Below are 227,527 nucleotides of genomic sequence, written 5' to 3' on the forward strand. Positions count from 1 at the left end.
CCAGTCCGCCGGCGGCAGCACCCTGGCCACCCAGATCGAGAAGTACCGTCACTCCCCCGGCGGGCGGACCGACACCCCCATGGAAAAGCTGCGCCAGATGGTCTCGGCCAGCGTGCGCGGCTACCGCCACGGCCCCGAGACCCTCACCGCCCGCCAGGATATCGCCCTGGACTACCTCAACAGTGTGCCGCTGGCCGCCGCTCCCGGCCACGGCGAGGTGCACGGCCTCGCCGACGGCCTGTGGGTCTGGTTCGGCGCCGACCCCGACGAGATCAACCGCCTGCTGGTGCCGGACTTCAACGGCCCCGATACCCTGGCGCGCCGGGGGCTGGCAACGCGCCAGGTGCTCGCGCTGATGATCGCCCAGCGCCGCCCCTCCTGGTACCTGCGGGGCGGCCGTGAGGCCCTGGAACGGCTGACCGACAGCCACCTGAGGCTGCTCGCCAGCGAGGGCGTGCTGCCCGTCGAGCTGAGCGAGGCGGCCCTGGCCCAGCGCCTGGTGTTCCGCGACTTCCAGGCGGCCCCGGTGGCCCACCGGGTGCCCCGCGACAAGGGGCTGCAGGTGGCGCGTACCCGCCTGGCGGGCATGCTGGGCGTCTCGCTCCACGAGCTGGACCGCCTGGATCTGACCGCACGCACCACCCTGCACCCCGACCTACAGGTCGAGGTCACCGACTACCTGTATCGACTGGCCGACCCGGCCTTCGCCGGCGAGATCGGCCTCTTTGGCGAGCGCCTGCTCGCCCCGGAGAAGACTGCCGAGGTGCGCTACAGCTTCACCCTCTTCGAGCGCAGCGAGGAGGGGTTCCGGGTGCGGGTGCAGACCGACAACAGCGGCCAGCCCTTCGATATCAACGAGGGGAGCAAGCTGGAGCTGGGCTCCACCGCCAAGCTCAGGGTGCTGGCCACCTACCTGGAGGTGATCGCCGAGCTGCACGCCCGCCACGCTGGTCTGCCCGCCGACACCCTGCGCCAGATCCCGGTGGACCGCCAGGACCACCTGAGCCGCTGGGTGATCGAGCGGCTGATCGCCACTCCGGATGTGCCGCTCGACGAGCTGCTCACCCAGGCCATGCAGCGCCGCTACTCGGCGAGCCCCCACGAGGCCTTCTTCACCGGGGGCGGGCGCCACACTTTCAGCAACTTCCGGCGCGAGGACAACGGCCGCAACCCCACCCTCGAGGAGGCGATGCGGGAGTCCCTCAACCTGCCCTTCATCCGCCTGATGCGCGACCTGGTGAACTACAGCATCCACCGCGACGAGAACCGCCGCCGGCTGCTCGAGGACGACAGCGATCCGCGTCGCCTGGACTACCTGGCGAGCTTCGCCGATCGCGAGGGCCGGGTGTTCCTGCAACGCTTCTGGCGCAAGTACCAGGCGTTGCCGCCCGAGGAGCGCCTGGAGGCCTTCCTGGGCGGGCTGCGCCCCGGCGCGCGGCGGCTGGCGGCGGTCTACCGCTATCTCTACCCGGAGGCGGACCCCATCGGCTTCACCGCCTTCGTCGCCGAGCGGCTGGGCGGCCGCGACGCCAGCTTCCGGCCCAGTGTGCTGTTCGAGGGCAGCGATCCCAGCGCCCTCACCCTCTCCGACCAGGGCTATATCGCCGGCGTGCATCCGCTGGAGCTGTGGCTGGTGGGCTTCCTGCAGGACCAGCCCGACGCCGGCTACGCCGACGCCGAGGCCGCCAGCCGCGAGGCGCGCCAGGAGGTCTACGGCTGGCTGCTGCGCACTCGCCACCGCAGCGCCCGCGACACCCGCATCCGCACCATGCTGGAGGTCGAAGCCTTCCTCGATATCCACCAGCGCTGGGCGCGGCTCGGCTACCCCTTCGACCACCTTGTACCGTCGCTGGCCACCGCGGTGGGCAGCTCGGGGGATCGACCCGCGGCCCTGGCCGAGCTGATGGGCATCATCCTCAACGACGGGGTGCGGCTGCCCACCCTACGCATCGACGACCTGCACCTGGCCGAGGGCACCCCCTACGAGACCCGCTTCCTGCCCGACCACGGCCGCGCCCGCCAGGTCATGGCGCCGGAGGTGGCCGCGGTGCTGCGCCACACCCTCTCCCAGGTGGTGGAGGGCGGCACCGCCCGCCGCCTGCAGGGCAGCTTCCGGCTGGACGACGACACCCCGCTGACCCTCGGCGGCAAGACCGGCACCGGCAACAACCGCTTCCAGACCGTCACCCGCTCCGGCCAGGTGGTGCACTCCGAGGCGCGCAACCGCACCGCCACCTTCGTCTTCTACCTGGGCGACGACCACTTCGGCACCCTCACCGCCTACGTGGCCGGCAGCGAGTCCGACCGCTTCCGCTTCACCTCGGCCCTGCCGGTTCAGGTGCTCAAGGGCATGGAGCCGATCCTGAACCACTACCTGGCCGCGGGCACGCATACCCAGTGCCAGCCGCCCCGCAACCACGACATGCTGATGGCCGACTCCAAGCCCAGCGGCGGCTCTTCTTGAGCGTCCGGCAGGGGTTCAGCCCGCTCCGGCAAAGGCTGTTCCAGCTGGCAGAAGATCAGAACGCTACTGCAGAGGCCGTTCCTACTGGTGGGAGCCACGCTCCGCGGGGCGAAGGGGTACAAAGGCCCCTACGAAAAGCGCCCGGTGCGGGTAGGCACCGGGCGCTTTGTTCGTTCAGACGTGCTCGGATCAGCTGCAGGGTACGACCTTGCGGGCGGTGTCCTTGGCCCACAGGCTCTGGCCGTCCGGGGTGGTGCCGTGGTCGTTCCAGGTCTCGGTGATCTCGAGGCAGTAGGAGCCCATCTCCTCGACGCGCTTCTCTGGGTCGGCGGGGCGATCATCGCCGATCCGCATGAGGTCCGGGTCGACGCTGGTGTAGGTCGGCGAGATGGCATTGCCGGCACAACCGGCCAGCAGGGCGGTGGCCGCAATCAGGGGCAGGGCAAGACGCATACGCATGGGAATTCCTCCATGAAGTCTGTTGGGAAGCAGGCTCCAGGCATGCGTGACGCTGAGGTTGGTCATCCTGCGAGTGGCGATCCGTGCCACTCACCGATTGACTCTACCATTTTAACCGAACAGTGTGCGACTCGCCAAACCCGGGTGCCGCGCGGGTGCAGCCACGCCCCAAGACCGCTACAATCGACGGCCTGATTTTCATGGGAATCCAGAGCCGACATGTCGACGACCGCCAAGCGCCAGATCCTGGTTACCAGCGCCCTGCCCTACGCCAACGGCGCCATCCACCTCGGCCACCTGCTCGAGTACATCCAGACCGATATCTGGGTGCGCTTCCAGAAGAGCCGCGGCCACGAGTGCCACTATGTCTGCGCCGACGACGCCCACGGCACCGCCATCATGCTGCGCGCCGAGCAGGAGGGGATCACCTCCGAGGCCCTGATCGATCGCGTCAGCCAGGAGCACCAGGCGGACTTCGCCACCTTCGGCGTGGCCTTCGACAACTACCACTCGACCCACTCCGACGAGAACCGCTACTTCAGCGAGCTGATCTACACCCGCCTGCGCGACAAGGGCCACATCGCCACCCGCGACATTGAGCAGATGTACGATCCGGTCAAGGGGCTGTTCCTGGCCGACCGCTTCATCAAGGGCACCTGCCCCAAGTGCAAGGCGGACGACCAGTACGGCGATAACTGCGAGGCGTGCGGCGCCACCTATACCCCGGCCGAGCTGATCGACCCGGTGTCGGCCATCTCCGGCGCCACCCCCGAGGTGAGAAGCTCCACCCACTACTTCTTCAAGCTGCCGGACTTCGCCGACTTCCTGCACGAGTGGATCAACGACGGCCACGTCCAGCCGCAGATCCGCAACAAGCTGATGGAGTGGTTCGAGGCCGGCTTCAATGAGTGGGACATCTCCCGCGACGCCCCCTACTTCGGCTTCGAGATTCCCGACGCCCCGGGCAAGTACTTCTACGTCTGGCTGGACGCCCCCATCGGCTACCTGGCCAGCTTCAAGAACCTCTGCGACCGAGAGAGCCTGGACTTCGACGCCTTCTGGCACAAGGACAGCCAGGCCGAGGTCTATCACTTCATCGGCAAGGACATCGTCTACTTCCACGCGCTGTTCTGGCCGGCCATGCTCCACGGCGCCGACTTCCGCACCCCCACCGCGGTCAACTGCCACGGCTTCGTGACGGTGAACGGCGCCAAGATGTCCAAGTCTCGCGGTACCTTCATCAAGGCCGCCACCTACGCGGACTTCCTGAACCCGGAGTATCTGCGCTACTACTTCGCCGCCAAGCTCACCTCCCGGGTGGACGACCTGGACCTCAACCTCGAGGACTTCGCCGCCCGGGTCAACAGCGACCTGGTCGGCAAAGTGGTCAACATCGCCAGCCGCTGCGCCGGCTTCGTCAAGAAGCTCGGCGGCGGCAGGCTCTCAGCCCACTGCGCCGAGCCGGAGATGGTGGCCCGCTTCATCGCCGCCGGCGACGAGATCGCCGAGTTCTTCGAGGCCCGCGAGTTCGGCCGCGCCATGCGCCGGGTGATGGAACTGGCGGATGAGGCCAACACCTACATCGCCGACGCCGAGCCCTGGGTACTGGCCAAGCAGGAAGGCCGCGAGCAGGAGGTCCTCGACATCTGCTCGGTGGGTCTCAACCTGTTCCGACAGCTGATGGTCTACCTGGCACCGGTGGTGCCGGCCATGGCCGAGGACGCCCGCGAATTCCTCAAGCTCGACGGCCTCGACTGGCATAGCCGCCATGAGGTGCTGCTGAGCCACGAGATCGCCAAGTTCAAGCCGCTGATGACCCGCGTGGAGCGGGAGAAGATAGACGCCATGATGGCGGCGTCAAAGGAGGACCTGGTGGAAGAACAGAAGCTCAAGGAGACCCCGAAGGGGCCCCTGGCCGAGACGCCCATCGCCCCGGAGATCGGCTTCGAGGACTTCGCCAAGGTGGACCTGCGCATCGCGCGGATCGCCAAGGCGGAGTACGTCGAGGGCGCCGACAAGCTGCTCAAGCTGACCCTGGACCTGGGCGGCGAGACCCGCACGGTGTTCTCCGGCATCCGCAGCGCCTACGCCCCCGAGGCCCTGGAGGGACGGCTCACCGTGATGGTGGCCAACCTCGCCCCGCGCAAGATGCGCTTCGGCCTCTCCGAGGGGATGGTGCTGGCCTCGGCCAACGACGAGGGCATCTACCTGCTCTCGCCGGACACCGGTGCCGAGCCCGGCCAGCGGGTGACCTGAGGCGGTGAGCCAGCGCGAGCGGATCGCGGCCATCGACGCCCTGCTGCCGCAGACCCAGTGCGGCAAGTGCGGCTTCGATGGCTGCCTCCCCTACGCCGAGGCGATCGCCGAGGGCGAGCCCATCAACCGCTGCCCGCCTGGCGGCGAAGCGACGCTTGCGTGGCTGGCGGCGCTCACCGGCCAGCCGGTGCAGCCCCTGGCGGAACCCGCCCAGTTGCCGCTGGCCGCGGTGATCCGCGAGGACGAGTGCATCGGCTGCACCAAGTGCATCCAGGCCTGCCCGGTAGACGCCATCCTCGGCGCGGCTAAGCGCATGCATACGGTGATCACGGACGAGTGCACCGGCTGCGAGCTCTGCGTGGCGCCCTGCCCGGTGGATTGCATCGATCTGGTGCCCCACCCCGCCTGGCAGGCCGCCGAGAGCGAAGCCGAGCGCGACACCTACCTGGCCCGACGTGCCGAGCTGGGTCGCACCCGCCACCGCGCCCGCCAAGTGCGCCTGGCCCGAGAGGCCAAGGAGAAACGCCTGGAGCGCCAGAAGCGGCTGATGCAGCAGCGCCGCGCCGGCGGATCTGGCCCTGCCACCGCAGGCCCAGCGGTGAAGCGACAGCGCCAAATGGCCCTCAAGGCCGCCGAGCAGGCCGTCAAGCGCGTGCGGCAGCAGCTGGAGAGCGCCCAGCGCCGCGGCGACGCCAACGCCGAGGCCACCGCCCGCGCCCAGCTCCCCGAGGCCGAGCGGCTGCTGGCCGAGGCCAGAAGCGCGCTGGAGCAGGCTGGCACGGCCGATTAAGCGGAATAACACCACTGGGCGAAGGCGAAGTCTAAATCGCTTCAACCTACTGGTCCCAGAAGGAGCAGGCCACGGTGATGGCGTGTTAGTCACCAAGGCCGGAGACTACTGGTGGGAGCTGGGCTCCGCCCGGCGAATGGCGCCGCAGGCGCCCAGCGGTGTCGCCATCCGTCTATTCGCCCCGCAGAGCGTGGCTCCCACCAGAAGCAACAGCCTCGGTGGCAGCAGGCAACTGATGGGAGCTGGGCCCCACCAAGCGAATGGCAGTGTTGCCACCGCCCCAAGCTACTAGTAAGAGATCGGCTCTGCCGAGCGAACGGCTGTGTCGCCACCGCTCCAAGCTACAGGTAGGAGACCGGCTCCGCCGAGCGAATGGCTGTATTGCCACCGCTTCAGACCACTGGTGGGAGCTGGGCTCCGCCCGGCGAATGGCGCCGCAGGCGCCCGGATAAATTACACAACCCGAAGGCCGAGCTTCCGAGAAACGACAAAGATGCCATGAACGCCCAGAAACGCTTTGAAATCTTCGCGCGGCTGCGCGACCACAACCCCGAGCCCACCACCGAACTCCACTGGACGACCCCCTTCGAGCTCCTCGCCGCGGTGCTGCTCTCCGCCCAGGCCACCGACGTCGGCGTCAACAAGGCCACGGCAAGGCTCTTCCCCGTCGCCAACACGCCCCAGGGGATCATCGAGCTCGGCATCGACGGGCTCAAGGAGCACATCAGGACCATCGGCCTGTTCAACACCAAGGCCGAGAACCTGATGAAGACCTGCCATCTGCTGGTCGACAAGCACGGCGGCGAGGTCCCGGAGACCCGCGCCGCCCTGGAGGCGCTGCCCGGGGTGGGCCGCAAGACCGCCAACGTCATCCTCAACACCGCCTTCGGCCAGCCCACCATCGCGGTGGACACCCATATCTTCCGGGTCTCCAATCGCACCGGTATCGCCAAGGGCAAGGACGTGGTCGAGGTCGAGAAGAAGCTGCTGCGCCACGTGCCCAGGGAGTTTCGCCAGGACGCCCACCACTGGCTGATCCTCCACGGCCGCTATACCTGCGTGGCACGCAAGCCGCGCTGCGGCAGCTGCGTCATCGAGGATCTCTGCGAGTTCAAGGAGAAGACGGAGCTGTAGTCGCGGCGCCCGGGCAAGGCGCGTGACAGGGCATGCACCGAAGGGCGGGTTGGCAGCCGCCGACGGCTGGGCGAGGATGGACGGACAACGACAAGAGCCCTTTCGGAGCCCCATGCCCATTCCACTCCACGACCGCCCCATCGCCGAGCGCATCGAGGCGCTGCTGGCGCTCTCCCGCCAACACGCCGACACCTACTGCAGCCCCTCGGCCAGCCTGGCCCGGGAGCGCTACCTGGCCCGTCACCCCACCCGCCTGCTGGTGCTGAAGTGCATGGACGGGCGCATCCATATCCCCCACGCCACCCGCACGCCGCTGGGCATCATCATGCCTTTCCGTAACCTCGGCGGCATCTTCGATCTGGGTTGGCCCTACCTGGGGGAGCTGGTGACCGAGGCGGTGGCGGAAGGGATCCGCGCCGGCCACGGGTCGCTCTTGATGATCACCTACCATTTCTCCCGGGGGGAGCGCCTGCGCGGCTGCGCGGGGTTCGGCTGCGATGCCGGCGCCGCCCTGGCCCACGCCCGCGAGATCCGCGCCCAGGCCGAGCGGCTGTTCGGCACCGACCACCAGCACGTCTACCCGCTGGTGTGCGGCTTCGAGACCGACACCGACGCCCTGATCCTGCACGGCGAGGGCGAGGCGACCCTGGATATCGGGACGCTCGAGGCCGACGACGGCGAGAACCTCGACCACCGGGTGGCCACGCTCTGCCCGGACATGCCGGCCGATATCCGCCGCGACCTGCTGCCGCTGCTCGAAGGCAACCTGGCTCATACGGCGAGCCTGCGCGGGGTGGCCCGACAGCTCGATATCGAGCACCGCGAGTGGGTGATCTGCGTAGGGCGCGGCTTCGACTTCCTTCACCTGCCCAATACCGCGCTGATCATCGGCCCCTATGGGCCGAGCCTGGCCGAGCCCATCGGTACCGCTGCCGACATCATCGACGCCAACATGGCCGCCGGGCGCATTCCCGATGACGGCCTCATGCTGCTCGCCTCCACCCCCTACCAGTCGGTGGGGGTGGACCGCGCCCGGGCTGAGCTCAAATCGCACTTTCTGGCCGACTTCGCGAGTCGGGTGATCCAGGAACGCCACCCCTGGCTCGCCGAGCGCATGCACCGCCATACCGCCGTGGTGCACTGGCCCACGCGGCGCCTCGACCTGCTCGACACCGGCATCGGGAGGTCCCACTGATGGACGTGCTCAAGTACCTGGCGCTGCCGCCGCTGGTCAACGTCCTACTGGTGCTGGTGGGTCTGGCCCTAGGTGCGAAGCGCCTCGCAGGCGGCCTGCTGGTCGCACTCGGGCTCCTAAGCCTGCAGTTGCTCGCCACCCCCTGGGCCAGCCACGCCCTGCGTCAGGGCCTGGAACCCGCGCCACTGCCCGGCCCCGGCTCGCTGCGCGGCGCCCAGGCCATCGTCATCCTGGGGGGCGGGCGCGACTATGTCGCCCCGGAGTTCGGCTGGGGCGATGCTCCCTCCAACCCCACCTGGCGGCGGCTCGCCTACGGCGCCCACCTGCACCGGGGCAGCGGCCTGCCGATCCTGGTCAGCGGCGGGCGGGTCCATGACGAACACAGCGCCGAGGCGAGCCTGATGGCCGCGGCGCTGCGGGAGGTCTTCGAGGTGCCGGTGCGCTGGCTGGAGGGCGAGAGCCGTAACACCGCGGAGAACGCACGCTTCAGCGCCGCCATGCTGGCGGGCGCCAACATCGAGCGGGTGGCGCTGATCTCCCAGGCCTGGCACCTGCCGCGGGCCATCGCCGAGTTCGAACGGGCTGGTCTGGCCGTTGTGCCGGCACCGACGGAGTTCGCCAGCGCCCCGCCGCCAGGGCTACACGGCTGGATCCCCCGTGCCTATCACCTCAACGAGAGCACCCGCGCCCTGCACGAGTGGCTGGGCCGCGGGGCTCTGTGGGTGCGCGAGGCGCTGCTGGAGCGCCATCGCCGCAGCGCAGAGGGCTAGGCTAGAAACCCTGCCCCTCGAGACGGTCAGCCAGCTCCTCGAGAATCGCAATGCCCTGCACGTCGGTGGGCAGCCAGGGCAGCCGCGGGCGCGGCAGGTGGCCAAGCTCCTGGTCGATGCGGGCCAGGTAGGTCGCCTCCTGCTCGCGGCGGGCGCGCAGGAACTCGCCGTCGGCATCCTCGGGAATCACCCGGTTGACCAGGGTGCCGGCCACCGGCACGTGCGCCTCCTCGAGGGTCGCCACGGCCCTCGCCGTCTCGAGAATCGGCAGCCGCTCGGGAGTCAGCACGAACAGAAAGCCGGTCTCCTGCGCGTTTTCGATGCGCCGCCGCGCCCGGTGGAAGAGACGCCGGCGCTCGATCAGCGTCTTCGCCACATCGCGGGTCTTCTCGTCCAGGTCGGCCAGCGGGTCCTCCTGGGGGTCGTCGAAGGGGGTGGCCACGTCGCGGCCTCGCTTGGGGGTGAGGTGCGAGAGCACCTTGCCGAGCTCCTCCGACTTGCGATTGTGGGCCAGCAGGCCATCGGTCCAGGCGGCCATCGCCTCGGGCAGGGTCAGCAGGCGCAGGGTGTGCCCGGTAGGCGCGGTGTCGAAGATGATCAGGTCCCAGTCGGCCTCGTCATCGGTGATCAGCCGCGACAGCCGCTCCAGCAGCGCCGCCTCCTGGGTGCCCGGCGACTGCCGGGTCAGGCGCATCTGCCGCTCCAGCTCCTTCATCATCTCCGGGGCGGCGTAGCGGCGCATCTGCTCGGTCACCCTCGCCAGGTGGGCCTCCACCTCGGCATCGGGGTCGATCTCCATGGCATCGAGGTTGGGCAGCAGCCGGCGCGGCACATCGCCAAGCTCACGATCGAAGACATCGCCCAGGCTGTGGGCCGGGTCGGTGGAGACCACCAGCACCTTCCTGCCCCGCCGCGCCGCCAGCACCGCCAGGGCCGCGGCCACGGTAGTCTTGCCGACCCCGCCCTTGCCGCCCACCCAGAGCAGGCGCTTGTTCAATAATTCCTTCATACGAAACTCCACTTCCCATGCTTGGGGCGACTGGTAGACATGATGGATTGACCTGCCCCGCCTCAACGTCGTGGGTTACGTTGAGGTGGGGACACCCAAACACAGAGCCACTATTGAGGGAGGCAGGTCATGAAACAGTCTAACGCAACTCAACGAGCCGTTGTCGACCGCACTGTCACCGAGCGGATCAACGCCGCCAGCTACGTTCACGCCGCCTATATCGGCCTGGACGTGCATAAGGCCAGCATCTCGGTGGCGGTCGCTGAGGCAGGCCGGCAAACGCCCGAGTTTCGCGGTGAGATCCCCAATGAACCCAAGGCGATCGACAAGCTGATTCGCCAGATGAGCGAACGCTTCGACGGGCAGCCCCTGCTGTTCAGCTACGAGGCCGGACCCTGCGGCTACGGGGTCTATCACCAGGTCCAGGCCAGCGGCCATGACTGTGAGGTGGTAGCACCGACCCTGATCCCGCGTCGTGCCGGCGATCGTGTCAAGACTGACCGCCGCGATGCGCAGATGCTGGCCCGCCTGTCGCGCTCTGGAGAACTCACCCCCGTTTGGGTACCCACGCCGGAACAGGAAGCGATACGCGACCTGACGCGGGCTCGGGAGGATATGAAGGCCATCGAGCTCAAGGCGCGTCAGCGGCTGAACGCCTTCCTGCTGCGACACGGCAAGGCCTACCCCGGCAAGAGCAAGTGGATTCCTGCCCACTTTCGCTGGCTGGAAACGGTGCGCTTCGACACCCCGGTTCAGCAGATCGTGCTGCAGGAGTACATCGAGGCGGTGCGCGAAGCGCAGCGCCGCGTGGCCGGCCTGGAGAGGCAGATGGAGGCAGCACTGCCGGACTGGTCGCTGGCCCCGGTGGTCGAAGCCATCCAGGCGATGCGCGGCGTCAGCCTGATCACCGCCATGACGGTGATGGCTGAGCTGGGGGATATCAGCCGTTTTGATTCGCCCTGTCAGCTGATGGCCTATCTGGGGCTCGTGCCCAGCGAGCACTCGAGCGGGGGTAGCCGACGCCAGGGTGGCATTACCAAGACCGGCAATGGCCATGTACGACGCGTCCTGGTGGAGGCTGCCTGGAGCTACCGCTTCCCGGCCCGCAAGACGCGCATTATTGAGCAGCGGGCCGAGAGGACCTCGCCGACGGTGCAGGCGATAGCCTGGGCCGCACAGAAACGACTCTGTGGGCGCTACCGCCGGCTGGCGGCCACGGGCAAGGCCAAGCAACAGGTGGTGACGGCCGTGGCTCGGGAGCTCACCGGCTTCCTGTGGGCGATTGCCTGCGAGGCCATGGGCAAGCCGCACGGCAGCCGAGCCACGGCATGATCATTCCGTCCCAGTGCCTTCGGGTCAGGGAGCGTCGGGCCGGTGGGAGAACCCCTGACGCTCCTATGAGGCCCCCGCCCTCCGGGGCAGGGTGACCCTCGCTCGTAGACCAGGGCAGCTCCGCGACGAAGTGATGACAGGTCGGTACCCAACCCACGAATACCAGAGAGATCCACCGTCGCTGATAGCCCCTCGCTTCCTGATCCGAAGGCATTGAGGACGACAATAGACAACAGAGACAACCGAACCCTTGACGGGTCAATCCATACCAGGAGCTGGGCTCCGCCTTGCGAATGGCACCAGCCACCGTCCCTGAAGGTTACTGGTGGGAGCTTGGCTCTGCACGGCGAATGGCACCAGCCACCGGCACTGAAGGTTACTGGTGGGAGCTGGGCTCCGCCCGGCGAATGGCGGCGAAGCCGCCCGGCGGTATTGCCTGGGTAAGCTAGGAGCCCTTCGGCCTCCCTTCGCCCCGCAAAGCGTGGCTCCCACCAGAACACACTAGCCTCAGCAGTCTCAGCAGCACTTGAAATGGTCCAGCGGCGAGCGCTCCATGCCCATGCGCCGATGCCAGTCGTGGAAGCGCTCCAGCAGCAGTGGCTGCAGCTCCAGGGTGTAGTAGGCCGCCGGGTTGGGCACTCCCATCATCTCGGAGAACACCAGCAGCATGAAGAGGTCGTCCTCGTCTCGGCGGGCGCGAGCGATGGCGCCCCGGTAGCGGGAGGAGTAGACCTCCTCCGCGAAGAAACGGGCCTGGCTAAGCCAGGCCCGAATCCGTTCGAGACGAGGATCATGACCGCGGTCATGATCGTCGTTCATGGGTCACTCCTTCATCACTGCTGCTCGGCGGCCATCTCCGCGCGGGAGCGCTTGAGCGCGGACGCGCACTCCATGGCCACCATGATCGCTGCGATCAGCACCACGATATCCAGCACCAGCAGGAACATGTTGCCCTGCTGATAGAAGCTACGCAGCTGGATCAGCAGCGCCGCGATGGTCATCACCAGCAGGAAGCAGAGCGGCGCCAGGGTGTACCACATCGGGCGACGCAGGCGCACCAGCATCACGGTGATCACCAGCAGGGTCAGGCCCGCCAGCAGCTGGTTGGTGGTGCCGAACAGCGGCCAGATGATCAGGCCACCTGAGCCATCCGCACCGCCGGCACCGAAGGCCAGCAGCAGACAGCTGGCCACGGCCAGGAAGGTGGCGATGGCCGGCTTCTTCATCCACTGCTGATTATAGATCTCGCCCCACTCCTGGAAGATATAGCGCTGCAGGCGCAGGCCGGTATCCATGGTGGTGCCGGCGAACAGCGCCGCCATCACGGTGAGCAGGGTCGCCGCGGTGGCCTCGGGCAGGCCGATGCCGTTGTGGATGATGAAGGCACCGCCCTCGACGAAGGCATTCACGCCGCCCTGGCCGAAGGCGCTGTACATCGCCTGCCAGTCGCCGAAGGTGGCGAAGCCGGCGGTGGCGGCCAGGATCGCGGCCAGGGCCAGCATGCCCTCGCCCACGGCGCCGAAGTAGCCGACGAAGCGGGCATCGGTCTCGCGGTTGAGCTGCTTGGAGGTGGTACCGGAGGAGACCAGGCCGTGGAAGCCGGAGATGGCGCCACAGGCGATGGTCACGAAGAGCAGCGGCAACAGCGACGGCGTGCCGGCCGGTACGTTGGTATTGAACGCCGGGGCCACCAGGGTCGGGTTCATCAGCACGATGGCGCCGTAGAGGATGATCAGGCCGATGAAGAGCTGCAGGCCGTTGATGTAGTCGCGGGGCTGGAGCAGCACCCACACCGGCAGCAGCGAGGCGATGGCCGCATAGGCGAACAGGATGAGGATCCACACCGCGTTGCCGGAGAGGCCGGCCACCTCGGCGGGCATCTGGATCGGCACCGAGGGGCCGATGCCGATCAGCGCATAGAGCGCCACCACGCCGATGATGGAAACCATCGGCAGACTCAGTACGCGACGGTAGATCAGCTGGCCGATGATCAGCGCCACCAGGATGGCGCCCCACACCGGGACCACGGCGCTGGAGAAGTTCATCATCAGGCCCGCGATCACCACGGCGAACACCGCGTTGACCATCAGCAGCACCAGGAAGATGACGATCATGAAGATGCTGCGGGCGCGCTTGCCCACCACGTCGCCGGTCAGGGCGCCGACGGACTTGGCCTTGTTGCGCACGCTGGCCCAGATGGCACCGAAGTCATGCACCCCGGCGAAGAAGATGGTGCCGAACACCACCCACAGGAAGGCCGGCAGCCAGCCCCAGATCACGGCGATGGCGGGCCCCACGATGGGCGCGGCCCCGGCCACCGAGGTGAAGTGGTGGCCCCACAACACGAAGCGGTTGGTGGGCACGAAGTCGACACCGTCCTCGTACTCGTGGGCGGGTGTCTTGAAGTCGGGATCCAGTCGATAGATCTTCTCGGCAATGAACTTCGAGTACAGGAAGTACCCGGCAGCCATCGCGGCAAGACCCAGGACCAGAAGAACGATGGCACTCATGCGACTCTCCTAGCTGGAACGGTTGGGAAACCTGATGGGATCTAATGAGACTGCTGATACCTCTGTGGGCACCTAGCGGTCCAATGGTCTTACCTTGCCCATGGCAAGTCCATGACCCCACATGAATTAACCGCCAACTTGCGCCTAAAGTCGTAGGCGTAGCGCCCACTCGCTCTTCACTGCCAAACTCCATAGACTGTATGGACCCACAGCATCGACAGACGACGGCAACAAGAGAGTGACGGGATGATCATAGGCGTGACCGGCGGCATCGCCTCGGGCAAATCCACCGTGGCCCGGGCCTTCGAGGCCCTGGGCGTGCCCTGGGTGGACGCCGACGACGTGGCCCGCGAGGTGGTCGAGCCCGGCGAGCCGGCGCTTGCGGAGATCAGCGAGCGCTATGCTCATGAACAAGGGCCTGGGGTGCTCAACGACGACGGCACCCTGAACCGCCGGGCGCTCAGGGAGATCGTCTTCGCCGACCCCGCGGAGCGGCGCTGGCTGGAGTCCGTCACCCACCCGCGCATCCGTGCGCGGCTGGTCGAGCACCTGGCGCGCCTCGAGGCCTCAGGCGCCCCCTACGTGCTGCTGGTCTCGCCGCTGCTGTTCGAATCCGGCCAGAGCGAGATGGCCGATCGCTGCCTGGTGATCGACGTCCCAGAGGCGCTGCAGATCGAGCGCACCGCCGCCCGGGACGATGTCGACGAGGCCCAGGCCCGCGCCATCGTCGCCGCACAGATGCCCCGCGCCGAACGCCTGGCCCGCGCCGACGATGTGCTGGACAATGGCGGCAGCGAAGCCGAGATGCGCCGCCGGGTCGCCGAGCTGGACCGGCGGTATCGAGAGCTGACGAGCCAGCGACCCAAGACCTGTTAAAAGACTTTTAAAAGGTCTACAATGCTGGCAGTTGAAGCATAAGGAGTGATTCACATGCCCCATACCATCCTGGCTAACACCACCGCCAGCATCTCCGAACTCAAGAAGAATCCGATGGCTACCGTCGCTGCGGGCGAGGGCTTCCCGGTTGCCGTGCTCAACCGGAATGAACCCGCTTTCTACTGCATCCCGGCCGCTGCCTATGAGGAGCTGCTTGAGAAACTCGAGGATGCTGAGCTTAACCGCATAGCCGATGAGCGCAGCCAGCAACCTGAAATTGCGGTGAGTCTGGATGACCTATGAGTTACGCTTCCGCAAGGAGGCGCTAAAAGAGTGGCGAAAGCTGGACGGAAGTGTTCGCGCTCAGTTCAAAAAGAAGTTGACCGCCATACTGGATTCACCCTCAATTCCGGCGGCCCGCCTGCATGGCAACCGCGACAGATACAAGATCAAGCTTCGCAGTGCTGGTTACCGCCTCGTCTACGAGGTAAGAAACAATGAACTGGTTGTCGTCGTAATTGCCATCGGCAAGCGCGAGCGTAATGACGTCTACATGAAAGCCGATAAACGACACTGACCCACAGGAGCCCCATGAGCAACAGCCAACGCCCTCTGGAAGTCGCCTGCCCCCAGTGCCGCAAGAAGGTCGTGTGGAGCGAGAAAAACACCTACCGCCCCTTCTGCAGCGAGCGCTGCCGCCTGCTGGATCTTGGCGCCTGGGCGGACGGCAGCCACCGCATTGCCGGCGAGCCCGCCATGGACGAGACCGAGATCGACGAGATGATCCTGCGCGCCGAGCGTGGACTGCAGGAGCGGGAGGGTTGAAATGAGGACCACCTATGACGAAGCAGACGATATCCTGGTGCTCCACCTGGCCGACAAGCCGATCGTGAAGGAGGCCTCCCAGGACTGGAACACCCATATCAGCTACGCCGAGGATGGCTCCATTGTAGAAGTCGTGATTCTGGAGGCATCCAAACAGGGTGCCTGGCCTCTGCTGAAGAGCGCTGCAGCGTGATTTCACGTTGAGCACCATGCCACGCCCCGCGTACCGCCTGCTGGCCGAACTGGAGGCTGCCTTCGACGCCCTGCTCGAGGCTGCCGAGGCGGTGTCGGCCGCCTATCGCTACCGCCCCGGCGCCTGCTGGATCTTTGGCGAGCCGGAAACGGTAAGCGCCGAGCGCGCCGAGACCTGGCTGCGGCACGCCCTGCTAGACGTGTGGTACCAGGATGGCCAGGATGGCCGCGCCACTCGCAGCCATATCGGGCTGGTAGCCGCCGATGAGACCCTGATGGACGCGGTGGCACGCACCAACGCCGCCAAGGCCGACTTCGCCGCCCTGCTCGCCCGCATCAAGGAGTGCGAACCCGAGCTGATTCCCGAGGCGAAGGCGGTGCTGCCCTTCCGCCACCCAGAGCTGCATGACCATCTGCGCGGCCAGGGCCTGGCCCGGGTGCACCTCAAGCAGTGCTGGCGAGCGATCCCCGTGGCCGAGGCGCCGCTGACCCGGGTGCGGCTGGCCTGGTACGCGAGCGGGCGCTCCATCAAGCGCCTGACGGTGCAGGAGGCCGAGCAGAAGCTGATGAGGCTCGACACGGAGGCCGCCCACGTGCGCATCCAGCTGCGCAAGCTCGCCGGCATCCCGAGCGCCGAGCCGCTGGCCCAGGTACAGCGCCAGGCCCCGATGATGCGCGCCAACCTCTTCTATCGAGAGCCCCTCGATGATGGCCGCACCCGCCGCGCCATGAACGTCGCCCTGCCGCTCTTCGTGCCCAGCCCCGACGGCCGCCTGCCCGACCACAACCTCCCCCCGCTCGCGCCGCCCGAACAGCGCACCCGCGCCAGAAGACGCGACGAGAAACTCGAGGACGAGCCCTTCCTGCCCAGCCTGCGGGTCTATCGCTACCGATAGGAGACCGGCTCTGCCGAGCGAATGGCTGGATAGCCACCGCTTCAAGTTACTGGTGGGAGCTGGGCTCCGCCCGGCGAATGGCGCCGCAGGCGCCCAGCGGTGTCGCCATCCGTCTACTTGCACCGCAGAGCGTGGTTCTTTAACTAAACTCACCCATCAATCAAAATACATTTAGTTAAAGAGCGCCAAGCGCTAGCCAGCGACCAAAGAAGCCACACATCCAAGCCACAGGTAGGAGACCGCCTCTGCCGAGCGAATGGCTGTATTGCCAGCGCTTCAAGTTACTGGTGGGAGCTGGGCTCCGCCCGGCGAATGGCGCCGCAGGCGCCCAGCGGTGCCGCCATCCGCCTATTCGCCCCGCAGAGCGTGGCTCCCACCAGAAGCAACGGCCTCGGTGGCTTGAGAGTCAGGATGGCCCGGCTCCTCGGAAGGGTCCTGCAGCCGCGGCATCGCAGCCACGCGCAGATCGATGTAGCGCAAAAGGCCAAGCTGCACGCCCAGGATGGCGAAGCACCACATAAGCCCCTTGATCATGGCGGATTCCTCTGTGAGGCCGGCGGCCTCGTCAAGGTCATGATAGGTCTATCGCGGCGGAAAAAGTAGATAGCAGCCTAATAGAATTTCTCCATCAGGCCTGAGGAAGCTATAGCCTCTCCTCCACCCGCTCGAGGATCTGCCGGCTTACCCGCCCCACCAGGGGTCTCGCCGCCTTGTTGACGGCCTTCTCCACCAGCTTGTTGCGCAGCACATAGGTGAGCGTAAGCGCCACTTCGGTGCCCTCCTTCACCGGCGTGAGGCGATAGCAGCCCTGGTTCTCCACCCCATCCAGCGACTCCCAGGCCAGCACCTCCGGCGCGCGCGACTCGGTCACCGCCACGTCGAAATGCCAGTCGCGCCCCACCGCTCGCACGTGCCAGCGGTAGCGATCTCCCCCCAGCGGCTCGATGGCGTGGATCAGGTCAGAATAGTCGGCGAAGTCCTCCACCCGCTCCAGCAGGGCGAAGACCCGCTCCGGTGGCGCCTTGAGGATCGCGCTGTGTTCGATGGTGGCCATGGGGGTCAGTTACCACTTGAGAAGATCATTGAGACTCGCTCAGCAACCATGTCGCCAAGCGCTGCCTGAGAAACTGGAGGCGCGAATCGGTAACAGATCCCAGTTGGCCAAGCAGCAGCGCTCCATCCAGGACCGCCAGCCGAGACAACCGGAAAACGCTGGCCACCTTTAGGCCCGACTCCGAGAACTCGTCGTCCTCCGGACCCACTACCCAGTCAAGTTCTGACTCAGCCTGGTGCAGGCGAGATGACACCATGCAGACGAGCCAGTCATCCTGATCGTTGTCGATGCGCCGGAGTAATAACACTGGGCGCTTCTTGGCGTTCTGGAGGTTCGTATACGGAAAAGGCATGAGCGCAATCTGACCGGCACGCTTCATTGCCACCTTTCCCTCAGATCATCCTCCGAGTAAAGGTCGGGCTCGGCCTCCGCATCGCTCATGGCCTGCTCGATGCTCATGGCACGGAACTGCTGTTCGGACCAGTCGAGTTGTTCCGCCTCAGCGGGCTCGGTCTGGCCGTAGCGCTGTTCCAGGAAGGTAACGAAGTCCATCACCTCCTGCTGGCGAACTTCCGGCAGACGGCTCACCTTAGTAATGAGTTCTTCAAGCTGCATAGTCACTTACCTCCCAGTGCTTGCCACCTCAAGAGCATTGCGCCCAGCATAGCAAATCGGGCATGCAAGCGCCTCTGGCGCCATGTCACAGCCTACACCGCACGGCACCGCCCTCCAGCGCAATGGCAGCTCATGCTGGGACAGGCCGCTCCTTATGGCCCCCTGCCCCCCGACACGTTAAAATCCGCGCTTTCCGCGTTTCCAAGCAAAGGTCTTCTGCATGTCCACACCCAAGGTCGGTTTCGTCTCGCTCGGCTGCCCCAAGGCGCTGGTGGATTCCGAACGGATCCTCACCCAGCTGCGCACCGAGGGCTACGAGATCACCCCGAGCTACGACGACGCCGACGTGGTGGTGGTCAACACCTGCGGCTTCATCGACAGCGCCAAGGCGGAATCGCTCGACGCCATCGGCGAGGCGATCGCCGAGAACGGCCGGGTGATCGTCACCGGCTGCATGGGCGTGGAGGAAGGCGCGATCCGCGACGTGCACCCCAGCGTGCTGGCGGTGACCGGCCCCCAGCAGTACGAGCAGGTGGTCGGCGCCGTCCACGAGGTGGTGCCGCCCCGCCAGGACCACGACCCGCGCATCGACCTGGTACCGGCCCAGGGCGTCAAGCTCACCCCGCGCCACTACGCCTACCTGAAGATCTCCGAGGGCTGCAACCACAGCTGCAGCTTCTGCATCATCCCCTCCATGCGCGGCAAGCTGGTCAGCCGTCCGGTGGGCGAGGTGCTGAGCGAGGCCGAAGGGCTGAAGCGCGCCGGTGTCAAGGAGCTGCTGGTGATCTCCCAGGACACCAGCGCCTACGGGGTCGATCTCAAGTACCGCACCGGCTTCTGGAACGGCCGCCCGGTGAAGACCCGCATGACCGAGCTGTGCGAGGCGCTCTCCGAGCTCGGCATCTGGGTACGCCTGCACTACGTCTACCCCTACCCCCACGTAGACGAGCTGATCCCGCTGATGGCCGAAGGCAAGCTCCTGCCCTACCTGGATATCCCCTTCCAACACGCCAGCCCGAGGGTGCTCAAGGCGATGAAGCGCCCCGCCTTCGAGGACAGGACCCTCGAGCGCATCAAGCGCTGGCGGGAGATCTGCCCGGAGCTCACCATCCGCTCTACCTTTATCGTCGGCTTCCCCGGCGAGACCGAGGAGGACTTCCAGACCCTGCTCGACTGGCTCACCGAGGCCCAGCTCGACCGCGTCGGCTGCTTCCAGTACTCCCCGGTCGACGGCGCCCCCGCCAACGACATGGATCTCGAGCCGGTGCCGGACGACGTCAAGCAGGAGCGCTGGGAGCGCTTCATGGCCCACCAGCAGCAGATCTCCGCCGCCCGCCTGCAGGCCAAGATCGGCCGCGAGATCGAGGTGCTGGTCGACGAGATCACCGACGAAGGCCCCATCGGCCGCAGCCACGCCGACGCCCCGGAGATCGACGGCATGGTGTTCCTCGAGACCGACCTTGAGCTCAGCCCAGGCCAGGTGGTGCGGGCGCGGGTGACCCATGCCGACGAGTATGACCTCTGGGCCGAGGTGGTTAACGCCTGAGCGTAGCGGATTCATGACCTTCGATCACGAACTCGACAGTAGAGAAATGGTACCGATGGTTGACGCCGATCTTCCCGAGATTCCTGCAGAGCTCGAAATCAGCATCGACGCCTTCCTGGAGGCGTCATTACGGCACATCCTCCAGTACGAGAGTGCCGACGCCTACTTCGCAGCGCTAGACGAAATCACCCGACGCAGCGGCGTTACCGAATGGTTCGACCCGCAGATGCCCTTCTGGCCGATCGCGCACACCCTCTGGGACAACGCGCCGTTGCCCTCGCGGGGCTTCCGGCCGGACCCGCTTCCCGAGCCGAAACGCAACGACCCTTGCCCCTGCGGCTCGGGCAAGAAGTTCAAGCGCTGCTGCCAACCGCTGCGGCAGGAACTCCCCCTGGGCCTCGACGACGAGCTGCCGGTGCTGCGGATCGCCGCGTCACTCTTCACCGCCAAGCAGCGCAAGGAAGCCGCCAGCAAGGCACCGCCCAGGCTGCGGCTGGTGCTTGCCGAGTTGGAACTGGATGACAACCACCCCGGCAAGGCGCGCACCCAGCTGTTGAAACTGCTCAAGCAGGGCGTCCTGGAGGCCGACCTTCAGGCCCAGGCCGTCCATCTGCTGGGCGACGCCTATAACGCCCTCGGCCATCAATCGGCCGGCGAGAAGGCCATGAGCGACCTGCTCCCCAGCCTTAAGCCGCCGGCCGCCGCCGAGGCGCTCTACTGGCTGACGGGCCAGGCGCTGCTGGATGGCCGCCCCGCCGACGCCATGGCGTTGCTCCACCAGGCCGAGACGCTGGACCCGGACAACCTGTCCAACGGCCTCTTCAAGGTGGTCTGCCTGCGCGATATCGGCGCCGATGCCGAGGCCCAGCGTACCGCCCAGGAGTGGCTGCCGGTTGCCCGGGAGCTGGGACTCGAGGATGCCATCGCCTTCTTCGAGGAGCAGGCCAGCCTGGCCACCCTGCCGGACGACATCCCGGATGACGAGGATGAGCCCGAAGCGTTCGCCGACGACGCCCCGGAAGACGACCGCCTGATGGCCCTGTTCGGCGCGCCGGATGAGCTGCTGAGGCCGATTGCCGGCCTGCTGAAGAGCGCACTCCGCCAGCCGCTCTACCCGGTCACATTCGAGCCGGGCCCGCCCGGCCCCGACGGCGATGGAGCCCAGTGGGTGCTGATGCTGCCACCCGAGGTCGAGCAGGCCCAGGCGGCTCTCTACCAGACTGGCAATCCACAGAACCCGCTGGACCCCGAGCTGATTCGCCAGCAACCGGCGCTGCTGCAGAGCCCCGACTTCCTACAGCAGCTCGATGCCTTTGCCGGCGCTGCCTTCAGCACCGCTCACGAGCAGTTCAACAAGGCGCTGCAGCGGCAGCAGGAGCGAGTGATTGCCCATATCCTGGACGCCCTGCCCGAGGGCGGCCAACTGCCCTGGGCATGGCTGGAACATCGCCCCCTGCTCAGGCTGATGATGCAGCACGCCCTCGACCAGGAGGACCAGGGCGCCGCCATTCGCGGCCTCTCGCAGCTGCTGGCCCTCTGCCCGAATGACAACCTTGGCGCGCGCGCCCCACTGGTCAACGCCCTGCTGCGCGATGGGCAGGATGAAGCGGCGCTGGCCATCTGTGAGCGGTTCCCAGACGACGCACTGGCAGAGACCCGCTATGGCCGAGTGCTGGCCCTGGTGCGACTCAACCGCCTGCATGACGCCGAAAAGGCCCTCTCCCAGGCCTATCGGGCGCTACCCAAGGTGCTCAACTACCTGATCGCCAGCAAACGCAAGCCGCCGAAGCTCGACCCCCAGCGCATGACCATCGGTGGCCCCGATCAGGCGTGGTATTACCGCCAGGAGATGCGCGACCTCTTCCAGGCCACCCCGGGTGCCCTTGGCTGGATGGACAGCATCAAGAAGCGGCTCAGGTAACTCTGCTATCCTTGACGACGCGTGCCCCTACCGGAGGTTGCCTTGACCCTCACTCGCAAGAAGCTGCCCATTGGCATCCAGACCTTCGCCGATATCATCGAGGGCGGCTACTACTACGTCGACAAGACACCCCACATCCATCGCCTGGTGGAAGAAGGCAAGTACTACTTTCTGTCGCGGCCGCGGCGCTTCGGCAAGAGCCTGCTGGTGGACACCCTGCGCTGCCTCTTCGAGGGCCGCGAAGCCCTGTTTAACGGTCTGTACATCCACGACAAGTGGGACTGGCGAGTTCAACACCCTGTCATCCGCCTGAGCTTTGCCGATGGCGTCATCGGCAGCCGTGAGGCCCTGGACCAGCACATCAACGAGCTGCTGCAGGCCGAAGCCACACGCCATGCCGTCGCCTTCGACAACATCTCCATTGCCGGCAGGTTTCGCGAGCTGATCCACAAGGCCCACCAACAGCATGGCCAGCGCGTCGTGATCCTGGTGGATGAGTACGACAAGCCGATCCTCGACAACCTGCTCACGCCCGAGCGCGCCCGCGAGCTGCGCGAGGGGCTCAAGAACCTCTACAGCGTGCTCAAGGATGCCGACCCGCACCTGGCCTTCGTGCTGCTCACCGGCGTCTCCAAGTTCAGCAAGGTCAGCCTCTTTTCCGGGCTAAACAACCTCAATGACATCACCCTGGATGCGCCCTTAGCCACGATCTGCGGCTACACCGACGAAGACATCGACAGCGTCTTCGCCCCAGAGCTTCAGGCGCTCGATCGCAACGAAATACGAGCCTGGTACAACGGCTACCGGTGGGGTGGACATGAGGCCCCCTCCGTCTACAATCCCTTCGATGTCCTGTTACTATTTCAGAAGCGCCTTTTCGGCGCCTACTGGTTCGAGAGCGCCACGCCGACCTTCCTGGTCGAGGTGCTCAAGCAGCGCGGTGTCTTTACCCCAGCGCTAACGGCCTGGCATAGCCGACCGGCACTGCTGAGCCGGTTCGACGTCGATGACATCGCCACCGAGGCGCTGCTGTTCCAGACCGGCTACCTGACCATCAAGGCCATACGCGAGGAAATCCCAAACCGCCCGATCTATGCACTGGGGTTTCCCAACCAGGAGGTAGAGGCCAGCCTCAACGAAGCGCTGTTGCCGGTACTGGGCATCAACAACGACAGCCTCGACGAGTTGATGGTGCGGCTGCCTAGCCTGCTGAAAACCGCCGACCTGCCAGGCCTGGAATCCCACCTCAAGGCGCTCTTCGCCGGCCTGCCCCACGACTGGTATCGAAACAACCCGATTGCGAAGTATGAGGGGCATTACGCCAGCGTCTTCTACAGCCACTTCGCCGCCCTGGGCCTGCGAGTCACCGTGGAAGACGCCAGCCACCACGGCAAGGTCGACATGACCGTCGATTTTGCCGGCCACCTCTATCTGTTCGAGTTCAAGGTGGTGGAGCAGCTCCCCGAAGCCCGCGCGTTACAGCAGATCAAGGACAGGGGCTATGCCGACAAGTACCGCGGCCAGGGCAAGGTGATACATCTGATCGGGGTGGAATTTTCAAGCGACAAGCGCCAGATCGTGGGTTTCGAGGTAGAGACGGCCGCAGGGTGATCAGATACCCCCACGGGTACAACAGGGGGAAGACCGGTAGAGCGACGCTTCGACGATAGGCCGTGCCACCAGCGCCGGAGACTAGCCACGAATACTGGCCCCTAAAGCGGGAGCCCGGCTCCACCGGCCGATTGACGCCGAAGGCGCCCCGGCAATACTTACCAGAGCGGGTAGATAAACACAGAGGCCACATGAAAAAAACACTGATAGTTGCCACCAGCCGCCTCATCAAGCTGGTGGCCAACATCACCAAGGTGATCAGTTATCCCTTTCACTGGGTACTGCCGAAAAAGCGATTCACCCTCCCGGAACAGGCCGCACCGCTGCTCAAGGGCGGGAAGCCTAGCCCCATCCCTCGTATCGTCTGGCAGACGAACTTCACCAACCGAGTGACCCTTCCGGTTTACTTGAACTATCTGTTCAACCGGATAATGGCACCGGGCTTCGAGTACCGCTTCATGATCACCGAGGCGCGCCGGAAGTTCATCGCCGAGCACTACCCGGAGATACTCCCCCACTACGAGCGCCTGCAGATCGGCGCCGCCCAGGCTGACCTCTGGCGCCTGCTGGTCCTTCACAAATTCGGCGGTGTCTATCTGGATATCGATGCCCACCAGATCTGGCCGCTCTCTTGCATAGTTGGCACCGAGCGCGAGGAACTCTACGTGACCACACGAAAAGGGGAGCTGAGCAACTACTTCATCGCCAGCGCGGCGGACAATCCCAACCTGGCCAGGCTGATCGAGCGGGTGGTGGAGAACATCCAAGAGAATAAACTGACCAACGTGTTTGACATCACCGGTCCGGGAGTTTTTATCGAGCAACTCGACTTGAATGCAGTGGATACCGTCTCATACCGGTACGCAGTCAATCAGGGGAGCTTTACCAACGAGCACTTTCAGTACGTCGACAAGCCTGCAGGAAAGTGGACACGCGAACAGAAAATCACTAGTGTTCTCCGGAATATTACCAGCTCCAAGCGAGGCTCCTGATGGCCCATCGTATCTTGATAGTAGTACGGCGCATGGGTATGGGAGGCGTTGAGCAGGCTACCGTCACACTGGCCAATGCCATGGCGGCCGAGGGGCATCAAGTGGAGTTGTTGGTCCTTAAGGGCGAACCCCTGTTGACCCCGGATGATGCTGTCACGGTACACCGTCGAGATCTGGACAGGGAGGCTCGCCGCACGCCAGCTGGCCTATTCCTGTACATGATGGGCCGGACCTTGCTCAGACTTCTGTTCAGAGGCAGTGGCTTCGCATGGCATGGCCCAGCAATTGCCCGTCGCCTAGATAATTTCGTGGCGGGCCAGGAAAAAGGCGCCTCACCCTACGACCTGATCCTAGTGCGCGGCCAAGGAGCTTACGAGTTACTGTGGGATGCTGACGATCCACGAATTTGGCAAATGGTTGAGTCAGTTACGGGACATCATAAGGGCCGACGCCGAGAGACCTCCCGCCAAACTCGCAGGCTCTATGCCAAAAAGAAGGTTGTCTGCGTCTCGGAGGGTATTCGCCACGGGCTTGAGGAGCACCTTGAGCAAGCAGGCATTACGGCCGCCGAAATTCGCGTCATTCACAATGCTGTGCCGCTAGATAGGGTTCGCCAACTCAGTCAGGCGTCCATCGAAGGACTGCCGGACAAACCCTATCTCGTTCACGTCGCCCGATTGGTACCCGAGAAGAATCAGGCGCTACTGATCGATGCCTTCGCCGAAGCCAGAGCCAAGGGACTCGACCTCCCCCTCGTCATCGTCGGCGATGGATCTGAACGACCCAGACTTGAGCAACAAGCTCAAGCCCTGGGTGTTGCCGATCATGTGCTTTTCGTCGGCCAACAAGCCAACCCTTACCCCTGGATGGCCAGGGCCTCAGCGTTGGTACTCAGCTCACGATTCGAAGCTTTGGGCCTAGTACTGATAGAAGCACTTGCTCTCGGCACCCAGTGCGTAGCGACCGATGCTCCCGGAGGTATCCGCGAGGTGTTAATTGAAGAGCAGGCCCGCCTGATCACCGATCAAGATCCCGAAAGCCTCGCCTCAGCCATGCTCGCCGCCGTCAGTAACCCTATCCTGGTAAAACCGGATTGGGCCGAACGCTTCTCAGAAGCCTACATCCTTCCGCAATTCCTTAAGCTTGCCGACTGAAGTTTTGCGTTAGCCCTCAGCACTGGATGTTGCGCTCTAACCAAAAGCACGCTCAATTTCTTAGCAAGGATCTGCAATGCCGAAATGGAACAAGCTCCTCGGGCGCGTCGTTCTTGAGCGTTGGTATGACTACAGCCCTGATCAATGGAGTCCCGATACCATTCGCAAGGCTGTGATCTTTACCCCCAAAGCCATTGGCGACGGCATGGGCATTTACCCTGTTATCCGCGCCCTTCAGTCCCGCCGGCTAGACTGGCTAGGAATTGTCGCCTCGGAGAAGAGCGCTCCAATCTTCGAGGCGCTCAAGGAAGAAGGCGTCGAGCTCCTGACCGTGAAACATGATCGTGACTATTCGGCCGTGAAGCAGCTGGCCCGGAATCTACGATCCCAGCACGGCCATATCGATCTATGCGTGGATGCCACGGCCACCGCATCATCCCCCGCGATCTACTTTGTCGGCACCCTGAAAGCCCGCATGAACTTACAGGTCAGCGGGTCCCGCATGCGGGCATACGCCCCCCTCGGCGAACACGTCCGAGCCAACTGGGAAAACATACCAACCGTGCAAAGCTGGGCTTGTCTGATGAAAGAAGCTGATATAGGCGAGGTGCCCGGCAGGTTCGAGCTACCTATTCCTGTACACGTGGACGACAGTGTCAAGATTTGGGCTGACTCCGTTGGCAACTACTTGTTATTCAACCTCGACGGCAGTGCCGATGAGCGACGCATCTCCTTGGACAAGGCCCGTGAGCTATTGCCTGCTGCACACGAAATAACCGGTGTACCTATCGTTCTCCCCTACGACCCTCAAGGTGCTGAAAAAGCCAAGCAGCTAGCAAATGAATTTCCATTCGTTAGTATTTTCCCTGAAGGCAGCTCAGTCTTAATTTCGGCAGCCTTGGTCAAGCACGCAGCATTCGTTTTTTCACCCGACACCGCCATAGTACATATTGCCAGCGCATATAATCGACCAACTATTGGCGTCTATTTGACAGATAACAAGATCTGGCATCCACAGGCCCAAGTCAAGGAAGTGATTCAAGCCGTTGGTCAAGTAGAACAGCCGCTTACCCAAAAGCTTATCAGTGAAAAACTGCTCTCACTCAAGCAACAGCTAAACTTTCTTTCATCATGAACAATACAGGCCTTTCACAAACATTCGCCGGCAAAAAAATCACACCATCAAGCGAGATAGCGGCGCAGAATCTCCATTTCTTTCTCAGTCGAAAAAAGCTCTCGACACATCATGATATTACTGAGCGGCCGTGGCTCCCTCGCCTCCCAAACCCGGCAGACCTCATCGGCCAATGCTCGGACATCACGATGAGCCACAATATGAAATTTTAGCCCTAAGCCACGCAACTCTGGAAAGACGGTATTATCGTAGCTGAAGCAATGCATGCCTGATGCCAATGCCTCTATGAAGGCATTACCAAAGCCTTCACCATGGCTAGGATAGAGAAAACCATGGAAGTCACCGAAGCAGCGATAGGGACGCTCCACATGGCCGACAAAAGTCACCGCTTTGCCAAGCCCTAGCTCTGCGACTTGCGCCTCTAGCGAGGATTGCTCTTCGCCACGCCCAAAAAAAGACAGTGTGGCAGGCACTCCACGCTCATGAAGCAGCTTGAGCACCTGAAGCGCATCATGCTGCCCCTTACCTGCCACCAACCGCCCCACATGCACAAGGCGAAGCTCTTCATCTGCTCGTTCGAGACATCGACCTTCCGGTAGATAGGCCAGCTTATCGCCCAGCCCCACATAGTCGACGAAAACTTCAGCGCGCCCCACCGGAAATAGCGCCTGGACATTGCGCTTTAAATGCTGACTAATACACCAATGCGCTGTAACTCGAGACCAAGTAAGCCGTCGAACCAAGTCCTTTTTTGACGAGCTCTTAGTGGTACCATGCCGAACAATAAAACGCTGGACTGGCGCATTGATACTAAAATGAATCGTGCGAATTTCAGAAGATCCGAGGAAGATCACATTGCGAACATCATGAGCCTTCCATAGTGATTTAAGCACCTTGATAGCAGCCATACTGAAGTTATTTCGAAATGAAATAGCCTCACATGGGATCTGATTATCTAGTGCATAGCGCTCCAACCAGCTACCTTTCCTCACGACCAGCAGACACGTCCCCAGCTGGTCCTCTATTTTTGATGCCATGTAAGCCGCATCATATTCCATGCCGCCATCGCCAGGAGAGAAGCACAGCACCGCTGTATTACCCACTGCGGTTTTAGACATCTTCATGATCAGTAATGCCCCTCTCTGCGACTATTCGGCCTGCCAGCTTCTTTCGCTGCAACATTTCACCCGTTGCAGAGTCCACTTGACGCTCCGGGTGATAGAGGTGAAAGAGGCACGCACGCCCCCGGGCAGCTCGGGAACGCAGACCGTAAGCCTGAAGCCGCCACTCCAAGTCGGACTCTTCGCAACCATAGCCCTCGAAATCACGATCGAAGCCATTTACGGCGAGCATATCACTTCTCCAGATGCCAATATTGGCACCGAGAAGCCCCCATGGCTTGCGGCTCCAGAGCTCTGCTAGCCAAGCCGGGGGGTGTATAGCATTCTCAGCACGCTTCAATCCGTCGCGTAGTGATTCTCGCAACAAGAAAAAGAAACTATCCAACCGCTCACCAGACACCTCACCAGCCAGGAGCTGTTTAGTAAGCGAAACCTTCATATCTACTCTGCGCCCAGCCACATAGTAGCCAGGCCTAGCCCACGCACGATGATCGGCAATAAAATGGGGCGAAGGGATGCAGTCGTTATCGGTAAGGATGAGGTAATCAGCATCAGAACTGGAGATCGCCCGATTTACAATCAATGCTTTACGAAATCCACGGTCTTCCTGCCAAAGATGGCGCATCCTCAAGCCTTTTTGCTGGTACTCCAATACCAACTGTGCCACTGATGGTCCAGAGCCGTCGTCAGCCACGCACAGGGAAAAATCTGAATCTTGCTGGCGAAGATAGCCCTCAAAAACCATCCGCATGGCAGAGACATTATTATAGGCCGCCATAATGACTTCAATTCTCATTCCTACCTCGCCGCAACAGCCTGAAAACACCTTGCCCCGTTTCTGCTTGCCAGCGCCAGATATGAGTTACCAGCCCACCCATCACCATGTTGAAAAGGAAGCTACCGGTCCAAAATGACAGATAGGACTCAAACTGATTAGCCAGCACAAAAAAAATGAAGAATCCGGCTCCAAACATGGCAATATCACTCGGCATCAATCCCGCTCGCCAAGCCCTCCAGGTACCTATGCCAACCCAAGCCCCAAGCACGATCATCACACCAAGACCCAACACGCCATAGGCTACCAGAACCTCTAGTGTAGTATTGTGTAGGTGACCATACTGGCGTGTTCGGTCAGGAAGCCATTCCGTATTCCGCACAACCAAGCTGCGCGCATCATCCCCCCAACCCACCATCGGCCGCTCGGCGAGCCATACCACAGCGGCACGCCATGAGTGCACACGGTTCCCTACACTGCTATAGGGTATTTGGTCGAATTCACCCTTTAGGGTATGCGAAATGATACCGCTTTCCTGTGCCAACCGGCGCTCAACGGTATCGCGGAAACTTACACCAGCAAGCAAGCCTACTACCACTACGGTCGCTAGGCCGATTATCAGGCCGCGCACTGCATACCGGCTACGACGATGTGCTGCCAACCAAAATAATACCGCCAAGGCCATGCAAGTCATTGCCACCAGCAAACTTAACCAGACACCACGGGTCTGAGTCATAACGATCACCATCAAACTGACCACCATGACACTCAACCAGCCCAAGCGTCGAGTCCACGCCCACCTCCCCGAACGCCAACAACGCGCAGCGAAACTCACGCCCGCCAACATTGTTGCTCCGAAGAACATCGCCGGATGCTGGGCATTCATTACACCAAAGTCGGGCCGAAATCGCGGGTTATCGAAAGCCTGACGCCAGTGAGCAATGCCATACTCACCCACCGAGACCACCAGCATCAGCCCCAGAAGTGCGAGGCCCCAGAACATCAGGGTATGGCGTGTGCTGCCACCCAGCCACCAGGCGAGGCCAATAAACAGGAACCACTTGGCCATTCGATCGAGGCGTGGATTCGAGCCCACCCACTCCGGATGCTGCCACGCCATCATTGACCAGCTCAGCAGCTGCACGAGAACCGCCGCGAGCAATAGCCATAACGGGGCTGTGCTCCGGATACCTCTTCCCCAGACCAATACCGCCACCAAACCGGTCAAGGCCACCAGGGTTCCTGCCGACTCGCCGACCTTCGGCACAAGAAGGCGCAAGGAGGCATATATCAATACCCCGGCAAGACCTACCCACCAGAGCACAAGAGGCGAGTGCCAGGGGGACGGCCGCGACCAAGCATCGATTGGGTGCCACATAAAACCATCCTCAAAAACGACAAAAAGCGCCTTTGGGCGCTTCTGCAATATTACCACGACTTTTACGTGTTGCCTGCATTATGCCGCTCGGTGAACCGTCCCCGCCTTCTCGCCCCCCCCCTACTCATTCAAGAGAGGGCAGGATCGAGGAGCGTCACGGCGCGGTGCGCCCCTTTACCGAGGCCTCCAGTGCCGCAACTAGCGATTCGACCGAGAGATAAGGGAGCGTCTCGGAAACAATGGCCAGGTCCACGCCCTCATGCTTCAGAGCAAACAGCAGATGCGAGAGGAGATCGTCATCGGCAGGCGCTCGCTCCGGCGGCACGGCCAGCTCCTCCTCGAGCCGCGTCAGGCGCGTCACCGGCCGGACGCGCGCCGGGCACCTCGGCGGCAGGACGCCCAGCGCTAGGTGCCCATGAAGGTGCGCATAACCAACGTTTCTCATCTTCATGCTCGGGAAGCGAGGTATTTCGTTCACTTCAGCAGGAAAATCTTCAGCCAACAACCAGAGAGGGATTTTTCTTAACCCATCTCACTATATTGCCGGGGCAAAGAGAAGCGCCAGGTCCTCCTCGTCGAACAGCGGGCCGTCGCTCTTGTGCTCGGCACCGCCCTCGAGGATCGAGGCCGCGAGATCGGCCTTGCGCGCCTGCAGGTCGAGGATGCGCTCTTCCACGGTGCCGGCGCATACCAGCTTGTAGACGAACACCGGGTTCTGCTGGCCCATGCGGTGGGCGCGGCCGGTGGCCTGGGCCTCCACCGCCGGGTTCCACCAGGGGTCGTAGTGGATCACGGTGTCCGCGGCGGTGAGGTTGAGCCCGGTGCCGCCGGCCTTGAGGCTGATCAGAAACACCGGGATCTCGCCCTGCTGAAACAGCGCCACCCTCTGCGTGCGGGTCTTGCCCGGCGTCTCGCCGGTCAGGGTGGTGAAGGGGATGCCGTCCTTCTCCAGGACCTCACCGATCAGCGTGAGCATCTCGGTGAACTGGGAGAAGATCAGGATACGCCTCCCCTCCTCCACCAATGGCCCCACCAGTTCGCGCAGTTGCTCCAGCTTGGCCGAGCGCTTCGTCTTGCGCACGCTCTCCAGCTTGACCAGCCGCGGGTCGCAGCACACCTGGCGCAGCTTGAGCAGCGCATCGAGCATCACGATGCCTGAACCGGCCAGGCCGCGCTCGGCCACCGCCTGCTGCACTCGCTGGTGCTGGGCCAGGCGCAGGCTCTCGTAGAGCTCGCGCTGGGCGCCGCCCAGGGTGACCTCGCGACGGGTCTCGGTCTTCTCCGGCAGCTCGGCGAGCACCTGCTGCTTGGTCCGGCGCAGCATCAGCGGGGCGATGCGCCGGGAGAGCCGGTGGCGCAGTTCGACGTCGCCCTCTTTCTCGATGGGGGTGCGGAAGCGCTGGCCGAACCACTGCTGGCTGCCCAAAGCACCGGGAGCCACGGCGTCGAGCTGGGCCCACAGCTCACCGAGGTGGTTCTCCAGTGGCGTGCCGGTCATGGCGATGGCGCGGGCCACATTGAGCTCGCGCACCGCCCGCGCGGTCTGGCTGGCGGCGTTCTTGATCGCCTGGGCCTCGTCCAGCACCAGCAGGCCGAAGTCGTGCTCGCGCAGGCGCTCGAGATCGCGGATCAGCAACGCATAGGTGGTCACCGCGAGGTCGGCACTGGGAAGCGCCTCCTCGAACTGGCGCTCGCGCTGAGCCTTACCCCCCTGCAGGGCGACGACATTGAGCTCGGGGGCGAAGCGTTCAGCCTCGGCGCACCAGTTGCCCACCAGGCTGGTGGGCGCCACCACCAGGATCGGACGGGTCAGCGCCCCGCGGGCGCGCTCATCGAGCACATGAGCCAATACCTGGACGGTCTTGCCCAGGCCCATGTCGTCGGCCAGGATGCCGCCGGTGCCCAGCTCGGAGAGAAAGCGCATCCAGGCGATGCCGCGGGCCTGGTAGTCACGCAGCTCGCCAACTAAGCCCGGCGGTGCCGGCAGGCTGGCCGGCAACTCACGCAGGCGCCGAGCCAGCGCAGTCACGTCTTCTCGCCCCGCCCAGCGCTCATGCTCGGCCAGGGGCGCCACCTTCTCGGCGGCGGTGAGCGGCAGGCGCACCGCCGCCTCGGGGTCGCTCTCATCATTCAACCAGTCGAGGATGGGTGCCATCAGCGAGCGCAGGCGCGAGAGCGGCATCACCAGACGGCGATTCTCCGGCAGAAGCAGCGTCCAGCTGGCGTCCTCTGATTCATCAGCGGCCGGCTCCAGCGGGAAGCCGGGATCCCGAAGCAGGCGGCGCAGGATCGGCAGCAGGTTGAGGCGTTCGCCCTCCACTTCGATATCCAGCGCCAGGTCGAACCAGCCGTTGCCGGCCGGCTCCAGCTCACCGTACCAGTCTTCCGGCTCCAGGTATGTCGGCTCCTCGGGGAAGTCGTCACTGAAGTGAACCAGGCAACCGGCCTGCCGCAGCCGGGCGATCATCTCCCACCAGTCATCGGGGCCGGCCAGGTGGGTCGACCATTCAGCGGCTGTTGCCGGCGGCTCGCCCTCCAGGGGCAGCAGCAGCGCCCACCCGGGAAGATCGACATGAGCGGGTACCGCCTCGATCTGCTGCAGACGCTCCAGGGTGATCATGCCGGGCGGCAGCGAACGCACCAGCACACGCTCCGCCTCAGGATCGCGCATCACGGTGAGGCACTGCCCGTGGCGGAAGACCTGGACGCTTTCACCCTCCTCCGGCGGTACGTCGATGCCGTCGTAGTCGAAGCCGACCAAGGCGGCGCCCACCTCGATCCAGTGCGGCACCATGGCGCCATCGCGATAGCTCAGCTGGCCAGTGGCGATTTGCATGGTGACCTTGAGGCGTGGCGTCACCCCCCGCAGAGTACGCTCTTCCACCGCCTGGGGCACCGGCAACCGCTGGGACAACCCCGGCTCCTGATGCAGGCGCTCGGTAAGCCATCCACTCATCGCCGGGGGCAGCGGCGGGGCTCGGCGAAGGCGCACCAGCAGCTCGGGGTCACCCTCCAGGCGCCCAAAGCGACCACGACTTTCATCGAGATAGCAGAGTTCGGCGCCGGCCCGCACGATCACGGCCTCATCCGAGACCACGTCTGCCGGATCGGTGGCCGCGCGGAGGTGCTGATTGCCGTCGGCGTCGGGCTCCCAGGCCAGGGTCAGCCGACAGGCCGGACCCAAGTCAAGCATGGCGCCGGTCTGCTTGGGATAAAAGAGCAAAGGCGGCGTGTCGCTCTTTAGCAGCGACCAGAGTGCGCGCGCCTGGAAAGCGTGGATGATCGGACTCCACAACTGCTCGTATCCCACACTGGAGAACTGGCGGCGCTGCTCGCCAAGCATCAACAACTCCAAGGCCTCCTCCTGATCGAGCGAGAGCGCTTGTGGCGGTCTTGGAGTAAAGCCGCCGCCATGACGCACCATGATGGGGCGAGGCTTTACCCAGCCGTTTCCCTGTGCACGCCGTTTGGTCGGCCGAACCCAGACTGGCGATACTTGGAGGGTGGGCGAACGCGGGTTCGCGTCGATCTCCAGGAACAGCGCCAGGCGGTAGTCTTCCTCCAGCGTTTCGGCGTAGCGCCTTCCCTCAGGGGGCGACTGGAGCTCGGCCAGCCACGACTCCCAGCGTTGCTCCAGCAGTGACGTCTCGTCCCGGTGAGGAATGCCATCGACCTCTACGTCGTCGATGAAGCTCTGGATCACCGCCACCGCATGCTTGCACTGACGACCCACGGGGCAGCTGCAGTCACTGACCACGCCCATGCCGTGGTTATCGGGGTTCACAGCCAGTCTGGTGAGGTAGCGACTGCGCCCACTGCCATCCACCTGGGCCCTAAGCACCAGCATCGCGCCCTCATGCTCGAGGCGCATGCCCTTTCGTACCCGGCCCTGCCGCGCATAGGCCAGTCCGCGACTCAAGGAGCCCGCATCGAAGCTGCGCTGCCACTGGATATCTTGCAAGGCGTGGTAAAGCGTCAAGGCGGGAGCGATGGGATGGGTGTCAAACACACTAGCTCCTCAAGGCGTGAAGGCAGGGAACGTATTGGAGCGAATTGACGGGGTCTCTGCAACCCGGGCACGCGCCCGCTCACCGGGCATCGGCGTACCACTCGGCCTCGCATGCCATGCTCCCCTTCATCGCCACGTACCATTCTCGCTCGCCGGACTCGCAGGAGGATGCCTTGTCCATCGCTGGTAAGAAACGACTGCCCATCGGAATACAGATCTTCTCCGAGATCATGGAAGGGGAATATGACTGCATCGGTCGACCAGGTTGTCTTCCAGCGCCGCGATCGCGCTGCTGCTGTCGAGGGCTTCACGCAGCAACAGAGCAGCGCTGTCACTGGTGGTGCGGTGGCCGCTCGACTCGACACGGACAGAGTCGTTGCACGAGGGGCGGCCTCATGAATAAGCCGGGATGAACATGTCACGCGTTGGTGCATGGCTAGGCTAGGCTGGCTCCGAGCCTCTCTGCCTGCGCCAGTACGCCCGTGAAGATCGGTTCGCAGGTCGATGAGGGAAACTCCGGGGGCAAGCGACCAGCCAGGTCTTCTACGATGCCCTCCGCGCGCGCAGCAATGTCTTGCATCAGCTCACGCACGCGCTCCTGGGGAAAGCCGACCTGCGCTGCCGAAGAGAAGAAGTGTCGTGGCCGGTAGTTGTCAAGGAATCTGTCGCCTCTGAGGTCATTCAGGCCACCTGTTTTTCCGGTTCGGCGACGGTGACCTGGAGCTCCCGCTCCGGGTTGAGTGACACGGTACCGATCGGCGTCCAGTTGCGGGTCTTGCCGCTCCATCGCGCAGGGTTGGCGTCACGCGCCGCCTGATTGATGACGTGGCGCTTGGCCAGCACCTCCTTATCTTCGCCCGCATGGCGCTGTGCCGGTGTCACCAAGCGAATGCCGCTGTGCCGGTGCTCGTGGTTGTACCACTGCACGAAGCCAGCCACCCACTCGCGGGCGTTGTCGAGCGTGGCGAACCCGTCAGTGGGGTAGCAGGGGCGGTACTTGCAGGTGCGGAACAGCGCCTCTGAGTAGGGATTGTCGTTGCTGACCCGCGGTCGGCTGAAGGATGGCGTGATGCCGAGCTCGTGAAGCTTCTCCAGCAGCGTCGCACCCTTGAACGGGCTGCCGTTGTCCGCGTGAAGCACCAGCGGCTGGTCAATGATCCGCTCGGCCAGCACGGCCCGCTCCAGTACGGTGCGGGAGTTGTAGGCCGACTCGGCCAGGAACACCTCCCAACTGGTGATCTTGCGGCTGAAGATGTCGACCATCATGACCAGGTAGTAGTGCTGTCCCTTGATCGGGCCGCCCAGCCACGTGCAATCCCACGACCACACCTGATTCGGCGCAGTGGCCTGGTAGGTCGTGGGCTTGGCGCGGCGTTGAGGTGGCTTGGCACGGCCCCGATGCACCATTTCGTGGTGCTTGCGCATCACGCGGTAGAACGACGAGGATGAGGCCAAGTAGCGCTGCTCCTCGTCGAACAGGCGCACCACGATCTGCTCTGGCGGCAGGCTGGCGTACTCGGGGCGGTGGCACACGTCGAGGATCTCCTGTTCTTCGGCCGGTGTTAGCGCGTTAGCCGGCACCGGCCGGCCGACCAAAGGGCGCTGGTCCTCGTGCAGCTCGCCGCCGCGCGTCCAGCGCTGGTACGTCCTGGCGGTGATGCCCAGCTCTCGGCAGGCGGCCTCCAGGCGGGCCCCCTGGGCCCTGGCCTCTTCGATCAGCGCGATGGCGCGTTGGCGATCTGGGGTGCTGATCATGCGTCCTCGTCCCCCCAGATCGCCCTCGCCTTTTTTCTGAGGGCCAGTAACGCTGCGGTCTCCGCCAGGGCCTCGTTCTTGCGGGCGAGCTCCTTTTCCAGCGCCTTGATGCGCTTGCGCTGTTGCTTGGCCTCGTCGGCTTCACGCTGGCGTTCCGAGTGCGAGAGGCTGGCGGCTTGCTCGCAGTCATGCCGCCACCGCCCCAGCTGTTCGGGGAAGATGCCCCGACGGCGGCAGTATTCCGCGGTCTCCTGAGCATTCATCGAGGCGGTTTCAAGCACGGCGTTGAACTTGTCCTTGGACGACCAGCCATCGGTGCCTTTGCCCAGCGCGTCCGGCAGGCAACGTCCCTCGGCGCGGGCTTGCTTGCGCCAGGTGTAGACGGTGCCCAGCGAGATCCCTTCCTGCTCCGCGATCACCTGCGGGGAGAGGTTGTGGGGAGGCAGCAGCTTGGTGACCACGGCTTGCCGGCGCTCCTCTGAGTAACGAGGCATGAGTGTCTCCTTTCGCCCCCTGATCGGTTTATAGGAACAGGGTATCAGAGGGCACGACAGTCATCCTGACACTGGGGGTGGCTCAATCCTCGCCCAGCGGTAGTGCCTGCTCTTGCCCTTCAGTGCCATGGCCATCTTGGCTCTCTCCCGAGGCAGGCTGCCATGGGCCATCAGTGGATAGGCGGAAATCACGTCGTAAAGGGGCGTCATGCGATAGGCACTGCCCGGTTCGAGAAACAGGCTGAAGTTCTTGGCATGGCCATCGATAGCCGCGAGCAGCCAGAAAAGCATCTGAGTATAGAAGAATCGTTTGCGATCATTACCCGCTTCCTGAGAACCAAGCAGCAAACGCATGGCATCAGCAATACCGGGACCGCCATCGCTTTCGTACTTCAACGCCGGTGCCACCCCAAGAGCCTGGCAGAAGTCCTCCTGTGGTAATCGCATCAGCCAGTCACCCCGCCCGGACCAGCGCCGATCGAACCTCTCGACTACCAGAACCGTCTGGGTACCGAATGTGGCCAGCGCCGCCTTCGCGACAGGCAGCCCGAAGGCCGCCAATATCTGAAGACAAAGCCACTCATTTTCGCCACTCTGGCGAAGATCGATATTGCCGTGTTCCAGAAAGCCGATCGGCAGCTTGAGAATATGGCTGGTTGGCGTGCTGCCACTGGGGCGCTGCCACCTGCCCTCGTACCAGAGCAGCGCCGTCTTTTCCTGGGCTCCCGCCAGCGAGATCCTGAACTCGCTCTGCTGGCTCATTCCAAGCGGCGCTTCACGGTATCCTATCAGCAACCCCTCGATATCCTGGTCGCTCACAGGCTCTGCGGTTACCTGCCGCACACTTTCCAGCATGCTGCTCTCGGGATACAGCTGGATTGCCCCGATGCAGTCTCGGCCGATGCTGGCCAGCAGATCGAAAGGATGCCGAGTGGCAAGCTGGAAGCGCACCTGCATCCTCGCCCGAATATCTTCAGAGTCGGGCAAGAGATTATCGAAGAAGTTGTAGACGACCTCACCACGATATTCCGACAGGGTCAGCGGCATCGATAGAGAAATGGCGCGCGCGCCGGCTCTGTTGAACCACTCCGGAAGATAGCGAAACGTCATCGCCCCTGAGCGGGCAAGTGTCAAAACGCCCACTTCAATACCATTCATTGCAACGACCAGGTTCGGCATGGCTACCACTCCTGATCCCAGTTCTGACTCTTGTCTGCCGCTCCTTCTGCCTGGTTACGCGGTGTAAGATGCAGTTCAAGTTCCAGCACGGCAAGTAGCTTGAAAAGCGTTTCTATTCGGCTCTTCTCAGGATGGTTCTCGAAAGCGGATATCGTCGCCTGTTTGATACCGACCTGCTTCGCGGCTTGTTGCTGTGTGAGCTGCAGCTGACGCCGGGCACTTTTCAGGGAGTGAGCCAGCATGTCAGGTGACGTGATTTTCACATTACCCCCCACATCGGATGAATAAGAATTATCCCTCATGGGGGATAATAGCAAATTATCCGCGCAAGAGGATACACTGCGAGGACATTACCTGACCATCACCCTCTCTGCCAGACGCCTCTACTTGTATCAGGCGACACGTAAAACTGCCCCCCCAGGCGACACGAAAAGCTTACCCTGCCGGTCGGTCGCGATGCCGCCGGCATGCTCCTCTATCTGCAAGTACTGTCCGGCCCCTGGCAAAAGGCGCGCCTGCTGTCCATCGGCCAGGCCGTCGAAGCCAAGTTGGGCACCGGGCTCGACATCCTTGGCTAACCGCCGGCAACCTGAAGCACCCCTCCATCCCGCCCGGCTCGCCTCGCATGCCTGTCGGTAACGTAGCCGCTCCCTCACCTAGCGCCATTTTTTCCCTGGCGGGATATAAAGCGTCCTACTTCGACAAGCCAGAAGAAATTGTCCCAATAGGGATAATTTCATTGACACCAGCATCGAAGATTCTTAATTTTCCCTAAAGGGAAAACTATTGGAGCTTTCCATGCGCCCCGGCACCCCAATTCACGATACCGCCACCCTTGGCCGACTGATCCGACAGACGCGAAAGCAGCAGAACCTAACACTCGAAACGCTGGCAGGCCTGTGCGGGTTGAGCATACGTTTTCTCAGCGAATTGGAGAACGGCCGGGAAACCTGCAGCCTAGTGCGAGTGCTGCTGGTGCTCGATGCCTTGGGAATAGAACTGACCGCCGAACCGCCCGAGACAGACGCCACATGAGCCGACACGATACTCTGAACGTTTGGCGTGAACATCGCCTGGTCGGCACACTGTGGCGAGGTAGCGGCGAGCGCCTAATCGGCTTCGAGTACGACAGCGAATGGCAAGCCACCGGCCACGCCATTTCCAACAGCCTGCCTCTGGAAAAGCGCACCTGGCTACCCGAAGAACAAACTGCCCATCGCTGGTTCGGCAACCTGCTACCCGAAGAGCAAGCCCGTATGGCGCTGCTCAAGCGGCTTGCCATCCCCGACGACGATTTCGCACTACTGGCAGCCATCGGTGGCGACTGCGCCGGCGCACTCACCCTTCTTCCGCCCGAGCAGCAGCCAGCCACCCAATGGGAAACGACACCGCTGGCGCTGGACAAACTCGCGCGATGGGCTGCCAACCGCGAGCGCTACTCGCTGATGGGCTCCGAAAGCGATGCCCCTCCCCCACGCCTCTCATTGGCAGGTGCGCAGGATAAAATTCCGGTAGTGCTCGACAACGGCGAACTCAAACTACCGCGGGGAGGCACCCCCTCCTCGCATATTCTCAAGTTCGCCGTGGAAGGCCGCGAACTGATCGTCTTGAACGAACTTTTTCTCAACACGCTAGCACGCCTCGCCGGACTGGCCTGCCCCACCACGACACTGGGCCAGGCGGAAGGCCATGCCTACCTGCTGGTGGAACGCTACGACAGAATCGGTATCGGCACCCAGGGGCTGCGCCGCATTCATCAGGAAGACTTCTGTCAGGCCATGGGGCTCTCGCGAATCGAGAAATACCAAGTGCCCGACGGCCCGCATTTCGGGCGGTGCATCGCCACGGCCCGACAAGCCTGTCGCCCCAGTGCCGCCTCGATCCAGCACCTGCTGCGCTGGCAAATTTTCAATGTCTTGGTCGGCAACACCGATGGTCATGCGAAGAACCTATCGCTCCTACAGAACGAGCGAGGTCAATGGCAAATCGCCCCCGCCTACGACCTGGTAGGCACCCTGGTGCTGGGCTACCACCGCGACCTGGCTTTCTCGGTCGGCGATCAGTTCAATTCTCAGCAACTGCTGCCCCGCGACTGGCAAACCTTCGCCAAGGAGTGTCGCTTCAGTTATCCCTTCGTGCGTCGCGAGATACTCTCGCTCGCCGCCAGGCTGCAGGAATTGCTGGTGGCCGATGAACTACGGCAGGCCTTGAGCGATGCAGGGCTGAGCGAACATGGCTGGGTAAGGCTTCAGCAGCAACGCCAGCACATTCAGTCGCAATGCAACAAGGCGCAGCGCTGGTAGCCCTCCAAAGGCACTAAGAATTGCTCAAATCCAGCGCTCACAACACAAATTGACCTACGTGGGTCTCAGCCTGTCACCACTCGATACCGTCACCTTCATCCGACTGCACGACGAGGTCTACGTATGCCGCTACGCCGGCGGCCTGCCCAAGGAGTGCGTCTACGACCAGACCAAGATGGTGGTGATCTGCGAGCAGTTCCGCGAGCTGGAGGTGAGCCAGCGCTTCTACGGGCACGCCCTACTTGACCGCTCCAACGGCCAGCAGGAGGTGACCCATGGGGCAGGTTGAGCCGACTACCGGGCGCTACCGCAGCCTGCGCCACAGCGCCATTGCCAGCGACCTCTCCGAGCTGCTGGCCCAGGCCAAGGCCAACGAGGTCTCCTAGCTGGCCTTTGCCTACCTGCGGGCCAAGCACGAGCGCCAGCCCCGCAACGCGAAGCGCATCGACCTATAACCGTCGACAGGCCGGCTTCCCCAGCGACAAGCGGCTGGAGGGATTCGACTATCGGCACCAGACCACCATCACCCTGCGCCAGACCTACACCCTGCTGGACTTCGCCTTCCTCCATGACCACGAGAACCTGGCATTCATCGGCCCGCCGGGGCCGGTGCGTAGATCCCGCTCACCAGGCATCGGCGTACCACTCGGCCTCGCATGCTATGCTCCCCATCATCGCCACCTACCATTCTCGCTCGCAGGAGGTTGCCTTGTCCGTCACCGGGAAGAAACGCTTGCCCATCGGGATCCAGACCTTCTCCGAGATCATCGACGGGGGCTACTACTATGTCGACAAGACCCCGGTGATCGAGCGCCTGGTCCAGCAGAACAAGTACTACTTCCTCTCCCGTCCCCGGCGCTTCGGCAAGAGCCTGCTGCTGGATACCCTTCGCTGCCTGTTCGAGGGACGAAAGACGCTGTTCGAAGGGCTCTACATCCATGACCGCTGGGACTGGCAGCAGACACATCCTGTCATCCGCCTCAGCTTTGGCAGCGGTGTGATGCGCACCCGCGAGGAACTCGATGAGCGCATTCGCCACCAACTGCGCAAGAGCCGCGAGTACCTTGACCTGCCCACCACTCCCAAGACAGATATTCCCGGTGAGTTCTCGGACCTGTTGGAGCTGGCGCACCAGGCAACGGGCCAACCGGTTGTGTTGCTGATCGATGAGTATGACAAGCCAATCCTCGACAACCTGCTAGCGCCCGAAAAAGCGCGCGAGCTACGTGAGGGGCTGATAAATCTCTATAGCGTGATCAAGGACGCCGACCCGCACCTGCGGCTGGTGCTGATCACGGGTGTTTCCAAGTTCAGCAAGGTGAGCCTGTTCTCGGGGCTCAACAACCTCAACGATATCACCCTAGATGCCCCCTTCAGCACGATCTGCGGCTATACCGACGACGACATCGGCAGGGTCTTTGCCCCCGCTTTGGCTGGGCTGGAACGTGACGATATCCGCCGCTGGTACAACGGCTATCGTTGGGGTGGGCATGACGTCATGTCCGTTTACAACCCCTTCGACGTATTACTGCTCCTCCAGAAACGCAAGTTTGCGCCTTACTGGTTTGAAACCGCCACGCCGACGTTTTTGGTCGACCTGCTCGCCGAGCGAGGCGTATTCACACCTCAACTGGAGAAACTACAGACGGAGGCCGAACTGCTAGGACGGTTCGACGTGGACCAGATCAGCACGGAGGGGTTGCTCTTCCAGACAGGCTATCTGACGGTCCACCAAGTCGAAGAGCCTATAACCGGCTACTGGCTATATACCTTGGGCTATCCCAATAGGGAAGTGGAATCCAGCCTCAACCAGGCCTTACTGCCCGCCTTGGGGATAGAGCATGCAGCCCCGCAGCGCCTGACACTGTTCAAATGCCTTCAGGCAAACGACCTTTCAGGGTTGGAGGCACACCTCAAGGCCCTCTATGCCGGCCTGCCCCACGACTGGTACCGCAACAACCCGATCGCCAGGTACGAGGGCCACTATGCCAGCGTTTTTTACAGCCACTTCGCCGCCCTGGGACTCGACATCACCGTAGAAGACGCCAGCCATCACGGTCGGGTGGACATGACCGTAGAAGCCTTCGGCCACCTCTACCTGTTCGAATTCAAGGTGGTAGAGCAGTTACCCGAGGGCAAGGCGCTGGAACAGATCCAGGCCCGCGGTTATGCCGACAAGTACCGCGCCACCGGCAAGCCGATTCACCTAATCGGGGTGGAGTTCTCCCGGGAGAAGCGGCAGATCGTGGCGTTTGATACCGAGACGGAGAGCCCGCCATGACAACGACACACGATCCGCTTGGGATGATATTTGCCTACCGTGTTTTCGATCTCCGCGACCGCTTCCCCGAGCCAGTAGAAACGTTTCGCGAGGCTCTGGAGTGCCTGCAAAGCGACCGCGCTTATCTGCCGGAGCTCAGCGGCGATATCGTGGCCTATCTACGTGGCGGCTACGCCATCACGATCCCTGCCGCCTTCTTTTTGCAGCGACAGGGTAATCAGGTCGTCTTGGCGAGCCCTGAAGAAAACGAGCGGATAGAGGCAGAGGTCATAGCTTGGCTTCGCAAGGCCGTGTCAGAGCAAGCGGCGCATCTAGACAAACCGCTGCCGGTCTCGAAGCGCCCATATACCCTGGATGAATTGCTGACCCAGTGTGATCCAAATGCCGCCGACTCTGAAGAACTCCGGCAATGGCGGGCCATGCCAGATGTGGGACGAGAAGAGTGGTGAGCGAGCAATACGGGATGAGCTGACGTTGCCGAACGCCTGAGCTTACTACTCTTCAATACAGGAGCTGAAGGTCGGCTCAAAGAGGGTCCCCTCTGTCAACCGCTCTTTTACACGACCAGCTAGAAGCATTTGTGACTGCTCCCCACCCTAAGCGCTAACGCGCCACGGGCGAGGCTTCCCACTTCTCAGGCAGCAACCGGCGATGTGCCGGACTTACGCAAGCCTCCATGGGCAGAGACGGACAGCCCTTCCGCCTTCAACTGGATGATGCCTTGATGCTTGATGTTCGTAACCGGCCGGGCATCACCGCCGGCGCATGATCAGCCGGGTTGTTGCCAGCTGTGAGGCAGGAGTTCGTGGAGCTGGCTGGCCTTCTGGGTCGGCAGCCGTTCCAGCACGTCCTTCAGGTAGGCGTAGGGCTCATGGCCATTCAGCTTGGCGCATTATGCCGTGCACGGCATAAGGCGCACTGGATCAGGCTCATAATGTTGGCGGCGCGCTGGCCACTGCGCAGTGACCCGGCGAACAGCCAGTTACTGCGACCCAACGCCCAGGGGCGAATCAGGTTCTCGACCCGATTGTTGTCGATCGGCAACCCGCCGTCGTCGAGGTAGCGCGTCAGCGCCGCCCAACGTTTCAGGCTGTAGTCCAGCGACTTGGCGGTGGCTGTACCGTTCGGCACCTTCTCTCGCTGAGCCAACATCCAGCGGTGCAGTGCCTCAGCGATGGGCCTCGCCCGGGTCTCTCGGAGTCATTGGCGCTCTTCAGCGCTCAGTGACTGGGCCTCGCGCTCCACCTGGCAGAGCTGACCGATCAGCTCAATGGCCTGACCGGCGATCTGGCTCTTGTCGGCCACGTGCAGATCGACGATCTTGCGCCGGGCGTGGGCCATGCAGCCGATCTCGGTGACGCCGTTGGCGAAGCTCTGCTTGTAGCCGCTGTCATCGTCGCACACCAGCTTGCCCCGCCAGTCGCCGAGGAAGTCGCGGGCATGCTGGCCGCCGCATCCGTCGCTGACGTCGTAGACCACTGTCTTCAACCCGGCTAAGGGCGTGGTGGCGTAGGCCCAGAGGTAGGCGCGGTGCGTCTTCTTCTTGCCCGGGGCGAGCATCGGCACCGGCGTATCGTCGGCATGCAGCACCGGCTCGCGGAGCAGCAGGTCACGCAGGGCATCGATCAGCGGTTGGAGCCGCACGCCGCAGATGCCGACCCATTCGGCCAGGGTGGAGCGCGGAATCGCCACGCCGGCGCGGCTGAAGATCTGCGCCTGGCGATAGAGCGGCAAGTGATCAGCATATTTGGCGATCAACACCTGGGCCAGCAGGCCGGCGGTGGGGATGCCCTTGTCGATAATCTGTGCGAGCATCGGTGCCTGAGTCAGTGTCTCGCACTGGTCGCAGACCCACTTGCCACGGATATGACGCTCGACGTGATACATGCCCGGCGTGTAGTCGAGCTTCTCACTGATCTCTTCGCCGATCCGCCGCAGCTGGCAGCCGCAGGCTCAATGTTCGCTTTCCGGATCATGGTGGATCTCGATGCGCGGCAGCTCGGGAGGCAAGGGGGTGCGCTTGAGGAACTTCTTGGCGTGGAGGTGAGTGCCAGGTCCTCCAGCTCGGCCTCGATGGCGGCGATGGCGGCATCCACCACCTCGTCCAGCAGGCTGATCTGCAGGACGTTGAGCTGCTCGCTGCGCTTACCGAAGGCGTGGCGCTTGAGCAGCACCAGTTCATAGGTCTGCTTCTGGTTGATCTGCTCGCTGTGGCGGAGCGCCTTATCTCTTTCTTCCACCTGCGACATCAGCGTGGTCGCCGGGTGGCGGAGCTGATCGGGGGTGAGCTGGGACAGATCGGGCGGCATGGTCATCCGCCGAGCATGCCAGCCCGCCGGTGACCGTGGGATTGGCGCATCCGCGAATAGCGAGGTGGGAGATGCTATGCCGCTCCCAGCCTGAGGCATCAGACCACGGAGATCACCCCACCGGCGCCGAGACGCTGCCAGGGCAGGCCTTGAACCAGCGCCGTGCCAGTTACCGGCCCAGTGGAACTTGCCCTGGTTCAGGCGCCGGGCGTACAGCAAGACACCCAGGCCGTCGTGAACCAGCACCTTCATGCGGTTGCCGCGACGATTGGCGAAGAGATAGGCACAGTGCGGGGGCGCCGCACCGAACACCTTGACCACGCGGGCCAGCGCCGTGTCCGGGCCGGCCCGCATGTCGAGCGGCTCGGTGGCCAGCCAGATCTCGTCGATGTGGATCATTCCGGTAGCCCCTTCAGCCAGTGGCCACACTGAGCGGCCTCACTCACCGGCTAGCGCACCGTGATCGTGCCCCTCACCGACGGCAGCTCAATGAGATCTCGCTGGCAGTGGCAGGTGTCGTTGGCAGGTCGGCCGGTGGCGGCACCGGCAGGGGCACAAAATCCGGCACGGCCGGCAGCTGGCACTGCCGCTTGGCCTTGCGGATCAAGGTCTGGACGAGGTTGGTGTTGAGCCCGTGCTGCAACATGACCTGGGCAATCGACGCGTCGCTCTCCAGGCAAGCCGCGACGATCTTGGCCTTGAACGATGGGGCGTAGCGACGGCGGCGACGGATCTCACGCTCGGTGCTGGGTAAGATCAATGGGCACCTAATGTCGTTGGTCAGAGTGTTCGCGGAAGGCGTGCTCACCGGCCCGTTACAGAACTACGTCGTCAGGGATTCAGAACTGTGGCAGGCTTTGAAAAAGCCCTGACAACGTTGACGTTGCCAGGGCTTTTGGCACGCAAAACTTGCGAGAAACCACCACGATTCAGTAGTGGTACCTGCAAGAGATGATCGTAATCGAAGGCTCCGCCACCACATAAAACCAGTCGATTTGACTCGTCAATACGGCGAGACCAAAACCCAGACAGATTCTCCTTTAGTGGCTCGGGCTCACCAATACCTTCAAACGGCGAGCTCATGACATCTGCGATTAACCTAGTGATTCAGTTAAGTGTTTTCTTATTTTTATTTTGCCAATAGACACAGTCACTCCATGACTCACCCGTCCAGCACAGGAGTCGATTACTCATCGTCATCGAGCAACCTACGTTCAGCGACTTTTCCTGAACGGTACTGCTCGATCGACCTGTTCAGATGTGCCGAATTCGCAGGAGAGCGAAGCAGGTGCACGGTTTCCATCAGGCTATTATAGTAATCGAGTGACATCACGACGGCATCTTCAGAGTCTCGACGTGTGATAATAGCCGTATCGGCATCGTTAATCACACTGTCCAGCACGTTCTTTAGTCCGTTTCTTGCTTCTGTAAAGGACACGACCCTCATGGCACTTCTCCACGGCCATTGCATTGAGCTCACCATAGTATAGCCATCGAACATGTTCAGTATGGTGTACATGTTGTCGATTGACGAGGGCTGCCCCCTTCCTTTCGAATGTCCGTCAAGCCGTGTCGCCCTCCCCTGCTACGCCGTCCCAGTTGCACCGGGAGGAAGACGATGTCGTGTTCCGTGAATGATGCCGTGCCAGTGGAGGTCGATCACTCGGGCGGCGGCGTGCTCCGGGGTCAGGCCAGTAGCTCGCTGACGGTGGTGTCGACCGAGCTGTGCTATCTGGACGTCATCGACTGTCCCGAGCTGGTGAGCCTCGACCTGCCGGGCTGTCACCCCAACTGCCATATCATGGCCAGGCGCTGCGCCCGGCTCAACGCTCGAGCCTGCCAGGGCAGGCCCTGCACCAGCGCCGTTACCAGCTAGGGGAAGAGCGCGACGCGATCACCGTGCCAGTTACCGGCCCAGTGGAACTTGCCCTGGTTCAGGTGCCGGGCGAACAGCCAGACACCCAGGCCGTCGTGCACCAGCACCTTCATCCGGTTGCCGCGACGATTGGCGCAGAGATAAGCACAGTACGGGCGCTCCGCGCCGAACACCTTGACCACGCGAGCCAGGGCCGTGTCCGGGCCGGCGGGCATGTCCAGCGGCTCGGTGGCCAGCCAGATCTCGTCGATGCGGATCATCCCAGCAGCCCCTTCAGCCAGTGGGCACACTGAGCTGCCTCGGCGACGGGCCAATGCACGCTGATCGTGCCACTCGCCGACGGCAGCTGAATGCAGATCTCGCTGGCAGTGGCAGGCGTCGTTGGCAGGTCGGCCGGTGGCGGTAGGGGCACAGAATCCGGCACGGCGGACAGTTGGCGCTGTCGCTTGGCCTTGCGGATCCAGGTCTGGACGAGGTTGGTGTTGAGCCCGTGCTGCAACGCGACCTGGGCAATCGACGCGTCGCCCTCCAGGCAGGCCGCGACGATCTTGGCCTTGAACGATGGGGCGTAGCGACGGCGGCGACGGATCTCACGCTCGGTGTTGGGGGATGTCATGAATAGGTGCCCACTTAACAATAGATGGGCACCTAATGTCGCTGGCCAGAGGGTACCGCGGAGGCGTGCTCATCGGCCCGTTACAAAAAACCGACAGCCTGCTAGCCCACCCGCTCCGAATGGCGTGGATTGAAAAAAAATTGCTTCTTAACGACAAAAGCCATTTTTGGGCCCCTGTAGATAGGACATGGCTATCTCACACTCGGAGCAACCCATGAGCCAGAACGCCCTAGCAACGCTAAACGTATTTTTACAGGTGCGCCCACTATCGACGCACCCGCTCACTCTTCCGGCGACGCTGGAGACTCGCACTATCCAGGACATTCTCGGTCCTCAGGATCTTGGCAGCGTGTCTGACGATCCCACACCTCAGATGCTCAACCACCCGCCAGTGATTTTGGTACATGCCGAGAGCGGCGAGATCCTCCTGAATCGCGATGCTGTCATAGCACAATTGCAATCGAGCGGTGACGCGCGGGCTCAAGTGCCAAACAGCCTCGTGGTCTATGCGCTAAAATCGACCACGTTGGACATGTCACTTCGCACCCTGAATTTCATTTATGGACAACTGCAACCGCTGCACTATCGCAAGAAAGATTCAAACGAAAACAGCCTGGCAGATATCGCCGCCGACACCCTGAAAGCCGACCGGGCTCTCTACACAGCCATCTCCCAGGAACTGTTTAACAGGACGTCCCTCGAACTCCGGCACTACCGAGTGCTGTTTGCGGCCACCAACCTAGCCGAGCGATCCATTCGCAGCCTGAAAAATGCCACCTCAAAAAAAAATTTCGGCAATGTAAAGTCGACTAGACCAGCCAACAAATCAACAGACAACCCCCTCATAATGCCAACGGAAATCAAGGAAAAAATTAAGCATAAAATCGCAGAAGTGCCCGGCAGCTCTTCCTGTGACAGCCCGCCAAAGGAGGCGAGTTTAAGCGATGCTACTCATTCACCCGGATCTCTGTCACCGACCATTTACACCTCAACAAATCGCCGTGAAGACCGCCAGTTTCACCTTGCACTTATCGAGGAAGACGCATGACTTATGGAGTCCAATACCCGGCAGAAATCAGGGCTAACTGGGCAGAAGCCGTAGACGTCCTCGAGCTTGACCCTGGTGAAAACAATAAGATCCTTTCCATCGTCGCGTATGCCCAACCTCCCCTGTATTTTGAGGCATTCACCGCTGCATCAACCCTCTATGCCGCGGATCATGGCATCACGGTCAGCGCGGGGAGTCTCGACGCCATTCGGGAGTCAGTTGATATCAGTTCGGCAACTCCTGAGCGCACCGGTAGCTACTTTCCAGTTTACTATGCTCTCACACATCCAAAAAAACTGGGAAATTTACAGTGTCATGCCAGCCAATTCTCAAGGACAGCCCTCAGCAATTTGTTCCAGGAGGTCGCATCAGGAAGACTTGTGTCACGACATCGATTTTATCAGCATGTCGTAGATACACGAGATGTAATGATGGCCGTCATTGCATCAGGATGGCAGCCAAAATCAGCATCATTAACTCGCGAGAAGGCACTGCTCGCCGCCGTTCATAAAGACGCATTTTATGGGCTAATTGACAAAAAACTAGCCAGTAAAATCGAACACTTCGAGATGATTATAAAAGGTGAAATTGAGCCGGGAAAAATCCAGCAACAACGAATGGTGAGTGGTGGTGGCGGGCGTGGAGGCGAGATTAGAAGCACTACCAAAAAGGATGAGTGGCACGCAGAACGTGTTTCAGAGCTGGCAAAACAGTCGATGCGCCCCCGCACAACCCGCCGCAGTACCACACGGGCAATATACTCACGTGACACGATGGTCGACACCAGCTTACGCGACATGGGCATGCAGGCAAAGACGGCGCCGGACGGCCATGGCGCCAATGAATCGACGAGCGAAACGCTCATCCTGTATCGCCCGACACCCTCGATGCAGACACCAGCAGATGATTGCCGACTGGTCAGAGGATGGATGGCCGGCGCACCGACAACCTCGCTTAAGAGCGTCACCGACCTCGCCCGCCTCACCCCAGATCAGGTAGACCGAGTGATGTCGAGCTGCTTGACACCGGTCTGCCAACTGTTTGCCACGCTGTTGCTAAGTACCGGGCTGCCTCCTGCCAGGTTGGCTAGCCTCGCGGTGAAGCAGAGTTGCGACCTCGAGGCGATCATTACCAGCACCAATGAACGACCCTACTGGCTGCCCGAGCATCAGCTTATTGTCTATCGCCTGCTGGACGGGCCGGTGCCACGCGACACGTCGCCAGCGGCCACATGGGTGATGTTAGCACTGCCGGCGTCGCTGGCCTCGGCATTGACGGGTCTCGAGGTGCCTTTTCCCCGGCGGCCGTTTCAGGGCGTGGGTGCCTCACTGAACCAGCAACTGCGCCGGATGTTCGCAGACTCCCCCGGCATTACCCCTACCGCTCATCGGCTCAGTGCCAGCAGTTGGCTGTATTGCCGCCCCGATGCGCGTGATGACGTGGCGGCAGCCTCACTCTCTGGACAGTTCGGGCTCGGTCTGGCAGCACCCGCCGCCTACCGACGTATTCCGCGAGCAGAGCACCAAGAAATTTTTGAGCAAGTGCTGCGACAGCTCGGCTGGGAAGTCCCTGCATCGTCACCACAGCCGAACACTCCCATGCTGATACTACACGGCTGCATGGCGTTGGCAGGTTCGGGAGTCGCCCAACCGGCGAGCGCCTTCGCCGAGCTGTTTCAGTGGTTACGCGACGCCATGAAGGACCCCGGCGCCGAATTAGCGAGATGGTGGACAGGTGAGCCGGTACCGTTGACAGCTGTTACGACCCTTCACCAGTTAGTGTCATCCCATGAACTTCTCGCCTGGCACCTCGCCTCAGGGGCACGTCCTATCGGTCCCAGCAGCGAACATTGCCTGGCGGGCGAACTGCAGTGGGTAGACGACAAGGCATCTGCACTGGGTCACGAGTCGCGCGTCATTCCACTGCTGGCCTCCATCCGTAACAGCCTCCAGGCCTATCACCAGTGGACGAAAGCCATCCTGACTCGGGTGGCCGAAGGTCACATGCGACTGGATGATCAGAGAACCGCGAAGGTCCAGACACCACACTGGATGACACCCTCGCGGAGTGGGAGGTCCGTGACCCTGCGGGATATGCGCTGGCAGGATATGGCCTCCCTGCCTCCGCTGGCAACCTGGCCAAATAATGTGTGTCGCCACTCGACGGCCAGCTGGCTACGCGAGCACTGCCCAGATGCTGTGGTTGACCACCTCCTCGGCCATACGCGGCACGGTCGAATGCTCTCATCGCCTCGCACCGAGGCCACGCTCGGGCAGCAACATGAATTGCGCCGAGCCCTCACCGAGTGGCTGAGCCAGTGTGGCTACCGCCCCCTCAACTGGAGACTCTTACCATGGTGGTGAACAACGCGGAACAGCTCATCAGCCTTTGGAAAGCCGAGAACAACCCACTCGTGGCCCCGCGCTCATTACCTGATACTGAATGGGCCGTAGCGGCCATTTTCAACGGTATGATGACGCCTTCTCCCCCGCATTCCCTGGGCGAAAATGACGCAAGCCATCTCGTCAAGGGACTAATGGAGCATCGTAAGGCTACCGGGAATCCAATCAGGCACACTATCGCCAGAAAGCGCATTAACCGCATTCTGGCTCAGATGAACACACTGCCCGATATTAGCGCAGTGCTCATCCCCGAACCGGTACAGACACACCGCCCGACCGCCTTGCCCACGTCTTCGCGACTCTTGACTTCCGCCATGGAGATGAAGGAGCTGGATCGCAGCCTGCTCAGCTGGTGCCGAGCAACGAGCACGGGTGACGCCTGGTTACTGGTGATGGCAATTCGCCTGATGACGCGACTCGGCATGAGCGAACGGGTCATGCTGGGCACACTGTCGCAGCTGACACTTCAGCATATCGACAAGCCGAACCGCACGCTGGCCATCCCTTCCTCTGCGGATGCTGCCGGTCCGGATGACGGGCACTACCGAATTGCCCTTCCTGACTCCCTGTGGGTCCCCCTACGAGCCATCATGACACGGGGGAAGCACCGCAGCTCAGACGCCTGGTTGTTCGCCCCCGATGACAAGGCGCTGACGCTGCCATTGAAAAAGCGGCCACATGAACTTCGCAAACGCGTGAAAATGGCGGCTCGTCAGCTATTGAAGGACCCGCAGCTCATGTCGCGTCGCGTGACTGCGCATATCCAGCGCTGGTCGCAGCTAACTCAACCATGCCGTCATGTAGCGGTGATCTCTGGCATACCCCCGCTGTGGAGCACGTTATTGCGCGACTATCCGTTACCCACCTGCACCCCCACACCCCTTCGATTAGGGCAGCACAATGCACACCACTACTCACCAGGAAACCTAAAGGGGAGGCTTCCTGATCGCCAGCGTCGGCATCGTCCTCCTCTCCTCCTAGAACGGGACTCAGAGGTCGACAATCTACCGCCTGGAGCAGACACTGCTCAGTTTTCCGCCACCATTCCGGCAACACGGCCCGCAGGGGTGCATAGGATTGATACTGACCATCTTCCGCTGGATTGGCGCCGACGGGTAAAAAATATACTGCAGCAGTTTCTTTCTGAAACGGGGCGTCTATCGAAAAAGTCGGTCAAGGCCAAGAAGCACGATATCGATATGCAATCGCTACTTATTAAGTATGAAAATCAACTCGAAAATTTACTCGGATTCGCCGGACACTACCCTAGCTGGCTGCTGCATTTTTTGTATCATCAACTGCGCACGGAGGGGAATACGATCAGCACGGCAAAGACGTATTTATCACGCCTGACTCCTATCACGCTCCTGCTTCATGATGCCGTGCTTGACCTGAACGACTGGGACGATGAGGTCGTGATGGAACTCGAAATAGCGGCCAGGGAGGGTAGCCACTGGTCGGAATCGACACTCGACGCGTTTCGAGGCTCAATGAGAGGGTTTATTCGATTCTGCAAACAGCATGGTCTACTGGAAGAGGTCACGCTGCCAAAACGCACTAACAGCCTCACACCCAGCGTACTTCGCACACGGATTATAACACCTGATCATATGCATATCATCTGGGAAGAACTCACCAACGAAATATCCGACGGCTCTTCAAATCAGATGAAGGCGTTGGTGATAGCCCTCGGCTTCTATGGCGGCATGCGTGCCTCAGAAATCGAGTCGCTAACGCTCAGTGATATCCAGATATGCTCCGCCAATGAAAACGGAAGAAGCCGATGCTGGGTAGATATTCTCGACGGAAAGACGGCAGCTGCGAGACGCCGTATAGCTCTGCATATCATGGCACCTCTTGCGGTAATCAGTGGGCTAAGAGGGTGGATTGGAAAACGAAAGCAGTCATGCAGTGACACCGCACTTCCGGATATCGCGCTATTTGGACCGCGCCATTCTCCTGATGCCTATAGGCGGCGCCACCTCATCACACTAGCTATTGAGGAATTGCGATATCGCCTGGGTGAAGATATAGATTTTCATAGCCTGCGCCATGCGGCTGTCTCGTGGGCGCTACTTCGCCTGCATGCGGCGAAGCATCCGGGGTTTGCGGATACTCTTCAGCATCGGCATCATTGGATGTTCCAGCCGGAGACTCTTCAAGATACGCTAGAATATTTCTGTGGTGCCGAAGGGACTGACACCTTGGCAAGGGGCACCGTTCTTCTGCATGTAGCCAAGTGGATCGGACACCGCGACCCCACAACGTTACTGGAAAACTATGCACATACGCTGGGGTTGATTCATGGAGACATTCTGGCCCCGAAGAGCGCAAAATAGAGGCTTTATCGTCTTACAAAAAACACTAAAGACATTATCGGATATGCAGAAAGGACATGTAATAATCCGATAGCTTGGATGCCACCTGACGTGATGAGGGGAGACGTCACGCAAAAGCACCTCCCCGGGCCGCATCGAGGTACTGGCGGATGACGTAAAGGTCCTGCACCAAACCGCTGCACAACCGCTCCAGGGGGGTAGTGCCCGCGAAAAGCAGGTTACGGTTGGGGCGTCGTAGCCACGAGTCGGCAGAGTCGGTGCGCGGAAGCAGGATCTGAAGCGCTTTGTAGATGCCCAGTATCAGCGACATTCTCTCCAGATGGTTGATGTCCAGCTTGGCACGCTCGGGGGTCCTCCGCCAGCGGCGGTAGGTGGATCTCGGCACCCCCAGCAACAGAGCTGCTTCAGTTTCTCGCAGCCCCCAGGCTTGGACAATATTGGGATATGTCCGCATTGCAGCTGCACTCATTTCATTCCGCTGTCGGGCGGAAAGTTCTCGTAACGCCACGCCCCTCCCTCCAATTGATCAATTTAATCAATTGTTGATTATTTTACAGCACGATGCCAGCCAGGACACCCCTGACAGGTGCCGGCCTGGTGTAAGCGTTCTCCAAGGCGTGCCGGTTACTGCTTGCCTTAAGAAGGAATGACCGGATTGTCAGACTGACGACAACTACCCTACCCGACTGGCCATTCTAGTTCTTGCCCACGTCCGGCGGGCCGAGCAGCAGCAGGGCATCGCCGTTGGCGACCCGGCGTCCGCACCAGCTCACGGATCTGGCCGGGGTCCACGGCGGGTTGGGCGCTGAACTCGAACCCTTCCAGAGTGAGCAGGAACGGGAAGCGGGCGATGCTCAGCCCCATCTGGATGCGCCGCTGCTCCTTGTGGGCCACCTCCTGCTCGCACAGGTAGGCCAGCGTCTCGCGCAGGGTCAGCTCCCGGCGTGCGGCTTCGTCGAGCAGCGTGTCGAGCCGCTCGCGGATGGCGCTCAGCTTGAGACGCGTCAGCATGGCATCCAGGCGCTCCGTCTCGGGCATCGTCATTACCAGCCACCTCCCACCACGGCTTCGTACTCGGTCAGGTCGCGCTCCAGAGCCTTGATCCGCTCGCGTTCAGACGTGGTCGCGCCTTACCGACGACCTGCATCACGCTCGGCCTGACGGACCCAACTACGCAGCGTCTCTGGCGTGCAGCCGATCTTGGGGGCAATGGCACCGATAGCGGCTCACTGGGAGGGGTAGTCCGTTTCGTGGTGAAGACCATGCGGACGGCTCGCTGCCGGACCTCAGGTGCATATCGCTTGGAAGTGTTAATGGCTCCATCCTCTCAAGGTTTGGAGCCTCCGGGAATCCCGGTACGGTTCATCAACAAGGTCGCCGACGCCTTGGGGCTTCACCTGACGATCAAGCCGGTGTCCCAACCTCCGGCCCCTTGTCCCTGATCGGGTCGGAGGGGGGCTTGCGCCCTCCGTCCTGATCGTGCGCTTCTGACCCTGCGCACAATGAGCGCCGTCAGCAAGGCTGACCGGCATCTACTTCCACGACCTGACGCATCATGCTTCGTGAGGTGATCGGAAAGCTCGGTAGGGTGTGGTATCTCGTATCGCCCTAGCACATTTCGAGTGTTGGCACAGGGACTGGAGTTTTAACGATCGAAAAAAACATTAATACCTCCATTATGACTCAGGATGTTTTTCTCTTATGGCGCTTCACCACTTCGCAATACCCAACAAGGATCGTACACAACATAATAATGATAACAGGCGACATACCGAAAAGAAATATCCAAAGTTCACTCATGACCTCAACCCTCGCGACCCATATATCAATCACTATAGCAATAATATTAAATTACACAACTTTTTTATTGCAAGCCACACCATGGACAGTGACAGGTGCCCACGCAACAAAAGATGGGCACCTATTCATGACATCCCCAAGCACCGAATGTCAGAGCCGTCGTCGCCATCGCCACGCCCCTTCGCTCTAGCCCAATATCGTTGCAACTTATAGTGAACAAGCCTTAATCGCCACTACAAAGAACATCTCAATTTCACGTGACTTTAGCTAGCCAGACGGAATAACACGGCAGCCGCCAACAAAGAAGTCGCGACAAACATACCGTTCCAGCGCAGACCAATCTGCAAAGCCGTCATGCCAGTGAACCGCGACATTATCATCATCGCCGCGGTAAAAGGAGACGACACCATTGTTAATGACCAGCCCGTCAGCATGGCCGCGGCAAGCAGCGGCAACGATACACCTTCGAGTTCTACTTGAGCAATCATACTGGTCAAAAATGTGACACTGATGATTGGATTAACACCAACTTGAGCAAGCATAAAGATCAGCAGCAGCACCAGAATCGGCAACCAGCTTGCGAAAGACGCCAGAAATGATGCCACTCCTTCCAACTGAGCAGGGTCAAGCAGTGCCACACTGAGAAAACCAAGGTAGGCGCCAGAGCCTAACGCCACAACCTCATTACCTATACCACCGAGCACATTAGGCAACCTGCGGGCAAGCAGAATAGTGGCCGGCCCTACACCGGCACTGCCGAGACCACGGCACTGCCAAGCTAACCACACCCATGCTCCCAGCGGCACTCCGATCAATACAGCCTGAGGCAACCGCACAGAAAGTAGTACGGAAAGAAAAAACACCAACATGACCAGAGCCAGCAACAGCAAGCTGAATGCCGCCAGAGGCATCAGCGACGAGCGCTCAAGAGCAGCTTTAACGGCGCTTGGACGCGGACCTGCAAGCTGGTCGCAGCCCCACCCCAGCAAGAACAATACGGCGGCAGATGCTAGCACATAGGGAAACAGCTCTCCCCAAGTTAGCGACTCCAGGTTGCCCAACACCACTGCGACACCGATACCCAACGGTGAGACCAGCGGCGCCAGGGTGAAGCCTCGCAAGGTTGCTAATAACATGCGACGACGGCGCACTTCCTGCACCCACACCCTCCCCTGAGCAGCGCCGAGGGTATTGGCCTTGTCAATCATCGACATGAACAGATTCAATACGCCAAAATTCAGCACGATGCCAAACAATGTGGAACCCAACGAGAGCATCGGATAACGCCAGGTCGGCGGCTGTATCAACAGACTTTGACCACAATGGTGAATTAGCTTTGATCGATATGCAGGGAGGCGCAATAAGGCCAGCACGGTCATAAACGCCGCGAGGAATACGAATCCAGCAGCCGCCTCATGCAGCACTGCCCAAGGAGCAGGGAGCCACCAAATGGCGAAAAGAGACATTAGAATGCAAGCAAAAACCAAGAGGCGCGCCATCGAACTGAATCGAGGCCATCCCAATAAAAGAAACAACATCAACAGCAACTGAGCCAAGCTTGCAATAATTAATGCGCCACTCAACATGTGCGCAATTGCCAGCACCACAATACCTGCAAGCAGGTGACTAGACCATTTGCTTGTAACCAAATCTCTTCCGAAAAATTTCACCGACAATTAGCCTCCCTGGCTACAGGAGAGCCGGCCTCAAATGGTGGCCGGCTCTATTCCCTTACGCACCGTTCGATCCCACCGACCGGTGCGATATCACGGGCACTATGCCCTTGGCATCATGGACTGGACTCATCTACGCTGCGTTTCGGTTCTTTGCGTGCCGTAATGAAGCGATAGATGGCCAGTGAAATGGAGCCGACCGTTAGAGCAATAAAGAACCATGTGATCGGACCGCGCACAAAGATCGACAGGTCGTTGGAGCTAATCAGCAGTGAGCGACGCAGGTTATCTTCGAACATCGGACCCAAGATAAAGCCAATCAAGAAGGGAGCTGCTGGTATCCCGGTACGATTGAACACATAGCCGAGCACTCCAAAGGCCAGCATCAACCACACATCGAAGGTATCATTATTGACCGCATATGCCCCATACACACAGAACATCAGCACGATCGGAAAAAGAATCGCCTTAGGAATATCAGCAATCAGAGAAAAGTAGCGAATTGCTGCGTTACCAACGAACAGCAAGATCACTGAACTCAGCATGATCCCCAGGAACAGCGCATAAATCAGAGGAAGGTTTTCCTGGAACAGGATCGGGCCCGGCGTCAAGCCATGGACCATGAAGGCACCCAGGATAATGGCCGTGATGACGTCACCGGGAATACCCAGCGACAGCAGCGGAATCATGGTGGCACCAGCCACGCCGTTGTTCCCCGCCTCTGAGGCGGCAACACCTTCCACCTCTCCCTTCCCAAACTTATCGCGATTGGGGGAACGCCGCTTAGCATCACTGTAAGAGATGAACGCTGCCGCGGTAGCGCCTGTCCCAGGAATAGCGCCAATCACCACCCCAATCAGGCTGCCACGAACAATGCTCTTGATGCTTCGCTTAAACTCAGCCATTGTCACCCCGACGCCGCTTGCCTTCGCGCGCAGATGCGGGACCACTTTCTTGCGGTAGAATTCGATAATCTCAGGAATCGCAAAAAGCCCAATCAACAGCGGAATAAACGAGATACTGTCCATCAAATTATAATTATTAAAGGTTAGCCGCTGTGAGCCAAACACTGAATCCAAGCCCACCAATGAGAGCAGGATACCCAGCAGAGCCGCAATCAGCCCCTTGATCATGGAGCCACTGGCCAGCGATATAATGATGGTCAGTGAGAAGCAAATCAGCCAGAAAAACTCTGGGGCACCAAAGTTGAGCGCTATCTTGGCCAGATAGGCGGCAAAGAAGATAAGCGCAATATTAGAGATAAAGTCTGCAATGACAGAGGAGTAGAGCGCCATCTTTAGCGCTTTCCTCGCATTACCCTGCTGGGCAAGCGGATAGCCATCCAGCAACGTACAAGCCGATGCCGGCGAACCCGGCGTACGAATCAGAATCGCGGTAATCGAACCGCCATACATGCCGCCCTTATAAATCCCCACGAGCAGCAGGATCGCGGCCACCGGCTCCATGGAGAATGTAAAGGGTAGCGCCAGGGCTACCGCCATGGTGGCGGTAAGACCGGGGATCGAGCCGACGGTGACACCGACCACCACCCCTACTGCTATCGCGATAAAGTTCTCTGTAGCAAGGAATAACTGGAGTACTTCAGTAATATTATCCATATCTCACCAGATCTTGAGGATGGCCATCGGGTCAGAACGGCAGCATCGGAAGCGGAACGTTCATGACCTCGGTAAACAACAGCGATACGCCTACCGGGAAGGCAACGGCCAGACTATAGACCCACAAGGTGCGCACAGGGTGGGCGACAAACAGGATCAGAGTGGCGAGAATCCCGCTGATGATGGCGCCCAGCATCTCGAACAGGCCAACATATACCACTAGTGCCAACACCATCAGCGCAAAACGTAACCATGGACCACGTTCGAAGCGACGCCCGCTCTCCTCACCATCGTCAGCGACCAGCACCCCTTGGATAATCATGAGGGCTGAAAATACCACGAGCAGCCACCCGACGATGGTCGGCAGCCAGCGCGGCGACATCATCGGATTCTGCAGAATGGGCGGCTCTCCAATGTAGTTTGGAATTAAATACATTAAAAGCAGCAGCGAAAAGCACAGCAGCAGCACTCCAGCGACCACATCCAAGGGATCTTTGACCAGCATGCAGTGGGAAGGGTGAGACTTCGTCATCGGGAAAAACCCTTTCACGTGTAAAAACTTCCGCATGGAAACCACTGAGGCGAGGACAACGTGCCCTCGCCCCACCATGCCGTGACAGAAAAGTGACTTACTCCTGGCGAATACCGGCCTCCGCCGCCACTCCATCCCAGCGGGTCACTTCATCAGCGACAAAGGCCTTGAAATCGTCGCCGGCAACAGTCCCCTTCTCCCCTCCCAGCTGCTCTACGAAGCTGGTGAACTCCTCACGCTCCATCACTTTTTGGAGAGCTTCCTGCATCGTAGCGAAAGCCTCGTCAGGGAAGGAGCTGTGAGCGATCAGACCAAACCAAGCAGTGGTGACAAACTGATCAAGATTGTGCTCACCAATCTCTTTCAGAGTCGGCACATCGGGGAGATACTCCGAACGCTCTTCGGAGGTCACAGCCAGTGCCCTTAGGTCACCTGACTGAATGTGAGAGAACACCGTGGGCATGTTCTCGAAGGCGACATTGACGTCTCCACCGAGCAGAGCCGGCAACGCCGCGCCGCTGCCAGCAAATGGCACGTTCGTCATATTCGAGCCTGTGAGCGTCTTGAACAGCTCACCAGACATATGCACAGAACTGCCTACACCGGGACTGCTGAATGATATGTTCTGGTCTTGAGCGGCCTCGATGAACTCCGCCACGGTCTCGTACGGGCTGTTGGCCGGAACCACCATGACATTCGGGATATCCAGCATGTTTTGGATAAACACAAAGTCCTCAACCGGATCGTAGGTCAGGTTGGGGTAGATGGCAGCACCAATGGTGTGGCCGGGTGAGGCCATCAAGATAGTGTGCGCAGCATCACGACCACCGCGGGCAAGTCGGCCGGTGGCCACCGTGGAGCCAGCACCCGGACGATTTTCTACCACCACATTCGCACCAATCTCATCCTTCAGCAGGTCCGCCACCCGACGCGACAGGACGTCGGTAGTGCCGCCGGGCCCATAGGGCACCACCAAGCGGACGTCACCAGTAGGCCATTCCGATGCTTGAGCGCTGGAGACGGCCAGCGTCAGCGCCACTGCGCCGCCACAGGTTGCCACGCAGAGTGCGTTGAGCAGCTTATTCATGTTTTGCTCCTTCATTATTGAAATGACCGCTATGCGGACTTTTGATTCGCATTTAGTCCGTAGACTACTTTGCTATGCTGAAGGCCAGGTATGCAACTTTAGTCGCAATCCCCGGCCCACCCCTTCCCTGACTGAAAGCTTTTTTCTTTGACATTCATGGGGTCACGGCTCGCTCCACCTTCGTGATCAAGCTCATCAGACCCATTCGCTTGTAGTGGCCAACAACACATGACCCCAGCAGAGTGCTAGGACGGGTCCTCAAACCCTCTCGATCAAGGTCGCAATGCCCTGACCCACGCCCACACACATGGTGCACAGGGCGTAGCGCTTGCCGCTCTTCTGCAGCTCGTGGGCCGCGGTCAGCAGCAGGCGGGCGCCAGACATACCCAGCGGGTGGCCGAGCGCGATGGCGCCGCCGTTGGGGTTGACCCGAGGGTCGTCGTCGGCGATTCCCAGCTCGCGCATGCAGGCGAGCGCCTGGGCGGCGAAGGCCTCGTTGAGCTCGATCACGTCGATCTCGTCCAGCGACACGCCGGTGCGCGCGAGCAGCTTCTGCACCGCGGGCACCGGGCCGATGCCCATGATGCGCGGCTCGACGCCGGCAGTGGCCATGCCGAGGATCTTCGCCATGGGGGTGAGGCCGTGCTTCTCCACCGCGGCGGCGCTTGCCACCAGCATGGCGGCGGCGCCGTCGTTGACTCCGGAGGCGTTGCCGGCGGTGACACTGCCACCTTCGCGGAACGGCGTCGGTAGCCCGGCGAGCTTCTCGAGCGTCGTCGCGCGCAGGTGCTCGTCCTGATCGAAGCGCAGCGGTTCCTGCTTGCGGCGCGGAATCTCGATGGCGGTGATTTCCAGGGCGAAGCGGCCGGCGGCCTGGGCGGCGGCGGCCTTCTGCTGGGAGCGCAGGGCGAAGGCGTCCTGGTCCTCGCGGGAGATCTTGAACTGCTCGGCCACGTTCTCGGCGGTCTCCGGCATGGAGTCGACGCCATAGGCCTTCTTCATCAGCGGGTTGATGAAGCGCCAGCCGATGGTGGTGTCCTCGATCTGCTGGCCCCGCGAGAAGGCGCTGTCGGCCTTGCCCATCACGTAGGGGGCCCGGGACATCGACTCCACGCCGCCGGCCAGCGCCAGGTCCAGCTCGCCGGCCTTGATGGCACGGAAGGCGGTGCCCACCGCATCCATGCCGGAGCCGCACAGGCGATTCAGGGTGGTACCGGGGATGGATACCGGCATGCCCGCCAGCAGCAGCGACATGCGCGCCACGCTGCGGTTGTCCTCGCCGGCCTGGTTGGCGCAGCCCATGAAGACCTCTTCGATGGCGGCTGGGTCGAGCTCCGGGGCTTCGGCCAGCACCGCCTTGAAGATGGCGGCCGCCAGGTCATCGGGGCGCACGCTCGAGAGGGTGCCGCCGAAACGGCCCACGGCACTACGCCGCGGATGGCAGAGGAATACGTCAGTCATAACACGCTCCATATTAGAAACTGAGGTTCACATATTGGGGTAGTTGGGCCCGCCGCCACCTTCCGGCGCCACCCAAGTGATGTTCTGGGACGGGTCCTTGATGTCGCAGGTCTTGCAGTGCACGCAGTTCTGAAAGTTGATCTGGAACTGCGGCTTACCGGCCTCCCCCTCGACCACCTCATAGACCCCGGCCGGGCAGTAGCGCTGGGCCGGTTCGGCATACTCGGGCAGGTTGTCGCGGATCGGCAGCTCGCGGTCCGCCAGGCGCAAGTGGCAAGGCTGGTCCTCCTCATGGTTGGTGTTCGACAGGAACACCGAGGAGAGCTTGTCGAAGGAGAGCTTGCCGTCGGGCTTGGGGTAGTCGATCTCCTCGAACTCGGCGGCGGGCTTGAGCGCCGCGTGATCCGCACTGGTGTCGTGGACGTTGGGCAGCTTGCCGCCGAGCAGCTGGTTGACGAAGTTGTAGGCGCCGCCGCCCACGGTGCCGTACTTGTGGATCGCCGGGCCAAAGCTCGCGCTCTCCTTGAGCTCGGCGTAGGCCCAGCTGGACTCCCACATGACATTGAAGGTCGTTAGCTCGTGCCCTCCTTCATCGCCTGCACTGATGGCCTCGAAGACCGCCTCAGCGGCCACCAGGCCCGACTTCATGGCGGTGTGCAGGCCCTTGATCTTGGCGAAGTTCAGGGTGCCGGCGTCGCAGCCGATCAAGAGGCCACCCGGGAAGGTCATCTTGGGCAGGCAGTTGAGGCCGCCCTTGGTGATGGCGCGGGCGCCGTAGGCGATGCGCTTGCCGCCCGCGAGGTGCTTGGCCAGCACCGGGTGGTGCTTCATGCGCTGGAACTCGTCGAAGGGCGACAGCCAGGGGTTGCGGTAGGAGAGGTCCATGATCAGGCCCACCACCACCTGCTGGTTCTCGGCGTGGTAGAGGAACCAGCCGCCGTGGGTGGACGTGTCCAGCGGCCAGCCGGAGCCGTGCAGCACCAGGCCGGGCTCGTGCTGCTCGGCGGGGATATCCCACAGCTCCTTCAGGCCGATGCCGTAGTGCTGGGGGTCGCGGCCGGCCGCCAGGTCATACTGCTGGATCAGGCGCTTGCCGATATGGCCGCGGGCGCCCTCGGCGAAGAGGGTGTACTTGGCGCGCAGCTCCATGCCCGGCATGTAGCTGTCCTTGGGCTCGCCGTCGGCGCCCACGCCCATGTCGCCGATCAGGATGCCCTTGACCACCCCCTCCTCGACGATCGCCTCCTGGGCGGCGAAGCCCGGGAAGATTTCTACGCCCAGGCCCTCGGCCTGCTCGGCCAGCCAGCGGCAGAGGTTGCCGGCGCTGATCACGTAGCGGGGCATGTCGCCGCCGGTGTTATGCATGGACTTGGGCACCAGGGCGTTGGGCAGCTTCTGGGCCTTCTCGGCATCCTTGAGCAGGTAGAGCTCGTCGCGGATCGCCGGGGTGGTCAGCGGGGCGCCGCGCTCCTCCCAGTCGGGGAAGAGCTCGGCCAGGGCCCGGGGCTCGAAGACGGCGCCGGAGAGGATATGGGCGCCCACCTCGGAGCCTTTCTCTACCACACACACGGTGAGCTCCTGCTCGGCGGCATTGGCCTGCTGCATCAGCCGGCACGCCGCGGCCAGGCCCGAGGGGCCGGCGCCGACGATGACCACATCGAAATCCATCGAATCGCGTTCGGTTACCGATGTCATGAAAAGTCCCACTGTCGAAGAAAAAAGCCGACGGGTCAGAGTTCGACTCCTTCCCGCCGGCAAGCCGAGAGAGCTTTTGGCCTCGGCGTCATGATGATCAATGGTTGCGGGAGGGTTAGAGACGCCCCTCGAGCTCCGGCAGCGCCTGGAAGAGATCCGCGACCAATCCATAGTCGGCCACCTGGAAGATTGGCGCCTCCTCGTCCTTGTTGATGGCGACGATCACCTTGGAGTCCTTCATGCCGGCCAGGTGCTGGATGGCACCGGAGATGCCCACGGCGATGTAGAGCTCAGGCGCGACGATCTTGCCGGTCTGACCCACCTGCATGTCGTTGGGCACGAAGCCGGCGTCCACCGCGGCGCGCGAGGCACCAATGGCCGCGCCCAACTTGTCGGCGATGCCGTCGAGCAGCGTGAAGTTCTCGCCGTTGCCCATGCCGCGGCCACCGGAGATCACCACGCGGGCGGCAGATAGCTCGGGGCGGTCGGACTTGGCCAGCGCCTCCTTGAGGAAGGTGGACTGGGCGTTGTCGGCCCCTTTCGTGAAGGACAGGTCCACCGCCTCGACGGCGGCGCTGCCGCCCTCGGTCCCTCTATCAGGGCAGGCATCGAAGCCGGTGGTGCGCACGGTGATTACCTTGAGGGCGTCCTCGCTCTGCACGGTGGCGATGGCGTTGCCGGCGTAGATCGGGCGCTTGAAGGTGTCCGGGGACTCCACCGCGATGATCTCGGAGATCTGGGCGACGTCGCGCAGGGCGGCGACGCGGGGCAGCACGTTCTTGCCGGTGGTGGAGGCGGCCGCCAGCAGGTGGGTGTAGTCGCCGGCCAGCGCGTTGAGCAGCGCCGCGGTGGGCTCGGCCAGCAGGTGGGCGTAGGCGGCGTGGTCGGCCACGCGCACGCGGGAGACGCCGTCCAGCCTGGCGGCGGCCTCGGCGATGGCGGCGACGCCTTCGCCGGCCACCAGCACATCGATATCGCCACCACTCTCTTTGACAATCTGCTTGGCAGCGGAAACCACATGGGCGGTGGCGCCGGCCAGGGCGCCGTCGTGATGTTCCGCGAGTACCAGAATGCTCATGAGATCAGCTCCTATCAAAGCACTTTGGCTTCGTTCTTGAGTTTGTCGACCAGCTCATCCACGGAGCCCACCTTGACGCCGCCCTGGCGCTCGGCCGGCGGCTCGACCTTGAGCAGCTTGACCTTCGAGGCCACCTCGACGCCGAGATCCGCCGGGGTCTTGACGTCCAGGGGCTTCTTCTTGGCCTTCATGATGTCCGGCAGCTTGGCATAGCGCGGCTCGTTCAGGCGCAGGTCGGTGGTGACGATGGCGGGCAGGCTCAGCTCGACGGTCTGCAGGCCGCCATCGACCTCGCGGGTCACCTGGAGCTTTCCATCACCCCCGTCACCGCTGAACTTCACCTCTGAGGCGAAGGTGCCCTGAGACAGGCCGGTGAGAGCCGCCAGCATCTGGCCGGTCTGGTTGTTGTCGGTGTCGATGGCCTGCTTGCCGAGAATCACCAGGCCCGGCTGCTCCTCCTCGACCACCTTGGCCAGTGCCTTGGCGGCGCCCAGCGACTCGACGCGCTCGTCGGTCTCGACGTGAATGGCGCGGTCGGCGCCCAGCGCCAGCGCGGTGCGCAGCTGCTCCTGGGCGGCCTTGGGGCCGACGGTGACGGCGACCACCTCGGTGGCGACCCCACGCTCCTTCAGGCGCACCGCCTCTTCCACGGCGATCTCGCAGAAGGGGTTCATGGCCATCTTGACGTTGGTGAGGTCGACGTCGGAGTGATCCGGCTTGACCCGAATCTTGACGTTGTAGTCGATGACACGTTTGACAGCGACGAGGACTTTCATCAGCACTCCTCAGTAATGCTCAATACTCTTGGAACAATTAACCCACCACACCGTCGCCTTTGAGTTGCGACAACTGCTCTGGGGAGAGATTTAGGTATTCGGCCAGCACATCGTCAGTATCCTGCCCAAGAAGTGGCGCAGGCCTCTTGTACTCAACCGGAGTATCAGACATATGAATCGGGCTGCCGACCATCTTGAAATCAGGATTCATGGAATGGGGTATGTTAACTAACATACCACGTGCATCCACCTGAGGTTCGGCAAGCGCATCGGCAATATCATTAATGACTCCAACCGGCACCTTGGCCTTGCTAATCTTTTCCACCCACACTTCAGCGGCATCACGTTTAAAATGATCCGAAAGAATCTGGGTGATGGCATCCCGATTTCTGATGCGATTTTCGTTTTTCGAGAACCGAGGGTCAGTGGACAGCTCCGGCAATCCAATGGCACCACATAAAGACGAAAACTGTGAATCATTGCCACAGGCGATGATGAAGTCCTTGTCTCTCGCATGAAAGGAGTTATAAGGAACGATATTGGCATGCGCATTACCATACCGCCCCGGTGAAACACCGGTGCTGAGATAGCTCTGACTCTGGTTCCCGAGCGCGGCCACCTGCACATCCAGTAGCGCCATATCGCAATACTGGCCACGGCCAGTCTTCTCGCGTGCCAGCAGCGCGGCCTGAATGGCAATGACCGAGTATAGCCCCGTCATCACGTCGGTGACTGCCACGCCCACCTTCTGCGGGCCACCACCAGGGACGCCGTCTCGCTCCCCGGTGATACTCATCAACCCTCCCATGCCCTGGATGATGAAATCATAGCCGGGCTCCTGCGCGCGAGGCCCCGTCTGGCCGAACCCTGTAATGGAGCAATAAACGAGCCTGGGGTTGAGCTTGGAAATTGATTCATAATCAAGCCCGTACTTCTTCAATGATCCTGCCTTGAAGTTTTCGATGAGCACATCGCTCTCTGCGGCCAACGCACGGATGACTTCTTGGCCTTGCTTGGTGGCAATATCAATAGCCACAGAGCGCTTGTTCCGGTTAGTGGACTGGTAGTATGAGGCTTCCTGCGTCTCGTTCCCCTGAGCATCTTTCATATAGGGAGGGCCCCAGGCTCGAGTATCATCCCCCCTGCCAACACGTTCCACCTTGACGACATCCGCACCAAGATCAGCCAGTACCTGGCTGCACCAAGGGCCAGCCAGCACACGACTCAAGTCAAGTACCCTAATTCCCGTTAGTGCACCCATAGCACGCTCCCCACTTCCACCAACATGATGTGTCTCCAATGTCATCGACCACTTGGCGCTACGTGCAACAGTGAAATCCCAATCGTGGCACGACGACGCAACCAATGGCTTGGCCGGTAACGAGGGTCTCCCGTCAGGGCGTAGATACGCTCCAATATCCCAAGCAGCCGCTTCGAACCCAGCGCATCCCCCCATGCCAACGGGCCATGGGGGTAGTTGAGCCCCAGTCTGACAGCATTATCGATATCGACAGGAGTAGCGATTTCACGCTGAGCAATTTCGCAGGCCAAATTGACCACTGACGCCAGTACACGCTGCGAGACAAACCCAGCGCTGTCACGAATGACCGTCACTCCGGTACCATCCGATGCCAGCAGCGCATGAGCCGCGTCACGTATCTCCGGCCGAGTGACCGGTGTCATCATTAGAGTGCGATGACGCTCAAGCCCCAGGAGGACATCGAGGCAGAGTGTGCGTTCGGGGTCGACGCCGAAGTGCTGACTCGCACTCACGGCATCATCACCAAAGGGGAGCAACAGGCAGAGCGCCTGTTCAGAGGGTGAGTCTGTCGGCTCCACTCGCCCGCCGAGTGACTCCAGCAGCGTCGCGACTTCTGCACGCAGATAGGCATCCTCACACCCCACCCAGATCGGCGGTAGCTCGCTGACACCAGGCACCGGCTGTGGCGTCAGTGCCTCAATCTTCCTGCCTGCCTCATAGCGGTAGAAGCCAATCCCTGTCTTGCGCCCCAGTCGGTTACCTTTCAGCATCTGCCGAGAGATAGAGGAAGGTCGATAACGTGGATCGTGATAGAACTGTTCGAAGATCGACTCCATCGCAGGATGCGAGACATCCAAGCCGGTCAGATCAAAAAGCTCGAGCGGCCCCATTCGGAACCCGACCTCCTCGCGAAGGATCCGGTCGATGTCCTCTGGTGGCGCTACCCGCTCCTCAAGAATCTTCAATCCTTCTGTGCTGTAAGCGCGTCCTGCATGGTTGACGATGAAACCGGGGGTATCCTGGGCACGCACGCCGGTATGCCCGAGCTGGCCTGCCAAATTCAGCAGGGTGTCGATAACGCTCTCGTCGGTATCGAGCCCCCCGATCACCTCGATGACCTTCATCAGCGGCACGGGGTTGAAGAAGTGGAAGCCGGCAAGCCGGTCGGGACAGGCCAGATCCGCGGCAATAGCCGTGACCGACAGCGACGAGGTATTGGTCGCTAGAATGCAATCGCGGGCCACTATTGCCTCCAGCTCGGCGAACAGGGCCTGCTTGATGCCAAGGTCCTCGACGATTGCCTCGATGACCAGGTCGCAATCCGCCAGGGCTGTTATCGAGTCGACGACAAAAAGGTGGGCCAAGGCCACCTCGGCAGACTCACGCGAGAGCTTGCTCTTGCTCACCAGTTTGTCGAATGTCGCCTGCAGGCCATCACGTGCGGCGCTGGCAGCCCCGTCACGCTTGTCGAACAGCACGACCTCGAGACCGGCCTGAGCTGCTATCTGAGCGATCCCTGCGCCCATCACACCTGTGCCGACAATCCCCAGCCGATTCACTTGTCCTGCCATCATGACTCTCCCCGATAGGCCGGTTTGCGCTTCTCGATAAAGGCGGCAGCCCCTTCCTTCTGATCCTTGGTGTCGAACAGCATCTGGAAGGCCTTCCGCTCGAGGACCAGCGCACTCTCAAGCGGCAGGTCGGCACCGGCGAGCACGGTCTCCTTGATCTGCTCCACGGCTAAGGCCGGCAGCAGTGCAATTTCCTGAGCCAATGCCTTGGCACGCTCAAGCGTCTGGTCATCAGAGACGACCTCGCTGACTAGCCCCATGCGCAGTGCGTCGGGCGCCGATACCAGACAGCCAGTCATGAGCATGCGCATCGCCTGGAACTTACCCACCGCCCGTACCAGGCGTTGGGTCCCTCCAGCGCCGGGCATCAGGCCAAGTTTGACTTCTGGTTGCCCGAACCGGGCAGACTCACCGGCTACGATGATGTCGCAGTGCATGGCAAGCTCACAGCCGCCGCCCAGAGCGAAGCCGTTGACCGCCGCAATTACCGGCTTGGGGCAGTTCGCAATGGGCTCCCAGAACCGCTCGTTGTGGCGCAAATGCATCTCGGTCGGCGATGCAGTGGCAAACTCCTTGACGTCAGCACCGGCCACAAACACCTGTTCACCTCCCGTCAGCACGATAGCCCGCACGTCATCACGCCGGGCCAGGGACGAGAACAGCTCGGCGAGCTGACGCCTGACGGCGCCGTTGAGGGCATTCTTGGCGGATGGTAGATCGATGCGAACCACCGCCACCCCTTCGTCGAGCGAGGCAAGATATACCTCGGCGGGCTGCTGCTTGTCGTTCATGCACCACCTCACAGTTAAAATGATCGCTATGCGGACATTTATTTTGCTATACTTGTTAACCTACACAGTTTGGCGGAAAGCTGTCAACGACATCGCAGAGCAGCCCGTGCGCTGCCTGGTGGTTTTCGGGGAGGGCTTGAGAAACAGCGCTCATGTAGGCCCGGTGAAGATGACAGCCCTCACAAATGTCCGCCATGCGATCTTTTAGATTGCACAGTTGACATCACAAAGGCGGTGCGCGCAAACTTTAATGACTGCTATCCGCCGCGGGAGCGAAGACACAGTGAAGAAAAAAGACAGCCAGAGCGACTTTCAGATCGTGGTGGACCCCATCCATGCGATGGAAGAGCAGGAGAAGGACCGTCAGTTCGTGACATCGCTGGCGCGGGGGCTGGAGCTTCTGCGCTGCTTCACGCCGCGCGATAGCATGCTTAGCAACCTGGATCTGGCCAGAAAGACGGGGCTGCCACGTCCCACCGTAAGCCGGCTGACCCACACCCTCGCCAGACTTGGCTATCTCCGCCCCCTGCCGCGCGGGAAATACCAACTGGACGTAGGCGTGATGTCCTTTGGCTACTCCATGATCTCCAACCTGCCGATTCGCTCCGTTGCCCAGCCCTTGATGGTGAACCTCGCCGATGAAGTCGGCGCCACCGTGGCGATGTCGGCACGTGACCGTTTAGACATGGTCTACCTGGACGTTGTCCAGAGTGCCCTTCGCTCCACCATTCGCCGCCAGATCGGAACACGCCTCCCGATTCACCAAAGCTCCGCCGGTCGCGCCTGCCTGGCCGCTATGCCGCAAGAAGAAGCCGAGGTGATCATGGAGCATATTCAGCAAAGCCATCCCGACGAATGGCCGGACATTCGCAGAGCACTGGATGGCGCCTTCAAAGAGTACGCAGAATATGGCTACTGCCTGTCGATGGGCGATTGGCAGAAAAAGGTAAATGCGGTTGCGGTTCCTTTGATCCACCCGCAGTTAGGCGTACTCGCGTTCAACTGCGGAGGCCCCGAATTTCAGGTTTCTCGCGAGAAGCTTGAAGAGTTTATTGGACCACGGCTGGTACAGATGGTGAATGACATCATTACCCAGATCTCGTAAACCGCGGGATAAAAACTGACCAGAAAGCCACCACATCAGCGAGGTGAAATCATGATTCGCGACCAAGAAACAATGCAGATTCTTCTCGATTCGATCCGAAGCTTTGTCAACGAAGAGCTTATTCCACGAGAGGAAGAGGTTGCCGAGATCGACCAAATTCCTGATGACATCGTATCTCAAATGCGAGATATGGGAATGTTTGGACTTACCATTCCGGAGGAGTTTGGTGGTCTCGGAGTGACAATGGAGGAGGAAGTTAGTATCGCCTTCGAGCTTGGCAGAACATCTCCTGCTTTCCGTTCGTACATCGGGACCAACAACGGTATCGGCTCAATTGGCATTCTTCTCGACGGCACAGACGATCAGAAATCCCGCTACCTGCCACGCCTAGCCAGCGGGGAAATTCTCAGCTCTTTCTGCCTGACAGAACCGGATTCAGGGTCCGATGCGGCGTCATTAAGGACGACTGCTGTAAAGGATGGGAATGAGTACATCATCAATGGCACAAAGCGCTACATCACCAATGCGCCGCATGCCGGCATCTTCACCGTCATGGCGCGTACCAACCCGGACATCAAAGGCGCCAAAGGTATCAGCGCCTTCATTGTAGATGCCAATACATCGGGTATCACTATTGGGAAATGTGATAAGAAAATGGGCCAGAAGGGTGCTCACACTGCAGATGTGATCTTCGACAATGTCCGGATTCCGGAAAGCGCTCTGATTGGTGAGCAGGAAGGTGTCGGCTTCAAGACTGCGATGAAAGTGCTGGATAAGGGGCGCCTGCATATTGCCGCCATCGCAGTCGGCGCGGCCGAGCGTGTTCTGGAGGACTCCCTTCGCTTCGCTATGGAACGCAAGCAATTCGGCAAGCCTATCGCCGAATTCCAGCTGATCCAGGGAATGCTGGCAGACTCCAAGGCTGAGATCTATGCCGCCAAGTGCATGGTGCTGGATGCCGCACGCAAGCGGGATGAAGGCCAGAATGTGAGCACCGAGGCTTCCTGTGCCAAAATGTTCGCCACTGAAATGTGCAGCCGCGTAGCAGATCGTGGCGTACAAATCCATGGCGGAGCCGGCTATATCAGCGAATACGCCGTTGAGCGGTTCTATCGCGATGTACGCCTTTTCCGACTTTATGAAGGCACCACTCAAATCCAGCAGGTAATTATATCTCGCAATATGATTCGAGAAGCCGAGGGTTAATCTTTACTCTAGATTCCTGACCTCCATATCAAGCCCCTTGCCTAAGATCGCTCCAACCTCAGGCAAGGGGTTTTTTCTGCAGCATCGGCAATTAATAATAATCATTCCTGCCAGTCTTAATCCTCGCTCATCATTGATAACAGACGCACAAGCAACTCTCTCTCCTGACGGTCGTAGTTCTCCCCACTGCCAGCCGGCCATTCATAGAAGCCATTTCCACTCTTACGACCAAGACACCCTTTCTCCACCAACGCCTCAAGCAAAGGGGATGGTGTTGTGCGATTATCCAAGCTCTGATATAGGTAGCCTGAAATATTGAGATGGGTGTCCAGTCCATTGAGATCCCGCTGGCGTAACGGTCCGTTGATAGCAAGACGAACACCAATTGAATAGCGTACGATATCGTCTAATGTCTCAGCGTCTACAACGCCTTGCTCCAAAATCGAGAGACATTCACGCATTAAGGCATGCTGAATACGATTCGCCACGAAACCCGGCACGCTTTGCTTCAACACGGCAGGACGCTTTCCAAGTCCCCGGAGCAAGTCAACCGCATCATCGACGCAGGTGCCAGAAGTGGATCGCCCTGGGATCACCTCGACAGTCGGTATGAGATCTGCAGGATTAAAAAAATGAGCTCCTACAAACCGTTCCGGGCGAGTCATCACATCAGACAGATCATCGATAGAAAGTCCTGATGTATTGGTTAATATCAGTGTCTCGTCACCAACATGAGCCTCCACATCCTTCAGCACTCGCTGCTTAAGCGAAAGGTCTTCAGTGACGCTCTCGACCACGACATCACACTCCCCCACCTGCAACCAATCGCTGACAAAGTGAACCTGTACCTTGCTACCTAGATCAGACTGCAGGGCCTGGCGGCAACGATCCAACACCTTGGGGTCGATATCCAGTATCGTCACCGTCATGCCGTTACCAAGCATTAGCTTGGCAAGGTTCATCCCCATGGTGCCAGCCCCGACCACCAGCCCCTTTTTATATGACTGCATACATGACTCCTATACGATCCTCGTACTGACCATGGTGACACAAGTGGCCTAGTGCCCAACAGACGAAAGTGGAAAATAATGTGTATACGAAGGCGGCATCATTTATCGTATAATCGCAAGACTCTCCCTCCAAGGCAACTTCCCAACGCCATAAGGATTTCTCTATGTCTAAACCCTGTGCTGTCGTCACCGGTGGTGCGCAAAACATCGGCCAAGCCATTGCCTTACGCTTACAGCAAGATGGCTATCGCGTCTTCGTGCTAGACATCGAGTCACCCGAGGCAGAGTCTCTGAAAGCAGATGCTCATCAAGTCGACCTCAGTGATGTCAATGCGACCCGCCAGATACTCCTGTCGATTGCCGATGCCCATGGAGTAACATGTCTCGTCAATAATGTTGGCATAGTGCGCCCTGCCCTGCTCGACGACACACGTGTCGAAGATTTTGACCCACTGATGCATCTCAACGTGCGTTCCGCGCTGGTGTGCACCCAATCTCTGCTGCCCAGCATGCGCCGCCATGGCCAAGGCCGCATCGTCATGAATGCCAGCCGTGTGGTATTGGGCAAGGAGGCTCGCACCCTATACAGCGCGACCAAAGGGGCATTGCAATCTATGGCGCGCACATGGGCGTTGGAGCTGGCCAGCGACGGAATCACCGTCAACTGCGTGGCTCCGGGCCCTATCGCCACAACTGCATTCTGGGAGAACAACCCTCCCGATTCCGAGCGTGCACGCCGCATTATCGAGAACATCCCAGTGCAGCGCATGGGACAACCCGACGATGTCGCTCAGGCCGTCAGCTTCTTCTGCGACTCTCGCAGCAGCTTCATTACTGGCCAAACCATGTTTGTATGCGGAGGCGTGACTGTGGGTTAACACCCACGCCTATTTATCTTACCCGGCCTAAAAAAAATGGCGGCCGTCAATTAAGACGCCGCCATGTAAATATCGCTAAATCGCAGCCGATCTATCCAGCCCATGCCGGCTCGACTGCCTTACGCTCCGGTCGAGCCCACAAACCGGCGCGATATCACAGTGCACTGTGCCCTTGGCATCATGTACTGGACTCGTCCACGCTACGTTTCGGCTCTTTCCGTGCGGTAATGAACCGATAAATGGCCAGTGAAATGGAGCCAATCGTAAGCGCAATGAAGAACCAAGTGATTGGGCCACGCACAAAGATCGACAGGTCATTGGAGCCAATCAACAGAGAGCGACGCAGGTTATCTTCGAACATCGGACCCAAGATAAAACCAATCAAGAAGGGGGCTGCCGGTATTCCTGTACGATTGAACACATAGCCGAGCAGTCCAAAGGCCAGCATCAACCACACATCAAAGGTATCGTTATTGACCGCATATGCCCCATACACACAGAACATTAGCACGATTGGAAAAAGAATCGCCTTGGGAATATCCGCAATCAACGAAAAGTAACGAATTGCTGCGCTACCAACGAACAGCAAGATTACTGAACTCAGCATGATCCCCAGGAATAGCGCATAGATCAGCGGGAGATTCTCTTGGAACAGGATCGGGCCCGGCGTCAAACCATGGACCATGAAGGCACCCAGGATAATGGCAGTGATCACATCACCGGGAATACCCAGCGACAGCAGCGGAATCATGGTGGCACCCGCCACGCCGTTGTTCCCCGCCTCTGAGGCGGCAACGCCTTCCACCTCTCCCTTGCCAAAGTTATCACGATTGGGCGAACGCCGCTTGGCATCACTGTAAGAGATGAACGCCGCCGCCGTAGCCCCTGTCCCAGGAATAGCGCCAATCACCACCCCAATCAGACTGCCACGAACAATGCTTTTGAAGCTTCGCTTAAACTCAGCCATTGTCACCCCGACGCCGCTCGCCTTCGCGCGTAGATGCGGGACCACTTTCTTGCGGTAGAATTCGATAATCTCAGGAATCGCAAAAAGCCCAATCAACAGCGGAATGAACGAGATACTATCCATCAGATTATAATTATTAAAGGTCAGCCGCTGCGAGCCAAACACGGAATCCAACCCCACCAATGAAAGCAGGATACCCAACAGGGCCGCAATCAGCCCCTTGATCATGGAACCACTGGCCAGTGAGATAATGATGGTCAGTGAGAAACAAATCAGCCAGAAAAACTCTGGGGCGCCAAAGTTGAGCGCTATCTTGGCCAGATAGGCGGCAAAGAAGATGAGCGCAATATTAGAGATAAAGTCTGCAATGACAGAGGAGTAGAGCGCCATCTTTAGCGCTTTCTTCGCATTACCCTTCTGGGCAAGCGGATAGCCATCCAGCAGCGTACAGGCTGAGGCCGGCGATCCCGGCGTACGAATCAGAATCGCGGTAATCGAACCGCCATACATGCCCCCCTTATAGATACCCACAAGCAACAAGATAGCTGCCACCGGCTCCATGGAGAAGGTAAAGGGTAGCGCCAGGGCCACCGCCATGGTGGCGGTAAGACCAGGGATCGAGCCGACTGTGACACCGACCACCACCCCTACTGCTATCGCGATAAAGTTCTCTGTCGCAAGGAACAACTGGAGTACTTCAGTAATATTATCCATATCTCACCAGATCTTGAGGATGGCCATCAGGTCAGAACGGCAGCATCGGCAGCGGAACGTTCATGACCTCGGTAAACAACAGCGATACGCCTACCGGGAAGGCAACGGCCAGACTATAGACCCACAAGGTGCGCACAGGGTGGGCGACAAACAGGATCAGAGTGGCGAGAATCCCGCTGATGATGGCGCCCAGCATCTCGAACAGGCCAACATATACCACCAGTGCCAACACCATCAGCGCAAAACGTAACCATGGACCACGTTCGAAGCGACGCCCGCTCTCCTCACCATTGTCAGCGACCAGCACGCCTTGGATGATCATGAGGGCTGAAAATACGACCAGCAGCCACCCGACGATAGTCGGCAGCCAGCGCGGCGACATCATCGGATTCTGCAGAATGGGCGGCTCTCCAATGTGATTGGGAATCAAATACAGTAAAAGAAACAGCGAAAAACACAGCAGCAGCACCCCGGCGACCACATCCAAGGGATCTTTGAGCAGCATGCGGTGGGAAGGGTGAGACTTCGTCATCGGGAGACCCCTCTGGACGTGTAAAGACTCCGCATGGAAACCACTGAGGCGAGGACAACGTGTCCTCGCCTCACCATGCCGTGACAGAAAGTGACTTACTCCTGGCGAATACCGGCCTCACCTGCCACTTCGTCCCAGCGAGCAACCTCATCAGCGACAAACGCCTTGAAATCGTCGCCAGCAACACTACCCTTCTCGCCTCCCAGCTGCTCTACGAAGCTGGTGAACTCCTCACGCTCCATCACTTGTTGGAGAGCGTCCTGCATCGTGGCGAAAGCCTCGTCAGGGAAGGAGTTGTGAGCGATCAGACCAAACCAGGCGGTAGTGACGAACTGATCCAGGTTATGCTCACCAATCTCTTTCAGAGTCGGCACATCGGGGAGATACTCCGAACGCTCTTCGGAGGTCACAGCCAGTGCCCTAAGGTCACCGGTCTGGATGTGAGAGAACACCGTGGGCATATTTTCGAAGGAGACATCGACATCCCCACCGAGCAGAGCCGGCAACGCCGCGCCGCTGCCAGCAAACGGCACGTGAGTCATGTTAGAGCCGGTAAGCGTCTTGAACAGCTCACCAGACATATGAATTGAGCTGCCTACACCACTGCTGCTGAAAGACATGTTCTGGTCTTGAGCGGCCTCGATGAACTCCACCACGGTCTCGTACGGGCTGTTGGCCGGAACCACCATGACATTCGGGATATCCAGCATGTTCTGGATAAACACGAAGTCTTCAACCGGGTCGTAGGCCAGGTTGGGATAGATAGCAGCACCAATGGTGTGGCCGGGTGAGGCCATCAAAATAGTATGTTCCGCATCGCGACCACCGCGAGCCAAGCGCCCAGTCGCCACAGTGGAACCAGCACCGGGGCGGTTTTCTACCACCACGTTAGCGCTAATCTCATCCTTGAGCAGGTCAGCTACACGCCGTGAGAGAACATCGGTGGTACCGCCTGGAGCGTAGGGCACGATCAGACGCACATCCTTGGTTGGCCAGTCCTGCGCATGTGCAGCGGACACTGAGAGAGTAAGGGCCACTGCGCCACTGCATGTGGCGGCGCACAGGACATTTAAAAGCTTCTTCATGATCAACTCCTAGACGAGGTGGTGTCTCCCGGCAAATGTTCGCCATACGAACATTCATTCGCTAAATGCACCGCCAGCCTACTGGCATCATTCTTACACCACCTATTCAACTTTAGTTTAAGCCATCGGAGTAGGCCGCGAGTCCTTGACATCGATCAACGGTAACGGATCGCATCACACCGCATGCCCATCCTCCTTGGTGCAAGTGTATGCACTTTTTGCTCCCGATGGTGCAAACCCTCGGTGCCGTGCAGGCAAACACCAGTGCCGGCGAGACGCTGGTGGTGGTGATGGGCAGCACGATCAACAGCCTGGACATCCACCGCAGCGGCACCAACCGGCCGAGTTACCAGGTCGCCGTCAACTGCTACGACCGGCTGCTCACCTTCGGCACCAAGACACTGGAAGACGGGTCACTCAGCTACGACTACGACAACCTGCAAGGCGAGCTGGCCGAGTCCTGGGAGGTCCTGGGAGGTCTCGGAAGATGGCCGGACGTTCACCTTCACCCTGCGCGAGGCCACCTTCTGGGATGGCCGCCCGGTCACCGCCGTCCAGCAGGTCGATATTCATCTGCACAAGGGCGAGACGCTCGGCATCGTCGCGAGTCCGGATCCGGCAAGTCGGTCACCTCCTACGCGCTGCTGCGTATCCTGGACCGCGCCGGGAAGATGGCGAACGGCAGTATCGTCTTGGGTGGGGTCGATATCGGCGGCGCCACCGAGCGCACCATGAGCGAGATGCGCGGCCGTGAGCTGTCGATGATCTTCCAGAACCCCCGCGCGGCCCTCAATCCGATCCGGGCGGTCGGCCGCCAGATCGAGGATGTCCTGATCCAACATGGCCTGGCCACTCGGGGCAATGCGCGCAACAAGGCCATCCAGATGCTGGAAGCCGACAAGATTCGTGATCCCGAACAGCGCTATCACGCATACCCGTTCGAGCTCTCCGGAGGGATGTGCCAGCGCATCGTGATTGCCATCCAGAAGCCGCAGGGTACCCACACCGAGCAAGGTGTGGGGGGAATGCGGAGTGAGCCGCAGGCTCACTTGTCGTGACGGGAAGGCCTGATACTATACGAATATACAGCCAAGGGATGCCTCGATGAAGCAGATGCTCGGCCTGAAGTACCGTCTCAACCCGACGCCACAACAGGCGGCGCGGTTGCGGGTGCTGGCCGGGCATTCACGCTTCGTCTGGAACCAGGCGCTGGCCGAATGCCTTGCCGCAAGGGAGCGCGGGGAGCGGGTGCCGCGCTATGGCACCATGGCCGGCTGGATCACTGCCTGGAAACGCCAGGACGCCACGGCCTTTCTCACCGAGGCGTACACCGATAACCTTCAGCAAAAGCTGCGTGACCTCGACACGGCCTGGCAACGGCATTTCACGCCGGGACTGGCCGCTGACGCGCCCCGCTTCAAGAAGAAAGGCAAGTCGCGGGACGCCATCCGCTTCGTCAATTTCCCCAAATACTGCCGGCTCGACCATCGCCGTGTGAAGCTGCCCGCGGGCCTTGGCTGGGTCCGCTTTCGCCAGTCACGGCCGGTGGTGGGAAAGATCACCAGCTGTACCGTGGGCCTCGACGGCGGCCACTGGCACATCAGCTTCCAGGTCGAGATCGAGGTGGCGGAGTCGCCTCGTCATCCGGCCACTTCAGCGGTTGGCCTGGACATGGGCGTGGTGCATTTCGCCGTGGACTCCAATGGCACGGCCTACGCCGGACGCAACAGCTTCCGGCAGATCGAGAAGCGTATCGCCACGGCGCAGCGCCAACTCAAACACAAGGTCCGGTTCTCCCAGAACTGGAAGAAACAGAAGGCCCGCATCACCCGACTGCACCAGACGGCCGCCAATGCCCGCCGCGACACCCTCCACAAGCTCTCGACCGCCATCAGCCAAAACCACGCCATGGTGGCTGTCGAGGACCTCCGGGTACGCAATATGTCGGCTTCGGCCAAGGGCACTCTGGCGACGCCGGGCAATCGGGTGAAACAGAAGGCAGGGCTGAACAAGGCGATCCTCGACCAGGGCTGGTTCGAGTTCCGGCGCCAGCTCGGCTACAAGCAGACCTGGCGAGGCGGACTGCTGATCGCCGTGCCGGCCCGGCACACCAGCCAGACCTGCCCCGAGTGCGGGCACGTCGCGGCAGGGAATCGGCCCAGCCGGGCCACCTTCCGCTGCCAGGCTTGCGACCACACGGCTCACGCCGATGTGGTGGGGGCCAGGAACGTGCTGGCTCGGGCACATGAGCAGTTATCAGGGCAGGGTCTGCCCGTCGCGCCTGTGAAGTGAGCGGTGCCGTCAGGCCGCCAGCAGCAGGAACCGGCCACCCGAGCGATCGGGCTGGCACCCGAAAGGGAATCCTCTTCCTGAGTCGCGATAGCGCGAAGGGAGGGGAGGAGGTCAATGCCCTGGCCTGCCGTCCCCAGCTGCTGGTGGCGGACGAGCCGACCACCGGCCTGGACGTCACCACCCAGAAAGCGGTCATGGACCTGATCGTGGAGCTCGCCGCCGAGCGGCAGATGTCTACCCTGCTGATCACTCACGATCTGGGCCTCGCCGCCAGCTACTGCGATCGCATCGTGGTGATGGAGAAGGGCAGGATCGTGGAGTCAGGCGCCACGGAGCAGCTGTTTGCCCGCCCGCGACATCCCTATACCCAGCGCCTGATGCGCGCCACGCCGAGGCTCGATGCCCAGGTCGCCGACCTGCTGCCCCTCGACGATACGCGGCGGGCCACCCCCAGGGCGCGCCCGCTGGGTAAGCCGCTCCTTGAGGTCGAGCATCTGGTCAAGACCTTCGGCAACGCCGACGACACGGATGCCGTGCGCGCCGTGGACGATCTCAGCTTCACCGTGCACGAAGGAGAAAGCCTGGGCCTGGTGGGAGAAAGCGGCTGCGGCAAGTCCACCACCTCGGCGATGGTCATGCGGCTGCTGGACCCCACCAGCGGCGCCCTGCGCTTCGCCGGCACCGACCTGGCGGCGATACCGGCCAAGGCCTTTGCACGCCACGCGCTGCGCAGTCAGCTGCAGATGGTCTTCCAGGACCCCACCGATAGCCTGAACCCGCGCTGGAGCGCGCGCCGCTCGATTGCCGATCCGCTGATGCGCCTGGGCCAGCACGCCCCACGCGACCGACGGCAGCGCGTGGAAGCGCTCGCCGAGCGGGTGGGCCTGCCGAGCCATCTGCTCGACCGCTTCCCCCATCAGCTCTCCGGCGGCCAGAAGGCCCGCGTGGGTATCGCGCGGGCAATAGCGCTCGACCCCAAGCTGCTGATTCTGGATGAGCCCACCGCCGCCCTGGATGTCTCGGTGCAGGCGGTGGTGCTCAACCTGCTGGTCAGGCTGCGCGAGGAGCTCAACATGAGCTACCTGTTCATCAGCCACGATCTCAACGTGGTCCGCCTGCTGTGTGATCGCGTGATGGTGATGCAGGCCGGGCGGATCGTCGAGGAAGGCCCCACCGAGCAGCTGCTGAGCGAGCCCAGCCACCCCTATACGCGCACCCTGCTCGACGCCATTCCTCACCCGCCGGCCATGCCGGCCAGCTTCCCGCCGCCGCTCAAGGAGATCGCATGAAGACCGACGCCATGCTCTCCCGCGCGCGGGGAGGCACCACCGTGGATGAGATGCTCGAACAGCTCGCCGACGAGATCATTCGCGGCGAGCTGTCACCGGGCACCAAGCTGGACGCCCGTGTTATCGCCGAGCGGTTCAACGTCTCGCGTACGCCGGTTCGCGAGATGTTTGCCCACCTCGCGGCCATGGGGCTGGTCATTCGACGCCCCAACCGCGGGGTCACGGTCGCCGAGATCTCCAATGAGACCCTGATGGCGATGTATGAGGCCATGGCGGAGCTGGAGGCCGCCTGTGCACGGCTGAGCGCACTGCGCATGACCCTGCGGGAACGCCAACAGCTACAGCAGCTGCATGATGCCGCGCAGCGCCACGTGCGTGATGACAACACGGCGGAGTACGAGGCCTACAACCTGGCGTTTCATGGCTGCCTCTACGACGGCGCCCACAGCCCCTATCTACGCGACATGGCACTGGCCACCCGCAGTCGTCTGCAGCCGTTCCGCCACGCCCAGTTTCGCCTGCCACAGCGCCCCAGCCACTCCTGGGAGGAACATGACGCCATCGTGAGCGCCATTCTGGCTGGCGACGCGGAGGCGGCCGCACGCGCCACCCGTGACCATGTGCTGCAGGTCAGCCACGGCTCCCGCCACTATCTCGATACCCATCGCAGCTGACACAGGACGTTGACCATGCCCCTTGATCTGACCATCACCTCGCTACACGCGGCCTACCGCGGCGGCACCCTGACCCCGGCCCGACTCCTTGACAGCCTGCTGGAGGAGGCCGAGCGCCGCGGCCCCGATCCCGCCTGGATTACCCGGCTCGATCGCCACCAGCTGCAGGGCTATCTGGCACGCCTGGAGGGACACTCTCCCGAGTCGCTGCCGCTCTTCGGGATCCCCTTTGCCATCAAGGACAATATCGATCTGGCCGGTGTGCCCACCACGGCGGGCTGTCCGGCCTTCGCCTATGTGCCGGAAGAGAGTGCCTTCGTGGTGCAGCGGCTGATCGATGCCGGCGCGATTCCCCTCGGCAAGACCAATCTCGACCAGTTCGCGACCGGCCTGGTCGGCGAGCGTGCGCCCGAGGCCTATGGCGTGCCCGGCAATGCCTTTGACCCCGAGCGGGTGCCGGGTGGGTCGAGCAGCGGTTCGGCGGTGGTCACGGCCGCCGGCCAGGTGAGTTTCGCGCTGGGCACCGATACCGCGGGTTCCGGTCGCGTGCCGGCCTGCTTCCACAACCTGGTGGGCGTCAAGCCCAGCCTGGGCCTGCTCAGCAGCCGTGGTGTGGTGCCCGCCTGTGCCACCCTGGACACCATCAGCCTGTTCGCCCTGACCGCCGATGATGCGGCCACCCTGTTCGATATCGCGGCGGTGCCGGATCCCGAATGTCGCTGGTCGCGGGCCCATGACTTTGCCCTGCACGGGCAGCGCTATGGCACGCCGCCGGCGCGATTCCGTTTCGGGGTGCCGAAGGCGGCGCAGTGGCAGACGGATCCCGATTACACCCGTGCGATGCGCGAGGCCATCGGGCTGCTGGAGTCGCTGGGCGGAGAGCGGGTGGAGATCGATGCCACGCCGCTGCTGGCGGCGGCGCGTTTGCTCTATGAAGGCCCCTGGGTGGCCGAGCGCTACCATGCCATCCGCGAGCTGATGGAGCAGGACCCCGAGTCGGTGCATCCGGTGACGCGACAGATCACCGCCGGTGGCGCGTCGCCGCTGGCCGTGGAGGCCTTCGAGGCGCGCTATCAGCTGGCGGAGTACAAACGCCAGGCCGATGCCTTGCTCGCTTCTGTGGACCTGATGCTCACCCCCACCACCGTGACCCACCCCACCAAGGCCGCGGTGGCCGCCGACCCCATCGGCGTCAATGCGCGGCTGGGGACCTGGACCAACTTCATGAACCTGCTGGACTACAGTGCGCTGGCCGTGCCGGTGGGCTTCACGGGAGCCGGGTTGCCGGTGGGTGTCACCCTGTTCGGTCGCTGCTTCGATGACCTGCGTTTGCTCAGCCTGGCACGGGCCATGGAGGCGGCGCTGGCCTTGCCGCTGGGGGCGATGGGCCTGCCACGGCCTCGTACCAAGCCCATGGCGCCGGGAAGCGACGGCTATCTGGAGGTGGTGGTGTGTGGCGCCCATCTTCAGGGGCTACCCCTCAATGGTCAGCTGACCCAGCGCGGCGGTGTGCTGGTTGAGCGCACCGCCACGGCGGCCCGCTACCGGCTCTATGCCCTGGCCGGTGGGCCGCCGGCGCGCCCTGCCCTGGTGCGTGACGAGGCCAATGGCAGCGCCGTTGAGGTCGAGGTCTGGCGCCTGCCACAGCAGTGGATTGGCAGCTTCCTGGCCGGCATTCCCAGTCCGCTGGGGCTCGGCCAGGTAGAGCTGGCCAACGGCGAGTGGAAGACGGGGTTCATCTGCGCCGCTGGAGGGCTGCATGGGGCAGGCCAGGCCAGTGACATCACGGCGTATGGAGGCTGGCGGCAGTGGCTGGCGGCAGTGACTGACGAGCGAGTGATGTCTGGCAGTGAGCTGAACGACGCGTGTTGACAGCGGGGTGGTGATCGTTTCTGGTAACATCCAGAAACATTCGACCGCAGGGATCGCCATGGAAACCTCCTCTCCCCACCGCCGCCTGGTCGGCTGGTTTATCGGCACCGCCTTCTTCACCTTTGTGGTGCTGCTGCATGTGACCTTTCCCAACCTGGGCGGCACGGGGCTGCGCATGCCTCACAACGCCGCGGTGTGGATGGGCTTCGCGGTAATGATGGCGCTGGCGCTGTGGCCTGCGTCTCAGGGTGTGATCCGCTTCAGTGCCTTCCACAAGGGGCTTGGGCTCCTGCTGCTGGCGCTGTGGCTGCCACTGGCGTGGAGCTGGAACGAGGCCTCGCATCTCGCCTTGCCGCGGCTGCTTACGCTCACCGCCGGCGCCCTGCTGCTGCTGGGGCTGGCCCAGCTGCCGCTGACGCGCCGCCACTGGTGGTGGCTCGGCATGGCGATACTGGCCGGTGCGCTGCTGGAGACCGCCTACGGCTATGTGCAGTACTACTTGCTGGAACCGGGCAACTGGGTGGGCTACAACCCCGACTACGGGCGGCCCTGGGGCGTGTTCCAGCAGGTTAACGTGATGGCGAGCTTCCTGGCCGTGGGGCTGGTGATCTCCGCCTGGCTCTATGGCGAGGCGAGAAGCCGCCTAGAGAAGGGCGTGATCCTGCTGGCGCCACTGTTCATGCCGGCCATGCTGTGGGTGATCGCCTCACGCAGCGGCTGGCTGGGGGCGGCCATTGGCGTACCCCTAGTGCTGGTGCACTTGTGTGGGCTTGAGCGCGCAAGGTTCAAGCAGTGGGCCGTTGCTCTGCTGGGTGGGCTGCTGCTGGCCGTAGTGGTGGCCAACACCGGCGGGGGAACGGCGCGCAGCGCCGAGGCGATCACCTCTCAGGGCCTTCGACCCCAGGTCTACGAACACAGCCTCAGAATGATCGCCGAGAAGCCCATCGCCGGCTGGGGCTATGGGCGATTCGTGCATGACTTCGTGCATAGTCACGCCGACTGGCGCACCGCAGAGGAAGGGCGCCCGCCGCTGCGCGAGCACTACGGCCATCCCCATAACGAGCTCTTCTACTGGGGCATCGAGGGGGGGCTGCTGCCGGCGCTGGCGATTCTCGCCTTCGCGCTATGGCTGGCCAGGCGCATCATCACCAAGGGTCCTCGCGGCGAAAGACTGATGCTGCTGGCGCTGCTGGCGCCGCTTGCCGTGCACAGCCTGCTGGAGCTGCCCTTCTATCACTCCATCGCCCACTGGCTGGTGATGCTGCTGCTGCTGGGGCTGGTGGCCAGCCGCTGCTGGGAAGCACAGGAAAGGGAGCATCGCTACACCTTCGGGGTGAAGGTCGTCGGCGGGCTCGCGGCGCCGGCGCTAGTGCTCTTTATGGCCACCCACCTGCATACGCTGTGGCAGGTGAAGGCCCATGTGGAGAGCGGTGGCGAACGCCCCGGCACCCTGACGGCCATTATCAACCCCTTCGGCATGCCGATGACGCTGGACTTCCAGATAATGTCCCAGCAACTGCAGGCGGCGGCAGGCTTGGGAATAGGCGGCTTTGTCGAGGAGTATCTAGTGTGGGGGGAGGCGCATGCCCGACTGGCACCCAACCCGGCCCTCTACGCCAATATGGTGCGCGCCGAACGAATAATGGGTCGAGACTTGGAAGGCTCCGAGATCGCCCGGGAAGCTGGCCGGCTATTCCCCGACTTCGAGTTAATGACGGAAGCCCTGAAGCCTGACGCGTCCGAGGCGGAAATAGTTACCGATGAGGTAGAATAGCGGAAAAAGAGATATAAAGAACCAGCGGCCAGCATTTCTGCCGGCCGCTGGTGGTATTTCTAGGCTAGATTAGGAATAGGAATCCCTGTCCCTGTCAGCCTACTACCAAACCTATTCACCGACACCCTGCGGGTAACTGTCTCACAGTCATATTCCCACCAGATGCTGCACATACCCACCCATCATTTATGTTAACAGATGTAACCGTCATTTGTTCACCATCTAGCGCACTGTTGCTTCCAAATGTAATAGTAATTTGAGCCTGAGAACCTGCCGCTAGGCCAAGAGTGACATCATCGATGAACCTTCCACCGATACTTGAGACATCGTAACCAGTTTCAGTATCCAGCTCAGCACCATCAGCAGGAAATTCGCCTTTATTAGCAAAATACTCTTGCAGCTCAACACGAAGAGCAGCAGTGGCAGATAGTGCCTCAGTCGCCTGCGCCCTCGCCGTATAATCCTGATATCTTGGAATCGCAATCGCAGCCAAAATCCCGATAATCGCCACCACGATCATCAGTTCGATCAGGGTAAAACCACCCTGCGCCCTGTTGCGCTGTGTCTTTCTGTTCAATTCGTTCATCTTCGTGCCCCTTGAATTCGTGTCCGCCCCGGCAGGTGTCTGCCCCCTGCGGATGTGCCCAAGCCAGGCAGCCGAGCTGCCCGCTCTCCACGGAGCCGCCTCGGCGGCTCCTGTCAGTTACTCTAAGTTACCGTTTGTAATTCTGCAAGGCCGAGTTCACCTTGCGTGACAATTTCTCTCGGCGCTCGGCATACAGGATAGCGGCGTGGCGACTCGCCGCGGGCGTCTCCATCGTCTCACTGCCTGCCCTGAGCCGGGCTGCCTTCGCGGCCTGGTTGGCTTGGCTAAGCGCCGAGATGCGCTACCATTGGGGCAGCAGTAAAACCATCCGGACCAAGGGAGCCTGCTCGCGTGACAGCCCCCCCGCCGTACTCCGCGGCGACATCGCCCCCCTGCAGGCCGAGATCAAGCAGATCAAGGATCAGAGCCTCAAAAGAGATGATCGTGAGGAAACGTGAGCCACACCACATCATTGGAGGTCGTGCCGTGGAAGCTGGCATCAGCGAATATCGCCCGGAGGCAAAGCCGCCGCCGCAAGACGAATTCTGGAAGGCCTTGGGACTACCCTCAGGTAGGCTAGCACTGCATGCGGCCGTAAAAGAGGGCGTCCCCTACACGGTCTACACCAAGCTCGCCGCGGCGTCCGGCCTGGAGAGCCAGGAGCTGGCGCGCTATGTCGTCATCTCGCCAGCGACCCTGCGGCGGCGAGCCAAAGCCGGCCGGTTCAGGCTAGACGAAGGTGATCGGCTGTGCCGCTTCGCCGTGGTCTTCAAGAGCGCTATTGAGCTCTTCGAGGGGGATCGGGAGCGGGCGCGGCGCTGGATACTCGACCCGGTGCGCGGCCTCGATGGACGCCGGCCGGTGGAGATGGTGACGACGACAGTTGGCACCAAGGCGGTTCTGAACCTGGTCGGACGGCTTCAGCATGGCGTCTTCTCATGAGCACGGTTCGCATATACCGCCTTACCAGCAGGGAGCAACTCCTGACGGCCCCTCCCTCGCATAGCCGGGCGAAGCTGCGGTTACCGTGTGCCCCAAAACCACCGCGCAGTTCAGGGCTTTACACACCCGATAGCCGCTGCTACTGTATGAATGTCGAGCTAAATCACTCGGCCGGGTTTGGCGACCCGAATGCAAGAGGCGCACAAGCGCCACTGCCATGGTAGGCGCTTTTTCTTTGCCTGCCATGTCTATGGCGGTCGTGCGTGGGAGACCTTCGGGTCTGCCGGTTTCCTTTTGCGCCGGTTCGCCAACCCGCGTACGGCCGCCCCCATCCTGTTTGGCGACAGAGGGGTCGGCTCCAAGCAAAAGGAGCTCCACCCATGGTCCACCCGACCGTTTCTCCCCATCGCAGCAGTCGCCGTGCGCGTGCTGCCGCTCATCGCGCCATGGCCATGGCCGCCCTGGCCTCTAATAGCAGCCTGCAAGTTCGCTACCGCCGCTACCATGCCCACATGCGCAGGGCCGAGGCCCTCTCGCGTGCCGCCGACGCCATCGCCCTGGAGGCAGTGCAGGAGGTGAGCGAATGAGCCCGCGCGTCGATCCTGCAACCACCTTGCCCTCCCCGAAGCCTCGCCGTCACGATCCGCTGTCACGCATGATCGCCGAGGCCCTCGATCATCAGCTGCTCTGCTGCGCAGAAGCCAACGAGTCCTTCACCACTTACGAAATCCGTGACCTGCTGCTCAAGCGGCCAGAGTTCGAAGACATTGACCCGAATCTGCTGCGCTTTCGGGTCCGCGACCGGCTCAAGACGCTGGAGAAGCACGGTCTTGTCGTAGCGGTTGGGGTCCGTGGAAAAAATCGCCGGCTGTTCCGTATGCAGCTGGACACCCCGACAGAACCATCGGATTCCACGACGCCACCCTCATCCTCAGCCCCCTCCCAGACCGATTCATTGACAGTATCCACCCGGCCACTGCTCGAACACCTGGAGCAGGAGCGCCACTACCTGCAGACAGCAATGCATGCCGCGATCAGTGAGGCGGAACACTACCAGCACCTGATAACGTCCTTTCCCGATGAACGGTCGCAGATCGCACCGCTGCTGGAGGCGGCCCTCGAGTACAGTAGCCGATTGCAGGGGCAGTGGGATGCCAACCTGAAGATCCGGCAGCGTCTGGCACACCGCGGTGAGTGCGAGGCGTCGATTGCTCAGGAGGGTCGCTCATGATACTGCCGCCCACGTCACGCCATCCGGCGCGCTCTGCTCTACCGCCGCTGCGCCCCTGGCAGTCGGCCTGCCTGCAACAGGCACTCGCCACGCTGTCACCGCAGCATCCGCACTTTCTGTGTCAGGCCACGCCCGGTGCCGGCAAGATGCGTCTCGCCGCAGAGTTGGCCAATGAGCTGATGGCACGCGGCGATATCGACTATGTCCTCTACTGCGGCCCCACCCGGGCCGTGGTTCAGGCTGCCATCGAGGCGCTGCAGACCGTCACCGGACAGCCCATGCACGGTCAGCTGGGCGCCGCCGGCGCCGGGATGACCTACCAGGCCCTGCCGGGACGGCTGGACGCCCTGAAGCGCCTGGGTCAGCAGCATCGCGTGCTCTTGGTATGGGACGAGAGCCACCACGCGGCCGGGCATCTGGGCGGAGAGGGGCCGAACCAGTGGGGCAGCACGCTGATGGCGCTGGAGCGCCACATGGCCTATACACTGGCGCTGTCAGGCACGCCGTGGCGGACCGACGGGAGCTGCATGCCGCTGCTGCGGTATCTGGAAATCGCTGATGATGCCAAGGAAACCGCCGGGGGGCCGGGGGCATCGGAGGTGGCGATGACTGGAAGGGACGCCCCGGCGTCATCGGCTTCACAAGTCTTGCAGCCAGACTTTGTCTACACCCTGCAGGACGCCATCCGCGATGGCGTCTGCCGCTACCCCCGCGTGCAGCTGGTGGACAATCGCGCCATCGAACTGAGCAGCTTTCATCCGCGCACTGGTCGCCAGGAAACGCATCGCTACGCCAGCATCCCTCAGCTGCTGCGCCATCCCGCCATCGACTATGGCAGCCTGGTCCGGCTGGATGCCCCCATGCAGCGCCTGCTGGCTCTCGGCACTCAGCAGCTCAACAGCCTTCGCCAGCGGGATCACCAAGCCGCCGGCCTGGTCGTCGCCGCCGATATCGAGCATGCCGAGGCGGTGACCCAACAGCTGGAGGCAGAGGGGCATGAGGTGTGTCTGGTCACCAGCCGTGACCCTCTCGCCCACGTTCGCCTGGAGGCGTTTCGTCTGGCCAGCACGCCCTGGATCGTGGCGGTCGGCATGGTCGCCGAAGGTGTCGATATTCCGCGCCTGCGGGTTGGCTGCTACCTGAGCCATATCCGCACCGAGCAGCATTTCCGCCAGGTACTGGGGCGGATTATCCGCCGCCAGGGTGAAGACGATCCCGACTGCTACTTCTTCGCGCTGAACGATACTCGACTCGCACAGATGGCTCGACGCCTGAGCGACGACCTCCCCCAGGATCTGGCCAAGGTGTCCGTGAACGCCGACTTGCCAGGGCCCATGGGCGACCACGGCGCCTCACCGCCGGCTGATTCGCCCATCACGCCTCACGTCCCGGACCCGGCTGCCGCAACGACGGAGAGCCCGTCTGATACCACCGTGGCCGGCAGGAGCGTCGCAGTCTCCATGGGCGCAGCCAGCGCGGCGGGTACGATCAGCGTGGCGCCCGATGTGGCGTTTTCCGCATCGTTCTTCGAGCGCCTGATCGCCCTGCGGCTGACACCTTGAGGGGGAGTCAAGATGAAACGCAATCCATCGCGTCAACAGCTGACCCACCCGCGGCCGAGCCCCTATGACCAGGGTGCCATGATCGCCCCCGTGGAGGGGCTGTCCCGAGAAGCCAGGCGTCTACTGTCGGAAAGTGTGTCGCCCAACACGGTGCGCGGTATGCGCTCGGACCTGAGGGTCTACCAGAAGGCCGGAGGGATGCTGCCGGCCACCGAGGTCGATATCGCCAACTTCCTCTCGGCACAGAACAAGCTGGGCAAGAAACCGGCGACGCTGGAGCGCTACGCCAACTCGCTGCACATGTGGCACCGCTATCACAACCTGCCCTCGCCTGTAAAGACGATGGCGGTGCGCAGCGTGATCCGCGGAATCAAGAAGTCGCGAGATACCCGCCAGGCCTCGGCGCCGGCGCTGCGGCTCAAGGAGCTGCATCGCCTGCTCGATGCGGTCGAGCGTGACACCCTGCACGGCCTGCGCGATAGCGCCCTATTCCTGCTCAGTTTCTACGGCGCCTTCCGGCGTAGCGAGGTGGTGGTCATCGCCTGCGAGGACCTGGAGTGGCGGCCCGAGGGGGTGATCGTCACCCTCCACTACAGCAAGATGAACCGGTCCGGGCGCATCGAGACCAAGAGCATCATGCGGGCCCCGCCCGGCACGCGTTACTGCCCCGTGGGCATGCTGGAACGTTGGCTGGAGGTCTCCGGCATTCGGAAAGGCGCAATCTTTCGGGGCGTGAGCATCGGTGGGCGACTGGGCGCCGGTCGCATGACGGCCAACACGCTGGCGGTGCGCATGAAGAAGGGGCTGGCGGCGGCGGGGCTGCTGGAGGAAGGCTACTCGCCGCACAGCTTTCGGGCGGGGTTTATCACCGAGGCGCATCTGCGCGGCAAGTCGGATGTGCAGATCAAGCGCGTCAGTGGCCACCGGGATCAGCGCACCTTTGAGCGGTATATTCGCGTCGCGGATGCGTTCGAGAACCACGGGGGTGACTTTTTTGGTCTGTGAGCCTGGATCGCGCTCAACAGTTCATTAAGGCGTCGCCTCGGCAGACGGCCATAAACACCGCGGGCGCCCTGAAGGCGCCCGCGGTGAATTTATTACTATGTTTCTATCTTGCCCCGTCCCCGGTGACGATGGTTTTCAGCGTCTTGAAAGCGATCAGGATATCCAGCCACAGCGAGAAGTGCTTGATGTAGTAGAAATCATACTGGAGCTTGGTGGTCATGCCATCGACCTCGGCGGCATAGCCCTGCTCCACCTGGGCCCAGCCAGAGATCCCCGGACGCACCACGTGGCGATAGCTGAAGAAGGCCACGTCCCGCTCGTACCATTCAGAGAGCTCCATGGATTCGGGCCGCGGGCCAATAAAGCTCATCTCCCCCTTGATCACGTTGAACAGCTGGGGCAACTCATCCAGGCGGCACTTGCGAATGAAGCGCCCCACTCGGGTGATGCGAGGGTCGTCATCCCCTTCGGTAAAGCTCCTGCCCTTCTGGTCCACGTACATGCTGCGGAACTTGTAGACTTTAAATGGCACGCCACGAAAGCCCATCCGCTGCTGGATGAAGAGCGCCGGGCCCGGGCTATCCAGGCGGATGGCAATGGCCGTGGCGAGCATCACTGGGGCCAGCAGCGGCAGCAACATCAGCGCGGCGACCAGGTCGATGCTGCGCTTGACGCCCTGATAGAACAGCGAAGGCATCAGGCTGCCGTACTCGTTCTCGGTCAGGTGCTCGATGCGTACCCGCCCGGTCAGCGATTCCTGAATCTGGCGAATGTGGTAGACGGGGATATGGTGCAGCGTGCAGCGGGCCAGGAACCGCTCCCACTCGGGCGTGAGTTCATCGGCATGTAAGTCGGCCACCACACCATCATAACGAACATTGGCCAGATCGGGCTTGTCGAGACTGCGCAGTTCGATGTCGGGCGTGGGTTCCAGTTCGGCCACACGCCCTACCGGCACCACCGCCAGCTTCATGCGCCGATAGCGCCTCCCGAGGAAAAAAGCCAGGTAGAACCAGCCTAGACTCATCAGGAAGCTGCCAAAAAGCACCTGCCGGGTGTACTCCTCGCGGGTGAAGAAGAGCACCGCTACCACCAGCAGATAGGCGACTGACACCGTTGGGGCGATAAAGGCGGAGATGCGAGCTCCCGGAAAGCGGTGCATCCGCCGCAGGGTGAAGAGTATGCCCACAAAGGCCAGGCCACAGGCCAGCAGAGTATTACTGCGCACCGGCGGCATATATTCCCAGAATCCCCAGTGCCAGCGCTCCCAGGCCGGCAGCCCCACCACCACCAAGGCGCCAACGATCAATTGGAAGGGCCACCCCAGCAGCAGCGCCTCGTACCAGCGCGAGTGGCGGCGTTCATAGCGTTCAGGCATGCCCATCGATCAAACTCTTGAGTGTAAAGAATAAAAGATCAAAGCAGTTCCTCCAACTGGCTGGCAATGCAATCATAGTCGAAGTTTTCTGTCGCGAACTTTTTCCCACACTCTCCCATTTCCGCCATTTCATTATCAGACAAAGAATAAAGCGTCAGGATTGCATCCGCTAGGTTTAAATGATCACCTGCAGGAACTACAATGCCAGAACCAGCCTTCGAAACCGGGTCACCTCTCCCTGAATACGACATGACAACAGGCCTACCCGAAAACATATATTCCGGTATCTTGTTAGCACCTATGCCAAACTGATAAATAGGCTCATCCCGAACCCCAAAGTAGCAGCATGAAAAAAAACTCAACAGACTCTGAATTTGTTTCTTTGGTATCGAGTCGATAAAGATAACATTAGACAATTTCTCTTTTCTCGCGAACTCCGAAAGAATTTTCTTTTCTGCTCCATCACCGACTATAACAAAGTAAATATCACCGTAGCTCTTGAGGGCTTTAGCTGCTTCAAGAAGGATATTATTGGCATTAGCCAAACCAACACTCCCTGCATACCCCACAACGAAACCAGATTTAGGGATCTGATCTTTGATATCGATGCTTAATGGGCTTGGGAAAGAAACCTCATCGAGACTAAACCCATTAGGCACCCAATGAAATTTTTTTCTATCCATACCACGAGCACACATATGCTCGACTGAATTAGAAAGATTAGATATGACAATGTCAGAATTTTTATATGCCCTATCCTCAATCCACTGCAGAAGCTTTATGAAGGGGTGGTGTATTGAGTACCCACCGAGATGGACTAAAGTCAATGGCCAAATATCACGAACATCAAATATCAACCTAGCACCTGTCTTTCTAGAAAGATATTCAGCGCCAACATACCCCAAAAGAGAAGGTGAAGAGTAAATAACACTATCCGGCTTTTCGCCAAACTGACCAACCAACCCTCTCAACAGCCAAGCAAAACGAAACCAATTCAACACCCTGCCTTTACTGCTTGCATCTTTATAACGACCAACCTTAACCCAGATTATTTGAAATCCATCCCGGACCTCTTCAGAATACAGTCCAGAACATTCCGGCGGACTATGCATCAAGTGATGATAGCTAGCGACAACGAGCTTGACATTATGCCCCTTCCTTGACAGGGCTTGGGAGAGATAATAACTTCGACCGGCATATCCCGTTTCTGGAGTCGATGCGTCTTGGTTAATAATCCAAACCGTCTTCTTATTCATAGGATGGCTCATCGCGCACACTCAACAAATTTTTTAACGATCCTGCGAGCAGCCCTTTCACCACCATAAACACCATTACCATCTATAATTTTATGAACATATTGTCGTTGAGAGGTTTGCACTACCTTTTCAAAATTCATTCCTAACTAGCTCCTGACACCGATTTCGATAAGTTGAACCCATCAGCTTGGACACGCATAGCCTCACACGCCTTGCCGGAGAAGAAGGCCTTCTTCTGGACACCACCGCTATCGGTAAAACCAGATCATAGTGATCCCGCAGACACAACAACTCGAAATAGCCTATTGATCTTACCCAGCATTGGTAGACACTGATCTAAGCGATCATTCGTCCTCGAAAGCCTCTTGACTGATCATCGGTGCTTCTGGTGTTAATATTGACCCAGTAGGGGGTGGGTCAGTTCTGATGACCATTGACATCTGGCATCCCATCTCTTCTATCTGTCACCGTAGTTATCATGAGGCGGGGGATTTTCATTTTTTCAAATGAAAAAAACATATAGAAAAAAATTGCATCATAAATTCCAGGCAAAGCCACCGTGTCGAAAAAAGCTCTTAATATAAAAATTGAACAGAAAATAAAGCTTACAATCGCCCTCTTTCTCAACAGAACAACAAAAACATAAGATATCATGAAGAAATAAGGGATGCCGAGCAAGGCATGTCCAAGGACTAATGAGTTGTGAGGATTCATTCCATAAAAAACAATTGTTGGAGAAAGGGCTAAATCCCCCCCTACGATAAAGTGCAGAAAATTCATTGAACTTAAGTACTCAAAATTCTTCAGATTTCTTGGTGAATCAAGCCCCCTCGAGAAGTTAGTATTATCCGCCAAATAAGTCGACACATCACTATACATCGACACAAAGACTATTAACATTATCGGAATCGCCATGCCTAAAAAGATCTTAAACTTCAGACTGCGCCCGAATTGAAAAAGCAATGTAAAAACAAGGATTACAACTGAAACCAAAATTCCTGACCTGCCATAGAGCCCAATGCAAATCAACACTGACAAAAAAGGTGTAATCGTAGGAACAACCCTATATAACCTGCAATAAGAGAAAGAATACGCTAACTGCGCAAACACAACAGCAGCAGACAATGAATTTCTATTTTGAGGATGAATGATTTGGAGGTCCTTTCCGACAACAAAGCTTGTAAAAATTGCAACAGCTAAGGGAAGGAGAATTAAAAAATAAAAAAGCCTAAAAACAGAAAAAATCTTTTCATTCCCCAACCTAGATAGGACTAGCCCTGAAAAAATTGAAACCACCATAATTAGCGGATAAAAAGGAGAAGCGTGATACCAAAATCCTGAGGTCACCACATAGAAAGCAAATCCAAGCAGCCACAAAAAAAACAGTGCAAAAGCATGGCTATTAACTACCTGTAATCCACCTTTGAAGGTTGATAGAAGAATAGAACAAGAAGTCAGTGCTAAAGAAATGAAAACTAAAAGCAATGAAAGTGCCACAAGGTCAAAACCAGCATAAACCCTAGCCACAACAGAGAAAATATAAAAATATAAAAAAAGCAAAGCCCACGAGTAGGCTACTCTAACGCTTAGCATAATAAATCCTTATTAAATGCAAGGACTTTTGACCCCCGAAATACATCATAACACATACTCAAAAGATAAAAATAAAAAGGCCTAATTAAAATTATCTTCGGAAAGGGTACTGAACACTCCGTCAGCCTTATCAAGCATAATGTATTCTTTGGGCGGAACCCAAAACTCATCATCTATATATATTTTGGGGTAACTACGCCCCCCCCTAGAAACGTATACTTGATAAAGTAACGTTGTATATCGGCCACAAACGGCAATCGAATCACTGACCAAACTCGCCGCATCACCATTGTATACAAACTTCTCTTTAACAACTTTATCTAGATTTGGTGTTTTATAAATCGGATGCTCTTTGAACAGAACACTCTCGCCACCTAAGACTCTTTGAAGCAAGATCATTTTTAAGTAGATGTTGTTGATCTGATCTACTGTCTCACCACCTTGGAGAAAGTAGCTAACAGCTCTTCCACCTAACGCTTCAAGATCTATTTTAAGTGCCGGACAATAACTAACAACGAAACGCGCACTGATGTTTAAACTTTTTAAAATATCACAATAGCTCTCATCCCAGACAAAAAATATATCATACGTGCAAAAGGAATCTCTAGCGTTGACTAGCTTTTCCCCATGCATACAGTTCATTACCAGTACGCCTCTTGAATTAAGGTAGTGACTAACAAATGAAGAACAGAAACTATATTCATTCGAGATTAGGACGCTAGAGTATACCTTTGCGACTCCACTCAACTTAAAAACAGAAAATGCTATTTTCAGACAAAAATAAGGATGCATGAAGTATCGCAATGAAAATGAACACACGTAGCGCAAGTCAGAAAAGTCAAATATAGGCTTTTTAGCATCATCTCCATTATAAACAACATCGCCACCAACAGCGTCAGGCACTAAATCTCTATTTGGCAAAAGTGAAAGTGTCGACTTTGAAGGTTTAGGGCTGGATATAAAAAGAGACTTAGATGCATAGACAAATAAAAAAATATTGGCGGCTAACAGAGCAAGGGCAAGGAAGGGAAAAGATGCTATTAACTTACCAGCATTGCGATAAACTATCTTTTGACACTTATACTGAGCGTATGAGCGCTCCCAATGTGTTTTGGGCTTCAGCTTATCCTCAATTTCTTTCACAACTTTTGCATTGTCAATAGAGTGCTGGAATCCTTCGGCTTGATAGAGCTCATTAAGCTTTTTTAAAAGCATAAAAAAAGACGCCCGAATAAAAAACATTAACACACGCAAGTTAGCCATGAACCAACATGGCAAGACTTTATTTAAATTTAATAATCGCCTCAATGGCCTACTGCTTAACAATAAATAGAAAAACACTCTCATACATTGAGAAGTAAAGAGTATATTCTTATTACATCAGAATCGCTGCAAAAAATAATGACCCTCAGTCTATCGAATTGCAACGATAACCATATTATCGAACACCGAAGACAGCCTCACTCAACTCAAAATCTTCAATGCTATCAATATCTATTGACCTAATTCTAGGCATAACTGCAGCTTTAACTCTTGTAGTGAATAGCGATGATTGCTTACAGAGCAAATCCACATCGGCAACATAAATGGCGCCATTCAAACAATATTCTTTTTTGTAATCTTGCGATCTTGCGCCTGAGAAATCCACACCATCTAGATATGAATGTTTTTCAATATAGCCAACCCATGCTGTTGGGTGATCAACCTCACACACGCTCACAACTGTATCCTTGCGGCCACCTTCTTCGAAAACCTTTAGTGATGCATGTATATCTTCCGTCGTCCTCAGCGGTGACGTTGGCTGCAACAGGATAATTATTTTTGGCTCATATCCTTGAGCCTTTTCTGCATTTATAGCATCTATCACCACTTCAACCGTAGAGGCAGTATCGGTGGCTAGCTCATCAGGCCGCCTATAAGCAACAACACCTCTTGAGGAATACTGGTGAGCAATATCAAGAACTTCTTCGTCATCGCTAGACACCATGATGCGGGCATCAAGCTCAGTGGCCAACGCCGCTTCAATTGTCCAGCAGATAAGCGGCTTGCCAGCCATGGGGAGAATGTTTTTTCTGGGCAACCGCTTGCTGCCACCCCGAGCGGGTATCAGCATCAGGATCTTGCCAGCATCAGTCATCATGAAGCCCCCTAACTTCTTGCTGTGCCCGCTGAAAATCATCTACCTGCCCAATATCAAGCCAGTACTCTTTCAGCGGATAAACATTGACTGCATGGCCATCGTCAATCTCTTGCTCCAGGAGCGTCGGCATATCTACCCGAGTTCCCGGGGTGACGCGCTTTACAAGCTCCGGGGAGAGCAGATAGATCCCAGCATTGACATTAAACGTGTATACTGGCTTTTCGACCATCGCCCTCGCGAGATGCCCGTTCGCTTCAATAACACCATAGGGCACCTGATATTCAAACTCACGCACGCACATGGTCGCCTTGCCACCATGCTCTTCATGAAAGGCCAAGAGCGATAGATAGTTGAGGTTGGTGAGGATATCACCGTTCATCATGAATAGAGGCAAGTCGATTTGCTCGTGAGGCAGCAACCCCAGCGCCCCTCCCGTACCGAGGGGAGTGTCTTCGTGGATATACTGAATGCTCACGTTCCACTGGTTGCCATCACCGAAGTGATCGCGAATCTGCTCCGGCATATAGTGGGTAGAGATGTAGAACCGGTGAAAGCCTGCGTTCACAAAGCCTTCGAGAATAAGCTCAAGGATGGGCTTGTCACCGACTCGCAGCATTGGCTTGGGGCAGGTGTTGGTCAGGGGGCGAAGACGCTTGCCGAAACCACCGGCCATCAAAAATACTGGGTTGTCCAGGCGCGGTCGCTGCAGCAGACCATGCAGTGTTTCCAGCCCGATGACCTTGTGATCATCATTGACAATCGGTAGCTGGAGTAGGTCGTGTTGCTCCATCCAGGCCAGCATGCGGGCCTTGCTCCAGTCCCGGTGAGCTACCTTCGGGTGCCGAAACATGATGGACTCGACAGTCGCTCCCAACGTCTGCTTGCCGAGCAGGGCCCGCCTCACGTCACCATCTGTCAGCGTGCCAAGGAGTCGCTGCTCGTCATCCACGACCAGCGCAATGCGCAGGGCCTCGCGGTCCATGACTTTGATCGCCTCACCCAGGGCGGTGCCGGGGCTGACGAGGGCGCGTTCCCATTTCTTCATCTTCAACTCATTCCTGATTGATTCGGCGAGGCGTGCGAGGAGGCTGTCCGGTCTGTTGATGGTGAGGAGCCACATCCCCGATCACGCTGGTACCCAGGCCAATGACAGCGTCATGCCCGATGGCAACACCCTGTAGCAATGTCGCGCCGGGGCCGATATGGCAACCCTCCCCCAGGGTGATGCCTCCCGACAGCACGGCTCCGGGTGCCACATGCACATGAGGTCCGATGTCACCGTCATGATCGACTTTTACTCCGGTATTGAGGATGACGTCATCACCGATACGGGTATCGGCCTGCACGATCACCCCTGCCATGATCTGCACCCCCTGCCCCAACTCGACACCACCCCCAAGAATGGCGTTGGGGTGAACCAGCGTGGCAAAACGGTAACCCAGGCGGGTAAACTGTGTGTGCAAACGGCGCCGCAAACGGTTGCCTGGCAAGCTGCCGGTGCCGTTGGCCAGCTCGATATCGGTTGGCGCATAGCGTTTTACCGCCTGATCGTCGCCCAAAACCGGGATGTCACGCCAAGTCTCCACGCCCTTGGTGGCAAGGCCCGGATCACAGATACCCAGCACCTGACGATCGAGGGCCTGGAGGAGGTCCAGCACTACCTTGGCATGACCACCTGCCCCCAGCAGAATGACCGGGAGCTGGCGACTCAAATCGCTTCTCCTGGCTGATAGTCGCGAGCGGCGCACTGCCCGAGACAGTCCCAGTAGGCCATGGCAAGCTCGCCCTTCCCGGCCCGTGCAGTTGTGAGGTTTTCCGAATGGAGGCGCTCACCCTGGCGTATTGGAGAAGCCGCTACCAGATTCTGCCGAGCAGCAGTCCTGGTATCCCACTCACTTGCCTGCGGCACCTTCTGCCCATCCCCCAGGGCTTCCGAAATGGCGCGGATATCCGCCACCATACACTTCAGCTCATCGGGCTCCAGCGAGGCCTTGTGATCCGGGCCTGGCAGCTGACGGTCGAGGGTGAAGTGTTTCTCGATGATGGTGGCCCCCCGCGCCACAGCCGCCACAGGGATCAGGGTGCCCTGTGTATGGTCGGAGTAGCCCACCGGCAGCCGGAAGACGTCGGCCAGGGTGTCCATGGCCTTGAGATTGACCTCGTGCATCGGCGTGGGGTACTGGGATGTGCAGTGCAGCAGGCTGACCTGCCCCTCCAGAGCGGCGCGGGCCCGAGGGTCACTCCAGCACTGCCATACCTCATTCAGGGATGCGGGGGGATGCTCGTGCCTCAAGGCATGGCTGACCACGGCTAGTCCTTGCTCCACTTCGGAGAGTGTCGCCATGCCAGTGGAGACCACCAGGGGTTTTCCGGTGTGCGCAAAGGCCCACAGTAGAGGGCCGTTGGTCAGCTCGCCGGAGGGCACCTTGTAAAAGGGCAGGCCGAGCGTTTCCAGAAAGGCCAGGCTTTGCCTATCGAAGGCCGTGGACAGGAACTCGATGCCGCGCCGATGGGCATGGGCCTGGAGCGGAGCATGCCACTCAAGAGGAAGCTCCAGCGCTTCAAGCATCTCGAGCTGGCTCTGCTCCGCTTCCGTGGTCTGCTTCTGGTAGGCGGCTTTGGGGGCGGTCAGCGCGGCAAGCCGCTTGGCATTGAAGGTCTGGAACTTGACCGCGTCGGCGCCGACCTCGGCCGCTGCGTCAACCAAGTCGAAGGCTCGCTGCCGGTCGCCGTTATGATTGACCCCGGCTTCGGCAATCACGTAGACGGCGGGCTTGTTCGTCATGAGGACGGGCTCCGTGGCAGGTCATGGAAGGACTTGAGCGTATCGAGGGGCTGAGTGGCCAGTGCCGAGACTATCTGTTGGGCGGCGTTACCCTGGCCGTAGGGGTTACGCACATGCCGACACGCCTGCTGGAAAGACGGCTCAAGCGCCTTGCACAGACTGGCATGAATGGCATCCGCCTCTGCCTCGCAGTGCAGCACCGATTCAGCCGCCAGACGCCCTCCCTGGCGCTGACCAATGTTGATCGTCGGAACGCCGAAACTTGGCACCTCGATCAGGCCGCTGGAGGAGTTGCCCACCACGGCGGCGGCTTCAGCCACGGCAGAAAGGTAGCGCTGGAATCCCAGGGAGGGAATCGCCAATACCCGCTCGGGTTGCTGTGCGGCATAGGCTTCCAGGAGCGGAATGATAGCCCGGCCGCCGTTATCGGCATTGGGATAGGTCAGAATGACCTGATGATCCGGCCACCGGTCCAGCGCCTCCAGAAGCGCTTGAAAGCTCTCGACCGGTGGTTCGTCCGCCAGGGTTACCGGATGGTAGGTGACCAACAGGAAGGGGGCGTCGAGTGGGAATCCAAGGTTCTCGGCAAGGACCTGACGACTTAGCCGCGGTGAACGCGTGAGGTGGTCGAGGCCAAGAGCCCCCACGTTCAGGACCCGTTGCGGCGCTTCTCCCAGCTGGATTACCCGCTGCCGGTAGGGCTCGGCAGCCACACCGTGCAAGCTGGCCATCTTGGTGATGGCATGACGGATGGCATCGTCATAGGCGCCTTCCGTCACCTCACCCCCATGCAGATGCACGATAGGAATATTCATCACCAGGGCAACCTGGGCCGCCGCCAACGCTTCGAAGCGATCCCCCAGAATCATCAGGGCGTCGGGAGACAGTCGATCCAGCGCATCGGCCAGGCCGATCGTGCCGAGGCCCATGGACTTGGCGATGCCTACGCGACTGTCGGAGGAGAGCAGCATCTCTACCTTCGCGTCGATGGTGAAGCCGTCCTCGATGATCCTCTGCCAGGTATTGCCGAACTCCGGCGAAAGATGCATGGCAGCAGCGATTACCTGCAGCTCAAGCTCCGGGTGCGCCTGAATATCCTTCATCAGCCAGTACAGCAGGCCATACTCGGCCCGGGTGCCGGTAAATACCGCAATTCGGCGCATCAGATAGCCCCCTTGCCATGGACACAGATGCTACTGGGCAGATTGACCACCCGCGCTTCGAGCCACAGCGCGTTGGTGAGCTCGCCGGCCGGTGCGCTGGCGTACATCGGCAAGCGGTTCATCAGTTGCCAGATAGGGCGGGTCATGACGCCCTGTTCGTTGGTGCTCTTCAGCAGCTGGTCGCGCCGCTCACGATCCGGGCAGATCACCGCGTTCAGCCAGTAGTTGCTCCGGCACCCCTCTGGCTCGGTCACGAACTCGAGCTCGCCGCCCGCCAGGCAAGCGGCATATTCTGACGCCAGTTGCCGCTTCTCCGCCAGGTAAGCCTCCAACTGCTCCAGCTGCGCGCACCCCAGCGCCGCGTTGAGATTGGGCATGCGATAGTTGTAGCCCAGCTCATCATGGACATATTCGTAAGGATGCGGCAGCTTGGCGGTGGTGGTGAGGTGCTTGGCTCGCTCCCCCATCGCCTGATCCGCAAGGATCATCCCACCGCCCCCGGTGGTGATCACCTTGTTGCCATTGAAGCTGAGGGTGCCCAGTGCACCAAAGGTGCCGGTATGCCGCCTGTGGTAGGTACTCCCCAGAGACTCCGCGGCATCTTCCACCAGCGCCAGGCCCCAGTCGCGACAGACGCTCACCAGGCCATCGAGATCCGCCGGGTGCCCGAAGGTATGCATGGGCAGGCAGGCACGGATGGCCCTGTCGTCCTTGCGTCGGCGGCAGGTACCGCTGTCATCCCGGTAGGCATGGGCATCAAGCCACGACGCCAGCGCCTTGGGGGAAAGACCCAGGGTGTGGCGATCCACATCCACGAAGATCGGCATCGCACCGCAGTAGGCAATGGCGTTGCAGGTAGCCACAAAGGTCAGCGGTTGCGTGATAACATAGTCGCCCGGCCCCACACCAACCAGCCGCAGCGCCACGTGCAGCGCCGCCGTGCCATTGACCGTTGCCACCGCTCGCGGGCTACCGGTATAGGAGGCCATGTCCTGCTCGAACCGGTCCACGAAGGCGCCCACACTGGAGACGAAGGTGGAGTCGATGGTATCGCTTACATAGGCCTTCTCGTTGCCACCAAAGACCGGCGCGTGCAGGGGAATGAAATCGTTGGTGCGATAGTGGTCGCGAACGAAGTCGATCAGCGATTGCAGCATGGATGCACTCAGACGTTGTAGAGGTCGGCCTTGTACTTGGCCAGTTGGTGCGGCTGGGTGAACCAGTCGATGGTCTTCAGAAGGCCGGCACGGATATCATGCTGGGGCGCAAAGCCGGTCAGCTCGCGAATTCGGGTGTTGTCACCCCACAGACGGAAGACCTCGGACTTGCCCGGACGCAGACGCTGCTCGTCGGTGATGAACTCGACATCGCTGCCCATCAGTTCGCGGATGACGTTGAGCGTATCGCCCACCGAGATCTCGTAGTTCGACGCAATATTGACCGTCTGGCCCACAGCCGCTTCGCAGTTGGCCAGCGCGAGGAACCCTTGGCAGGTGTCTTCCACGTAATTGAAGTCGCGGGTCGGCGATACGTCCCCCAGCTTGATCTGCTTCATGCCGCTGGCAATCTGGCTGATGATGGTGGGGATGACCGCCCGAGCGGACTGGCGCGGCCCATAGGTGTTGAAGGGGCGTGCCACTGTCACCGGCAGATCGAAGGCGTTGTAGAAGCTCATCGCCATGGCGTCGGCAGCAATCTTCGAGGCGCTGTAGGGCGACTGCGGCTGCAGGGGGTGCTCCTCGTTGATCGGCACATACTGAGCCGTACCATATACCTCGCTGGTCGAGGTATGAATCACCCGCTTGACACCGTTCTCCCGCGCCGCCTGGCATATGTTCAGCGTGCCCTTGACGTTGGTATCCACGTAGCTGTCTGGCGCTACATAGGAGTAGGGAATAGCGATCAGTGCTGCCAGATGATAGATGACATCGACATCCTTGGTGATGTGCTTGCAGTAGTGTGGATCACGCACATCGCCGTTGAGCACCTCGATCTTATCGAGACAGTCGACATCCTCCAGCCACCCCCAGTAATTGAAGGAGTTGTACTGAGAGAGCGCCTTGACTTGATAGCCCTCGCGAACGAGGAGTTCAGTCAGGTGAGAGCCGATGAAGCCATCGGCGCCGGTTATGAGTACTCGCGACTTAACCATTAAAGCTTATCCTTCAACTCTTTTAAAATCAAACCAAGGCATCGGGTGACTAATATTTGCAAGCCACCAAGTGCTAACGAAACGAATCGCCATGGCAATCACGAAGGCAATCGCAGCCCCCTGCAGGCCCAGAATGGGGATCAGCAACATCAACAGCCCTACATTCAGCACCCCGGAAAAGATCGTGACCATTGACAGCCTGGCCGTTTTCTTTGCAAAGAAAATATAGTTAGTCACCATCAGGTACATGCCTTGGAAAGCCTGCCCCAAGGCTAGGATCCCAATGACGGTGCCTGCAGCCGCATACTTTTCACCCGCGATGAGGATGATGGCATACGGCCCAATTATGAAAGCCGCACCCGCCATCATTAGCACGATAATAAAGTAAGTGTAAGTCCACTTTACAATGCGGCGCTTGGTTGCCGTTTCGTTCGCCTTAAGCCTTTCAAACAGCCATGGTACATATGCCTTGTTAAATGCATCAAAACAAATTGACATCGCCATGGTTAACTGTACGGCCACCATATAAACACCAGCAGAATCTAGACCAAGGTGCTTATTAACAACAAATCGATCAACAGTAGAAAGAAGGAAGGCACCGCCAACATGAGGAATCAGCGGAACACCAAAACTCAACGCATCCTTAATCTGATCCAGCCTTAGCGAGAACCGAACCAGCCCATCTTTAATTAACAAGAAAAAAGCTAGAGCTCCAAGAACAACAGGGGCCACAATTTCTCCAGCCATCCTTCCTTCTGGCCCATATGACAAGGCGACAACCAAAACCAACGACAAAATAGCATTGAAAAAACTTAATGAAATTTGCAGGGCGCCATATTTCAGGGGCTGTTTTCTAACCTGCCACTGACCTAGGCGCATTTTTACAAAAAAACTCGCACCTGACGAAACCGCAGCAAGAAAAATCCAGATGGGCGAAATCCCTAGTGCCTCTGCCAGCCAGTCTTGAAATAGCAATAAAAATGCTGACACAAAAAGAAAGCTGATAGCCAGTATCTGGAAGCATGCTCCGATATAGCCAGACATCTCCTTCCGTGCATCTTCATCGTAGTATTTTCGATTTGCCGCTCCAACTGCATTCAAGCCGACAAAAGCAGTAAGCGCCGACACCAAAACCTGAAACATAGCCACCTGACCATACTCAGTTGGTTCAAGATGACGGGTCAGAATCGGTAACAAAAGAAAAGGAATAGAGGCATTCAGGATATTTGAAGCCAAGTAAACCATTGCGCCTGATGCAAGGCTTATCTTTTTTCTAGTCGCAATGGCGGAGTCAGTCATTTACACGCACTTCAAAGTTGAATTCTGAGCTCAAGAAATAGGTGCAGCATCTTTGCTACACCAGGGAAAACGCATGAAAAATTTCATACCGCGAGAATGTCCGCCAGATAGGTCTCATCCAGCGCGGCTTTCTTCTGTTTCCGCCAGATTCCGCCTTTGAAACGGGTCTCCACTTTCAGGTAATTCAAGGCGATATGACGCATCCTGGCGAGGTTTTCGGCCGCCTGACCGCGATGGATTTTGCAGGCGTCTTCGCGCAACGCTACATCCAGAGACCAGTGGAGTTTATTCTCGACATGCCAATGCTGGCGAGCCGCTTCTGCGAGCTTCTTGGCGCTCAGGTCGGCAGAGCTGATGTAGTAGCGGATCATCGGGGCTTCTGGCACCCCATCGCCTTCTTGGCGGAAACTCATCACCACACCTACCGTTTTCAGCCCTGGCCAGTAAGTATCCCCCGGCAAAGCCGGGGGCTTTATATTGTTAGCCCCTCAAAGGGGCAAGAATCTGAGCCGCCTGAAGGCGGCTGCCTCACATTCCAAACTTGAGCTGATCATAATGCTCATCCATCTTTTCCTGATTCCGGATATAGGCCCTTACCATTCCTTCATCAAGCCCTACTGTCGAGACGAAATAACCTCTCGCCCAGAAGCTTTCACCAGAGAAATTTCGCGATCTGCCCATGAAGTTTCTGGCTATAGATATCGCACTCTTCCCTTTGATGTAGCCAACCACATGTGACACCGAGTGCTTCGGAGGGATGCTGATACACATGTGAACGTGATCACGCATCAGGTGCCCCTCTACGATCTGGCACTCCTTCTGTCTTGCCAGCTCATGGAACACCTCACCAAGGTGTTTTCGGATACCAACAAAGATCACCTTCTTTCGCTTTTTGGGGATGAACACGACATGATACCTGCAGTTCCATGTTGTGTGAGCAAGACTCTGGTACTCTCTCATTGGGAACTTCCTATCTCTTGGCCGAGATTGGAGGTTCCCTTTGACCGCATCACACGGTCAAACCTCGGGTAGTCCCCCGGCAAAGCCGGGGGATTACCTTATTTATTTATTTAGAGACCTAATCAGTGCTGTTGCAACATATTTGGCTTCAGTTGTAGTCAGGTAGGGATACATGGGAAGGCTTAATACTTCCTCCGAAGCTTCATTGCCCTTTGGAACTTGTACATTTTGGTCGACTACAGCAGGCTGCTGGTTCAGCGGGATAGGGTAGTGTACCGCCGTCGGAACCCCCTTCTCCTTGAGCCTAGCTTGAACTTCTGTACGGTTCTCGACCCGGAGCGTGTACTGCGCCCAAGCGCTGGTGTTATGAGCCTCAAGGTAAGGCGTAGCAGTAATACCCGCCTCAGTGAACAGCCGGTTGTAGCGCTCTGCCACCTGCTGACGAAGCTCTATCTCTTCATCGAAAATCTCAAGTTTGGACAACAGGATGGCTGCCTGGAGGGTATCGAGACGGCTGTTCACACCCACACGGATGTGATGGTAGCGCCGGTCCTGCCCGTGCCGGGCGATCTGGCGCAGCGTGGTGGCAAGCTCATCGTCGTTGGTGAAGATGGCTCCACCATCGCCATAGCAGCCCAACGGCTTGCTGGGGAAGAAGCTGGTGGTAGCGATAGTGCTCAGGTTGCAGGACTTGCGGCCCTTGTAGGTGGCCCCGAAGCTCTGGGCGCCGTCTTCAATCACCGGTATGCCATGCTTCTCGGCAATGGCATTGATGGCGTCAAAGTCAGCGCACTGTCCATAGAGCGACACCGGAATGATCGCCTTGGTCTGCGGAGTAATCGCCGCTTCGAGCAGCGTGGGGTCAAGATTATAGGTGCGCGGGTCAATATCCACATAGACCGGCTTGGCACCCAACAAAGCCACTGTTTCGGCGGTGGCGATATAGGTGAAGCCAGGAGTGATCACTTCATCCCCCGGGCCGATGCCTAGCGCCATCTGTGCGATTTGCAGGGCATCGGTACCGTTGGCGCAGGTGATACAGTACTTGGCGCCAGTATAATCGGCGAGCTTTTCCTCCAGCTCGCTGACTTCCGGGCCGAGGATATATTTGCCATGGGCGAGAACGCGCTGGATGCCGGCGTCGATCTTGTCCTTGATGCGTGCCTGCTGGGCGGCCAGGTCGATAAACGGCATCATGAAGCGATCCTCCTCAACTGCTTACCCTCCAGTACATAACGCTCGCCGGTATGCTGGCAAATCGCTTCGCACTGCCCTTCCAGCGGCAGCTTGAGCTGTTCGCCATACTGGCTCATCCAGCCGATCTGCCGAGCGGGTACGCCCACCATCAGCGCGTAGGCCGGCACGCTCTTGTTGATGACCGCGCCAGCACCGACAAAGGCGTACTCGCCGATGGTCACTCCACAAACGATGGTGCAGTTGGCGCCCAGGGTAGCGCCCCTCTTCACCAAGGTGTCACGGTACTCGTCTTTGCGCTCGATCAACGAGCGGGGGTTGTAGACGTTGGTGAAGACCATGCTGGGCCCGCAGAACACCCCCTCTTCCAGGTGCACGTTGTCGTACACGGAGACGTTGTTCTGAATCTTGCAATTATCGCCGATGGTGACCTTGTTGCCCACGAACACGCCTTGGCCCATGGAAACGTTCTTGCCGACGCGGGCGCCACTGCATACATGCACGAAGTGCCAGACGCGAGACCCTTCGCCGATCTGGGCGCCGTCGTCGACGATGGCGGAGTCATGGATCATCACGCTCGTATCACTCATGTCACACCAGCTTGTTGAGGAAGGGGTGGGCTTCGCCAGTATCAGGCGCTTGAGCTTGGGCTGAGCGGATCGTATTGACGGTTTCGACGCAGTGCCGGGCATCCTCGATGCCGTAGCCGCGCCCGGCGAGAATCTCCTGGTAGCTCACCGTATGCAGGTCGGTGAAACCGCCTGAAAACTCGATCTCGTTACCGTCTACGGTGATGGAGCGGTAGGTAGGCTGCTTGCCCTTGACGCTTTCCGGCAGGTCGCCTGCATCGATGGAGAGGAACCAGGGTACCCGCGCCTTCTCATACTCCAGATAGCCTGCGGCCTTGTCGTTGCTGGCGTAGTGCAACACGTTCTTCTGCAGCTTGCCGAAGATGAAGTGCAGCATGTCAAAGAAGTGCACGCCGATGTTGGTGGCCACGCCGAAGGACTTGCGCGGGTCGCCCTTCCAGCTCTCCATGTACCATTTGCCACGCGAGGTGATGTAAGTCAGCTCCACCTCGTGCTTGTCGCTGCGAGACTCCTGCTCCACCTTCCGCTTGAGATCGAGGATCGCCTGGTGATGGCGTAGCTGCAGGATGTTGTAGGCCCGCTTGCCGGTCTCCCGCTCGATCAGCGCCAGCTCATCCAGCAGCTCGGGGGTCGGCACCAGGGGCTTCTCGCAGATCACGTCGCAACCCAGGCGCAGGCCGGCGGCGATATGGGCATGGTGCAGGTAGTTGGGTGAGCACACCGCCACATAGTCCAGGGCGGTCTCGGGGTTACGCTTGAGTTGCCAGGCGTGCTCCTGAAAGCGCTCGAACTCGGTAAAGAACTCGCTCTGGGGCGAGATGGAGTCGATGATTCCTACGGAGTCGTTGATGTCGTAGCCCACCGCCAGGTGGTTGCCAGTTTCCTTGATGGCCTTCATGTGGCGCGGAGCAATGTAGCCAGCGGCGCCGATCAGGGCAAAGTTCTTCATTCTGTTCCTCAGGCCTTGATGATGTGGGCGGCGGGTTCGCGGTAAGTCCCGCGACTATCGACGATCAGCTTGGCATGTCGCTGGATCAGCGCGAAATCGAAACGGTCATGGTCGGTGGCCAGCACCACGGCATCGAAGCTCGCCAGGCTCTCGGCGGTGAGCTCGACGCTTGCCAGCGCGAAGTGGTGTTCACGCATCTTGGGGAAGACCGGCACATGGGGGTCGCTATAGGCGACCTCGGCACCCTTGGCCTCGATCAGTTCCATGATCTCCACCGAGGGGGACTCGCGCATGTCGTCGACGTTCTTCTTGTAGGCGATACCCAGCACCAGCACACGGCTGTTCTTGAGCGCCTTGCCGTGCTCGTTCAGGCCATCCATCAGCTTGCCCACCACATACTCGGGCATGGCGCGATTAACCTCGCCGGAGAGCTCGATAAAGCGGGTGTGGAGCCCGTACTCGCGCGCCTTCCAGGTCAGGTAGAAGGGGTCGATGGGGATGCAGTGGCCCCCCAGGCCAGGGCCCGGGTAGTAAGGCGTGAAGCCAAAGGGCTTGGTCGCGGCGGCGTCCACTACTTCGAAGATATCGATACCCATGCGGTCGGCGACGATCTTCATCTCGTTGACCAAACCGATGTTGACGGCACGGTGGATGTTCTCCAGCAGCTTGGTCATCTCGGCGGCCTTGGTGGAGCTGACCGGCACCACCCGGTCGATGGCCGGCTCATACAGCGCCATGCCTACCTCACGGCAGGCCAACGTATGCCCGCCCACCACCTTGGGAATGGTGCGGGTCTCGAAGTCCGGGTTGCCCGGATCTTCCCGCTCCGGCGAATAGACCAGGAAGATGCTCTCACCCACGACCAGCCCCCCTTCCTGAACCCGAGGCAGCAGCTCCTCCTCGGTGGTGCCCGGGTAGGTGGTGCTTTCGAGCGACACCACCTGCCCTTCGCGCAGGTAAGGCTTCAGCGCATCGGTGGTGTTGATCACGAAGCTCATATCCGGTTCGCGATACTTGTTGAGCGGCGTAGGCACGCAGAGGATAACGGCATCGGCTTCTGCCACGCGGCTGAAGTCGGTGGTGGCTTCGAAGCCGGACTGGGTCGCCTTGGCTACCTTGTCGGAGGGAATATGCTCGATATAGCTCTTACCGGCATTCAGGTGGTCGACCTTCTGCTGGTCGATGTCGATCCCGAGCACACGAAAGCCGACATCGTTGTAGCGCAGCATTAAGGGCAGACCGACATAGCCGAGGCCGACGATGCCGATGACGGCTTCCTTGCTCTGGAGTTTGTGGGTTAGCACATCTCGTGGGTTCGACATAGTTACACTTGCTCGTGTTTTAAATGAAGGTTAAGCACAAACCAGCTAAATCAAAGAGCGACTACAGCCTTAGAGATTTAACAATGACAAGTAGTCTTATCTTCACTGGAGGGTGGCTAAGACCGCATCGCAAGACTCTATGACATGGATGCCGCGCACTTATAGATCAATCCGATGAAACATTACCATGATAATAAAAAACGGCGTTTCTGCTGGAAACGCCGCTTCATGAAAACACCGGTAATGTTGCCGCTCGGCCGGCAGTTTTGCCGTTTCGCTGCCCCGCTCTGCCAATCGTCTGGTAACCCGAATCGGCACTTTTACCGAAAATGCCACTGCATGGAATCGGCGGCAATGTTGCCGCCGGGCCGGAAATTTTGCCGTTTTGCTGCCCTGCTCCGCCGGCCGCCTGGAGTGACCGAATCGGCATTTTTGCCGATAATGGCATTTCACGGAACCCGCGGCAAAAGTGCCGAAAATGCCATTTCATGTTTTGGGCAGTCTCGCCAACCCATTGATTTTTAACAGCATTGGCGATAAGGGAAGGCTGCCAACCCGCTAAGACCTTATGCAGCCTTCTCTATCTGCTTATAAAGTGCATCAGGTGCTAGGTCTGCACCGTTAGGCCAACAGACAACCCCAAATTCATCGATGGTTACCAGAAAAAATAAAGCTGGATCTCTTAGTGGCTCGAACACTGGACCGAACAACCTGTCCTTGAGCGAAACAACACCACTGGAGCCATCTGCAAAGACTACACGCAACCGGTAATCGCACAGTGCTTCTACATAAGTAACTTTGTACGCCATACTGACTACCGATGCAAAACGCACTTACTCTGCCTTGGCAAACTCTAGCACGGCATCCTTATGCGCCATCGGCAGGACACTGACCCCGGTCTGCTGCAGCAACGCTACGGCATGGTGGTAGGCCTCGCCCCGCTGGCTATCATCATCGGGACCTTCTACGGCAAAGAGCACACGCCGGGGCAAGCGGTGACGTCGTTTGAGCTCATTGATCCGAAACTGCCACTTGCCACCATGTTCGACGATGTGGCTAGAGTCCTGCTGCCCTAGGTTAAGCGGCTTAATGGCGCACACCACCTCAGCCTGCTGCTTTTCAACGAAGGGGAAGCTAACGTGATACTCGGCATCGCCCAATTTCTCAGGAGTAAAACGCTCCCCGAGCTTTGCCTGGTAAAGTAGTTGACGAAGCTGGCTTTCCAGCACGGTTTCGCGATATTGCTTGGTCGCAAAGCTATGCTCGACATAATAACCAAACAGCTCATCCAGTTTCTTTTCAGGCTCTTCGGCCAACACTACCCGTGGTTCGCTGAAACGCAGCATCGTTTCGCGAGGGCGAGTGAGCTCCGTAAAAAGTTGCTTGGCGAATGCCTCGTCGTTGTGCTTGAAGCGCTGTTCAAACCCAGTGTCCTTGAGTAGTGCATGAACGCGCTCCAGCTCTTGCTTAACGGCATAAATGGCAGAGCGATACAGCCGCCCCTCCAGATCTTTGAAGAAGCTTGTTAGCCGTGCATAGCGCCGAGTTTCTAACTTGAACCCGAAATAGCGGTCGCGCGGAGAGATCATCACCACGCCGACGTTGGCGAACTCACCAGTTTCCACATAGGGCATGAAACGTACAATCACGTACTGGCACGCTATGCGCTTCATTGCCACCCCCAGAATTCGTCGCGATTCACCTGGGCTAGCCCTTGGCGAATCGCTTCATGATCAAAATCGACTCGGGTGATTAGCTCCTCGTCGAGGTACCACCACTCTTCGGGAACCTGTTCGAGCATGCTGTCCCAGTGCTGCAGCGCCGCGATCATGGCATCGGCCAGCTCATGCCGGCGTAACCAGTCATGATGAATCGTAGCCGCCTGGGCGCGGAACACATGGTGCGCTAGAAAGTCATGCGGATCGAAGGCCTGATCAAAGGCTTGGTTGTGGTCGATCACTACCAGTTCACCGGCCCCCTCATCCCAGAACAGGTTCGGATTGCCACCCCTGGCTGTCAGTATGCGGTCTGCGTTGTGAATCCACCAGTCGAAAGCCAGCACCTGCTGCTGCAGCTCGCTCGGCACATCCTTCACTCGGCTGAAGCTCAGCTCCGATACGCCGCATTCCCGCGAGGCAAAGGCGGGCCCGATCCCCAGGTCGCCAAGATCCAGACCAGCCTCGAGCTCTATCAGCTCATCGGGGACATGCACGATCTCGAAAGGTGCCACCGGAAGACCGATTTCCAGCGCAAGCGAGCCGGCGATCCACTCGCATAGCTGACTACGCCGTCCCGCGCCTACTCCTTTCACGAAGTAGACATGACCATCATCACCACGACAAATATAGGGTCGGGTCATGCCTTGAGTGGATCGACGCATCACCTCAACGATTTCAACCGGCACCTAGCACAGCCTCTTGACTGCTGGCGTTACGCAGAAAGGCAAATCGCTCATCATGATTTTACTCATGAGACAGTATTACCCCCTGTTCCCGATCGATACGGTGAATCGGCAGTTCTTCGAGGTTCGGTGCCGCCAGTATCACATCCACCTTGCGGCCCTGCGTGGCGCGCATGACCTTGACGCTGAGCCATGCCGACAGGCGTGCTGGATGCTCAACCGCTTCATCGAGCTCCACCATGAGGTCGATGTCGCCGCCCCTGGCAGCGTCGTCAACGCGAGACCCGAACAGCCGGACATCGGCCTCTTTGCCGAAAATCTCGGCAGCGGCCGCCTTGATGACATCGATTTCGTGCTGATTCAGTCGCATGTTCGTTCGTGCCGACAGGTAGGTCATGGCGGTTGCACCCTCGGCGGCTATACTGGCTACCTATCCAGCCAAGCCCTGTCCAACATAGTCTAGCCTGACTGGAGCGGGGGTACCATGCGCCGTGATATTCGTAACGGGCAGCTGATCGAGCCCGATGAGGCGGTGGTGGAGTTCGAACGCCTTCCCCAGGTGGTGAAGCGCCTGTCGGCCCGGGCGCGTCGCCATATCGCCAACAGCGTGTCGAAAAACACCATCCGCGGCACGCGGGCCGATCTGCGCGTCTACCAGCGGGCGGGTGGCCTGCTGCCGGCGGATGAGTTCGTTATCGCCAACTTCATCGCCGAAGCGCATCGCCAAGGCAAACCGGACGTGGCCATCAAGCGCATCAGCGGCCATCGGGACCAGCGCACCTTCGAACGCTATATCCGTCGTACCGACGAGTTCGAGGACCACGCCGGTGACTTCTATCCCGGCGTGGAGGAGGCTCGTGTCTAGCCTTTGGCCTTCCGGTAACTTCTCAGGCTTACTGCAAAGCGCGAGAGGAATACCAGCATCACGCCGAGCATACCGCCGAGCACCAGGGAAAGCGCCAAGATCAGCGCGCGGCGCGGCTCGCTGGGACCGGCCGGCGGGAAGGCGTACTCGACCACATCCACTACTCGCTCGGTGTGGTTGGGCTCGACGCCTTCGTCGACGCCCTGGAGGCGCCCGCTATCAAGCAGCTCCGCAATCCTCACCCGTTGCTCCAGCTGCTGCTCGGCCTCCCTGATCTCATAATTGCTAAGCCCTTCACGAATGTTCTCTTCAAGGACTTGAAGCTCAGCTTCCAGCGCCTGGTAACCCATGAAATAGAGAGGCAGTGAACCATCACCACTGATATTGGCGTAGATCACTTCAGAGCCACTGGGCTGACGGCCAAACTGCTGCGGCGTTGTGGGTTTCTCGATCCCCAGATTTCTCGCCACCGTGATGGCTTGCTCAAGCGTAAACAGACGATCCTCTCGGCTGCGCTGCATTGTTTCTTTCTTAAGCTGAAGATCAGTGATCAATCTAGCAATTTGTGCACGGTTGTGGTCATCAAAACGACTGCGCAGCGTACTCCATACCTTTATGGCTGTATCTCTCACATAAGCGTTGAGGACGTCAGCCCCTTCCTCTCCTTCAGGATAGGTGTACGTTAAATTCATCACTTGCTGGCCATTCCGGTCAGCGCCTAGGCCATCGATACTGAATCTTCCGCTGAACACCCTGCCTAAATCGGCATCTTCGGCCAGTACAAACTTTTCCCGGTTTTCGTTAACAAAGGCCTCGAAATTCTGAAAGCTTGAAAGACGATTACCCAGAGCTCGATAGGCTTCTTCAGGACTGATGGAAAACCCGCTGAGAAGATTGAAACCAGAAAAATTGGCACTAGACGCTGGTACCGCACGAAACCGCGTTTCATAGGTCGGCGTTGTCACCGCCAGGTAGGCGAAGGCAGCCACAACCGCGACCACCACGGCACCGACGATCCAGTACCAGCCCTCGACCAGCATCAGCGCCAGGTCGCGCAGGTCGATTTCGTCGTCATAGTGGTTCTGCAGGTCTTCACTGGTCATGCGTGGGGCCATCCTCTGGATCGCGAGCTCTTGCGGGGTGGGGCTTCAGGCACGCTACCGCCCGGGGATTGTACCGGGCGCATTCCCATGCCCTTGTTAGTTCGGTGCGGGAGGCTGTCATGCGTCAGGAGCGCGATGGGGATCCCATTGCTCGGCGGTGGGGGCAATCGTCCCTTGCCTGTACTCCTGCTGGGCGTGAGCCAGCTTCCCTGCGGTGTCTTGTAGGTATCGTTTAGATCGGCATTCTACGTCAGGCGGGGGGAAGGGCTCTACCTCTCTTACAAATTTTGACTGTTTGGGTGATAGGTACGGTGGCGTACTGGGGAGGCCTTCGGCCTCCATTCGCCCGGCGGAGCCTGGCTCCTAACAGTAGCTGTGAGCCTGGGTGGCAGCGCCATGCGCCCTCGGCACCGCTGGGCGGCTGCGCCGCCATTCGCCCGGCGGAGCCTGGCTCCTACCAGTAGTTGCAAGCCTTGGTGGCACCAAGAATCGCTCATCTACGCTTGTACAGAACCCCACCCCCCTACCCCACCCACGACGCCCTACAGGGCGTCGGCGTTGGCGGGGTGTGGCAGGGCGCGGTCAAGCAGGCTTCTCCAGCGAGCGATGATCGGGGCGTCGGAGTGGTTGACCTCGGCGAGCAGGCGGCGCAGCTCCTGGCGGGCCTTGTCGTCGGCGGGGTCGATCAGGGTGAGCCACAGCTCCAGGCCGTTGATCTGCTGGTGCAGGTTGCCGTCCTCACGGGCCTGCTGCTGGGCGAGCTCGATCAGCGCGATGATCTCCTCCCGCGGGTGGCCGAGGCGGTGGCGCACCCGGGCCAGGTGCACGGCGAGCTCGGGCACGAAGAGCGTGGTCTTCTCCCGGGCGAGCAGCAGCGCCTGGTCCAGGTAGTCCTCGGCGCGGCCGAACTCCCCCAGCGCGACGCAGGCGTCGACGTACCACAGCGAGGGGCGGCTGTAGGGGTCGCGGCCGGTGAGCTCGATCAGCTCCTCCTGGGCCTGCTCCACCTGGGCCAGCCCTTCGCGGTCGCCGGCCATGGCGCGTTGCCAGCCCATCACGCCGCGGGCGGACATCTGCCACAGGTGCAGGTCCTGGCTGCCGGTGACCTCATAGGCCCGCTCGGCGCGGGTGGCGGCGAGATGCACATGGCCCAGCTGACGATAGAGGGAGGCGGCGTACATCAGCGCCATGGCCAGGCTGCCGGGGTGACCGATCTTCTCGGCCAGGCGAATGGCGGATTCCACCTGGGTCTCGGCGCGGCGGTAGTCGCCGCGCAGGCAGAGCGCCCAGCCCTGGAAGCAGGCGGCGGCCACCTGGGGATGGTCGGAGAAGGGCAGCCACTCGATCATCATCGGTGATTCGAGGGGGTTGATCTCCTCCAGGTGGTCATAGGCGCGCTGGATGCGCCCGGCCCAGTACTCGCAGCTGGCCCGGGCGTACTCGGCCAGGCGGCGGTAGCGCGGGTCCTCCATGCGCTCGGCGAGGCCGGCGAGCTTCGAGGCGAGGTGGAAGGCGTCGGCGTGGGCGTGGCGCTGGCTGCACCCCACCCACAGGCCCCACTTGACCAGGAAGGCCTGCTCCAGGTCGGCGGGCTCGCCCTCCTCCCCGCCCCGCTCCTTGACCTGCCGCAGCAGGTCGCGGGCGCGCACGAAGCTCTCGTGGGCGGTGGGCGAACCGTGGCCCTCCAGGGCGAAGGCGGCCTGGCCGCGCACGGTCAGCAGGCTCACCTCGCGCTCGAGGCGGGCCTCCACCTGACGCAGGCAGACCAGGCCGAGATCGGCCATCTTCAGCGCGGTGCGGTTGGCGCTCACCTTGAGCGCCTCGCGGGCGGCCAGCTCGTAGTAGCGCGCACCCCGTGCGTAGTGGCCGCTGCGCCGCAGGTGGGTGGCGAAATCCCCCGGGTGGCGGCTGATCCACATCGGGAAGCGCTCCTCGATCAGCTCGACCACCTGGCGGTGGATCGCGGTGCGAACGTCTCGCGGGCAGGAGAGGTAGGCGGCCTCCTGCAGCAGCTGGTGGGTGAACTGGTATTCGCGGCCGTCGTCGTCGCCCTCCACCGGCTCGATGATCTCCAGGCGGCGCATCTGCTCGAGGGCCTGGCCGAGGCGCAGCTTCTCCCAGCCGCTGCACTCGGCCAGGAAATCGAAGCGGAAGCGCCGGCCCAGCACCGCGGCGGCGTGGGCCACCTCGCGGTCGGCGTCGAGCTGGTCGATGCGGCTGCCGAGCAGGCCGAGCAGGCCGTGGGGCAGCTCGTCCAGGTGCACGCTGCGACCCTCGCGGCGGTCCATGTCGACCCGCCGGCAGATCTCCTGCAGGTAGAGCGGCACGCCGTCGCAGCGCTCGATGATCTGCCCGCGCAGGCGCGGGCTCAGGTGGATGCGGTAGCGCCGGGCGAGCTGGGAGAGCAGCCGCGAGGACTGCATGGCGTCGAGCCGGCCCAGGGTGATCTGCTGGTCCCAGTGCAGCCGCGCCGGCAGCGCCTCGCGGCCGTGGTGGCTGGCCACCAGCATGAAGGCGCAGTTGATCGGCAGGCGCGCCTGCAGGCCGGCCAGCAGCTTGAAGCTGGGCTCGTCGAGCCACTGCAGGTCGTCGATCATCAGCACCAGGGTGCGCTCGGCGGCAAAGGCCGTGACCAGCCGCTGCAGCAGCCCCACCACCAGCTCCACCGCCTCGCCGCTCTGAGTGAGCAGGGCCACCTCGCGGGGCTCCCGGGCGCCCAGGGCCTCCTCCAGCAGCTGCTGGCGGGGCTCGTCGAGCTCGGCAAGCCCGAGGGTCTCGCGCAGCTCGGCCAGCGCCTCGGGGGTAATCGGGCCATTCAGCCGCCAGCGCAGCAGCTGACGCGCCACGCCGTAGGGCTCCTGCACCGAGAGCCGGGTGGTGGGCTGCCAGCAGATGGCGGCGTCGCGGCTCTGCTCGAGTTGGCGGAAGCCGACCATCAGCGCCGACTTGCCCATGCCGGAGGGGCCGCGCACCAGCAGGCTCTGGCGCAGGCCGATGCCGGCCCGGGCCAGGGCGTCGCGCAGGGTGCGCAGCTGGGTCTCGCGACCCACCAGGCTGGGCGGCAGCGCCTCGCGGCCGCCCTCATTCGCACCCAGCACCAGCGCGCGCAGGCGCACCCGGCCGTCGCTGGCCACCAGGCGGGAACTCAAGCGCGGCTGCAGGTCCAGCGCCGGCGGCATGTGCTGGCTCGCCTCCTGGGAGATGACCAGCTCGCTGCCCTCGGCGGCGGCCATCAGCTCGAGCGAGCCCTGGGTCACCTGGCCCAGCGGGTCGACCAGGCCGCGCTCCGGCAGGTAGATCACCCGCCCGCTGTTGAGGCCGGCGGCGAGCTCCACCCGGGGCGGTTCGCCCTCGCCGCTCCAGTGGCGGCGGCTCTCCTCGGGGAGCATGCGTCGGCAATGTTCGTAGAGCGCCACCAGCTCGGCGAGCTGATGGGCCGGGCCATGGGTGCCGAAGCAGGCGAGGCCCAGGCCGCCGGTGGCGCCGGGCAGCCAGAAGCCGCCCAGGTGGTGGCACTGCTCCTCCAGCCAGCGCAGCAGCTCGACCTGCAACATCAGGCAGTCGCGGCTGGCCGGGCGGCTGGAGAGGTCGCCCTTCAGGCGCAGGCGAATGGCCATCACCGAGAGCTGGCGCTGCTCGATCTCCTCCTCGCGCAGCGGCGCGCTGTCCGGCGCCAGGGTGCGGGCGAAGCCGAGCCCGCCGGCGGCGGCCACGTCGGCGTGGGAGTCGGACCAGTAGCGGGCCAGCTGCAGGAAGGCGGGCTCGGGCTGCTGGCCGGAGAGCGCCAGCAGCTGCAGGTAGGCATTGTACTGCTCGTGCGCGGCGGCCAGCTGGCCCTGCTCGGCGAGCTGGCGCACCAGCTTCTCGTGGAAGGGGCCGTAACCCGAGAAGCGGTTGACCAGATCGACCAGCAGGCGGTCGGGCACGCTGTCGTGCTGCTCGAGCACCGACTCGGCGAAGCGGATCACCCGCTGGCGCCAGTCGTTGCGCACCTGCACCAGCCAGCGCTGGAAGTCGCCGCAGTTGTTGAGCTGCAGCTCCTCGGCAAGATCGCCCTGGTAGTGATCGAGCAGCGCGGCCAGGGTTGGCAGGTCGCGTTCGCCGTCGAGGCGGCGCTGCACCTCGTGAAGATCGAACTGCCAGCGGGCAGGCAGGCGGAAGGCGATGGTCTGACGCGAGACGGCGAGCACCTCGTCGGCGTGCTCTCCCAGCGACTGGCGCAGGCAGTGCAGCGCATGGCGCAGGTTGGTGCGCCCGGAGGAGAGCCCCTGGTCGGGCCACAGCAGCTCCGCCAGGGTGGCACGGCTCACCGGCTGGCTGTGCAGCAGCAGGTAGACCAGCAGCGCCTTGACCTTGTCGTAGCTGAACTGGGTCAGGGCGTCATCGCCCAGGGTCAGCGAAAAGTGGCCGAAGAGAGCCAGCCGATCCGCTTGTGGGGTATCGGTGGCGTCGGAAGCATCCCGCATCATGTCGGTCCTGCCTGTCTCGGGCGGCGGCCTCAGGCCGGTACGCCGCTGTGAAAACGGAACGCCGTGTCGGGCGTCTGCACCAGCTCGGCTTCGCGGTCGGCGAAGAACTCGACTCGGGACTCGATGGGTGAGGCGGCCAGGTGGCGGGCCAGCATCAGGTAGTCCTCGTAGTGGCGCCCTTCCGACTTAACCAGAGTGCGATAGAACTTGGCAAGCTCGGGGTCCAGGTGGGGGATCAGCCGCGCGAAGCGCTCGCAGCTGCGCGCCTCGATGAAGGCGCCGATGATCAGGATGTCCACCAGCCGGTTCGGCTCCTCCGCTCGCACGTGGCGGCGCAGCCCCTCGGCATAGCGCGAAGCCGAGATATGCCGGTAGGAAATGCCGCGGCTCTCCATCAGGGTCACCACCTGCTCGAAGTGCAACAGCTCTTCCCGGGCCAGCTGGCTCATCTTGGTGAGCAGCAGCGGCTGGTCCACGTAGCGGTAGAGCAGGCTCATGGCCGTGGAGGCGGCCTTCTTCTCGCACTGGGCGTGGTCGATCAGCAAGAGCTCGGGGTTCTCCAGCGCCCAGGCCACCCAGGCATCCGGGGTGCGGCAGCGCAGGAAGTCGAGCAGCTCAGCGGACAGCAGATCGTCGGCGCTGGCGCGGACGGGCTCGGGCAGGGTCACGGACATGAAGGGCTCTCGGCGGAACAGTCAGGTAAATCAGGTAAAGAAGAAAGGCGGCGGGCCTCGGCGGCCTCGTTAAGCTCGGCGGCCAGGCGCGCGTGGAGCTCGGCGACGGGAAGGCCCTCGCCCGGCCCGGTCGGCGCGAGGCCATAGCGGGGGAGCTCCTGGATCCGCTCGCGGCCGACCCGTAGAAGCTCCACCGCCCGCGACAGCCCCGGCTGATCCGCCCGGAAGCGGATGCGGTGGCGCTTGAGCTGAGCCTCCAGGGCGGCGGCGTCCACCAGGCGCAGGTAGCGGCCGGCCACGGCCTCGCGCAGGGCATCGAGCTCGGCCATGCGGGCGGTGCGCTCATTGCCCGCCAGGGCGAACCAGTCGCGGATCTCCGCATCGCTGCGCTGGCAGCCGCGGCAGGTGCGATCCCCCAGGGTGGTGGAACAGAGCCCCACGCAGGGCGACGCGATGGCGCTCACGCTCGTTCTCTCAAGGTCGTGCTCCCAAGCTCTGCCATCCCACCGCCGTCCCTCTCGTTGAATGCAGCGTTGATAGTCGGACGAGATAGTAACGCGAAATGAGTGTTTGAAACAGCCGCCCGGTGGTGTTGCCCGATGTTGCTGTGGCCTCCGCCTTCGCCCCGCAGAGCGTGGCTCCCACCAGTAGCAATAGCCTCGGTGGTAGCTGGGTGCCTACCAGAAGCAACAGCTTCGGTGGGAACTGGATAACCAACAGTCGCTACAGCCTCGGTGGTTAACCTGACCTCCAAGGCTTGGAGCTACTGGTGGGAGATGGGCTCCGCCCGGCGAATGGCGCCGTAGGCGCCCAGCGGTGTAGCTGGCCTGTGCCGAGGCCACAACATTCGCCCCGCAGAGCGTGGCTCCCACCAGTAGCAATAGCCTCGGTGGTAGCTGGGTGCCTACCAGAAGCAACAGCTTCGGTGGGAACTGGATAACCAACAGTCGCTACAGCCTCGGTGGTTAACCTGACCTCCAAGGCTTGGAGCTACTGGTGGGAGATGGGCTCCGCCCGGCGAATGGCGCCGCAGGCGCCCAGCGGTGTAGCTGGCCTGTGCCGAGGCCACAACATTCGCCCCGCAGAGCGTGAGCCCGGCCAGGTCGATCAGGCCGCGCAGCTCGCGCTGGAACGCCAGCGCCACGGCCATTAGCCCCCAGCTCAGTACGGTGGCCAGCGCCGCCCCGGAGACCCCCATGGCCGGGAAGGGCCCGACGCCGAAGATCAGCCACCAGTCGAGCAGCACGTTGACCCCGGCGGCCAGCGCCATCATCAGCCCTTGGGTGACGGTATTGCCGTGGGCGCGCAGGATGCTGTTGAGCACCCGCGGCACCACCACCGCCGCCGCCCCCAGGTACCAGATGCCCATGTAGTCGCGAATGTGCGGCATCAGCGCCTCGTCGGCGCCCAGCAGCCGAAACAGCGGCTCCATGGTGGCCAGGCCCAGCAGAGTCATGGCTAGCCCCACCGCCAGCGCCAGCAGGGCCGCATCGGTGGCGCGGCGCCGCACCGCCTCATGGTCGCCCTGCCCCAGCCGGCGGGCCACCACCGCCGAGGTACCGATGCCAAGCCCGATGGCCAGGCTGATCACCGTGAACACCACCGGGAAGGTGAAGGAGACCGCCGCCAGCGGCTCGGTGCCGAGCCGGGCGATGAACCAGGTATCCACCAGGTTGAAGCTCATCATGGCGATCATGCCGCCGATGACCGGCAGGGTCTTGCGCAGCAGGGTCGTGGCGATCGGCCCCTCGAGCAGCTCCCGGCGCATCGGGCGGCGGGAAACCGAGGGGGAAGCGGAGCCTGAAACAGAAGGCGAGGACATGCGTGCTCTCGACGAGGAACAAGCAGCGGATTGTGCCCGGTTTCGACGGCGAGTTGAAATCGCGCCCGGGACCGGCGGTGTTACTGGCCTCCAAGGCTTGGAGCTACTGGTGGGAGATGGGCTTCGCCCGGCGGTGTTACTGGCCTCCAAGGCTTGAAACTACTGGTGGGAGATGGGCTTCGCCCGGCGAATGGCGCCGCAGGCGCCCGGCGGTGTTACTGGCCTCCAAGGCTTGGAACTACTGGTGGGAGATGGGCTCCGCCCGGCGAATGGCGCCGCAGGCGCCCGGCGGTGCTGCCCGCCGTTGCTGTGGCCTCCGCCCATTCGCCCCGCAAAGCGTGGCTCCCACCAGTAGCAACAGCCTCTGTGGTAGCTGGATGACTACCAGAAGGAATAGCCTCGGTGGAAACTTGATAACCATCAGTAGCAACAGCCTCGGTGGCAGTGGGATGACTTCTGTGGCCTGGGGCAACTGGTGGGAGATGGGCTTCGCCCGGCGAATGGCGGCGTAGCCGCCCGACGGTGTTACTGGCCTGTGCCGGGGCTTCAACATTCGCCCCGCAAAGCGTGGCTCCCACCAGTAGCAACAGCCTCTGTGGTAGCTGGATGACTACCAGAAGGAACAGCCTCGGTGGAAACTTGATAACCACCAGTAGCAACAGCCTCGGTGGCAGTGGGATGACTTCTGTGGCCTGGGGCAACTGGTGGGAGATGGGCTCCGCCCGCGGTTCGACGCCTCGGCGAATGGCGGCGTAGCCGCCTAGGGCACCACCACCACCGGGATGGGGATGCGAGCTAGGACCTCGGGGTCCTCCGCGAAGAGGCGGGTGAGGGTCTGGCGGCTTATCACCAGGGCGCCGCTGCGGGCGCGGGCGAGGAAGCGTTCGAGCTCGGGGGCCGCCATGGGGGCGAGCTCCTCGCGGCCGCGAAACAGCGGGTGGCTGCGCGAGGCCTCGGCCAGGGTCTCGCCCCAGGGCAGGGTCGGGGCCTCACCGCGCAGGGTGCGCAGCGGGCCGGGCGACGGCGGGTGGCGCTCGTCCCAGATGATCACCGTGCAGGGGGCCTCCAGCACCAGACGGCGGCTGGTGGAGCCAAGCCGCGAGCTCCAGCCCCAGCGCGAGGATAGCCCTGCCTTGCCGAGCACCAGCACGTCGCAGGGCGCGGCCGCGGCCAGGGCCTCACTGACCACCTGGCCGCGGCTCACCTGCAGACGGTGGCGCAGCTCGCGCCCCGCCACCGCCTGCTCCAGGGCCCGAGTGATGCGCTGCAGCTGGCGGGCCAGGCTCGCCTCCAGCGCCTCACTCTGGAGCGGGCGTGAGAGCCCGGTGCTGGCCCCCACCTCGCAGGAGAAGGGGAAGGCCGCGCAGCTCAGCAGGTCAAGGTCCTCGATGAACAGCGCTACCAGCTCGGCGCTGACCTCATCGGCCAGGGCCACCGCGGCGGCCAGCGCCGCCTGGCTCTGACGGGAGTCGTCCAGCAGCGCCACCACGCGCATCGCCTGGCTTGGCTCACTCATCGCCGATGCCCTCCCCTTTATGGTCGCCGGCATTCTCATCGACCCTTGCCTGGTCCTTTTCGTCAGCCCCGCGGGCGGCCTTGATGGCATCGGCGAAGGCTGCCAGGCGCGCCTGCACCCGGCCGTTGACGCTCTGCTCGGGGAATCGGCCGCCCTCGTCGGGCTCGCCGGGCGCCTCGCCGGTGAGCAGCGCGAGTGCCTCGTCCACGTGGCGCACCGCGAAGATGCGGAAGCTCCCCGCGGCCATGGCCTCGCGCACCTCGGCCTTGAGCATCAGGTGCTCGACGTTGCTGGCCGGCAGGATCACCGCCTGGCCGCCGAGCTCGCCCCGGGCGCGGCAGACGTCGAAGAAGCCCTCGATCTTCTCGTTGACCCCGCCCACCGCCTGCACCTCGCCGTGCTGGTTGATGGAGCCGGTAACGGCAAAGCGCTGGTCGAGTGCCACCCGGGCGATGGCCGAGACCAGCGCGCACACCTCCGCCACCGAGGCGCTGTCGCCCTCGATACCGCCGTAGGACTGCTCGAAGGCGAGGCTCGCCGATAGCGACAGCGGCGCATCCGGGGCGTAGCGCCCGGCCAGGAAGCGCGACAGGATCATCACCGCCTTGGTGTGGATGCGCCCGCCCAGGCGCGCCTCGCGTTCGATATCCACCACCTGGCCGGCGCCGGGCCTGGCCGTTGCGGTAATCCGAGTCGGCTGGCCGAAGGCGAAGTCGCCCAGGGCCAGCACCGAGAGGCCGTTGACCTGCCCCACGGCCTGGCCCTCGGTGGCAATCATCACCGTGCCGCGGTTGATCTGCTCGAGACTGCGCTCGCGGATGCGCCCGGCGCGGTAGAGCTGCTGGGCCACCGCCTTCTCCACGTGGGCGCGGGTGATCACCGTGGCATCCTCCATGGCCGCCCAGTGGTCGGCCTCCTGGAGCAGGTCGCTCAGGTCGCGGTGGCGGGCGGTGAGGCGCTGCTGGTCGTCGGCCAGCCGGCTGGCGCGCTCGATGGTGGCCGCCACCCCGCTGCGGTCCAGCGGGCGCAGCGCTGCCTCCCGGGCCAGGGTCGCCACCATATGGGCGTAGAGAGCCAGGTTGGCCTCGCTGCGCGGCAGCTCGTCCTCGAGGTCCACCTGCACCTTGAACAGCTCCAGGAACTCCGGGTCGTGCTCGCACAGCAGGTAATAGAGCAGCCGCTCGCCCAGCAGCACGATCTTCACGTCCAGCGGAATCGGCTGGGGCTCCAGGCTCACGGTGCTGATCAGGCCGTAGGCCTGCTCCAGGGATTCGGTGCGGATCTCCCCCGCGCGCAGCACCCGCTTGAGGGTCTCCCAGGCGCCAGGCTGGGTGAGCACGCCGCGCACGTCCAGCACCAGGTAGCCGCCATTGGCGCGGTGCAGGGCCCCGGCGCGGATCAGCGAGAAGTCGGTGAGCAGGGTGCCGTTGTGCACGTGGTGCTCGATGCGCCCCACCAGATGCTGGTGGCCCGGCAGGTCCTGATAGATTACCGGGGCGCCCTCGGTGTCGGCGTTGTCCACCAGCAGGTTGAGGTGGAAGCGGCTGAACACCGCCTCGGGGGGAATATCGGCGTCGTCGGCGATGAAAGAGTCGACGTGCTGGACGATCGCCTCGCGGATGGCGGCGAGGTGGGCGATCACCCCCTCCTCGTCGGCGTAGCGCTCCTCGAGCTCCGCCAGGGGCGCGCCGATGGCGGTCTGCAACACCTCCTCGTTGAGACCCACGATCTGGTCGCGCAGCTCCTTGGCGAGCTTCGGCATGCGGCGGATCGCCTGGGTCAGCTTGCGCTGCAGGATCTCCACCGTGTGCTCGATGCGCTCGCGCTCCTCCTTCGGCAGCTTCTCGTATTCCTCCGGCGACATCATCTTGTCGTCGTCGCCCGCCGGGGCGAAGGTGAAGCCGTTGGGGGTGGAGAGCAGCAGCACCCCCTGCTCTCGAGATTCGCGGCGCACCGCCTCGATGGCATCGCGCTGGCGCTCGCCCATGGCCTGCTTCAGCTCCTGCAGGCGGTTCTGGTACTCCTCGCTCTCGAACACCGCCGGGATCGCCCCGCGCAGCTCGTCCACCAGCGCCTCGATGTCGCGGCGCAGCTGGCGGCCCAGCCCCGGCGGCAGCTGCAGGTAGAGCGGCACCGAGGGGTCGTCGAAGTTGTAGACGTAGCCCCAGTCCGGCGGCGGCGCTTCGTCCCGGGAGCGCTCCTCCAGGAAGTGCCCCACCAGGCTGTGCATGCCGTGGCCCGGCTGGCCGAGCACGAAGAGATTGAAGCCATCGCTTCTGATCGCGGTGCCGAAGTCCAGCGCCTCCCGCGCGCGGTCGTGGCCGCTCAGCAGGTCCAGCGACTCCAGCTCACTGGTCACCTCGAAGGAAAAGGCCTCCTCCGGGCAGGCCCGGTAGACCTCGGAAACCGTCAGCGCCTCGACCATCACCCTCTCCCTGTACGTGCGCGGCATCTCATCCCGCCTGCCTTGGTTCGCATTCTGCAAATTAGTTCGCTTGCTTCAAAGATGACGCATATAGGGGCGGCGGTCGAGGGGGCCAGGCTCAATAGTGGTAGCGGCACTGCACGATCACGATGGCGCTGTCGGTGACCTTGTAGACCAGGCGGTGCTCGCGATCGACTCGACGCGACCAGTAACCCGACCACTGATGCCTGAGGGGCTCGGGGTCACCCAGGCCGTCGAAGGGCTGGCGCTGGATATCCTTGATCAGGGTATTGATGCGTTTGAGTGTCTTCTTGTCGCGCCCCTGCCAGTAGAGATAGTCCTCCCAGGCAGGTGTCGCCCACGTCAGCATCATGGGTCGATGAGTCCGTGCTCGCCTCCCTCTCCGCGTTCGACCTCGGCGATGGCGTCGTTGAGGCGGCGGGCATTCTCGGGACTGGCCATCAGGTAGGCGGTTTCCTCGTAGGACTTGAAGTCCTCGACCGACATCACAATGGCCGGCTTGCCATTCTGGCGCGTGATCAGCACCGGCACATGATCATCGTTGACACGGTCGAGCACCTGGGCCAGGTGACTGCGGAAATGGGTATAGGTGACGGTATCCATGATGGACCTCCTGTAACGACCTTCATTGTACTCATTTCTGTACTTGACGTCCTCCCCTCCCTCAGCTGCTTAGGCAGCTGCCGCCAACGGCGGAAAGGAAGGGGATTCCTACGGCGCTCAGGCACGGCATTGAGCCATCCCTGAATCGCTTCGGTGGGTTCCTGCTGCTGGCGGCCTTACTGCACCACTCACTTCACAGGCTAGCCGGGCGTGCCCCGCCCTTAATACATTGATGGCGCCGATATGATCGGCATTGGCCTCGAAGCCACAATCGACACAGGCAAAGCGGGCCTGGCTGCGCCGGTTCTCCGCAGCGACATGACCGCACTCGGGGCAGGTGCGGCTGGTGTTGTGCGGTGGCACAACGACCAGATGCGCCCCACGCCAGGCCAGCTTGTAGTCGAGCTGGCGACGGAACTCGTACCACCCCTGATCGAGGATCGAGCGGTTGAGGCCGGATTTCTGGCGAACATGGCGGCCTGGCTCCTCGATACTGCCTCTGGCCGAGCGCGACATATTGCCGACCTGCAGGTCTTCCAGCACCACGAGCGCGTGGTTTTGGCTGATCATGGCGGAAGCCTTGTGCAGGAAATCACGCCGGGCATTGGCGATGCGAGCCTGGAGTTTCTGGACGCGGGCCTTGGCCTTCTTCCAGTTGTTGCTGAACTTGACCTTGCGACTCATGGCTTGCTGCGCCTTGCGCAGTGCCGTCTGGTGTTGCTTGAAGCTGTTGAGTGGTTCCAGGTAGCTGCCATCGGAGAGCGTGGCGAACCGCGCCACGCCCATGTCGATGCCCACAGCCCCGCCAATCGGCGCCGGCACCGCGACCTCACGCTCAGTCTGGATCGAGACGAACCATCGCCCCGCCGACTGGCTGACGGTGACGTTCTTGACCGTCCCCAGCACCTCGCGGCTCTTGCGGAAACGTAGCCAACCCAACTTGGGCAGGTAGAGCCGCCGATTGCCCTGGTCGAGCCGGATCTGCTTGGGATCGGGGTAGCGGAAGCTGTCACGCTGACCCTTCCTCTTGAAGCGCGGGAAGTCCGCCCGCTTGGCGAAGAAGTTGGCATAGGCGCGATCGAGATCCTTCAACGACTGCTGGAGCGGGTGGATCGGCCCATCCTTGAGCCATGGCGTGTCGTCACTGTTACGCCAGCCGGTAAGCTGCTTGCACAAGGCCGCATACCCCAACGTCTTCTCACCGGCTGCATACCGCTCCTTTTGCAACGCCAGCCCTCGGTTGAACACGTACCGTGCCATGCCGGCAAACTGGCGCATTTTCCGCACCTGCTCGCCGTTGGGCATCAGTTCGTATTTGAAGGCTTGGAGTCGTTGCATAGTGACCCGAAGCTATATTTATATCCAGTAGTATAGGGCGCCTGCGGCGCCCGCGCTATCCTTCCTCGGCCTGAAGTGCCGAGGCTTGTCGCGCTTTTTGGTCAACGCGATGAGGGACAACCTTCAGGGTTTTCCCGTACAGCACCCAGAGCAGCGCCAGCCAGGCGCAGGCTTCCGCCTCGGCTCATAGCCGCGACACCCAGGCGTCCACGGCATCGCGTAGGCGCTGGTGCACCAAAGCAAACATCTCCTCGGACTGGCGGTAAGGGTCCGAAATCTCCCGCGCCCCGGGCAGCCAGTGCCCCAGCAGCAGGGTCTTGCCGAGCGCGGCGGGGGCCAGCTCGGCCACGGCGCGGCGCTGCCCCTCGCTCATCACCAGCACCAGGTCGGCCTCGGCCAGCAACTCGGCATTGAGCTGGCGGGCCTGATGCCCCGCGACGATGAGGCCGTCGTCCTCGGCGAGGCGGGCGGCGCTGGGCTCCACGCCGTGCCCCACCAGGGCCCCGAGGCCGGCGGAGCTCACCTCCCGGCCCGGCAGGCGAGCCCGCAGCATCGCCGCCGCCACCGGGCTGCGGCAGATATTGCCGGTACACACCACCAGGATACGCTGGAACATGCCGCCCTCCTTCAGGCGCTCTCCCCCTCGACGGCGGCAACCGGGCACTCGCTGCCCAGCGTCACCTCCAGGGGATGGCCGGACTCCCGGGCCCAGGCCAGCAGGGTGTCGCGCAGGGCGCGCTGGGCATCGGCCTCGCCGTGGACCAGGCGGATATGCCGGGGCGGTTCGCGCATGCGGCGCACGAAGTTGAGCAGGTCGCGGCGGTCGGCGTGGGCCGAGTAGCCGGAGACCGTCTCCACCCGGGCGCGGATGTCGATGCGCTCGCCGTCGAGCTCCACCCAGCCGCCGCGGGGCCCGTAGCGCTGGATATCGCGCCCCGGGGTGCCGCTGCCCTGGTAGCCGGTGAAGAGCACGCAGTGGCGCTCGTCGGGGAGCATCCGCTTGAGGTAGTTGACCACCCGCCCGCCGCTGACCATGCCGCTGGCGGCGATCACCACCGCCGGCCGGCCGCTCTCGGCGAGATAGGCCAGGGTGCGCTCGTGCTCCTCGTGGGAGCTAACGGTATAAAGGTTCTCGAAGCTGAGCGGGTGGCGCCCCGCCCGCAGCCGGCGGTGGGCCTCGGCGTCCCACCACGGCTTGAGCTCGCGGTAGACCTCGGTGAAGCGCGCCGCCAGGGGCGAATCGACGATGATCTCCAGCGCCTGCCAGCGCGGGCTTTTCGCCTGGTGGATCAGGGTCTCCAACTCGTAGAGCAGCTCCTGGGTGCGGCCGATGCTGAAGGCGGGGATCACCACGCTGCCGCCATTGGCCAGCGCCCGGTCGATGGCGGCCTTGAGCCGGCCGCGCCGGTGGCGGCGATCCTCGTGTTCGCGGTCGCCGTAGGTGCTCTCCAGCACCAGGGTGTCGCAGCGCCAGGGCGGCTTCGGTGCCGGCAGCAGCGGCGCATGGGGGGCGCCCAGGTCGCCGGAGAAGAGGGTGCGGTGGGCGCGGCCGCTGGCCCGCTCGAGAGTGTCCACCTCCACATAGGCGGAACCGAGGATATGCCCGGCGCGCTTGAGCCTGACGCGCACCCGGTGGCGGGCATCGTCGACCAGGGTGTGCCAGTCGCCGTAGTCCAGCGCCACCAGCCGCCCCTCCACCTCGGCCAGGAAGCGCTCGATCAGCGCCCGGTCGCGGGTGAAGCCGATCTTCAGGGCGTCCTCGATCACCAGCGGCAGCAGCCGGCGGGAGGGCAGCGAGCAGAGGATCGGCCCCCGCCACCCCGCCGCCAGCAGGTAGGGCAGCCGGCCGATATGGTCGATATGCACGTGGGTGACCACCAGCGCCAGCACATCCTCCACCGGGAAGCGCACCTGGAGCTGCTCGAAGCCGTCGAGCCGGTCGGCGTCCTGGCCCTGGAAGAGCCCGCAGTCGACCAGCAGCGCGCGGTCCTCGGCGATCTGCAGCCGATGGCAGCTGCCGGTCACCCCGCTGGCGCCGCCGTGATGAAGGATCTGTGGATAGGTGCTCATGGCGCACGGCCTCCCTGCCGAGGGTGGTCGTATCACTATAGCCGCTGTGGCGTTCGGCAACCCCGCCGGGCGGCTTCGCCGCCATTCGTCGAAGCGTCGAACCGCCGGCGGAGCCGATCTCCCACCAGTGGCCGCAAGCTCCAGGAGTCATCCCACTGCCACCGACGCTGTTGCGACTGGTAGGAGCCACGCTTTGCGGGGCGATCAGGAAGAAGGTCATTTACAGAAATATTTCCCACAAACACTTGTCTACGACCTTGGTCGCAGCTATAGTGTGCAAAACAGCATCTGGAAATACTTTCCATAAATTAAACCCAGGAGGTTCCCCATGACCACCGAGCGCATCCCTACCATCTGGGACCAGCCCCTGCCCAGCGCCAAGCGCACCGAAAAGAAGGCGCGCAGCACCAACACCGAGCGCTTCCTCACCATCTGGAGCCGGCCGATCGCCCGGCTGCCCAAGGCCGGCGCCTGATTGACCGCCGGGCTCACGCCCAGCTGCCATGAACCCCACACAACAGCGCCGCGGCAAATGCCGCGGCGCTGTTGTACCCTGTTCTTCTCGAACCTTTTGCGGTCCATGACATGCCTGACTCCCAACGCACACTCAGTCAACGCGACCTCCCAGCAGTAACGGCTTACCTGGCAGCCACACTGCCCTCGCTGCAGGCGGTCTACCTGTTCGGCAGCCAGGCCACGGGGGAAGCGACGGAGGAGAGCGACGTGGATCTTGCTCTGCTGCTGGCCTCGCCGCTGCCGCCCGAGCAGCGCTGGCAGCTGAGTGGCGACCTGGCCGACAGGCTCGGCAAGGAGGTCGACCTGATCGATCTTCGCCGGGCCTCTACCGTGTTTCAGCACCAGGTCGTGACGACGGGGGAGCGGCTATGGCATCGCGGCAGCGATAGCGACGAGTTCGAACTCATGGTGCAGAGTGAATACTGGGACCTGGCCATACAGCGCCGGGCACTGATCGCCGACATCAAGGAGCGAGGCAGCGTTCATGGCCGATGACGTTCTGCTCAACAAGGCCGCGAGCATCGAGCGCTGCGTGGCGAGGGCCTCACTCGCCACGTCCATGAAGCAGATGACAGGCTTTTGCAATGTGGCCGTCCATGATTATCAGGCGGTGCAGATCCCCATCGTGATCGCCATCATCAATAAACTCACCGGCGGCCTGCTGGGTGCCTGCGGTAAGTATGAGATGTGCCCAGCAAAAGGTTGAAGGCGCGTGGTCCAGCGCTGGGCGGCTGGGGGTGAGGGCGGCTAGAATGGCCAGATGAAGCCGACCCGCCCACGCAAGCCAAGCGAGCGCCCATGAACGACTATCGCACCCCGCCGAGCGCCCCGCTCCCGGGCTCTTCACAGGGCTCGGCCCTGGAGAGCACCCGCCTTGATGCCACCGCGGGGCTGCGCGGCCTGGCGTGGCGCCTGGTGGCGGACGAGCGCATCAGCCACGCCGCGGCGGTGCGCGCCGAGGAAGAGGCCCGCGAGGGCGAGGTGTCACTGCTGGAGCACGTGATCGACACCGGGCTCGTCTCCGCCCGCCAGGCCACCCTCTCGGCGGCCTGGGAGTATGGCCTGCCGATGATGGACCTCGACGCCATCCGCCCCGAGACATTACCCCGCGCCGATGCCTTCCCCGAGAAGATCCTGCGCAAGCTCAAGGTGCTGCCGTTGGTGCAGCGCGGCCACCGGCTCACCGTGGCGGTGCCCTTCCCCTCCACGCTTGCCCTGCTCGACGAGCTGCAGTTCGCCACCGGCCTGACCCCAGAGGGGGTGCTGGCCCCGGTGGACCAGCTCGGCCCGGTGCTGGAGAGCTATCTCGCCTCCAGTGAGAAGAGCATGCTCGATGAGCTCAAGGGGGTCGACGATGCCATCGGCGAGCTGGGCTTCGCCGGCGAAGAGGAGAGCGGCGAGGTGGACGTGCAGGCCGCGGCGAGCGCGGCCAGCGAAGACGCGCCGATCATCAAGTTCGTCAACAAGATCCTGCTCGACGCCATCCACCGCGGCGCCTCGGACATCCACTTCGAGCCGTATGAAACCAGCTACCGGGTGCGCTTTCGCATCGACGGCATGCTGCATGACGTGGCCCACCCACCCTTCGCCATGCGCGCGCGCATCGCCGCACGCCTCAAGGTGATGTCGCGGCTCGATATCTCGGAGCGCCGCCTGCCCCAGGACGGCGCCATCAAGCTCCGGCTCTCCAAGACCCGCTCCATCGACTTTCGCGTCAACTCGCTGCCCACGGTGTATGGCGAGAAGGTGGTACTGCGGATCCTCGACCCCGCCTCGGCCCAGCTCGGCATCGAGCAGCTCGGCTTCACGCCGGAGCAGCGCGCCATGTACGAGACGGTGCTGGACCAGCCCCAGGGCATGATCCTGGTGACCGGGCCCACCGGCAGCGGCAAGACGGTGACCCTCTACACCGGCATCAACATCCTCAACGAGGTGGAGCGCAACATCTGCACCGCCGAGGACCCGGTGGAGATCAAGGTGCCCGGGGTCAACCAGGTGAACGTGATCCCCAAGATCGGCCTGGACTTCGCCAGCGCCCTGCGCGCCTTCCTGCGCCAGGACCCGGACGTGGTGATGGTGGGCGAGATCCGCGACCTGGAGACCGCCGAGATCGCGGTAAAGGCCTCCCAGACCGGCCACCTGGTGCTCTCCACGGTGCACACCAACTCCGCCGCGGAGACCCTCACCCGCCTGGCCAACATGGGCCTGGCGCCGTTCAATATCGCCAGTTCCGTGAGCCTGATCATCGCCCAGCGCCTGGCGCGCAAGCTCTGCAAGCACTGCAAGCAGCCGGCGGACCTGCCCCATGAGGCCCTGGCCGCCCAGGGCTTCACGGAGGAGGAGATCAATCAGGCCACCTTCTTCGAGCCGGTGGGCTGCAAGCACTGCACGAAGGGCTTCAAGGGCCGGGTGGGCATCTACGAGGTGGTGCCGATCAGCCACGCCATGAGTCAGCTGATCATGAAGAATGGCAATTCCATGGAGTTCAGCGACCTGGCACGCCAGGAGGGTTACCCGGACTTGCGCAGAAGCGGCCTGATGAAGGCGATGCAGGGGGTGACCAGCCTGGCCGAGATCAACAGGGTGACCAAAGACTAGCGAGTCGACCGCCAGAGTCGGCCTCCATCACAGGGAATGAAGGGACACCACTATGGCCACAGCACGGAAATTGCGCCCCGCCAAGGAGATCAAGCTCTACCGCTGGCGCTGGACAGGCAAGGGCCCCGGCGGTCGCAAGGTGGGGGGGGAGATCGTCGCCGCCCAGAAGGGCGAGGTGGAGAAGATCCTCGCCGGCCAGAACATCATCATCAAGAACGTGCGCCGCAAGGGCGGCTTCGGCGGCGGCATGGGCAAGATCAAGCCCCGCGACATCATGCTCTTCGCCCGCCAGATGGCCACCATGATCCGCGCCGGGGTGCCGGTGCTGCAGGCCTTCCAGGTGGTGGCAGAGAGCATCAAGAAGCCGGCCATGAGCGGCCTGGTGCAGGAGCTGATGAACGACGTGGCCGCCGGCGCCTCGTTTTCCGACGCGCTGAAGCGCCACCCACAGCATTTCGATCGGCTGTTTGCCAACCTGGTGGAGGCCGGCGAGCAGTCCGGCTCGCTGGACCGCATGCTCGACCGGGTGGCCACCTACAAGGAGAAGATCGAGCTGCTCAAGGGGCGCGTGAAGAAGGCGCTCTGGTACCCGGCGGCGGTGATAGCGGTGGGCATCGGCGTCACCGCCCTGCTCTTGATCAAGGTGGTGCCGCAGTTCGAGAGCCTGTTCCAGGGCTTCGGCGCGGAGCTGCCCGCCATGACCCGCATGACCATTGCCATGTCCGAGTTCGCCCAGGCCTACTGGTGGTGGGGGGTGCTCGGCATCGCGGCCTTCATTTTCTTCATCCGCACCGGCATGAAGAAGTCCGAGGCCTTCGCCTACCGCATGCACGCCTTCGCCTTGAAGGTGCCGGTACTGGGGGAGATCCTCGATAAATCCGCGGTAGCGCGCTACTCGCGCACCCTGGCCACCACCTTCGGCGCCGGCGTGCCCCTGGTGGAGGCGCTGGACACTGCCGCCGGCGCCACCGGCAACAAGGTCTACGAGCGCGCGGTGGCGCAGATCCGCGAGGACGTGGCCACCGGCCAGCAGCTCAACTTCGCCATGCGCATGACCGAGCAGTTCCCGCCGCTGGCGGTGCAAATGGTCGGCATCGGGGAGGAGTCCGGCGCGCTGGACGCCATGCTCAACCGGGTGGCGGACTACTACGAGGAGGAGGTCGACAACATGGTCGACACCCTCACCTCGCTGCTGGAGCCCTTCATCATCGTGGTGCTGGGCGTGCTGGTGGGCGGGCTCGTTATCTCCATGTACCTGCCGATCTTCGAGCTGGGCAGCGTGATCTAACCCGATAAGGACATCGTTTTGCTGGATCTTCCCCCTTCCCTGCTCTGGCCGCTGGCGGCCTTCGTCGGCCTGTGCCTGGGCAGCTTCCTCAACGTGGTGATCGTGCGCCTGCCGGTGATGCTGATGCTGGGCTGGCGGGCCGAGGCCCGCGAGGCGCTGGAGCTGCCGAGTGAGACGCAGCCGAGATTCAACCTGGCCACACCACGCTCGATGTGCCCGAGCTGCGAGACCCCCATCGCCTGGCACGACAACCTCCCGGTGCTGGGCTGGCTCAAGCGCCGCGGGCGCTGCGCGAACTGCGATGCGGCCATCAGCCCCCAGTATCCGCTGGTGGAACTGGCCGGCGGGGCGCTGACGCTCGCCGTGGTGGCGCTGTTCGGGCCGAGCTGGCAGGGGCTCTTCGTGCTGGGAGCCTGCCTTGCGCTGCTCGCCATGGCGGTGATCGACCTGCGCACCCAGCTCCTGCCGGATGTGCTCACCCTGCCGCTGCTGTGGGCGGGGCTTCTCTACCAGCTGCTGTTCCAGCCGCTACTGCTTTCGAACGCGGTGATCGGCGCCATGGCGGGGTATCTCACGCTGTGGAGCTTCTACTGGGCCTTCAAGCTGATCACCGGCAAGGAAGGGATGGGCTACGGCGACTTCAAGCTGCTGGCCGCGCTGGGTGCCTGGATGGGCTGGCAGGCTCTGCCACTGCTGCTGATCCTCTCCGCCGGGGTGGGGGCCATCATCGGCATCCTGGTGCAGCTGGCGGTGCCGCGGCTGCGCGGCGCCCCCATGCCCTTCGGGCCCTATCTGGCCCTGGCGGGCTGGGTGGCGCTGCTGGCCGGGGAGCCGCTGATGGCGGCCTATGGAAGGTTCTTCATGCTGTAGACGTGGCGATCCCCTGATGACACCGCCGGGCGCCTGCGGCGCCATTCGCCCGGCAGAGCCGATCTCCCACCAGTGGCCCCAAGCCTTGGCAGCCCTGCCATTCACCGGCAGAGCCGATCTCCCACCAGACCCCTACATCCCCTTGGGGGCGAAGATGCCGGGGGCGTTGCGCCAGTAGCCCTTGTAGTCCATGCCGAAGCCGAAGACGTAGCGGTCGGCCACCTCCAGGCTGCAGTAGTCGGCCTTGAGGTCCGGCACCGCCTTGCGGTCGTGCAGCTTGTCGACCAGCACCGCGGTGGAGATGCTGGCGGCGCCGGCCTCGCGGCAGTAGTCGAGGATGGCGGCCAGGGTGGCGCCCTCGTCGAGGATATCGTCGACGATCACCACGTGGCGGCCGGCCATGGGCACCTCCGGAGAGACGCGCCAGAACAGCTCGCCGCCGCGGGTGCCGCCGCGATAGCGCGTGGCGTGCAGGTAGTCCACCTCCAGCGGGAAGCCGAGGCGCGGCAGCAGGTGGCCGGTGGTGATCAGACCGCCGTTCATCACGCAGTAGAAGACCGGCAGCTTCTCACCCAGGTCGCGGGTGATCTCGTCGGCCATGCGGTCCAGGGCGCGCTCCACAGCCTCCTGGGTGATCAGGCAGTCGGCGTTGTCCATCACCTCGCGCATGTCGGCGAGGGACTGGTGAAAATCGGCATCGAGTTTGGGCATTGCGGTGGCTCGCGGTCGAAGGGTGTCGGAACTTGAAACTTGAACTCAGGCCAGGGCCTCGAGGTGGGCGTGGACCCGGCGCCAGCGGGAGAGCGCGGTGAGGCTTGCAAGCGCCGGGCGGGCGCGGGCGTAGCGCAGCCGGGTGAGGCGGCTGGCCCCCGGGCGCTCGCGGCAGGCCTCGATGACCTCCAGCGCCGCGGCGCGGTCGTTGCAGACCAGCAGCATGTCGCAGCCGGCGTCCAGGGCGGCCAGCGCCCGCTCGGCGGGGCTGCCGGCGCTGGCGGCACCGGCCATGCTCAGGTCGTCGGAGAAGATCACGCCCTTGAAGCCGAGGCTCTGGCGCAGCATGCCGAGCCAGGCGGGCGAGAAGCCGGCGGGGCGCGGGTCGAAGGCGGAGTAGACCACGTGCGCCGGCATCACGCCGTCGAGGCGGCCGGCGAGACGAGAAAAGGGCACGAGGTCGCGCTCGCGCAGGGCCTCGAGCGGGCGCGGGTCCACGGGAAGCTCCAGGTGGGAGTCCGCGGCCACGCCGCCGTGGCCGGGGAAGTGCTTGCCCACCGCGACCATGCCGGCCTCGTGGAGGCCATCGACGAAGGCGCCGGCCAGGGCGGCGACGACCTCGGGGTCGGCGGAGAGGCTGCGGTCGCCAATCACCGTGGAGGTGCCGTCGTCGACGTCGAGCACCGGGGCGAAGCTGAGATCCAGCCCGCAGGCGGCCATCTCCATGCCCAGCAGCCAGCCGGCGTCCTGGCAGAGCCGCCGGGTGACCTCGGGATGCTCGCCGAAGCCCGCGCCCAGGCGCGCCATGGCCGGCAGCCGGGTGACCCCCTGGCGCAGCCGCTGCACGCGGCCGCCCTCCTGGTCGATGGCCAGCAGGAGCTCCGGGCGCACCGCGCGGATGGCGCGGGAGAGCGCGCAGACCTGCTCGGCCGATTCGGTATTGCGGGCGAAGAGGATCACCCCGCCCACCTCGGGGCGCGCCAGCAGCTTTCGCTCCTCTGCGGTGAGGGCGGTGCCTTCCAGGTCAAGCATCACCGGACCGAGCTGGGTCATGTTCGCTTCCTTGGCTTCTTGCAAGCAGAGATTCTTCGCAGACAGACGTGAAAGGGGCCAGATTCTAGGGCAAAGCTGGCAGGAGTGACAGACACGCCACTACTGCCAGTATCACGAGGCGGCCTCCTCGCGATGGCCGGCCACTCAGGCCTGGTCTACCTGGCCTACCTGGCCTACCTGGCCTACCTGGCCTACCTGGCCTACCTGGCCTACCTGGTCTAGATGGGGCAGCGGGGCCTGCATGGCGGCCACCACCACCGGGCGCAGGCGCCGGATCAGCTCGCGCACCGTCACGTGCTCACCATAATCCTTCTCGGCGATATCGCGCAGGGCGTCAAGGCCGGAAAGGGTGAAGATCGCGGTGCCGAGCACGAAGTGCAGGCGCCAGAAGCGCTCGGCGTCGGGCAGCTCGGGGGTGGCCTGGCGCACCAGCTCGGTGAAACGGGTGAAGACGCTGCCGTACTCCTCCTGGATATAGCGGCGCAGGTGGCCCTGGGCCTGGCTGTAGGCGAGCCCCAGCAGGCGCATGAAGACCTTGAGGCTGTTGCGCTCGGCGGGCACCTCCAGCACGCTGCGTGCCATGGTCTCGAGCAGCTCCTCGAGGGGGATCACCTCGTCGCCGTAGCGCGCCTCGAGCTCGTCCAGGGCGCGGTGAAAGCGCTCGGTGAAGGGGTCGAGGTAGCGGGAGAACACCGCCTGGATCAGCGACTTCTTGGAGCCGAAGTGGTAGTTCACCGCGGCCAGGTTGACCCTGGCCTTGCTGGTGATGGTGCGCAGCGAGGTCTCGGCGAAGCCGCGCTCGGCGAACAGCACCTCGGCGGTATCGAGGATGCGGGTGACGGTGTCGGTCTGGGCCATCGGAGGAGTCCCGGTAATAAACAGCTGTTTCAAACGTGGCTAAATTGTAAGTCAGCCGTGGCCCTTGGCTCAATGCCCACAGCCCATGGGTGTTTTAAACGGTTTGTTCTATCGACAGCGCCAGATGCCCGCACAACCCGAATTACTGGATGGAACAACATGCTGTATACTTGATCACTGACGCATCCATCCAGTTGCCGCTTTCCGCTTCGGAGGTCGCATGGCACGCCCCCTCACCCAGCGCCAGCAGAACGTCTATGACTTCATCGTCAAGACCATTCAGGAGCTCGGCTATCCCCCCACCCGGGCCGAGATCGCCCGGGCCCTGGGCTTCCGCTCGCCCAACGCCGCCGAGGAGCACCTGCGCGCCCTCGAGAAGAAAGGCGCCATCCGCATGATCGCCGGCACCTCCCGAGGCATCCGCCTGCCCGCCCAGGAGCAGGAGGCCTCCGCCGAGGGCGATGTCCCCCAGCAGGGGCTGCCGATCATCGGCGAGGTGGCCGCGGGCAGCCCGATACTGGCCGCCGAGCATATCGACCGCTACTGCCCCCTGCCCCCGGAGTACTTCACCCCCCGGGCCGACTACCTGCTGCGGGTGCGCGGCCTCTCCATGAAGGATGTCGGCATCCTGGAGGGCGACCTGCTCGCCGTGCACCGCACCGAGAAGGTGCGCGACGGCCAGATCGTGGTGGCGCGCCTGGAGGAGGAGGTGACGGTGAAGCGCTTCTCCCGCCGCGGCCACGTGGTGACCCTGACCGCCGAGAACCCCGAGTTCGCCCCCATCGAGGTGGACCTGCGCCATCAGGCGCTGGAGATCGAGGGTATCGGCGTAGGCGTGATCCGCGGCGGCAGCGGCCAGGCGCTGGGCTAGGCATTTCCCGAGCCCGTGCCGTGAGAAAGATCCTCCACGCCGACTGCGACTGCTTCTTCGCGGCGGTGGAGATGCGCGACAACCCCGCCCTGGCCGAGGTGCCGCTGGCCATCGGCGGCAGCCCCGAGCGGCGCGGGGTGATCGCCACCTGCAACTACCCCGCCCGGGCCTTCGGCATCCACTCGGCGATGCCCACCGCCCGGGCGCTGCGCCTCTGCCCCCAGCTCACCCTGCTGCCCGGCAACTTCGACAGGTACCGCGAGGTATCGCAGCAGATCCAGGCGATCTTCCACGAGCTCACCCCCCTGGTGGAGCCCCTCTCCCTGGACGAGGCCTTCCTCGATGTCAGCGCGGTGGAGCGCTTCTCCGGCAGCGCCACCTGGATGGCCCGCTGGCTCAAGCAGGAGTGCCTGGCGCTCACCGGCATCACCCTCTCCGTGGGGGTCGCCCCCAACAAGTTCCTGGCCAAGATCGCCAGCGACTGGGATAAGCCCGATGGCCTCACGGTGATCACCCCGGATCGCCTGGAGTCCTTCCTCGCCGCCCTGCCGGTGAAGAAGCTCCACGGGGTGGGCCCGGCCACCGGGGCACGCCTGGAGGCCATGGGCATCACCACCTGCGCAGCGCTGCGCGAGGTGCCGCTGGAGCGGCTGCTGGAGGCCTTCGGCAAGTTCGGCAAACGGCTCTTCGAGCTCGCACGGGGCATCGACGAGCGCCCGGTACGCCTGGAGCGCGAGCGCAAGTCGATCAGCGTGGAGACCACCTTCGCCCGGGACCTGCCGGATCTCGCCAGCTGCCGCGAGGCCCTGGCCCCGCTCTGCGAGCGCCTGGAGGAGCGCCTGGCCCGCCACGGCCACCCGCCGCTGGCCGGGCTGGTGGTGAAGGTGCGCTTCGACGACTTCGGCCTGACCACCCTGGAGAGCCGCGGCCTGGCCCCCTCCCCCGCCAGCTACCAGGGCCTACTGGAGCAGGCCTGGGAGCGCCGGCGCCGCCCCGTGCGCCTGCTGGGCGTCGGCGCCCGCCTGCTGCCGGAGGCCGAGCGGCGGCAGCTGGTGCTGCCTATCGAATGAGTCCGCCTGGTGTGGCCAATTCCTGCTGGTGGGTATCCCGCTTCCACCGAGGCTATTGCGACTGGTGGGTATCCAGCGACCAGCAAGGCTGTTGCTACTGGTGGGAGCCACGCTTTGCGGGCGGTTCGACGCATCGACGAATGGAGACCGAAGGGCTCCTGGGCGGCATGCACTATCGCCGGCAACACCTCCGGGCGGCTTCGCCGCCATTCGCTCGGCAGAGCCGATCTCCTACCAGTAGCTGCAGGCCTTGGTGACCATCCCGCTACCACCGAGGCTGTTCCTTCTGGTGGGTATCCCGCTACCACCGAGGCTGTTGCTACTGGTGGGAGCCACGCTTTGCGGGCGGTTCGACGCATCGACGAATGGAGACCGAAGGGCTCCTGGGCGGCATGCACTATCGCCGGCAACACCTCCGGGCGGCTTCGCCGCCATTCGCTCGGCAGAGCCGATCTCCCACCAGTGGCTGCAGGCCTTGGAGATCATCCCGCTACCACAGAGGCTGTTCCTTCTGGTGGGTATCCCGCTACCACCGAGGCTGTTGCGACTGGTGGGAGCCACGCTTCGCGTGCGGTCCGACGCTTCGGCGAATCTCGAGGCCACAGCATCAGCCACAAACGCCATTCGGGGAAAACGCTGACAACGCCTCTGGCAGTCAGCTTACAGCCTGGTCTACTCCCTTGACCTAACCTTCATGCAGTCAAGGGCCGGGGGCTGAAACATGGAGCGCTATCACACTCACTGCCTGCGGCGCGGCCGGGTTTCCCTTCCCAGACATTGCTACCTGGTCACCGTTGTGACCCAGCATCGCAAGCCGTGGTTTGGCGAGTTCACGAATGCCAGGCACGCGTGCCGCTGTTTCTTCACAGACTCTGTTCGGATGCACGGCGACACCCTGGCCTTCGTGGTGATGCCCGACCACATTCACTGGCTGATCCAGGTGGAAGGGGATCTCTCCGAGGCGGTTCGTATCTACAAGGCGCGGGTGTCACTGGCACTGGGCATGAAACCCTGGCAGCGTGGATTTCACGACCATGGACTGAGGCGTGAGGAGGACCTTCGTGCAGTGGCACGATATATCATTGCCAACCCGCTGAGGGCCGGACTCGTGAACAATGTGCTCGACTACCCCTATTGGGATGCTGCGTGGTTGTAGCCCCCTTCCAGGCCGGCAACACCGCCGGCAGAGCCGGTCTCCCCCCCCGTGGCTGCAGGCCTTGGAGGTCATCCCGCTTCTACCAAGGCTGTTCCTACTGGTGGGAGCCACGCTTCGCGGGGCGAAGGTTCAGGCCACCGCACCGTCAAGCAACACCGCTGGGCGGCTTCGCCGCCATTCGTCGAAGCGTCGAACCGCCGGCAGAGCCGATCTCCCACCAGTAGCTTTATGCAACAGGAAGCACTCGCTTGCCATAGAGGCTTACTGCTACCTCAGCGGCTATTCCTTCTGGTGGGAGCGCTCATAACCCAGAAGAAGGGAAGCGCCCTATTTGGTATCGATATAGCGATGGTCGTTGAAGGTGGCGACCCAGCTCGGGTGGTAGACCAGCAGGATCGCCATCAGCATGCCGGTGATGAAGGCCTCGGAGGGCATCAGCAGCGGCAGGAAGCGGGCGTACTCCATGGCCTGATAGAGGGCGTGGGCGTCATCGGCACCGAGCATCATCAGCCCCACGGCCACGAGCCCCGCGGCCAGCGTGGAGAGCGCGGCGCCGAAGAAGCCGCAGACAAACAGGAAGACCATCAGGTTGTCGGGCAGGCGGCGGTCTACCAGGCGCCAGATCAGCACCGTGACCAGCGCAGGCATGACGCCGGTGACAAGCAGGTTGACGCCGAGCAGCGGCCAGTCGACGCGGCCGGTGACCACCGCCGCGAGGTTGACGATCAGAATCGTGACCAGCGCCAGCGGGGCCTTGAAGACCAGGGTGAGCAGCGCGGTGAACATCAGGTGCAGGGAGAGCCACTCCACCGCCTGGGCGCGCAGCTGCCACATCAGCAGCACCGCCACGCTGGCGGCGAGCCAGCGGTGCTGCAGGGCAGTGTCGGCCAGCAGCGCACGCCAGGGGCGCTGGGCCAGCGCCAGCCCGTAGAGCACGAGCGACACCAGCGCGCAGAGCACCAGCAGCCAGGGGGCGAGCACCGCTTGGGAGAAGGACATGGAGCGCCTCTCGTCGACCCGCGTCTCGCCCGATCAGGCGAAGACGACGGTCTTGTTGCCGTGGATCAGCACGCGATCCTCCAGGTGCCAGCGCAGCCCGCGGGCCAGCACCGCCTTCTCCACGTCGCGGCCGAAGCGCACCAGGTCGCCGGGGGTGTGGCAGTGGCTGACGCGGTGGATGTCCTGCTCGATGATGGGGCCGGCATCCAGCTCCTCGGTGACGTAGTGGCAGGTGGCGCCGATCAGCTTCACGCCGCGCTCGTAGGCCTGGTGGTAGGGCTTGGCGCCGGCGAAGGAGGGCAGGAAGCTGTGGTGGATGTTGATCACCCGCCCGGCGTAGCGTTCACAGATCGACGGCGGCAGGATCTGCATGTAGCGGGCCAGCACCACGCAGTCGGCGCGCACGTCATCCACCAGGCGCACCACCTCGTCGAAGGCGGCCTGCTTCTGCTCGGGCTGCACCGGCACGTGGTGGTAGGGAATGCCGTGCCACTCCACCAGACCGCGCATGGTCTCGTGGTTGGAGATCACCGCGGCGATGTCGCAGTCGAGCTCGCCGGCGGTCCAGCGGTAGAGCAGGTCCACCAGGCAGTGGGACTCCTTCGAGACCATCAGCACCACCCGGGGGCGGTTGCGGGTGTCGGTGAGCGCCCAGGTCATATCGAATTCGTCGGCGATGGGGGCGAAGGCCTCGCGCAGCGCCTCGGGGGGCATGCCGATGGAGTCGGCCAGGATCTCGTAGCGCATGAAGAAGCGCCCGGTCTCGAGGTCCGAGTGCTGGCTCGCCTCGGTGATGGAGCCGCCGTGGCCGGCGATGAACCCGGAGACCCGGGAGACGATGCCCACTCGGTCGGGGCAGGAGACCACCAGGCGGTAGTAGTGTGACATGGCGTGCCTCTGGTTTGGCGTTGGGGGCTTGGCTTTGGGCTTGGGCTGGAATCGGGGTGCGACAGTGTAGCGAAAACAGCAGGTTCCGGCATCCATGCTATACAGCGCCAGATATTGAGAGGCGCATAAAGGGGCGCCGGGGATGGCTCACCGAGGGGGTCCTATGCCAGGGATGGCATCGGTAGCGTACAGGGAAGTATTCACAGCGCCCCCGAGGGGAGCCGTCCCCGGGGTAGCCCCGTCCTGCGATGACTTGGGGCCCCTCTCGACTGCCCTAGCCCCGTCACTCGATGGCCCGGGATGTGCCCTGCGCGTCGTTGTGGCTGCCCCGGGCCTTCCCGTATAGTGAAACAACACTTTCCGAGCCCGCGCCTGCCGATGCCACAGCCCAGAGTCCAGATTCGCCCCCGCCGCCGCCCTCCCCTGCACTTCCTGCCGCTGGGCGGCTGCGGCGAGATCGGCATGAACCTGAGCCTCTATGGTTTTGGAGAGCGGGGGACGGGAGAGAGGGGCCCCGAGGAGGAGTGGATCGCGGTGGACTGCGGCATGATGATCCGCCAGGACCTCCCCGACAGCCCGCTGCAGGTGCCCAACCTGGACACCCTCACCGCCCTGGGCATCCGCCCCCGGGCGCTGATCATCACCCACGGCCACGAGGACCATATCGGGGCAGCCGCCTGGCTGTGGCCTCAGTGGGGCTGCCCCATCCACGCTACCCCGCTGGCCGCGGGCCTGCTGCGCGCCAAGTTCATCGAGCGCGGCCTGGCCACCGATGCCATCAGGGTGATCGAGCCCGGCGAGGCGCTGGAGACCGGTCCCTTCACCCTGCGCTACCTGCCACTGACCCACTCGATCCCCGAGAGCTGCGCCCTGCTGCTGGCCGCCGGCGAGCACCGGGTGCTGCATACCGGCGACTGGAAGCTCGACCCTGAACCGCTGATCGGAAAGCCCATGTCGGCGGCCACCTTCCGCGCCATCGCCCCGGTGGACCTCGTCGTCGGCGACTCCACCAACGCTCCCATGCCGGGCCACTCGCGCAGCGAGGGCGAGGTGGCCCGGGCGCTCGAGCACACCATCGCCCGCTGCGAGGGGCGCGTGGTGGTCTCCTGTTTCGCCAGCAACCTGGCGCGGGTGCTGGCCATCGGCCGCGCCGCTCAGCGTGCCGGCCGCCGGGTGAGCCTGATGGGCCGCTCCATGGAGCGCATGGTGGGGGTGGCTAGGGGCCTTGGCTACCTCGACGATTTCCCGGCCCTGGTGCCCGTCTCGGATCTCGGCTACCTGCCCCCCGACGAGGTGCTGGTGATCGCCACCGGCAGCCAGGGCGAGCCTCGGGCAGCGCTGAGCCGCCTCGCCCGCGGCCGCCACCACGCTATGGAACTCGGCGCGGGGGACAGCGTGATCTTCTCGGCCAAGGCGATTCCCGGCAATGAGCTCTTGATCGAGCGGCTCAAGAACGGCCTCAAGCGGCTGGGAGTGACCCTGCTCGACGAGTTCAGCCACCCGGAGCTGCACGCCTCGGGCCACCCTGCCCAGGAGGAGCTGCGCACCTTCTACGGCTGGGTGAAGCCGCGCCACCTGCTGCCGGTGCACGGCGAGCCCCGCCACCAGCAGGCCCACCGGGAACTGGCCGAGGCGCTGGGCATCCAGGCGCCGCTGATCCCCCTCAACGGCGATCTGATCCGCCTGGACGCCGAGGGGCTCTCCCTGGTGTCCCGCCACCCCCAGCCCCCCTGCATCGTCAGCCAGAACGCCGTGGCCCCGCTGCCCGGCCTGGCCGGCCCGAACCAGGGACCGCGCCACGGCAGCCTCTATCTCGCGCTGTCGGTGACTGCCACCGGCGAGGGGGGCTGGACACGCATCGGCCGGCTGATGCTGGACGCCAGCCAGGCCAGCCCCATCGACGAGGAGGCCTTCACCGACTGGCTGGACGAGACCCTGGAGACACTGACGGGGGATACCCTGGCGGAGCTTCGCCTCGCCCTGCAGCCGCGCCTGATGGGCTGGTTCGCCGACCACCTGCGCCGCCTGCCGGAGATTCACCTGCAGATACTGGCCGTGGAGGCGCCCTCCGCCAGCGAGCTGGGGTAGTTAATGCGCCAGTGACCGAGTTGCCAAAGAGGCAAAAGAAAGCCGCTCATTGAGCGGCTTTTTTATTGCTTCAGTGGTATCCGAATAACCCTCAGGCTCGCGACCACTGGTGGGAGCTGGGCTCTGCCCGGCGAATGGCGGCGAAGCCGCCCAGCGGTGTTGCAGGCCAATGTTGTGGCCTCCGCATTCGCCCCGCAAGCGTGGCTCCCACCAGTAGGATCAAGCCTCCGAAGCCAGATGAACCATCGGCCTTCTCTGGGCACAGCTGAGCTATCACCTGAAGGAACAGGCATCAAGGTCAGCCTGTTGACCACTAAGGCTATAGATTACTGGTGCGAGCTGAATCCATCACGCCTTGGTGGCGTTCTTCGGCGGACGGCCGCGCTTGCGACGCGGCGGGTCGAGCACCAGATCGTCGACGGAGAGGCCCGCCTCGCTGATGGCCTCGAGGATCTCGGAGCGCTTGCGCTCCTTCTGCAGTTCCTCTTCCTGGCGCTGGCGCTCTTCATCCTTCTTCTGCTCGATCACCTCCTCGATCACCTCGGAGAGCTTGTGCAGCTGCTCCATGCTGAGCTGACGAGCGGCGGCGCGAGCGACGTTCTTGTTGCGAGCGATGCGCTCCAGGGATTCGCTGGACATGGGTCCCCTCCTGAACCGGAATTTAACGAGACGGGTTATGCGTGTGTGTAGGGGAAATGTATATGCATCCTGGCCGGATTGGCAAGAAAAGCCGCCTGAATGCACCAAGTAAAGCGGGCAACAAATGCCCGCCGCGATCTGAGATAGGGGGAAGGAAATGACCGGGAAAGGCGGCCGGCAGGAGAACTCAGCCGCCGGTCATGTTCATGAAGCGCACCACCTGGACGTCTCCGTCGGTGGTGAAGTGGTGGCGCTCGGGCTTGAGCGGCATGGCCGCCACGATCGCCCGTTTGAGGGCGTCAATATTGCCCGGGTGGGCGCGCAGCACGCGGCGCAGGTCCACCGAGTGCTCGTTGCCGAGACAGAGCAGCAGCCGCCCCTCCACGGTGACGCGAACGCGGTTGCAGGTGGCGCAGAAATTGTGGCTGTGGGGCGAGATGAAGCCGACGCGCGTCTCACTGTCGGCCATGCGAAAATAGCGCGAGGGGCCGAGGGTGCTCTCGGTGGTGGGGGTCAGGGGATAGCGGGTCTCGATCAGCGCCTGGACCTCGTCGCTGGAGCAGTAGGTCTCGTCGCGGCGGTGGTCGGAGACATCGCCCAGGGGCATCTCCTCGATAAAGCTGATGTCGAGCCCCTCTCGGCGGGCGAACTCCACCAGGTCGATCACCTCGTCGTCGTTGCGCCCCTTGAGGATCACCGCATTGAGCTTGATGCGCGCAAAACCGGCCTCACGGGCGGAGCGGATGCCGTCGATGACCCGGGCGAGGTCGCCGGTGCGAGTGAGCTGGCGAAAGCGCTCGGGATCCAGCGAGTCCAGGCTGATATTGAGCCGGGTCAGGCCCGCCTCGCGCAGCCGCCCGGCGAGCTTCGGCAGGCTCGCCCCGTTGGTGGTCATGGCGAAGTCCTTGAGCCCCGGCAGCGCGCCGATCTGTTCCACCAGCTGGTCGATGTCGCGCCGCACCAGGGGCTCACCGCCGGTGAGGCGCACCTTCTCCACCCCGAGCTCGACGAAGGCGCGGGCCACCAGGGCGAGCTCCTCCAGGGTCAACACCTGGGCGCGAGGCAGGAAGGTCATCTCCTCGCTCATGCAGTAGACGCAGCGAAAATCGCAGCGGTCGGTCACCGAGATGCGCACATAGCGCACGCGCCTGCCGAAGTCGTCGATCAGTGCCTGGGGCAGTGTTGTCATTGTCGTCCCTCGTGCGTGTCGCGCGAATCAGGTCGTCCAGCGGTCGGCGTCTTCATGGTCGGAGTAGCGCTCCGAGACCCAATAGTCGCCGTCGCTGGCGTGTTCCTTCTTCCAGAAGGGGGCGCGGGTCTTGAGGTAGTCCATGATGAAGTCACAGGCCTCGAAGGCCGCCCGTCGATGGGCGCTGGCCACCGCTACCAACACGATAGGGTCTCCGGGCGCCAGGCGTCCAATCCGGTGGATCACGCGCACTCCGTCCAGGGGCCAGCGGCCCCGGGCCTCGTCGACGATGGCCGCCAGGGCCGCCTCGGTCATGCCGGGGTAGTGCTCCAGGGTCAGGGCGGTGACCTCAGGGCGTTCGTTGAAGTCGCGCACCAGGCCGGTGAAGCAGACCACCGCACCGATATCGGTGCGCCCGTCCAGCAGCGCCCGCTGTTCGGCGCCGGCATCGAAGGGCGCCTCTTGCACGCGAATCATCTGGGCTGGGTTCATGGTCTCAGCCTCCGGTGACGGGGGGAAAGAAGGCCACCTCGTCCTCATCGGTGAGCGGCGTGTCGTCGCCGGCCATCACCTGGTTCACCGCGCACAGCACCCGCCCCTCGTTGAGGCCGGCGAAGCGCGGATCCAGCACCGTCAGCGCCGTCTTGAGGCCGGCGACATCGGCCCGCGGCAGGTCGGAAAGCGGCACGGAAATATCGCCGACGCCGAGGCGCTCGCGCAGCTCCGCCAGGCACTTGACGCGGATGCAGGGGGCGGCGATATCGCAGCGGCTGCCCACGGCCACCTGGCCGCCCTGCCCCTGACCGGTGACGATGGGGCCCTCGGCACCGGTGACCACGGCGCCCTCTCCCGCTGTCTCGCCCGGGACCTCCCCGCGGCGATAGTCGCCGGACTTACCGCCGGTCTTGGTGTCGAGGCGGATGGCGTCGATCTCCATGCCCTTGTCCACCGCCTTGCACATATCGTAGAGGGTCAGGCAGGCCACCGAGACGGCAGTGAGAGCCTCCATTTCCACCCCGGTGCGGCCGTTGAGCCGGCAGGTGGCGAAGACCTCCACGCAGCTCTCGGCCTCATCGAGGGTGAAGTCGATGGCCACCCTGGAGAGCGCCAGGGCGTGGCAGAGCGGGATCAGCTCGTGGGTGCGTTTGGCGGCCTGGATGCCGGCGATGCGCGCCGTGGCCAGCACGTCGCCCTTGGGCAGGCCGCCCTCGGCGAGCAGCGCCAGGGTCTCCGGCAGCATGCGAATGCGGCCGGAGGCGCTGGCCTCCCGGCGGCTCTCCGGCTTGTCGGCGACGTCGACCATATGGGCCTCGCCGCGGGCGTTGAGATGGGTCAGTGACATGGTCGATGCCTCACGGAAAACGGAACAGGGGTTGGATGGTCACCGCCTCGCCGGCGGCCACGGTGGCGCGCTCGGGGGCGATCTCGATCAGGCAGTTGGCCTGGACCATGGAGGAGAGGATGCCGGAGCCCTGGGCGCCGGTGACGGCGACCCGCAGCCGCCCGTCGCCGTCGCAACGGTAGACGCCGCGCAGCAGGTCGACGCGCCCGACGCGACTGGCAAGCTCGTGGTCGGCCAGGGCGGTCAGCCGCTCGGGGGCCCCGGGCGCCCTTCCCTGCTGCTGACCTTGCAACCTGGCCAGCAGCGGGGCGGCGACCTGCAGGAAGGTGACCATGGCCGCCACCGGGTTGCCGGGCAGCCCCAGGAAGGGGACGCCCCGGGGGCCGAGACGCCCGCAGGCCAGGGGGCGGCCGGGGCGGATGGCGATCTTCCAGAAGCCGAGCTCACCCTGCTCGGCCAGCGCCGCCCGGGTGTGGTCGGCATCGCCCACCGAGACCCCGCCGCTGGTGATCACCAGGTCCGCCTCGGCGGCGGCCCGCGCCAGGGCCGCGGCGATGGCGTCGAGGGCATCGGGCAGGATGCCGAGGTCGAGCACCTCGGCGCCGTGCTCGGCGGCCAGCGCCATCAGGCTGTAGCGGTTGGCATCGAAAATGCCCGCCGCGGGCAGCGGCTGGCCCGGCGCGGTGACCTCGTCGCCGGTGGAGAAGAGCGCCACCCGGGGACGGCGATGCACCGCCACCTCGGCGAGCCCCAGGGAGGCCAGCAGGCCGAGCTCCGCGGCGGCCAGGCGGGTGCCGGCGGCCAGCGCCAGGGCACCGCGGGCGATGTCCTCGCCGGCGCGGCGGACGTTCTGGCCGCGACGGACCCGCTCTGGGCGGTCGACAATGGCCCAGCGCTCGCCGTCGGCGCCCTGCTCGTCCGCGACCTGCTCGCGCATGATCACGGTGTCGGCGCCGGGGGGCAGCGGCGCGCCGGTGGTGATGCCGGCACACTCCCCGGGGGCCAGCGGGCCTTCGGGGGCCTGGCCGGCGTGGATCTCGACCACCCGGCGAAAGCGCGGCGCGGGGGCGTCCTCGTCCCGGCGTCCGGTGGGCCAGGCCAGGGCGATGCCGTCCATGGCGGCGTTGGCGTTCTGGGGCACCGCGAGGGGCGAGATGGCGTCCTCGGCCAGCACCCGGCCGTGGGCCAGCGCCAGGGGCACGCGCTCGGCGGGCAGTGGGCCCGCCACCAGGGACAGCACCGCGGCCCTGGCCTCTTCCACGGCCAGCATGCGCTCGCCCAGTTCGAAGCAGGAGAGGGTCATGGCGAGACGCTCCCTGGGGACGCCGGGCTTGCAGCCCGCGGCCGGCGCTCCCTGGGCCAGCGCGCCGGCCAGGCGGCGATCCAGTCGGCCAGGGCCTCGTGGTCGTTGAGGTCCAGCGACTCGACGCCTTCCGGCAGCGCCAGGGGGGCATCGGCGGCCACCGCCCTCACCCAGGGGTCCTCGGCCACCCGCAGGGGCTTGCCCAGGGCCGGGCGGTGCAGCTCGAGCTTGGGCAGCGGCCAGGCCTTGAAGCCCTCCACCAGCACCAGGTCCGGCTGCTGGGTGGCCACCAGCGCCACCAGCCGGGCCAGGTCGGGCTCCTGCTGGCCGGGGGTCTCCATCATCATCGCCAGCCGCGCATGGGAGGCCACCAGCATGGGGGCGGCCCCGGCCTGGCGCAGGCGGTGGCTGTCCTTGCCGGGCTGGTCGACGTCGAAGGTGTGATGGGCGTGCTTGATCACCGCCACGCGCAGACCGCGCTCGGCCAGGCGCGGCAGCAGCGCCTCGAGCAGGGTGGTCTTGCCGGTGCCGCTCCACGCCGCGATACCCAGCAGCGGCAGCGAGGCCTCCAGCGTCAGCGGCAGTGGCGCCGGGTCGCCGCTCGGTGTCGGTCGGGGATCGGGGGTCGTGCTCATGGGTCGAGGCTCATCGGGCTCGCGTCGTGGATCGGTGGGCATGGGTCAGGAGGCCTGGCCAGGCGCCGCTTCCAGGCGCTGCCTGTCGTCTTCGGTATTGAGGTTGGCGAAGGCCGCCGGGCAGTCGGAGAAGTCGACCCGGCACCAGGCGTGGCGGGCATACCAGCGGTCGATCTTGCGCTCGCCGCCGGCCAGGGCCGCGGCGAGGTCATCGGCCAGTGCCGTGCGGATCAGCGCCACCACCGGGTGCAGGCGTTCGCCGTCGCAGGCCACGGCGATATCGGCATCGCCCAGGCCCGCCACCAGGCGCGCCACCAGCTCCTCGGGCAGCGCGGGGGTGTCGCAGGGCACCACCACCAGCCAGGGGGTGGCAGCGGCGCGCAGCCCGCTGTAGATGCCCATCAGCGGGCCCTGGAAGCCGCCCTCGGCGTCCTCGATGACGCGATCCCCCAGGGCGGCGTACTCCACCTGGCTGCGGTTGGCGTTGATCAGCACCTCGGCAACCCGGCCGGCCAGGCGCTCGCGCACATGGGCCACCAGGGGGCGGCCGTGGAAGGCCACCAGCCCCTTGTCCACGCCGCCCATACGGCGCCCCTGGCCGCCGGCCAGGATCAGCCCGGTGAGTTCGTTTGGCGTCATCTTGGCCCCTCCTGTGGTCTGCCCCCATGATGCCTGAGCCGGCCACCGGGTGCCACGCTGCGCCGCCGCGTAACCCCTTGTCGTGACACGGGTCAAACGGCCGAGCGGCCAGGGCTCAGGCGGTCAAGGTGAGACGGCGGGCTTGGCCTCCCGGCTCACGCGGCGCCTCGGGCTTGCCAGGATGCGCCGCAGCACCCGCCAGGCGGCCAGTCCGGCCAGCAGATTGCCTGCCGCGGCGCCGGCGGCGAGCCCCGGCAGGCCGCCGAGGTAGGCCCCCAGCCACAGGCAGGGCAGGTAGAAGAGGAACAGTCGGGCGGCAGACATCAGCATGGCACGCAGCGGCCAGCCCAGGGCGTTGCCCGCCGAGACCACGATCATGCATACCCCCAGCGCCGCGTAGCTGGGCAGCAGGAAGCGGATCAGGGTGGCGAGGTCGTCGCGCACCTCGGGATTGCCGGAGAGCGCCAGCGCCACCCAGGGGGCGACCAGGGCCATGAGCAGGCCAAGCCCCAGCTGCCACACCACGATCACCCTGAGCGCCAGGCGCAGCAGGCGGTGCACCTGGTCCCAGTCGCCGGCGCCGTAGCAGCGCCCGAGCCACGGCGGCAGCGACATGGTCATGGCCAGCACCACCATCAGCGAGAGGGTCTCCAGGCGGCTGGCCAGGCCCCAGGCCGCCACCGAGGCCTCGCCGAGCCCCGCCACCGCCGTGATGGCCAGCATGGCAGCCAGCGGCGGCATCAGCTGGCTGACCATGGCGGGGCCGGCAATGCCGGCGAAGGGGCGCGCCGACTCGCGCATCTCCTGGCCCAGCCCCTCGCGGGAGAGCCAGTCGGTATGGCCAAGGTGCCGCCCCAGCACCGCAAGGCCCACGCCGAAGGCGGCCACCGTGGCCCAGGCCGCCCCGGGCAGCCCCAGCCCCTCCCAGGGGCCGATGCCGAAGATCAGCAGCGGGTCCAGCACCAGGTTGACCAGGCTGGTGACCACCATCAGGGTGCCCGGCAGGCGGGTATTGCCGTGGGCGCGGAACAGGCTGTAGCCGAAATAGAGCCCCGCCCCCAGCCAGGCGGCCAGCAGCTGCGGCGCCCAGTAGCCGCGGATCAGCTCGCGGGTGGCCGCATCGGCCCCCAGCAGGCGGAACACCGGCGCCTGGATCGCCCACAGCAACAGCGCCAGCAGAGCGATGGTGGCGGTGCCGATCAGCAGCACCAGGCTGCCCAGCCGCCTGGCGCGGGCCTCCTGGCCGGCGCCCAGGGCCCGGGAGATCAGCGCAGCGATAGCGATGCCGAGCCCCACCTGGATGCCGATGATCAGGAAGGAGAGCGGAAAGGTGAAGGACTGGGCGGCCAGCGGCGCGGTGCCCAGTCGGGCGATGAAGGCGCTGTCCACCAGCTGGAAGCCGAGCAGCGCCAGCACGCCGATGGCCATGGGCCAGGTCTGCCGCCACAGGGTCACGCCCAGGGCGGGGGTCTTGTCGGATCGTTGCGTCACGACCGCTCCATGGTGGTTCAGGGGGAGGCCATTCTAGCCGGCCACGCAAAGGCAGACACCCCCGGGGTTGCCGGGGGTGCCTGGGGCTATCGAGTCGAACTGCGCTGGGTCTTACTGGCGCACGCCCTCGAAGGTGACGTAGAGCTCGAGCTCATGCATCACTTCCGGGAAAGCGCTCATGTCGATGCCGAAGTCGCCCAGGGTCAGCATGGTGCTGCCCTCGAAGCCGGCGCGGTAGTTGCCCCAGGGGTCCTCGCCCTCGCCCATCAGCGTCACCGGCATCTCGATCTCGCGGGTCTCGCCCTTGAGGGTGAGCTCGCCGGTCAGGGTGCCTTCGTTGTCGCCGCTCGGCTCGAAGCCGGTGGAGACGAAGGTGGCGGTCGGATAGGTGCCGGCACTGAGGAAGTCGTCGGAGAGGAAGTGACGGTCACGCTCGGCGTGGTTGCTGTTCAGACTGGTCACGTCCACTTCCATCTCGACGCTGGACGCCTCGAGGTTGTCCGCGTCGTAGTGGAACTGGCCGGTGAAGGATTCGAAGTTGCCGAGGATGTAGGAGTAGCCGAGGTGGTTGATCTTGAACTGGACGAAGGCGTGCTGGCCTTCGGTATCCACCACGTAGTCGGCGGCCTGGACCTGGCTTGCGCCCACCAGGGCAACGGCACCGAAGGCGGCGGCGAGGGCGGTCTTCTTGAACATGGTCACTCTCCTTGTCGTTTGACGATCTGTCTTGCGGGGTTGAACGCGGCTCAGCGGCGACGGGAACGCGCCGGGTTGAGCATGCGGGTCAGGGTATCCTGACGATCCAGGAAATGATGCTTGAAGGCGGCCAGCACGTGGCCCGCGGCCAGTACCATCAGCGCCACGGCGGCATACCAGTGGATCTCGCCGGCGATGGTCTCCTGGTTGGGCAGGCGGCTGATCAGCGCCGGCACCTCGAACCAGTCGAACACGCTGATGCCGCGGCCGCGCGCGGTGGAGATCAGGTAGCCGCTGACCAGCACCACCAGCAGCAGCACATAGATCAGCACGTGGCCCAGATGAGCGGCCAGGCGCTCGAGCCGGCTGCCATGGGCCGCCGGCGTGGGGTTCACGAAGCGCCAGGCGAGGCGCAGCAGGGTGGCGAACAGCAGCAGCATGCCGATGGAGCGATGCCACCAGGGGGCGAGGTTGTACCAGGCATCGAAATACCCGAGCCCGGTCATCCACCAGCCCAGCGCGAAGAGGCCCACGATGGTCACGGCGCTGAGCCAGTGCAGGGTGATGCTGACGATGCCCCAGCCGGTACGGGAATTGCGCCACATGGCGTGCTGTCCTCGTGCTTAATCGAAAGTCGTACCAGCTTACCGCAGTGCATCATCAGCATCCGCTGAAAAAAGCCGAACCAACCGTTCGAAAGAACCGTTAGCTGGCTAGCGCCTCCAGCAGCAACCGGGCGGTGGGCGCGCTGGAAGCCGGGTTCTGCCCGGTGATCAGGAGACCATCGCGAAGCTGGAAGGGCGCGAAGTCGTCGGCGCTGCGCTGATAGTCGCCGCCCTGCGCCTTCAGGGCATCCTCGAGCAGGTGCGGCACCACGGCGGTGAGCCCCACGGCGTCCTCCTCGCTGTTGGCGAAACCGGTCACGCGCCGCCCCTTGACCAGCGGCTCGCCGGATGGGGTGCGCGCCTGCAGCAGCACCGTGGGGGCGTGGCAGACCGCCCCCACCGGCCGGTCGGCGGCCAGGAACGCCTCGATCAGTCGCTTTACCTCGGCATTGTCGGTGAGGTCCCAGAGCGGGCCGTGGCCGCCCGGGAAGAAGAGCGCGTCGAAGTCGCCGAGTGCCACCTCGGCGAGGGGCCGCGTGGCGGCCAGCTGCGCCTTGGCGGCGTCATCCGCCTCGAAGCGGCGCGTCTCCTCGGTGAGCGCCTCCTCGGCCAGGGAGTTGGGGTCCACCGGGGGCTGGCCGCCCTTCGGCGAGGCCAGGGTGATCTCGGCGCCGGCATCCTTGAAGACGTAGTAGGGGGCGGCGAACTCCTCCAGCCAGAAGCCTGTCGCGTGGCCGGTATCGCCCATGCGGTCATGAGAGGTGAGAACCATCAGGATCTTCATCGTTGCCCTCCTTGGGCGCCAGAATGAATGCGTGCCCTGATGAGATGGCCCCGACCGGCGAGAGTTCAAGGGCGAAGACGACAACGCCCGCCCCGCCGAGGGCGGGACGGGCGTCGAGCGGTGCCTGACGCGTGGGCTAGACCAGGGCGTCGAGGCCCCGGGCGAGGTCGGCACGGATATCGTCGATCGCCTCCAGCCCCACCGCGACGCGGATCAGCCCCTCCGCGATGCCGGCGGCGGCCTTCTGCTCCGGCGAGAGCCGGGCATGAGTGGTGGTGGCCGGGTGGGTGATGGTGGTCTTCACGTCCCCCAGGTTGCCGGTGATGGAGAGCAGCCGGGTGGCGTCGATCACCGACCAGGCCGCCTCGCGGCCGCCCCTGACTTCAAAGCCCAGCACCGCGCCGAAACCCTGCTGCTGGCGGGCGGCCAGAGCGTGCTGCGGGTGGCTCTCGAGACCGCTGTAGTGGACCCGCGCCACCGCCGGGTGCGCCTCGAGCCACTCGGCCAGGGCCTGGGCGTTCTCGCAGTGGGCCTTCATGCGCAGGGCCAGGGTCTCGAGCCCCTTGGTGAAGATCCAGGCGTTGAAGGGGCTCAGGCAGGGGCCGCAGGTACGCACCACCCCGAACACCTCCTCGAGCTCGGCCTCGCGCCCCACCACGGCGCCGCCGATCGCCCTGCCCTGCCCGTCCAGGTACTTGGTGGCGGAGTGGATCACCAGGTCCGCCCCGAGGTCCAGGGGGCGCTGCAGGGCCGGGGTCAGGAAGCAGTTGTCGATGGCGAGCAGCGCATCGTGGCGATGGGCGATCTCGGCGAGCGCCGCGATATCGACCAGCTCGGAAAGCGGATTCGACGGCGTCTCGGCGAACAGCAGCTTCGTGGCCGGCGTCATCGCCGCCTCCCAGGCGGCGAGGTCGGCGAGCTCCACGTAGCGGGTGGTGATGCCGAGCTTGCCCAGGTACTTGTCGAACAGGCTCACCGTGGAGCCGAACAGCGAGCGCGAGGCGACGATCTCGTCGCCGGCCGACAGCAGCGCCAGGGCGGTGGAGAGGATCGCGGCCATGCCGGAGCTGGTGGCCACGCAGCGCTCGCCGCCCTCCAGCGCCGCCAGGCGCTGCTCGAAGGTGCGCACCGTGGGGTTGGTGAAACGCGAGTAGATGTTGCCCGGGACCTCGCCGGCGAACTTGGCCGCCGCCTCGGCCGCGCTCTCGTAGACGAAGCTCGAGGTCGGGAAGATCGGCTCGGCGTGCTCCTGCTCATGGGTGCGCTCGTGACCGGCGCGGATGGCCAGGGTCGCCAGCGCCCACTCCTCCTCGGGAGGTGCGTGCGGATCCATGGGGGCCTCAGTCATCGATGTCGTCCTGGTTGTGCACGCCGACCAGGGCGTGGTCGCCGGCGCTCTGCTGCTGCTTGGCATCGTCGCTGCGCGAGGCCTCGAGGTCGGCCAGGTAGGCGGCGTCGATATCGCCGGTGACGTAGTTGCCGTCGAACACCGAGCAGTCGAAGGCGTCGAGGTTGGGGTTCACCTCGCGACAGGCGGTCTTCAGGTCCTCGAGGTCCTGGTAGAAGATGCGATCGGCGCCGATCAGCTCCCCCACCTCGGCCTCGCTGCGCCCGTGGGCGATCAGCTCGCTGGCCGCCGGCATGTCGATACCGTAGACGTTGGGGTAGCGCACCGGCGGCGCGGCGGAGGCGAAGTAGACCTTGTTGGCGCCGGCCTCCCGGGCCATCTGGATGATCTGCTTGCAGGTGGTGCCGCGCACGATGGAGTCGTCCACCAGCAGCACGTTCTTGCCCTCGAACTCCACGCCGATGGCGTTGAGCTTCTGGCGAACCGACTTCTTGCGCTGGGTCTGGCCGGGCATGATGAAGGTGCGCCCGATGTAGCGGTTCTTCATGAAGCCCTCGCGGTAGGTCACCCCCAGGTGCTGGGCGAGCTCCAGGGCGGAGGTGCGCGAGGTGTCGGGAATCGGGATCACCACGTCGATGTCGTGCTCCGGCCACTCGCTCTGGATGCGGTCGCCGAGCTTGCGCCCCATCTCCATGCGGGTGCCGTAGACATAGGCGCCGTCGAGGATGGAGTCAGGGCGCGCCAGGTAGACGTGCTCGAAGATGCAGGGCGCCAGCATCGGATGATCGGCGCACTGTTGGGTGTGGATCTGGCCCGCCATGTCGACGAAGATCGCCTCGCCCGGGTCCAAGTCGCGGTGCAGCTCGAAGCCGCCGACGTCCAGTGCCACCGACTCGGAGGCGATCATCACCTCCTGGCCCTGTCCCTCGTCGCGGGTGCCGAAGACCACCGGACGGATGCCGTGGGGGTCGCGGAAGGCCACCAGGCCCACGCCGTTGATGATCGCCACCGCGGCGTAGCCGCCCTTGCAGCGGCGGTGGACCCGGCGCACGGCATCGAAGATGTCACCGGGCGACAGGTGCAGGCCCTGCTTGCCCAGCTCGTGAGCGAAGACGTTGAGCAGCACCTCGGAGTCGGAGCTGGTGTTGATATGGCGCAGATCCGAGGTGAACAGCTCCTGCTTGAGCTGATCGGAGTTGGTGAGGTTGCCGTTGTGGGCCAGGGCGATGCCGTAGGGGGAGTTGACGTAGAACGGCTGCGACTCCGCCTCGCTGGAGGAGCCAGCGGTGGGATAGCGCACGTGGCCGATGCCCAGGTTGCCCTTGAGGCGGGCCATGTGGCGGGTGTGGAAGACGTCCCGCACCAGCCCGTTGCTCTTGCGCAGCAGGAAGCGGCCCTCATGCCAGGTCATCATGCCGGCGGCGTCCTGTCCGCGATGCTGAAGCACCGTCAGGGCGTCATAGATGCCCTGGTTCACCGCCTGCTTGGCCAGAAGGCCCACGATACCGCACATTCCACCTTACCTCGCTTGCCTGGAGCTTGCTTTGGAGAATCGGGGTGGGCGCACCCACCCCCAAGTCGTCTGTCAGGGGTTGTCCCGGTCGGCGGCCTCGCCGCGCCCGGGAAGGGAAATCTCGCCGAGAGACCCCGGGGTCTCGGGCAGCCGCCCCTCCCAGGCCTCGAACTGGCTGACCGCCCAGTCGCGCAGCTGCTCGAAGTGGGGGCGCAGCTCGGCCTCCTGCCACGCCTCGAGCTGAGCCAGCGGGGTCAGGCCGATGACGATGGTGGCCAGCACCAGGATCGCCGCGCCCTTGGCGGCGCCGAAGGCGGCCCCCATCACCCGGTTGAAGAGGCCCATGCCCACCCACTCCACCGCGGCATGGACCAGGCGGATGACGATGCCGCAGAGCAGCACCACGCCGAAGATCACCAGCACGAAGGCCAGCACCAGGCGGCCGTCGGCGTTGTCGATCAGCCCGGCGAGCAGGTCCGCCACCGGCTGGGCCAGCACCCGGGCGGCGAGCAGGGCGATGACCCAGGCGGCCAGGCCCAGGGCCTCGCGGATCAGCCCGCGCAGGAAGCCGGTCACCGCGGTGACCGTCAGCAGGGCGATGAACAGCCAGTCCAGCCAGGTCAGCGCCATCTCAGTTCCTCGCCCGCACCAGCAGGCCCTGGAGGTTGGCCCGGGACTTGAGCTCGTTCATGGCCCGCTCGCCCTCCTCGGAGGTGCCATAGGGGCCCGCATAGACCGTGGTCAGGTTGTTGTCGCGGGGCTGGCTGTAGGCCGGGAAGCCCTGCTCGCGCAGCTGCTGAAGCAGGCGCTCGGCGTTGGCCGGCTCGCCGAAGCTGCCCACCTGGACCGCCCACTCGCCGCCGGAGGCGGCGGGCGCCGGCGTGGCGGCGGACTGGCTGCGGCTCTCGGCCAGGCGCTGGTCGGCGGCCCGAGCCAGCTCGGCGATGGGGTCCGGGGCCGGAGTCGGCGTGGGTTCGGCCCGGGGGCTCGGCGTCGCATCGACGACGGGCGGCACCATCACCTCGGCGGGCGCCTCGGCCCGGGTCAGCTGCTCGGCGGCCTCCTCGGCGATCTCGGCGACCTCTTCCACGGGAGCATCGTCGCGCAGCGCCTCATCCTCGTCAGGCATCGCCATGGGCCCACCGAACTCGCCGAGGCTCGACGGGGGCCGGGGCTCCGGCACCTCGATGCGCGGCACCTCGATGGGCTGCTCGATGGTCAGCACCGGCTGGGGCCTCTCGCTGCGGGGGGCCGGCTCGCTGAACAGCAGGGGCACGAAGATCACCGCCAGGGCAATCAGAATCACCGCACCGCTGATGCGCTCACGCCATCCATATTTCATCGGGCTTCCTCGCTGCCACCTGTGTCCTGATCAGTCTGACCCGCCGACGGGCGCTGCGCCAGCCACTCGAGCACCTCGCCCACGGTGAAGAAGGAGCCGCACACCAGCACGCGATCCTTCGGCGCCAGCCGCTCGGCCAGCCAGGCCGCGGCCTCACTCGGCGAGCCGCCCCGGTGCGCCACCGAGGCGCCCTGCCCGGCCAGGCGCTCGGCCAGGTCGTCGGCGCGGCGTGCTCGCTCGCCGGCCAGGCTCGCGGTGACCCAGCCATCCACCGCCGGGGCGAGCGCGGCGATCACGCCGTCGGCATCCTTGTCGCCGAGCATGGCCAGCAGGGCCCAGGTGCGTCCCGCACAGGGCGCGGCCGCCAGCCGCTCGGCCAGGTAACGGGCGGCATGGGGGTTGTGACCCACGTCGAGGCACCACTGCCCCAGCCACTGCATGCGGCCGGGCAGGCGCACCTCGGTCAGCGCTCGGCGGCAGGCCGCCGGATCGAGGGCCACCCCGGCAAGCTCGAGGGCCTTCAGCGCCGTGGCGGCGTTGTCCAGGGGCAGGCCGGGGTCGGGGAGGCTATCGTCCCACCGGAAGTCATCGCCCAGGGCGAAGACCCGGGCGCCGAGCTCGGCGGCCACCTGGCGCACGCTGGCCGGCAGCTCACGACTGCCGAGCACCGCGGGGCGCCCGGGGCGCAGGATGCCGGCCTTCTCGCGGCCGATCTGCTCGAGATCGGTGCCCAGGAAGGCGGCGTGATCCTGGGCCACGGTGGTCACCACCGCGACGTCCGGGTCGATGATATTGACCGCGTCCAGGCGCCCGCCGAGGCCCACCTCGAGCAGGGCGATGTCCGCCGGGTGCTGGGCCATGGCCCAGAGCGCGCCGAGGGTGCCCACCTCGAAGTAGGTCAGGCTGACCGTCTCGCCATCCAGCCGCGCCGCCTCGACGGCGGCGAAGCCCGCCATCAGGATGGCATCAGAGGCCTCCTGGCCGTCGAGGCGCAGGCGCTCGTTGTAGCGGATCAGGTGCGGGGAGGTATAGGTGGCGGTGGTCAGGCCGTGGGCCCGGGCGAGCGCCTCCAGCATGGCCACGGTGGAGCCCTTGCCGTTGGTGCCGGCTACGGTGATCACCCGGCCGGCGATGGGGCGCGCCAGCAGCCCCATGCGGCGGGCAACCTCGGCCACGCGATCGAGGCCGAGGTCGATGCCCACGGGATGGGCGGCTTCCAGCCGAGCCAGCCAGGCCTCGAGCGTGGTGGGCAGTGCCACGTTGCTCATCGGCTCAGCGACGGCCGTCGTCCCGGGCGTCATCGCCGGGCGGGGGCGTCGCCTCGTCGGCGCCGGGCGCGCTCTCCGCCGGCTCGACGCTCTCCTGGGCTTCGGCCTGCTCCGCGGCGTCCACCAGGTCGGGTTCGTCGGCGGGCAGCTCGGGGAGCCCCAGGGCGGGCTGGTGGGTCAGCTTGCGCAGCACCGCCCCCAGGCGGTCGCGCATCTCGCCGCGGCGCACGATCATGTCGACGACGCCGTGGTCGAGCAGGAACTCGCTGCGCTGGAAGCCCTCGGGCAGCTTCTCGCGCACGGTCTGCTCGATGACGCGCGGGCCGGCGAAGCCGATCAGCGCATTGGGCTCGGCCACGTTGAGGTCGCCCAGCATGGCCAGCGACGCCGAGACGCCGCCGAACACCGGGTCGGTGAGCACCGAGATGTAGGGCACGCCGGCCTGCTTGAGCTTCTCGAGGGCGGCGGAGGTCTTGGCCATCTGCATCAGCGAGAAGAGCGCCTCCTGCATGCGCGCCCCGCCGGAGGCAGAGAAGCAGATCAGCGGAATGCGCTCGTCATGGGCCAGGGTGGCGGCGCGCACGAACTTCTCGCCCACCACGGCGCCCATGGAGCCGCCCATGAAGCTGAATTCGAAGGCCACCACCACCACCGGCAGGCCATCGAGGCGCCCGCGCATGGCGATCAGGGCGTCCTTCTCGCCGGTCTCCTTCTGGGCCGCCGTCAGGCGGTCCTTGTACTTCTTGGAGTCGCGGAACTTGAGGCGATCGACGGGCTCCACCTCGGCGGCGATCTCCTCGCGGCCCTCCTTGTCGAGGAACCAGTCGAGGCGCTTGCGCGCGGTGAGCCGCAGGTGGTGGTCACACTTGGGGCAGACGTTATGGTGCTTGTCGAGTTCGGGCAGGTAGAGCACCGCCTCGCACTTGGGACACTTGCGCCACAGACCATCCGGCACACTGGCGCGGCGGTCCTTGCGCTGGATACGCCCCATGGAGGGCACGATCTTGTCTAGCCAGCTCATGTCAGAAGGGTTCCGTCATGTGGTCGGCGCCCGGTCCTGGCCGGGCGCGTGGGTCGAATCCTGTGGCGAAGGCGCCGCTCAGCTCGCGCTCATGGCGTCCAGGGCCTGGCGCATCTCGCCAAGCACCGCCTTGAGCTCGCCGGCGATCACCTCGGGACGCTCGGCATTCTCGGCGATGCGACTGACCAGCGCCGAGCCGACGATCACACCGTCGGCCACGCGCCCCACCTCGGCGGCCGAGGCGCCGTCGCGAATGCCGAAGCCGACGCACAGCGGCAGGTCGGTCTGTGCGCGCAGCGGGGCCAGGTGGTCGGCCACGTCGGCGGCATCCAGGCTGGCAGAGCCGGTCACGCCCTTGAGCGAGACATAGTAGAGATAGCCTTCGCCGTGGGCGCATATTGTAGCGGCCCGGGCACCGGAAGTGGTAGGGGCGACGAGGAAGATCGAGGCGAGCCCGTGGGACTTGAGCAGGGGGCCGAGCTCCTCGGCCTCCTCCGGGGGCATGTCCACGGTCAGCACGCCGTCGACGCCAGCCGCCGCGGCCTGCTCGGCGAAGGCGGCGAGGCCGATGCGCTCCATGGGGTTCAGGTAGCCCATCAGCACCACCGGGGTGGCGGTGTCGGTCTGGCGGAACTCGCGCACCATCTCGAACAGGTGGGAGAGGCGCACGCCGTGCTTGAGCGCCCGCTCGCAGGCCTTCTGGATCACCGGACCGTCGGCCATGGGATCGGAGAAGGGCACGCCCAGCTCGATCACGTCGGCGCCCGCCTCCACCAGGGCGTGCATGAAGCCCACGGTGTACTGGGGCGCCGGGTCGCCGGCGGTGATGAAGGGAATCAGCGCGCGACGGCCCTGGGCCTTGAGCTCGGCGAAGCGTTGGTCGATACGGTTCATCATGTCCCTCAGATCTCGATGCCGTCGAGCTTGGCGACGGTCAGGATGTCCTTGTCGCCGCGGCCCGAGAGGTTGACGACGATGTTCTGGTCGGGGCGCATGGTGGGCGCCAGCACCTTGGCGTAGGCCAGGGCGTGGGCGGACTCCAGGGCCGGCATGATCCCCTCGACGCGGGTCAGCTCGCGGAAGGCGGCGAGCACGGCATCGTCGTTGGCGGCCACGTAGTTGACCCGCCCCACGTCCTTCCACAGGGCGTGCTCGGGGCCGACGCCCGGGTAGTCCAGGCCGGCGGAGATGGAGTGGGTATTGGAGACCTGGCCACCCTCGTCGGACATCAGGTAGGTACGGTTGCCGTGCAGCACGCCGCGGGGCGCGCCCGAGGAGAGCGGCGCGGCGTGGCGGCCGGTCTCGACGCCGTCGCCGCCGGCCTCGACGCCGTACATCACCACCTCGTCATCCTCGACGAAGGGGTAGAAGAGCCCCATGGCGTTGGAGCCGCCGCCGACGCAGGCGACCAGGGCGTCGGGCAGCTTGCCGAACTCCTCGAGGGACTGGCGGCGCGCCTCGCGCCCCACCACCGAGTTGAAGTCGCGCACCAGCATCGGGTAGGGGTGCGGACCCGCCACGGTGCCGATGATGTAGAAGGTGTCGTCGACGTTGGTGACCCAGTCGCGCAGCGCCTCGTTCATGGCGTCCTTGAGGGTGCGGGTGCCGGACTCCACCGAGATGACGTTGGCGCCCAAGAGGCGCATGCGATAGACGTTGAGCTTCTGGCGCTGGATGTCCTCGGCGCCCATGTAGACGTCGCACTTGAGCCCCAGGCGCGCCGCCACGGTGGCGGTGGCCACGCCGTGCTGGCCGGCGCCGGTCTCGGCGATCACCCGCGGCTTGCCGCTCTTCTTGGCGAGCAGCGCCTGGCCGATGGTGTTGTTCACCTTGTGGGCGCCGGTGTGGTTGAGGTCTTCGCGCTTGAGCCAGATCTGTGCCCCACCCAGCTGCTTCGACCACCGCTCGGCATGATAGAGCGGCGAAGGACGCCCCACGTAGTGGGCCAGGTCATAGTCGAATTCCGCCTGGAAGGCCGGGTCGTCGCGAAGACTCAGGTAGGTCTTCTCCAGCTCGTCCAGGGCGAAGCTCAGGGTCTCCGAGACGAACCGGCCGCCGTAGGGGCCAAAGTGGCCGCGGGCGTCCGGCAGTCGGGTCAGGTCACTGAACTTGCTCACGAAAGACACCTCACTAGGTCGCCAGAAGGCAAAGGGATGAAAAACGGGTGATGCCGCGCCATGAAAGGCGCCGGGCACTGGCCGGGGGTGCGTCAGCGCGCCAGGCGCGCCGCGTCCCCTCGGCCCACGGCCTCGAGAAAGGCCGCGATGCGTCCGGCATCCTTGATGCCGGGCGCGGCCTCGACGCCGCCGGAAACATCCACCGCGAAGGGCGCCACGGTGGCGATGGCCTCGGCCACATTGTCGGCAGCGAGGCCTCCGGCGAGGATAACAGGTTTTGCCAGCCCTGCGGGGATTCGCGACCAGTCGAAGGTCTCGCCGGTGCCGCCCGGGACCCCGGGGCGGTAGGCGTCGAGCAGCAGCGCCCGCGCCCCGCGATAGGCTTCGGCGGCGGCATGCAGATCGAGGTCGTCGCGCATGCGCAGCGCCTTGATCCAGGGGCGTCGGAAGGCCTCGCAGAAGGCCGGCGGCTCGTCGCCGTGGAACTGCAGCAGGTCGAGGTGCGCGGCACAGCGCTCGATCAGCGCCGGTTCCTGGTCGACGAAGAGCCCCACCCGGGTGACGAAGGCCGGCACCCGTGCGGCGAGCGCGGCCAGGCGCGCCTCGTCCACGGCACGCTTGCTGCCGGGCCAGAGCACGAAGCCGAGCGCGTCGGCACCGGCCGCCACGGCGGCATCGACGTCCTCGGGCCGGGTCAGGCCGCACAGTTTCACCCGTGTGCGCTGCATCATGGCGCCTCCCCGGCCGCCACCGGCCGGCCGCGGCGAAACTCCACCATGGGACAGTCGGGCAGCGGCCGCTCGCCGGTCCACTCGCCGAGGAAGGCGAGCAGATTGGGGCCCAGCGGCTCGCGGGGCAGGCCCCAGCTCTCGTCGTAGAGGGAGTCCACGAAGTGCAGGCCGCAGGCAGGTGCGGTGACGTCAGCCAGGGTGCGGTCCTTGAGGGCCATCAGCTCGGCCAGGTACTCCTCGCCGCGCTCGCCGCGACCCACGGTGACCAGGGCGCCGACGATGTTGCGGATCATGTGGTGCAGGAAGGCGTTGCCCTGGACGTCCACCACCACCAGCGGGCCGTGGCGGTGCACCTCGATGAAGTGCAGATGGCGCCAGGGGGTCTTCGACTGGCAGCCGGCGGCCCGGAAACTGGAGAAGTCGTGCTCGCCCACCAGCACCTGGGCGGCGCGGTGCATGGCCTCGGCGTCCAGGGGGTCGCGACACCAGGTGACGTTGGCGCGTTCCAGCACCGGGCGGCTGGGCTGGTTGAGCAGGATGTAGCGATAGCGGCGCGCCAGGGCCTTGAAGCGGGAGTGGAAGCTCTCGGGCACCTCCTTGACCCAGCGCACGGCGACGTCCCGCGGCAGGTTGGCATTGACGCCGAACACCCAGGCCTTCTGGGAGCGCGGCACCGGCGGGTCGAAGTGGATGACCTGGCGCGTGGCATGCACGCCGGAGTCGGTGCGCCCGCTGGCATGGATGCGGATCGGCTGGCCGGCCACCCGGCCCAGGGCCTGCTCCAGCGCCCCCTGCACGGAGGGCGAATGCTTGAGGTATTGCCAGCCGCAGTAGGCACTGCCGTCATACTCGACCCCCATGGCCAGGCGGCCGGCCAGGGGGGTGCGATCATCGAGAAGCTGAAAGAGGGTCATGCGGAATCAGGGGTCCAGTCGGCCAAGCAGCGCGCGGGCCTCGTCGCGGATGGCGGGGTCGTCGCTCTCGGCCAGCTCGGCGAGGAGCTCACGGGCGCGACCGGCCTCGCCGGCATCGACCAGGCGCCGGGCCTCGGCCAGACGCTCCGGGGCGGCGCCGGGTGAAAAGCCGCCATTATCCGCCTCGAGGGGCGGGAAGGAAACCTCCTCCACCTCCCACTCCTGGGGAAGCTCGTCGTCGTCGCCGTCCGGGGCGCTTTCGCCGCCCTTCTCCGGGGTGAAGTCGATGCCCGGCTGCATGGGCGTCTCCTCCCTGGGCGCCGGCGAGGGATCCAGCGCCGGGGGGCGGTAGTCGATGATCTCGCTGCCATCCTCGAGGCGCCGGGTGGTGACCTGAAGCGGCTCGGGCTCGGGCTCGGGTTCGGATGAAAGCTCGGGCTCGGGCTCGGGCTCGACCCGGGGCTCATGCTCCTCGGGTGCCGCCGGCGCCTCCATGGACGCGGGACGACGGTAGGCGTCGGCATCCGGGGCCGCCTGGACCTGGACCGGGGCAGCGGTCTCTTGCGCCTCCTCCCCTGGTGCGTCGAGCCCCTCCTCGCCGCTCTCATCGCCGGCCTCGTCGAAGACCCGCGGCGCACGCTCGGCGGGCCTGTTGAACACCGCGGGCTCCGCGGTGGCACCGGCGGCACCTGTAGCGCCGGCGGCCGCCGAAGTCAGGCCGTGGTGCGCCAGCAGGCGCTCCACCTCGTCGCGCACGGCGGGATTACCGCCCTCGCGCAGCCGGGCGGCCTCGCGCTCGACCTCGTCACGGCTACCCTGCTCCAGATGGACATTGAGCAGCTTGAGGCGCAGGTCGTCGCGCTCCGGCTCCCGGGCGAGACTGGCCTCGAGCAGCTCACGCGCCTGGTCGTAGCGCCCATAGGCGATGAAGATATCGGCCTCGCTGATCGCCTCGGCCTGAGGCAGCGAACCCTGCACCGAGGGCGCGGCGGGCGTGACCGCGGCAAGGCCTGCGGCCTCGGGCTGCCCCGGGGCCGGGGCGCCCGGCACGACCACTCGCACCGGGCCGACACCCGCCGCGGCAGGCGCCCCCTCCTGGCGGCGACGGCGTCGCACCGCCAGCCACAGCGCCAGCAGCGCGGCCAGTCCGGCGCCGCCCAGCATCAGGTTGCGGTCGAGCTCGCCCTGGTAGATCGCCCCCCACCAGGGGCGCTCCTCTGCCGTGCCCCCGGGAGGCGCGATACCGCCGGTGCCGGGGCCATCGCCCCCGGCACCGCCGGCGGCCAGCGCCGCCAGCTGCTCGCGCAGGACGGCCAGCTCATCGCGCATCTCCGTGAGCTCCTCCTGTAGCTGGTCCCGCTCGCCCTGCACCGCCTCGAGGGCGTCACGCCGCTCGAGCCACTGGCTCTCCAGGCGCAGCAGACGCTCGTCGCTGCTCAACTCGCCATCGCCATAGAGGGTGGCCAGCAGCTCGGGGTCGACCATGACCTGGGGAGCGCCCGATGCCTCGCCGGCCTCGGCGACGCCATCCCCGGCCTCCTCGGCGGGCGCCTCCCCGGCCGCCTGGTCCTCGCCACCTTCACTCGCTTCGCCAGGGGTAGCCCCCTCGGCCGCCAGTTGGGCATCGGTGAGCAGGGTGAGTCGCGGCGTCTCGGGCTCCTCTGCCGATGCCGCCGGGGCCTGCTCCTCGGCGGGCTGCACGACCTCGGCCGCCGGCTCGGCAGCGTCGGCTGGCGGCTCGACGGCGGGGGCCGGCGCCTCGGCAGGGGCGGCCTCCGGCGGCGGGGCAGCCGCTGGGGCGACCGCCGCCACAGGCTCGCCGGGGGCCGCCCCGCCCAGCGCGACACGCGCCGGCGCACCGCCACCGCGGTTGGCCCAGGCCCGGTTCATCTCGGCGACGATGCGATCCGCCTCGCCCCCAGAGCGTGCGGCAATCCGCTCGCGACTCGGCACCACCAGGCTGAAGCCGGCGCGCATGGCATTGATGTTCCCGGAGGGGAAGACCTCGGGGTTCGCCTCCACCAGGGCCACCATCATCTGGTTCATGCTGATGCCGCTGTCCGGGCGCAGGCGCCCCGCCACGGCCCACAGGGTATCGCCGCTGCTCACCCAGGTCGGACCACCGCTGCCGGCGGGTGCCGCGGCGGTACGCACCGCCGGGGCCTGAGCCTGCGCCGAGGGAGCGGCGGCCGGCGGCGCCGAGACGACAGGCGCCGCCACGCGCCGGCTGCCCACCACCAGGGCCGGCATCTGGTCGTAGTCCGGGGGGTCGAGCAGCAGGGTGACCTCGCGCAGCTGCTGGCCGCCCGGCCAATCGAAGCGCAGCAGCAGATCGAGCCAGGGCTCGCGGACCGGCCGCTCGGTGGTCAGCTCCACCACCAGGCGCCCCTGGCGCTGCTCCACCGCCAGCCTGACGCTCGCCGCCAGGGGCGTGCGCGGCAGGCCCGCCGCCGCGAAGGCCCGCTCGTCCGCCACCGAGACATTGAGCAGCCCGGGCTGAATCCCCGCGGCATCGGTAAGCGGCAGGGTGGCGCGCAGCGGTGCGTTCAGCGTGGAGCGCACCTCCGCCTCCCCCAGCCCCAGGGCCAAGGCCAGCGGGCTGGCAGCGGAAAGCGAAAGCAGCATGGCGAGTGTCAGCTTGCGTTTCATGGAGGTCCCTTGCGTCCGTCGGCAGTACCAGGCGGCCAGGCCGCGGCACCGATGCCATGTCGTTGTATCGATAGGGTACCTGTGTACCATATTTGCCGCCGCGACGCGCCTGAGCGGGGTCATGCCAAGCGTCACCCCTTCAACGTAAGCCATTGATCCGCGCCTCGCGAATCAACGCCCCATGCCCCCACAGCAGAGCGGGGCGCCCCCGAAGGTGGCGCCCCGCTGTCACTGGCCCCGCGGCAGGCAGCCGCGGGCGCACCTGGCGACGCTTACTGCTCGCGCAGGATCTTGAGCATGCGCTTGAGCGGCTCGGCGGCGCCCCACAGCAGCTGGTCGCCGACGCTGAAGGCGGAGAGGTACTCGCCGCCCATGGCCAGCTTGCGCAGGCGCCCCACCGGAATGGTGAGAGTGCCGGTGGCGGCGGCCGGGGTCAGGTCGCGGATGGTGGCCTCCTTGTCGTTCGGGACCACCTTGACCCAGTCGTTGTGCCTGGCGATGCGCTCCTCGATCTCGTCGAGGGGCACGTCCTTCTTCAGCTTGATGGTGAAGGCCTGGCTGTGGGAGCGCATGGCGCCGATGCGCACGCAGAGCCCGTCGATGGGGATGGGGTTCGCCTGGAGGCCGAGGATCTTGTTGGTCTCGACGCTGCCCTTCCACTCCTCGCGGCTCTGGCCGTTGTCGAGCTTGGTGTCGATCCACGGCAGCAGGCTGCCGGCCAGCGGGGCGGTGAAGTTCTCGGTGGGGAACGCGCCCGAGCGCATGGTCTCGGTGACCTTGCGGTCGATGTCGAGGATGGCGCTGGCCGGGTCGGCGAGCTCGTCGGCCACGCTGTCGCGCAGGGCGCCCATCTGGCTGAGCAGCTCGCGCATGTGCTTGGCGCCGGAGCCGGAGGCGGCCTGGTAGGTCATGGAGGTCATCCACTCCACCAGGTCGGCCTCGAACAGGCCACCCAGGCCCATCAGCATCAGGCTGACGGTGCAGTTGCCGCCGACGAAGGTGCGGGCGCCGCGCGCCAGCTGGGCGTCGATGACGTGGCGGTTGACCGGGTCGAGGATGATGGTGGCCTCATCCTCCATGCGCAGGGTGCTGGCGGCGTCGATCCAGTAGCCCTTCCAGCCGCCGCTGCGCAGGTCGCCGTAGACGGCCTTGGTGTAGTCGCCGCCCTGGCAGGTGATGATGACGTCCAGCGCCTTGAGCGCCTCGAGGTCGAAGGCATCCTTCAGCGGAGGCACGTCCACGCCGACGTCGGGGCCGGCCTGGCCGACCTGGGAGGTGGTGAAGAAGACCGGCTCGATGCCGTTGAAGTCCCCATCTTCCACCATGCGCTGCATGAGCACGGAACCGACCATGCCGCGCCAACCGACGAAACCGACTTTCAACATGTGAAGTCCTCCAGTAATCGAATGTGGGTCAACATTATACAGAAACCGGGCCCGCCTCGCAGGCGGGCCCGGAACGCCCTGATTCAACAGCAGATTCTGACAATGGCTCGGCGCGCCTAGAGCGCCTCGAAGGCGGCCAGCACGGCGTCGCCCATCTCGGCGGTGGAGACGGTGCGGGTGCCCTCGGAGGCAATATCCGCGGTTCTCAGCCCGTCGTCCAGCACCTTGCCCACGGCGCCCTCGATGCGTTGGGCCAGCGCCGGCTCATCCAGCGAGTAGCGCAGCATCATGGCCACCGAGAGGATGGTCGCAAGCGGGTTGGCGATGCCCTTCCCGGCGATGTCCGGGGCGCTGCCGTGGCAGGGCTCGTACATGCCCTGGCCGGTCTCGTTGAGCGAGGCGGACGGCAGCATGCCGATGGAGCCGGTGAGCATGGCGGCGGCATCCGACAGGATGTCGCCGAACATGTTGCCGGTGACCATGACGTCGAACTGCTTGGGCGCGCGCACCAGCTGCATGGCGGCGTTGTCGACGTACATGTGGGAGAGCTCGACGTCCGGGTACTCCGGCGCCAGCCGCTCCATTACCTCGCGCCACAGGATGGTGACCTCGAGCACGTTGGCCTTGTCCACGGAGCAGAGCTTCTTGCCGCGTTTCTGGGCCATCTCGAAGGCAACGCGACCGATGCGCTCGATCTCGCTCTCGGAGTAGACGTAGGTGTTGAAGCCGACCCGCTCGCCGTTGCGCACCTCGATGCCGCGGGGCTGGCCGAAGTAGATGCCGCCGGTGAGCTCGCGCACGATCATGATGTCGAGGCCGGCCACCAGCTCGGGCTTGAGGCTGGAGGCCTCGGCGAGCTGGGGGTAGGTGATCGCCGGGCGCAGGTTGCCGAAGAGTCCCAGGTTCTTGCGCAGGCCGAGCAGCCCCTTCTCGGGACGCTTGGAAAGGTCCTCGAGCTTGTCCCACTTGGGGCCACCCACGGCGCCGAGCAGGATGGCGCGAGCGGCCTTGGCCTTCTCGAGCGTCTCGGCGGGCAGCGGCTCGCCGTGCGCGTCGTAGGCGCTGCCGCCGACCAGGGCCTCTTCCACCTCGACGTCCAGGCCGCGGGCCTGGCAGGCGGCCAGGATGCGGCTCGCCTGGGCGGTGATCTCGGGGCCGATGCCGTCACCCGGCAGTACCAGAATCTTCTGAGTCATTGCTTCTTCCTTGCTGGGACCGCGGAGCTACCTCGGCGGCAGGCCTGCGAGGAGGCGCTGTGAATACATCCCTGTACGCTACCGACGCCATCCCTGGCGTAGGACCTCCTCTTCGGCCTGCCCCCGACGCTCCGCTTCCTCGGAGTAGTGGGAACGTCAGGCTTGAGCGCTATCGCGGAACAGCCAGGGGCGCGCGGCGCGGTGCTTCGCCTCGAAGGCGCGGATGGCATCCTCGTCCTGCAGGGTGATGCCGATATCGTCGAGGCCGTTGAGCAGGCAGTGCTTGCGGAAGGCATCCACCTCGAACTCGAGGATCTCGCCGGAGGGCGTGGTCACCCGCTGGTTCTCGAGATCCACGTCCAGGGCGTAGCCTTCAGTTGCCTCGGCCTCCTTGAACAGGCGGTCGACGGTCTCCTCGGGGAGGGTGACCAGCAGCAGGCCGTTCTTGAAGGCGTTGTTGTAGAAGATGTCGGCAAAGCTCGGGGCGACCACCACCCGGAAGCCGAAGTCCTCCAGCGCCCAGGGGGCGTGCTCCCGTGAGCTGCCGCAGCCGAAGTTGCGACGGGCGAGCAGCACGCTGGCGCCCTGGTAGCGCGGCTGGTTGAGCACGAAGTCGGGGTTCTTCGGACGCTGGGAGCAGTCCTGGCCCGGGTAGCCCTCGTCCAGGTAGCGCAGCTCGTCGAAGAGGTTGACGCCGAAGCCGGTGCGCTTGATCGACTTCAGAAACTGCTTGGGAATGATCAGGTCGGTGTCGACGTTGGCGCGGTCCAACGGCGCGACGAGACCTTCGGTGCGTTCGAACTTGTTCATGGCTCAGGCCTCCTCAAGGGTGCGGACATCGACAAAGTGGCCGGCAATGGCGGCGGCGGCGGCCATCGCCGGGCTCACCAGATGGGTGCGCCCACCGTAGCCCTGGCGCCCTTCGAAGTTGCGGTTCGAGGTGGAGGCGCAGTGCTCGCCGGCGCCGAGCTTGTCGGCGTTCATGGCCAGGCACATGGAGCAGCCGGGCTCGCGCCACTCGAAGCCCGCCTCGGTGAAGATTCTGTCGAGCCCCTCGGCCTCGGCCTGGCGCTTCACGAGGCCGGAGCCCGGCACCACCATGGCGAGCTTGATGGTGTCAGCGACCTTGCGGCCGCGGGCGACCTTGGCCGCCTCGCGCAGGTCCTCGATGCGCGAGTTGGTGCAGGAGCCGATGAACACCTTGTCGAGCCTGATATCGGTGATCTTCTGCTTGGGGGCGAGGCCCATGTACTCGAGGGCCCGGGTATAGCCGCTGCGCAGCGTCTCGTCGGCCTGCTCGGCCGGATCAGGCACCTCGCCGGAGACACCGGTGACCATCTCGGGGCTGGTGCCCCAGGAGACCTGCGGCTCGATCTTGGCGGCGTCGAGCACCACCACCTTGTCGAACTCGGCGTCCGCGTCGGAGACCAGCTCGCGCCAGTCGGCCACGGCGGCCTGCCACTGGTCGCCCGCCGGGGCGAAGGGACGGCCCGCGAGGTACTCGATGGTGGTGTCGTCCACGGCGATCAGGCCGACCCGCGCACCGGCCTCGATGGCCATGTTGCAGACGGTCATGCGCCCTTCCATGGAGAGGCTCTGGATGGCGCTGCCGGCGAACTCGATGGCGTAGCCGGTACCGCCGGCGGTGCCGATCTCGCCGATGATGGCCAGCACCACGTCCTTGGCGGTGACGCCGGTGCCAAGCTCACCCTCGACGCGCACCTGCATGTTCTTCATCTTCTGGGCAAGCAGGCACTGGGTGGCGAGCACGTGCTCCACCTCGGAGGTGCCGATGCCGTGGGCCAGCGCCGCGAAGGCCCCGTGGGTGGCGGTGTGGGAGTCGCCGCAGACCACGGTCATGCCCGGCAGGGTGGCGCCCTGCTCCGGGCCCACCACGTGGACGATGCCCTGGCGCGGGTCGTTGATCTTGAACTCCTCGATGCCGAACTCGATGCAGTTGTCGTCGAGGGTCTGCACCTGGATCAGCGACACCGGGTCCTTGATGCCGGCGTTGCCCTCGGCACGCTCCTTCACCGTGGTGGGCACGTTGTGGTCGGGGGTCGCCAGGTTGGCGTCGAGGCGCCACGGCTTGCGGCCCGCCAGGCGCAGGCCCTCGAAGGCCTGGGGCGAGGTCACCTCGTGGAGCAGCTGGCGGTCGATGTAGATCAGCGCGGTGCCGTCATCGCGCTCCTTGACGAGGTGCTGCGTCCACAGCTTGTCGTAGAGAGTCTGGCCTGCCATTTCGTTTCTCCCGGGCTCGAAGCCCCTTCATGTCATGTCCGGTCTCGGAATTGCACCGCCGCCGCGGCTTAACCGGGGGCAGACCTCCAAGGAGGCGCTGTGAATACTTCCCTGTACGCTACCGATGCCATCCCTGGCATAGGACCTCCTTTACGGTCTGCCCCCGGCGCCGCTCACGCCTGTAATGTCGATTAGCCAGGCGATCGGGGCTATGGCAGCAGTCTCCCGCTCCTCGCCCATAAAATCAATTCATGTTATTTATGGATTGCATTCCCCAAAGGAATAGAGAGATCATATGAACCAGGTTGCTTATTGTGAAAACTGGGCTTTTGTGGGAGCTGGGCTCCGCCCGGCGAATGGAGACCGAAGGGCTCCTGGGCGGCATAAGCCAACGCAGGCAACTCCGCTGGGGCGCCTACGGCGCCATTCGCCCGGCGAAGCCGATCTCCCACCAGTCAGCTCAAGCCTCGTGAAGGCTTGAGGGACAACAGAGCATCTCCCATGGGCAATTTCACGCCAGTCACGGAGGGACCATGGATACCCAGAGCCTGCAGGCCTTCCTGGCGGTGGCCGAGAGCGGCAGCTTCTCCCGCGCGGCGGAGCAGCTGCACCTGACCCAGCCGGCGGTGAGCAAGCGCATCGCCGTCCTCGAGGGCCAGATCGGCGCGCGGCTCTTCGACCGCATCGGCCGCACCATCGGGCTGACCGAGGCGGGCCGGGTGCTGCTGCCCCGGGCGCGGCAGATCCTCGTGATGGTCGACGACAGCCGCCGCGCCCTGGGCAACCTGAGCCATGACGTGGCCGGCAGCCTGACGCTGGCCACCAGCCACCATATCGGCCTGCACCGGCTGCCGCCGCTGCTCAAGGCCTATACCCGTAACCACCCCGAGGTGCGCCTGGACCTGCACTTCCTCGACTCCGAGGAGGCCTATCAAGGGGTGCTGGACGGCGCCCTGGAGATCGCCGTGGTGACCCTGGCGCCCCACCCCGACCCCCTGCTCGAGGTGGTGCCGGTATGGGTCGACCGGCTCTGCTTCGTCTGCGCCCACGACCACCCCCTGGCCAGACGCAAGCGGGTGGCGCTGCGCGAGCTGTGCGAGCACGACGCCGTGCTGCCCGGGCCCCTGACCTTCACCCGGGGGCTGATCGAGGCGCGCTTCGCCGCGGCGGGGCTGCGCCTGCCGGTGGCGCTCTCCACCAACTACCTGGAGACGCTGAAGATGATGACCGCCATCGGCCTGGGCTGGAGCCTGCTGCCGGAGCGGCTGGTGGCGGGCGAGCTTCACGAGCTGGCCATCGACTGCCCGCCGATCCATCGCCCGCTGGGCTATATCGTGCACCGCAGCCGAACCCTCTCCAACGCCGCCCGGGCCATGCTGGAGCAGCTGGAGGCGGCCCGGGAAGCAGCGGCGAGGACAACCGCCCCGGGAGTTGGTTAGACTGCTCACATTCTGATTGTTTCGTCGACCGACCTGCCATCCGTTCGGAGCCTGCCCCCTTGTCCCCTGCCCCGCCCACCTCGCTTCGCCACGCCATCGCCGGCGGCCTGATCCTCGCGGGGCTCGCCCTGCAGGTACTGCGCCTGGCAGGGCTGCCGATCGCCCTGCCGGCGGTGAGCTACGCCTTCTGGCTCGCGGTGGTGCTGCTGTGGCCGGACCTCAAGCGCGGCAATCGTCGCCAGGCCGGCATCCTGGCCGGGCTCGGCATGGCCCTGGCCCTGGTCGCGGCGCTCTTCCACGGCGCCGAGATCGCCTGGCACCGGCTGCTGGACGGGAACAGCTATGTGGTGGCGATGCTGGTGGGGGTGAGCTTCATCACGCTGATCGGCACCCGCCAGGGGCACGCGGCACCGCCCGGCAGCGCCGTGACCGGACGGCGCGGCACCGGCGGCACCTGGCTGGGGGTCCACCTGCTCGGCGCTGTGCTGAACCTCTCGACGGTGTTCATGGTGGGCGACCGGCTGCGGCGCCACGGCGAGCTCACGCTGCCGCAGCTGCTGGCCCTCAACCGCGGGCTCTCCAGCGCCGCGCTCTGGTCGCCCTTCTTCGCCTCCATGGGGGTGGTGATGACCCTGGCGCCGGAGATGCGCTTCACGACGATCCTGGCACTCGGCCTGCCGCTGGGGATGCTGGCGGGCACTCTCTCGCTGCTCGACCTCTCGCGGCGCTTCGACCTCACCGAGGTGGCGGGCTACTCGCTCTCGCCGCGCAGCCTGCTGATGCCGGTGGGCATGGCCACGCTGGTGCTGCTGTTCCACTACGTCCTGACGCCCGCGCTCTCCATCGTCAGCATCATCACCTTCCTGCTGCCGGCGGTGGCGCTGCTGGCCAACCTGCCCCGGGGCCCGCGCTGGACCCTGCGCAGGGTGCGCAGCCATACGCTGGAGCGGCTGCCGGCCATGCGCGGGGAGATCGCTCTCTTCCTGTGTGCGGGCCTCCTGACCCAGGGGCTCTCGGCCTTCATCGGCGCACTCACCGGCAGCCAGTGGACGCTTTTCGCCCACTTCGGCGCGCCCCAGGCGGTGGCCAGCTTCCTGGCCATCGTGGCCAGCGCCGTGGCGGGGCTTCACCCCATCATCGGCGTCTCGGTACTGGCCTCGATGCTGGAACTGGAAGGGAGCCGCCAGACGCTGTTCGCCTTCGTGGCGCTGGCCTCCTGGGCGGTGGGCACCAGCGTCGGCCCGCTCTCCGGCATCAACCTCTCGCTGCAGGGGCGCTACGGGGTGAGCGGCGGCGTGATGATGCGCCACAACCTCGGCTACGCCGCCGCCCTCTCCGCGCTGGTGGTGGGCGCCATCCTCCTGCTCGACGCCTGGCTGTAGCCGCTACTTCGATACTCGCTTGAAGTAGCGATGGCCGCAGCGGTGGCAGGGCTCGATCAGGGTCATCTCGGGCAGGTCCACCTCGGCGTCGCAATGCACGCAGGCCATGCGGCCGGGAACGGCCATCTCGCCCTCGCAGTAGTCGGCCTGGGCGGCCTCCAGGTCCTCCTCCAGGCGTTCGCGATCGACCACGCTGCGGTCGGCGATGGAGAGCAGCGACTCGCTGACCTTGCGCGACAGGGCGGAGAGGTCGATGCCGAGCCAGGTGGCGACGCTCTCGCCGCCGGCGCTCAGGTAGCGGCGCATGTCCTTGAGGTCGCGCTCCACCCAGGCGCGCAGCAGCGAGAGCTCATCCTTGGTGAACTCCTCGAGTTCGGCCTCGAACTCCACGGCCTCATCGAGCTCCTTCTGCAGGTTCTCCCAGGTGAGCTCGTGGGCCCCCTCCTGCAGGCGCTCGAGCATGCGCTCATAGCCTTCACGCAGGCGATGGTCCCGGGAATGTTTCTGCTGCTCGCTCATGGTGTGCTCCTTCCTGCGGTGAGCCGGCCGGGCCGGGCATAGCCGGGCTGGGCCGTGCTGGGGTATCCTTGCCTACCATTTAGACGACTTCCCGCCGGCAGTTCAACGTCTTGTCGCCCTCCTGGCCCCAGGACATGACGCCGGACAAGCCACGACCGCGCGTCGTCACCGGCCGGCGCGCCGACTTGCAAGGTATCCGAAGACAGCGATGGACGCACAGTACAAGCCCCAAGAGATCGAACGCGACGCCCAGCAGTTCTGGGAGAAGAACCAGTGCTTCAAGGCGGTGGAAGACGCCAGCCGCGAGAAGTTCTACTGCCTGTCGATGTTCCCCTACCCCAGCGGCAAGCTGCACATGGGGCATGTGCGCAACTACACCATCGGTGACGTGGTCTCCCGCTACCAGCGCATGCAGGGCAAGAACGTGCTGCAGCCCATGGGCTGGGACGCCTTCGGCATGCCGGCCGAGAATGCCGCCATTCAGAATCAGGTCCCCCCGGCCAGGTGGACCTACGAGAACATCGACTACATGCGCAACCAGCTGCAGGCGCTGGGCTTCGCCTACGACTGGAGCCGCGAGTTCGCCACCTGCGACGTCGACTACTACCGCTGGGAGCAGTGGTTCTTCGCCAAGCTGGTGGAGAAGGGGCTGGTCTACAAGAAGATGTCCACGGTGAACTGGGACCCGGTGGACCAGACGGTGCTGGCCAACGAGCAGGTGATCGACGGCCGCGGCTGGCGCTCCGGCGCCCTGGTGGAGCGCAAGGAGATCCCGCTGTGGTTCCTGCGCATCACCGACTACGCCGAGGAGCTGCTGGCCGACCTGGACACCATCGAGTGGCCCGAGCAGGTCAAGACCATGCAGCGCAACTGGATCGGCAAGTCGCGGGGCGTGGAACTCAGCTTTGATATCAAGCCCGCTGAGGGCTCCGATATCAAAGCCGCCGACGGCGCCGCCTGCGAGCCGCTCTCGGTCTACACCACCCGCCCCGACACCCTGCTGGGGGTCACCTACGTGGCGGTGGCCGCCGGCCATCCGCTGGCGAAGCAGGCCGCCGAAGGCAACCCGGCGCTGGCTTCCTTCTGCGAGGAGTGCGCCCGCGGCGGCACCTCCGAGGCGGAGCTCGCCACCCGCGAGAAGAAGGGCATGCCCACCGGCCATGTGGCGGTGCATCCGCTGACCGGCCGCGAGGTGCCGGTCTACGTGGCCAACTTCGTGCTGATGGAGTTCGGCACCGGCGCGGTGATGGCGGTGCCCGCCCACGACCAGCGCGACTGGGAATTCGCCCACGCCTATGGCCTGCCCATCGAGCCGGTGATCGCCGACGCCAGCGGCGACGCCCCGGACCTCTCCGAGGGCGCCTACGTGGAGTACGGCACCCTGATCCACTCCGGCGAGTTCGACGGCCTCGACTTCGAGGCGGCCTTCGACGCCATCGCGGCGAAGCTGGCCGAGCTCGGCCGCGGCGAGGTCAAGACCAACTACCGCCTGCGCGACTGGGGCGTGGCCCGCCAGCGCTACTGGGGCGCACCGATCCCGGTGAAGTACGGCCCCGAGGGGCAGACCGTGGCGCTGACCGACGAGGAGCTGCCGGTGGCACTGCCGCTGGAGGTGACCGTCGATGCCTCCGGCTCGCCGCTCAAGCGCATGCCGGCGTTCAGCGACCTGGGCGACGGCTGGGTGCGCGAGACCGACACCTTCGACACCTTCATGGAATCCTCCTGGTACTTCGCGCGCTTCTGCTGCGCCGACAACCAGGAGGCGATGCTCGACGAGCGCGCCGACTACTGGCTGCCGGTGGATCTCTACATCGGCGGCATCGAGCACGCCATCCTGCACCTGCTCTACGCGCGCTTCTTCACCAAGCTGATGCGCGACCTGGGGCTGGTCAGCGTCGACGAGCCCTTCCAGCGCCTGCTCACCCAGGGCATGGTGATCGCCGAGACCTACTACCGGGAGACCGATAACGGCGGCAAGCAGTGGTTCAACCCCGCCGACGTCGAGGTCAAGCGCGACGACAAGGGACGCCCGGTCAGTGCCGTGCTGATCGCGGATGGCCAGCCGGTGGTGATGGGCGGCATCGAGAAGATGTCCAAGTCGAAGAACAACGGCGTCGATCCCCAGTCGATGATCGACCGCTTCGGCGCCGACACCGTGCGCCTCTTCATGATGTTCGCCGCCCCCCCGGAGCAGTCCCTGGAGTGGTCCGACTCCGGCGTCGAGGGGGCGAGCCGCTTCCTCAAGCGCCTGTGGCGCCTGGTCTCCGACCACCTCGAGGCCGAGCGCCAGGCAGGCGGCGTGGTCGGCGGCATCGACCCGGCGGTCCTGACAGAGCCCCAACGCGAGCTGCGCCGCAAGACCCACGAGACCATCGCCAAGGCCAGCGATGACATCGGCCGTCGCACCACCTTCAACACCGCCATCGCCGCGGTGATGGAGCTGACCAACGCCATCGGCCGCTTCCACCAGGGCGACAACGCGGCCGGCGACCAGGACCTGGCCGTGGCCCGCGAGGCGGTGGAAGCCTGCGTGCTGCTGCTCGCCCCCATCGTGCCCCACGCCTGCCACGCCCTGTGGGCCGAGCTGGGCCACGCCGAGCCGATCATCGACGCTACCTGGCCCGGGGTGGACGAGTCGGCACTCGCCCGCGACACCATCGAGCTCGTGGTGCAGGTCAACGGCAAGCTGCGCGCCCGCATCGAGGTACCCGCCAGCGCCGACAAGGCGGCCGTGGAGGCCGAGGCCTTCGCCGCCGAGAACGTCCAGCGCCACACCGAGGGCAAGACGGTTCGCAAGGTGATCGTGGTGCCCGGCAAGCTGGTCAATATTGTGGTGGGCTGAGCGCCACGACAGAGGGAGTGACCCATGCAGCGACGCACCTTTCTCACCTTGGGCCTGGCCGGCGGCGCCAGCCTCGCGCTCGGCGGCTGCGGCTTCCGGCTGCGCGGCTTCGACGAGCCCGCCGCGGTGATCGATGCCCTGGCGCTGGCCGGCCCCGACAGCGAGCTCTCGCGGCTCGCCCGGGAGCGACTCGAGGCAGCCGGCACCCGCGTGGATGACGGCGCCGACCGGGTGCTCACCCTCGGCCAGCCCGAGTTCCAGCGCCGCGGCCTCAGCGTGCTCGACTCGGGGCCCCGGGAGGAGGAGATGACCCTCACCGCCCCCTTCTCGGTGCAACGCGCAAGCGACGGTGCCTACCTGCTCGACCAGCAGCGCCTCGAGGTCACCACCCGCTACACGGTGAGCGACGCCAACCTGCTGACCCAGGACGACCTGCGCGAGGAGGCCCGGCAGGAGCTGCGCGAGGCCGCCGTGCGCCAGCTCCTCGACCGCCTGCGCAGCCTGCCGCGCTAGCCCAGGTCGCCTGGCACCTGTGGGAGCTGGGCTCCGCCCGGCGAATGGCTGAATTGCCAAGGCTTGGGCCCACTGGTGGGAGCTGGGCTCCGCCCGGCGAATGGCGCCGCAGGCGCCCGGCGCTGTTATCTGCGTCTTGTTTGGCCTCAGCCTATTCGCCCCGCAAAGCGAGGCTCCCACCAGTAGCAACAGCCTCGGTGGTAGCTGGTTAACCACCAGAATGAACAACCCTCCATGGCCAGCAAGCAAGGCCACCAGAATGAACCGACCTCGGTAGAGGCCCCAACGTGAAAGTCTTCCCAGATAAACTGGCCGATGCGCTGGCGAAGAAGCTGCCGCCGGTGGTGATCGTCGCCGGCGAGGAGCCGCTTCAGCACATGGAGGCCTGCGACGCCGTGCGCGCCGCGGCCCGCGCCCGCGGCATCGAGGAGCGCGAGATCCTCCACGTGGAGGGCAACTTCGCCTGGGGGCGCCTGCACGAGGCCTCGGCCAGCCTGTCGCTGTTCGCCAGCGCCAAGCTGATCGAGCTGCGCCTGGCCGGGAACAACCTGGGCCAGGAGGGCGCCAAGGCGCTGAAGGCCTACGCCGAGGAACTCAAGGGCAGCGACAACGTGCTGCTGCTGGCCATGGGCAAGCTCGACTTCCGCCAGCAGAAGAGCGCCTGGTTCCAGGCGCTCGACAAGGCCGGGCTCTTCGTGCCCGTCTGGCCGGTGGACCTCTCGCGGCTGGGCTTCTGGCTGCGCGACCGCGCCGCCCGATACGGCCTCAACCTCGACCTGGACGCCGCCCGCCTGCTCGGCGAGCGCACCGAGGGCAACCTGCTGGCCGCCGACCAGGAGCTGCAGAAGCTCGCCCTGATGCTGCCGCCGAACAGCCGCGTCTCGCCGCGAGACGTGGCCGGTGGCGTGGAGGACAGCAGCCGCTTCGACGTCTTCACCCTGATGGATGCCTGCCTCAAGGGGGAGCGGGCGAGGGTCTCGCGGATCATGGCCGGTCTGCGCGCCGAGGGGGTGGAGCCCCCCATCGTGCTCTGGGCCCTGACCCGGGAGCTGCGCACCCTGCTCTCGCTGCACCAGCATCTGGATCAGGGGCAGAGCTTCGAGCACGCCTGCAAGGCCCAGAAGCCCGCGATCTTCGAGAAGCGCCGCCCCGCCTACCAGCAGGCCATCTCGCGGCTGCCGCTGAAGCGGCTTCACAAGCTGCTGCTCTTCGCCCAGCGGCTCGACCTGGCCATCAAGGGCGCCTCCCCCCTGCCGGTGCAGGACGGCCTGCACGACCTGGCGCTGACCCTGGCCGGCGGCCGCGGCCTGCTGGCCGAACTGCCCTCCTCCTACCGGATCGCCTGATCGCCTGATCGCCTGATCGCCCCGAGCGTTGATCGGCAAGGGCATGAAATTTCACACCATTTCATCCTATACTGTGCGGGTATCATCGTGACGCCACACTTGTTCGCCAGGAAGCGACGCGTGGATCATCAAGGAGCCGGAAGCCCACTCGAAGAAGAAGGAACACCGACATGATGAAGAAGATCTGCCGTTACCTGAGCCCGCTGCTGATCACCGCCCTGCTGCTGGGCAGCCTTCCCGTGGCTGCCGCCCCGGCGCCCGCCGGCGGCGACCTGATCACCACCCAGGCGGCACTCAACGCCGAACATGGCCAGGCCGATCGGGAGCGGATCCACGAGATCCTCGCCCGTGACGACGTGCGCGACCAGCTGGTCGCCCAGGGCGTCGACCTGGCCGAGGTCGAGGCCCGCGTGGCGGCGCTCTCCGACGCCGAGGCCGCCCAGATGGCCGAGCAGCTCGAGCAGCTCCCGGCCGGTGCCAGCGTGGTCGGCGCCCTCTTTGCCGTCTTCGTGATCCTGCTGGTCACCGATATCCTCGGCCTGACCAACGTCTTCCCCTTCACCCGCTGAGGGGGCTGCCATGATCGACTGCCTTATCCGGCAGCCGGCGGCAGCAACAGCCAGGAACGCCCGCCATGCGGGCGTTCTTGCGTTGGTGCTCTGCCTGCTGCTCCTGACCGGCTGCGCCACCACCCCGCGGCTTGCCGACAGCACCGAACAGGCCCTGCCCCGCCAGCTGCTGCTCGAGGAGGTGCCCTTCCACGCCCAGCGCGACTACCAGTGCGGCCCGGCATCCCTGGCCATGGTGCTCAACGATGCCGGCGTCGACGTCGAAGTGGACACCCTGATTCCCCAGGTCTTCCTGCCCGGCCGCGAGGGCAGCGTGCAGCCGGAGATGCTGGCCACGGTGCGTCGCCACGGCCAGATCCCCTTCGTGATCGAGGGCCACCTGGATGCGCTGCTGCTGGAGCTCGCCGCCGGCCACCCGGTGGTGGTGATGCAGAACCTGGCGCTGCCCGCCTGGCCGATGTGGCACTATGCCGTGGCCATCGGCTTCGACCTCGAGCGCAACGAACTGATCCTGCACAGCGGCGAGGAGCCCAGGCGCATCGAGTCCTTCCGGCGCTTCGATGCCACCTGGGCGCGCAGCGACCGCTGGGCCTTCGTGGCCCTCCCTCCGGGGGAGCTGCCGGCCGGGGTGAGGCCCCATCGCGCCATGGAGGCGATCAGCGCCTTCGAAGGGGTTCAGGGCGCCGAGACCGCCCTGCCGGCCTGGGAGGCGCTGGCCGAGCGCTTCGCGGACAGTGGCCTGGTGCACTTCGGCCTGGGCAACGCCCGCCACACCACCGGGGACGCCTCGGGCGCCATCGATGCCTTCGCGCAGGCGGTGGCGGCCGAGCCGGGACTCGCCGTGGGCTGGCTCAACCTGGGCCTCGCCCGGCGCGGGCAGGGCTACGAGGCAGGCGCCCGGGAGGCCCTGGAGCGCGCCGCCGCCCTGCCCGGCCACTGGCAGCCCCATGCCCGGGAGGCCCTGGAGAGTCTGGAGGAGAGATAGCCGTGGCCCATGAGATCGTGCTCAAGCGTATCTACCAACCCGCCCAGCCTGAGGACGGGGCCAGGGTGCTGGTGGACCGGCTGTGGCCGAGGGGCAAGCCCCGCGAGGCGCTGGCGTTGACCGACTGGTACCACGACGCCTCGCCCAGCCCCACCCTGCGCCGCCAGTACCATCAGCAGGAGATCAGCCACTTCGTGTTCGCCGCCCGCTATCGCGGCGAACTGCGCGATCACCCGGAGTATCTGGTACCCCTGATGCGCCACGCCCGGCGTGGGCGCCTCACCCTGCTCACCGCGGCACGCAATATCGAGGCATCGCATCTGCCGGAGCTGCGCGAGGCGCTGCTCAAGGCGCTGCACGACGAGGATGCCGCCGACCGCGAGCCCGCCTCGCCTCCCTGCTACGCCCAGGAGCACAAGGACCTCTGACCGACGCACACGGAAACACTGCGCCCCCGCGGTTGGCTCACCGCCGCGGGGGGCGTTGATCAGCGCATCGGGCCTGCCTAGAAGACCCGGTTCATCCCGTTCATGGCCGCCACCCGGTAGGCCTCGGCCATGGTGGGGTAGTTGAAGGTGGTGTTGACGAAGTACTTGAGGCTGTTGGCCTCGCCCTTCTGCTGCATGATCGCCTGGCCGATATGGACGATCTCCGAGGCCTGGTCGCCGAAGCAGTGGATGCCGTAGATCTCCAGGGTGTCCTGGTCGAACAGGATCTTGAGCATGCCCACGGTATCGCCGGTGATCTGGGCCCGGGCGGTATCCTTGAAGAAGGCCTGGGCCACCTCGTAGGGCACCTTCGCCTCGGTGAGTTCACGCTCGTTGCGTCCGAACGAGCTGATCTCGGGAATGGTGTAGATGCCGGTGGGCACCTCGGTGACGTAGCGGAAGTCGTCGCCGAGGAGCTCGCTGGAGGCGTTGAGGCCCTGGTCGTAGGCGGCGCTCGCCAGGCTCGGCCAGCCGATCACGTCACCGGCGGCATGGATGTGGGGAATGGCCGTGCGGTAGTGCTCGTCGACCATCAGCTGGCCGCGGGAGTTGGCCTCCAGGCCGATGTTCTCGAGGCCCAGCTGGTCGGTGTTGCCGGTGCGCCCGTTGGCCCACAGGAAGGCATCGGCCCGCAGCCGCTTGCCGGATTTCAGGTGCACCGTCACGCCGGACTCGTCACCCTCGACGCGGTCATACTCCTCGTTGTGGCGAATCAGCACCCCGTGCTTGCGCAGGTGGTAGGAGAGCGCGTCACTGATCTCGTCATCCAGGAAGGAGAGCAGGCTGTCACGGTTGTTGATCAGGTCCACCTTGACGCCGAGACCGGAGAAGATCGAGGCGTACTCGCAGCCGATGACCCCGGCGCCGAAGATGATCAGGGTACGCGGCGTGTGCGACAGGCTCAGGATGGTGTCGGAGCAGTAGATCCGCGGGTGGCGGAAGTTGATGTCCGCCGGGCGATAGGGGCGTGAGCCAGTGGCGATGACCACCTTCTCGGCCACCAGCTCGTCCATGCCCTCGTGGTTGTCGCGCACCAGCAGGGTGTGCTCGTCCTTGAAGCGGGCCACGCCGCTGAACAGGTCGATGCGGTTGCGGGAGTAGAAGTTGGTGCGCATCGCCACCTGCTGGTCGATGGTGGCCCGGGAGCGCTCCATGACCCTGGGGAAGGAGAACCAGCGCGGCTCGCCGATATCGCGGAACATGCGGTTGGTGTTGAACTGCATGATCTGCTTGACCTGGTGGCGCAGCGCCTTGGAGGGAATCGTGCCCCAGTGGGTGCAGTTGCCCCCCACCAGCGGCTGCTTCTCGACCACCGCCACGCGCTTGCCGTGCTTGGCGGCGTTGATGGCGGCGCTCTCCCCCGCCGGGCCGGTACCGATCACCACCACGTCGTAGTTATGGACTGCCATTGGCCGTTCGATCTCCTTTTTCAACATCCGTTACGAGCGCCGAGCGCAGCCGAGCCTTGTAATAAGGTCGGCTGTGCCGAGCGAATGGCGCCGCAGGCGCCCCGCCAGAGTCGCTGGCATTGGCGAATACCGCCAAGGAGTCCTTCGGTCTCCATTCGCCGGGCAAAGCCCAGCTCCCACCAGTGGCCCCAGAGCTTTGCGGCTATCCCCCATGGCTGGTTTCTTCAGCGCCGGGTCGCGTCGTAGCCCAGGTCGGCGCCACGGCTCTCGTCGCTGCGGCGGCGGACGCTGCCGCGCTTGCGGTTCTCCTCCTCGCACACCTCGTCCTTGCCGCCGCACACCTCGCAGCCCTCCTTGAGGCCGAGCTGGTTGAGGCCGCCGCAGGAGCCGGCGATAGGCTTGCGGCCGAGGATCACCCCCACGGCCATGGCGGCCATGATCAGCAGCATGAAGGCAAAGGCAATAATCCAGATGGTCATGACATTCTCCTTTCTCAACGCCCGGGCTCAGCGGTCGAGCAGCGGCTCGAGGGCAGATCCGGTATGGATTTCGATTCCCTGTGGGGTGAGGACCACAAGGCGTGCCGGGTGTTCCAGGGTGTCGTCCGGAGCGGCGGCGAGCAGCTCCCGCGCCAGGCGCTGGGCGGCCTCCGCGCTGGGCGCCACCGCGCTGACCGCGAGCACGCGACCCGCGGCCGAGGCCTCGATGGCGGCGGGCTCCGGCACGGCGCGATGCACCAGGGCGGCATCCTGCAGGCGCAGGACGTGCGTCTCCGCCTCGCCTGCCCCGCTGCGCGGCAGGCGCACACGCCAGGGGTGGCGTCCGGCCATGCCACGGGCCCGCTGCACGCCGCCAAGCTCCACCATGGCATTGGCAATGCCGAACTCGTCGAGCACGCGGAACAGGCGATCCACGGCCAGGACCTGAAGGTGCTCGCGCAGCGCCTCGCTCGCGGCGTCAGGCACCTGCGCACCGGGCAGCGGCAATAGTGATGGTGTCACAAGCCTGCGAAGAAACGCCAACTCACTGTCGAGGCTGACCAGTTCACCCTGGATGGCGGCCTCGACCAGGGCGGACTCGCCCTCGCCCAGGTCGCCATTCAGCGTGATGTGATAGCCGGTGCCGAGGGCCACCCCCTCGAGCAGGAACCATTCCCCCTGCTGACGACAGCCCGCCAGCAGGGCCAGCGGCATCAGCAGGGCGAATAGAAAGAGGGCTGGCCGCATGGCCAGCCCCGGGTGTCGCCTCGCGGCGAGGGAGATCATCCGCCGAAGTCGTCCAGCAGGATGTTCTCGGGCTCGACGCCCAGGTCGAGCAGCATCTTGATGACGGAGGCGTTCATCATGGGCGGCCCGCACATGTAGTACTCGCAGTCCTCGGGGGCCGGATGGTCCTTGAGGTAGTTCTCGTAGAGGACGTTGTGGATGAAGCCGGTGGGGCCATCCCAGTTGTCCTCGGGCATCGGGTCCGAGAGCGCCAGGTGCCACTGGAAGTTGGGGAACTCCTCGGCCAACTGGTCGTACTCCTCGTTGTAGAAGGTCTCGCGCCAGGAGCGCGCGCCGTACCAGAACGAGATCTTGCGCTTGGACTTGAGGCGCTTGAGCTGGTCGAAGATATGGCTGCGCATCGGCGCCATGCCCGCACCGCCGCCGACGAAGACCATCTCGGCATCGGTGTCCTTGGCGAAGAACTCGCCGAAGGGCCCCATCACGGTGACCTTGTCACCCGGCTTCAGGCTGAAGACGTAGGTGGACATCAGGCCCGGCGGATGGTTGGTGTTGGGCGGCGGCGTGGCGATACGGATGTTGAACTTGAGGATGCCCTTCTCTTCCGGGTAGTTCGCCATGGAGTAGGCGCGGATGACCTCCTCGTTGCTCTTGTGGGAGATCTTGTAGAGATCGAACTTCTCCCAGTCGCCCCGGTACTCCTCCTCGATATCGAAATCCTTGAAGGAGATATCGTAGGGGGGGGCCACCAGCTGCACGTAGCCGCCGGCGCGGAAGTCGACGTTCTCGCCCTCGGGCAGCTTGAGGTTGAGCTCCTTGATGAAGGTGGCGACGTTGGGGTTGGCGATGACCTCGCACTCCCACTTCTTGACGCCGAAGACCTCCTCGGGCACCTCGACCTTCATGTCCTGCTTCACCGGCACCTGGCAGGAGAGGCGCCACCCCTCCTTCTTCTCGCGCATGGTGAAGTGGGACTCCTCGGTGGGCAGGATGGCGCCGCCACCCTCTTCCACGCGGCACTTGCACTGGGCGCAGGAGCCGCCGCCACCGCAGGCGGAGGAGAGGAAGATGCCGTTGGCCGCCAGGGTGTTGAGCAGCTTGCCGCCGGCCTGGGTGGTCAGGGTGTGCTCGGGGTCGCCGTTGACCTCGATGGTCACGTCCCCGGTGCTGACGAGCTTGCTGCGGGCGGCCAGGATCACCAGCGTCAGACCGATGACGATCAGGGTGAACATGACCACGCCGAGCAAGATGACGGATGTATCAACCATGTCGGTTTCCTATTGCTTCACGTTGTCTGGACCCCGGCGGCACAGCCGGCCGCCGGGAGAGCACGACCTGCCTCAGAGCTGGATGCCGGAGAAGGACATGAAGCCCAGCGACATCAGACCCACGGTGATGAAGGTGATGCCCAGGCCCTGCAGGGAGCCGGGAACGTCGCTGTACTTCAGCTTCTCGCGGATACCGGCAAGGGCGGTGATGGCCAGCGCCCAGCCGATGCCGGAGCCGAGGCCATAGACCACGGATTCGCCGAAGTTGTAGTTACGCTCGACCATGAAGAGCACGCCACCGAGGATGGCGCAGTTCACGGTGATCAGCGGCAGGAACACGCCCAGCGCGTTGTAGAGCGCGGGCACGTACTTGTCGAGGAACATCTCGAGGATCTGCACCAGGGCGGCGATGACGCCGATGTAGCTGAGCAGGCCCAGGAAGGAGAGGTCGATGTTCTCGGCACCGCTGATACCGGTCCAGGCCAGCGCCCCTTCCGCCAGCAGCAGGTTGAAGACCAGGTTGTTCACCGGCACGGAGATGGTCAGCACCACGATCACGGCGATACCGAGGCCGAAGGCCGCGGAGACCTTCTTGGACACCGCCAGGAAGGTACACATGCCCAGGAAGAATGCGAGTGCCAGGTTCTCGACGAAGACCGAGGCAACGAACAGGCTCAGATAGTGTTCCATGTTACACCGCCTCCTTCGGTTCGGTGTTGTGCTTCATCTTGAACTCGTTCTCCTCGATCTGCTCCGGGTTCACGGCACGCAGCACCCAGATGATCAGACCGATGATGAAGAACGCGGACGGCGGCAGCAGCAGCAGGCCATTGGGGACGTACCAGCCACCGTTCTGCACGGTCTCGAGCACGGTGAAGCCGAAGACGCTGCCGGCGCCGAACAGCTCGCGGAAGAAGCCCACGGTCATCAGGATGAAGCCGTAGCCGATACCGTTGCCGATGCCGTCGATGAAGGACATCTTGGGGCCGTTCTGCATGGCAAAGCCTTCGGCCCGCCCCATCACGATGCAGTTGGTGATGATCAGGCCGACGAACACCGAGAGCTGCTTGGACATCTCGTAGGCGTACGCCTTGAGCACCTGATCCACCACGATCACCAGCGAAGCGATGATGGTCATCTGCACGATGATGCGGATGGACGAGGGGATATGGTGACGGATCAGCGACACGAACAGGTTCGAGAAGGCCGTCACGAAGATCACTGCAAGGGTCATGACCAGCGACACGCTCATGCTGGTCGTTACCGCCAGCGCGGAGCAGATGCCGAGCACCTGCAGCGCGATGGGGTTGTTCTTGAAGACCGGCGCCATCAAGACGCTCTTGGTTGATGCATCCGCCATGATCAGGCTCCTTCCGCTTCGAGTTCGACGTCGGCGTCCTGAGCGTCTTCCTGGTCGACGCCGCTGCGGAACTTGGCCAGGTAGTTACCGAAGCCTTCCGGGCTCAGCCAGAACTGCAGCATGTTGTTGACGCCATTGGCGGTCAGGGTGGCACCGGAGAGGCCGTCGACCTCATGGTCACCGCTGCCGCTGCCCTTGGCCACGCGAATGGCCGGGGCCAGCTCGTCCGCCTCGTCAAAGATCCGCTTGCCTTCCCACTGGGCCTGCCAGCGCGGGTTGTTGACCTCGGCGCCGAGACCGGGAGTCTCACTGTGCTCGAAGAAGGTGATGCCGACGATGGTGTTGCCGTCACCTTCCACGGCGAGGAAGCCACGCATCAGGCCCCACAGGCCCTGGCCGCGGATCGGCAGGATGATCTGCTCGGGGTCGTCGGGATCACCGACGAGATAGACCGTCGCGTAGTTCTCGACGCGAGACAGACCGGCCGGATCCTGGGCACCGGAGAGGGTGCGCGAGGCGGCCGGATCGCGGCGAGTCTCGAAGCCGTCGAAGGTCTCCGGGTCATGCTGGTCGGAGTACTCGCCGGTCTGCAGGTTCACCACGCGCGGGGTGATCTCGCGGAAGGCCGCTTCCACATCCATGCCGCGCTCATAGAGGTTGGCGACGCGCAGGACATTGGTCTTGCGGTCGAGCTCCTGGTTGAGCTGCTGCATGGGACGCAGCGCCACCGCCGCGGTGGAGACGATGACCGAACACACGATGCAAAGTGCGAACGCCACCGTCAGGATCTTCTTGATGGAGTTGTTGCTCTGTGCCATCAGGCAGTCTCCTCGGCCGGTTCACCGGTGCGCAGCTTGCGGCGCTTGATGTTGGCCTGAACAAAGAAGTGATCGATGAGCGGTGCGAACAGGTTGGCGAACAGGATCGCCAGCATGATGCCTTCCGGGAAGGCCGGGTTCACCACGCGGATCAGCACGGTCATGATGCCGATCAGCACGCCGAACAGCAGGCGACCCTGGTTGGTCATGGCGGCGGACACCGGGTCGGTGGCCATGAACACCATGCCGAAGGCGAAGCCGCCGACCACCAGGTGCCAGTACCAGGGCATCGCGAACATCGGGTTGGAGTCAGAGCCGATCAGGTTGAACAGCGCGCTGGTCGCCACCATGCCGAGGAAGACCCCGAGCATGATTCGCCACGAGGCGATTCGCGTCCACAGCAGGATCGCCGCCCCGATCAGTATCGCCAGGGTCGATACCTCGCCCACGGAGCCCGGGATGAAGCCGATGAAGGCGTCCCACCAGCTGTAGGTGCTGGTCAGGGCGGCCATGCCGTCCTGGAAGGCGATGGAGAGTGCGGTCGCGCCGGTGTAGCCGTCGGCCGCCACCCACACCGCGTCGCCGGAGATCTGCGCCGGATACGCGAAATAGAGGAAGGCACGACCGGTCAGCGCCGGGTTGAGGAAGTTCTTGCCGGTACCGCCGAAGATCTCCTTGCCGATCACCACGCCGAAGGTGATGCCGAGCGCCACCTGCCACAGCGGGATGGTGGCCGGGAGGATCAGGGCATAGAGCACGGAGGTGACGAAGAAGCCCTCGTTGACCTCGTGGCCGCGCTTGACCGCGAACAGCACTTCCCAGAAGCCGCCGACCACGAAGGTCACCAGATAGATCGGCAGGAAGTAGGTGGCGCCGAGCACGAAGTTGGCCCACAGGCTGCCCGGATCGTGGCCGGAGGCCAGGGTCATCATGATCGCCTCGCGCCAGCCCGCCATGGAGGCGTAGCCGTCGGCGATGGCGGTGTTGGCCTGCCAGCCAGCGGCCCACATGCCGAAGAACATCGCCGGGAAGGTGCAGAGCCAGACGGTGATCATGATGCGCTTGAGGTCGACGCCGTCACGCACGTGAGCGGTGGTCTTGGCCACGCTGGGGGGGGCGTAGAAGATGGTGTCCACCGCCTCGTAGAGGGGGTAGAACTTCTCGTACTTGCCACCCTTGTGGAAGTGCGGCTCGAGATTGTCGAGTGTCTGTCGAATCGGCATGATCAGGCCTCTTTCTCGATCAGGGTGAGGTTGTCACGCAGGATGGGACCGTATTCGTACTTGCCCGGGCACGCGTAGGTGCACAGGGCCAGGTCCTCTTCATCCAGCTCCAGACACCCGAGCTGCATGGCAGTCTCGATGTCGCCGACGATCAGCGAGCGCAGCAGCTGCGTGGGCAGGATATCCAGCGGCATCACGGCCTCGTAGGCGCCCACCGGCACCATGGCACGCTCGGAGCCATTGGTGGAGGTGGTCGGCGCGTAGTCCTTGAGGCCGGTGAACTTGGACAGGTAGATGCCCAGCACCGAGTGGCGGTTGGCACCCGGCGACAACCAGCCCATGAAGAGGCGCTTGTTGCCTTCCTCGAGCAGGCTGAACTGGTTATGGAAGCGGCCCAGGTAGCGCAGGCTGCCCTCGCAGGCGAAGCCCGAGAAGACCGAACCGGAGATCACGCGGGTACCTTCCGGGTCGACCACCTCGCCGGCCAGCAGTTCCTCGGTGCTGGCCCCGATGCGGGTGCGCAGCAGGCGCGGCTTCTCGGCTCGCGGGCCGCCCACGCCGACGACGCGGCTGACATCCAGCTTGCCCTCGGCGAACAGCTTGCCGAACGCGATCACGTCCTGGTAGCCGATGTGCCACACGCGCTTGTGCAGGCCCACGGGCGAGAGGTAGTGGATATGGGTGCCGACGAGACCGGCCGGGTGCGGGCCACCGAACTGCTCGACCTGGACGCCCTTGACGTCGCCGCCGGGAATCCGGGCGCCCGGCGCCGTGCACAGGTAGACCTTGCCGGCGGTCAGGCGTGCCAGCACCTTGAGGCCATCCTCGAACGCCTGGGGCTGCTCGTTGATGATCTCGGCGGGGTCGGGGCACAGCGGGTGGGTATCGACGGCGGTGACGAAGATGTCGGACGGCTTGCTGTCGATGGCGGGGGTGCGCGAGTAGGGACGGGTGCGCAGCGCGGTCCACAGGCCGGACTCGACCAGCTGGTCGACCACCGCCTGGCGCTCCAGGCCTTCCAGGCCATCACGCCCGTGGGCCTTGAACTCGACGGCTGCCTCGGTCTCGTCGACCTTGATCACCACCGAGAGCAGGCGACGCTTCTCGCCCCGGTTGATGGCGATCACCTCGCCGCCTGCCGGCGCGGTGAAGCGCACACCGTCGATCTTCTTGTCGGTAAAGAGCAGTTGGCCTAGCTTTACCCTGTCTCCCTCCCGGACCTCCATGGTCGGCTTCATGCCGACGTAGTCGGTGCCCAGGACCGCCACGTGACGTACCGGGCGCGCATCCTCGATGCGCTGCTCGGGCGCCCCCGCGATGGGGAGATCCAGGCCTTTCTTGACTTCGATCATAGTCTCGCCCAGTTGATGGATCGGATATACGAAGGAAAGGGGTTCGAATGGATTCGAATTCTTGTCGTGTCAGTACGTTACCAGTCGGGCCCGAGCCAGGCTCGGACCACCCCGAAAAATCCCCGGTATTATAAAGACAAGGCCGGGCGATGACCACCTGAGCGAAGGTCGCAAGGTGTGACCTGAGGCAAGGGGAAAAATGTCGCAGCCTGGCAGGCCGCCACCCCCACCAGACGCAGAACCCCCCGCCGGAGCGTCTCCGGCGGGGGGTTCGGTCGGACGGTGGACTCGCCTCAGGCGCCGGCGCGCGGCAGCTTGAGGAAATGCACGTTGGACATCTGCTGCAGGATGCGCACCACCTGGCAGCTGTAGCCGAACTCGTTGTCGTACCAGACGTAGAGCACGGCATTCTTGCCGTTGGCGATGGTCGCCTTGGCATCGACGATGCCGGCGTGGCGGTTGCCGACGAAGTCGGTGGAGACCACCTCCGGGGAGTCGACGTAGTCGATCTGCTTCTGGAACGGGGAGTCCAGGGACATGCGACGCAGGAAGTCGTTCAGCGCCTCGGCGTCGGTCTCCTTCTCCAGGCGCAGGTTGAGGATCGCCATGGAGACGTTCGGGGTCGGCACGCGGATGGCGTTGCCGGTCAGCTTGCCGGCCAGCTCCGGCAGCGCCTTGGCCACCGCCTTGGCGGCGCCGGTCTCGGTCAGCACCATGTTGAGCGGTGCGCTGCGGCCGCGGCGGTCACCCTTGTGGTAGTTGTCGATCAGGTTCTGGTCGTTGGTGTAGGCGTGCACCGTCTCGACGTGGCCATGCTCGACGCCGAACTCGTCGTTGAGCACCTTGAGCACCGGCACGATGGCGTTGGTGGTGCAGGAGGCCGCGGAGATGATGCGATCGTCGCCGGTCAGGTCATCGTGGTTGATGCCGTAGACGATGTTCTTGATATCGCCCTTGCCCGGCGCGGTGAGCAGCGCCTTGGAGGCGCCCTTGCAGGCCAGGTGCTGGCCGAGGCCGGCCTCGTCGCGCCAGATGCCAGTGTTGTCGACCACCACGGCGTTGTCGATGCCGTAGGCGGTGTAGTCGACCTCCTGGGGCGAGTCGGCGTAGATCACCTGGATGACGTTGCCGTTGGCGGTGAGGGTGCGCGCCTCGGCGTCGACGCTGATGGTGCCGTCGAAGGGACCGTGCACGGAGTCGCGGCGCAGGAGGCTCGCGCGCTTCTCGAGATCCTTGGCGATGTCGCCGCGACCGCGCACGACGATGGCACGCAGGCGCAGCAGGTTGCCGCCACCGGCCTTCTCCACCAGCACCCGAGCCAGGATGCGCCCGATGCGGCCGAAGCCGTAGAGCACGACATCCTTGGGCTCGCCGTTATTGCCGGCGGGGTCGTGCTTGTCGACGATCTCGGCCAGCTCCTGGCGCAGGAAGGCCACGGCATCGCCGCCGCCCTGCTTCTTGAAGGCCACGCCCAGCTTGCCGACATCCACGTGGGCCGGGCCCAGGTTGAGCTCGCCCATGGCCTGGACCAGCGGGAAGGTGTCGCCCACGGAGAGCTCGGTACCCTCGACCTTACGCACGAAGCGGTGGTCCTTCAGGATGCGAATCACGCTGCGGTTGAAGAGCGACCGCCCGTAGAGGGTGGTGACCACGTTGTTGTGACGGTAGAGCCTACCGATCATCGGGATCATCTGCTCGGCAAGCGCCTGGTTGTCGTGCCATTCCTGGAAGACGGTATCGGAGGGTTGCTGACTCACGTGCGGCCTCACTGTGGGGTTGAAGGGTCGCCGCCATTATCCGGAGCCCGCCCCCGGGGTCAATCGCAGGATGGTCGCAGCCCCTGTAGCGGCATTACAGGAAGGCCCCACCCGACTACAAGCCGGCGGCCGGCCGGGATCTGCTATCATGCGCCCTTTCCAAGCCGTCCATCAGCCGACCGACGTGACCATGCCCAACTTCTCGCCGCTGGATCCGCCGCGCCCCGAGGGTGTGCGCGACACCCTCTACTGGCAGCCCCCCCAGGGCAGCGCCGCCGCCCTGGCCCTGGCGCGCCTGGCCGAGGATGCCCCGCTGCTGGTGATCACCGCCGACACGGCCCAGGCGCTGCGCCTGGAGAGCGAGCTCGCCTTCTACAGCCGGGTGCCGGTGCTGCCCTTCCCCGACTGGGAGACGCTGCCCTACGACAGCTTCTCGCCCCACCAGGACATCGTCTCGGCGCGGCTGCGCACCCTGCGTCGGCTGCAGGACGGCGAGCACGGCATCGTGCTGGTGCCCATCAACACCCTGATGCAGCGGCTGCCGCCGGTCGAGTACATCGCCGGGCGGGTGCTCACCCTGGAGGTGGGCCAGCGGCTCGACCGCGAGCGCTTCCGGGAAGCGCTCTCCCGGGCCGGCTACCGGGCGGTGGAAACCGTCTATGAGCCCGGCGAGTACGCCCTGCGCGGGGCCATCATCGACCTCTTTCCCATGGGCACCGAGGCACCGCTGCGTATCGACCTGTTCGATGACGAGATCGACACCCTGCGCCGCTTCGACCCGGACACCCAGCGCAGCCAGGACAAGGCCGAGCGGGTCGACCTGCTGCCGGCCCACGAATACTCGCTCTCGCGCAGCGCCATCGCCTGCTTCCGCGAGGGGTTCGAGACGCTGTTCGACGTCGATCCGCGCCAGTGCCCGCTCTACGTCGACGCCCTCAAGGGCATCCCCTCCCCGGGCCTCGAGCAGTACCTGCCGCTCTTCTTCGAGGAGACCGCGACGCTCTTCGAGCACCTGGCCGAGGGCACCCGGGTCGCCCTGCTGCCAGGCGTGCACGCCGCCGCCGAGCACCACTGGGCGGCCATCGAGGGCCGCTTCGAGAACCTCGGGGTCGACCCCGCCCGCCCCCTGCTCCCCCCCCACCGCGCCTTCGTACCGGTGGCCGAGGTGTTCGGCGCCATCAAGCGCCACCCTCGGGTGGCGCTCACCGAGGAGGCCGACCATCGGCACGCCCTGGTCCCGGCCAGCCAGGCCCCGCCCGAGGTGGGCATCAACGCCCGGGCCCGGGAGCCGCTGGCGGCGCTGTCGAGCTTCCTGGCTCAGCACGCCGGCAGCCGCGTGCTCTTCGTGGCGGAGTCCCGCGGGCGCCGCGAGGCCCTAGAGGAGGCCCTGGCGCCGCTGCGCCTCGCCCTGCCCCACGTCGCTGACTTCGCCGACTTCCTCGCCGGCGAGGCGGCCATGGCGATCACCGAGGGCCAGCTCGAGGCGGGCCTGTGGCTGACCGAGCCCGATCTCGCGGTGATCAGCGAATCCGAGCTCTACGGCGAGGTGGTCCGCCAGAGCCGGCGCCGGGAGAAGGCCACCGACGCCGACGAGCTGGCCATTCGCCACCTCTCGGAGCTGCGCCCCGGCGCGCCAGTGGTGCACCAGTCCCACGGCGTGGGACGCTACAAGGGGCTCGAGACCCTGGAGGCCGGCGGCCAGGCCGCGGAGTTCGTGACCCTGGAGTACGCCGAGGGGGCGCGGCTCTACGTGCCGGTGGAGAGCCTGCACCTGATATCGCGCTATGCCGGCGCCGACGACGAGCTGGCCCCCCTGCATCGTCTCGGCTCCGACCAGTGGGAGAAGGCCAGGAAGAAGGCCGCCGAGAAGATCCGCGACACCGCCGCCGAGCTGCTCGACATCTACGCCCGCCGGGAGGCCCGGGAGGGCTTCGCCTGCGCCGCCCCCGACACCGAGTACGCCCGCTTCGCCGCCGCCTTCCCCTTCGAGGAGACCCCGGACCAGCGTGCCGCCATCGCCGCGGTGATCGAGGACATGACCGCCCCGCGCCCCATGGACCGCGTGGTGTGCGGCGACGTCGGCTTCGGCAAGACCGAAGTGGCCATGCGCGCCGCCTTCCTGGCGGTGCACTCCGGTCGCCAGGTGGTGCTGCTGGTGCCCACTACCCTGCTCGCCCGCCAGCACTTCGAGAACTTCCGCGACCGCTTCGCCGATACCGCGGTCAATATCGAGCTGGTGTCGCGCTTCACCGCCGGCAAGGGGCAGTCGGCGGCGCTCAAGCGCATCGAGGAGGGCCAGGCGGACATCGTCATCGGCACCCACAAGCTGCTCTCGAAGTCCATGAAGCTGCCGAAGATGGGGCTTTTGATCATCGACGAGGAGCACCGCTTCGGGGTGGCCCAGAAGGAGCGCCTGAAGAGCCTGCGCGCCGAGGTGGACATCCTCACCATGACCGCCACGCCCATCCCGCGCACCCTGAACATGGCGATGAGCGGCATCCGCGACCTCTCCATCATCGCCACCCCGCCGGCGCGCCGGCTGTCGGTGAAGACCTTCGTGCAGCGCCGCGAGGAGCCGCTCATCAAGGAGGCGATCCTGCGCGAGATCCTGCGCGGCGGCCAGGTCTACTTCCTGCACAACGAGGTCAAGACCATCGAGACCGCCGCCGAGACGCTGCGCGACCTGGTGCCCGAGGCGCGGGTCGGGGTGGCCCACGGCCAGCTCCCGGAACGGGCGCTGGAGCGGGTGATGTCGGACTTCTACCACAAGCGCTTCAACGTGCTGGTCTGCTCCACCATCATCGAGACCGGCATCGACGTGCCCAGCGCCAACACCATCCTGATCGAGCGGGCCGACAAGTTCGGCCTGGCCCAGCTTCACCAGCTGCGCGGCCGGGTCGGGCGCAGCCACCACCAGGCCTACGCCTACCTGCTCACGCCGCCGCCCCGGGCGATGACCAAGGACGCCGTGAAGCGCCTGGAGGCCATCTCCGGCGCCGACGCCCTGGGGGCCGGCTTCACCCTGGCCAGCCACGACATGGAGATCCGCGGCGCCGGCGAGCTGCTCGGCGAGGAGCAGAGCGGGCAGATGGAGGCGATCGGCTATGGCCTCTACATGCAGATGCTCGACCGCGCGGTGGCGGCGATCCGCGCCGGCAAGACGCCCAACATCGAATCCCCGCTGGACGAGGGGGTCGAGGTCAGCCTCAACCTGCCGGCGCTGATTCCCGACGACTACCTCCACGATGTCCAGCAGCGCCTGGTGATGTACAAGCGCATCAGCAGCGCCGCCGACGAGGCCGCGCTCAAGGAGCTGCAGGTGGAGATGATCGACCGCTTCGGCCTTTTGCCGGCCCCGGTCAAGACCCTGCTGCGCCAGACGAAACTGCGCCAGCGCGCCGAGCAACTGGGCATCGTCAAGCTGGAGGCGGGCCCCGAGCGGGGCCGGGTGATCTTCGGCGGCCACACCCGGGTCGACCCGCTGACCCTGGTGGAGCTGATCCAGCGCGAACCGAACCGCTACCGGCTCGACGGCGCCGACACCCTGCGCTTCGAGGCGAGCATGGCCAACGAGGAGGCCCGCTTCCAGGCGGTGGAGCAGCTGCTCGAGACCCTCAACCGCAAGGCCGAGGCGGCCTAGCCGCTGCCAGGTGAAGAGACGACGGCCTGCGCCGCAGCGCGCAGGCGGTCTCCTGGTGGCGAACAGCTGGCCGAAACGCTGGCGAACCGCCGCGGCTCAGGGCAATCTATACTGTCGGCAAGGCATCTCATTGCGACCGATAACTGATGGCACCGGGCAGGGAGCGCCCGATGCCAGTACTGATGGTTGGCTCGGACCCCAGGGTCGGCGCCCCACACGAGACGAACGACGTTGATGAACACCACGACACTGGCAAGGCGCACCGCCCGCTGCGCCATCACCCTGGGCCTCTCCGCCCTGCTCGCCACCGGCGCCCTCGCCGAGGAGCGCGACAGGCCGCGCGGCCATTTCCCGCTGCCGGAAGCCGGCAACGTGATCGGCGAGAACTACACGGTCACCGTGCAGGAGGGGGAGACCCTGGTCGACCTGGCTCGCACCCACAACGTGGGCTACGAGGCCATCCGCATGGCCAACCCCGACGTCAGCATCTGGGCCCCCTTCGCAGGCACCGAGGTGACGATTCCCAACCAGCACATCCTGCCCGACGCCGAGCGCGAGGGCATCGTCATCAACCTCTCCGAGATGCGGCTCTACTACTACTCCGCCCCGGGGATCGTGGAGACCTACCCGATCAGCGTCGGCCGCGACGGCTTCTCCACCCCGGTGGGCGTGACCCGCACCACCGTCAAGGTGAAGGATCCCCACTGGTCGCCGCCCCGCTCCATGCGCGAGGAAGCCGCCGCCCGCGGCGAGCCGCCGCCCGCCGTGGTGCCCCCCGGCCCGGACAACCCGCTGGGCCGCCATGCCATCCTGCTGGGCATCCCCAGCTACCTGATCCACGGCACCAACCGTCCCGATGGCGTCGGCATGCGGGCCAGCCGCGGCTGCATCCGCATGTTCCCGGAGGACATCGAGTCGCTCTACGAGCGCGTGCCCAGCGGCACCCGGGTCAACATCATCGACCAGCCCTTCAAGGCCGGCTGGGCGCCGGACGGCACCCTCTACGCCCAGTCCTTCCCCCCCCTGGAGGAGAACGAGGCGAGCTTCGAGCCCCTGCTCAACGCCATCGAGACCGTGGCCAGGGCCTTCGGCGACGAGCAGCCGCCGGTGGACTACGCCCGCCTGCGCGAGCTGGTCGAGCAGCCCGACGGCCTGATCGTGTCGCTGCTGCACACCGCTGACGAGGCCCCCACCCCCGCCGCCCCCGAGCTTGAGGTCGATGGCCTCTTCGGTGGCGAGCTGGAGCTCGGCGCGCGGTAATCGCCGAGCGCCCGCCCCACAACGAGAAGACCCCGCCGAGGCGGGGTCTTCTCTTGTTGCAGAACCACCGCTGCCCGAGGGCAGCGCCGGCACTCCGGCAGAATTACTTCTGCATGGAGCGCTGGAACATGCGGTTCATTTCGTCGCGGTTCTGCTCGGACATCTGCAGGGCCGCCTGGGCGTCGCGCTGCGCCTGGTTGGCGGTGTTCTGGGCCTGGGTAGCGATGCTGCGAGCTTCGGCAGCGTCGGCCTGTGCGGATTCAGCGGTCTGGCGAACTTCTTCCAGGGCGCTGGTGGAGGCACAGCCAGCCAGAATGGCCAGGGAGGCAGCGGCGGCGGTCAGCTTCAGGGTGGTCTTCAGAGTCATGGTGTTCTCCTTGAGTCTTCCTTGGGTACTGCGTTGGTGATTGCCTGGAATCAGGCTTCCTGCACGAGCAGGCCATCTTGCAGCGACTTGTGCTGCTTAGCACAGGAGTCAAACGCTGTTTTATTATAGACAACGGCGCTTGTCCATAGCTTTGATCTTCCCTTACGCAAGTAACAGCCTAGCGGATCACGACGCGGGTGCCAATGTCGATCAACGAGGCGAGCCGTTCGATCTGCTCATCGGTCACCGCCACGCACCCCTGAGTCCAGTGAAACTGCTGGTGAACGTCGGGATCGCCCTTGCCGATACCGTGGATACCGATGAAGCCGCCGAGCGCCGTCTGCTGGGGCGGATAGCCGCGCTGACGGTAGTAGTCGAAGTAGTGGTCGTAGTCCTGCTGGGTGAAGACCCCCTCCTCCAGCGCCATGCGCGCGTGGGTCGGCGTGGGGTAGTCCAGACCGATGAAGATGTGCCAGTCGCTCTCGTGATTGAAGCGATTGACGCGGAATTCGCCCAGGGGGGTGACGTTGCTGCCGCGACGGCGCGCCGCGCTGGCACCGCTGCGGCCTAGCGAGATCGGGGCGTAGCGCTCCAGCTGGCGGTTGCCGCGGTAGACGGTCAGGGTCGCCTCACGGTCGTCCACCAGCACCCAGACCTCGTCGTCATGGCGAGGCACATGGGCACGGGAGAGCACGGTCTCGATCAGATTGGCGGAGGCCCCCTGGGTGCCGAGCAGCGCCACGGGTGCGCCGAGGGCCAGCAGGGTGAAACGGCGACGGGAAAGCGGATTCATCGATAGGTCGCTCAAGCCGGGAAGGTGAGTGATTCTCCAGCGTTTATAGCGCACCCTGCCCCCTTCTGTCAGGTCTCGTGCCTCAATGCGGCCAGCGCTGATCCAGAGCATGGCCACCCGCCGCGGCGCCATCTAGGCTGGAGGGGAGCCCGCCTCCCGCGTCAGGCCTCGCGTTAGCCCACCAGGAGCCCCCATGACCCGAGCGAACCGCCCCGCCCTTCCCGCCGCCTTCGCCGCCTTCGCCGACGATCCCGACTTCGCCACCTGGGCCGCAGGACACGGCGTGATCCAGCACGACGCGGTGACCATCGAACGCATCGCCCAGCTGCTGACGCGCCATGCCGCCGAGCCGGCGCGCCGCCGAGCCTGGCTCAGGCGCCTTGCCGCCGCCGATCGCCTGGCCTGCATGGGCATGTGGCTGGTGGCCCACATGACCTACGCCCGCCGCGTGCGCCTGGACGGCGAGCCGCTCACCGCCGAGGACTTCAAGCCCACCCCCGAGGGGCACACCGGCGGCGCGCTCAACATGGTGCCCGCCTACGTGGGCTATCTCGCCGCCAACGCCATGAGCGACCTCACCCGCAGCTGGCTGATGGGCCAGGGCCACTGTGTGGCGGCCATCGACGCCGTGAACCTGCTGGTGGACAACCTGGGGCCCGCCCACGCGACGCGCTACGAACTCAGCGACGAGGGCCTGACCCGGCTGGTCAACGACTTCTACCACTGCGGGGTGGACCCCGACGGCCACCCGGTCTCGCCACTGGGCAGCCACGTCAACGCCCACACCGCCGGCGGTGTCAGCGAGGGGGGGCTACCTGGGCTTCGCCGGCCTGCAGTACGTGCACATGCCGCTGCCCGGGCAGCACCTGGTGGCCTTCCTCAGCGACGGCGCCTTCGAGGAGCAGCGCGGCAGCGACTGGGCCTCGCGCTGGTGGCGGGCCGACGACTCGGGCCCGGTGGTGCCGGTGATGATCGCCAACGGGCGGCGCATCGACCAGCGCACCACCATGAGCCAGGCCGGCGGCACCGACTGGTTCGAGGACCACCTGGTCCTCAACGGCTTCGCCCCGCTGACCATCGACGGCCGCGACCCGGCCGCCTTCGTCTGGGCGATTCTCACCGCCGAGGCGGAGCTCGCCGACCAGGCCGAGCAGGCCCGCGCCGGCCATGCCCGCTACCCGCTGCGCCTGCCCTACGTGATCGCCGAGACGGTCAAGGGCTTCGGTTTCCCCGGGGCCGGCACCAACGCCGCCCACAACCTGCCGCTGGTGGGCAACCCCGCCTCGGACGAGGCCGCCCGGCGCCTCTTCCATGAGGGGGCCGCCGCCCTGCATGTCGCCGAGAGCGAGCTGCGCGCGGCCATCGCCACCCTCAACAACCACGCCGAGAGCGAGCGGGTGCGGGAGCGCGACCACCCCCTGGCCCACCCGCATCCCGACCTGCCCACCCTGCCCGAACCGCTCGCCTGGCCCCTGGGCGAGCGTATCTCGCCCATGGCCGCCATCGACGAAGCCTTCGCGGCCCTGGTGGCGGCCAACCCTGGGCTGCGGGTGCGGGTCGGCAACCCCGACGAGATGCGCTCCAATCGCCTCAACCTCACCCTGGACCGGCTCAAGCACCGGGTCACCGACCCCGAGCCCGGCGTCGCCGAAGCGCTGGACGGCGCCGTGATCACCGCGCTCAACGAGGAGGCGGTGGTCAGCGCGGCGCTGGCCAACAAGCAGGGGCTCAACCTGGTGGCCAGCTACGAGGCCTTCGCGGTGAAGATGCTCGGCGCCATGCGCCAGGAGATCATCTTCGCCCGCCACTGCCGCGAGGCGGGTCGCCCGCCCGGCTGGCTCTCGCTGCCGGTGCTGGCCAGCTCCCACACCTGGGAGAATGGCAAGAACGAGCAGTCCCACCAGGACCCGACCCTGTGCGAGGCGTGGCTCGGCGAGATGGATGACGTGGCGCCGACCCTCTTCCCGGTGGATGCCCCCAGCGCCGCCGCCGCCCTGCAGGCGCTCTACGCCAGCCGAGGGCGCATCGCGGTGATGGTGGTGCCCAAGAGCCCGATGGCGGTGCGGCTGACCGAAGAGCAGGCGACACGGCTCGCCGAGGATGGCCTGCTCTGCCTGCATGAGGCCGCCTCACCGCGCCTGCAGCTCTTCGCCGTGGGCGCCTACCAGCTGGCGGAGATGGAGCACGCCCTGGCGCGCCTTGAGCGTGCGGACGTGGCGACGAGCCTCTACGTGATCCAGGAGCCCGGCAAGCTGCGCGAGGCCCGTGACGAGGACGAGGCCAGCGCCGTGCTCAGCCAGTGTCGCCTCAGCACCCTGGTGCCGGAGGTCGCCGCTCGTGTCTTCCTCGCCCACTGCCGCCCCGAGCCCCTGGCCGGGGTCCTGCGCCCCCTGGATACCGGGGCGCGCTCGCGCTTCCTGGGCTACCGCAACCGCGGCGGCACCCTGGACACCTTCGGTATGCTGTTTGCCAATCGCGCCACCTGGGCCCATGTCCTGGAGGCGGCCAGCGAGGTGGCCAGGCTCGACCTGGACGCCCTGCTCAGCGCAGACGAGCAGGCGGCCCTGGCCGGTGAGGGGGACCCGGAGGTGCTGCGCTAGCCGCGCCCCACGGCCAGCCGGGCAGCGTTGGCCACCACCGAGAGCGAACTGGCCACCATGGCCAGCACCGCCACCTGGGGCGGGATCACCATCCAGGCGGCTAGCCCCAGAGCCAGGGCGTTATAGAGCGCCGAGAGCGCAAGATTCTGGCGCATCACCCGCCGGGTGGCCCGGGCGACGGCGATGGCAGAGGCCACCCCCTGCACGCCCTGGCCCAGCAGCTGGATGGCGGCGACATCGCGGGCCGCGGCGCTGGCCTGCGCGGTGGCCACCCCCACCGCCGCCGCGGCCAGGGCCGGTGCATCGTTGATGCCGTCTCCCACATAGAGCACCGGGCCCGGCAGCGCGGCCACCAGGCGGCGCTTGGCCTCCGGCGAGCGGCCGCCGTAGCAGGCCCCGGGCGCCAACCCCAGTCGCCGGCCGAGGCGGCGCACCAGCGCCGGGCGATCTCCGCTGATCAGCGCCAGGGTCAGGCCCCGGTGGCGCAGCGCCGCAAGGCTGGCCGCGGCGGTGGGTTCGGGGTCGTCCTCGAGCCAGAGGGTCCCCAGCCGCTGGCCGTTGCGGGCCAGCGCCACCTCGCTGGCCCAGGGTGGCACGGCCTCGCGCTGGGCCGGCGCCGCACCCCGCTCGGCCAGCCAGTCGGAGGCGCCGATACGCAGCCGCGTGCCATCGGCCTCGCGGGCCTCGCGTCCCCGCCCGGGATGCTCCTGCACCTCGGCCGGCGCCTGGCCCGGGTCGATTCCCGCCTCGGCGGCGGCGGTGCGGATCGCGAGCCCCAGGGGGTGCTCGCTGCCCCACTCGGCGCGTGCCGCCAGGGCCAGCAGGTCATGCTCCGCCACGCCGGGGGCGGGACGCACGGCGGCCAGTCGAAGCGCCCCGCGGGTCAGGGTACCGGTCTTGTCGAAGGCCACGGCGCGAACCTGGCCGGCGAGCTCCAGGGCCGCCGGGTCGCGAAACACCACGCCGGCCTCCAGCGCCCTGGCCGTGCCGGCCAGGCTCGCCAGGGGCACCGCCAGGCCCACCGCACAGGGGCAGGCCACCACCAGCACCGAGAGGGCGCGCACCGCCGCCTCTTCCGGGTCTACCCCGGCCAGCAGCAGGGCGGCCAGGGTCACCAGCGCCAGGGCCACGGCGGCGGGGCTGAGCCAGGCCGCGAAGCGCTCCGCCAGGCGGCGCAGCTCGCCCTTGCCCGCCTGCAGGGCCTGCACCTGGCGATAGAGCCCATCCAGGCGTCGCTCGCCCACTCCGGCGGTCACCCTCAGGGTGAAGGGGTCGCCCAGGTTGCGACAGCCCGCCGAGAGCCGCGCGCCCCGGGTCAGGGTGCGCGGGCGGCTCTCGCCGGTGAGCAGGGCGAGATCCAGCCGCGCCGCCGCATCGAGGAGCTCGCCATCCAGCGCCAGGGTCTCGCCGCTGGCCACGCGAAGGCGCTCGCCGGCCGCCACTTCCGCGACGGGCACCCGGGCTTCTCCGCCCGTCGGGTCCAGCCGGCAGGCTTGCGCCGGCAGCGGGGCCAGCCCCCCCAGGGCGCGCAGCCCACGATAGCGGGCCAGGGTCTCCACCCAGCGCCCCGCCAGCAGCAGCAGCACCAGCATCACGGCGGTATCGAAGTAGACCTCCGCGGAGCCGCGCCAGAGCAGCCAGAGGGAGACCCCCAGCGCCCCGATCACGCCCAGCGAGACCAGGGCATCCATGCCGGGGCGCCCCGCGCGCAGGGTGCGCCAGGCAGCGCGGTAGAAGGGCCAGGCGGCGAGCGTGACCACCGGCAGCGCGAAGGCGCCGGAGACCCAGGCCAGCACCCGCTCCAGGCGAGGCTCCGGCAGGGCGCCGGCGTAGATCAGGAGCGACGCCAGCATGGTCCACATGCCGAACACCGCGGCCGCCAGCAGCCGCCCCGCCAGAGCCCGGCTCTCGCTGTCCAGCCGCTGGCGGGCATCCGGCGCCGCCTCCAGGTCACGCAGCCGGTAGCCGAGCCGGCCCAGCGCCGCCGCAACCCGCTCGGGGGCTACCGCCGCCGGCGTGCCCTCCACCAGCAGGGTGGCGGAGAGGTAATCGACCCCCACCCGGCTCACCCCGGGCAGGCGCCCCAGGCGGTGCTCGATGGCCAGGGCGCAGCTGGTACACCACATGCCCGTAACGGAGCAGAGCAGGCGGGCGTCACCCTCCGCGACGCTCTCGTCCAGGGCGTCTCGGGTGGCATCCAGGGAGGAAGCGTGCGCGGCCATAGCGGCTCCCTAGAGGCAGGGTGGCAGGGCCACGATGGGCAGGCCGACGAAGGCCACCCCGGCCGCCGAGAAGAGATGCAGCCCGGCCCCCGTCAGGGCGATGAAGCGCGCCCCGCCCACGCCGCCCCGGCCGGCCTTCATCCCCCGCCAGGCCAGCCAGGCGAGCAGCCCCAGGGTGGCCAGGGTAAGCAGGGCGAGCCCGCCGTTGATGGCGGTGAGCGCCCCCTGCCCCGGCCGCGGTGGCGCCAGCTCGCAGGCCACCGAGAGCCCGCCGTATAGGGCCACGAACCAGAGGCTCCAGAGGGTCAGCCCCAGCAGCAGCTGGGCAGGGTGGCTCGGTGCCCACCAGCGACGCAGCAACGTCATGGGCCGGCTCCCGTCAGCCGCGGCAGCAGCGCCATGGCCGCCGCCAGGATCCAGTAGACGCCGAGCTGGTAGCGCCACAGCAGCGCCACCACCCCGGGCTCGAAGGGCAGCCGGGCCCCCACCAGGCCGAGACCTGCCCGCCAGGCCTGCAGCGCGGCGAGCAGGGCGGCGAGCCCGCCGTGGCCCAGCAGGTAGGCGAGCCCCACCAGCAGGGTGGCGTCGTGGGCCGTGGCGGTGGGCGCGAGGCCCGCATTCATCAGCGTGACGAGGAGCAGGACCACATGCAGCCCGCCCAGCGCCGCGATGCCCCCAAGCGCCAGCACCAGGCCCGCCTCGCGGCCGCGCTTCAGCGCCGCCACCCGCCGCTCCAGCCAGAGGGTGCCCAGGGTGAGGGCCGCCCCGGAGGCGAGCAGCAGGGGCAGCGAGAGCGGCGAGCGCGCCGGCATCTGCCACTCGGGCGAGACCGTCCAGAGGTAGAACCAGCCGAACAGCAGCGACAGGAAGAAGGCGCCGTCGGCGAGCAGCGCCACCCCCATGGTCCAGCGCCCGGGGCCGTCGGCGGTGCGCGAATGCAGCGGCGGGTCCTCGGGCTCGTCGGGCCCCAGGGGCACGGCCAGGCGATGGCCGCCGTTCTCCCAGGACCAGCGCAGCAGCAGCACCCCGGCGCCGGCCAGGCCCAGCAGCGACAGCGGGTAGAGGCGCGTCAGCAGGCTCACGCAGACCACCGCCAGGCAGAGCGCGGCATAGAGCGGCAGCAGGCTGTTGCCGGGCAGGTGGATCAGCTCGCGCACGCGGCCGGTGAGCGCCTCGCCGCCGAGCAGCTCGCGGCGGCCGTGGGCGGCGCCGGGGCGCACACCCTCGCCGCGGGCGATGGCGTCGCCCAGGGTCGGCGTCTCCCACAGCGGATGGCGGCTCTCCACCCGGGGCAGGCTCGCGAAGTTGTAGCTGGCCGGCGGCATCGCAAGGCTCCACTCCAGGGTGTCGGCGCCCCAGGGGTTGCGCGGCGCACTGCGCCCGAAGCGGCCGTGGAGCACCAGGTCGAGGAGCACGGCGGCCACGCCCGCCGCCATCATGAAGCCGCCGATGGAGGAGATCAGGTTGTAGAGGTCCCAGCCCATGGCGCTGTCGTAGGTGTAGACGCGCCGCGGCATGCCGAGAAGCCCGGTCCAGTGCATGATCAGGAAGGTGAGGTTGAAGCCCAGGAAGGTGAGCCAGAACCCCAGCCGCCCGAGGCGCTCCGAGGGCATGCGCCCGGTGACAAGCGGCAGCCAGTAGTAGGCCCCGGCCAGCAGCGGGAAGAACATGCCGCCCACCAGCACGTAGTGCATGTGGGCCACCACAAAGTGGGTATCGTGGACCTGCCAGTTGAAGGGCACCAGCGCCAGCATCACACCGGTGAGCCCGCCGCAGACGAAGATCACCAGGAAACCCGTGATCCACAGCATCGGCAGGCTCATGCGCGGCCGCCCCAGCCAGAGCGTCGCCAGCCAGACGAACACCTGGATGGCGGTGGGCACCGCCACCAGCATGCTGGCCGCCGAGAAGAAGGCCTGGGCGAGCTGGGGGATGCCCACGGTGAACATGTGGTGCACCCAGAGTCCGAAGCTGATGAAGCCGGTGATGACGATGGCCGCCACCACCCAGCCGTAGCCGACGATGGGGCGCCCGGCGAAGACCGGAATCAGGGTCGAGACGATGCCCGCCGCCGGCAGGAAGATGATGTAGACCTCGGGGTGGCCGAAGAGCCAGAAGAGGTGCTGCCAGAGGATCGGATCGCCGCCGCCGGCCACCGTGAAGAAGGGCATCCCCGCGGCGCGCTCCAGCTCCAGCAGCACGCTGCCGAGAATCAGCGGCGGGAAGCCCACCACGATCATCAGCGCCATGGCCAGGATGTACCAGGCGAAGAGCGGCATGCGGTGCAGCGCCATGCCCGGCGCCCGGGTGCGCAGGATCGACACCGTAAGCTCCACCCCGGCGGCCAGCGCCGAGATCTCCACGAAGGTGATGCCCAGAAGCCAGAAGTCCGACCCGGGCCCTGGGGCGAACTCGCTGCTGCTCAGCGGGGTGTACATGAACCAGCCGCTGTCCGGGGCCATCTCCAGCAGCAGGCTCGAGAAGAGGATGATGCCGCCGAACAGGTAGCACCAGTAGCCGAAGGCGGTGAGCCGCGGGCAGACCAGGTCGCGGGTGCCGATCATCTTGGGGATCAGGTAGATCGCCAGCCCCTCCAGCATGGGGATGGCGAACAGGAACATCATCACCGTGCCGTGCATGGTGGTGACCTGGGCGTAGATCTCCGGCGACATGAAGGCCTGGTCGGGCAGCGCCAGCTGGGTGCGCACCAGCATCGCCAGCACCCCGCCCAGCAGGAAGAAGACCAGGCCCGTGGCCATGAAGCGCAGCCCCAGGGTGCTGTGGTTGACCACGCTGAAGATGCCGCGCAAGCCGCGGGGATTGCCCCACACCGCCTCCATTTCGCGGTGCAGCCGCTCGGCCTCGGGGGTGGGTCGCATCGTCTCGCTCATGGCGCCAGGGCCTCCAGCCAGGCGCCCAGGGCCGCGAGGTCCTCGGGCGCGAGGTGATCGTGGGCGGGCATGCGATTGCCGGGCTTCAGGCGCTGGTGCTCGGCGAGCCAGAGGGCCACGGCCCCCTCCTCCATGGCCAGGGTGCCGGCGCCCAGGGTGGCGCGGGCGCCGAGGTCGGTCAGGTCGGGCCCGATGCCACCATCGGAGAGCCCCGCCACCCGATGGCAGCTGGCACACTGCTCGGCGAAGGTCTCCCGCGCCGGGGCATGGGCGTCTTCCCGATCCAGCGACTCGGGCTCGGCGTCGCGACGCGCCGCCAGCCAGGCCTCGAAGGCCTCCGGCGGCACCGCCTCCAGATGGAGCTGCATATGGGCGTGCTGCACCCCGCAGTATTCGGCGCACTGGGCACCGAACACGCCAGAGACGTCGGCCTCGAGACGGATGCGGTTGATGCGCCCGGGGATCATGTCGATCTTGCCGCCCAGGCGCGGCACCCAGAAGGCGTGGATGACGTCGGCGCCGGTGACGTGGAAGTCCACCGGTTCCCCGACGGGCATCACCAGGTGGTTGGCGGTGACCACCTCACCCGCCTCGTCCGGGTAGCGGATCTCCCACCACCACTGGTGGCCGGTGACCTCGATCACCCGAGGAGGCTCCCCACCGGGCAGCGGCAGGGGCAGCAGCCGCTGTCCCGCGGGCACCCCGAAGGCCAGCAGCACCAGGATGCTCACCCCGGGCAGCAGGACGCCGCCGCCCAGGATCCAGCGCAGCCCCAGCCGGCGCTCCGCCTCGGGGCTGCGCCGAGGTTGCTCCCGGGGCCGGAAGGCGGCCAGCCACAGCGCCACCACCGCCACGAACACCAGCCCGAAGCCTGCCAGCATGCCCCACCAGAGCCAGGCCACGTCCCGGGCCGCCGGCCCCGCCGGGTCGAGGATGGAGTGGCTGCCGCTGCAGCCGGCCACTCCCATGGCGAGCGCCATGCTGAGCACCCCGCCCGCGCCCCTGAACCGCGCCCGGCGCGGCGGGCCCGGGTTGACCCGCCGGCCGCCGCGGCCTTCACTGAGGGGGACGCCACCCATGACGCCATCGACAGGGACGCCGCCATGCCAACGCCCCCAAAGCGCTCCATCCGCAGCCGCGCCGCCGTCGCCGGCCACCCCCTGCACCCGGTGATGATCCACTTCCCGGTGGCCGCCCTGCTCGCCCTGGTGGCCAGCGACCTGGGCTTTCTGACTACCGGCGACCCCTTCTGGGCCCGCGCCTCGCTGTGGCTGGCCGGGGTGGGCGCCTTCGGTGGCTGGTTCGCCAGCCTCGCCGGCCTCATCGACCTGGTGACGGTGCGCGGCATTCGCCGCCTGGTGACCGCCTGGAGCCACGCCATGGTGGCGGTGGTGATGCTCTCGCTCGCCTCGCTCAACTGGCTGTGGCGCTTCACGGGCGAGGCCCTGCTGCCCTGGGGGCTGGCGCTGAGCCTGGCCACCGCCGCGCTGATCGCCCTGGCGGGCTTTCTCGGCGGGCAGCTGGTCTACGAGCATGCGGTGGGCGTGGACCTGGACGACTGACGGCAGCGGCATCCCCTTCCTCCCCTTCACAGCGCCGGCTTGGCCAGCACCAGGCCGACCACCGCCAGCATGGCGAGCCCCGCCACGCTGCCGGCCAGCAGCGACCCGGCGACGACCCCGCGCGGCCGCTCCTGCTCCAGGCGCAGCAGCAGCCAGCCACACAGGCCGTGGGCCAGCACCATGACACAGACCGCCAGCAGCTTGAGCACCAGCCAGGGACCGGTGAGGCCGTGGAGCAGGAACAGCAGCGTGCCGGAGGCGATGGCGAGCAGCGCGACGGGGCTCGCCACGCCGTTGTAGAGCAGCCGCGGCAGCGGTGGCGCGCCGGGAGAGACGCCCTGAGCGACGCGCTCGGGGCGCGCCAGCTGGAATAGCAGCGCGGGCAGGTAGAGCAACACGCCGCACCAGCTCACCAGGGCGGCGATATGCAGGAACTTGATCCAGGGCATGGGCATCCTTGCGGCGACACCGACCCGCGGCCGGCAACACCCTCACCCTAGTCCAGCGTCGGCGAGGGGGCCAAGGCGTCCCTCAACGCCTCACCCCTCAGCCGTAGAGGCCCTGGCTTCTCAGGTAGTCGTCGTAGCTGCCGCTGAAGTCGGTGATGCCCTCCTCGCTCATGTCGAGGATGCGGGTGGCCAGGGAGGAGACGAACTCGCGGTCGTGGCTGACGAAGATCAGGGTGCCCGGGTAGTGCTCCAGCGCCAGGTTGAGCGCCTCGATGGACTCCATGTCCAGGTGGTTGGTGGGCTCGTCCATCAGCAGCACGTTGGGCCGGGTCAGGGTCAGCTTGCCGAACAGCATGCGCCCCTGCTCGCCGCCGGAGATCACCTTCACCGACTTGCCGATGTCGTCGCTGGAGAAGAGCATCCGCCCCAGCGCCCCGCGGATCACCTGCTCGCCGCCGTCGGTCCACTGCGCCATCCACTCGAACAGGGTGGCGTCGTTGGCGAAGTCGTCGGCGTGGTCCTGGGCGAAGTGGCCGAGATCCGCGCTGTCGGTCCACTTCACGCTGCCGGAGAGCGGCGAAAGCTCACCGGCCAGGGTGCGCAGCAGGGTGGTCTTGCCGATGCCGTTGGGGCCGATGATGGCGATGCGCTCGCCGGCCTCCACGGTCATGCCGAAGCCCTCGAAGAGCGTCGCCTCGCCGGGGTAGCCCTGGGCGAGCCCCTCCACGTTGACCGCGTTGCGATGGATCTTGCGCGCCTGCTCGAAGCGGATGAAGGGGCTGACCCGGCTCGAGGGCTTGATCTCCTCGAGCTTGATCTTGTCGATCTGGCGCGCCCGGGAGGTGGCCTGCTTGGCCTTGGAGGCGTTGGCCGAGAAGCGGCTGACGAAGGCCTGGAGGTCGGCGATCTGCGCCTTCTTCTTGGCGTTGTCGGCGTGCTGGCGCTCGCGGGCGGCGGTGGCCGCGGTCATGTAGTCGTCGTAGTTGCCCGGGAAGAGGCGGATCTCGCCGTAGTCAAGGTCAGCCATGTGGGTGCAGACGCTGTTGAGGAAGTGGCGGTCGTGGGAAATGATGATCATGGTGCTGTTGCGCGCCGTGAGCACCCCCTCCAGCCAGCGGATGGTGTTGATGTCCAGGTGGTTGGTGGGCTCGTCGAGCAGCAGCACGTCGGGGTCGGAGAACAGCGCCTGGGCCAGCAGCACGCGCAGCTTCCAGCCCGGGGCCACCTCGCTCATGGGGCCTGCGTGCTGCTCGATGGGGATGCCGAGCCCCAGCAGCAGTTCACCGGCGCGGGCCTCGGCGGTGTAGCCGTCGAGCTCGGCGAAACGCACCTCCAGGTCGGCCACCGCCATGCCGTCCTCCTCGCTCATCTCGGGCAGGGAGTAGATGCGCTCGCGCTCCGCCGCCACCTGGGAGAGCTCGGCATTGCCCATGATCACGGTGTCGATGACCCGCTCGTTCTCGTAGGCGAACTGGTCCTGGCGCAGCTTGCCGAGCCGGGCACCGGACTCGACCATGACCTGGCCCGAGGAGGGCTCGAGGTCGCCGCCGAGGATCTTCATGAAGGTGGACTTGCCGCAGCCGTTGGCGCCGATCAGGCCGTAGCGGTGGCCGTTGCCGAACTTGATGGAGACGTTCTCGAACAGGGGCTTGGCCCCGAACTGCATGGTGATGTTGGCGGTGGAGATCAAGGAGAGGGTCCGGTCGGTGCATGGAAGGGGCGCGATTGTACCGGTTATGGCCGCCCTTCACACCGCCCGCTGAGCCAGGAAGACTATCGACCGCGACACTCAGCTGAGGCTGTTGTGACTGGTGGGAGACCGGCTCCGCCGAGCGAATGGCGCCGCAGGCGCCCCGGCAGCGTTGCCGCATACCGCATGGGAGCCCTTCGGTCTCCATTCGCCGGGCGGAGCCCAGCTCCCACCAGAAAGCCCCAGAGGCAATAAGCCTCCGGGGCGCTGCCTCTCCTCCTCAGTCCTGACGATCGACGTTGAAGATGCTCTGCAGCTTGTGCTTCTTGCCGTAGATATGGACCGTGGTGTCGTCGAAGGGGAAGCGGTCCAGGTAGGGGCTGTCCGAGTTGAAGCGCGGCTTGTGGGCGTTGATCATCGCCGCGGCCAGGCGCTCGCGGTTGGCGCTGCCACACAGCCCCACCGCGTACCAGATCTCCTCGTCGGGCTGCGGGAAGGCGTGCCACTTGTCGCGATGGCCGTCATGCTGCAGGCCGTGGCGGGCGCTTCTGTGCTCACCCACGTAGAGCAGCTCCTGAACGTCCATCTCCTCGGTCTCGGGGTCCTTCGCCGCCCGGAACACGCAGTAGATGCCGGATTCGTCCGGGGCCTCCCGCAGGGTCGCCTCGGTCCAGTAGCCCAGCATCTTGGGGGAAAGCAGTTGTTCGCTCATGGTGGCCTCCTCAGTAGTCCTCGAGCCGCTGGATATCCCGGGCGATGCGCCGCACCTCGGCCTCGTGGCCGGCCGCCAGGGCCTCGAAGAAGGCCTTCTCGTCGCTGCCGCCGGCCAGCTCGGCGCGGTGGGCATAGAGATCCTGGAGAGTACGGTGGGCGGTCAGCGCCGTGGCCAGCACGGTCTGCACGCTGTCGCAGTCGATACCTTCCGGCAGGCGCTCGAGCACCGGCGGGTGGGGGAAGTCGGCGGGATCATCGAACCAGGCCGCCAGCACCTTGCTGTGGTCGCTGCCATCGTCCAGGTAACCGGTGAGGTCGTTCTCCTGCTTGCGCTCGCGCTCGGCCAGGTACTCCAGCGCCATGCGCACCCGCTCGCCCACATCGCCGCCCCCGGCCAGGGCGGTGTACTGCTCGGCCAGGCGCCGATGGTAGCCGGCGGCCCAGTCGACCAGCTCCTTCACCTGATGAAATCGCATGGCGCATCCTCCTCGTTGTTGTCGTCGCGGCCGCTGTGCCGGCCTGCTCCTGTCTTCATCCTAGCCAAGGGCGGGGCGGCGTGCTTGACGTGTATCAACGTAAGGCGATGAAGGGCGCCGATGGCAGAGCTAGCGCAGCAGCGTGGCGTCCACGGGCACGAAGCCGCTGGCGGCGCGCACCAGGGAATCGGCGGTGAGGCGCGCCACCCCGACGACGGTCACCCGAATGCCGAACCGCTGGCGCAGCCGGTCCACCAGGAGGTCGAAGTCGCCGTCCCCGGAGACCAGCACCAGGTGGTCGACACGCGGCCCCGCCTCCATGGCGTCCAGGGCGATGCCCACGTCCCAGTCGCCCTTGGCGGAGCCGTCGCTGCGCTGGATGAAGGGCTTGAGCTTCACGTCGAAGCCGATGGTGCGCAGGATGGCCTGGAACTGGCGCTGGCGGGGATCGCCGCGCTCCACCGCATAGGCGTTGGCCACCACCACCTCCTGGCCCGCTGCGAAGCGTGCCCAGAAGGCGTGGTAGTCGAAGTGCCGCCCGAAGGCCTCGCGGGTGGTGTAGTAGACGTTCTGCACATCGACGAAGAGGGCGACACGCTCCATGGGGCTGGCCTCGATCGGGAAAGAGACCCTCAGCCTGACACAGTCGACGCCTCGCCGTCGCGACGGCGCTCGAAGGGCACCCGCATCAGCAGCGAATAGAGCACCGGCACCACGCAGAGCGTGATCAGCGCCGCGGCCAGCAGGCCGAAGATGATGGTGATCGCCATGGGCGCCCAGAGCAGGCCCCCACCCAGCCACAGCGGCAGCAGGCCGCCGCTGGTGGTCAGGGTCGACATCAGCACCGGGCGCAGTCGCCGCCGCCCCGCCTCGAGGATCGCCTCCTGGGGCGAGAGCTTGCCGCGCTCGAGATCGATGCGATCGATCAGCACGATGGCGTTGTTGATGACGATGCCGGCCAGCGACACCACCCCAAGGAAGGTCATGATCCCGAAGTGGGAGCCGGTGATGGTCAGGCCGAAGATCACCCCGATCAGCGACATCGGGATGGTGGCCAGGATGATCAGCGGCCGGCGCAGGGAGTTGAACTGCACCACCAGCAGCAGCAGGATCGCCATGGCGCCGATCGGCAGCTTCTCGGCGATGGAGTCGGTGGCGATGCGCGACGACTCCACCTCGCCGCCGAACTCGTAGAAGACCCCGCTCGGCCACTCGGCCTGGCGCTCCTCGAGCCAGGGGCGCAGCTCGGCCGCCACCCCGGCGGCGGTGACCCCGGGGGCCAGCTCCGCCTCCACCGAGATGGTGCGGAAACGGTCCCGGCGCAGGATGCGCGCCGGTCCCCAGTCGAGCTCGACCACTGCCACCTGGGCCAGGGGCACCCCTACCCCGCCGCCGACGGGCAGCACGGTAACGCCCTCCAGGTCGTCCGGGGTGCGCGCTTCGCCGCGCTCGTTGCGCAGCTGGATCGGCACCAGGGTGTCGCCGTCGCGGAAAGTGCCCACCGTCATCCCGGAGAGCGCCGTCTGCAGGCTCAGCGCCACGTCGCGCTCGGTGACGCCGGCGCGCAGCGCCCGGGCGGGATCGACCTCGACGCGCAGCCGCTTGATCCACTCGCCCCAGTCATCGCGCACGTTGCGCGTACCCGACGCCTCGGCCACCCGCTGGCGCACCTCCTCGGCGATACGCCTGAGGGTCGCCTCGTCGTCGCCGGAGATCCGCACCGAAAGCGGCACCGTCACCGGCGGACCGAAGCTGGTGGCGGCCACGGTGGCCTGCAGGTCGGGGAAGCGCTGCGCGAGCCAGCCATCGAGCCGCTCGATCACCCCGTCCACCGCCTGCCAGCGGTTGGTCTGCAGCAGCAGGAAGGCGTACTCGGGGCTCGGCGGCTCCGGGGCGTGATTGATGATGTAGCGCTCGCCGCCGAAGCCGATGAAGCTGCCCCAGCGCTCCACCCCGTCACGTATCCACTCGCCCGCCTCGTCGCGCTCGGCGGCGAGTTCCTCGGCCAGGAAGGCCTCGATCTCCTCCACCACCGCCCGGGTGCGCTCGATCGGCGCCGAGAAGGGCAGGCGCAGCTCGGCGGTGACGATGGTGCGCTCCGCCTGGGGAAAGAATATCTTGGGCAGCGGCCCGAAGCCGAGCCAGGCCAGCCCCAGCAGGCCGGCCACCGCGGCCAGGGTCAGGGCGCGGTGGTGCAGCAGGGCCAGCAGCAGCCGACGGTAGCCGGCATAGACCCGCTCGGCGATGCGCGCCGAGAGCGGCGGTCGCGCCCGGCCCGCCGGATCGCTCTCCTCGTCGCGCGCCTCTCCCCCCGTCTGCCCCCGGGGCGAGGCGTCACCGTCCTTCGGCCTGACCTTGATAAAGGCCACGCAGAGCAGCGGGATCATGGTGAGCGACAGCAGCCAGGAGGAGAGCAGCGTGATGGTGACTACCTGGAACAGCGAGCGGGTGTACTCCCCCACGTCCGAGACCGCCAGGAACTGTGGCAGGAAGGCCGCCGCCGTGGTCAGCGAGGCGGTGAGCAGCGGAAAACGCAGCTGGCGGGCGGAGTCCAGCGCCGCCTGGCGCACGCTCTTGCCCTCCCGGGTGGAGACCTGGATCGACTCCACCATGACGATGGCGTTATCCACCAGCATGCCCAGCGCGATGATCAGCGCTCCCAGCGAGACCTGGTCGAGGCCGATGTCGAATAGCCCCATGAAGGCGAGGCAGGCGAGTATCGCCGAGGGCACCAGGCTCGCCACGATCAGCCCGGTGCGCAGCCCCAGGAAGAGCAGCATCACCACGCAGACCAGCGCCACCGCCTGCAGCAGGTTGATCAGGAACTCGTTGATGCGCTCCTCGACCCGGTCGGGCTGGTTGGCCAGCACCTCGAACTCGAGGCCCACCGGCAGGTCGCGCTCGAGGCGCTCGATGGCGCCCTGGACCTGCTCGCCCAGGTCGAGGATATTGCCCCCCTCGCGCATGGCGATGGCAATCGCCAGCCCCTGCACGCCGCCTGCGTGATAGCGGCTCATGGGCGGATCGGCGTAACCGTGGCGCACCTCCATCAGCGAGCCCAGGGGCACCAGGGTGCCGTCGGGCAGCGGCAGCAGCGCCCGGCGGATGTCGTCGATATGCGTGAAGTTGCCGGTGGGTTCAAGGATCAGCCGCTCGTCGCCGCTGCGGATCGCCCCGCCGGGCAGCACGATGTTGCGCGCGGCCAAGAGCTGGGCGAGCCCCTGGGGGGAGACGCCGAGCTCGGCCAGGCGCGCCTCGCTGTACTCCAGGAAGATGCGCTCCTCGGCGTAGCCGTGGATGTTCACCTTGGCCACGTCATCGAGCATCAGCAGCCGGTCGCGGACGTCGTCGGCGACCTCCTTGAGCTCCGCCTGCTCGTACCCCTCGCCGGTGAGCGAGAGCATGATGCCGAAGACGTCGCCGAACTCGTCGTTGATGATGGGCGCGTGGGCCTCGTCGGGCAGCCTGCCCCGGGCGTCGCCCACCTTGCGGCGCAGCTTGTCCCAGCCGGCCTGGACGTCCCTCACGTCGGGACGCAGCTCCACCCGGATGATGGAGACCCCGGCCCGTGAGGTGCTCTCGACGAAGTCGAGCTCCGGCATCTCCATGATGGCGGTCTCCAGCGGGTCGGTGACCAGCTGCTCGACCCGTTCCGGGGTGGCCCCGGGCAGATAGGTGACCACCTGAGCCACTCGCACCGTCACCGCCGGATCCTCTGCCCGGGAGATGGAGAGATAGCTGATCACCGCCCCCAGCAGCACCACCAGGAGCCCGGCGATGGTCACCCGGTTGTAGCGCAGCGCCGCCTCGGTCAGGGTCACGGCGAGGCCTCCGCGGCGCCACGCTCATCGAGCAGGCGCACCCGCATGCCGTCGTGGAGCCGGCTCATCCCCGCCACGATCAGGTGCTGGCCCGGCTCGAGCCCCGCCAGCACCTCGAGGCGCTCGCCGTGGCGACCGCCCAGGGTCACGGTAAGGCGCACCACCGTCGCCTCGCGGTCCCCGGTGGCATCGCTGGCATCGCGGCTTCCGTTCTCCTCTTCCCTGTCACCCCCTGGCTCGGCCACGTAGACAAAGTGGCCGTCGATGTCCTGCTGCACCGCCACCATGGGCACCCAGATGCCGCTGCCGGGGCCGCCCAGGGGCAGCGTCAGCTCCGCCGCCATGCCGGGCTGGAGCCTCGCGCGCTGCTCCTCCGTCAGGCCCGGTAGCGCCACCCGCACCGGCCAGGTGGCCTGGCGCGGGTCCACCGGCAGGCCGATCTCGGCCACCTCCCCGGCCAGGGTGAGGTCGGCGAGCGGCAGGCGCACCCGCAGCGGCGCCCCGATGACCAGCTCGCCGAGCAGGTCCTCCGAGAGGGCCGCGCGCACCTCCAGGTCGTCGCCGCAGGCGAGCACCAGCACCGGCTGGCCGGCACCGACGTTCTCGCCGGCCTCCGCCAGGCGGCTCGCCACCCGGCAGGCGTCGGGCGCCGCGAGGCGCGTGAAGCCGAGCTGTCGCTCGGCCAGGGCCAGGGCGTCCCGGGCGCCGTCACGCTGGGCCCGGGCGGCGTCGCGCTGGGCCCGGGCGGCGTCGAGGTCCCGGGCCGGGGCGCTGCCCGCCTCATAGAGGCGCCGGGCGCGCTGCCATTCGGCTTCGGCGTTGGCCGCCGCCGCCTCGGCACCGGCCAGGGCCGAACGGGCGCGGTCACGCTGCAGGCGCAGGTCGTCGGCCTCGAGCCGGGCCAGGGGCTGGCCGGCCGTCACCCGCTCCCCCACCGCCACCTCCAGGGCCTCGAGCTGGCCCGCCACCCGGAAGCTCATCCGGCGGTTGGCGGCCGCCTCCAGGCGCGCCGGCAGCTCGCGCTCGCCGGTCGCCCCATCGGCCTCGAGGACCAGGGTGCGCACCGGGCGCAGCGGCGCCTCCTCCACCGGCTCCTCGGCGCAGCCGGCCAGCAGTACCAGTCCCGCCAGCAGGATTCCCCGCATGCTCATCGTCCCTCTCCTGTCGTGTGCCCTTCCCCCAGCGCGCCGCCGGCGTCCGCCAGCAGCCGCTCTCGGGCCTCAGCCGCCATGGGGCCCGGGGTGATCCCCAGGGCGCGCTGCAGGTGCACCAGCGCCTGCAGCGCCTGCCAGCGCCCCTCGGCGGCGGCGAGGCCCGCCTGGCGTGCGCTGGTACGGGCATCGAGCAGCGCCACCTGGGAGAGCGCCCCTTCGCGCCAGGCCTCCTCGGCCAGGGCCAGGGCCTCCTCGGCGTGCTCGCGTGCCTCGTCGCGCAGGACGATGCGCCGCCAGGCGGCGGCGAGCTCGACGCTGGCCGCGCGCAGCCGGGCCTCGAGTCCCAGGCGCGCCTCGGCGTCCTCGAGGGCCACCTGCTCCAGGCGCGCCGCACTGCGGTCACGCTCGATGCTGCGCCGCCCCCCGGCATAGAGCGGCAGCCGCGCCGAGACCCCGACGCTCCACTGGTCGCGACCGGTATCGGGCAGCCCCACGCCCGCCCCCTCGAGGGCCCCGACGCCGGCCTGAACGACCGGGTTCGACGACTCCCAGGGGGCCCGCTCGCCCTCACCGGCCCGGGAGAGTTCGCTGGTATAGCGCGCCTCGAGGCCCACCTCGGGCAGCCAGAAGGCCCGGCGGCGCGAAGTCAGCTCCCGGTGTGCCGCCTGGCGCAGCTCGCCGATCGCCTCGAGCTCGGCAGAGTCGCGCAGCGCCGCGGTCACCAGCCGCCCCTGCCAGTCGGCGAGGCTCGCCGGGGAATCGAGGACCGCCAGGAACTGGTCATCACCGCCCAGCCATTCGGGGCCATCCAGCTCCGGTTCGACCGGCGCGAGTGGGGCGGCCGGGGCCCGACCCAGCCGGCGATTGAGGGCGATCGCCAGCCGCTCGCGGTCCGCCACCGCCTGTTCCAGGCGCTCCCGGGCCTGGGTGAGCTCCGCCTCGAAGCGGGCCACCTCGCCGCGCCCTACGGCGCCGGCGGTCTCGCCGCGCACCGCCTGGTCACGCTGGGCACGGGCCAGCTCCAGGTCGGCCTCGAGCACCTCGCGGCTGGCGTCGAGGCGCAGCAGGTCGAGAAACTCCCGTGATACCGCCAGCGCCAGGTCGAGGCTCTCCACCTCGAGCTCGGCGCGCCGGGCGCGGTCGAGGCTGCCGGCGACGGCGATGGCGGCCAGGGCCGGTTCGGAGAAGAGCAGCTGCTCCAGCACCGCTCCGCCGCTGACCAGGCGCTCCGGCTCCTGGCCCAGGGCGGCTCGGGCGCGGGTCTCGTCGATCATCCGCCCGGTGGCCTCCAGGTAGAGGCTGGGACGGTAGCGGGAAGCGGCCAGGTCACGGTCGAAGGCCTCCACCTCGACGCCCTGACGGGCAGCGGCCAGGGCCGGGCTCGCGGAAAGTGCCAGAGCCACCGCCTGGGAAAGTGCCAGGGGCGCTGCCTCCGGGGCGGCGGCCTCGCCCACCAGGCGCGCCTCGCCGAGCAGCGCAAAGCTCGGCGACCAGTCGAGCCGGGCGGCGGTCTCGAGGTTGAGCCAGGAGCGGCCCAGGCCGGGACGGGCGTCCAGGGGTTCGGGGGGACGGCCGGCGGCGACGTCATCCAGGCGCAGCGCCAGCCGGCGGCGCCAGGCGTCAGGATCCAGGGCGCCGGGGGAGGAGAGCAGCGCACCGCGCTCGACCTGACGGGCATCGGTCAGCGCCACGCTCGGCACCCCTGCCTCGGCCAGCCGGTCGAAGAGCCGGTGCTGGGCGTCTCCGTCGAGGCCGGGCAGCGCCAGCACCAGGGCGCCATCGGCGCCCTGCAGGTCGGCCGCGGAGGGATAGCGTGAGGGAGCCACGGCCAGGGGCACCAGCGCGATGCCCCGGAGGCGAGCCTGGCCGGCCAGGGCCTCGCCGGCAGCCTCCAGCGCCTCGGCAGGGCCGAGCAGCAGCACCCGGGAGGCGCTGGTCAGGGGCTCGAGGGCCAGGAGGTCAGTGGTGGTGAGAAACTCGGGGGATTCCAGGGCGTCCAGCCCCGGCAGGCGAACGCCGGTGCCGGGCGCCGCCGCGGCCAGTTCGGGCGTGCGCCGCCCGGCGGAGAGGCGTTCGAGCTCCTGGCGCAGCGCGGGCAGGTCGCCCTCGCCGCCGGGCAGCAGCCGGGGGTCGAGGGTCAGGTCGGCCGCCGCTGCGGAGGCCACCGCCAGCGGCAGGGCCAGCAGCGGTGCGGCGAGGTACCGGAGAATGAACAGACGCGTCCTTGCGATGGCGTTCATGGGGGCTTGGCCGGTAGGTGGGCGATGGCACCGAGTATAAACGACTGTTTGAAAGTTACCAGGCGCCGCACCGGCCTAAGGGCTCGGAGCTGATCCGTCGACAGGCCTCTCCTCGCCTTGCTGGCTTACTATCGGGGGAGGTCTACCACTCCTGGCTGGTTTCGCGCAGGGCGGCGATCTCGGCCTTGGCGGCCTGCAGGCAGCCGTGGAGCTCGTCGCCCAGGGCGGCGGCGCTGCCCACGGCGATCAGGCCGGCGGCGGCACCAGTGCGGCGGCGGGCGGCGCCTTCGCTTGCGTGCAGCGCCTCGAGCCTGCCGATCAGCCAGGCGAGCCAGCTGCCCGGCTGGGCGGCCAGCTCGCGCAGCCGGTGCAGCTCGGCGATGCCGGCCCCCTCGGGGCCGAGCAGTTCGCGCCAGTCGTGGCGGGGCAACCGTGCATGCTCGGTGACCTCGCGCAGCAGCGACTCGAGGGCCAGCTCGGCAAGCGCCAGGGCGCCCTCCTCCCCCGCCATGCGTCGCGCCTCGGCGTGCTCGTCGTCGCCGGCCTGGGTGTCGAGCAACAGCTCGGCCTGGTAGAGAAGCTGGTTGGTACGGGCTCGCGGGGTCACTTGCGCTTGTCCTCCACCTGCCAGCGGCTGCCGTCGAAGGTGGCCTTCCAGCCGGTGGCCTTGCCCTCCTCGTCGGTCATCACGAACTGCTCCTTGGCCTTGCGCGAGAAGCGGATCTGCGCCGGGCGGCCATCCGGATCCTCGCTGGGGGCGTCGAGCAGGTAGCGATACTTCTCGGGGAGCTCCTCGGCGTGGGCCTTGAGCTCGCGGACCAGGGGCGGGCGCGTCTCGCGGTTCTTGGGGAACTTGCTCGCCGCCAGGAACAGGCCGCTGGCCCCGTCGCGCAGCACGTAGTGGTCATCGACCTTCTGGCAGGCCAGCTCCGGCATGTCGATGGGATCCATCTTGGGCGGCGCCACCTCGCCGCTGCGCAGCAGCTTGCGGGTGTTCTTGCACTCGCTGTTGGTGCAGCCGAAGTACTTGCCGAAGCGGCCGCTCTTGAGCTGCATCTCGCTGCCGCACTTGTCGCACTCGATGGTCGGGCCGTCATAGCCCTTGATGCGGAACCTGCCCTGCTCGATCTCGTAGCCGTCGCAGTCCGGGCTGTTGCCGCAGATGTGCAGCTTGCGAGTCTCGTCGATCAGGTAGCTGTCCATGGCGGTGCCGCACTTCCCGCAGCGGTGCTTGGCCCGCAGGGCATCGGTCTCGGCCTCCTCGTCGGCGTCGGCGGCCACCGCCTCCTCCCCGGGCAGCAGGTCGATGGTGGTCTTGCAGCGCTCCTTGGGCGGCAGGTTGTAGCCGGAGCAGCCCAGGAAGACCCCGGTGGAGGCGGTACGGATCTGCATCTTGCGCCCGCAGCTGGGGCAGTCGATGTCGGTGGGCACCGGCTGGTTGGGGCGCATCCCCTCCTCGCTCTCGGCCTCCGAAAGCTCCTTCCGGAACTCGGCGTAGAAGGCATCGAGCAGCGCGCGCCAGTTGCGCTCGCCCTCGGCCACCTCGTCGAGGCCATCCTCCATGCGCGCCGTAAAGGAGTAGTCCATCAGGTCGGGGAAGGACTCCTTGAGGCGCTCGGTGACGATATCGCCGAGCTTCTCGGCATAGAAGCGCCGATTCTCCAGCTTGACGTAGCCGCGGTCCTGGATGGTGGAGATGATCGAGGCATAAGTAGAGGGCCGGCCGATGCCGCGCTTCTCCAGCTCCTTGACCAGGCTCGCCTCGGTGTAGCGGGCCGGCGGCTTGGTGAAGTGCTGCAGCGGGTCCAGGCAGGCCAGGGTCATGGGGGTACCCTCGGCGAGATCCGGCAGCGACTGGTCCTCGTTCTTGCCGGCCGGCTTCATCACGCGGGTGTAGCCGTCGAACTTGAGCACGCGCCCCTTGGCCTTGAGCTCGTAGCCGTCGACCTCCACGGTGAGGGTGCTGGAGAGGTACTCGGCCGGAGTCATCTGGCAGGCCACGAACTGGCGCCAGATCAGCTCGTAGAGCCGCTCGGCGTCGCGCTCCATGCCGGCAAGGTCGGTGGCGCGACGGCCCACGTCGGAGGGACGGATCGCCTCGTGGGCCTCCTGGGCGCCCTCCTTGCTGGAGTAGCGGTTGGGCGCCTCCGGCAGGTAGCGCTCGCCATACTCGCCGCCGATGAACTCACGCACGCTATCCACCGCATCCTTCGACAGGTTGGTGGAGTCGGTACGCATGTAGGTGATATAGCCCGCCTCGTAGAGGCGCTGGGCCAGGGTCATGGTCTTCTTCACCGAGAAGCCCAGCCGGCCGCTGGCGGCCTGCTGCAGGGTCGAGGTGATGAAGGGCGCGTTGGGCTTCGACCGCGTGGGCTTGTCTTCCCGCGAGGTAATGGCGAGTGACGCCTTCCTGAGCGCGGCGATGCGCTCCAGGGTCTCGGCCTCGGAGGTGGGCCGGAAGGCCTTGCCGTCCTGGCGCACCAGCTCGAAGCGCACCGGCTCGCCGTCGCCCCCCCTCGACCTGCGGCACCAGATCGGCATGGACGTCCCAGAACTCCTCGGGCACGAAGGCGCGGATCTCGCGCTCGCGCTCGACGATCAGGCGCATGGCCACCGACTGCACCCGCCCGGCCGAGAGGCCGCGGGCGATCTTGGCCCACAGCAGCGGCGAGAGCATGAAGCCGACCACGCGGTCCAGGAAACGCCGCGCCTGCTGGGCCTCGACCCTCGGGATGTTCAGGGTGCCGGGGTCCTTGAACGCCTCCTGGATGGCGTTCTTGGTGATCTCGTTGAAGACCACGCGCTTGTAGCGCGCGTCATCGCCGCCGATGGTCTCGCGAAGGTGCCAGGCGATGGCCTCCCCCTCGCGGTCGAGATCGGTGGCGAGATAGACGGTGTCGGCCTTCTGGGCCAGCTTCTGGAGCTCGGCGACCACCTTCTCCTTGCCCGGGAGGATCTCGTAGTGGGCCTCCCAGCCGTGCTCGGGGTCGATGCCCATGCGCCGGATCAGCTGCTCCTGGGACTTGCGCTTCCGGTACTCGGCCTTCTCCTCCGGCGACATCTTGCGGGTCGCCGCGGCCTGCCGCGCGCGCTCCTTGGGATCCGAGGCCGCCTTGCCCGAGCCGCTGGTCGGCAGATCACGGATGTGACCCACACTCGACTTCACGATGAAGTCGCTGCCGAGATACTTGTTGATCGTCTTGGCCTTGGCCGGCGACTCGACGATGACCAGTGACTTTCCCATAGTGCTCCACTGAAAGTGCATGGCGTGGACGTCGAGTCCTCGCCTGACAATGCCATACCGCCCTGATTCGGCGGGCGAAAAATGCGCCTACCCTAACCCAGCGCCTGGCATCGCGCCAGTGGGCGCCCGCGGTTGGCGCCTTTTGACCCTAGACCGCACCCTCGGGCGAGGGCAAGCCTGCGTCAATGACAGCGCCCCCGCCACCGGGGTGGCAGGGGCGCTGCTGGGGTCGTGCCTGGCCTGGCTCAGCGCTTGTTGCCACCCGGCTTGCGACGGGGTGCCGGGGTCCGGCGACGCGAGGCGGCCGGCTTGGCATCGGGCTCCTCGGCCTTGGCGGCAGGCACCTCGGCCTTGGCGGCAGGCGCTTCGGCCTTGGCGGCAGGCGCTTCGGCCTTGGCGGCGGGCGCCTCGGCCTTGGCAGCTGGCGCCTCGGCCTTGGCGGCAGGCGCTTCGGCCTTGGCCTTCGCCGCCGGCTGGGACTCCATCAGGCCCTCGAGGTCGCTCAGGGCCAGGCGCTGGGCCTCGGCCTGGCTGCCGACCCACGCCTGGGCCTCGGCACGCGCCTCGGCCTCGAGGATGGGTGCCTGGTCGATGGCCTGCTCGAAGAGCCCCCTGATCCGGGCCAGGCGCTCGCTGGAGCGCTCGGAGAGCTCACCGCTGGCCGCCAGCACGTGCTCGATATGCTCCAGGTGGTCGGCGATCTGCTCCGCCGTCTGCCCCTTGAGCAGCTCAGGCAGCGCCTCGACGGCCCTTTCACGATCGAGCTTGAGGATGAAGAACTGCTCGCGCATCAGCTGCTTGAAGTCCGCCACGGTGAGCTGGGGCTCCAGCTCGGCGTGGGAGGCACGCAGGCGCTTGAAGTTGCGCTCGTCGGTGGAGGGGGCGCCCCCCAGCACGTAGATCAGCGCACGGATCACCGCCTCGTGGCTGCCACCTTCCACGACACGCTCGGTGAGCTCTGCCTGGCGGCGCGCGATGAAGCGGCGGTGTTCCGGCTCCGACCCCGGGCGGCGGCGATGCACGTGGGCGTCACCGCCCAGGCCCACCAGCGACTGCAGCAGCGGCTGGCCATAGACATCCAGGAACAGGCGCTCGGTGGCCCCGTCGCGCAGGTCACGCCAGGCATTGAGGCTGCCGGTGATCTGGCTGGAGACGATCGACTCCAGCACCCGGAAGAGGTTCTCCTCGTCCACCGGATGGCGCTTGGCACGAATCTTGTCGGCCAGCACCGGCAACGCGTTCATCAGCGGGTTGCGATCGGAGAAGAGGCGGTAGCCCAGCCGGTTGGGGTGCATGCGGCGCATCCAGCGGGCCGATTCGGGCGTGGCCAGGGCGCGCACCCAGGGCTGCACGAAGAGCCGGTAGAGCCCCAGGTTGATCTCCGAGATCCGCGCCACGGTGGCGAAGCGGGTATCGTCCTCGGTGGAGTGCTGCACCACCCGGTCTAGCTCCTCGACGCTGCGCGAGGTGAACTCCAGCAGGTAGTCCCGCTCGATCAGCTCGGCATCGTCGCGCTGGGCGGCCTCGGAGACGGTGGTCTCGTAGAGGCCCGGCGGCAGCACGTCGATGTAGTCCATGTTGGCCGTGAACTCGGTGTGCTCCTTGCGGGAGACACTGCCGGAGACGAAGATTCCCAGGTGGCCGGTGCTGTCATGGACGCAGTAGACGATGGTCTGCTCGCTGGCCTCGATGTCATCGACTCCCGCGTAGAGGTCGCGCACCCAGCCCAGCGCCTGGGGGGGCGGCGTGATGTCGTCGCCCCAGGAGCAGAACACCACCACCGGCGAGCGCACGTTGCGCAGGTCGATGCGGCGTCCGTCGGAGGTGACCATCTGGGCGGTGGAGAGCCGGTTCCCCACGAAGAGGTTGTCGACGATGTACTGGATCTCGTTGCCGCCGAGCACCACGTGGCCGCCCCACCAGCGCTCGAACTCCAGGTAGCGCTCGGCCTCGGTGTCGATGTTGGCATAGAGCCGATACTGCTTGGTCCAGTAGGTGTTGGCCGGATTGAGGTTCTCGAAGTTCTGCACCAGCCAGGCGCCATCGAACTGGCCGTCGCCCAGGTCGCTGAGCAGCGAGGTCATCCAGCTGCCGCCGGTCATGCCACCGGTATAGCGCATCGGCGCGTTGCCGCGGGTACCGGCCCAGTAGGAGAGCGGCGAGCCGGCGATCAGGATCGGTCCGAACAGGTCGGGCTCCAGCGACGCCGCCATCATGATCTGCCAGCCGGCCTGGCAGTTGCCGACCACCATGGGCTTCTCGGCACCGCGCTCGCTGTGGCGCTGGTTGACCAGGCGCAGGAAGGCGACCTCCGCCTCCACCACGTCCTCCACGGTCTGGCCGGGCTCCGGGTAGGGCAGAAAGCCGATGAAGTAGCAGGGGTGGCCGGCACGCAGCGCCACGCCGATCTCGCTGTCGGGCTTGAAGCCGCCGATGCCCGGGCCGTGACCGGCGCGGGGGTCGACCACCACGAAGGGGCGCATCTGCGGGTCGGTGGGATAGCCCTTGGGGGGCAGGATCCGCAGCAGCTCGTAGTTGACCGGACGCGACAGCTCGCGGCCGTCCATCAGCACCTCGGCCTCGAAGCCCAGTACGCTGGGGCGGGTCTGCTCGATATGTTCGAGGTACTGGTTGCCACGCTGGCGCATCACGTCCATGAAGAGCACGCTGCGCTCGAAGGCATCCAGCCAGTAGCGGCCCGCGGCGCGCCCGAACCCGAAGGGGTCGAGCAGCGTTACCACGGGGGCCGGGGGAGTCGGCATCGGAAGATTCATCGCGAGCTCCTGGCAATTCGGTCAGAGGGAGGAGAAACAGAGCGTGGAGATTCCACGCCGTTTGTTGCAGTGCAATATAACGCAATATCGACGCCCCGGCGAGCGAAAACTCCGTGACGGGCACGCCTAGTCGACGCCCAGCGGGCGCATCAGCGCGGCGGCCTCCTCCACCCCCAGCAGCTCCTCCAGGCCCCGCCGCCCGCGGTGCCGCGCCTCCTCGGGCGTGCGCCCCCAGGCCGTGAGACGCCCCTCGCCCCCGGTCTCGGGGGCGCGGTCCAGGCGCAGGCCGGGCCCGCCGCTGATCCCGGTGGCCGCTGCGGGAACCAGGCGCCACTGCAGGGCATGGCCGCGGGGGGCCAGGGCCGCCTGGCGGTCCCGCAGCCGGTCGCCGGCCGCCAGGCGCAGCTGAACCACCACCGGGTCCAGTCCGGTCAGGGCCTCGTCCAGCGCCTCCCGGCCACAGAGCCCGGGGCGCATGTCGCAGAAGCCCAGCCGGTTTTCCTGCAGCGCAAAGCCCAGGGTCACGAGCCCCCGCAGCTCCAGGGCGGCGAGCCCCTGGAGGGCGAGCTGGCCAAGATAGGTGCGCTGCTCCGGCGTCAGCCAGGCCACCGGGGCACGCACCAGGCCCGGCCCCAGCGCTTCCCGCACCGCCAGCCAGCGGACCCGGCCGAGACGGTCGCAGAGCACCGCCAGCTCGACCCGCCGCCCCGGCACGCCCTCCTCCGCCAGGGGGACCCCCGCCTCGCGCAGCAGGGTCCGCACCGCCGCGCCATCCTGCATCGCCTCGATCAGGGCGAGGCGAGGCCCCACAAAAGGAAGACCGGCGGCCCGACAGGCCCTGGCCAGCGCCAGCTGACGGCCGGTGTCGGCCTCGCCGGGGTGCAGCGCCGTGCAGCCGGCACTCAGGGCGCGCGCCACCAGCGCCTCGGCGGGCTCGTCGGGGGTGACGGCCCCCAGGCAGGCCAGGCCCAGCTCGGCGGCGGCCTGGCGCACCCGCAGGCCGGCGAGTCCGACGGCGGCCAGGGCGAGGCGGGGCGGGCTCCCCGCGGAACCGGAAAGCGTGAAGCTGTTCACGTGGCACTTGCCTCCTTGGCGGTGGCCCCGGCGGGGGCGGCGGTGCTAGCATGGATCACGGACCGACAAGAGGCCGACGGCGTCCATTCGGCAGGCGATCATGACCACTCCCAAGCTGCTCAACAAGTTGACCTTCCGCCAACTGCAGGTATTCCAGGCGGTTCACGATCAGCACTCCTACTCCCGAGCGGCGGAGCAGCTGGGGCTGACGCAGCCCGCGGTCAGCGCCCAGATCCGCCAGCTGGAGCAGGCGCTCGGCCAGCCGCTGTTCAAGTATGCCGGCAAGACTCTCCATGTGCTGCCGGCGGCCGATGCCCTGGCGGCCTCGGTGCGGGCCATCTTCGGCCAGGTCTCGCGGCTGCAGATGGCGCTCTCGGACATGTCCGGCACCATCCGCGGCGAGCTCAACCTGGCGGCGGTCTCCACCGCCCAGTACGTGGTGCCCCATCTGCTGGCGCGCTTTCGTGCCCACTACCCCAACGTCCAGGTTCGCCTCAAGGTGTGCAACCGCAGCCAGGCCCTGGAGCGCCTGGCCGAGCGGCGCGACGACCTGGTGATCATGGCCAGGGTGCCCGACGACAGCGACCTGGTGATCATGCCGATCCTCGACAACGAGATGATCCCGCTGGTCTGGCCCGGCCACCCGCTGCTCCAGGCCAGCTCGCCCACCCTCGAGGACTTCGCCCGCCACTACGTGCTGATGCGCGAGCCCGGCTCCGGCGTGCGCAGCGCCTTCGAGGAGCTGGCAGCCGCCCAGGACGTGAGCCTGGCCCACCGCATCGAACTCGGCACCAACGAGGCCGTCAAGCAGGGGGTGATGGCGCAGCTGGGGGTCGCCGTGCTGCCGCGCCTGGCGGTGCGCCTGGAGCTTGCGGCCGGCCTGCTCGAGGAGCTCAGCCTGCCCGACTTTCCGCTGCGCCACTCCTGGTGCACCGTCTACCCCCGGGAGCGCTTTCCCACCCCAGTCACCGAGCTGTTCCTGCGTTTCGTGCGCGAGCACCTGGCGGAGTTCCATGCCCACTTCCAGGCGCCGCCCCGCCCGCTGCCCAATCACGACGTGGTCTGCCTGCCGCTGAGCTCCTGATCCACCCCCTGATTTACCCCTGAGCCAGGTCAAGGCCAGGCGGGACGACGCGCCCGAACGATGCCTGGCTCCTGCGACTATGGTAGATTGTGGGCCCGACACCCAGTAACCATCAGCACGCCCGACGCGGCCTGCCGGCAGCCGATGCCGCCATCGCCCGCACGCCGGGCGGCCGCCGAGCGAAGGGGCTCACACCCGAATGAGCGACAAGACCTCGAAACACGTCCCCAGCGGCGAGAAGTTCCGCACCCAGCACGGCTTTGCCGCCATCAAGGACGGCATCAAGCAGCGCCGAGAGCCGGAAGAGCAGGCCGCCGACCCGGGGCGCAAGCCCAAGTGGCTGCGCGCCCAGATTCCCGGCGGCGAGCGCTTCGAGGCCGTCAAGCGCAACGTCAGCGAGCACCGCCTGAGCACCGTGTGCGCCGAGTCCCACTGCCCCAACATGGGCGAGTGCTGGAGCAACGGCACCGCCACCATCATGCTGATGGGCTCGGTCTGCACCCGCGCCTGCCGCTTCTGCGCCGTGGATACCGGCAACCCCGGGGGCTGGCTGGACGCCGAGGAGCCGGCCAACACCGCCAAGTCGGTGGAGCTGATGGGGCTGCGCTACGTGGTGCTCACCTCGGTGGACCGCGACGACCTCGACGACGGCGGCGCCGCCCACTACGCGGCGTGCATCCGCGCCATCAAGGCCAACACCCCCGAGGTGGTGGTGGAGGCGCTGACCCCGGACTTCGACGGCGTCCACGCGGCCATCGAGCAGGTGGTCGACTCCGGCCTCGAGGTGTTCGCCCAGAACGTCGAGACCGTCGAGCGCCTGACCCACAAGGTGCGTGACCCCCGCGCCGGCTATCGCAAGACCCTGGACGTGCTGGCCCACGCCAAGCGCCACAACCCCGCGGTGCTGACCAAGACCAGCCTGATGCTGGGCCTGGGCGAGACCGACGAGGAGATCCTGGCCACCTTCGACGACCTGCGCGAGATCGGCGTGGATATCGTCACGCTGGGCCAGTACCTGCGCCCCACCCGCAACCACCTGGCGGTGGAGCGCTGGGTCTCCCCCGAGGAGTTCGAGCGCTATCGCCAGATCGGCCTGGAGAAGGGCTTCATGGAGGTGGCGGCAGGGCCGCTGGTGCGCTCCAGCTACCGCGCCGACCGGGTCTTCGAGAAGAACAACCTGGGCCTCTCCGCGCCGGCCCCGGTGCCGGGCCAGGCGCCCGACCCCGACCGCATCGACGCCATCAACGTCGGCTGACCAGCTCCCTGCCCAGCTCGAGCGCCAGGCACCGGGCCAGGCGCTCGCCTATCTCCTCCACGCCGGGCGTCGCCACGCCGGGCGTCGCCACACCGGAACCTTCGGCGACCAGATCCACCAGGCGCGTCATCGCCATGCCGGCATAGCCGCAGGGGTTGATGCGCTGGAAGGGGGAGAGGTCGCCGTCGACGTTGAGCGCCACCCCGTGGAAGCTGCCGCCGCGCCGGATGCGCAGCCCCAGCGAGGCAATCTTGGCCTCGCCCATGCCCGTCGTCACGTAGACGCCCGGCGCATCGGGGCGCGCCCGGGCCGCGATGCCGTACTCCGCCAGCAGCGCGATCACGGCGTTCTCGAGCCCGCTCACCAGGTCACGCACGCCAAGGCGCGAGCGACGCACGTCGATCAGCGGATAGAGCACCACCTGGCCGGGGCCATGGTAGGTCACCTGGCCGCCGCGATCGGTCTGCACCACCGGGATATCCCCGGGCATCAGCAGGTGCTCGGGCTTGCCCGCCTGCCCCTGGGTGAAGACCGGCTCGTGCTCCACCAGCCAGAACTGATCCGGGGTGTCGGCGTCGCGGGTGTCGGTGAGCTCCCGCATCGCCTGCCACACCGGCAGGTAGGGGCGGCGCCCCAGGCGGTGCAGCTCGATGGGCGGCAGCGCCTGAGGCGCCGAGGCCAACTCGGAGGAAGGGGTGGCCATCACACCACCATGTGCACGCGGCCGGTGGCCTTGAGCTCCACGAACAGCGCCTGCAGCTGGGGCTCACCGGTGGCGCGGATGGTCAGGCGCACCGATTGGAAGCGGCCGTTGCGGCTATCCACCACTTCCAGGCGGGTCGCATCGAACTCCGGGTCGTGGCGGCTCACCACCTGGCAGACCATGGCGGCGAAGTCTTCGGCGGCATCACCCACCACCTTGAGGCTGTAGCGGCAGGGAAAGGTGATCGTGGGCGGCTTGCCGGAGGCCGGGCGGCTCGGCTGGCGCAGATCGCGCAGGGAGTTGTCGTTCATGGGAAGTCCAGCGGGTTACGTGTATGGCGTCATTTTACGCAACCCGCCGGAGAGAGACCACTCGAGGGCCTAGCCGAACCAGCCGCCGACCAGGTTGGAGAAGAAGCGCCGGACCTGGTCGAGCAGCTTCTTGACGAAGCCGCCCTCCTCCACCGACTCGAGTGCCACCAGGGGCTGCTCGCCGACCACCTCCTCACCCAGGCGCACCTCAAGGGTGCCGACGCGCTGGCCTGCCTCGATGGGAGCGGCCAGGTCGCCCTGGATATCCAGGCGCGCGCTCAGCTCCTGGTTGCGGGCCCGCGGCACCGTCATCATCACGTCGCGGTCGACACCCACCGGCAGCTGGTTGCTCTCGCCGCCCCACACCCGCGGAGTGTTGAGCACCGAGCCGGCGTCGTACAGCTTGAGGGTCTCGAAGTAGCGGAAGCCGTAGCTCAGAAGCTTCTGGGTCTCCTGGGCGCGCGACTCCTCGGAGCTGGTGCCCATCACCACGGAGATCAGACGCATGCCGTCACGCTTGGCGGAGGCCACCAGGCCATAGCCCGCTTCGGTGGTCCAGCCGGTCTTCAGGCCATCCACCGTGGGGTCGCGCCACAGCAGCCGGTTGCGGTTGGGCTGGCGGATATCGTTGTAGGTGAAGTACTTCTCGGCGTACATCGCGTAGTGCTGGGGGTAGTCGTTGATGATGTACTGGGAGAGCAGCGCCATGTCCCGGGCCGAGGAGTACTGCTCGGGGTGTGGCAGCCCGGTGGCGTTGGCGAAGCTGGTGTTGTGCAGCCCCAGGCGGGTGGCGTGCTGGTTCATCAGGTCGGCGAAGGGCGCCTCGCCCCCGGCCAGATGCTCGGCAACCGCCACGCTGGCATCGTTGCCGGAGGCGATGATGATCCCGTAGAGCAGGTCGCGGATCGACACCTGGGTGTCGACCTCGATGAACATCTTGGAACCCCCGGTGCGCCAGGCGTTCTCGCTGACCCGCACCATGTCATCCATGGCGATGTTGCCGCGGTCCAGCTCGCGCTCCACCAGGTAGGCGGTCATCAGCTTGGTCAGGCTCGCCGGCGGCAGGCGCTCGTCGGCGTTGTGCTCCACCAGCACCCGGCCGCTGTCGGCATCCATCAGGAACCATGACTTGGCGGCCAGCTGGGGCGGTGAGGGAATCATGGTCTGCGGCTGGGGCTGGGGAACCGGAACGCTCTGGGCCGAGGCCAGCGTCGATACCATCAGCAGGCAGGCCAGCAGCGCCGGGATCAGCCTCAGGCGGCGAAGGAAGAACAACTCTCTCATGGGGACAGCTCTCATGGAACGCTCAGGGGAATAGGACGCAGCGCCGATCACTCGGCGCCGTTGACGATAAAGCTCTGCTCGAACCCGGCGCGGCGCAGCTCGCCGCGCACGGGCTCCACCTGGTCGGCGCTGGCCAGCGGACCGACCTGCACCCGATGCACGCCGGTCGAGGTGTCCACCCGCACCGGGCGGGAGAGCTCGGCCTGGAGCCTGGCCTGCAGCGCCTGGGCGCTCTCGGCGGAGCCCAGGGCGGCGATCTGGAGGTAGATGGGGCGGCCATCCGCGGGGCGGCCATCCGCGGGGCGGCCATCCGCAGTGCTGCCGGACGCGGCAGCACCGTTGGCGGACGCGGCGGCCGGCGCCACGGGAGCGGCCTGCGGCGCAGGGGCAGAGGCCACCTGGCTCGCCGCCTGACGCGCCGGCGGAGCGACCGCAGCGGTGATACTGCGGGAGCCGCCCCCGCCATTCTCGGCGAGCCACTGCTCCACGTCGATCGCCTCCACCTTCACGCGCCCGGTGCCGCGCTCCAGGATCTCCAGCCGCGCGGCGGCGGCATAGGAGAGGTCGATCTCGCGGTCGTTATGGAAGGGCCCGCGGTCGTTGACCCGCACGATCGCCGAGCGGCCGTTGTC

At 65.0% G+C, this 227,527-nt stretch carries 205 protein-coding genes and 7 pseudogenes (2 of these 212 cut by a window edge); 71 read left to right on the forward strand and 141 right to left on the reverse strand.

All coding sequences use genetic code 11. The features are described from left to right. Nucleotides 1-2,464 carry the 3' portion of a transglycosylase domain-containing protein gene (locus tag HIR79_RS11640; protein ID WP_169958487.1) on the forward strand. It extends 668 nt beyond the left edge of the window, so only the last 2,464 of its 3,132 coding nucleotides appear in the window; its start codon lies off the left edge, out of view; its stop codon occupies nt 2,462-2,464. A 189-nt stretch (nt 2,465-2,653) separates the two neighbouring features. Here the strand turns inward: HIR79_RS11640 and HIR79_RS11645 are convergent, their stop codons facing one another. After that, complete coding sequence (locus HIR79_RS11645; protein ID WP_169958488.1) at nt 2,654-2,923, reverse strand: hypothetical protein; 270 nt, start codon at nt 2,921-2,923, stop codon at nt 2,654-2,656. A gap of 219 nt (nt 2,924-3,142) precedes the next feature. Between HIR79_RS11645 and metG the strand changes: the two genes are divergently transcribed. The 5 genes from metG (at nt 3,143) to HIR79_RS11670 (ending at nt 9,068) form a co-directional block, all read left to right on the forward strand. Further along, nucleotides 3,143-5,179, forward strand: a complete 2,037-nt coding sequence (metG, locus tag HIR79_RS11650; RefSeq protein ID WP_169958489.1) for a methionine--tRNA ligase — start codon at nt 3,143-3,145, stop codon at nt 5,177-5,179. A gap of 4 nt (nt 5,180-5,183) precedes the next feature. Then, nucleotides 5,184-5,969 (forward strand): RnfABCDGE type electron transport complex subunit B, encoded by a 786-nt coding sequence (locus tag HIR79_RS11655; protein WP_169958490.1) that lies wholly within the window; start codon nt 5,184-5,186, stop codon nt 5,967-5,969. A gap of 498 nt (nt 5,970-6,467) precedes the next feature. Beyond that, on the forward strand, nt 6,468-7,103 hold the full coding sequence (nth, locus tag HIR79_RS11660) for an endonuclease III (protein WP_169958491.1): 636 nt from the start codon (nt 6,468-6,470) through the stop codon (nt 7,101-7,103). Nucleotides 7,104-7,215: 112 nt separating this feature from the next. Beyond that, nucleotides 7,216-8,298: a carboxysome shell carbonic anhydrase gene (locus tag HIR79_RS11665; RefSeq protein ID WP_169958492.1), complete on the forward strand. Its 1,083-nt coding sequence runs from the start codon at nt 7,216-7,218 to the stop codon at nt 8,296-8,298. After that, nucleotides 8,298-9,068 (forward strand): YdcF family protein, encoded by a 771-nt coding sequence (locus tag HIR79_RS11670; RefSeq protein ID WP_169958493.1) that lies wholly within the window; start codon nt 8,298-8,300, stop codon nt 9,066-9,068. Before HIR79_RS11665 ends, HIR79_RS11670 begins: the two co-directional genes overlap by 1 nt. A 1-nt stretch (nt 9,069) precedes the next feature. On the opposite strand, the gene HIR79_RS11675 is transcribed toward HIR79_RS11670, so the two are convergent. Beyond that, the gene (locus HIR79_RS11675) at nt 9,070-10,077 is read right to left on the reverse strand and encodes an ArsA family ATPase (protein WP_169958494.1); all 1,008 of its coding nucleotides are present in this window, start codon (nt 10,075-10,077) and stop codon (nt 9,070-9,072) included. Nucleotides 10,078-10,206: 129 nt separating this feature from the next. On the opposite strand from HIR79_RS11675, the gene HIR79_RS11680 reads away from it, so the two are divergent. Further along, on the forward strand, nt 10,207-11,409 hold the full coding sequence (locus tag HIR79_RS11680; protein WP_249322130.1) for an IS110 family RNA-guided transposase: 1,203 nt from the start codon (nt 10,207-10,209) through the stop codon (nt 11,407-11,409). A 516-nt stretch (nt 11,410-11,925) separates the two neighbouring features. Here the strand turns inward: HIR79_RS11680 and HIR79_RS11685 are convergent. Then, nucleotides 11,926-12,228 (reverse strand): cory-CC-star protein, encoded by a 303-nt coding sequence (locus tag HIR79_RS11685; RefSeq protein ID WP_119023085.1) that lies wholly within the window; start codon nt 12,226-12,228, stop codon nt 11,926-11,928. Nucleotides 12,229-12,242: 14 nt separating this feature from the next. Continuing rightward, a complete protein-coding gene (locus HIR79_RS11690) occupies nt 12,243-13,919 on the reverse strand; it encodes a carbon starvation CstA family protein (RefSeq protein WP_169958495.1) in 1,677 nt (558 codons plus the stop codon). A 246-nt stretch (nt 13,920-14,165) separates the two neighbouring features. Here HIR79_RS11690 and coaE point away from each other — a divergent pair, with 246 nt between their 5' ends. The 6 genes from coaE to HIR79_RS11720 are packed head-to-tail and all read left to right on the forward strand — an operon-like array spanning nt 14,166 to nt 16,708. Then, complete coding sequence (gene coaE, locus HIR79_RS11695) at nt 14,166-14,795, forward strand: dephospho-CoA kinase (RefSeq protein ID WP_169958496.1); 630 nt, start codon at nt 14,166-14,168, stop codon at nt 14,793-14,795. 54 nt (nt 14,796-14,849) lie between these two features. Further along, on the forward strand, nt 14,850-15,098 hold the full coding sequence (locus HIR79_RS11700; protein WP_110070304.1) for a type II toxin-antitoxin system Phd/YefM family antitoxin: 249 nt from the start codon (nt 14,850-14,852) through the stop codon (nt 15,096-15,098). Further along, a complete protein-coding gene (locus tag HIR79_RS11705) occupies nt 15,088-15,372 on the forward strand; it encodes a type II toxin-antitoxin system RelE family toxin (RefSeq protein WP_110070305.1) in 285 nt (94 codons plus the stop codon). Before HIR79_RS11700 ends, HIR79_RS11705 begins: the two co-directional genes overlap by 11 nt. 14 nt (nt 15,373-15,386) lie before the next feature. Continuing rightward, complete coding sequence (gene yacG, locus HIR79_RS11710; RefSeq protein WP_169958497.1) at nt 15,387-15,620, forward strand: DNA gyrase inhibitor YacG; 234 nt, start codon at nt 15,387-15,389, stop codon at nt 15,618-15,620. A gap of 1 nt (nt 15,621) precedes the next feature. Then, nucleotides 15,622-15,813, forward strand: coding sequence for a DUF2283 domain-containing protein (locus HIR79_RS11715; protein ID WP_110070307.1), 192 nt, complete (start codon nt 15,622-15,624; stop codon nt 15,811-15,813). A 16-nt stretch (nt 15,814-15,829) separates the two neighbouring features. Next, nucleotides 15,830-16,708 carry a DNA replication terminus site-binding protein gene (locus HIR79_RS11720; protein ID WP_169958498.1) on the forward strand — a complete coding sequence of 293 codons (879 nt, stop codon included), beginning with the start codon at nt 15,830-15,832 and terminating at the stop codon, nt 16,706-16,708. A gap of 348 nt (nt 16,709-17,056) precedes the next feature. Here the strand turns inward: HIR79_RS11720 and HIR79_RS11725 are convergent, their stop codons facing one another. From HIR79_RS11725 to HIR79_RS11740, 4 genes are all read right to left on the reverse strand, one after another. After that, entirely contained in the window at nt 17,057-17,242 is a 186-nt protein-coding gene (locus tag HIR79_RS11725; protein WP_110070309.1) for a hypothetical protein, read from the reverse strand. Nucleotides 17,243-17,351: 109 nt separating this feature from the next. Beyond that, on the reverse strand, nt 17,352-17,762 hold the full coding sequence (locus HIR79_RS11730; protein WP_169958499.1) for an SRPBCC family protein: 411 nt from the start codon (nt 17,760-17,762) through the stop codon (nt 17,352-17,354). 25 nt (nt 17,763-17,787) lie between these two features. Next, on the reverse strand, nt 17,788-18,141 hold the full coding sequence (locus HIR79_RS11735) for a type II toxin-antitoxin system PemK/MazF family toxin (RefSeq protein ID WP_169958500.1): 354 nt from the start codon (nt 18,139-18,141) through the stop codon (nt 17,788-17,790). Further along, nucleotides 18,138-18,377 carry a DUF2281 domain-containing protein gene (locus HIR79_RS11740; protein WP_169958501.1) on the reverse strand — a complete coding sequence of 80 codons (240 nt, stop codon included), beginning with the start codon at nt 18,375-18,377 and terminating at the stop codon, nt 18,138-18,140. Before HIR79_RS11740 ends, HIR79_RS11735 begins: the two co-directional genes overlap by 4 nt. Before the next feature lie 220 nt (nt 18,378-18,597). On the opposite strand from HIR79_RS11740, the gene rimO reads away from it, so the two are divergent. From rimO to HIR79_RS11770, 6 genes are all read left to right on the forward strand, one after another. Next, a complete protein-coding gene (gene rimO / locus HIR79_RS11745; RefSeq protein WP_169958502.1) occupies nt 18,598-19,923 on the forward strand; it encodes a 30S ribosomal protein S12 methylthiotransferase RimO in 1,326 nt (441 codons plus the stop codon). Nucleotides 19,924-19,978: 55 nt separating this feature from the next. Beyond that, on the forward strand, nt 19,979-21,844 hold the full coding sequence (locus HIR79_RS11750) for an SEC-C metal-binding domain-containing protein (RefSeq protein WP_211620714.1): 1,866 nt from the start codon (nt 19,979-19,981) through the stop codon (nt 21,842-21,844). A 42-nt stretch (nt 21,845-21,886) separates the two neighbouring features. After that, nucleotides 21,887-23,455, forward strand: coding sequence for a PD-(D/E)XK nuclease domain-containing ATP-binding protein (locus HIR79_RS11755; protein WP_169958504.1), 1,569 nt, complete (start codon nt 21,887-21,889; stop codon nt 23,453-23,455). Between the two features lie 191 nt (nt 23,456-23,646). Then, nucleotides 23,647-24,447 (forward strand): glycosyltransferase family 32 protein, encoded by an 801-nt coding sequence (locus HIR79_RS11760; RefSeq protein WP_169958505.1) that lies wholly within the window; start codon nt 23,647-23,649, stop codon nt 24,445-24,447. Continuing rightward, nucleotides 24,447-25,601, forward strand: a complete 1,155-nt coding sequence (locus HIR79_RS11765; RefSeq protein ID WP_169958506.1) for a glycosyltransferase — start codon at nt 24,447-24,449, stop codon at nt 25,599-25,601. The genes HIR79_RS11760 and HIR79_RS11765 overlap by 1 nt, the downstream gene beginning before the upstream one ends. 76 nt (nt 25,602-25,677) lie before the next feature. After that, nucleotides 25,678-26,736 (forward strand): glycosyltransferase family 9 protein, encoded by a 1,059-nt coding sequence (locus HIR79_RS11770; protein WP_169958507.1) that lies wholly within the window; start codon nt 25,678-25,680, stop codon nt 26,734-26,736. A gap of 47 nt (nt 26,737-26,783) precedes the next feature. Here the strand turns inward: HIR79_RS11770 and HIR79_RS11775 are convergent, their stop codons facing one another. The 8 genes from HIR79_RS11775 to hipB all read right to left on the reverse strand — a co-directional run bounded on the left by HIR79_RS11775 (nt 26,784) and on the right by hipB (nt 37,749). Beyond that, nucleotides 26,784-27,854 carry a glycosyltransferase family 4 protein gene (locus HIR79_RS11775; RefSeq protein ID WP_169958508.1) on the reverse strand — a complete coding sequence of 357 codons (1,071 nt, stop codon included), beginning with the start codon at nt 27,852-27,854 and terminating at the stop codon, nt 26,784-26,786. Then, the gene (locus HIR79_RS11780; protein WP_169958509.1) at nt 27,847-28,653 is read right to left on the reverse strand and encodes a glycosyltransferase; all 807 of its coding nucleotides are present in this window, start codon (nt 28,651-28,653) and stop codon (nt 27,847-27,849) included. The genes HIR79_RS11775 and HIR79_RS11780 overlap by 8 nt, the downstream gene beginning before the upstream one ends. Continuing rightward, nucleotides 28,643-29,866, reverse strand: a complete 1,224-nt coding sequence (locus HIR79_RS11785; RefSeq protein ID WP_169958510.1) for an O-antigen ligase family protein — start codon at nt 29,864-29,866, stop codon at nt 28,643-28,645. Before HIR79_RS11785 ends, HIR79_RS11780 begins: the two co-directional genes overlap by 11 nt. Before the next feature lie 298 nt (nt 29,867-30,164). Further along, on the reverse strand, nt 30,165-30,371 hold the full coding sequence (locus HIR79_RS11790; protein ID WP_169958511.1) for a hypothetical protein: 207 nt from the start codon (nt 30,369-30,371) through the stop codon (nt 30,165-30,167). Nucleotides 30,372-30,545: 174 nt separating this feature from the next. Continuing rightward, nucleotides 30,546-34,019, reverse strand: coding sequence for a DEAD/DEAH box helicase (locus tag HIR79_RS11795; protein ID WP_169958512.1), 3,474 nt, complete (start codon nt 34,017-34,019; stop codon nt 30,546-30,548). Nucleotides 34,020-34,700: 681 nt separating this feature from the next. After that, nucleotides 34,701-36,268, reverse strand: a protein-coding gene (locus HIR79_RS11800; protein ID WP_249322131.1) for an IS3 family transposase whose coding sequence is annotated in 2 segments (ribosomal slippage) — nt 34,701-35,803 and nt 35,803-36,268 — 1,569 coding nt in all. Because the reading frame shifts where the segments join, the coding sequence is not laid out codon by codon here. A 60-nt stretch (nt 36,269-36,328) separates the two neighbouring features. Further along, nucleotides 36,329-37,447 (reverse strand): type II toxin-antitoxin system HipA family toxin, encoded by a 1,119-nt coding sequence (locus HIR79_RS11805; RefSeq protein WP_169958513.1) that lies wholly within the window; start codon nt 37,445-37,447, stop codon nt 36,329-36,331. 2 nt (nt 37,448-37,449) lie between these two features. Beyond that, on the reverse strand, nt 37,450-37,749 hold the full coding sequence (hipB, locus tag HIR79_RS11810; RefSeq protein ID WP_502708650.1) for a type II toxin-antitoxin system antitoxin HipB: 300 nt from the start codon (nt 37,747-37,749) through the stop codon (nt 37,450-37,452). A 496-nt stretch (nt 37,750-38,245) separates the two neighbouring features. On the opposite strand from hipB, the gene HIR79_RS11820 reads away from it, so the two are divergent. The 6 genes and pseudogenes from HIR79_RS11820 (at nt 38,246) to HIR79_RS11845 (ending at nt 42,480) form a co-directional block, all read left to right on the forward strand. Further along, nucleotides 38,246-38,482, forward strand: a complete 237-nt coding sequence (locus tag HIR79_RS11820; RefSeq protein ID WP_119023749.1) for a helix-turn-helix domain-containing protein — start codon at nt 38,246-38,248, stop codon at nt 38,480-38,482. Further along, complete coding sequence (locus HIR79_RS11825) at nt 38,479-39,750, forward strand: type II toxin-antitoxin system HipA family toxin (protein WP_169958514.1); 1,272 nt, start codon at nt 38,479-38,481, stop codon at nt 39,748-39,750. The genes HIR79_RS11820 and HIR79_RS11825 overlap by 4 nt, the downstream gene beginning before the upstream one ends. Nucleotides 39,751-39,796: 46 nt before the next feature. After that, a pseudogene (locus HIR79_RS11830) lies at nt 39,797-39,988 on the forward strand (IS21-like element ISCARN89 family transposase); the annotation flags it as partial. Between the two features lie 155 nt (nt 39,989-40,143). Beyond that, nucleotides 40,144-40,344 (forward strand): annotated as a pseudogene (locus HIR79_RS18830) (hypothetical protein); the annotation flags it as partial. A gap of 115 nt (nt 40,345-40,459) precedes the next feature. After that, the gene (locus tag HIR79_RS11840) at nt 40,460-42,031 is read left to right on the forward strand and encodes a PD-(D/E)XK nuclease domain-containing ATP-binding protein (RefSeq protein WP_211620717.1); all 1,572 of its coding nucleotides are present in this window, start codon (nt 40,460-40,462) and stop codon (nt 42,029-42,031) included. After that, on the forward strand, nt 42,028-42,480 hold the full coding sequence (locus tag HIR79_RS11845; RefSeq protein WP_169958517.1) for an AbrB/MazE/SpoVT family DNA-binding domain-containing protein: 453 nt from the start codon (nt 42,028-42,030) through the stop codon (nt 42,478-42,480). The genes HIR79_RS11840 and HIR79_RS11845 overlap by 4 nt, the downstream gene beginning before the upstream one ends. A gap of 320 nt (nt 42,481-42,800) precedes the next feature. Here HIR79_RS11845 and tnpC read toward each other — a convergent pair. The 5 genes and pseudogenes from tnpC to HIR79_RS11870 all read right to left on the reverse strand — a co-directional run bounded on the left by tnpC (nt 42,801) and on the right by HIR79_RS11870 (nt 45,787). After that, nucleotides 42,801-44,346: pseudogene (tnpC, locus tag HIR79_RS11850) on the reverse strand (IS66 family transposase). 174 nt (nt 44,347-44,520) lie between these two features. Beyond that, nucleotides 44,521-44,739, reverse strand: a pseudogene (gene tnpB, locus HIR79_RS18670) (IS66 family insertion sequence element accessory protein TnpB); the annotation flags it as partial. 73 nt (nt 44,740-44,812) lie between these two features. Then, nucleotides 44,813-45,100 (reverse strand): transposase, encoded by a 288-nt coding sequence (locus HIR79_RS11860; RefSeq protein WP_169958518.1) that lies wholly within the window; start codon nt 45,098-45,100, stop codon nt 44,813-44,815. A gap of 169 nt (nt 45,101-45,269) precedes the next feature. Continuing rightward, a pseudogene (locus HIR79_RS11865) lies at nt 45,270-45,534 on the reverse strand (Txe/YoeB family addiction module toxin). Then, entirely contained in the window at nt 45,527-45,787 is a 261-nt protein-coding gene (locus HIR79_RS11870; RefSeq protein ID WP_169958519.1) for a type II toxin-antitoxin system Phd/YefM family antitoxin, read from the reverse strand. The pseudogene HIR79_RS11865 and the gene HIR79_RS11870 overlap by 8 nt, the downstream one beginning before the upstream one ends. 171 nt (nt 45,788-45,958) lie before the next feature. Between HIR79_RS11870 and HIR79_RS11875 the strand changes: the two genes are divergently transcribed. Continuing rightward, nucleotides 45,959-46,216 carry a hypothetical protein gene (locus tag HIR79_RS11875; protein ID WP_169958520.1) on the forward strand — a complete coding sequence of 86 codons (258 nt, stop codon included), beginning with the start codon at nt 45,959-45,961 and terminating at the stop codon, nt 46,214-46,216. On the opposite strand, the gene tnpB (HIR79_RS11880) is transcribed toward HIR79_RS11875, so the two are convergent. Continuing rightward, nucleotides 46,213-46,476 (reverse strand): IS66 family insertion sequence element accessory protein TnpB, encoded by a 264-nt coding sequence (gene tnpB / locus HIR79_RS11880; RefSeq protein ID WP_169958521.1) that lies wholly within the window; start codon nt 46,474-46,476, stop codon nt 46,213-46,215. The genes HIR79_RS11875 and tnpB (HIR79_RS11880) overlap by 4 nt on opposite strands. Next, nucleotides 46,473-46,832 carry an IS66-like element accessory protein TnpA gene (gene tnpA / locus HIR79_RS11885; protein WP_169958522.1) on the reverse strand — a complete coding sequence of 120 codons (360 nt, stop codon included), beginning with the start codon at nt 46,830-46,832 and terminating at the stop codon, nt 46,473-46,475. The genes tnpB (HIR79_RS11880) and tnpA (HIR79_RS11885) overlap by 4 nt, the downstream gene beginning before the upstream one ends. A 214-nt stretch (nt 46,833-47,046) precedes the next feature. Between tnpA (HIR79_RS11885) and HIR79_RS11890 the strand changes: the two genes are divergently transcribed. Genes HIR79_RS11890 through HIR79_RS11900 form a run of 3 tightly spaced genes read left to right on the forward strand, consistent with a single transcriptional unit; the run spans nt 47,047 to nt 52,621 of the window. Beyond that, nucleotides 47,047-47,880: a hypothetical protein gene (locus HIR79_RS11890; protein ID WP_169958523.1), complete on the forward strand. Its 834-nt coding sequence runs from the start codon at nt 47,047-47,049 to the stop codon at nt 47,878-47,880. After that, the gene (locus tag HIR79_RS11895) at nt 47,877-50,243 is read left to right on the forward strand and encodes a hypothetical protein (protein WP_169958524.1); all 2,367 of its coding nucleotides are present in this window, start codon (nt 47,877-47,879) and stop codon (nt 50,241-50,243) included. Before HIR79_RS11890 ends, HIR79_RS11895 begins: the two co-directional genes overlap by 4 nt. Beyond that, the gene (locus HIR79_RS11900; protein ID WP_169958525.1) at nt 50,234-52,621 is read left to right on the forward strand and encodes a tyrosine-type recombinase/integrase; all 2,388 of its coding nucleotides are present in this window, start codon (nt 50,234-50,236) and stop codon (nt 52,619-52,621) included. The genes HIR79_RS11895 and HIR79_RS11900 overlap by 10 nt, the downstream gene beginning before the upstream one ends. A 106-nt stretch (nt 52,622-52,727) precedes the next feature. Here the strand turns inward: HIR79_RS11900 and HIR79_RS11905 are convergent, their stop codons facing one another. From HIR79_RS11905 to HIR79_RS11965, 13 genes are all read right to left on the reverse strand, one after another. Then, entirely contained in the window at nt 52,728-53,090 is a 363-nt protein-coding gene (locus HIR79_RS11905) for an antitoxin Xre/MbcA/ParS toxin-binding domain-containing protein (RefSeq protein ID WP_169959561.1), read from the reverse strand. Between the two features lie 209 nt (nt 53,091-53,299). Then, complete coding sequence (locus HIR79_RS11910) at nt 53,300-53,665, reverse strand: ATP-binding protein (protein WP_211620723.1); 366 nt, start codon at nt 53,663-53,665, stop codon at nt 53,300-53,302. A gap of 1,019 nt (nt 53,666-54,684) precedes the next feature. Further along, on the reverse strand, nt 54,685-56,097 hold the full coding sequence (locus tag HIR79_RS11915; RefSeq protein ID WP_502708651.1) for a hypothetical protein: 1,413 nt from the start codon (nt 56,095-56,097) through the stop codon (nt 54,685-54,687). A 113-nt stretch (nt 56,098-56,210) separates the two neighbouring features. Further along, nucleotides 56,211-57,713: a tripartite tricarboxylate transporter permease gene (locus tag HIR79_RS11920; protein WP_169958526.1), complete on the reverse strand. Its 1,503-nt coding sequence runs from the start codon at nt 57,711-57,713 to the stop codon at nt 56,211-56,213. Between the two features lie 31 nt (nt 57,714-57,744). Further along, the gene (locus HIR79_RS11925; RefSeq protein WP_169958527.1) at nt 57,745-58,245 is read right to left on the reverse strand and encodes a tripartite tricarboxylate transporter TctB family protein; all 501 of its coding nucleotides are present in this window, start codon (nt 58,243-58,245) and stop codon (nt 57,745-57,747) included. A gap of 97 nt (nt 58,246-58,342) precedes the next feature. Next, a complete protein-coding gene (locus tag HIR79_RS11930) occupies nt 58,343-59,332 on the reverse strand; it encodes a Bug family tripartite tricarboxylate transporter substrate binding protein (RefSeq protein ID WP_169958528.1) in 990 nt (329 codons plus the stop codon). 258 nt (nt 59,333-59,590) lie between these two features. Then, the gene (pcaF, locus tag HIR79_RS11935; RefSeq protein WP_169958529.1) at nt 59,591-60,793 is read right to left on the reverse strand and encodes a 3-oxoadipyl-CoA thiolase; all 1,203 of its coding nucleotides are present in this window, start codon (nt 60,791-60,793) and stop codon (nt 59,591-59,593) included. A 27-nt stretch (nt 60,794-60,820) separates the two neighbouring features. Beyond that, nucleotides 60,821-62,488 (reverse strand): electron transfer flavoprotein-ubiquinone oxidoreductase, encoded by a 1,668-nt coding sequence (locus tag HIR79_RS11940; protein WP_169958530.1) that lies wholly within the window; start codon nt 62,486-62,488, stop codon nt 60,821-60,823. 115 nt (nt 62,489-62,603) lie between these two features. Continuing rightward, nucleotides 62,604-63,566: an electron transfer flavoprotein subunit alpha/FixB family protein gene (locus tag HIR79_RS11945; RefSeq protein WP_169958531.1), complete on the reverse strand. Its 963-nt coding sequence runs from the start codon at nt 63,564-63,566 to the stop codon at nt 62,604-62,606. A gap of 14 nt (nt 63,567-63,580) precedes the next feature. Further along, on the reverse strand, nt 63,581-64,342 hold the full coding sequence (locus HIR79_RS11950) for an electron transfer flavoprotein subunit beta/FixA family protein (protein ID WP_169958532.1): 762 nt from the start codon (nt 64,340-64,342) through the stop codon (nt 63,581-63,583). A 37-nt stretch (nt 64,343-64,379) separates the two neighbouring features. After that, the gene (locus tag HIR79_RS11955) at nt 64,380-65,648 is read right to left on the reverse strand and encodes a CaiB/BaiF CoA transferase family protein (RefSeq protein WP_349304976.1); all 1,269 of its coding nucleotides are present in this window, start codon (nt 65,646-65,648) and stop codon (nt 64,380-64,382) included. Further along, entirely contained in the window at nt 65,645-67,174 is a 1,530-nt protein-coding gene (locus tag HIR79_RS11960; protein ID WP_169958534.1) for a 3-hydroxyacyl-CoA dehydrogenase, read from the reverse strand. Before HIR79_RS11960 ends, HIR79_RS11955 begins: the two co-directional genes overlap by 4 nt. Beyond that, complete coding sequence (locus HIR79_RS11965; protein ID WP_169958535.1) at nt 67,174-67,965, reverse strand: enoyl-CoA hydratase; 792 nt, start codon at nt 67,963-67,965, stop codon at nt 67,174-67,176. The genes HIR79_RS11960 and HIR79_RS11965 overlap by 1 nt, the downstream gene beginning before the upstream one ends. 283 nt (nt 67,966-68,248) lie before the next feature. Between HIR79_RS11965 and HIR79_RS11970 the strand changes: the two genes are divergently transcribed. Both HIR79_RS11970 and HIR79_RS11975 read left to right on the forward strand, forming a co-directional pair. Beyond that, nucleotides 68,249-69,070, forward strand: a complete 822-nt coding sequence (locus HIR79_RS11970) for an IclR family transcriptional regulator (RefSeq protein ID WP_211620729.1) — start codon at nt 68,249-68,251, stop codon at nt 69,068-69,070. Nucleotides 69,071-69,121: 51 nt separating this feature from the next. After that, complete coding sequence (locus tag HIR79_RS11975) at nt 69,122-70,276, forward strand: acyl-CoA dehydrogenase family protein (protein ID WP_169958537.1); 1,155 nt, start codon at nt 69,122-69,124, stop codon at nt 70,274-70,276. Between the two features lie 116 nt (nt 70,277-70,392). Here the strand turns inward: HIR79_RS11975 and HIR79_RS11980 are convergent, their stop codons facing one another. Beyond that, on the reverse strand, nt 70,393-71,286 hold the full coding sequence (locus HIR79_RS11980) for a 3-hydroxyacyl-CoA dehydrogenase NAD-binding domain-containing protein (RefSeq protein WP_169958538.1): 894 nt from the start codon (nt 71,284-71,286) through the stop codon (nt 70,393-70,395). Between the two features lie 164 nt (nt 71,287-71,450). Between HIR79_RS11980 and HIR79_RS11985 the strand changes: the two genes are divergently transcribed. After that, entirely contained in the window at nt 71,451-72,164 is a 714-nt protein-coding gene (locus HIR79_RS11985; RefSeq protein WP_169958539.1) for an SDR family NAD(P)-dependent oxidoreductase, read from the forward strand. A gap of 178 nt (nt 72,165-72,342) precedes the next feature. Here the strand turns inward: HIR79_RS11985 and HIR79_RS11990 are convergent, their stop codons facing one another. The 3 genes from HIR79_RS11990 to HIR79_RS12000 all read right to left on the reverse strand — a co-directional run bounded on the left by HIR79_RS11990 (nt 72,343) and on the right by HIR79_RS12000 (nt 75,462). Then, nucleotides 72,343-73,845: a tripartite tricarboxylate transporter permease gene (locus HIR79_RS11990; protein ID WP_169958540.1), complete on the reverse strand. Its 1,503-nt coding sequence runs from the start codon at nt 73,843-73,845 to the stop codon at nt 72,343-72,345. A gap of 31 nt (nt 73,846-73,876) precedes the next feature. Next, nucleotides 73,877-74,377, reverse strand: a complete 501-nt coding sequence (locus HIR79_RS11995; RefSeq protein WP_169958541.1) for a tripartite tricarboxylate transporter TctB family protein — start codon at nt 74,375-74,377, stop codon at nt 73,877-73,879. 95 nt (nt 74,378-74,472) lie between these two features. Continuing rightward, nucleotides 74,473-75,462 carry a Bug family tripartite tricarboxylate transporter substrate binding protein gene (locus tag HIR79_RS12000; protein ID WP_169958542.1) on the reverse strand — a complete coding sequence of 330 codons (990 nt, stop codon included), beginning with the start codon at nt 75,460-75,462 and terminating at the stop codon, nt 74,473-74,475. Nucleotides 75,463-75,671: 209 nt separating this feature from the next. Between HIR79_RS12000 and HIR79_RS18400 the strand changes: the two genes are divergently transcribed. The 6 genes from HIR79_RS18400 (at nt 75,672) to HIR79_RS12030 (ending at nt 83,363) form a co-directional block, all read left to right on the forward strand. Next, a complete protein-coding gene (locus HIR79_RS18400; RefSeq protein WP_211620732.1) occupies nt 75,672-76,520 on the forward strand; it encodes an ATP-binding cassette domain-containing protein in 849 nt (282 codons plus the stop codon). A gap of 46 nt (nt 76,521-76,566) precedes the next feature. Further along, entirely contained in the window at nt 76,567-77,754 is a 1,188-nt protein-coding gene (locus tag HIR79_RS12010) for an RNA-guided endonuclease InsQ/TnpB family protein (RefSeq protein WP_169958543.1), read from the forward strand. Between the two features lie 143 nt (nt 77,755-77,897). Continuing rightward, nucleotides 77,898-79,043 carry an ABC transporter ATP-binding protein gene (locus HIR79_RS12015; RefSeq protein WP_249322134.1) on the forward strand — a complete coding sequence of 382 codons (1,146 nt, stop codon included), beginning with the start codon at nt 77,898-77,900 and terminating at the stop codon, nt 79,041-79,043. Next, on the forward strand, nt 79,040-79,717 hold the full coding sequence (locus HIR79_RS12020; RefSeq protein ID WP_211620735.1) for a GntR family transcriptional regulator: 678 nt from the start codon (nt 79,040-79,042) through the stop codon (nt 79,715-79,717). Before HIR79_RS12015 ends, HIR79_RS12020 begins: the two co-directional genes overlap by 4 nt. Before the next feature lie 15 nt (nt 79,718-79,732). Continuing rightward, nucleotides 79,733-81,589, forward strand: coding sequence for an allophanate hydrolase (gene atzF, locus HIR79_RS12025; protein ID WP_169958544.1), 1,857 nt, complete (start codon nt 79,733-79,735; stop codon nt 81,587-81,589). A 58-nt stretch (nt 81,590-81,647) separates the two neighbouring features. Next, nucleotides 81,648-83,363: a PglL family O-oligosaccharyltransferase gene (locus HIR79_RS12030; RefSeq protein ID WP_169958545.1), complete on the forward strand. Its 1,716-nt coding sequence runs from the start codon at nt 81,648-81,650 to the stop codon at nt 83,361-83,363. Between the two features lie 115 nt (nt 83,364-83,478). On the opposite strand, the gene HIR79_RS18675 is transcribed toward HIR79_RS12030, so the two are convergent. Next, nucleotides 83,479-83,949: a pilin gene (locus tag HIR79_RS18675; protein ID WP_169958546.1), complete on the reverse strand. Its 471-nt coding sequence runs from the start codon at nt 83,947-83,949 to the stop codon at nt 83,479-83,481. 161 nt (nt 83,950-84,110) lie between these two features. Here HIR79_RS18675 and HIR79_RS12040 point away from each other — a divergent pair, with 161 nt between their 5' ends. Together HIR79_RS12040 and HIR79_RS12045 are read left to right on the forward strand one after the other, a co-directional pair. Beyond that, nucleotides 84,111-84,407: a hypothetical protein gene (locus tag HIR79_RS12040; RefSeq protein ID WP_169958547.1), complete on the forward strand. Its 297-nt coding sequence runs from the start codon at nt 84,111-84,113 to the stop codon at nt 84,405-84,407. A 28-nt stretch (nt 84,408-84,435) separates the two neighbouring features. Then, nucleotides 84,436-84,891 carry an Xre family toxin-antitoxin system antitoxin gene (locus tag HIR79_RS12045; RefSeq protein WP_249322135.1) on the forward strand — a complete coding sequence of 152 codons (456 nt, stop codon included), beginning with the start codon at nt 84,436-84,438 and terminating at the stop codon, nt 84,889-84,891. On the opposite strand, the gene HIR79_RS18835 is transcribed toward HIR79_RS12045, so the two are convergent. Beyond that, entirely contained in the window at nt 84,870-84,953 is an 84-nt protein-coding gene (locus tag HIR79_RS18835; RefSeq protein ID WP_169959565.1) for a hypothetical protein, read from the reverse strand. The two genes, HIR79_RS12045 and HIR79_RS18835, sit on opposite strands and share 22 nt — an antisense overlap. Nucleotides 84,954-85,271: 318 nt before the next feature. On the opposite strand from HIR79_RS18835, the gene HIR79_RS12055 reads away from it, so the two are divergent. From HIR79_RS12055 to HIR79_RS12070, 4 genes are read left to right on the forward strand one after another with little or no spacing between them, the layout of a single operon-like run. Continuing rightward, entirely contained in the window at nt 85,272-85,478 is a 207-nt protein-coding gene (locus HIR79_RS12055; RefSeq protein WP_169958549.1) for a hypothetical protein, read from the forward strand. After that, nucleotides 85,475-86,122, forward strand: coding sequence for a VspR family transcription factor (locus HIR79_RS12060; RefSeq protein ID WP_169958550.1), 648 nt, complete (start codon nt 85,475-85,477; stop codon nt 86,120-86,122). The genes HIR79_RS12055 and HIR79_RS12060 overlap by 4 nt, the downstream gene beginning before the upstream one ends. Further along, on the forward strand, nt 86,119-87,684 hold the full coding sequence (locus HIR79_RS12065; protein ID WP_169958551.1) for a DEAD/DEAH box helicase: 1,566 nt from the start codon (nt 86,119-86,121) through the stop codon (nt 87,682-87,684). The genes HIR79_RS12060 and HIR79_RS12065 overlap by 4 nt, the downstream gene beginning before the upstream one ends. 12 nt (nt 87,685-87,696) lie before the next feature. Next, entirely contained in the window at nt 87,697-88,689 is a 993-nt protein-coding gene (locus tag HIR79_RS12070; RefSeq protein WP_249322136.1) for a site-specific integrase, read from the forward strand. 103 nt (nt 88,690-88,792) lie between these two features. On the opposite strand, the gene HIR79_RS12075 is transcribed toward HIR79_RS12070, so the two are convergent. The 19 genes from HIR79_RS12075 to wbpA all read right to left on the reverse strand — a co-directional run bounded on the left by HIR79_RS12075 (nt 88,793) and on the right by wbpA (nt 107,470). Beyond that, the gene (locus tag HIR79_RS12075) at nt 88,793-90,067 is read right to left on the reverse strand and encodes an exopolysaccharide biosynthesis polyprenyl glycosylphosphotransferase (protein ID WP_169958552.1); all 1,275 of its coding nucleotides are present in this window, start codon (nt 90,065-90,067) and stop codon (nt 88,793-88,795) included. A gap of 38 nt (nt 90,068-90,105) precedes the next feature. Next, the gene (locus HIR79_RS12080) at nt 90,106-91,323 is read right to left on the reverse strand and encodes a glycosyltransferase family 4 protein (protein WP_169958553.1); all 1,218 of its coding nucleotides are present in this window, start codon (nt 91,321-91,323) and stop codon (nt 90,106-90,108) included. A gap of 8 nt (nt 91,324-91,331) precedes the next feature. Next, nucleotides 91,332-91,463 (reverse strand): hypothetical protein, encoded by a 132-nt coding sequence (locus HIR79_RS18680; RefSeq protein ID WP_283241837.1) that lies wholly within the window; start codon nt 91,461-91,463, stop codon nt 91,332-91,334. 277 nt (nt 91,464-91,740) lie between these two features. Further along, nucleotides 91,741-92,916 carry a hypothetical protein gene (locus HIR79_RS12085; RefSeq protein ID WP_169958554.1) on the reverse strand — a complete coding sequence of 392 codons (1,176 nt, stop codon included), beginning with the start codon at nt 92,914-92,916 and terminating at the stop codon, nt 91,741-91,743. A gap of 81 nt (nt 92,917-92,997) precedes the next feature. Beyond that, entirely contained in the window at nt 92,998-94,179 is a 1,182-nt protein-coding gene (locus HIR79_RS12090; protein WP_169958555.1) for a hypothetical protein, read from the reverse strand. 175 nt (nt 94,180-94,354) lie between these two features. Continuing rightward, on the reverse strand, nt 94,355-95,056 hold the full coding sequence (locus tag HIR79_RS12095) for an acylneuraminate cytidylyltransferase family protein (RefSeq protein ID WP_169958556.1): 702 nt from the start codon (nt 95,054-95,056) through the stop codon (nt 94,355-94,357). Next, nucleotides 95,046-96,101 (reverse strand): nucleotidyltransferase family protein, encoded by a 1,056-nt coding sequence (locus tag HIR79_RS12100; protein WP_169958557.1) that lies wholly within the window; start codon nt 96,099-96,101, stop codon nt 95,046-95,048. Before HIR79_RS12100 ends, HIR79_RS12095 begins: the two co-directional genes overlap by 11 nt. Nucleotides 96,102-96,108: 7 nt before the next feature. Further along, a complete protein-coding gene (locus tag HIR79_RS12105) occupies nt 96,109-96,768 on the reverse strand; it encodes an acetyltransferase (protein ID WP_169958558.1) in 660 nt (219 codons plus the stop codon). Beyond that, nucleotides 96,765-97,841: an N-acetylneuraminate synthase gene (gene neuB, locus HIR79_RS12110; protein ID WP_169958559.1), complete on the reverse strand. Its 1,077-nt coding sequence runs from the start codon at nt 97,839-97,841 to the stop codon at nt 96,765-96,767. The genes HIR79_RS12105 and neuB overlap by 4 nt, the downstream gene beginning before the upstream one ends. After that, nucleotides 97,838-99,004, reverse strand: coding sequence for a UDP-N-acetylglucosamine 2-epimerase (gene neuC / locus HIR79_RS12115; RefSeq protein WP_169958560.1), 1,167 nt, complete (start codon nt 99,002-99,004; stop codon nt 97,838-97,840). The genes neuB and neuC overlap by 4 nt, the downstream gene beginning before the upstream one ends. After that, nucleotides 99,004-100,161 (reverse strand): LegC family aminotransferase, encoded by a 1,158-nt coding sequence (locus HIR79_RS12120; protein ID WP_169958561.1) that lies wholly within the window; start codon nt 100,159-100,161, stop codon nt 99,004-99,006. Before HIR79_RS12120 ends, neuC begins: the two co-directional genes overlap by 1 nt. An 8-nt stretch (nt 100,162-100,169) precedes the next feature. Then, on the reverse strand, nt 100,170-101,156 hold the full coding sequence (locus HIR79_RS12125; RefSeq protein WP_169958562.1) for an NAD-dependent 4,6-dehydratase LegB: 987 nt from the start codon (nt 101,154-101,156) through the stop codon (nt 100,170-100,172). A gap of 6 nt (nt 101,157-101,162) precedes the next feature. Next, nucleotides 101,163-102,455, reverse strand: a complete 1,293-nt coding sequence (locus HIR79_RS12130) for a lipopolysaccharide biosynthesis protein (protein WP_169958563.1) — start codon at nt 102,453-102,455, stop codon at nt 101,163-101,165. Nucleotides 102,456-102,538: 83 nt separating this feature from the next. Then, the gene (locus HIR79_RS12135; RefSeq protein WP_283241838.1) at nt 102,539-102,916 is read right to left on the reverse strand and encodes an ISAs1 family transposase; all 378 of its coding nucleotides are present in this window, start codon (nt 102,914-102,916) and stop codon (nt 102,539-102,541) included. Between the two features lie 67 nt (nt 102,917-102,983). Further along, nucleotides 102,984-103,415, reverse strand: coding sequence for an IS200/IS605 family transposase (tnpA, locus tag HIR79_RS12140; protein ID WP_169958565.1), 432 nt, complete (start codon nt 103,413-103,415; stop codon nt 102,984-102,986). 102 nt (nt 103,416-103,517) lie between these two features. After that, nucleotides 103,518-104,609: a DegT/DnrJ/EryC1/StrS family aminotransferase gene (locus HIR79_RS12145; protein ID WP_283241867.1), complete on the reverse strand. Its 1,092-nt coding sequence runs from the start codon at nt 104,607-104,609 to the stop codon at nt 103,518-103,520. Next, the gene (gene wbpD, locus HIR79_RS12150; protein WP_169959567.1) at nt 104,609-105,181 is read right to left on the reverse strand and encodes a UDP-2-acetamido-3-amino-2,3-dideoxy-D-glucuronate N-acetyltransferase; all 573 of its coding nucleotides are present in this window, start codon (nt 105,179-105,181) and stop codon (nt 104,609-104,611) included. The genes HIR79_RS12145 and wbpD overlap by 1 nt, the downstream gene beginning before the upstream one ends. A gap of 19 nt (nt 105,182-105,200) precedes the next feature. Next, nucleotides 105,201-106,148, reverse strand: coding sequence for a Gfo/Idh/MocA family oxidoreductase (locus tag HIR79_RS12155; RefSeq protein ID WP_169958567.1), 948 nt, complete (start codon nt 106,146-106,148; stop codon nt 105,201-105,203). An 8-nt stretch (nt 106,149-106,156) separates the two neighbouring features. Continuing rightward, a complete protein-coding gene (wbpA, locus tag HIR79_RS12160) occupies nt 106,157-107,470 on the reverse strand; it encodes a UDP-N-acetyl-D-glucosamine 6-dehydrogenase (RefSeq protein WP_169958568.1) in 1,314 nt (437 codons plus the stop codon). 174 nt (nt 107,471-107,644) lie between these two features. On the opposite strand from wbpA, the gene HIR79_RS12165 reads away from it, so the two are divergent. Continuing rightward, nucleotides 107,645-107,995 (forward strand): hypothetical protein, encoded by a 351-nt coding sequence (locus HIR79_RS12165; RefSeq protein WP_169958569.1) that lies wholly within the window; start codon nt 107,645-107,647, stop codon nt 107,993-107,995. Between the two features lie 41 nt (nt 107,996-108,036). On the opposite strand, the gene HIR79_RS18840 is transcribed toward HIR79_RS12165, so the two are convergent. The 4 genes from HIR79_RS18840 to HIR79_RS12185 are packed head-to-tail and all read right to left on the reverse strand — an operon-like array spanning nt 108,037 to nt 110,268. Beyond that, the gene (locus HIR79_RS18840; RefSeq protein ID WP_119023507.1) at nt 108,037-108,279 is read right to left on the reverse strand and encodes a DUF2442 domain-containing protein; all 243 of its coding nucleotides are present in this window, start codon (nt 108,277-108,279) and stop codon (nt 108,037-108,039) included. A gap of 24 nt (nt 108,280-108,303) precedes the next feature. Beyond that, nucleotides 108,304-109,143, reverse strand: coding sequence for a DUF3037 domain-containing protein (locus HIR79_RS12175; protein ID WP_169959568.1), 840 nt, complete (start codon nt 109,141-109,143; stop codon nt 108,304-108,306). Then, a complete protein-coding gene (locus HIR79_RS12180) occupies nt 109,140-109,874 on the reverse strand; it encodes a HipA family kinase (protein WP_211620763.1) in 735 nt (244 codons plus the stop codon). Before HIR79_RS12180 ends, HIR79_RS12175 begins: the two co-directional genes overlap by 4 nt. A gap of 58 nt (nt 109,875-109,932) precedes the next feature. Beyond that, a complete protein-coding gene (locus tag HIR79_RS12185) occupies nt 109,933-110,268 on the reverse strand; it encodes a nucleotidyltransferase domain-containing protein (RefSeq protein WP_211620766.1) in 336 nt (111 codons plus the stop codon). An 87-nt stretch (nt 110,269-110,355) separates the two neighbouring features. Here HIR79_RS12185 and HIR79_RS12190 point away from each other — a divergent pair, with 87 nt between their 5' ends. Next, the gene (locus HIR79_RS12190) at nt 110,356-110,736 is read left to right on the forward strand and encodes a site-specific integrase (RefSeq protein WP_169955845.1); all 381 of its coding nucleotides are present in this window, start codon (nt 110,356-110,358) and stop codon (nt 110,734-110,736) included. On the opposite strand, the gene HIR79_RS12195 is transcribed toward HIR79_RS12190, so the two are convergent. From HIR79_RS12195 to HIR79_RS12250, 12 genes are all read right to left on the reverse strand, one after another. Then, a complete protein-coding gene (locus HIR79_RS12195) occupies nt 110,733-111,839 on the reverse strand; it encodes a Wzz/FepE/Etk N-terminal domain-containing protein (RefSeq protein ID WP_169958570.1) in 1,107 nt (368 codons plus the stop codon). The two genes, HIR79_RS12190 and HIR79_RS12195, sit on opposite strands and share 4 nt — an antisense overlap. Nucleotides 111,840-112,381: 542 nt before the next feature. After that, a complete protein-coding gene (locus HIR79_RS12200) occupies nt 112,382-116,305 on the reverse strand; it encodes an ATP-binding protein (protein ID WP_169959571.1) in 3,924 nt (1,307 codons plus the stop codon). 32 nt (nt 116,306-116,337) lie between these two features. Continuing rightward, on the reverse strand, nt 116,338-116,982 hold the full coding sequence (locus HIR79_RS12205) for a MiaE family protein (RefSeq protein WP_169958571.1): 645 nt from the start codon (nt 116,980-116,982) through the stop codon (nt 116,338-116,340). Then, nucleotides 116,973-117,446 (reverse strand): DUF1289 domain-containing protein, encoded by a 474-nt coding sequence (locus HIR79_RS12210; RefSeq protein ID WP_169958572.1) that lies wholly within the window; start codon nt 117,444-117,446, stop codon nt 116,973-116,975. Before HIR79_RS12210 ends, HIR79_RS12205 begins: the two co-directional genes overlap by 10 nt. Before the next feature lie 440 nt (nt 117,447-117,886). Next, nucleotides 117,887-118,804 (reverse strand): MATE family efflux transporter, encoded by a 918-nt coding sequence (locus HIR79_RS12215; protein ID WP_249322138.1) that lies wholly within the window; start codon nt 118,802-118,804, stop codon nt 117,887-117,889. Between the two features lie 760 nt (nt 118,805-119,564). Then, the gene (locus HIR79_RS12220) at nt 119,565-120,320 is read right to left on the reverse strand and encodes a universal stress protein (RefSeq protein ID WP_169958573.1); all 756 of its coding nucleotides are present in this window, start codon (nt 120,318-120,320) and stop codon (nt 119,565-119,567) included. Then, nucleotides 120,313-122,772, reverse strand: coding sequence for a Lon protease family protein (locus tag HIR79_RS12225; protein ID WP_249322139.1), 2,460 nt, complete (start codon nt 122,770-122,772; stop codon nt 120,313-120,315). The genes HIR79_RS12220 and HIR79_RS12225 overlap by 8 nt, the downstream gene beginning before the upstream one ends. A gap of 91 nt (nt 122,773-122,863) precedes the next feature. Further along, on the reverse strand, nt 122,864-123,118 hold the full coding sequence (locus HIR79_RS12230) for a Txe/YoeB family addiction module toxin (protein ID WP_169958574.1): 255 nt from the start codon (nt 123,116-123,118) through the stop codon (nt 122,864-122,866). Continuing rightward, nucleotides 123,115-123,369, reverse strand: a complete 255-nt coding sequence (locus HIR79_RS12235) for a type II toxin-antitoxin system Phd/YefM family antitoxin (protein WP_169958575.1) — start codon at nt 123,367-123,369, stop codon at nt 123,115-123,117. Before HIR79_RS12235 ends, HIR79_RS12230 begins: the two co-directional genes overlap by 4 nt. Nucleotides 123,370-123,486: 117 nt before the next feature. Next, nucleotides 123,487-124,707: an RNA-guided endonuclease InsQ/TnpB family protein gene (locus HIR79_RS12240; protein WP_169958576.1), complete on the reverse strand. Its 1,221-nt coding sequence runs from the start codon at nt 124,705-124,707 to the stop codon at nt 123,487-123,489. Nucleotides 124,708-124,891: 184 nt separating this feature from the next. Next, nucleotides 124,892-125,323: a low molecular weight protein-tyrosine-phosphatase gene (locus HIR79_RS12245; RefSeq protein WP_169958577.1), complete on the reverse strand. Its 432-nt coding sequence runs from the start codon at nt 125,321-125,323 to the stop codon at nt 124,892-124,894. Nucleotides 125,324-125,334: 11 nt separating this feature from the next. After that, on the reverse strand, nt 125,335-126,777 hold the full coding sequence (locus HIR79_RS12250) for an MBL fold metallo-hydrolase RNA specificity domain-containing protein (RefSeq protein WP_169958578.1): 1,443 nt from the start codon (nt 126,775-126,777) through the stop codon (nt 125,335-125,337). A 328-nt stretch (nt 126,778-127,105) separates the two neighbouring features. Here HIR79_RS12250 and HIR79_RS12255 point away from each other — a divergent pair, with 328 nt between their 5' ends. The 6 genes from HIR79_RS12255 to HIR79_RS12280 all read left to right on the forward strand — a co-directional run bounded on the left by HIR79_RS12255 (nt 127,106) and on the right by HIR79_RS12280 (nt 132,049). Next, a complete protein-coding gene (locus tag HIR79_RS12255; protein ID WP_169958579.1) occupies nt 127,106-127,252 on the forward strand; it encodes a hypothetical protein in 147 nt (48 codons plus the stop codon). A gap of 110 nt (nt 127,253-127,362) precedes the next feature. After that, nucleotides 127,363-127,788, forward strand: coding sequence for a type VII toxin-antitoxin system MntA family adenylyltransferase antitoxin (gene mntA, locus HIR79_RS12260; protein WP_169958580.1), 426 nt, complete (start codon nt 127,363-127,365; stop codon nt 127,786-127,788). Then, complete coding sequence (locus HIR79_RS12265; protein ID WP_169958581.1) at nt 127,778-127,999, forward strand: HepT-like ribonuclease domain-containing protein; 222 nt, start codon at nt 127,778-127,780, stop codon at nt 127,997-127,999. The genes mntA and HIR79_RS12265 overlap by 11 nt, the downstream gene beginning before the upstream one ends. 92 nt (nt 128,000-128,091) lie before the next feature. Beyond that, nucleotides 128,092-129,891, forward strand: a complete 1,800-nt coding sequence (gene pilB, locus HIR79_RS12270; RefSeq protein ID WP_169958582.1) for a type IV-A pilus assembly ATPase PilB — start codon at nt 128,092-128,094, stop codon at nt 129,889-129,891. A 52-nt stretch (nt 129,892-129,943) separates the two neighbouring features. Then, nucleotides 129,944-131,179, forward strand: coding sequence for a type II secretion system F family protein (locus HIR79_RS12275; protein WP_169958583.1), 1,236 nt, complete (start codon nt 129,944-129,946; stop codon nt 131,177-131,179). A 21-nt stretch (nt 131,180-131,200) separates the two neighbouring features. After that, on the forward strand, nt 131,201-132,049 hold the full coding sequence (locus tag HIR79_RS12280) for a prepilin peptidase (protein WP_169959573.1): 849 nt from the start codon (nt 131,201-131,203) through the stop codon (nt 132,047-132,049). Nucleotides 132,050-132,181: 132 nt separating this feature from the next. Here the strand turns inward: HIR79_RS12280 and HIR79_RS12285 are convergent, their stop codons facing one another. From HIR79_RS12285 to HIR79_RS12295, 3 genes are all read right to left on the reverse strand, one after another. Next, entirely contained in the window at nt 132,182-132,760 is a 579-nt protein-coding gene (locus HIR79_RS12285) for a hypoxanthine-guanine phosphoribosyltransferase (RefSeq protein ID WP_119020348.1), read from the reverse strand. Between the two features lie 45 nt (nt 132,761-132,805). Further along, the gene (nagZ, locus tag HIR79_RS12290) at nt 132,806-133,813 is read right to left on the reverse strand and encodes a beta-N-acetylhexosaminidase (RefSeq protein ID WP_169958584.1); all 1,008 of its coding nucleotides are present in this window, start codon (nt 133,811-133,813) and stop codon (nt 132,806-132,808) included. A 144-nt stretch (nt 133,814-133,957) separates the two neighbouring features. Beyond that, a complete protein-coding gene (locus HIR79_RS12295) occupies nt 133,958-134,671 on the reverse strand; it encodes a TetR/AcrR family transcriptional regulator (protein ID WP_249322141.1) in 714 nt (237 codons plus the stop codon). Nucleotides 134,672-134,891: 220 nt separating this feature from the next. Between HIR79_RS12295 and lexA the strand changes: the two genes are divergently transcribed. The 3 genes from lexA (at nt 134,892) to HIR79_RS12310 (ending at nt 137,768) form a co-directional block, all read left to right on the forward strand. Further along, entirely contained in the window at nt 134,892-135,542 is a 651-nt protein-coding gene (gene lexA / locus HIR79_RS12300) for a transcriptional repressor LexA (RefSeq protein ID WP_169958585.1), read from the forward strand. Nucleotides 135,543-135,562: 20 nt separating this feature from the next. Continuing rightward, complete coding sequence (gene dinB / locus HIR79_RS12305; protein ID WP_169958586.1) at nt 135,563-136,612, forward strand: DNA polymerase IV; 1,050 nt, start codon at nt 135,563-135,565, stop codon at nt 136,610-136,612. Between the two features lie 721 nt (nt 136,613-137,333). Continuing rightward, entirely contained in the window at nt 137,334-137,768 is a 435-nt protein-coding gene (locus HIR79_RS12310) for an REP-associated tyrosine transposase (protein ID WP_169958587.1), read from the forward strand. A gap of 327 nt (nt 137,769-138,095) precedes the next feature. Here HIR79_RS12310 and HIR79_RS12315 read toward each other — a convergent pair whose 3' ends face one another. Both HIR79_RS12315 and purU read right to left on the reverse strand, forming a co-directional pair. Beyond that, nucleotides 138,096-138,767, reverse strand: coding sequence for an energy-coupling factor ABC transporter permease (locus tag HIR79_RS12315; protein WP_169958588.1), 672 nt, complete (start codon nt 138,765-138,767; stop codon nt 138,096-138,098). 33 nt (nt 138,768-138,800) lie between these two features. Further along, nucleotides 138,801-139,655, reverse strand: a complete 855-nt coding sequence (gene purU / locus HIR79_RS12320; RefSeq protein WP_169958589.1) for a formyltetrahydrofolate deformylase — start codon at nt 139,653-139,655, stop codon at nt 138,801-138,803. Between the two features lie 462 nt (nt 139,656-140,117). Here purU and HIR79_RS12325 point away from each other — a divergent pair, with 462 nt between their 5' ends. After that, on the forward strand, nt 140,118-141,743 hold the full coding sequence (locus HIR79_RS12325; RefSeq protein ID WP_169959574.1) for a ribonuclease J: 1,626 nt from the start codon (nt 140,118-140,120) through the stop codon (nt 141,741-141,743). Nucleotides 141,744-142,091: 348 nt separating this feature from the next. Here the strand turns inward: HIR79_RS12325 and HIR79_RS12330 are convergent, their stop codons facing one another. The 26 genes from HIR79_RS12330 to leuC all read right to left on the reverse strand — a co-directional run bounded on the left by HIR79_RS12330 (nt 142,092) and on the right by leuC (nt 168,791). Continuing rightward, complete coding sequence (locus HIR79_RS12330) at nt 142,092-142,382, reverse strand: H-NS family histone-like protein (protein ID WP_169958590.1); 291 nt, start codon at nt 142,380-142,382, stop codon at nt 142,092-142,094. Nucleotides 142,383-142,569: 187 nt separating this feature from the next. Then, nucleotides 142,570-143,562, reverse strand: coding sequence for a GTP 3',8-cyclase MoaA (moaA, locus tag HIR79_RS12335; protein WP_169959575.1), 993 nt, complete (start codon nt 143,560-143,562; stop codon nt 142,570-142,572). A 36-nt stretch (nt 143,563-143,598) separates the two neighbouring features. Next, nucleotides 143,599-144,048: a molybdopterin synthase catalytic subunit MoaE gene (moaE, locus tag HIR79_RS12340; protein WP_169959576.1), complete on the reverse strand. Its 450-nt coding sequence runs from the start codon at nt 144,046-144,048 to the stop codon at nt 143,599-143,601. A 19-nt stretch (nt 144,049-144,067) separates the two neighbouring features. After that, nucleotides 144,068-144,913 (reverse strand): cyclic pyranopterin monophosphate synthase MoaC, encoded by an 846-nt coding sequence (moaC, locus tag HIR79_RS12345; protein ID WP_169958591.1) that lies wholly within the window; start codon nt 144,911-144,913, stop codon nt 144,068-144,070. Nucleotides 144,914-144,923: 10 nt separating this feature from the next. Then, a complete protein-coding gene (gene moeA / locus HIR79_RS12350) occupies nt 144,924-146,216 on the reverse strand; it encodes a molybdopterin molybdotransferase MoeA (protein ID WP_169958592.1) in 1,293 nt (430 codons plus the stop codon). Further along, nucleotides 146,213-146,851: a molybdopterin-guanine dinucleotide biosynthesis protein B gene (gene mobB, locus HIR79_RS12355; protein WP_169958593.1), complete on the reverse strand. Its 639-nt coding sequence runs from the start codon at nt 146,849-146,851 to the stop codon at nt 146,213-146,215. The genes moeA and mobB overlap by 4 nt, the downstream gene beginning before the upstream one ends. Before the next feature lie 45 nt (nt 146,852-146,896). Beyond that, nucleotides 146,897-147,490: a molybdenum cofactor guanylyltransferase MobA gene (mobA, locus tag HIR79_RS12360; RefSeq protein ID WP_169958594.1), complete on the reverse strand. Its 594-nt coding sequence runs from the start codon at nt 147,488-147,490 to the stop codon at nt 146,897-146,899. 123 nt (nt 147,491-147,613) lie between these two features. Then, on the reverse strand, nt 147,614-148,918 hold the full coding sequence (locus tag HIR79_RS12365; RefSeq protein WP_169959577.1) for an MATE family efflux transporter: 1,305 nt from the start codon (nt 148,916-148,918) through the stop codon (nt 147,614-147,616). Between the two features lie 174 nt (nt 148,919-149,092). Next, nucleotides 149,093-149,677: a YceI family protein gene (locus HIR79_RS12370; RefSeq protein WP_169958595.1), complete on the reverse strand. Its 585-nt coding sequence runs from the start codon at nt 149,675-149,677 to the stop codon at nt 149,093-149,095. Nucleotides 149,678-149,727: 50 nt separating this feature from the next. Then, entirely contained in the window at nt 149,728-150,282 is a 555-nt protein-coding gene (locus HIR79_RS12375; RefSeq protein WP_169958596.1) for a cytochrome b, read from the reverse strand. 100 nt (nt 150,283-150,382) lie between these two features. After that, nucleotides 150,383-151,066, reverse strand: a complete 684-nt coding sequence (locus tag HIR79_RS12380) for a type 1 glutamine amidotransferase domain-containing protein (RefSeq protein WP_169958597.1) — start codon at nt 151,064-151,066, stop codon at nt 150,383-150,385. 136 nt (nt 151,067-151,202) lie between these two features. After that, on the reverse strand, nt 151,203-152,414 hold the full coding sequence (locus HIR79_RS12385) for an O-succinylhomoserine sulfhydrylase (protein WP_249322142.1): 1,212 nt from the start codon (nt 152,412-152,414) through the stop codon (nt 151,203-151,205). Next, nucleotides 152,407-153,927, reverse strand: a complete 1,521-nt coding sequence (gene purF, locus HIR79_RS12390; protein WP_169958598.1) for an amidophosphoribosyltransferase — start codon at nt 153,925-153,927, stop codon at nt 152,407-152,409. The genes HIR79_RS12385 and purF overlap by 8 nt, the downstream gene beginning before the upstream one ends. 72 nt (nt 153,928-153,999) lie before the next feature. Then, on the reverse strand, nt 154,000-154,557 hold the full coding sequence (locus HIR79_RS12395) for a CvpA family protein (protein ID WP_169958599.1): 558 nt from the start codon (nt 154,555-154,557) through the stop codon (nt 154,000-154,002). A 1-nt stretch (nt 154,558) separates the two neighbouring features. Further along, nucleotides 154,559-155,269, reverse strand: a complete 711-nt coding sequence (locus HIR79_RS12400; RefSeq protein WP_169958600.1) for an SPOR domain-containing protein — start codon at nt 155,267-155,269, stop codon at nt 154,559-154,561. Continuing rightward, nucleotides 155,266-156,537 carry a bifunctional tetrahydrofolate synthase/dihydrofolate synthase gene (gene folC / locus HIR79_RS12405; protein WP_169958601.1) on the reverse strand — a complete coding sequence of 424 codons (1,272 nt, stop codon included), beginning with the start codon at nt 156,535-156,537 and terminating at the stop codon, nt 155,266-155,268. Before folC ends, HIR79_RS12400 begins: the two co-directional genes overlap by 4 nt. Before the next feature lie 4 nt (nt 156,538-156,541). Beyond that, nucleotides 156,542-157,558 (reverse strand): acetyl-CoA carboxylase, carboxyltransferase subunit beta, encoded by a 1,017-nt coding sequence (accD, locus tag HIR79_RS12410; RefSeq protein ID WP_169958602.1) that lies wholly within the window; start codon nt 157,556-157,558, stop codon nt 156,542-156,544. Nucleotides 157,559-157,636: 78 nt separating this feature from the next. Continuing rightward, on the reverse strand, nt 157,637-158,452 hold the full coding sequence (trpA, locus tag HIR79_RS12415; protein ID WP_169959579.1) for a tryptophan synthase subunit alpha: 816 nt from the start codon (nt 158,450-158,452) through the stop codon (nt 157,637-157,639). 8 nt (nt 158,453-158,460) lie between these two features. Beyond that, nucleotides 158,461-159,675, reverse strand: coding sequence for a tryptophan synthase subunit beta (trpB, locus tag HIR79_RS12420; protein WP_169958603.1), 1,215 nt, complete (start codon nt 159,673-159,675; stop codon nt 158,461-158,463). A gap of 92 nt (nt 159,676-159,767) precedes the next feature. Continuing rightward, a complete protein-coding gene (locus HIR79_RS12425) occupies nt 159,768-160,406 on the reverse strand; it encodes a phosphoribosylanthranilate isomerase (RefSeq protein WP_169958604.1) in 639 nt (212 codons plus the stop codon). Then, a complete protein-coding gene (gene truA / locus HIR79_RS12430; RefSeq protein WP_169958605.1) occupies nt 160,403-161,320 on the reverse strand; it encodes a tRNA pseudouridine(38-40) synthase TruA in 918 nt (305 codons plus the stop codon). Before truA ends, HIR79_RS12425 begins: the two co-directional genes overlap by 4 nt. A gap of 6 nt (nt 161,321-161,326) precedes the next feature. Further along, the gene (locus tag HIR79_RS12435; protein ID WP_169958606.1) at nt 161,327-163,969 is read right to left on the reverse strand and encodes a FimV/HubP family polar landmark protein; all 2,643 of its coding nucleotides are present in this window, start codon (nt 163,967-163,969) and stop codon (nt 161,327-161,329) included. Nucleotides 163,970-164,241: 272 nt separating this feature from the next. Beyond that, entirely contained in the window at nt 164,242-165,354 is a 1,113-nt protein-coding gene (asd, locus tag HIR79_RS12440; protein WP_169958607.1) for an aspartate-semialdehyde dehydrogenase, read from the reverse strand. A gap of 116 nt (nt 165,355-165,470) precedes the next feature. Then, nucleotides 165,471-166,550 carry a 3-isopropylmalate dehydrogenase gene (gene leuB, locus HIR79_RS12445; protein WP_169958608.1) on the reverse strand — a complete coding sequence of 360 codons (1,080 nt, stop codon included), beginning with the start codon at nt 166,548-166,550 and terminating at the stop codon, nt 165,471-165,473. A gap of 156 nt (nt 166,551-166,706) precedes the next feature. Next, nucleotides 166,707-167,360, reverse strand: coding sequence for a 3-isopropylmalate dehydratase small subunit (leuD, locus tag HIR79_RS12450; protein ID WP_169958609.1), 654 nt, complete (start codon nt 167,358-167,360; stop codon nt 166,707-166,709). 3 nt (nt 167,361-167,363) lie between these two features. Then, the gene (gene leuC, locus HIR79_RS12455) at nt 167,364-168,791 is read right to left on the reverse strand and encodes a 3-isopropylmalate dehydratase large subunit (RefSeq protein ID WP_169958610.1); all 1,428 of its coding nucleotides are present in this window, start codon (nt 168,789-168,791) and stop codon (nt 167,364-167,366) included. 533 nt (nt 168,792-169,324) lie between these two features. Here leuC and HIR79_RS12460 point away from each other — a divergent pair. Together HIR79_RS12460 and HIR79_RS12465 are read left to right on the forward strand one after the other, a co-directional pair. Beyond that, complete coding sequence (locus HIR79_RS12460) at nt 169,325-170,230, forward strand: LysR family transcriptional regulator (RefSeq protein WP_169958611.1); 906 nt, start codon at nt 169,325-169,327, stop codon at nt 170,228-170,230. Between the two features lie 59 nt (nt 170,231-170,289). Next, nucleotides 170,290-171,612, forward strand: coding sequence for a hypothetical protein (locus HIR79_RS12465; RefSeq protein WP_249322143.1), 1,323 nt, complete (start codon nt 170,290-170,292; stop codon nt 171,610-171,612). A gap of 3 nt (nt 171,613-171,615) precedes the next feature. Here HIR79_RS12465 and HIR79_RS12470 read toward each other — a convergent pair whose 3' ends face one another. Then, a complete protein-coding gene (locus HIR79_RS12470; protein ID WP_169958612.1) occupies nt 171,616-172,131 on the reverse strand; it encodes a zinc ribbon-containing protein in 516 nt (171 codons plus the stop codon). Nucleotides 172,132-172,339: 208 nt separating this feature from the next. Between HIR79_RS12470 and leuS the strand changes: the two genes are divergently transcribed. From leuS to HIR79_RS12500, 6 genes are all read left to right on the forward strand, one after another. After that, nucleotides 172,340-174,973 (forward strand): leucine--tRNA ligase, encoded by a 2,634-nt coding sequence (gene leuS / locus HIR79_RS12475; protein ID WP_169958613.1) that lies wholly within the window; start codon nt 172,340-172,342, stop codon nt 174,971-174,973. 24 nt (nt 174,974-174,997) lie between these two features. Beyond that, on the forward strand, nt 174,998-175,486 hold the full coding sequence (locus HIR79_RS12480) for an LPS-assembly lipoprotein LptE (protein ID WP_169958614.1): 489 nt from the start codon (nt 174,998-175,000) through the stop codon (nt 175,484-175,486). Between the two features lie 287 nt (nt 175,487-175,773). Then, nucleotides 175,774-176,832: a DNA polymerase III subunit delta gene (holA, locus tag HIR79_RS12485; protein ID WP_169958615.1), complete on the forward strand. Its 1,059-nt coding sequence runs from the start codon at nt 175,774-175,776 to the stop codon at nt 176,830-176,832. A gap of 173 nt (nt 176,833-177,005) precedes the next feature. After that, on the forward strand, nt 177,006-177,401 hold the full coding sequence (locus HIR79_RS12490) for a PA2779 family protein (RefSeq protein ID WP_169959581.1): 396 nt from the start codon (nt 177,006-177,008) through the stop codon (nt 177,399-177,401). A 10-nt stretch (nt 177,402-177,411) separates the two neighbouring features. Further along, on the forward strand, nt 177,412-178,386 hold the full coding sequence (locus tag HIR79_RS12495) for a PA2778 family cysteine peptidase (protein ID WP_169958616.1): 975 nt from the start codon (nt 177,412-177,414) through the stop codon (nt 178,384-178,386). A gap of 2 nt (nt 178,387-178,388) precedes the next feature. Beyond that, nucleotides 178,389-178,814 carry a DUF488 domain-containing protein gene (locus HIR79_RS12500; RefSeq protein WP_169958617.1) on the forward strand — a complete coding sequence of 142 codons (426 nt, stop codon included), beginning with the start codon at nt 178,389-178,391 and terminating at the stop codon, nt 178,812-178,814. 77 nt (nt 178,815-178,891) lie between these two features. Here HIR79_RS12500 and sthA read toward each other — a convergent pair whose 3' ends face one another. From sthA to HIR79_RS12550, 10 genes are all read right to left on the reverse strand, one after another. Beyond that, a complete protein-coding gene (gene sthA, locus HIR79_RS12505) occupies nt 178,892-180,283 on the reverse strand; it encodes a Si-specific NAD(P)(+) transhydrogenase (RefSeq protein ID WP_169958618.1) in 1,392 nt (463 codons plus the stop codon). 224 nt (nt 180,284-180,507) lie between these two features. Then, entirely contained in the window at nt 180,508-180,762 is a 255-nt protein-coding gene (gene nqrM, locus HIR79_RS12510) for a (Na+)-NQR maturation NqrM (protein WP_119020393.1), read from the reverse strand. A gap of 27 nt (nt 180,763-180,789) precedes the next feature. Beyond that, the gene (locus HIR79_RS12515) at nt 180,790-181,509 is read right to left on the reverse strand and encodes an FAD:protein FMN transferase (protein WP_169958619.1); all 720 of its coding nucleotides are present in this window, start codon (nt 181,507-181,509) and stop codon (nt 180,790-180,792) included. A gap of 35 nt (nt 181,510-181,544) precedes the next feature. After that, nucleotides 181,545-182,777, reverse strand: coding sequence for an NADH:ubiquinone reductase (Na(+)-transporting) subunit F (nqrF, locus tag HIR79_RS12520; RefSeq protein WP_169958620.1), 1,233 nt, complete (start codon nt 182,775-182,777; stop codon nt 181,545-181,547). A gap of 72 nt (nt 182,778-182,849) precedes the next feature. Beyond that, nucleotides 182,850-183,467 carry an NADH:ubiquinone reductase (Na(+)-transporting) subunit E gene (gene nqrE, locus HIR79_RS12525; protein ID WP_169958621.1) on the reverse strand — a complete coding sequence of 206 codons (618 nt, stop codon included), beginning with the start codon at nt 183,465-183,467 and terminating at the stop codon, nt 182,850-182,852. Between the two features lies 1 nt (nt 183,468). Beyond that, a complete protein-coding gene (locus HIR79_RS12530) occupies nt 183,469-184,137 on the reverse strand; it encodes an NADH:ubiquinone reductase (Na(+)-transporting) subunit D (protein ID WP_169958622.1) in 669 nt (222 codons plus the stop codon). Nucleotides 184,138-184,139: 2 nt separating this feature from the next. After that, nucleotides 184,140-184,955 (reverse strand): Na(+)-translocating NADH-quinone reductase subunit C, encoded by an 816-nt coding sequence (locus HIR79_RS12535; RefSeq protein WP_169958623.1) that lies wholly within the window; start codon nt 184,953-184,955, stop codon nt 184,140-184,142. Beyond that, nucleotides 184,955-186,178 (reverse strand): NADH:ubiquinone reductase (Na(+)-transporting) subunit B, encoded by a 1,224-nt coding sequence (locus HIR79_RS12540; protein WP_169958624.1) that lies wholly within the window; start codon nt 186,176-186,178, stop codon nt 184,955-184,957. The genes HIR79_RS12535 and HIR79_RS12540 overlap by 1 nt, the downstream gene beginning before the upstream one ends. 2 nt (nt 186,179-186,180) lie before the next feature. Then, nucleotides 186,181-187,530, reverse strand: a complete 1,350-nt coding sequence (locus tag HIR79_RS12545) for a Na(+)-translocating NADH-quinone reductase subunit A (protein ID WP_169958625.1) — start codon at nt 187,528-187,530, stop codon at nt 186,181-186,183. A 293-nt stretch (nt 187,531-187,823) separates the two neighbouring features. Beyond that, nucleotides 187,824-189,287 (reverse strand): glyceraldehyde-3-phosphate dehydrogenase, encoded by a 1,464-nt coding sequence (locus HIR79_RS12550; RefSeq protein ID WP_169958626.1) that lies wholly within the window; start codon nt 189,285-189,287, stop codon nt 187,824-187,826. 190 nt (nt 189,288-189,477) lie between these two features. Between HIR79_RS12550 and mfd the strand changes: the two genes are divergently transcribed. Then, nucleotides 189,478-192,927: a transcription-repair coupling factor gene (mfd, locus tag HIR79_RS12555; protein WP_169959582.1), complete on the forward strand. Its 3,450-nt coding sequence runs from the start codon at nt 189,478-189,480 to the stop codon at nt 192,925-192,927. Nucleotides 192,928-193,161: 234 nt separating this feature from the next. Then, entirely contained in the window at nt 193,162-194,187 is a 1,026-nt protein-coding gene (locus HIR79_RS12560) for a L,D-transpeptidase family protein (RefSeq protein ID WP_169958627.1), read from the forward strand. A gap of 103 nt (nt 194,188-194,290) precedes the next feature. On the opposite strand, the gene HIR79_RS12565 is transcribed toward HIR79_RS12560, so the two are convergent. Together HIR79_RS12565 and HIR79_RS12570 are read right to left on the reverse strand one after the other, a co-directional pair. Continuing rightward, entirely contained in the window at nt 194,291-194,554 is a 264-nt protein-coding gene (locus HIR79_RS12565; protein WP_110069744.1) for an Lpp/OprI family alanine-zipper lipoprotein, read from the reverse strand. A 178-nt stretch (nt 194,555-194,732) separates the two neighbouring features. Next, nucleotides 194,733-195,347: a L,D-transpeptidase family protein gene (locus HIR79_RS12570; protein ID WP_169958628.1), complete on the reverse strand. Its 615-nt coding sequence runs from the start codon at nt 195,345-195,347 to the stop codon at nt 194,733-194,735. A 430-nt stretch (nt 195,348-195,777) separates the two neighbouring features. On the opposite strand from HIR79_RS12570, the pseudogene HIR79_RS18510 reads away from it, so the two are divergent. After that, a pseudogene (locus HIR79_RS18510) lies at nt 195,778-196,101 on the forward strand (phosphoketolase family protein); the annotation flags it as partial. 40 nt (nt 196,102-196,141) lie between these two features. Then, the gene (locus tag HIR79_RS12575) at nt 196,142-197,947 is read left to right on the forward strand and encodes a phosphoketolase family protein (RefSeq protein ID WP_249322144.1); all 1,806 of its coding nucleotides are present in this window, start codon (nt 196,142-196,144) and stop codon (nt 197,945-197,947) included. Here HIR79_RS12575 and HIR79_RS12580 read toward each other — a convergent pair. The 4 genes from HIR79_RS12580 to coxB are packed head-to-tail and all read right to left on the reverse strand — an operon-like array spanning nt 197,944 to nt 204,040. Continuing rightward, nucleotides 197,944-200,169 carry a heavy metal translocating P-type ATPase gene (locus HIR79_RS12580; protein ID WP_249322145.1) on the reverse strand — a complete coding sequence of 742 codons (2,226 nt, stop codon included), beginning with the start codon at nt 200,167-200,169 and terminating at the stop codon, nt 197,944-197,946. The two genes, HIR79_RS12575 and HIR79_RS12580, sit on opposite strands and share 4 nt — an antisense overlap. Nucleotides 200,170-200,178: 9 nt before the next feature. Further along, complete coding sequence (locus tag HIR79_RS12585; RefSeq protein WP_169958629.1) at nt 200,179-200,535, reverse strand: hypothetical protein; 357 nt, start codon at nt 200,533-200,535, stop codon at nt 200,179-200,181. Continuing rightward, nucleotides 200,532-203,060, reverse strand: coding sequence for a cytochrome c oxidase subunit I (gene ctaD / locus HIR79_RS12590; protein WP_169958630.1), 2,529 nt, complete (start codon nt 203,058-203,060; stop codon nt 200,532-200,534). Before ctaD ends, HIR79_RS12585 begins: the two co-directional genes overlap by 4 nt. Further along, entirely contained in the window at nt 203,057-204,040 is a 984-nt protein-coding gene (coxB, locus tag HIR79_RS12595; RefSeq protein ID WP_249322146.1) for a cytochrome c oxidase subunit II, read from the reverse strand. Before coxB ends, ctaD begins: the two co-directional genes overlap by 4 nt. A 123-nt stretch (nt 204,041-204,163) precedes the next feature. Here coxB and HIR79_RS12600 point away from each other — a divergent pair, with 123 nt between their 5' ends. Beyond that, on the forward strand, nt 204,164-204,622 hold the full coding sequence (locus tag HIR79_RS12600) for a DUF2231 domain-containing protein (protein WP_169958631.1): 459 nt from the start codon (nt 204,164-204,166) through the stop codon (nt 204,620-204,622). A 26-nt stretch (nt 204,623-204,648) separates the two neighbouring features. On the opposite strand, the gene HIR79_RS12605 is transcribed toward HIR79_RS12600, so the two are convergent. The 12 genes and pseudogenes from HIR79_RS12605 to HIR79_RS12660 form a co-directional block, all read right to left on the reverse strand. Beyond that, on the reverse strand, nt 204,649-205,071 hold the full coding sequence (locus HIR79_RS12605) for a CopD family protein (protein WP_169958632.1): 423 nt from the start codon (nt 205,069-205,071) through the stop codon (nt 204,649-204,651). A gap of 97 nt (nt 205,072-205,168) precedes the next feature. Next, entirely contained in the window at nt 205,169-206,761 is a 1,593-nt protein-coding gene (locus HIR79_RS12610) for an ABC-F family ATPase (protein WP_169958633.1), read from the reverse strand. Between the two features lie 280 nt (nt 206,762-207,041). Continuing rightward, nucleotides 207,042-207,473, reverse strand: a complete 432-nt coding sequence (locus HIR79_RS12615; protein ID WP_119020411.1) for a hypothetical protein — start codon at nt 207,471-207,473, stop codon at nt 207,042-207,044. A gap of 10 nt (nt 207,474-207,483) precedes the next feature. Beyond that, a complete protein-coding gene (locus tag HIR79_RS12620; RefSeq protein ID WP_169958634.1) occupies nt 207,484-207,951 on the reverse strand; it encodes a 2-hydroxyacyl-CoA dehydratase in 468 nt (155 codons plus the stop codon). A 129-nt stretch (nt 207,952-208,080) separates the two neighbouring features. Next, on the reverse strand, nt 208,081-208,554 hold the full coding sequence (locus HIR79_RS12625) for an NYN domain-containing protein (protein WP_169958635.1): 474 nt from the start codon (nt 208,552-208,554) through the stop codon (nt 208,081-208,083). 29 nt (nt 208,555-208,583) lie between these two features. Continuing rightward, on the reverse strand, nt 208,584-211,772 hold the full coding sequence (locus tag HIR79_RS12630) for an efflux RND transporter permease subunit (protein WP_169958636.1): 3,189 nt from the start codon (nt 211,770-211,772) through the stop codon (nt 208,584-208,586). Next, on the reverse strand, nt 211,769-212,923 hold the full coding sequence (locus HIR79_RS12635) for an efflux RND transporter periplasmic adaptor subunit (protein WP_169958637.1): 1,155 nt from the start codon (nt 212,921-212,923) through the stop codon (nt 211,769-211,771). Before HIR79_RS12635 ends, HIR79_RS12630 begins: the two co-directional genes overlap by 4 nt. Beyond that, nucleotides 212,920-215,166, reverse strand: a complete 2,247-nt coding sequence (locus tag HIR79_RS12640) for a TolC family protein (RefSeq protein WP_169958638.1) — start codon at nt 215,164-215,166, stop codon at nt 212,920-212,922. Before HIR79_RS12640 ends, HIR79_RS12635 begins: the two co-directional genes overlap by 4 nt. A gap of 142 nt (nt 215,167-215,308) precedes the next feature. Continuing rightward, nucleotides 215,309-215,773, reverse strand: a complete 465-nt coding sequence (locus tag HIR79_RS12645) for a DUF6586 family protein (protein WP_169958639.1) — start codon at nt 215,771-215,773, stop codon at nt 215,309-215,311. Next, nucleotides 215,770-218,410, reverse strand: a pseudogene (gene topA, locus HIR79_RS12650) (type I DNA topoisomerase). Before topA ends, HIR79_RS12645 begins: the two are co-directional and overlap by 4 nt. Before the next feature lie 245 nt (nt 218,411-218,655). Beyond that, the gene (locus tag HIR79_RS12655) at nt 218,656-221,184 is read right to left on the reverse strand and encodes a DUF3141 domain-containing protein (RefSeq protein ID WP_169958640.1); all 2,529 of its coding nucleotides are present in this window, start codon (nt 221,182-221,184) and stop codon (nt 218,656-218,658) included. A 126-nt stretch (nt 221,185-221,310) separates the two neighbouring features. Further along, nucleotides 221,311-222,258 carry an ATP-binding protein gene (locus HIR79_RS12660; RefSeq protein WP_169958641.1) on the reverse strand — a complete coding sequence of 316 codons (948 nt, stop codon included), beginning with the start codon at nt 222,256-222,258 and terminating at the stop codon, nt 221,311-221,313. Between the two features lie 100 nt (nt 222,259-222,358). Here HIR79_RS12660 and HIR79_RS12665 point away from each other — a divergent pair, with 100 nt between their 5' ends. Both HIR79_RS12665 and lipA read left to right on the forward strand, forming a co-directional pair. Beyond that, entirely contained in the window at nt 222,359-223,342 is a 984-nt protein-coding gene (locus HIR79_RS12665) for a LysR family transcriptional regulator (RefSeq protein ID WP_119020421.1), read from the forward strand. Between the two features lie 199 nt (nt 223,343-223,541). Further along, nucleotides 223,542-224,597, forward strand: a complete 1,056-nt coding sequence (lipA, locus tag HIR79_RS12670; RefSeq protein WP_110069731.1) for a lipoyl synthase — start codon at nt 223,542-223,544, stop codon at nt 224,595-224,597. On the opposite strand, the gene lipB is transcribed toward lipA, so the two are convergent. The 4 genes from lipB to HIR79_RS12690 form a co-directional block, all read right to left on the reverse strand. Then, nucleotides 224,584-225,300, reverse strand: coding sequence for a lipoyl(octanoyl) transferase LipB (gene lipB, locus HIR79_RS12675; protein ID WP_169958642.1), 717 nt, complete (start codon nt 225,298-225,300; stop codon nt 224,584-224,586). The genes lipA and lipB overlap by 14 nt on opposite strands. After that, on the reverse strand, nt 225,300-225,611 hold the full coding sequence (locus HIR79_RS12680) for an HP0495 family protein (protein WP_110069729.1): 312 nt from the start codon (nt 225,609-225,611) through the stop codon (nt 225,300-225,302). Before HIR79_RS12680 ends, lipB begins: the two co-directional genes overlap by 1 nt. A gap of 69 nt (nt 225,612-225,680) precedes the next feature. Next, nucleotides 225,681-226,895, reverse strand: coding sequence for a D-alanyl-D-alanine carboxypeptidase family protein (locus HIR79_RS12685; RefSeq protein WP_169958643.1), 1,215 nt, complete (start codon nt 226,893-226,895; stop codon nt 225,681-225,683). A gap of 47 nt (nt 226,896-226,942) precedes the next feature. Continuing rightward, nucleotides 226,943-227,527, reverse strand: partial view of a septal ring lytic transglycosylase RlpA family protein gene (locus HIR79_RS12690; RefSeq protein WP_169958644.1) — the 3' portion only. 444 nt of this gene lie beyond the right edge of the window; the window shows 585 of its 1,029 coding nt (coding positions 445-1,029); its start codon lies beyond the right edge, outside the window; it ends in the stop codon at nt 226,943-226,945.

The sequence above is a fragment of the Halomonas sp. PGE1 genome, assembly GCF_013000985.1.
Classification (GTDB): domain Bacteria; phylum Pseudomonadota; class Gammaproteobacteria; order Pseudomonadales; family Halomonadaceae; genus Halomonas; species Halomonas alkalicola.

Bases quoted from the DNA above. Each gene is read 5' to 3' on its own strand.
- HIR79_RS18675 (WP_169958546.1), bottom strand. From the start codon at position 83,949: ATGAACGAATTGAACAGAAAGACACAGCGCAACAGGGCGCAGGGTGGT.
- HIR79_RS11675 (WP_169958494.1), bottom strand. From the start codon at position 10,077: ATGAAGGAATTATTGAACAAGCGCCTGCTCTGGGTGGGCGGCAAGGGC.
- moaC (WP_169958591.1), bottom strand. From the start codon at position 144,913: ATGTCACTGACCCATCTCAACGCCCGCGGCGAGGCCCATATGGTCGAC.
- HIR79_RS11700 (WP_110070304.1), top strand. From the start codon at position 14,850: ATGCCCCATACCATCCTGGCTAACACCACCGCCAGCATCTCCGAACTC.
- HIR79_RS11770 (WP_169958507.1), top strand. From the start codon at position 25,678: ATGCCGAAATGGAACAAGCTCCTCGGGCGCGTCGTTCTTGAGCGTTGG.
- HIR79_RS11680 (WP_249322130.1), top strand. From the start codon at position 10,207: ATGAAACAGTCTAACGCAACTCAACGAGCCGTTGTCGACCGCACTGTC.
- rimO (WP_169958502.1), top strand. From the start codon at position 18,598: ATGTCCACACCCAAGGTCGGTTTCGTCTCGCTCGGCTGCCCCAAGGCG.
- nqrE (WP_169958621.1), bottom strand. From the start codon at position 183,467: ATGGAACACTATCTGAGCCTGTTCGTTGCCTCGGTCTTCGTCGAGAAC.
- yacG (WP_169958497.1), top strand. From the start codon at position 15,387: ATGAGCAACAGCCAACGCCCTCTGGAAGTCGCCTGCCCCCAGTGCCGC.
- HIR79_RS12175 (WP_169959568.1), bottom strand. From the start codon at position 109,143: ATGAAGCGCATAGCGTGCCAGTACGTGATTGTACGTTTCATGCCCTAT.
- HIR79_RS12365 (WP_169959577.1), bottom strand. From the start codon at position 148,918: ATGGCCATCGGCGTGCTGGCGCTGCTCGGCTTCCAGCTGGTGGACAGC.
- pilB (WP_169958582.1), top strand. From the start codon at position 128,092: ATGAACGACTATCGCACCCCGCCGAGCGCCCCGCTCCCGGGCTCTTCA.
- accD (WP_169958602.1), bottom strand. From the start codon at position 157,558: ATGAGCTGGCTAGACAAGATCGTGCCCTCCATGGGGCGTATCCAGCGC.
- HIR79_RS12220 (WP_169958573.1), bottom strand. From the start codon at position 120,320: ATGAGTGAGCCAAGCCAGGCGATGCGCGTGGTGGCGCTGCTGGACGAC.
- tnpA (WP_169958565.1), bottom strand. From the start codon at position 103,415: ATGAGAGAGTACCAGAGTCTTGCTCACACAACATGGAACTGCAGGTAT.
- mntA (WP_169958580.1), top strand. From the start codon at position 127,363: ATGCCTGACTCCCAACGCACACTCAGTCAACGCGACCTCCCAGCAGTA.
- HIR79_RS18840 (WP_119023507.1), bottom strand. From the start codon at position 108,279: ATGGCGTACAAAGTTACTTATGTAGAAGCACTGTGCGATTACCGGTTG.
- HIR79_RS12655 (WP_169958640.1), bottom strand. From the start codon at position 221,184: ATGAATCTTCCGATGCCGACTCCCCCGGCCCCCGTGGTAACGCTGCTC.
- wbpD (WP_169959567.1), bottom strand. From the start codon at position 105,181: ATGATCCATGACTCCGCCATCGTCGACGACGGCGCCCAGATCGGCGAA.
- HIR79_RS12580 (WP_249322145.1), bottom strand. From the start codon at position 200,169: ATGGCCGCGCACGCTTCCTCCCTGGATGCCACCCGAGACGCCCTGGAC.
- HIR79_RS11645 (WP_169958488.1), bottom strand. From the start codon at position 2,923: ATGCGTATGCGTCTTGCCCTGCCCCTGATTGCGGCCACCGCCCTGCTG.
- HIR79_RS12680 (WP_110069729.1), bottom strand. From the start codon at position 225,611: ATGAACGACAACTCCCTGCGCGATCTGCGCCAGCCGAGCCGCCCGGCC.
- HIR79_RS11845 (WP_169958517.1), top strand. From the start codon at position 42,028: ATGACAACGACACACGATCCGCTTGGGATGATATTTGCCTACCGTGTT.
- HIR79_RS12470 (WP_169958612.1), bottom strand. From the start codon at position 172,131: ATGAGCGAGCAGCAGAAACATTCCCGGGACCATCGCCTGCGTGAAGGC.
- HIR79_RS11990 (WP_169958540.1), bottom strand. From the start codon at position 73,845: ATGGATAATATTACTGAAGTACTCCAGTTGTTCCTTGCGACAGAGAAC.
- HIR79_RS11725 (WP_110070309.1), bottom strand. From the start codon at position 17,242: ATGATCAAGGGGCTTATGTGGTGCTTCGCCATCCTGGGCGTGCAGCTT.
- HIR79_RS12090 (WP_169958555.1), bottom strand. From the start codon at position 94,179: ATGGCTAACTTGCGTGTGTTAATGTTTTTTATTCGGGCGTCTTTTTTT.
- HIR79_RS11735 (WP_169958500.1), bottom strand. From the start codon at position 18,141: ATGAAGCGTGCCGGTCAGATTGCGCTCATGCCTTTTCCGTATACGAAC.
- HIR79_RS12215 (WP_249322138.1), bottom strand. From the start codon at position 118,804: ATGTCCTCGCCTTCTGTTTCAGGCTCCGCTTCCCCCTCGGTTTCCCGC.
- HIR79_RS12195 (WP_169958570.1), bottom strand. From the start codon at position 111,839: ATGACCAGTGAAGACCTGCAGAACCACTATGACGACGAAATCGACCTG.
- HIR79_RS12080 (WP_169958553.1), bottom strand. From the start codon at position 91,323: ATGAATAAGAAGACGGTTTGGATTATTAACCAAGACGCATCGACTCCA.
- HIR79_RS11975 (WP_169958537.1), top strand. From the start codon at position 69,122: ATGATTCGCGACCAAGAAACAATGCAGATTCTTCTCGATTCGATCCGA.
- HIR79_RS12000 (WP_169958542.1), bottom strand. From the start codon at position 75,462: ATGAAGAAGCTTTTAAATGTCCTGTGCGCCGCCACATGCAGTGGCGCA.
- leuB (WP_169958608.1), bottom strand. From the start codon at position 166,550: ATGACTCAGAAGATTCTGGTACTGCCGGGTGACGGCATCGGCCCCGAG.
- HIR79_RS12010 (WP_169958543.1), top strand. From the start codon at position 76,567: ATGAAGCAGATGCTCGGCCTGAAGTACCGTCTCAACCCGACGCCACAA.
- HIR79_RS11870 (WP_169958519.1), bottom strand. From the start codon at position 45,787: ATGAGGGTCGTGTCCTTTACAGAAGCAAGAAACGGACTAAAGAACGTG.
- HIR79_RS12615 (WP_119020411.1), bottom strand. From the start codon at position 207,473: ATGAGCGAACAACTGCTTTCCCCCAAGATGCTGGGCTACTGGACCGAG.
- HIR79_RS12600 (WP_169958631.1), top strand. From the start codon at position 204,164: ATGCCAACGCCCCCAAAGCGCTCCATCCGCAGCCGCGCCGCCGTCGCC.
- HIR79_RS11930 (WP_169958528.1), bottom strand. From the start codon at position 59,332: ATGAATAAGCTGCTCAACGCACTCTGCGTGGCAACCTGTGGCGGCGCA.
- HIR79_RS11955 (WP_349304976.1), bottom strand. From the start codon at position 65,648: ATGACATTGGAGACACATCATGTTGGTGGAAGTGGGGAGCGTGCTATG.
- HIR79_RS12205 (WP_169958571.1), bottom strand. From the start codon at position 116,982: ATGTCCGTGACCCTGCCCGAGCCCGTCCGCGCCAGCGCCGACGATCTG.
- HIR79_RS12665 (WP_119020421.1), top strand. From the start codon at position 222,359: ATGACCACTCCCAAGCTGCTCAACAAGTTGACCTTCCGCCAACTGCAG.
- HIR79_RS12620 (WP_169958634.1), bottom strand. From the start codon at position 207,951: ATGCGATTTCATCAGGTGAAGGAGCTGGTCGACTGGGCCGCCGGCTAC.
- HIR79_RS12395 (WP_169958599.1), bottom strand. From the start codon at position 154,557: ATGGCGCTGACCTGGCTGGACTGGCTGTTCATCGCCCTGCTGACGGTC.
- HIR79_RS11750 (WP_211620714.1), top strand. From the start codon at position 19,979: ATGGTTGACGCCGATCTTCCCGAGATTCCTGCAGAGCTCGAAATCAGC.
- truA (WP_169958605.1), bottom strand. From the start codon at position 161,320: ATGACCCTCTTTCAGCTTCTCGATGATCGCACCCCCCTGGCCGGCCGC.
- HIR79_RS11940 (WP_169958530.1), bottom strand. From the start codon at position 62,488: ATGACATCGGTAACCGAACGCGATTCGATGGATTTCGATGTGGTCATC.
- HIR79_RS12095 (WP_169958556.1), bottom strand. From the start codon at position 95,056: ATGATGACTGATGCTGGCAAGATCCTGATGCTGATACCCGCTCGGGGT.
- wbpA (WP_169958568.1), bottom strand. From the start codon at position 107,470: ATGTCGAACCCACGAGATGTGCTAACCCACAAACTCCAGAGCAAGGAA.
- HIR79_RS12065 (WP_169958551.1), top strand. From the start codon at position 86,119: ATGATACTGCCGCCCACGTCACGCCATCCGGCGCGCTCTGCTCTACCG.
- HIR79_RS12020 (WP_211620735.1), top strand. From the start codon at position 79,040: ATGAAGACCGACGCCATGCTCTCCCGCGCGCGGGGAGGCACCACCGTG.
- HIR79_RS12200 (WP_169959571.1), bottom strand. From the start codon at position 116,305: ATGCGGGATGCTTCCGACGCCACCGATACCCCACAAGCGGATCGGCTG.
- HIR79_RS12540 (WP_169958624.1), bottom strand. From the start codon at position 186,178: ATGCCGATTCGACAGACACTCGACAATCTCGAGCCGCACTTCCACAAG.
- HIR79_RS12060 (WP_169958550.1), top strand. From the start codon at position 85,475: ATGAGCCCGCGCGTCGATCCTGCAACCACCTTGCCCTCCCCGAAGCCT.
- HIR79_RS12250 (WP_169958578.1), bottom strand. From the start codon at position 126,777: ATGAGCACCTATCCACAGATCCTTCATCACGGCGGCGCCAGCGGGGTG.
- HIR79_RS12490 (WP_169959581.1), top strand. From the start codon at position 177,006: ATGAAGAAGATCTGCCGTTACCTGAGCCCGCTGCTGATCACCGCCCTG.
- HIR79_RS12535 (WP_169958623.1), bottom strand. From the start codon at position 184,955: ATGGCACAGAGCAACAACTCCATCAAGAAGATCCTGACGGTGGCGTTC.
- lipB (WP_169958642.1), bottom strand. From the start codon at position 225,300: ATGGCCACCCCTTCCTCCGAGTTGGCCTCGGCGCCTCAGGCGCTGCCG.
- HIR79_RS12640 (WP_169958638.1), bottom strand. From the start codon at position 215,166: ATGAACGCCATCGCAAGGACGCGTCTGTTCATTCTCCGGTACCTCGCC.
- nqrM (WP_119020393.1), bottom strand. From the start codon at position 180,762: ATGACCATCTGGATTATTGCCTTTGCCTTCATGCTGCTGATCATGGCC.
- HIR79_RS12625 (WP_169958635.1), bottom strand. From the start codon at position 208,554: ATGGAGCGTGTCGCCCTCTTCGTCGATGTGCAGAACGTCTACTACACC.
- metG (WP_169958489.1), top strand. From the start codon at position 3,143: ATGTCGACGACCGCCAAGCGCCAGATCCTGGTTACCAGCGCCCTGCCC.
- HIR79_RS12085 (WP_169958554.1), bottom strand. From the start codon at position 92,916: ATGCTAAGCGTTAGAGTAGCCTACTCGTGGGCTTTGCTTTTTTTATAT.
- HIR79_RS11920 (WP_169958526.1), bottom strand. From the start codon at position 57,713: ATGGATAATATTACTGAAGTACTCCAGTTATTCCTTGCTACAGAGAAC.
- HIR79_RS11995 (WP_169958541.1), bottom strand. From the start codon at position 74,377: ATGACGAAGTCTCACCCTTCCCACCGCATGCTGCTCAAAGATCCCTTG.
- HIR79_RS12165 (WP_169958569.1), top strand. From the start codon at position 107,645: ATGAAACATTACCATGATAATAAAAAACGGCGTTTCTGCTGGAAACGC.
- leuD (WP_169958609.1), bottom strand. From the start codon at position 167,360: ATGAACAAGTTCGAACGCACCGAAGGTCTCGTCGCGCCGTTGGACCGC.
- HIR79_RS12515 (WP_169958619.1), bottom strand. From the start codon at position 181,509: ATGCGGCCAGCCCTCTTTCTATTCGCCCTGCTGATGCCGCTGGCCCTG.
- HIR79_RS12185 (WP_211620766.1), bottom strand. From the start codon at position 110,268: ATGACCTACCTGTCGGCACGAACGAACATGCGACTGAATCAGCACGAA.
- HIR79_RS11720 (WP_169958498.1), top strand. From the start codon at position 15,830: ATGCCACGCCCCGCGTACCGCCTGCTGGCCGAACTGGAGGCTGCCTTC.
- HIR79_RS11910 (WP_211620723.1), bottom strand. From the start codon at position 53,665: ATGACGATGCCCGAGACGGAGCGCCTGGATGCCATGCTGACGCGTCTC.
- neuC (WP_169958560.1), bottom strand. From the start codon at position 99,004: ATGCGCCGAATTGCGGTATTTACCGGCACCCGGGCCGAGTATGGCCTG.
- HIR79_RS12635 (WP_169958637.1), bottom strand. From the start codon at position 212,923: ATGAGCATGCGGGGAATCCTGCTGGCGGGACTGGTACTGCTGGCCGGC.
- nagZ (WP_169958584.1), bottom strand. From the start codon at position 133,813: ATGACCCAGCTCGGTCCGGTGATGCTTGACCTGGAAGGCACCGCCCTC.
- mobA (WP_169958594.1), bottom strand. From the start codon at position 147,490: ATGACGCCAAACGAACTCACCGGGCTGATCCTGGCCGGCGGCCAGGGG.
- HIR79_RS12245 (WP_169958577.1), bottom strand. From the start codon at position 125,323: ATGTTCCAGCGTATCCTGGTGGTGTGTACCGGCAATATCTGCCGCAGC.
- folC (WP_169958601.1), bottom strand. From the start codon at position 156,537: ATGAGCAACGTGGCACTGCCCACCACGCTCGAGGCCTGGCTGGCTCGG.
- HIR79_RS12125 (WP_169958562.1), bottom strand. From the start codon at position 101,156: ATGGTTAAGTCGCGAGTACTCATAACCGGCGCCGATGGCTTCATCGGC.
- HIR79_RS11780 (WP_169958509.1), bottom strand. From the start codon at position 28,653: ATGAGAATTGAAGTCATTATGGCGGCCTATAATAATGTCTCTGCCATG.
- sthA (WP_169958618.1), bottom strand. From the start codon at position 180,283: ATGGCAGTCCATAACTACGACGTGGTGGTGATCGGTACCGGCCCGGCG.
- HIR79_RS18680 (WP_283241837.1), bottom strand. From the start codon at position 91,463: ATGAATTTTGAAAAGGTAGTGCAAACCTCTCAACGACAATATGTTCAT.
- neuB (WP_169958559.1), bottom strand. From the start codon at position 97,841: ATGACGAACAAGCCCGCCGTCTACGTGATTGCCGAAGCCGGGGTCAAT.
- HIR79_RS12100 (WP_169958557.1), bottom strand. From the start codon at position 96,101: ATGAAGAAATGGGAACGCGCCCTCGTCAGCCCCGGCACCGCCCTGGGT.
- HIR79_RS12530 (WP_169958622.1), bottom strand. From the start codon at position 184,137: ATGGCGGATGCATCAACCAAGAGCGTCTTGATGGCGCCGGTCTTCAAG.
- HIR79_RS12385 (WP_249322142.1), bottom strand. From the start codon at position 152,414: ATGACTGAGGCCCCCATGGATCCGCACGCACCTCCCGAGGAGGAGTGG.
- hipB (WP_502708650.1), bottom strand. From the start codon at position 37,749: ATGAGGGATAATTCTTATTCATCCGATGTGGGGGGTAATGTGAAAATC.
- atzF (WP_169958544.1), top strand. From the start codon at position 79,733: ATGCCCCTTGATCTGACCATCACCTCGCTACACGCGGCCTACCGCGGC.
- HIR79_RS11890 (WP_169958523.1), top strand. From the start codon at position 47,047: ATGAGCCAGAACGCCCTAGCAACGCTAAACGTATTTTTACAGGTGCGC.
- HIR79_RS11715 (WP_110070307.1), top strand. From the start codon at position 15,622: ATGAGGACCACCTATGACGAAGCAGACGATATCCTGGTGCTCCACCTG.
- HIR79_RS12545 (WP_169958625.1), bottom strand. From the start codon at position 187,530: ATGATCGAAGTCAAGAAAGGCCTGGATCTCCCCATCGCGGGGGCGCCC.
- HIR79_RS11945 (WP_169958531.1), bottom strand. From the start codon at position 63,566: ATGAGCATTCTGGTACTCGCGGAACATCACGACGGCGCCCTGGCCGGC.
- HIR79_RS12120 (WP_169958561.1), bottom strand. From the start codon at position 100,161: ATGCTGCAATCGCTGATCGACTTCGTTCGCGACCACTATCGCACCAAC.
- HIR79_RS11775 (WP_169958508.1), bottom strand. From the start codon at position 27,854: ATGTCTAAAACCGCAGTGGGTAATACAGCGGTGCTGTGCTTCTCTCCT.
- HIR79_RS12330 (WP_169958590.1), bottom strand. From the start codon at position 142,382: ATGTCCAGCGAATCCCTGGAGCGCATCGCTCGCAACAAGAACGTCGCT.
- nth (WP_169958491.1), top strand. From the start codon at position 6,468: ATGAACGCCCAGAAACGCTTTGAAATCTTCGCGCGGCTGCGCGACCAC.
- HIR79_RS12480 (WP_169958614.1), top strand. From the start codon at position 174,998: ATGCAGCGACGCACCTTTCTCACCTTGGGCCTGGCCGGCGGCGCCAGC.
- HIR79_RS11765 (WP_169958506.1), top strand. From the start codon at position 24,447: ATGGCCCATCGTATCTTGATAGTAGTACGGCGCATGGGTATGGGAGGC.
- HIR79_RS11895 (WP_169958524.1), top strand. From the start codon at position 47,877: ATGACTTATGGAGTCCAATACCCGGCAGAAATCAGGGCTAACTGGGCA.
- HIR79_RS11960 (WP_169958534.1), bottom strand. From the start codon at position 67,174: ATGGCAGGACAAGTGAATCGGCTGGGGATTGTCGGCACAGGTGTGATG.
- HIR79_RS11980 (WP_169958538.1), bottom strand. From the start codon at position 71,286: ATGCAGTCATATAAAAAGGGGCTGGTGGTCGGGGCTGGCACCATGGGG.
- HIR79_RS12255 (WP_169958579.1), top strand. From the start codon at position 127,106: ATGACCACCGAGCGCATCCCTACCATCTGGGACCAGCCCCTGCCCAGC.
- HIR79_RS12230 (WP_169958574.1), bottom strand. From the start codon at position 123,118: ATGATGCTGACGTGGGCGACACCTGCCTGGGAGGACTATCTCTACTGG.
- HIR79_RS12275 (WP_169958583.1), top strand. From the start codon at position 129,944: ATGGCCACAGCACGGAAATTGCGCCCCGCCAAGGAGATCAAGCTCTAC.
- HIR79_RS12055 (WP_169958549.1), top strand. From the start codon at position 85,272: ATGGTCCACCCGACCGTTTCTCCCCATCGCAGCAGTCGCCGTGCGCGT.
- HIR79_RS11825 (WP_169958514.1), top strand. From the start codon at position 38,479: ATGAGCCGACACGATACTCTGAACGTTTGGCGTGAACATCGCCTGGTC.
- HIR79_RS12380 (WP_169958597.1), bottom strand. From the start codon at position 151,066: ATGAAGATCCTGATGGTTCTCACCTCTCATGACCGCATGGGCGATACC.
- HIR79_RS18835 (WP_169959565.1), bottom strand. From the start codon at position 84,953: ATGCGAGGGAGGGGCCGTCAGGAGTTGCTCCCTGCTGGTAAGGCGGTA.
- HIR79_RS12605 (WP_169958632.1), bottom strand. From the start codon at position 205,071: ATGCCCTGGATCAAGTTCCTGCATATCGCCGCCCTGGTGAGCTGGTGC.
- HIR79_RS12240 (WP_169958576.1), bottom strand. From the start codon at position 124,707: ATGCAACGACTCCAAGCCTTCAAATACGAACTGATGCCCAACGGCGAG.
- HIR79_RS12570 (WP_169958628.1), bottom strand. From the start codon at position 195,347: ATGAATCCGCTTTCCCGTCGCCGTTTCACCCTGCTGGCCCTCGGCGCA.
- HIR79_RS12325 (WP_169959574.1), top strand. From the start codon at position 140,118: ATGAACCTGAGCCTCTATGGTTTTGGAGAGCGGGGGACGGGAGAGAGG.
- HIR79_RS11875 (WP_169958520.1), top strand. From the start codon at position 45,959: ATGTCGTGTTCCGTGAATGATGCCGTGCCAGTGGAGGTCGATCACTCG.
- ctaD (WP_169958630.1), bottom strand. From the start codon at position 203,060: ATGAGCGAGACGATGCGACCCACCCCCGAGGCCGAGCGGCTGCACCGC.
- HIR79_RS11905 (WP_169959561.1), bottom strand. From the start codon at position 53,090: ATGAGTGCAGCTGCAATGCGGACATATCCCAATATTGTCCAAGCCTGG.
- HIR79_RS12155 (WP_169958567.1), bottom strand. From the start codon at position 106,148: ATGAAGAACTTTGCCCTGATCGGCGCCGCTGGCTACATTGCTCCGCGC.
- HIR79_RS11685 (WP_119023085.1), bottom strand. From the start codon at position 12,228: ATGAACGACGATCATGACCGCGGTCATGATCCTCGTCTCGAACGGATT.
- HIR79_RS12425 (WP_169958604.1), bottom strand. From the start codon at position 160,406: ATGATGCAGCGCACACGGGTGAAACTGTGCGGCCTGACCCGGCCCGAG.
- tnpA (WP_169958522.1), bottom strand. From the start codon at position 46,832: ATGACATCCCCCAACACCGAGCGTGAGATCCGTCGCCGCCGTCGCTAC.
- HIR79_RS11900 (WP_169958525.1), top strand. From the start codon at position 50,234: ATGGTGGTGAACAACGCGGAACAGCTCATCAGCCTTTGGAAAGCCGAG.
- mfd (WP_169959582.1), top strand. From the start codon at position 189,478: ATGCCCAACTTCTCGCCGCTGGATCCGCCGCGCCCCGAGGGTGTGCGC.
- lexA (WP_169958585.1), top strand. From the start codon at position 134,892: ATGGCACGCCCCCTCACCCAGCGCCAGCAGAACGTCTATGACTTCATC.
- HIR79_RS12370 (WP_169958595.1), bottom strand. From the start codon at position 149,677: ATGTTCAAGAAGACCGCCCTCGCCGCCGCCTTCGGTGCCGTTGCCCTG.
- HIR79_RS12225 (WP_249322139.1), bottom strand. From the start codon at position 122,772: ATGCCGCGCACGTACAGGGAGAGGGTGATGGTCGAGGCGCTGACGGTT.
- HIR79_RS12265 (WP_169958581.1), top strand. From the start codon at position 127,778: ATGGCCGATGACGTTCTGCTCAACAAGGCCGCGAGCATCGAGCGCTGC.
- HIR79_RS12460 (WP_169958611.1), top strand. From the start codon at position 169,325: ATGGATACCCAGAGCCTGCAGGCCTTCCTGGCGGTGGCCGAGAGCGGC.
- tnpB (WP_169958521.1), bottom strand. From the start codon at position 46,476: ATGATCCGCATCGACGAGATCTGGCTGGCCACCGAGCCGCTGGACATG.
- HIR79_RS12495 (WP_169958616.1), top strand. From the start codon at position 177,412: ATGATCGACTGCCTTATCCGGCAGCCGGCGGCAGCAACAGCCAGGAAC.
- leuC (WP_169958610.1), bottom strand. From the start codon at position 168,791: ATGGCAGGCCAGACTCTCTACGACAAGCTGTGGACGCAGCACCTCGTC.
- purF (WP_169958598.1), bottom strand. From the start codon at position 153,927: ATGTGCGGTATCGTGGGCCTTCTGGCCAAGCAGGCGGTGAACCAGGGC.
- mobB (WP_169958593.1), bottom strand. From the start codon at position 146,851: ATGAGCACGACCCCCGATCCCCGACCGACACCGAGCGGCGACCCGGCG.
- HIR79_RS12375 (WP_169958596.1), bottom strand. From the start codon at position 150,282: ATGTGGCGCAATTCCCGTACCGGCTGGGGCATCGTCAGCATCACCCTG.
- HIR79_RS11805 (WP_169958513.1), bottom strand. From the start codon at position 37,447: ATGCCGAACCTGGTCGTTGCAATGAATGGTATTGAAGTGGGCGTTTTG.
- HIR79_RS12560 (WP_169958627.1), top strand. From the start codon at position 193,162: ATGAACACCACGACACTGGCAAGGCGCACCGCCCGCTGCGCCATCACC.
- HIR79_RS12030 (WP_169958545.1), top strand. From the start codon at position 81,648: ATGGAAACCTCCTCTCCCCACCGCCGCCTGGTCGGCTGGTTTATCGGC.
- HIR79_RS12685 (WP_169958643.1), bottom strand. From the start codon at position 226,895: ATGAGAGAGTTGTTCTTCCTTCGCCGCCTGAGGCTGATCCCGGCGCTG.
- HIR79_RS12130 (WP_169958563.1), bottom strand. From the start codon at position 102,455: ATGACTGACTCCGCCATTGCGACTAGAAAAAAGATAAGCCTTGCATCA.
- HIR79_RS18400 (WP_211620732.1), top strand. From the start codon at position 75,672: ATGCACTTTTTGCTCCCGATGGTGCAAACCCTCGGTGCCGTGCAGGCA.
- HIR79_RS11965 (WP_169958535.1), bottom strand. From the start codon at position 67,965: ATGAACGACAAGCAGCAGCCCGCCGAGGTATATCTTGCCTCGCTCGAC.
- pcaF (WP_169958529.1), bottom strand. From the start codon at position 60,793: ATGACTGACGTATTCCTCTGCCATCCGCGGCGTAGTGCCGTGGGCCGT.
- HIR79_RS11925 (WP_169958527.1), bottom strand. From the start codon at position 58,245: ATGACGAAGTCTCACCCTTCCCACTGCATGCTGGTCAAAGATCCCTTG.
- purU (WP_169958589.1), bottom strand. From the start codon at position 139,655: ATGTCACACTACTACCGCCTGGTGGTCTCCTGCCCCGACCGAGTGGGC.
- coaE (WP_169958496.1), top strand. From the start codon at position 14,166: ATGATCATAGGCGTGACCGGCGGCATCGCCTCGGGCAAATCCACCGTG.
- HIR79_RS11820 (WP_119023749.1), top strand. From the start codon at position 38,246: ATGCGCCCCGGCACCCCAATTCACGATACCGCCACCCTTGGCCGACTG.
- HIR79_RS12235 (WP_169958575.1), bottom strand. From the start codon at position 123,369: ATGGATACCGTCACCTATACCCATTTCCGCAGTCACCTGGCCCAGGTG.
- HIR79_RS11705 (WP_110070305.1), top strand. From the start codon at position 15,088: ATGACCTATGAGTTACGCTTCCGCAAGGAGGCGCTAAAAGAGTGGCGA.
- HIR79_RS12585 (WP_169958629.1), bottom strand. From the start codon at position 200,535: ATGACGTTGCTGCGTCGCTGGTGGGCACCGAGCCACCCTGCCCAGCTG.
- HIR79_RS11740 (WP_169958501.1), bottom strand. From the start codon at position 18,377: ATGCAGCTTGAAGAACTCATTACTAAGGTGAGCCGTCTGCCGGAAGTT.
- lipA (WP_110069731.1), top strand. From the start codon at position 223,542: ATGAGCGACAAGACCTCGAAACACGTCCCCAGCGGCGAGAAGTTCCGC.
- asd (WP_169958607.1), bottom strand. From the start codon at position 165,354: ATGTTGAAAGTCGGTTTCGTCGGTTGGCGCGGCATGGTCGGTTCCGTG.
- HIR79_RS12285 (WP_119020348.1), bottom strand. From the start codon at position 132,760: ATGCCCAAACTCGATGCCGATTTTCACCAGTCCCTCGCCGACATGCGC.
- leuS (WP_169958613.1), top strand. From the start codon at position 172,340: ATGGACGCACAGTACAAGCCCCAAGAGATCGAACGCGACGCCCAGCAG.
- HIR79_RS11950 (WP_169958532.1), bottom strand. From the start codon at position 64,342: ATGAAAGTCCTCGTCGCTGTCAAACGTGTCATCGACTACAACGTCAAG.
- HIR79_RS12075 (WP_169958552.1), bottom strand. From the start codon at position 90,067: ATGCCTGAACGCTATGAACGCCGCCACTCGCGCTGGTACGAGGCGCTG.
- HIR79_RS12295 (WP_249322141.1), bottom strand. From the start codon at position 134,671: ATGGCCCAGACCGACACCGTCACCCGCATCCTCGATACCGCCGAGGTG.
- moeA (WP_169958592.1), bottom strand. From the start codon at position 146,216: ATGACCCTCTCCTGCTTCGAACTGGGCGAGCGCATGCTGGCCGTGGAA.
- HIR79_RS12070 (WP_249322136.1), top strand. From the start codon at position 87,697: ATGAAACGCAATCCATCGCGTCAACAGCTGACCCACCCGCGGCCGAGC.
- HIR79_RS11730 (WP_169958499.1), bottom strand. From the start codon at position 17,762: ATGGCCACCATCGAACACAGCGCGATCCTCAAGGCGCCACCGGAGCGG.
- HIR79_RS12310 (WP_169958587.1), top strand. From the start codon at position 137,334: ATGGAGCGCTATCACACTCACTGCCTGCGGCGCGGCCGGGTTTCCCTT.
- trpA (WP_169959579.1), bottom strand. From the start codon at position 158,452: ATGAACCGTATCGACCAACGCTTCGCCGAGCTCAAGGCCCAGGGCCGT.
- HIR79_RS11670 (WP_169958493.1), top strand. From the start codon at position 8,298: ATGGACGTGCTCAAGTACCTGGCGCTGCCGCCGCTGGTCAACGTCCTA.
- HIR79_RS11985 (WP_169958539.1), top strand. From the start codon at position 71,451: ATGTCTAAACCCTGTGCTGTCGTCACCGGTGGTGCGCAAAACATCGGC.
- HIR79_RS12435 (WP_169958606.1), bottom strand. From the start codon at position 163,969: ATGAAACGCAAGCTGACACTCGCCATGCTGCTTTCGCTTTCCGCTGCC.
- coxB (WP_249322146.1), bottom strand. From the start codon at position 204,040: ATGGCGCTCGCCATGGGAGTGGCCGGCTGCAGCGGCAGCCACTCCATC.
- HIR79_RS11665 (WP_169958492.1), top strand. From the start codon at position 7,216: ATGCCCATTCCACTCCACGACCGCCCCATCGCCGAGCGCATCGAGGCG.
- nqrF (WP_169958620.1), bottom strand. From the start codon at position 182,777: ATGGTTGATACATCCGTCATCTTGCTCGGCGTGGTCATGTTCACCCTG.
- HIR79_RS12400 (WP_169958600.1), bottom strand. From the start codon at position 155,269: ATGAAATATGGATGGCGTGAGCGCATCAGCGGTGCGGTGATTCTGATT.
- HIR79_RS11760 (WP_169958505.1), top strand. From the start codon at position 23,647: ATGAAAAAAACACTGATAGTTGCCACCAGCCGCCTCATCAAGCTGGTG.
- HIR79_RS12565 (WP_110069744.1), bottom strand. From the start codon at position 194,554: ATGACTCTGAAGACCACCCTGAAGCTGACCGCCGCCGCTGCCTCCCTG.
- HIR79_RS12315 (WP_169958588.1), bottom strand. From the start codon at position 138,767: ATGTCCTTCTCCCAAGCGGTGCTCGCCCCCTGGCTGCTGGTGCTCTGC.
- HIR79_RS12145 (WP_283241867.1), bottom strand. From the start codon at position 104,609: ATGCCGTTTATCGACCTGGCCGCCCAGCAGGCACGCATCAAGGACAAG.
- moaE (WP_169959576.1), bottom strand. From the start codon at position 144,048: ATGATTCGCGTGCAAGAGGCGCCCTTCGATGCCGGCGCCGAACAGCGG.
- HIR79_RS12190 (WP_169955845.1), top strand. From the start codon at position 110,356: ATGCGCCGTGATATTCGTAACGGGCAGCTGATCGAGCCCGATGAGGCG.
- HIR79_RS11690 (WP_169958495.1), bottom strand. From the start codon at position 13,919: ATGAGTGCCATCGTTCTTCTGGTCCTGGGTCTTGCCGCGATGGCTGCC.